The sequence below is a fragment of the Janibacter cremeus genome (assembly GCF_029395675.1).
Lineage (GTDB): Bacteria > Actinomycetota > Actinomycetes > Actinomycetales > Dermatophilaceae > Janibacter > Janibacter cremeus_A.
In genome coordinates, this window is sequence record NZ_CP115184.1 from 573,221 (window position 1) to 801,916 (window position 228,696).

Annotated in this window: 211 protein-coding genes and 2 pseudogenes (2 of these 213 only partly in view); 107 read left to right on the top strand and 106 right to left on the bottom strand. The window is 70.2% G+C overall.

Annotation, left to right across the window (positions count from 1 at the left end):
- A pseudogene (locus O9K63_RS02585) lies at nt 1-291 on the bottom strand (four-helix bundle copper-binding protein); it reaches 116 nt to the left of the window's first position.
- Between the two features lie 175 nt (nt 292-466).
- Between O9K63_RS02585 and O9K63_RS02590 the strand changes: the two are divergent.
- Nucleotides 467-1,083: pseudogene (locus O9K63_RS02590) on the top strand (recombinase family protein).
- 208 nt (nt 1,084-1,291) lie between these two features.
- On the top strand, nt 1,292-1,729 hold the full coding sequence (locus O9K63_RS02595; RefSeq protein ID WP_277240268.1) for a heavy metal-responsive transcriptional regulator: 438 nt from the start codon (nt 1,292-1,294) through the stop codon (nt 1,727-1,729).
- A gap of 28 nt (nt 1,730-1,757) precedes the next feature.
- Here the strand turns inward: O9K63_RS02595 and O9K63_RS02600 are convergent, their stop codons facing one another.
- Nucleotides 1,758-2,087, bottom strand: coding sequence for a four-helix bundle copper-binding protein (locus O9K63_RS02600; protein WP_277240270.1), 330 nt, complete (start codon nt 2,085-2,087; stop codon nt 1,758-1,760).
- 260 nt (nt 2,088-2,347) lie between these two features.
- Here O9K63_RS02600 and O9K63_RS02605 point away from each other — a divergent pair, with 260 nt between their 5' ends.
- The gene (locus tag O9K63_RS02605) at nt 2,348-2,569 is read left to right on the top strand and encodes a heavy-metal-associated domain-containing protein (protein WP_277240272.1); all 222 of its coding nucleotides are present in this window, start codon (nt 2,348-2,350) and stop codon (nt 2,567-2,569) included.
- Entirely contained in the window at nt 2,566-5,001 is a 2,436-nt protein-coding gene (locus O9K63_RS02610) for a heavy metal translocating P-type ATPase (RefSeq protein WP_277240274.1), read from the top strand. Before O9K63_RS02605 ends, O9K63_RS02610 begins: the two co-directional genes overlap by 4 nt.
- Before the next feature lie 150 nt (nt 5,002-5,151).
- Here the strand turns inward: O9K63_RS02610 and O9K63_RS02615 are convergent, their stop codons facing one another.
- The 4 genes from O9K63_RS02615 to O9K63_RS02630 form a co-directional block, all read right to left on the bottom strand.
- Nucleotides 5,152-5,448 carry a DF family (seleno)protein gene (locus O9K63_RS02615; protein WP_277240276.1) on the bottom strand — a complete coding sequence of 99 codons (297 nt, stop codon included), beginning with the start codon at nt 5,446-5,448 and terminating at the stop codon, nt 5,152-5,154.
- Between the two features lie 138 nt (nt 5,449-5,586).
- Nucleotides 5,587-6,183: a cadmium resistance transporter gene (locus O9K63_RS02620; RefSeq protein ID WP_277240278.1), complete on the bottom strand. Its 597-nt coding sequence runs from the start codon at nt 6,181-6,183 to the stop codon at nt 5,587-5,589.
- Nucleotides 6,180-6,539: a Cd(II)/Pb(II)-sensing metalloregulatory transcriptional regulator CmtR gene (gene cmtR / locus O9K63_RS02625; RefSeq protein ID WP_277240280.1), complete on the bottom strand. Its 360-nt coding sequence runs from the start codon at nt 6,537-6,539 to the stop codon at nt 6,180-6,182. Before cmtR ends, O9K63_RS02620 begins: the two co-directional genes overlap by 4 nt.
- A gap of 274 nt (nt 6,540-6,813) precedes the next feature.
- Nucleotides 6,814-7,203: a hypothetical protein gene (locus O9K63_RS02630; RefSeq protein ID WP_277240282.1), complete on the bottom strand. Its 390-nt coding sequence runs from the start codon at nt 7,201-7,203 to the stop codon at nt 6,814-6,816.
- 147 nt (nt 7,204-7,350) lie between these two features.
- Here O9K63_RS02630 and O9K63_RS02635 point away from each other — a divergent pair, with 147 nt between their 5' ends.
- Nucleotides 7,351-8,577 carry an FAD-dependent monooxygenase gene (locus tag O9K63_RS02635; protein ID WP_277240284.1) on the top strand — a complete coding sequence of 409 codons (1,227 nt, stop codon included), beginning with the start codon at nt 7,351-7,353 and terminating at the stop codon, nt 8,575-8,577.
- Here O9K63_RS02635 and O9K63_RS02640 read toward each other — a convergent pair.
- Both O9K63_RS02640 and O9K63_RS02645 read right to left on the bottom strand, forming a co-directional pair.
- Nucleotides 8,567-9,754, bottom strand: coding sequence for a PucR family transcriptional regulator (locus O9K63_RS02640; RefSeq protein WP_277240286.1), 1,188 nt, complete (start codon nt 9,752-9,754; stop codon nt 8,567-8,569). The two genes, O9K63_RS02635 and O9K63_RS02640, sit on opposite strands and share 11 nt — an antisense overlap.
- 11 nt (nt 9,755-9,765) lie before the next feature.
- On the bottom strand, nt 9,766-10,119 hold the full coding sequence (locus tag O9K63_RS02645; protein WP_277240288.1) for a VOC family protein: 354 nt from the start codon (nt 10,117-10,119) through the stop codon (nt 9,766-9,768).
- Between the two features lie 168 nt (nt 10,120-10,287).
- On the opposite strand from O9K63_RS02645, the gene O9K63_RS02650 reads away from it, so the two are divergent.
- The 3 genes from O9K63_RS02650 to O9K63_RS02660 are packed head-to-tail and all read left to right on the top strand — an operon-like array spanning nt 10,288 to nt 12,788.
- Nucleotides 10,288-11,208 (top strand): 1-phosphofructokinase family hexose kinase, encoded by a 921-nt coding sequence (locus O9K63_RS02650; RefSeq protein WP_277240290.1) that lies wholly within the window; start codon nt 10,288-10,290, stop codon nt 11,206-11,208.
- Nucleotides 11,209-11,220: 12 nt separating this feature from the next.
- Nucleotides 11,221-11,982, top strand: coding sequence for a 5'/3'-nucleotidase SurE (surE, locus tag O9K63_RS02655; RefSeq protein WP_277240292.1), 762 nt, complete (start codon nt 11,221-11,223; stop codon nt 11,980-11,982).
- Between the two features lie 50 nt (nt 11,983-12,032).
- Nucleotides 12,033-12,788, top strand: coding sequence for an alpha/beta hydrolase family protein (locus O9K63_RS02660; protein ID WP_277240294.1), 756 nt, complete (start codon nt 12,033-12,035; stop codon nt 12,786-12,788).
- A 207-nt stretch (nt 12,789-12,995) separates the two neighbouring features.
- Here the strand turns inward: O9K63_RS02660 and O9K63_RS02665 are convergent, their stop codons facing one another.
- Genes O9K63_RS02665 through O9K63_RS02680 form a run of 4 tightly spaced genes read right to left on the bottom strand, consistent with a single transcriptional unit; the run spans nt 12,996 to nt 17,594 of the window.
- Complete coding sequence (locus O9K63_RS02665; protein ID WP_277240296.1) at nt 12,996-14,222, bottom strand: kynureninase; 1,227 nt, start codon at nt 14,220-14,222, stop codon at nt 12,996-12,998.
- On the bottom strand, nt 14,219-15,067 hold the full coding sequence (gene kynA / locus O9K63_RS02670) for a tryptophan 2,3-dioxygenase (RefSeq protein WP_431190348.1): 849 nt from the start codon (nt 15,065-15,067) through the stop codon (nt 14,219-14,221). Before kynA ends, O9K63_RS02665 begins: the two co-directional genes overlap by 4 nt.
- A gap of 9 nt (nt 15,068-15,076) precedes the next feature.
- The gene (locus tag O9K63_RS02675; RefSeq protein WP_277240298.1) at nt 15,077-16,408 is read right to left on the bottom strand and encodes an MFS transporter; all 1,332 of its coding nucleotides are present in this window, start codon (nt 16,406-16,408) and stop codon (nt 15,077-15,079) included.
- 43 nt (nt 16,409-16,451) lie between these two features.
- Nucleotides 16,452-17,594: a DUF1989 domain-containing protein gene (locus O9K63_RS02680; protein ID WP_277240299.1), complete on the bottom strand. Its 1,143-nt coding sequence runs from the start codon at nt 17,592-17,594 to the stop codon at nt 16,452-16,454.
- 40 nt (nt 17,595-17,634) lie between these two features.
- Here O9K63_RS02680 and O9K63_RS02685 point away from each other — a divergent pair, with 40 nt between their 5' ends.
- Together O9K63_RS02685 and O9K63_RS02690 are read left to right on the top strand one after the other, a co-directional pair.
- Complete coding sequence (locus O9K63_RS02685) at nt 17,635-20,373, top strand: helix-turn-helix transcriptional regulator (protein WP_277240301.1); 2,739 nt, start codon at nt 17,635-17,637, stop codon at nt 20,371-20,373.
- A gap of 60 nt (nt 20,374-20,433) precedes the next feature.
- A complete protein-coding gene (locus O9K63_RS02690) occupies nt 20,434-20,649 on the top strand; it encodes a hypothetical protein (protein WP_277240303.1) in 216 nt (71 codons plus the stop codon).
- A gap of 121 nt (nt 20,650-20,770) precedes the next feature.
- Here the strand turns inward: O9K63_RS02690 and O9K63_RS02695 are convergent, their stop codons facing one another.
- Together O9K63_RS02695 and O9K63_RS02700 are read right to left on the bottom strand one after the other, a co-directional pair.
- Nucleotides 20,771-21,415, bottom strand: coding sequence for an NAD(P)-dependent oxidoreductase (locus O9K63_RS02695; protein WP_277240305.1), 645 nt, complete (start codon nt 21,413-21,415; stop codon nt 20,771-20,773).
- Between the two features lie 84 nt (nt 21,416-21,499).
- Entirely contained in the window at nt 21,500-22,549 is a 1,050-nt protein-coding gene (locus O9K63_RS02700) for an LLM class flavin-dependent oxidoreductase (RefSeq protein WP_277242247.1), read from the bottom strand.
- Nucleotides 22,550-22,607: 58 nt separating this feature from the next.
- On the opposite strand from O9K63_RS02700, the gene O9K63_RS02705 reads away from it, so the two are divergent.
- Together O9K63_RS02705 and O9K63_RS02710 are read left to right on the top strand one after the other, a co-directional pair.
- Nucleotides 22,608-23,681 carry an NADH:flavin oxidoreductase gene (locus O9K63_RS02705; protein WP_277240307.1) on the top strand — a complete coding sequence of 358 codons (1,074 nt, stop codon included), beginning with the start codon at nt 22,608-22,610 and terminating at the stop codon, nt 23,679-23,681.
- Nucleotides 23,678-25,033, top strand: coding sequence for an MFS transporter (locus O9K63_RS02710; protein ID WP_277240309.1), 1,356 nt, complete (start codon nt 23,678-23,680; stop codon nt 25,031-25,033). Before O9K63_RS02705 ends, O9K63_RS02710 begins: the two co-directional genes overlap by 4 nt.
- A gap of 97 nt (nt 25,034-25,130) precedes the next feature.
- Here the strand turns inward: O9K63_RS02710 and fahA are convergent, their stop codons facing one another.
- The 5 genes from fahA to O9K63_RS02735 all read right to left on the bottom strand — a co-directional run bounded on the left by fahA (nt 25,131) and on the right by O9K63_RS02735 (nt 29,566).
- Nucleotides 25,131-26,357: a fumarylacetoacetase gene (gene fahA / locus O9K63_RS02715; RefSeq protein WP_277240310.1), complete on the bottom strand. Its 1,227-nt coding sequence runs from the start codon at nt 26,355-26,357 to the stop codon at nt 25,131-25,133.
- Entirely contained in the window at nt 26,354-27,226 is an 873-nt protein-coding gene (locus O9K63_RS02720; RefSeq protein WP_277240312.1) for a hypothetical protein, read from the bottom strand. Before O9K63_RS02720 ends, fahA begins: the two co-directional genes overlap by 4 nt.
- The gene (locus O9K63_RS02725) at nt 27,223-28,443 is read right to left on the bottom strand and encodes a homogentisate 1,2-dioxygenase (RefSeq protein WP_277240314.1); all 1,221 of its coding nucleotides are present in this window, start codon (nt 28,441-28,443) and stop codon (nt 27,223-27,225) included. The genes O9K63_RS02720 and O9K63_RS02725 overlap by 4 nt, the downstream gene beginning before the upstream one ends.
- Nucleotides 28,444-28,667: 224 nt before the next feature.
- Entirely contained in the window at nt 28,668-29,345 is a 678-nt protein-coding gene (locus O9K63_RS02730; protein ID WP_277240316.1) for an IclR family transcriptional regulator, read from the bottom strand.
- A gap of 95 nt (nt 29,346-29,440) precedes the next feature.
- Nucleotides 29,441-29,566 (bottom strand): hypothetical protein, encoded by a 126-nt coding sequence (locus O9K63_RS02735; RefSeq protein ID WP_277240317.1) that lies wholly within the window; start codon nt 29,564-29,566, stop codon nt 29,441-29,443.
- A gap of 281 nt (nt 29,567-29,847) precedes the next feature.
- Between O9K63_RS02735 and O9K63_RS02740 the strand changes: the two genes are divergently transcribed.
- On the top strand, nt 29,848-31,404 hold the full coding sequence (locus tag O9K63_RS02740) for a M20/M25/M40 family metallo-hydrolase (protein ID WP_277240319.1): 1,557 nt from the start codon (nt 29,848-29,850) through the stop codon (nt 31,402-31,404).
- A 46-nt stretch (nt 31,405-31,450) separates the two neighbouring features.
- Here O9K63_RS02740 and O9K63_RS02745 read toward each other — a convergent pair whose 3' ends face one another.
- Nucleotides 31,451-32,053 carry a TetR/AcrR family transcriptional regulator gene (locus O9K63_RS02745; RefSeq protein ID WP_277240321.1) on the bottom strand — a complete coding sequence of 201 codons (603 nt, stop codon included), beginning with the start codon at nt 32,051-32,053 and terminating at the stop codon, nt 31,451-31,453.
- Between the two features lie 139 nt (nt 32,054-32,192).
- Between O9K63_RS02745 and O9K63_RS02750 the strand changes: the two genes are divergently transcribed.
- The 8 genes from O9K63_RS02750 to O9K63_RS02785 all read left to right on the top strand — a co-directional run bounded on the left by O9K63_RS02750 (nt 32,193) and on the right by O9K63_RS02785 (nt 42,285).
- Nucleotides 32,193-33,836 (top strand): class I adenylate-forming enzyme family protein, encoded by a 1,644-nt coding sequence (locus tag O9K63_RS02750; protein WP_277240323.1) that lies wholly within the window; start codon nt 32,193-32,195, stop codon nt 33,834-33,836.
- A gap of 295 nt (nt 33,837-34,131) precedes the next feature.
- Nucleotides 34,132-35,166 (top strand): phosphotransferase family protein, encoded by a 1,035-nt coding sequence (locus O9K63_RS02755; RefSeq protein ID WP_431190380.1) that lies wholly within the window; start codon nt 34,132-34,134, stop codon nt 35,164-35,166.
- Complete coding sequence (locus tag O9K63_RS02760; RefSeq protein WP_277240326.1) at nt 35,159-35,974, top strand: SDR family NAD(P)-dependent oxidoreductase; 816 nt, start codon at nt 35,159-35,161, stop codon at nt 35,972-35,974. The genes O9K63_RS02755 and O9K63_RS02760 overlap by 8 nt, the downstream gene beginning before the upstream one ends.
- Before the next feature lie 42 nt (nt 35,975-36,016).
- Nucleotides 36,017-38,002: an acetoacetate--CoA ligase gene (locus tag O9K63_RS02765; RefSeq protein ID WP_277240327.1), complete on the top strand. Its 1,986-nt coding sequence runs from the start codon at nt 36,017-36,019 to the stop codon at nt 38,000-38,002.
- Nucleotides 38,003-38,112: 110 nt separating this feature from the next.
- Nucleotides 38,113-39,207 carry a TRAP transporter substrate-binding protein DctP gene (dctP, locus tag O9K63_RS02770; protein WP_277240329.1) on the top strand — a complete coding sequence of 365 codons (1,095 nt, stop codon included), beginning with the start codon at nt 38,113-38,115 and terminating at the stop codon, nt 39,205-39,207.
- 36 nt (nt 39,208-39,243) lie between these two features.
- Nucleotides 39,244-40,557 (top strand): TRAP transporter large permease, encoded by a 1,314-nt coding sequence (locus tag O9K63_RS02775; RefSeq protein ID WP_277240331.1) that lies wholly within the window; start codon nt 39,244-39,246, stop codon nt 40,555-40,557.
- Nucleotides 40,558-40,655: 98 nt separating this feature from the next.
- On the top strand, nt 40,656-41,138 hold the full coding sequence (locus O9K63_RS02780) for a TRAP transporter small permease (protein WP_277240333.1): 483 nt from the start codon (nt 40,656-40,658) through the stop codon (nt 41,136-41,138).
- A 139-nt stretch (nt 41,139-41,277) separates the two neighbouring features.
- Nucleotides 41,278-42,285, top strand: coding sequence for an ERCC4 domain-containing protein (locus tag O9K63_RS02785; protein ID WP_277240335.1), 1,008 nt, complete (start codon nt 41,278-41,280; stop codon nt 42,283-42,285).
- A gap of 345 nt (nt 42,286-42,630) precedes the next feature.
- Here O9K63_RS02785 and O9K63_RS02790 read toward each other — a convergent pair whose 3' ends face one another.
- From O9K63_RS02790 to O9K63_RS02805, 4 genes are all read right to left on the bottom strand, one after another.
- Complete coding sequence (locus O9K63_RS02790; RefSeq protein ID WP_277240337.1) at nt 42,631-44,022, bottom strand: ATP-binding protein; 1,392 nt, start codon at nt 44,020-44,022, stop codon at nt 42,631-42,633.
- Nucleotides 43,977-45,716, bottom strand: a complete 1,740-nt coding sequence (locus O9K63_RS02795; RefSeq protein WP_277240339.1) for an FAD-dependent oxidoreductase — start codon at nt 45,714-45,716, stop codon at nt 43,977-43,979. Before O9K63_RS02795 ends, O9K63_RS02790 begins: the two co-directional genes overlap by 46 nt.
- Nucleotides 45,717-45,858: 142 nt before the next feature.
- A complete protein-coding gene (locus O9K63_RS02800) occupies nt 45,859-47,319 on the bottom strand; it encodes an APC family permease (RefSeq protein ID WP_277240342.1) in 1,461 nt (486 codons plus the stop codon).
- Nucleotides 47,320-47,451: 132 nt separating this feature from the next.
- Complete coding sequence (locus tag O9K63_RS02805; RefSeq protein WP_277240345.1) at nt 47,452-48,534, bottom strand: sigma-70 family RNA polymerase sigma factor; 1,083 nt, start codon at nt 48,532-48,534, stop codon at nt 47,452-47,454.
- A 5-nt stretch (nt 48,535-48,539) separates the two neighbouring features.
- Here O9K63_RS02805 and O9K63_RS02810 point away from each other — a divergent pair, with 5 nt between their 5' ends.
- Nucleotides 48,540-48,992: a hypothetical protein gene (locus O9K63_RS02810; protein WP_277240347.1), complete on the top strand. Its 453-nt coding sequence runs from the start codon at nt 48,540-48,542 to the stop codon at nt 48,990-48,992.
- A gap of 38 nt (nt 48,993-49,030) precedes the next feature.
- Here the strand turns inward: O9K63_RS02810 and O9K63_RS02815 are convergent, their stop codons facing one another.
- Nucleotides 49,031-49,918: a sigma-70 family RNA polymerase sigma factor gene (locus tag O9K63_RS02815; protein ID WP_277240348.1), complete on the bottom strand. Its 888-nt coding sequence runs from the start codon at nt 49,916-49,918 to the stop codon at nt 49,031-49,033.
- A gap of 81 nt (nt 49,919-49,999) precedes the next feature.
- On the opposite strand from O9K63_RS02815, the gene O9K63_RS02820 reads away from it, so the two are divergent.
- The 3 genes from O9K63_RS02820 (at nt 50,000) to O9K63_RS02830 (ending at nt 51,666) form a co-directional block, all read left to right on the top strand.
- Nucleotides 50,000-50,386, top strand: coding sequence for a DoxX family protein (locus O9K63_RS02820; protein ID WP_277240350.1), 387 nt, complete (start codon nt 50,000-50,002; stop codon nt 50,384-50,386).
- A gap of 258 nt (nt 50,387-50,644) precedes the next feature.
- Entirely contained in the window at nt 50,645-51,022 is a 378-nt protein-coding gene (locus tag O9K63_RS02825; protein WP_277240352.1) for a hypothetical protein, read from the top strand.
- 269 nt (nt 51,023-51,291) lie between these two features.
- Nucleotides 51,292-51,666 (top strand): hypothetical protein, encoded by a 375-nt coding sequence (locus O9K63_RS02830; RefSeq protein ID WP_277240354.1) that lies wholly within the window; start codon nt 51,292-51,294, stop codon nt 51,664-51,666.
- A gap of 25 nt (nt 51,667-51,691) precedes the next feature.
- On the opposite strand, the gene O9K63_RS02835 is transcribed toward O9K63_RS02830, so the two are convergent.
- Nucleotides 51,692-52,690 carry an MBL fold metallo-hydrolase gene (locus O9K63_RS02835; protein WP_277240356.1) on the bottom strand — a complete coding sequence of 333 codons (999 nt, stop codon included), beginning with the start codon at nt 52,688-52,690 and terminating at the stop codon, nt 51,692-51,694.
- A 91-nt stretch (nt 52,691-52,781) separates the two neighbouring features.
- Between O9K63_RS02835 and O9K63_RS02840 the strand changes: the two genes are divergently transcribed.
- The gene (locus O9K63_RS02840; protein WP_277240357.1) at nt 52,782-53,426 is read left to right on the top strand and encodes an alpha/beta hydrolase; all 645 of its coding nucleotides are present in this window, start codon (nt 52,782-52,784) and stop codon (nt 53,424-53,426) included.
- A 21-nt stretch (nt 53,427-53,447) separates the two neighbouring features.
- Here O9K63_RS02840 and O9K63_RS02845 read toward each other — a convergent pair whose 3' ends face one another.
- Both O9K63_RS02845 and O9K63_RS02850 read right to left on the bottom strand, forming a co-directional pair.
- The gene (locus O9K63_RS02845) at nt 53,448-54,266 is read right to left on the bottom strand and encodes a DUF1295 domain-containing protein (protein ID WP_277240359.1); all 819 of its coding nucleotides are present in this window, start codon (nt 54,264-54,266) and stop codon (nt 53,448-53,450) included.
- The gene (locus O9K63_RS02850; RefSeq protein WP_277240361.1) at nt 54,263-55,276 is read right to left on the bottom strand and encodes an asparaginase; all 1,014 of its coding nucleotides are present in this window, start codon (nt 55,274-55,276) and stop codon (nt 54,263-54,265) included. The genes O9K63_RS02845 and O9K63_RS02850 overlap by 4 nt, the downstream gene beginning before the upstream one ends.
- A 375-nt stretch (nt 55,277-55,651) precedes the next feature.
- Here O9K63_RS02850 and O9K63_RS02855 point away from each other — a divergent pair, with 375 nt between their 5' ends.
- Nucleotides 55,652-55,918: a type II toxin-antitoxin system Phd/YefM family antitoxin gene (locus O9K63_RS02855; protein WP_277240363.1), complete on the top strand. Its 267-nt coding sequence runs from the start codon at nt 55,652-55,654 to the stop codon at nt 55,916-55,918.
- The gene (locus O9K63_RS02860; RefSeq protein ID WP_277240365.1) at nt 55,906-56,310 is read left to right on the top strand and encodes a PIN domain-containing protein; all 405 of its coding nucleotides are present in this window, start codon (nt 55,906-55,908) and stop codon (nt 56,308-56,310) included. The genes O9K63_RS02855 and O9K63_RS02860 overlap by 13 nt, the downstream gene beginning before the upstream one ends.
- Nucleotides 56,311-56,365: 55 nt before the next feature.
- On the opposite strand, the gene O9K63_RS02865 is transcribed toward O9K63_RS02860, so the two are convergent.
- The 6 genes from O9K63_RS02865 to O9K63_RS02890 form a co-directional block, all read right to left on the bottom strand.
- Nucleotides 56,366-57,604, bottom strand: coding sequence for a TIGR02679 family protein (locus O9K63_RS02865; RefSeq protein ID WP_277240367.1), 1,239 nt, complete (start codon nt 57,602-57,604; stop codon nt 56,366-56,368).
- Between the two features lie 41 nt (nt 57,605-57,645).
- On the bottom strand, nt 57,646-61,713 hold the full coding sequence (locus O9K63_RS02870; protein WP_277240369.1) for a TIGR02680 family protein: 4,068 nt from the start codon (nt 61,711-61,713) through the stop codon (nt 57,646-57,648).
- Nucleotides 61,710-62,918, bottom strand: a complete 1,209-nt coding sequence (locus O9K63_RS02875; RefSeq protein WP_277240371.1) for a TIGR02678 family protein — start codon at nt 62,916-62,918, stop codon at nt 61,710-61,712. The genes O9K63_RS02870 and O9K63_RS02875 overlap by 4 nt, the downstream gene beginning before the upstream one ends.
- Before the next feature lie 23 nt (nt 62,919-62,941).
- Nucleotides 62,942-64,534 (bottom strand): TIGR02677 family protein, encoded by a 1,593-nt coding sequence (locus O9K63_RS02880; protein ID WP_277240373.1) that lies wholly within the window; start codon nt 64,532-64,534, stop codon nt 62,942-62,944.
- A gap of 103 nt (nt 64,535-64,637) precedes the next feature.
- Nucleotides 64,638-65,399 carry an alpha/beta fold hydrolase gene (locus O9K63_RS02885; protein ID WP_277240375.1) on the bottom strand — a complete coding sequence of 254 codons (762 nt, stop codon included), beginning with the start codon at nt 65,397-65,399 and terminating at the stop codon, nt 64,638-64,640.
- 146 nt (nt 65,400-65,545) lie between these two features.
- Entirely contained in the window at nt 65,546-66,757 is a 1,212-nt protein-coding gene (locus O9K63_RS02890; RefSeq protein WP_277240377.1) for an MBL fold metallo-hydrolase, read from the bottom strand.
- Nucleotides 66,758-67,007: 250 nt separating this feature from the next.
- Between O9K63_RS02890 and O9K63_RS02895 the strand changes: the two genes are divergently transcribed.
- Complete coding sequence (locus O9K63_RS02895; protein WP_277240378.1) at nt 67,008-68,327, top strand: HNH endonuclease signature motif containing protein; 1,320 nt, start codon at nt 67,008-67,010, stop codon at nt 68,325-68,327.
- A 182-nt stretch (nt 68,328-68,509) separates the two neighbouring features.
- On the opposite strand, the gene O9K63_RS02900 is transcribed toward O9K63_RS02895, so the two are convergent.
- From O9K63_RS02900 to O9K63_RS02945, 10 genes are all read right to left on the bottom strand, one after another.
- Nucleotides 68,510-69,577: a glycerate kinase gene (locus tag O9K63_RS02900; RefSeq protein ID WP_277240380.1), complete on the bottom strand. Its 1,068-nt coding sequence runs from the start codon at nt 69,575-69,577 to the stop codon at nt 68,510-68,512.
- A complete protein-coding gene (locus tag O9K63_RS02905; protein WP_277240382.1) occupies nt 69,577-70,374 on the bottom strand; it encodes a DeoR/GlpR family DNA-binding transcription regulator in 798 nt (265 codons plus the stop codon). Before O9K63_RS02905 ends, O9K63_RS02900 begins: the two co-directional genes overlap by 1 nt.
- Before the next feature lie 28 nt (nt 70,375-70,402).
- Nucleotides 70,403-71,449, bottom strand: coding sequence for a 4-hydroxythreonine-4-phosphate dehydrogenase PdxA (pdxA, locus tag O9K63_RS02910; RefSeq protein ID WP_277240384.1), 1,047 nt, complete (start codon nt 71,447-71,449; stop codon nt 70,403-70,405).
- Complete coding sequence (locus tag O9K63_RS02915; RefSeq protein ID WP_277240386.1) at nt 71,446-72,816, bottom strand: four-carbon acid sugar kinase family protein; 1,371 nt, start codon at nt 72,814-72,816, stop codon at nt 71,446-71,448. The genes pdxA and O9K63_RS02915 overlap by 4 nt, the downstream gene beginning before the upstream one ends.
- 4 nt (nt 72,817-72,820) lie before the next feature.
- Nucleotides 72,821-74,317, bottom strand: coding sequence for a GntP family permease (locus tag O9K63_RS02920; protein ID WP_277240389.1), 1,497 nt, complete (start codon nt 74,315-74,317; stop codon nt 72,821-72,823).
- A 196-nt stretch (nt 74,318-74,513) separates the two neighbouring features.
- Nucleotides 74,514-75,365, bottom strand: a complete 852-nt coding sequence (locus tag O9K63_RS02925) for an alpha/beta fold hydrolase (RefSeq protein ID WP_277240391.1) — start codon at nt 75,363-75,365, stop codon at nt 74,514-74,516.
- On the bottom strand, nt 75,362-76,312 hold the full coding sequence (locus O9K63_RS02930; protein ID WP_277240393.1) for a 3-carboxyethylcatechol 2,3-dioxygenase: 951 nt from the start codon (nt 76,310-76,312) through the stop codon (nt 75,362-75,364). The genes O9K63_RS02925 and O9K63_RS02930 overlap by 4 nt, the downstream gene beginning before the upstream one ends.
- A complete protein-coding gene (locus O9K63_RS02935) occupies nt 76,309-78,084 on the bottom strand; it encodes a bifunctional 3-(3-hydroxy-phenyl)propionate/3-hydroxycinnamic acid hydroxylase (RefSeq protein ID WP_431190381.1) in 1,776 nt (591 codons plus the stop codon). The genes O9K63_RS02930 and O9K63_RS02935 overlap by 4 nt, the downstream gene beginning before the upstream one ends.
- Before the next feature lie 111 nt (nt 78,085-78,195).
- Nucleotides 78,196-79,041, bottom strand: coding sequence for an IS5 family transposase (locus O9K63_RS02940; RefSeq protein ID WP_277242248.1), 846 nt, complete (start codon nt 79,039-79,041; stop codon nt 78,196-78,198).
- 184 nt (nt 79,042-79,225) lie between these two features.
- Nucleotides 79,226-79,972 (bottom strand): IclR family transcriptional regulator, encoded by a 747-nt coding sequence (locus tag O9K63_RS02945; protein ID WP_277240396.1) that lies wholly within the window; start codon nt 79,970-79,972, stop codon nt 79,226-79,228.
- Between the two features lie 197 nt (nt 79,973-80,169).
- On the opposite strand from O9K63_RS02945, the gene O9K63_RS02950 reads away from it, so the two are divergent.
- On the top strand, nt 80,170-81,540 hold the full coding sequence (locus tag O9K63_RS02950; RefSeq protein WP_277240397.1) for an MFS transporter: 1,371 nt from the start codon (nt 80,170-80,172) through the stop codon (nt 81,538-81,540).
- Between the two features lie 6 nt (nt 81,541-81,546).
- On the opposite strand, the gene O9K63_RS02955 is transcribed toward O9K63_RS02950, so the two are convergent.
- The 5 genes from O9K63_RS02955 to O9K63_RS02975 all read right to left on the bottom strand — a co-directional run bounded on the left by O9K63_RS02955 (nt 81,547) and on the right by O9K63_RS02975 (nt 85,686).
- Nucleotides 81,547-82,017 (bottom strand): DUF421 domain-containing protein, encoded by a 471-nt coding sequence (locus tag O9K63_RS02955; RefSeq protein WP_277240399.1) that lies wholly within the window; start codon nt 82,015-82,017, stop codon nt 81,547-81,549.
- Nucleotides 82,018-82,159: 142 nt separating this feature from the next.
- Complete coding sequence (locus tag O9K63_RS02960) at nt 82,160-83,179, bottom strand: ArsA family ATPase (RefSeq protein ID WP_277242249.1); 1,020 nt, start codon at nt 83,177-83,179, stop codon at nt 82,160-82,162.
- Nucleotides 83,170-83,427 (bottom strand): cory-CC-star protein, encoded by a 258-nt coding sequence (locus O9K63_RS02965; RefSeq protein ID WP_277240402.1) that lies wholly within the window; start codon nt 83,425-83,427, stop codon nt 83,170-83,172. The genes O9K63_RS02960 and O9K63_RS02965 overlap by 10 nt, the downstream gene beginning before the upstream one ends.
- The gene (locus O9K63_RS02970; RefSeq protein WP_277240404.1) at nt 83,424-85,127 is read right to left on the bottom strand and encodes a carbon starvation CstA family protein; all 1,704 of its coding nucleotides are present in this window, start codon (nt 85,125-85,127) and stop codon (nt 83,424-83,426) included. The genes O9K63_RS02965 and O9K63_RS02970 overlap by 4 nt, the downstream gene beginning before the upstream one ends.
- Nucleotides 85,128-85,290: 163 nt before the next feature.
- A complete protein-coding gene (locus O9K63_RS02975; protein WP_277240406.1) occupies nt 85,291-85,686 on the bottom strand; it encodes a hypothetical protein in 396 nt (131 codons plus the stop codon).
- A gap of 130 nt (nt 85,687-85,816) precedes the next feature.
- Between O9K63_RS02975 and O9K63_RS02980 the strand changes: the two genes are divergently transcribed.
- Both O9K63_RS02980 and O9K63_RS02985 read left to right on the top strand, forming a co-directional pair.
- Nucleotides 85,817-86,095: a DUF4212 domain-containing protein gene (locus tag O9K63_RS02980; protein WP_277240408.1), complete on the top strand. Its 279-nt coding sequence runs from the start codon at nt 85,817-85,819 to the stop codon at nt 86,093-86,095.
- On the top strand, nt 86,092-87,858 hold the full coding sequence (locus O9K63_RS02985) for a sodium:solute symporter family protein (protein ID WP_277240410.1): 1,767 nt from the start codon (nt 86,092-86,094) through the stop codon (nt 87,856-87,858). Before O9K63_RS02980 ends, O9K63_RS02985 begins: the two co-directional genes overlap by 4 nt.
- A 112-nt stretch (nt 87,859-87,970) precedes the next feature.
- Here the strand turns inward: O9K63_RS02985 and O9K63_RS02990 are convergent, their stop codons facing one another.
- The 3 genes from O9K63_RS02990 to O9K63_RS03000 all read right to left on the bottom strand — a co-directional run bounded on the left by O9K63_RS02990 (nt 87,971) and on the right by O9K63_RS03000 (nt 91,606).
- The gene (locus tag O9K63_RS02990; RefSeq protein ID WP_277240411.1) at nt 87,971-89,383 is read right to left on the bottom strand and encodes an SPFH domain-containing protein; all 1,413 of its coding nucleotides are present in this window, start codon (nt 89,381-89,383) and stop codon (nt 87,971-87,973) included.
- On the bottom strand, nt 89,380-91,083 hold the full coding sequence (locus tag O9K63_RS02995; protein WP_277240413.1) for an SPFH domain-containing protein: 1,704 nt from the start codon (nt 91,081-91,083) through the stop codon (nt 89,380-89,382). Before O9K63_RS02995 ends, O9K63_RS02990 begins: the two co-directional genes overlap by 4 nt.
- 235 nt (nt 91,084-91,318) lie before the next feature.
- Complete coding sequence (locus O9K63_RS03000; RefSeq protein ID WP_277240415.1) at nt 91,319-91,606, bottom strand: sulfurtransferase TusA family protein; 288 nt, start codon at nt 91,604-91,606, stop codon at nt 91,319-91,321.
- A gap of 155 nt (nt 91,607-91,761) precedes the next feature.
- Between O9K63_RS03000 and O9K63_RS03005 the strand changes: the two genes are divergently transcribed.
- On the top strand, nt 91,762-92,340 hold the full coding sequence (locus tag O9K63_RS03005) for a DUF6318 family protein (protein ID WP_431190382.1): 579 nt from the start codon (nt 91,762-91,764) through the stop codon (nt 92,338-92,340).
- Between the two features lie 188 nt (nt 92,341-92,528).
- On the top strand, nt 92,529-93,260 hold the full coding sequence (locus O9K63_RS03010) for a hypothetical protein (RefSeq protein ID WP_277240419.1): 732 nt from the start codon (nt 92,529-92,531) through the stop codon (nt 93,258-93,260).
- Between the two features lie 6 nt (nt 93,261-93,266).
- Here O9K63_RS03010 and O9K63_RS03015 read toward each other — a convergent pair whose 3' ends face one another.
- The 6 genes from O9K63_RS03015 to O9K63_RS03040 all read right to left on the bottom strand — a co-directional run bounded on the left by O9K63_RS03015 (nt 93,267) and on the right by O9K63_RS03040 (nt 101,398).
- Nucleotides 93,267-94,328 (bottom strand): Fic family protein, encoded by a 1,062-nt coding sequence (locus O9K63_RS03015; RefSeq protein ID WP_277240421.1) that lies wholly within the window; start codon nt 94,326-94,328, stop codon nt 93,267-93,269.
- 218 nt (nt 94,329-94,546) lie between these two features.
- Nucleotides 94,547-96,184 carry an AMP-binding protein gene (locus O9K63_RS03020; protein WP_277240423.1) on the bottom strand — a complete coding sequence of 546 codons (1,638 nt, stop codon included), beginning with the start codon at nt 96,182-96,184 and terminating at the stop codon, nt 94,547-94,549.
- A 19-nt stretch (nt 96,185-96,203) separates the two neighbouring features.
- A complete protein-coding gene (locus O9K63_RS03025; protein ID WP_277240425.1) occupies nt 96,204-97,709 on the bottom strand; it encodes a sodium:solute symporter family transporter in 1,506 nt (501 codons plus the stop codon).
- Entirely contained in the window at nt 97,706-98,101 is a 396-nt protein-coding gene (locus tag O9K63_RS03030; RefSeq protein ID WP_277240427.1) for a hypothetical protein, read from the bottom strand. The genes O9K63_RS03025 and O9K63_RS03030 overlap by 4 nt, the downstream gene beginning before the upstream one ends.
- Before the next feature lie 29 nt (nt 98,102-98,130).
- Nucleotides 98,131-99,318 (bottom strand): hydroxymethylglutaryl-CoA reductase, degradative, encoded by a 1,188-nt coding sequence (locus tag O9K63_RS03035; protein WP_277240428.1) that lies wholly within the window; start codon nt 99,316-99,318, stop codon nt 98,131-98,133.
- Between the two features lie 151 nt (nt 99,319-99,469).
- On the bottom strand, nt 99,470-101,398 hold the full coding sequence (locus O9K63_RS03040) for a helix-turn-helix domain-containing protein (protein ID WP_277240430.1): 1,929 nt from the start codon (nt 101,396-101,398) through the stop codon (nt 99,470-99,472).
- A 73-nt stretch (nt 101,399-101,471) separates the two neighbouring features.
- On the opposite strand from O9K63_RS03040, the gene O9K63_RS03045 reads away from it, so the two are divergent.
- The 23 genes from O9K63_RS03045 to O9K63_RS03155 all read left to right on the top strand — a co-directional run bounded on the left by O9K63_RS03045 (nt 101,472) and on the right by O9K63_RS03155 (nt 121,332).
- Nucleotides 101,472-102,392: a haloalkane dehalogenase gene (locus O9K63_RS03045; RefSeq protein WP_277240432.1), complete on the top strand. Its 921-nt coding sequence runs from the start codon at nt 101,472-101,474 to the stop codon at nt 102,390-102,392.
- Between the two features lie 152 nt (nt 102,393-102,544).
- Entirely contained in the window at nt 102,545-104,557 is a 2,013-nt protein-coding gene (locus O9K63_RS03050; RefSeq protein WP_277240433.1) for a heme lyase CcmF/NrfE family subunit, read from the top strand.
- Entirely contained in the window at nt 104,550-105,152 is a 603-nt protein-coding gene (locus O9K63_RS03055; RefSeq protein WP_277240435.1) for a TlpA family protein disulfide reductase, read from the top strand. The genes O9K63_RS03050 and O9K63_RS03055 overlap by 8 nt, the downstream gene beginning before the upstream one ends.
- A complete protein-coding gene (locus tag O9K63_RS03060) occupies nt 105,113-106,045 on the top strand; it encodes a cytochrome c-type biogenesis protein (RefSeq protein ID WP_277240437.1) in 933 nt (310 codons plus the stop codon). Before O9K63_RS03055 ends, O9K63_RS03060 begins: the two co-directional genes overlap by 40 nt.
- 111 nt (nt 106,046-106,156) lie before the next feature.
- Nucleotides 106,157-106,609 (top strand): plastocyanin/azurin family copper-binding protein, encoded by a 453-nt coding sequence (locus O9K63_RS03065; protein ID WP_277240438.1) that lies wholly within the window; start codon nt 106,157-106,159, stop codon nt 106,607-106,609.
- Nucleotides 106,606-106,785 carry a hypothetical protein gene (locus O9K63_RS03070; protein ID WP_277240440.1) on the top strand — a complete coding sequence of 60 codons (180 nt, stop codon included), beginning with the start codon at nt 106,606-106,608 and terminating at the stop codon, nt 106,783-106,785. The genes O9K63_RS03065 and O9K63_RS03070 overlap by 4 nt, the downstream gene beginning before the upstream one ends.
- A complete protein-coding gene (locus O9K63_RS03075; RefSeq protein ID WP_277240441.1) occupies nt 106,782-108,290 on the top strand; it encodes a cbb3-type cytochrome c oxidase subunit I in 1,509 nt (502 codons plus the stop codon). Before O9K63_RS03070 ends, O9K63_RS03075 begins: the two co-directional genes overlap by 4 nt.
- On the top strand, nt 108,283-108,882 hold the full coding sequence (locus tag O9K63_RS03080; RefSeq protein ID WP_277240443.1) for a cbb3-type cytochrome c oxidase subunit II: 600 nt from the start codon (nt 108,283-108,285) through the stop codon (nt 108,880-108,882). Before O9K63_RS03075 ends, O9K63_RS03080 begins: the two co-directional genes overlap by 8 nt.
- Before the next feature lies 1 nt (nt 108,883).
- Nucleotides 108,884-109,081 carry a hypothetical protein gene (locus tag O9K63_RS03085; protein WP_277240445.1) on the top strand — a complete coding sequence of 66 codons (198 nt, stop codon included), beginning with the start codon at nt 108,884-108,886 and terminating at the stop codon, nt 109,079-109,081.
- Entirely contained in the window at nt 109,078-110,256 is a 1,179-nt protein-coding gene (locus O9K63_RS03090) for a cytochrome c (protein ID WP_277240446.1), read from the top strand. Before O9K63_RS03085 ends, O9K63_RS03090 begins: the two co-directional genes overlap by 4 nt.
- Before the next feature lie 14 nt (nt 110,257-110,270).
- On the top strand, nt 110,271-111,476 hold the full coding sequence (locus tag O9K63_RS03095; protein WP_277240447.1) for a molybdopterin-dependent oxidoreductase: 1,206 nt from the start codon (nt 110,271-110,273) through the stop codon (nt 111,474-111,476).
- Nucleotides 111,473-111,985 (top strand): c-type cytochrome, encoded by a 513-nt coding sequence (locus tag O9K63_RS03100; protein ID WP_277240448.1) that lies wholly within the window; start codon nt 111,473-111,475, stop codon nt 111,983-111,985. Before O9K63_RS03095 ends, O9K63_RS03100 begins: the two co-directional genes overlap by 4 nt.
- A complete protein-coding gene (locus O9K63_RS03105) occupies nt 111,982-112,647 on the top strand; it encodes an ABC transporter ATP-binding protein (protein WP_277240449.1) in 666 nt (221 codons plus the stop codon). The genes O9K63_RS03100 and O9K63_RS03105 overlap by 4 nt, the downstream gene beginning before the upstream one ends.
- Entirely contained in the window at nt 112,644-113,291 is a 648-nt protein-coding gene (locus O9K63_RS03110) for a heme exporter protein CcmB (protein WP_277240450.1), read from the top strand. Before O9K63_RS03105 ends, O9K63_RS03110 begins: the two co-directional genes overlap by 4 nt.
- Before the next feature lie 7 nt (nt 113,292-113,298).
- A complete protein-coding gene (gene ccsA, locus O9K63_RS03115; protein ID WP_277240451.1) occupies nt 113,299-114,039 on the top strand; it encodes a cytochrome c biogenesis protein CcsA in 741 nt (246 codons plus the stop codon).
- 79 nt (nt 114,040-114,118) lie between these two features.
- A complete protein-coding gene (locus tag O9K63_RS03120; RefSeq protein WP_277240452.1) occupies nt 114,119-114,571 on the top strand; it encodes a cytochrome c maturation protein CcmE in 453 nt (150 codons plus the stop codon).
- A gap of 2 nt (nt 114,572-114,573) precedes the next feature.
- Entirely contained in the window at nt 114,574-115,329 is a 756-nt protein-coding gene (locus O9K63_RS03125) for a cytochrome c biogenesis CcdA family protein (RefSeq protein ID WP_277242250.1), read from the top strand.
- Between the two features lie 93 nt (nt 115,330-115,422).
- Nucleotides 115,423-116,070: a metalloregulator ArsR/SmtB family transcription factor gene (locus O9K63_RS03130; protein ID WP_277240453.1), complete on the top strand. Its 648-nt coding sequence runs from the start codon at nt 115,423-115,425 to the stop codon at nt 116,068-116,070.
- Between the two features lie 163 nt (nt 116,071-116,233).
- Nucleotides 116,234-116,551, top strand: a complete 318-nt coding sequence (locus O9K63_RS03135) for a hypothetical protein (RefSeq protein WP_277240454.1) — start codon at nt 116,234-116,236, stop codon at nt 116,549-116,551.
- A 74-nt stretch (nt 116,552-116,625) separates the two neighbouring features.
- The gene (locus O9K63_RS03140) at nt 116,626-118,023 is read left to right on the top strand and encodes a hypothetical protein (protein ID WP_277240455.1); all 1,398 of its coding nucleotides are present in this window, start codon (nt 116,626-116,628) and stop codon (nt 118,021-118,023) included.
- Between the two features lie 410 nt (nt 118,024-118,433).
- Complete coding sequence (locus O9K63_RS03145) at nt 118,434-118,925, top strand: hypothetical protein (RefSeq protein WP_277240456.1); 492 nt, start codon at nt 118,434-118,436, stop codon at nt 118,923-118,925.
- Between the two features lie 46 nt (nt 118,926-118,971).
- Nucleotides 118,972-120,164 (top strand): IS3 family transposase gene (locus tag O9K63_RS03150; RefSeq protein WP_277240457.1). Its coding sequence is split into 2 segments (ribosomal slippage): nt 118,972-119,256 and nt 119,259-120,164, totalling 1,191 coding nucleotides; the frame shifts between segments, so codons are not numbered across the junction.
- Nucleotides 120,165-120,183: 19 nt separating this feature from the next.
- A complete protein-coding gene (locus O9K63_RS03155; RefSeq protein WP_277240458.1) occupies nt 120,184-121,332 on the top strand; it encodes a hypothetical protein in 1,149 nt (382 codons plus the stop codon).
- Nucleotides 121,333-121,432: 100 nt separating this feature from the next.
- On the opposite strand, the gene O9K63_RS03160 is transcribed toward O9K63_RS03155, so the two are convergent.
- Together O9K63_RS03160 and O9K63_RS03165 are read right to left on the bottom strand one after the other, a co-directional pair.
- Nucleotides 121,433-122,101 (bottom strand): DUF6308 family protein, encoded by a 669-nt coding sequence (locus O9K63_RS03160; RefSeq protein ID WP_277240460.1) that lies wholly within the window; start codon nt 122,099-122,101, stop codon nt 121,433-121,435.
- Between the two features lie 47 nt (nt 122,102-122,148).
- On the bottom strand, nt 122,149-122,853 hold the full coding sequence (locus O9K63_RS03165) for an NrtR DNA-binding winged helix domain-containing protein (protein WP_277240462.1): 705 nt from the start codon (nt 122,851-122,853) through the stop codon (nt 122,149-122,151).
- A 75-nt stretch (nt 122,854-122,928) separates the two neighbouring features.
- On the opposite strand from O9K63_RS03165, the gene O9K63_RS03170 reads away from it, so the two are divergent.
- The 6 genes from O9K63_RS03170 (at nt 122,929) to O9K63_RS03195 (ending at nt 132,777) form a co-directional block, all read left to right on the top strand.
- Nucleotides 122,929-123,723: a T3SS (YopN, CesT) and YbjN peptide-binding chaperone 1 gene (locus tag O9K63_RS03170; RefSeq protein WP_277240464.1), complete on the top strand. Its 795-nt coding sequence runs from the start codon at nt 122,929-122,931 to the stop codon at nt 123,721-123,723.
- Nucleotides 123,723-125,294, top strand: a complete 1,572-nt coding sequence (locus O9K63_RS03175; RefSeq protein ID WP_277240466.1) for an ADP-ribosylglycohydrolase family protein — start codon at nt 123,723-123,725, stop codon at nt 125,292-125,294. The genes O9K63_RS03170 and O9K63_RS03175 overlap by 1 nt, the downstream gene beginning before the upstream one ends.
- Nucleotides 125,287-126,687: a hypothetical protein gene (locus tag O9K63_RS03180; RefSeq protein WP_277240468.1), complete on the top strand. Its 1,401-nt coding sequence runs from the start codon at nt 125,287-125,289 to the stop codon at nt 126,685-126,687. Before O9K63_RS03175 ends, O9K63_RS03180 begins: the two co-directional genes overlap by 8 nt.
- Nucleotides 126,688-126,783: 96 nt before the next feature.
- Nucleotides 126,784-127,860: an endonuclease NucS domain-containing protein gene (locus O9K63_RS03185; RefSeq protein WP_277240470.1), complete on the top strand. Its 1,077-nt coding sequence runs from the start codon at nt 126,784-126,786 to the stop codon at nt 127,858-127,860.
- Between the two features lie 13 nt (nt 127,861-127,873).
- Entirely contained in the window at nt 127,874-131,338 is a 3,465-nt protein-coding gene (locus O9K63_RS03190; protein WP_277240472.1) for a TM0106 family RecB-like putative nuclease, read from the top strand.
- 113 nt (nt 131,339-131,451) lie between these two features.
- Nucleotides 131,452-132,777 carry a DNA adenine methylase gene (locus O9K63_RS03195; RefSeq protein ID WP_277240474.1) on the top strand — a complete coding sequence of 442 codons (1,326 nt, stop codon included), beginning with the start codon at nt 131,452-131,454 and terminating at the stop codon, nt 132,775-132,777.
- On the opposite strand, the gene O9K63_RS03200 is transcribed toward O9K63_RS03195, so the two are convergent.
- Together O9K63_RS03200 and O9K63_RS16855 are read right to left on the bottom strand one after the other, a co-directional pair.
- The gene (locus tag O9K63_RS03200; protein ID WP_277240476.1) at nt 132,774-133,823 is read right to left on the bottom strand and encodes a phospholipase D family protein; all 1,050 of its coding nucleotides are present in this window, start codon (nt 133,821-133,823) and stop codon (nt 132,774-132,776) included. The two genes, O9K63_RS03195 and O9K63_RS03200, sit on opposite strands and share 4 nt — an antisense overlap.
- A 437-nt stretch (nt 133,824-134,260) precedes the next feature.
- Complete coding sequence (locus tag O9K63_RS16855) at nt 134,261-135,811, bottom strand: site-specific DNA-methyltransferase (protein ID WP_431190349.1); 1,551 nt, start codon at nt 135,809-135,811, stop codon at nt 134,261-134,263.
- A gap of 689 nt (nt 135,812-136,500) precedes the next feature.
- On the opposite strand from O9K63_RS16855, the gene O9K63_RS03205 reads away from it, so the two are divergent.
- A complete protein-coding gene (locus O9K63_RS03205; RefSeq protein ID WP_277240478.1) occupies nt 136,501-137,124 on the top strand; it encodes an LON peptidase substrate-binding domain-containing protein in 624 nt (207 codons plus the stop codon).
- A gap of 67 nt (nt 137,125-137,191) precedes the next feature.
- Here O9K63_RS03205 and O9K63_RS03210 read toward each other — a convergent pair whose 3' ends face one another.
- Nucleotides 137,192-138,418, bottom strand: a complete 1,227-nt coding sequence (locus O9K63_RS03210) for an MFS transporter (RefSeq protein ID WP_277240480.1) — start codon at nt 138,416-138,418, stop codon at nt 137,192-137,194.
- A gap of 131 nt (nt 138,419-138,549) precedes the next feature.
- Between O9K63_RS03210 and O9K63_RS03215 the strand changes: the two genes are divergently transcribed.
- The 3 genes from O9K63_RS03215 to O9K63_RS03225 all read left to right on the top strand — a co-directional run bounded on the left by O9K63_RS03215 (nt 138,550) and on the right by O9K63_RS03225 (nt 139,741).
- Nucleotides 138,550-138,858 (top strand): putative quinol monooxygenase, encoded by a 309-nt coding sequence (locus tag O9K63_RS03215; protein WP_277240482.1) that lies wholly within the window; start codon nt 138,550-138,552, stop codon nt 138,856-138,858.
- Nucleotides 138,859-139,076: 218 nt separating this feature from the next.
- Nucleotides 139,077-139,349: a type II toxin-antitoxin system VapB family antitoxin gene (locus O9K63_RS03220; protein WP_277240484.1), complete on the top strand. Its 273-nt coding sequence runs from the start codon at nt 139,077-139,079 to the stop codon at nt 139,347-139,349.
- On the top strand, nt 139,346-139,741 hold the full coding sequence (locus O9K63_RS03225) for a type II toxin-antitoxin system VapC family toxin (RefSeq protein ID WP_277240486.1): 396 nt from the start codon (nt 139,346-139,348) through the stop codon (nt 139,739-139,741). Before O9K63_RS03220 ends, O9K63_RS03225 begins: the two co-directional genes overlap by 4 nt.
- Nucleotides 139,742-139,748: 7 nt before the next feature.
- On the opposite strand, the gene O9K63_RS03230 is transcribed toward O9K63_RS03225, so the two are convergent.
- Nucleotides 139,749-140,564 (bottom strand): class I SAM-dependent methyltransferase, encoded by an 816-nt coding sequence (locus tag O9K63_RS03230; protein WP_277240488.1) that lies wholly within the window; start codon nt 140,562-140,564, stop codon nt 139,749-139,751.
- A gap of 143 nt (nt 140,565-140,707) precedes the next feature.
- Between O9K63_RS03230 and O9K63_RS03235 the strand changes: the two genes are divergently transcribed.
- A complete protein-coding gene (locus tag O9K63_RS03235; RefSeq protein WP_277240489.1) occupies nt 140,708-142,201 on the top strand; it encodes a methyltransferase domain-containing protein in 1,494 nt (497 codons plus the stop codon).
- Here O9K63_RS03235 and O9K63_RS03240 read toward each other — a convergent pair.
- From O9K63_RS03240 to O9K63_RS03270, 7 genes are all read right to left on the bottom strand, one after another.
- Entirely contained in the window at nt 142,168-142,854 is a 687-nt protein-coding gene (locus tag O9K63_RS03240; protein WP_277240490.1) for a RibD family protein, read from the bottom strand. The genes O9K63_RS03235 and O9K63_RS03240 overlap by 34 nt on opposite strands.
- Nucleotides 142,851-143,759 carry a lysylphosphatidylglycerol synthase transmembrane domain-containing protein gene (locus tag O9K63_RS03245; protein WP_431190383.1) on the bottom strand — a complete coding sequence of 303 codons (909 nt, stop codon included), beginning with the start codon at nt 143,757-143,759 and terminating at the stop codon, nt 142,851-142,853. The genes O9K63_RS03240 and O9K63_RS03245 overlap by 4 nt, the downstream gene beginning before the upstream one ends.
- 145 nt (nt 143,760-143,904) lie before the next feature.
- Nucleotides 143,905-144,957: a glycosyltransferase family 4 protein gene (locus O9K63_RS03250; protein WP_277240494.1), complete on the bottom strand. Its 1,053-nt coding sequence runs from the start codon at nt 144,955-144,957 to the stop codon at nt 143,905-143,907.
- Entirely contained in the window at nt 144,954-145,361 is a 408-nt protein-coding gene (locus tag O9K63_RS03255; protein WP_346771036.1) for a 6-pyruvoyl trahydropterin synthase family protein, read from the bottom strand. The genes O9K63_RS03250 and O9K63_RS03255 overlap by 4 nt, the downstream gene beginning before the upstream one ends.
- On the bottom strand, nt 145,358-146,356 hold the full coding sequence (locus O9K63_RS03260) for a zinc-dependent alcohol dehydrogenase (RefSeq protein WP_277240496.1): 999 nt from the start codon (nt 146,354-146,356) through the stop codon (nt 145,358-145,360). The genes O9K63_RS03255 and O9K63_RS03260 overlap by 4 nt, the downstream gene beginning before the upstream one ends.
- A gap of 1,636 nt (nt 146,357-147,992) precedes the next feature.
- Nucleotides 147,993-148,955, bottom strand: a complete 963-nt coding sequence (locus O9K63_RS03265; RefSeq protein WP_277240497.1) for an NAD(P)H-binding protein — start codon at nt 148,953-148,955, stop codon at nt 147,993-147,995.
- A 118-nt stretch (nt 148,956-149,073) separates the two neighbouring features.
- Nucleotides 149,074-150,411 (bottom strand): cation:proton antiporter, encoded by a 1,338-nt coding sequence (locus O9K63_RS03270; RefSeq protein WP_277240499.1) that lies wholly within the window; start codon nt 150,409-150,411, stop codon nt 149,074-149,076.
- Between the two features lie 183 nt (nt 150,412-150,594).
- Here O9K63_RS03270 and O9K63_RS03275 point away from each other — a divergent pair, with 183 nt between their 5' ends.
- The 10 genes from O9K63_RS03275 to O9K63_RS03320 are packed head-to-tail and all read left to right on the top strand — an operon-like array spanning nt 150,595 to nt 156,342.
- Nucleotides 150,595-151,521 (top strand): hypothetical protein, encoded by a 927-nt coding sequence (locus tag O9K63_RS03275; protein ID WP_277240501.1) that lies wholly within the window; start codon nt 150,595-150,597, stop codon nt 151,519-151,521.
- A gap of 11 nt (nt 151,522-151,532) precedes the next feature.
- Nucleotides 151,533-152,735, top strand: coding sequence for an SRPBCC family protein (locus O9K63_RS03280; RefSeq protein ID WP_277240503.1), 1,203 nt, complete (start codon nt 151,533-151,535; stop codon nt 152,733-152,735).
- Nucleotides 152,736-152,775: 40 nt separating this feature from the next.
- Nucleotides 152,776-153,204, top strand: a complete 429-nt coding sequence (gene gvpJ / locus O9K63_RS03285) for a gas vesicle protein GvpJ (RefSeq protein WP_277240505.1) — start codon at nt 152,776-152,778, stop codon at nt 153,202-153,204.
- Nucleotides 153,201-153,944 carry a GvpL/GvpF family gas vesicle protein gene (locus O9K63_RS03290; protein ID WP_277240507.1) on the top strand — a complete coding sequence of 248 codons (744 nt, stop codon included), beginning with the start codon at nt 153,201-153,203 and terminating at the stop codon, nt 153,942-153,944. The genes gvpJ (O9K63_RS03285) and O9K63_RS03290 overlap by 4 nt, the downstream gene beginning before the upstream one ends.
- A gap of 14 nt (nt 153,945-153,958) precedes the next feature.
- Nucleotides 153,959-154,216 carry a gas vesicle protein GvpG gene (locus O9K63_RS03295; RefSeq protein ID WP_277240508.1) on the top strand — a complete coding sequence of 86 codons (258 nt, stop codon included), beginning with the start codon at nt 153,959-153,961 and terminating at the stop codon, nt 154,214-154,216.
- On the top strand, nt 154,216-154,680 hold the full coding sequence (gvpO, locus tag O9K63_RS03300; RefSeq protein WP_277240510.1) for a gas vesicle protein: 465 nt from the start codon (nt 154,216-154,218) through the stop codon (nt 154,678-154,680). Before O9K63_RS03295 ends, gvpO begins: the two co-directional genes overlap by 1 nt.
- Nucleotides 154,673-155,068: a gas vesicle protein GvpJ gene (gene gvpJ, locus O9K63_RS16780; RefSeq protein ID WP_346771037.1), complete on the top strand. Its 396-nt coding sequence runs from the start codon at nt 154,673-154,675 to the stop codon at nt 155,066-155,068. Before gvpO ends, gvpJ (O9K63_RS16780) begins: the two co-directional genes overlap by 8 nt.
- Nucleotides 155,061-155,810 carry a GvpL/GvpF family gas vesicle protein gene (locus O9K63_RS03310; protein WP_277240512.1) on the top strand — a complete coding sequence of 250 codons (750 nt, stop codon included), beginning with the start codon at nt 155,061-155,063 and terminating at the stop codon, nt 155,808-155,810. Before gvpJ (O9K63_RS16780) ends, O9K63_RS03310 begins: the two co-directional genes overlap by 8 nt.
- Nucleotides 155,807-156,031, top strand: coding sequence for a gas vesicle protein (locus O9K63_RS03315; protein WP_277240513.1), 225 nt, complete (start codon nt 155,807-155,809; stop codon nt 156,029-156,031). Before O9K63_RS03310 ends, O9K63_RS03315 begins: the two co-directional genes overlap by 4 nt.
- Nucleotides 156,028-156,342 carry a gas vesicle protein K gene (locus O9K63_RS03320; RefSeq protein WP_277240515.1) on the top strand — a complete coding sequence of 105 codons (315 nt, stop codon included), beginning with the start codon at nt 156,028-156,030 and terminating at the stop codon, nt 156,340-156,342. The genes O9K63_RS03315 and O9K63_RS03320 overlap by 4 nt, the downstream gene beginning before the upstream one ends.
- Before the next feature lie 18 nt (nt 156,343-156,360).
- On the opposite strand, the gene O9K63_RS03325 is transcribed toward O9K63_RS03320, so the two are convergent.
- The 6 genes from O9K63_RS03325 to O9K63_RS03350 form a co-directional block, all read right to left on the bottom strand.
- Complete coding sequence (locus O9K63_RS03325; RefSeq protein WP_277240517.1) at nt 156,361-157,530, bottom strand: MFS transporter; 1,170 nt, start codon at nt 157,528-157,530, stop codon at nt 156,361-156,363.
- A 27-nt stretch (nt 157,531-157,557) separates the two neighbouring features.
- On the bottom strand, nt 157,558-158,334 hold the full coding sequence (locus O9K63_RS03330; RefSeq protein ID WP_277240518.1) for an NAD-dependent epimerase/dehydratase family protein: 777 nt from the start codon (nt 158,332-158,334) through the stop codon (nt 157,558-157,560).
- Nucleotides 158,335-158,444: 110 nt separating this feature from the next.
- A complete protein-coding gene (locus O9K63_RS03335; protein ID WP_277240520.1) occupies nt 158,445-159,248 on the bottom strand; it encodes a nucleotidyl transferase AbiEii/AbiGii toxin family protein in 804 nt (267 codons plus the stop codon).
- Nucleotides 159,245-159,781, bottom strand: a complete 537-nt coding sequence (locus O9K63_RS03340; RefSeq protein WP_277240522.1) for a hypothetical protein — start codon at nt 159,779-159,781, stop codon at nt 159,245-159,247. Before O9K63_RS03340 ends, O9K63_RS03335 begins: the two co-directional genes overlap by 4 nt.
- A gap of 164 nt (nt 159,782-159,945) precedes the next feature.
- A complete protein-coding gene (locus O9K63_RS03345) occupies nt 159,946-161,037 on the bottom strand; it encodes a DUF4236 domain-containing protein (RefSeq protein ID WP_277240524.1) in 1,092 nt (363 codons plus the stop codon).
- Nucleotides 161,038-161,048: 11 nt separating this feature from the next.
- Nucleotides 161,049-161,981 (bottom strand): LysR family transcriptional regulator, encoded by a 933-nt coding sequence (locus tag O9K63_RS03350; RefSeq protein ID WP_277240526.1) that lies wholly within the window; start codon nt 161,979-161,981, stop codon nt 161,049-161,051.
- A gap of 138 nt (nt 161,982-162,119) precedes the next feature.
- Between O9K63_RS03350 and O9K63_RS03355 the strand changes: the two genes are divergently transcribed.
- From O9K63_RS03355 to O9K63_RS03365, 3 genes are read left to right on the top strand one after another with little or no spacing between them, the layout of a single operon-like run.
- Complete coding sequence (locus tag O9K63_RS03355; RefSeq protein ID WP_431190384.1) at nt 162,120-163,415, top strand: aromatic ring-hydroxylating oxygenase subunit alpha; 1,296 nt, start codon at nt 162,120-162,122, stop codon at nt 163,413-163,415.
- Nucleotides 163,412-164,575: a hybrid-cluster NAD(P)-dependent oxidoreductase gene (locus O9K63_RS03360; protein ID WP_277240530.1), complete on the top strand. Its 1,164-nt coding sequence runs from the start codon at nt 163,412-163,414 to the stop codon at nt 164,573-164,575. The genes O9K63_RS03355 and O9K63_RS03360 overlap by 4 nt, the downstream gene beginning before the upstream one ends.
- Nucleotides 164,572-166,605: an FAD-dependent oxidoreductase gene (locus tag O9K63_RS03365; protein WP_277240532.1), complete on the top strand. Its 2,034-nt coding sequence runs from the start codon at nt 164,572-164,574 to the stop codon at nt 166,603-166,605. Before O9K63_RS03360 ends, O9K63_RS03365 begins: the two co-directional genes overlap by 4 nt.
- A 67-nt stretch (nt 166,606-166,672) precedes the next feature.
- Here the strand turns inward: O9K63_RS03365 and O9K63_RS03370 are convergent, their stop codons facing one another.
- The 13 genes from O9K63_RS03370 to O9K63_RS03430 form a co-directional block, all read right to left on the bottom strand.
- Nucleotides 166,673-167,824, bottom strand: a complete 1,152-nt coding sequence (locus O9K63_RS03370) for a CaiB/BaiF CoA transferase family protein (protein WP_277240534.1) — start codon at nt 167,822-167,824, stop codon at nt 166,673-166,675.
- Nucleotides 167,821-168,711, bottom strand: a complete 891-nt coding sequence (locus tag O9K63_RS03375; protein ID WP_277240536.1) for a fumarylacetoacetate hydrolase family protein — start codon at nt 168,709-168,711, stop codon at nt 167,821-167,823. The genes O9K63_RS03370 and O9K63_RS03375 overlap by 4 nt, the downstream gene beginning before the upstream one ends.
- A 12-nt stretch (nt 168,712-168,723) precedes the next feature.
- Nucleotides 168,724-169,497, bottom strand: a complete 774-nt coding sequence (locus O9K63_RS03380; protein ID WP_277240538.1) for an SDR family oxidoreductase — start codon at nt 169,495-169,497, stop codon at nt 168,724-168,726.
- Between the two features lie 5 nt (nt 169,498-169,502).
- Nucleotides 169,503-170,393: a dihydrodipicolinate synthase family protein gene (locus tag O9K63_RS03385; RefSeq protein ID WP_277240540.1), complete on the bottom strand. Its 891-nt coding sequence runs from the start codon at nt 170,391-170,393 to the stop codon at nt 169,503-169,505.
- Nucleotides 170,390-171,604, bottom strand: coding sequence for an L-2-hydroxyglutarate oxidase (gene lhgO, locus O9K63_RS03390; RefSeq protein WP_277240542.1), 1,215 nt, complete (start codon nt 171,602-171,604; stop codon nt 170,390-170,392). Before lhgO ends, O9K63_RS03385 begins: the two co-directional genes overlap by 4 nt.
- The gene (locus tag O9K63_RS03395; RefSeq protein WP_277240544.1) at nt 171,601-172,863 is read right to left on the bottom strand and encodes an MFS transporter; all 1,263 of its coding nucleotides are present in this window, start codon (nt 172,861-172,863) and stop codon (nt 171,601-171,603) included. Before O9K63_RS03395 ends, lhgO begins: the two co-directional genes overlap by 4 nt.
- The gene (locus O9K63_RS03400) at nt 172,860-174,866 is read right to left on the bottom strand and encodes a TRAP transporter permease (RefSeq protein ID WP_277240546.1); all 2,007 of its coding nucleotides are present in this window, start codon (nt 174,864-174,866) and stop codon (nt 172,860-172,862) included. Before O9K63_RS03400 ends, O9K63_RS03395 begins: the two co-directional genes overlap by 4 nt.
- Complete coding sequence (locus O9K63_RS03405; RefSeq protein WP_277240547.1) at nt 174,863-175,375, bottom strand: hypothetical protein; 513 nt, start codon at nt 175,373-175,375, stop codon at nt 174,863-174,865. Before O9K63_RS03405 ends, O9K63_RS03400 begins: the two co-directional genes overlap by 4 nt.
- A gap of 7 nt (nt 175,376-175,382) precedes the next feature.
- Nucleotides 175,383-176,354: a TAXI family TRAP transporter solute-binding subunit gene (locus tag O9K63_RS03410; RefSeq protein ID WP_277240548.1), complete on the bottom strand. Its 972-nt coding sequence runs from the start codon at nt 176,352-176,354 to the stop codon at nt 175,383-175,385.
- Between the two features lie 37 nt (nt 176,355-176,391).
- Nucleotides 176,392-177,063 carry a carboxymuconolactone decarboxylase family protein gene (locus tag O9K63_RS03415; RefSeq protein ID WP_277240550.1) on the bottom strand — a complete coding sequence of 224 codons (672 nt, stop codon included), beginning with the start codon at nt 177,061-177,063 and terminating at the stop codon, nt 176,392-176,394.
- Complete coding sequence (locus O9K63_RS03420; RefSeq protein WP_277240552.1) at nt 177,056-177,829, bottom strand: SDR family NAD(P)-dependent oxidoreductase; 774 nt, start codon at nt 177,827-177,829, stop codon at nt 177,056-177,058. The genes O9K63_RS03415 and O9K63_RS03420 overlap by 8 nt, the downstream gene beginning before the upstream one ends.
- Before the next feature lie 125 nt (nt 177,830-177,954).
- Nucleotides 177,955-178,623 carry a GntR family transcriptional regulator gene (locus tag O9K63_RS03425; RefSeq protein WP_277240554.1) on the bottom strand — a complete coding sequence of 223 codons (669 nt, stop codon included), beginning with the start codon at nt 178,621-178,623 and terminating at the stop codon, nt 177,955-177,957.
- Between the two features lie 28 nt (nt 178,624-178,651).
- Entirely contained in the window at nt 178,652-179,332 is a 681-nt protein-coding gene (locus O9K63_RS03430) for a TetR/AcrR family transcriptional regulator (RefSeq protein WP_277240555.1), read from the bottom strand.
- 88 nt (nt 179,333-179,420) lie between these two features.
- On the opposite strand from O9K63_RS03430, the gene O9K63_RS03435 reads away from it, so the two are divergent.
- The 5 genes from O9K63_RS03435 to O9K63_RS03455 all read left to right on the top strand — a co-directional run bounded on the left by O9K63_RS03435 (nt 179,421) and on the right by O9K63_RS03455 (nt 184,426).
- Nucleotides 179,421-180,608, top strand: coding sequence for an acyl-CoA dehydrogenase family protein (locus tag O9K63_RS03435; RefSeq protein WP_277240557.1), 1,188 nt, complete (start codon nt 179,421-179,423; stop codon nt 180,606-180,608).
- Nucleotides 180,609-180,784: 176 nt separating this feature from the next.
- Complete coding sequence (locus O9K63_RS03440; protein WP_277240559.1) at nt 180,785-181,213, top strand: TraR/DksA family transcriptional regulator; 429 nt, start codon at nt 180,785-180,787, stop codon at nt 181,211-181,213.
- 155 nt (nt 181,214-181,368) lie between these two features.
- A complete protein-coding gene (locus O9K63_RS03445; protein ID WP_277240561.1) occupies nt 181,369-182,058 on the top strand; it encodes a TetR/AcrR family transcriptional regulator C-terminal domain-containing protein in 690 nt (229 codons plus the stop codon).
- 174 nt (nt 182,059-182,232) lie between these two features.
- Complete coding sequence (locus O9K63_RS03450; protein WP_277240562.1) at nt 182,233-182,415, top strand: hypothetical protein; 183 nt, start codon at nt 182,233-182,235, stop codon at nt 182,413-182,415.
- A gap of 400 nt (nt 182,416-182,815) precedes the next feature.
- Nucleotides 182,816-184,426 (top strand): SpoIID/LytB domain-containing protein, encoded by a 1,611-nt coding sequence (locus O9K63_RS03455; protein ID WP_277240564.1) that lies wholly within the window; start codon nt 182,816-182,818, stop codon nt 184,424-184,426.
- Between the two features lie 24 nt (nt 184,427-184,450).
- On the opposite strand, the gene O9K63_RS03460 is transcribed toward O9K63_RS03455, so the two are convergent.
- Nucleotides 184,451-186,037 carry a PucR family transcriptional regulator gene (locus O9K63_RS03460; RefSeq protein WP_277240566.1) on the bottom strand — a complete coding sequence of 529 codons (1,587 nt, stop codon included), beginning with the start codon at nt 186,035-186,037 and terminating at the stop codon, nt 184,451-184,453.
- 112 nt (nt 186,038-186,149) lie between these two features.
- On the opposite strand from O9K63_RS03460, the gene O9K63_RS03465 reads away from it, so the two are divergent.
- From O9K63_RS03465 to O9K63_RS03505, 9 genes are all read left to right on the top strand, one after another.
- Complete coding sequence (locus O9K63_RS03465) at nt 186,150-187,487, top strand: aspartate aminotransferase family protein (RefSeq protein WP_277240568.1); 1,338 nt, start codon at nt 186,150-186,152, stop codon at nt 187,485-187,487.
- Between the two features lie 182 nt (nt 187,488-187,669).
- A complete protein-coding gene (locus tag O9K63_RS03470) occupies nt 187,670-189,202 on the top strand; it encodes a gamma-aminobutyraldehyde dehydrogenase (RefSeq protein ID WP_277240570.1) in 1,533 nt (510 codons plus the stop codon).
- 26 nt (nt 189,203-189,228) lie between these two features.
- Nucleotides 189,229-190,437, top strand: coding sequence for an ABC transporter substrate-binding protein (locus tag O9K63_RS03475; RefSeq protein WP_277240572.1), 1,209 nt, complete (start codon nt 189,229-189,231; stop codon nt 190,435-190,437).
- 41 nt (nt 190,438-190,478) lie between these two features.
- Nucleotides 190,479-191,639 carry an ABC transporter ATP-binding protein gene (locus tag O9K63_RS03480; RefSeq protein WP_277240574.1) on the top strand — a complete coding sequence of 387 codons (1,161 nt, stop codon included), beginning with the start codon at nt 190,479-190,481 and terminating at the stop codon, nt 191,637-191,639.
- Complete coding sequence (locus tag O9K63_RS03485) at nt 191,636-192,496, top strand: ABC transporter permease (protein WP_277240577.1); 861 nt, start codon at nt 191,636-191,638, stop codon at nt 192,494-192,496. Before O9K63_RS03480 ends, O9K63_RS03485 begins: the two co-directional genes overlap by 4 nt.
- Nucleotides 192,493-193,371, top strand: a complete 879-nt coding sequence (locus O9K63_RS03490; protein WP_346771038.1) for an ABC transporter permease — start codon at nt 192,493-192,495, stop codon at nt 193,369-193,371. Before O9K63_RS03485 ends, O9K63_RS03490 begins: the two co-directional genes overlap by 4 nt.
- Nucleotides 193,368-194,765 carry an NAD(P)/FAD-dependent oxidoreductase gene (locus O9K63_RS03495; RefSeq protein WP_277240578.1) on the top strand — a complete coding sequence of 466 codons (1,398 nt, stop codon included), beginning with the start codon at nt 193,368-193,370 and terminating at the stop codon, nt 194,763-194,765. Before O9K63_RS03490 ends, O9K63_RS03495 begins: the two co-directional genes overlap by 4 nt.
- A 36-nt stretch (nt 194,766-194,801) precedes the next feature.
- Nucleotides 194,802-196,172, top strand: coding sequence for an NAD(P)/FAD-dependent oxidoreductase (locus O9K63_RS03500; protein WP_277240580.1), 1,371 nt, complete (start codon nt 194,802-194,804; stop codon nt 196,170-196,172).
- A 121-nt stretch (nt 196,173-196,293) separates the two neighbouring features.
- Nucleotides 196,294-197,088 (top strand): MBL fold metallo-hydrolase, encoded by a 795-nt coding sequence (locus O9K63_RS03505; protein ID WP_277240583.1) that lies wholly within the window; start codon nt 196,294-196,296, stop codon nt 197,086-197,088.
- Between the two features lie 139 nt (nt 197,089-197,227).
- Here O9K63_RS03505 and glnA read toward each other — a convergent pair whose 3' ends face one another.
- A complete protein-coding gene (gene glnA / locus O9K63_RS03510; protein WP_277240584.1) occupies nt 197,228-198,652 on the bottom strand; it encodes a type I glutamate--ammonia ligase in 1,425 nt (474 codons plus the stop codon).
- A gap of 210 nt (nt 198,653-198,862) precedes the next feature.
- Here glnA and O9K63_RS03515 point away from each other — a divergent pair, with 210 nt between their 5' ends.
- The 8 genes from O9K63_RS03515 (at nt 198,863) to O9K63_RS03550 (ending at nt 208,112) form a co-directional block, all read left to right on the top strand.
- Nucleotides 198,863-199,273: an RDD family protein gene (locus tag O9K63_RS03515; protein ID WP_277240586.1), complete on the top strand. Its 411-nt coding sequence runs from the start codon at nt 198,863-198,865 to the stop codon at nt 199,271-199,273.
- 8 nt (nt 199,274-199,281) lie between these two features.
- Entirely contained in the window at nt 199,282-200,049 is a 768-nt protein-coding gene (locus tag O9K63_RS03520; protein WP_277240588.1) for an SGNH/GDSL hydrolase family protein, read from the top strand.
- Between the two features lie 77 nt (nt 200,050-200,126).
- Entirely contained in the window at nt 200,127-201,362 is a 1,236-nt protein-coding gene (locus O9K63_RS03525; protein ID WP_277240590.1) for a glycosyltransferase family protein, read from the top strand.
- Nucleotides 201,362-202,639, top strand: coding sequence for a glycosyltransferase (locus tag O9K63_RS03530; RefSeq protein WP_277240592.1), 1,278 nt, complete (start codon nt 201,362-201,364; stop codon nt 202,637-202,639). The genes O9K63_RS03525 and O9K63_RS03530 overlap by 1 nt, the downstream gene beginning before the upstream one ends.
- A complete protein-coding gene (locus tag O9K63_RS03535) occupies nt 202,636-203,919 on the top strand; it encodes a glycosyltransferase family 4 protein (protein WP_277240594.1) in 1,284 nt (427 codons plus the stop codon). The genes O9K63_RS03530 and O9K63_RS03535 overlap by 4 nt, the downstream gene beginning before the upstream one ends.
- Nucleotides 203,916-205,754, top strand: a complete 1,839-nt coding sequence (locus O9K63_RS03540; protein WP_277240595.1) for an ABC transporter ATP-binding protein — start codon at nt 203,916-203,918, stop codon at nt 205,752-205,754. Before O9K63_RS03535 ends, O9K63_RS03540 begins: the two co-directional genes overlap by 4 nt.
- Complete coding sequence (locus tag O9K63_RS03545; protein ID WP_277240597.1) at nt 205,741-206,970, top strand: phosphotransferase; 1,230 nt, start codon at nt 205,741-205,743, stop codon at nt 206,968-206,970. The genes O9K63_RS03540 and O9K63_RS03545 overlap by 14 nt, the downstream gene beginning before the upstream one ends.
- A complete protein-coding gene (locus O9K63_RS03550; RefSeq protein ID WP_277240599.1) occupies nt 206,967-208,112 on the top strand; it encodes a phosphotransferase family protein in 1,146 nt (381 codons plus the stop codon). Before O9K63_RS03545 ends, O9K63_RS03550 begins: the two co-directional genes overlap by 4 nt.
- 139 nt (nt 208,113-208,251) lie before the next feature.
- Here the strand turns inward: O9K63_RS03550 and O9K63_RS03555 are convergent, their stop codons facing one another.
- The 7 genes from O9K63_RS03555 to O9K63_RS03585 form a co-directional block, all read right to left on the bottom strand.
- Complete coding sequence (locus tag O9K63_RS03555) at nt 208,252-209,529, bottom strand: M18 family aminopeptidase (RefSeq protein ID WP_277240601.1); 1,278 nt, start codon at nt 209,527-209,529, stop codon at nt 208,252-208,254.
- A 47-nt stretch (nt 209,530-209,576) separates the two neighbouring features.
- A complete protein-coding gene (locus O9K63_RS03560; RefSeq protein WP_277240603.1) occupies nt 209,577-210,299 on the bottom strand; it encodes a DUF4191 domain-containing protein in 723 nt (240 codons plus the stop codon).
- A 36-nt stretch (nt 210,300-210,335) separates the two neighbouring features.
- A complete protein-coding gene (lipA, locus tag O9K63_RS03565) occupies nt 210,336-211,391 on the bottom strand; it encodes a lipoyl synthase (protein ID WP_277240604.1) in 1,056 nt (351 codons plus the stop codon).
- Between the two features lie 106 nt (nt 211,392-211,497).
- A complete protein-coding gene (locus O9K63_RS03570; protein ID WP_277240605.1) occupies nt 211,498-213,636 on the bottom strand; it encodes an acyltransferase family protein in 2,139 nt (712 codons plus the stop codon).
- A 108-nt stretch (nt 213,637-213,744) separates the two neighbouring features.
- On the bottom strand, nt 213,745-214,401 hold the full coding sequence (gene lipB / locus O9K63_RS03575; RefSeq protein WP_277240607.1) for a lipoyl(octanoyl) transferase LipB: 657 nt from the start codon (nt 214,399-214,401) through the stop codon (nt 213,745-213,747).
- Between the two features lie 4 nt (nt 214,402-214,405).
- A complete protein-coding gene (locus O9K63_RS03580; RefSeq protein WP_277240609.1) occupies nt 214,406-215,131 on the bottom strand; it encodes a peptidase E in 726 nt (241 codons plus the stop codon).
- 75 nt (nt 215,132-215,206) lie between these two features.
- Entirely contained in the window at nt 215,207-216,052 is an 846-nt protein-coding gene (locus tag O9K63_RS03585; RefSeq protein ID WP_277240611.1) for an aldo/keto reductase, read from the bottom strand.
- A gap of 98 nt (nt 216,053-216,150) precedes the next feature.
- On the opposite strand from O9K63_RS03585, the gene O9K63_RS03590 reads away from it, so the two are divergent.
- Complete coding sequence (locus O9K63_RS03590) at nt 216,151-217,794, top strand: serine/threonine-protein kinase (RefSeq protein WP_277240613.1); 1,644 nt, start codon at nt 216,151-216,153, stop codon at nt 217,792-217,794.
- 3 nt (nt 217,795-217,797) lie between these two features.
- On the opposite strand, the gene O9K63_RS03595 is transcribed toward O9K63_RS03590, so the two are convergent.
- The 4 genes from O9K63_RS03595 to O9K63_RS03610 all read right to left on the bottom strand — a co-directional run bounded on the left by O9K63_RS03595 (nt 217,798) and on the right by O9K63_RS03610 (nt 224,167).
- The gene (locus O9K63_RS03595; protein ID WP_277240615.1) at nt 217,798-218,706 is read right to left on the bottom strand and encodes a TIGR01777 family oxidoreductase; all 909 of its coding nucleotides are present in this window, start codon (nt 218,704-218,706) and stop codon (nt 217,798-217,800) included.
- 1 nt (nt 218,707) lies between these two features.
- Complete coding sequence (gene sucB / locus O9K63_RS03600; RefSeq protein ID WP_277240617.1) at nt 218,708-220,660, bottom strand: 2-oxoglutarate dehydrogenase, E2 component, dihydrolipoamide succinyltransferase; 1,953 nt, start codon at nt 220,658-220,660, stop codon at nt 218,708-218,710.
- Nucleotides 220,661-220,879: 219 nt separating this feature from the next.
- Complete coding sequence (gene lpdA, locus O9K63_RS03605; RefSeq protein ID WP_277240619.1) at nt 220,880-222,289, bottom strand: dihydrolipoyl dehydrogenase; 1,410 nt, start codon at nt 222,287-222,289, stop codon at nt 220,880-220,882.
- Nucleotides 222,290-222,658: 369 nt separating this feature from the next.
- Nucleotides 222,659-224,167 carry a leucyl aminopeptidase gene (locus O9K63_RS03610; protein WP_277240621.1) on the bottom strand — a complete coding sequence of 503 codons (1,509 nt, stop codon included), beginning with the start codon at nt 224,165-224,167 and terminating at the stop codon, nt 222,659-222,661.
- Between the two features lie 83 nt (nt 224,168-224,250).
- On the opposite strand from O9K63_RS03610, the gene gcvT reads away from it, so the two are divergent.
- On the top strand, nt 224,251-225,360 hold the full coding sequence (gene gcvT, locus O9K63_RS03615; RefSeq protein WP_277240623.1) for a glycine cleavage system aminomethyltransferase GcvT: 1,110 nt from the start codon (nt 224,251-224,253) through the stop codon (nt 225,358-225,360).
- Nucleotides 225,357-225,569 (top strand): hypothetical protein, encoded by a 213-nt coding sequence (locus tag O9K63_RS03620; protein ID WP_277240625.1) that lies wholly within the window; start codon nt 225,357-225,359, stop codon nt 225,567-225,569. The genes gcvT and O9K63_RS03620 overlap by 4 nt, the downstream gene beginning before the upstream one ends.
- A gap of 70 nt (nt 225,570-225,639) precedes the next feature.
- On the opposite strand, the gene O9K63_RS03625 is transcribed toward O9K63_RS03620, so the two are convergent.
- Together O9K63_RS03625 and O9K63_RS03630 are read right to left on the bottom strand one after the other, a co-directional pair.
- Complete coding sequence (locus O9K63_RS03625) at nt 225,640-226,209, bottom strand: DUF3043 domain-containing protein (protein ID WP_277240627.1); 570 nt, start codon at nt 226,207-226,209, stop codon at nt 225,640-225,642.
- Nucleotides 226,210-226,286: 77 nt separating this feature from the next.
- Nucleotides 226,287-226,565, bottom strand: coding sequence for a hypothetical protein (locus O9K63_RS03630; RefSeq protein WP_277240628.1), 279 nt, complete (start codon nt 226,563-226,565; stop codon nt 226,287-226,289).
- A 52-nt stretch (nt 226,566-226,617) separates the two neighbouring features.
- Here O9K63_RS03630 and O9K63_RS03635 point away from each other — a divergent pair, with 52 nt between their 5' ends.
- Nucleotides 226,618-228,015 (top strand): dipeptidase, encoded by a 1,398-nt coding sequence (locus O9K63_RS03635; RefSeq protein ID WP_277240630.1) that lies wholly within the window; start codon nt 226,618-226,620, stop codon nt 228,013-228,015.
- A 54-nt stretch (nt 228,016-228,069) separates the two neighbouring features.
- Here O9K63_RS03635 and O9K63_RS03640 read toward each other — a convergent pair whose 3' ends face one another.
- On the bottom strand, nt 228,070-228,696 hold the 3' portion of the coding sequence (locus tag O9K63_RS03640; RefSeq protein WP_277240631.1) for a Rieske 2Fe-2S domain-containing protein. 249 nt of this gene lie beyond the right edge of the window; only the last 627 of its 876 coding nucleotides appear in the window; its start codon lies off the right edge, out of view; its stop codon occupies nt 228,070-228,072.

Genomic DNA, 228,696 nt, shown 5'->3' on the forward strand with positions numbered 1-228,696 from the left:
ACGTGCAGGCTGTTGCGCAGGCTTCAAGGAGGGCCCGCGTGACATTGGCTCATAACCGGTGTGGCGCGAGAGCGCCGACCCGGTCGTCGTACAGATGTCCGCGCAATCGAGGTTGGCGCGGATGCACTTGGTGAGATCAGCGACCGAGTCTTCGCTCAGACAGGCGTCAGCACAGGCAATGCAGGTCTGTGCACACTCGAAGCAGGCTTGGATACATTCGCTCAACTTGGCCCGGTCGATGTTCCCCAAGTCCTGCGGGTAGGTCTCAAGCATTTGCTCCACGGTGTGCATGCTTTCTCCTTCATCCTGTCGCGCGATGCGAAGGCTGTTCTTGCGCGGCGCATCGACGAATGTCTGGGCCCAGTACCCGGGCGAGGTATCCCGAAACAGGCGCCCGGTTGACTACCCACTCGCCAGCACGGTTCCTGATACCTAACGGGCGTATACGTGACGGAGGTCGATCGGAATGCTGGTGGGGTACGTTCGTGTGTCGAATGCCGCCGGGTCGCAGACCACGGACCTGCAACGCGACGCGATGGTCGCGGCTGGCCTGGCCCCGAGCGGGTGTATGAGGACCGCGCCTCCGGCGCCAAGGATGACCGGCCTCAGCTGTCCGCCTGCCTGAAGGGGCTGCGCGAGGGGGACACGTTGGTGGTGTGGAAGTTGGACCGCCTCGGGCGGAACCTGCGCCATCTGGTCACCATCGTCGATGACCTCACCACTCGGGGCGTCGGGTTGCAGGTCCTGACCGGGCAGGGCGCGGCTATCGATACCACCACGGCGGCGGGCAAGCTCGTGTTCGGGATCTTCGCCGCACTGTCCGAGTACGAACGGGCCCTGATCTCCGAACGCACCGTCGCCGGGTTGGCCTCCGCCCGGGCGCGGGGACGCACGGGCGGACGCCCGTTCAAGATAACGCCCGCCAAAGTCCGTCTGGCCGCAGCAGCGTCCGTGGGGCAACCCGATACCAACGTCGGTGACCTCCGCAAGGAACTCGGCGTCACTCGGCAGACTCTCTACCGGCATGTCTCAACCGCCGGCGAGCTTCGAGACGACGGAAAGAAGGTGCTCGGCCGACAGTAGAACGAGCCAACTGGTTGGTGCCGCATGTCGGCCCGGTCCCGGTGAACGCTCCGGACGGGTCAACCGGGACGCCGACAAGTGGCGGCCCGCGAGGCCGCCGCTGAATGTGCACCGTTACCGGTCCCCGTTCGGCTTGCGGGACGGTCGTAACCTCGCACCAACGAGGACCACCCTTCCCGCTGGCTGTAGGGTCGAGTCGGAGGTTGCGATGAGGATTGGTGAGCTGGCCGGCCGACTGGACGTGAACCCGAAGACGATCCGGTACTACGAGTCGATTGGGCTGCTGCCCGAGCCGGAACGCACGCGTTCGGGCTACCGGGACTATGACGAAGGCGCCGTCGAGCAGCTGACGTTCATCCGCACCGCGCAGCGGCTCGGGGTCACCCTCGATGAGGTGAAGGAGATCCTCGGGCTTAGGGAGCGGGGGGAAGCGCCGTGTGCGTATGTCCGAGGGGTGCTCGATGCGCAGGTGCACACCATCGACCGGCGCATCACCGAGCTACAGGAGTTGCGAGGTCAACTCGTAAACCTTGCCGCCGAAGCCGACGACCTACCGCCGGCGGACGCGGGGGTGACCTGCCAGCTCATCGAGCATGTCCGACAGAAGGGCGGCGGTGCGGGTACAGCCCCAACCGTGCGCAGTTGAGACCGCCCCGGCCGCCCGGGCGGGCGGGTCAGGCGGCGCTGGCAATCTGACGACAGGCTTCGGCGGCGTTGCGGCAGGTCTTGGCGCACTCGGTCATGCCGGTCCGCTCGCACTCCTGCGCGCACTGCTCGCAGACGTCGGCGCACAGGCGGCACAGCTCCGCGGAGAACTCGCTGCCGCGGGCAAGCAGCGAGATGCACGCCTGACACAACGTGGCGCAGTCCAGGCACAGGCTGATGCAGCCGGCCAGGTCGGCCTTGCCTTGGCTGGCGCAGTCCTTCGCGCACGCCTCGCACTTGGCGACGCAGTCTGCGAGGACATTGATCAGCTGCTGGGTGTGGTCGTCGACGAGAGACATGTCGGTTCCTTCCGGTCGGCCCTGAGGGCATGGGAGTGCGGTACATGCCCACTCTGGACCTTCCTGCGGCTGGAAGGTCAACAGTGGCTGCGCGTGGGGGCAGTGAGGCTTGACATTCCAGTCGAGTGGAAGGATTACCTTGGTGGCTACGGCTCAGCAATCTGCGCGGGAGCTCGTCCGGACTGAGTCTGCGCAGGGTGAGCACGACACGTGTGGGCCCTATGACTACTGCATATTGGAGGTACACCATGGCGGAGAACGTGACCCTGCAAGTCGAGGGCATGACCTGCACCGGCTGCGAGCAGCGCGTGAGCAAGGTGCTGCGCCGACTGGACGGGGTCCGGGAGGCGACCGCGGACCACCGCACTGGCCAGGTACGGGTGCGCTTCGACCCGATCGTGACCGACCGCGCAGTGCTGGAGACCCAGATCGAGACTGCCGGCTACCAGGTCACCGACGACCAGCAAGGTGGGTCTCGATGACCGCTCCGGCCGACACCGATAAGGAACAGCTGTGGGCGGAGGAGCCGAGCCACGTGGCAGGGCACGCCCGGATTCGGGCTCGGATCGCGGGCCTGCACTGCTCGTTGTGCACCGGCACGATCGAGAAGGCTCTGGGTCGTCAGCCGGGGGTGGACCAGGTCGCGGTCAGCCTCACCCACGAGCAGGCCCTGGTCGACTACGACCCGGCGCTGATCGGGCCGCAGGACATCCTGTCTACGCTGCGCGACCTCGGTTACGACCTGTACGACCCGCGCAAGCTGCGCCCGTTCGAGGAGGAGGAGGCCGACCTCGTCCGCGAGGGCAAGCGGCTGCTCGCCGCGGTGGCGGCGAGCATGGCCGCGATCGCGCTGATCCTCGAGGTCGATGGCGTCTGGTCGGTGCTGGTGCCGGCCTCGGTGGCAGCCCTGATGGTGCCGGTCGCCTACGCCATCCTGCGCCCCGCCGGGAAGGTCCGGGCGGCTCTCGGTGCGCTGGCGATCATCGCCCCGGCGGCGCTGGCCTACGCCGCCCGGGAGACCGGGGTGATCGGTGACACCGCAGCCGGGTGGCTCACCGGGGCGCTGGCCGTGGTTGTGGTGTTCGGGGTCGCCCCGCACATCCTGCGGATGGCCTACCAGGCCGGCCGGCGGCGCATCCTCAATCAGCACGTGCTGTTGGAGGTCGGCGCGTTCGCCGGCATCGCCGGCGGCGGCATCGGCCTGACGAGCCTGCTGCCGGACTACCCGACGGCGCCATTCTTCGCGGTGACCGTGCTGGTGACGAACTACCACATCTTCTCCGAGTGGCTTTCGCTGCTGGTCAAGACCCGCTCCAGCCAGGCGGTGAAGAAGCTGCTCGACCTGCAGCCCGACACCGCCCGGGTGGTCCGCGACGGCGTCGAGCGCGACGTCCCGATCGCCGAGGTCGCCGCCGGCGACCTGGTCCGGATACGCCCCGGGGAGCGCATCCCGGTCGACGGGCGGGTCACCGACGGGTACTCCACCGTCGACCTGTCGCTGGTCACTGGTGAGTCCGTGCCGGTCGAACGCGGCGCCGGGGATGAGGTCATCGGTGGGTCGATCAACGCCTCCGGGACCCTGCTGGTGGAGGCGACCTGGGTCGGTGCTGACAGCTTCCTGGCTCAGGTGGTGCGCCACGTCGAGGACGCCCGAGCGCTCAAGCCCGGCATCCTGCACCTGGTCGACCGGGTGCTGCGGGTCTACACCCCCACCGTGCTGATCGTGGCCGTGCTCGCGCTGCCCGGCTGGCTGGCCGGGTCGTGGCTGCTGGCCGGGGAGCCCGACGTGCGCCGCGCGGTGTTCGCCGGGCTCGGGGTACTCGTGATGGGATACCCGTGCGCGGTCGGGATCGCGGCCCCGCTGGCGATCGTGCGCGCCGCGGGGGAGGCCGCCGACCTGGGCATCATCATGCGCACCGGGGAGGCGTTCCAGACCTTCGGGCAGGTCCAGCGCATCGTGCTGGACAAGACCGGCACCCTGACCGAGGGACGGCCCGCCGTCCGGGAGATCGAGGCGCTGGTCGACGAGGACGACCTGCTGGTCACCGCGGCGGCGGCGGAGTCCTCCTCCGAGCACCCCCTGGCCCGCGCCATCGTCGATGCCGCCACCGATCGGGATCTCACCATGGCGGCCGCGGAGAACTTCGAGTCGGTCACCGGCTTCGGCGTGATCGCCCGGGTCGCCGGCCGACACGTCTTGGTGGGGCGCCCAAGGTTTCTCACCGAGCGGGGCGTGGACCTGGACCGGCTCGCCCCGGCCATCGACCGGCTGGAGGCCGCCGGGCGCACCGTGGTGGCCGTGGCCGCCGACGGCGAACTCCTCGGCGTGATCGCCCTGGGCGATGAGATCCGCGCCGACGCCATCGAGGCCCTGGCCCAAATACGGGACGCCGGTCTGTCCCCGGTGCTGGTCACCGGCGACAACGAACGCGCCGCCCGCCACGTCGCCTCCCAGCTGGGGATCACTGATGTCCGCGCCGGCGTGCTGCCCGAGGGCAAAGCCGACATCGTCCGTGACCTCCAGGCCGACGGGACCCGCGTAGTCATGGTCGGGGACGGCATCAACGATGCCCCCGCGCTCATGCAGGCCGACGTCGGCATCGCGATGGGCGGTGGCACCGATATCGCGGTCGAGTCCGCCGACGTCATCGTCGTCCGCGACGATCTGCGCTCGGTCCTCACCGCTCGGGAGATCAGCCGCTCCAGCTACCGCCGCACCCGCCAGAACGTCGCTCTGGCGTTCCTGTTCAACGGCGTCGGCATCCCGTTGGCCACCACCGGGCTGGTGTATCCGGTGTGGGCGATGGTCGCCATGGCCCTGTCCGTGACCACCATCTTCATCAACTCCATCGGCGGTCGACCCTCCCTGCTGTTCCAAGCCATCGGCAGCGTCGGGCGCACCGACACCACCTGAGACGGTGTCCATTGCACCGGCTAATCACAAAGGGGCCTGCGCCCCGGCAAACGATGGCCTACCGGGACGCCTCGTTCATCGTCCTTGGTTGAGTCTGCTCATCTGACTGGGGCTACCGGGCAAGGGGACGCGACTCGCGATGAGACTGTTCTATGACAGCACCTCCGTCAATTGGTCCACGGTCGGGGCTCCGTCGGGCCCGTTGGCTGTGAAGAACACGCGACAGGCTAGGGCCGGCTGCTCGTCACCTCGGGCAAACGGGTCGCGGCCGTCTACGAGGACCGTGGGCGAGCCGATGAAGCCCAGTCGCAGGGCATCCTCAGGTGTCTGGACCAGCACCTTGGTGATGGCCTCCTCCTGGCCAAGTCCCGTTAGAGCGGCACGGACTGGATGCTCGGCAAGCTCCCAGTGCGGGCACCCCTCGAAGTACAGCAGACGTATATCCATGCATCCATCGTGAGCGGCCATCGTTCATTTCTCTATCGCAATCTGCCCCGTCGTCGAGCCATCTCCCAACCGGGACCCACTTGCACAATGACATCCGAATCGGAGTTGCCCCCCGTCCTCTTGGTCGCTGTGGCTTCGTTAGAGACCGAAAGCTCCACCGCTGACGAGGATGACGATGCCGAGGCCGATCAGGACGATGGGGAACAGGATGTGTTCCCAGCGTTCCAGGACTTCGGCGATCAGTGGGCGGGTGGCGACGAACTTGGCGAGTATGACCAGGACAGCGACGAGCGCGAGGAAGACGATGCAGTAGGCAACCACCGCCATGGGTTCCACACTCAGGAAGACGGGGGTGTAGACGCCGATGTTGTCACCGCCGTTGGCGAAGGTAACCCCTGCGACGGTCCATGCGCTGACCTTCTTGCCCGCGACCTTGGCGTCATCGTCGTCATCGCCGCCGCGCCAGACTTGCCACGCAGCCCAGAGACCAAGAGCGAGAGGGATGAGCCCGAAGTACGGGATAGCCGCTGAGGGCAGGAAGGCTCCGGCTCCGATGGTCACCAGCACTGCGGCACCGAGGATTCCGGCGAACCCAAGGTACTGCCCGGCCAGGATGCGGGCGGTCGTGCCGCGCTGGCCCGCACCTCGAGCGAAGAAGAGGGAAAGCACGATGATGTCGTCGATATTGGTCGCCATGAACAGGCCGATCGCCTGTAGTGCCGTTGTCAGCATCACGCGTCCACCTCCCCTGCGCAGCAACCAGGCACCGAGCAGGCGGGATCAATGCACGGGGCGTTCTCGTCGACCGCGAGGGTGGCGTCGACCAGCGCCGTCAGGGCCTGCGCGAGATGCGAATCGGCGATCTCGTAGCGCGTCTTGCGGCCCTCGGGCTCGGCAATGACGATCCCGCAGTCGCGCAGGCAGGCCAGATGGTTGGACACGTTGGAGCGCGTCAGGCCCAGATCGTGGGCCAGCTCTGCTGGGTAGGCCGGTCGGTCGAGCAGGGTCAAGATGATCCGGGACCTCGTCGGGTCGGCCAGCGCGCGGCCCAGCCGGTGCATCACGTCCAAGCGAGAAGTAATAGTCAGCATCTGCTGAACTGTACAGCATGGACTGAACTATGATCGTCGAGTCCGCAGCAATCAGGCGCCCCCGCTCTCCGTCTCCAAAGAGTGACCCTCAACCGCGGACCTCCACGGCAGGGCCCGCTTTCGCGCCGTCGCGACGATGGTCTCCCCGCTATCCCGTCCGGCTTGCAGTTCCGGGACAGGGGGCGCTCTACGGCCCAGGCCGGGCTACGTCGCTTTCGTCGCTCACCTTGAGCGCACTTCGGCACAGCGCTCTCTCTGCGGCATGTGGAGGCAGTCAGGCTCGGGGCGTGCAGATAATGCGACTGTCGCAGCCGTTGTGGCCACCGTCCACCTCGACGGCGTCGCTCCAGGCCTGGCCGAAGTGCGCGCGGTCGTACCCCGTCTGCGGGGCGCGCCCCTTGACCGGGAGGGTGCCCAGCGCGGCGAGCGCGGGGGAGGGCGCGCCGGCGGTGGAGGAGGCACCCGACTCCGCGGCCGGTCGTGCCGTCTCGGTCGCCGTCACCGGGGACGGCGTGACGGTCTCGGGCGGGGCGGTGTCCGTCGCCGTCGTCGTCACCGTGGTGGTGGTCGTCGAGGCGGCCGTCGGCTCGCCCGGTGCGGTGCACGCCGCCCCCAGGGTGCTGACGACCAGGAGCGCGATCGTGCCGCGCAACCGCGTGGTCATGACCGAACGGTAGCCCGCGGCACCGACAGCCCCGACACCGCCTCTGCGGGTCCCGGGCGTTCTCCGACACAGTGTCCGATTCCCGACGGTGCAGTTGCGTCACCCGGCGCGATGACGGCGGCCCGCAGCCCTCGTAGCGTCGTCGTCATGGAGCAGACACCCCACGACGACGTGGTGATCATCGGCGCCGGCATCGGTGGGCTCACCCTGGCCCTCGCCCTGCGCGAGCGTGGCATCGACGCCACCGTCCTCGAGCGCACCGCGGAGCTGCGGGAGGTCGGGGCCGCGGTCGCGCTCTCGGCCAACGCGACGACCCTCTTCCGCCGCCTGGGCATCTACGACGCCCTCGAGGAGGTGTCCTGGGCGCAGACGGACCTGGTCTTCCGGGACGGCCGGACCGGGGCGACCCTGGGTCGCACACCCGTCGGGAGCGCCTACCGGGAGCGCTTCGGCGCGGACTACTGGGGCGTGCACCGCGCCGACCTGCAGCGGGTGCTCTCCGACGCCGTCGGCGCCGAGCGGATCAGGCTGTCCCACCACGTGCTCGACCTGCACGAGGAGGACGACCGTGTCCTGCTCGACCTCGCCGACGGGTCGCGACGCAGCGCGGGGATCGTCGTCGGTGCCGACGGGGCGCGCTCGCTCCTGCGCCGGTGGGTCGTCGGGTACGACGACGCGATCTACTCCGGACGCTCCGGGTTCCGCGGGATCGTCCCCACCGAGCAGCTGACCGAGCTGCCCGACCCGAGGGCGATCCAGTTCTGGATCGGACCGACCGGCCACCTCCTGCACTACGCGATGGGTGGGCAGGGCCAGGACGTGAATTTCCTCGCCGTCAGCCGCACCCCGCAGGAGTGGACCGCCGAGGGCTGGGTCGAGCCGGCGAGGGACGAGGAGAAGTTCCTCCCCTTCGCAGGGTGGCACCCGGCCGTCACGCAGATGCTGGGGGCCGGCGAGGTCGACCAGCGGTGGGCCCTGATGCGCCGGCCCCCGCTGTCGACGTGGCACCGCGGCCGGGTCGTGCTCCTCGGCGACGCCGCGCACGCCCTCGTCCCGCACCACGGCCAGGGCGCCAACCAGTCGATCGAGGACACGTGGGCCCTGGCAGAGGAGCTCGCCGCCGCGGACCCTGCCGATCCGACGCCGGCCTTCGAGGCCTACGAGGGGAGACGTCGCCTGCGCACGCGTGCCGTCCAGTTCGCCTCGTGGCAGGTCGCGGAGGTGCTCCACCTCCCGGACGGGCCGGCGGCGGAGGCGCGCAACGCCGAGATGGCGACGACGGACTACTTCGAGGACAAGCTCGCCTGGATCCACGGCTACGACCCGACCGTCGACTCGGGGATCCGGCCGGGGGCCCGCGTCCTCAACCGGTGAGCATCCCGGCCAGGCGCGCCACCCGCAGGCCGGTGTGCAGCTCGCGGCGCGCCACCCCGGCGCGCAGGTCCGCGCCGGTCGTGGTGCGGATGCGGGTGAGCCGGTAGTACAGGGTCGAGCGGTGGATGCCCAGGTCGATGGCCGTGGCCCGCGCGTCCCCACCGGCGGCGAGGTAGGCCTCGAGCGTGGGGACGTCGACCTCGCGGTGGTCGCTCGCCAGGAGTCGGGCCACGCCCTCGGGCAGGTCGTCGGCGGTCAGCCGTGCCAGCGGCAGCCGCAGCAGCAGCTTGTCCAGACCGAGGTCGGACCAAGTCGTCACCCGGGGGTGCGTCGCCGGGTCGAGGCACGCCGCGCGCCACGCCCGGCCGGCCTGCTCGTGGCTCGTGGCCACCTCCGTGAGGTCGGTGACGACTCCGCCGATCCCGGCGCGGACCTCGCCGAGCCCGGGCGCCGCGAGCACCCGCTCGAGCCGGTCCCGCACGACCGGCCGGGGGAAGACCAGCACCCCGTGGCCCTCGACGAGGCCGCCGACGACCGTGGCCGTGGAGGTGCGCGCCACGAAGTCGAGGGTGGTCTCGACGGCGGTGCGCGCGGTCCAGGTGCCGTCCGGGTGGTCGGTGCCGTCCGGGTAGTCGGTGCCGTCCGGGTCGACCGCGGGTACACCGAGGACGACCGCGCAGTACTGACCGGTGGCACCGACCAACCCCTCGGCGACGAGTGCCGCCGCGGCGCGCCCACGCTCGACCGCCGGTGCCTGCGTCGCGAGGAGCGACGACAGCAGCTCGCCCGCACGCGCGGCCTCGCGCTCGGCGGACCTCGCCCGCAGCGACAGCAGCACCCCCAGGTGGGCGGCGCCGTCGGCGAGGGCCGCCGCGTCGGGTGCGGGGACCCCCTTCGCCCGCACGTGCAGGAGGTGACCGACCCGGTGACGATCGTCGCGAAGGGGATGCAGCACCCACCGCGTTCCGTCACCGGCCTCGCGGACGACGGGACCGTCGGCGCCCGCGGGCAGCGGGGGCCAGGTGTCGCTGTGCGCGAGGAGGTGGGAGAGGCGGGCGCGGTCCTCCTCGGACTCGTGGATCGAGTAGGCGATGACCCGCATCCGCTCGTCGAGCACGACGAGGCGGTGCTGCACGGCCTCGGAGAGGTCCTGCAGGGCGTCGTCGAGGTTCGTCACCGGTGGGGTGGCTACCGGGCGAGCGGGCTGTAGAGGACCAGGCCGTTGCCCTGCGCGTCGTAGACCACGGCACGGCGCTCGTGCGCGTCGTCGTAGGGGCCCTTGGCGATGGCGCCGCCCCCCGCCTCGATCGCGGTCGCGGCACCGTCGACGTCGTCGGTCCTGATGCCGGGGACGACCTTGCCGGGCATCGGGTGGTCCACGGAGGTCGCGAGCGCGATGGTGACCGACCCGCCGTCGAGGGCGGCGAAGTGGGCCCCGTCGCGGAACTTCAGCGGCATCCCCAGGGTCTCGGTGTAGAAGGCGATCGACGCATCGAGGTCGTCGGTCGAGAGCATGATCATCCGGACGTCGTGGTTGCCCACGGGCGCCTCCTCGGGAGTCGGGTGGGAGGTCCTGACCGGCCGGTCGGCCGCTCGTGCCCACGAGGCCAGATTAGTCCCGGGTCCGCGCACTCCCGCCCGGGGTGTCAGCACCGCGATTGTGGGTATCAGGCCACCGGACCCACCCCCGACAGACAGGAGTCGACGGACATGGTCGATGCTGCGGTCTTCGCCCCCTCGCCGTTGCTGACGGTCACCGTCGAGCAGGACGCGAACGACGAGGCGGAGGTGCACCTGCACGCGGGCGGCCAGGGATTCTGGATCGCCCGGATGGTCGTGGCTCTGGGGGGAGGTGCCCTCCTCTGCGCGCCCCTGGGCGGGGAGGGCGGACCGGTGCTGCGCGCCCTGGTCGAGGCCGAGGGGGTCACGCCGATCTCCGGCGCCGCCACCCGCGCCAACGGCGCCTACGTGCACGACCGCCGTGGCGGTGACCGGACGGTCGTGGCGGAGATGCGACCGGCGGTCCTGTCCCGCCACGAGGTCGATGCCCTCTTCAGCGCGACGCTGGCCGCCGGGCTGGCGGCCGACGTCGCCGTGCTGGGTGGCCCGCACGCCCCCGACGTCGTGCCGGCGGACGTCTACCGCCGGCTCGCCGCCGACCTGCGCTCCGCCGGAGTCGACGTGGTCGCAGACCTGTCGGGGGAGCCCCTGTCGGCGGCACTCGAGGGTGGGGTCACCGTCATCAAGGTCAGCCACGAGGACCTCATGGAGGACGGCCGCCTCGCCGACGACGACCCGGCGACCCTGCTTGAGGCCATGCACGATCTCGCCCGTGAGGGCGCGAACCACGTGGTGATCTCCCGGGGAGGCGATCCCACGATGGCGCTGGTGGACGGTGAGCCGCTGACGATCTCGGGGCCGCAGATGCAGCTCGTCGACCACCGAGGGGCCGGCGACTCGATGACCGCCGGGATGGCGGTGGCGCTCGGTGGCGGTGAGGACATGCGCGAGGCCCTGCGGCTCGGCGCCGCGGCCGGCACCGCCAATGTCACCCGGAAGGGACTGGCCACCGGCCAGCGACGGCTGGTCGAGCAGCTGGCCCGACGCATCGACGTGCAGCCACTGCGGTGAGGAGGTGATCACGTGCACGCGCTGGTGACCAATGACGACGGGATCGACAGCCGGGGCCTGGGCACGCTCGCCCGGGTCGCGGTCGAAGCGGGCCTCGACGTGGTGGTGGCCGCTCCGGACGAGGAGTTCAGCGGTGCGAGCGCGTCGCTGACCGCGCTGGAGGCCGACGGCCGCCTGCGGACGCACGCGCGTCGGCTCGAGGGGCTTGCGGGGGTGCGCACGCTCGGGGTCGAGGCCAGCCCGGCCTTCATCACCTTCGCGTCGGTCCACGAGGCCTTCGGACCGGCCCCCGGGGTCGTGCTCTCGGGGATCAACCACGGTCCGAACGTCGGGCAGGCCGTGCTGCACTCCGGCACGATCGGGGCGGCGCTCACCGCGCGGACCCACGGGATCCCGTCGCTCGCGATCTCGTGCACCTCTCCCGAGCCGGTCCACCTGGACACCTGCGCCCGGGTGGCCGCACGCGTCCTCGCCTGGTTGCTCGAGCGGCCGGGTGACGGGGCGATCGTCCTCAGCGTCAACGTCCCCGACGTGCCCCCGGACGAGCTGCGCGGTCTGCGCCCGGCCCGGTTGGCGTCCTTCGGTGCCGTCCAGGCCGAGGTGGGGGAGATCGGTGAGGACCACGTGACGATGACCATCCGGGAGACCGATGACGAGCTCGAGCCGGGCACGGATGCCGCTCTGACAGCGGACGGTTGGGCCACCGTGACCACCCTCGCGGCGCCCTGTGAGGTGCACGATGTGGATGTCGCCGGCCTCGACGACAGCGGATAGCGCTCGATTGCGGCACCATGGGAGGTCGTGCAGTCGACCAAGGAGTGACCGTGTCCCCAGGACCGCTCTCGGCCGAGGTGGCCGAGGACGAGGCGCTGGCCCGCCTGCTCGAGGAGGGCCAGCGCGGCGACACCGGGACCGTGGAGCATTACGGCGCCGCGACGGACGCCGTCGTCGAGCGCTACGGGCCGGTGGACGCCCCGGCGATCGTGCTGGTGCACGGGGGGTACTTCCGCCCGGGCGTGGACCGGACCCACTCGCGGCCCCAGGCGCGGGCACTCGCTGCTCAGGGGTGGCAGGTGCTGCTCCCCGAGTACCGACGGGTGCCCGGTGCGGCGTGCACCACGACCGAGGACCTCGCTGCCCTGGACGCCCACCTGCGTGATCAGCACGTCGACGTGCGCGCGTGGGTCGGGCACTCCGCCGGTGGGGCACTAGTGCTCTGGCGGGCGCTGGCCCCCGAGCTGCCACCCGTGCGCGTGGTCGCCCTCGCGCCCGTGGCCGACCTCGATGCCGCGGTCGCGCAGCGCCTCGGGGGCGACGCGGTCCGGGACTGGGTCGGTGCCGGTCCGCGCGACGCGCCCATGACCTATGCCCGGCTGGACCCGATCCGCCTGGCGGCGCGTGCCCCGGAGGCACTCGAGCGCGTCCACCTCGTGCACGGCACCAGCGACGCGACGGTCCCCGTGGGCCAGACCGAGGACTTCCCGGCCGCCCGGACCCTCGTGCGCGACGCGCACCACTTCGACCTCATCGACCCTGCGTCCCGGCACTGGCCGGCCGTCCTCGGGGCCATCCGCGGCTGAGGCGGGCGTGCGCAGGGGGGTGGCGTCCGTCTCCGTCCCGTAGGGGAGAGGTGTGTCCTGTGCAGGCTTGTGCCCTACCTCATCCCGTGGGACGCATCCCACGGGATGAGGTAGGGCACAAGCCTGCCGAAGAGAGGTCGGAGTGGCCCGCCCGAGGCGGTCCCCAGTCAGCCCGCGTGCCAGGTCCGGTGTCCGGCGTGCCCGGGGTCAGTGTCCCGGTCGCTCGAGAAGGGCCTCGATCCGCGACAGCGCGTCGGCCACCTCGGTGAAGCTGGTGCTCAGTGGGGAGAGGCCCAGCCGGATCCCGTCGGGCTCACGGAAGTCGGGGATGACGTCCTGCGCCCACAGGTCCCGGGTGAGCTCGCGGGAGCGCGGGTGCCCGATCGTCACGTGCCCCCCGCGGCGGGAGTCCTCGCGCGGCGAGACCACGCGCACCCCGTGGTCGGCCAGCAACTCGTCGACGCCGTCGATGACGAAGCGTCCCAGGGCGCTCGCCTTGGCCCGGACCCGGTCCAGCCCCACCCGCTCGATGAGGTCGACGGTGTCCTCGATGCCGGCCATCCCCAGCACGGACGGCGTCCCGGAGACGAAGGCGCGCATCCCCGCTCCGGGCCGGTACCCCGGACCCATGGCGAACGGCTCGGCGTGGCCCATCCACCCCTGGATCGGCTGGCGCAGCCTCTCCTGGTGGCGGGCGGCGACGTATCCGAAGGCGGGTGCACCCGGGCCGCCGCCGAGGAACTTGTAGCTGCAGCCGACGGCGAGGTCGACCTGGTGTGCGTCGAGGTCGCTCGGGAGGACGCCGACGGAGTGGCACAGGTCCCACAGGACGAGCGCGCCCGCGTCGTGGGCGAGGGCGGTGATCGCCGGCAGGTCGGCGACCCACGCCGACTTGTACGCCACGTGGGAGAGGAGGACGACACCGGTGCGGTCGGTGAGGGCACCGGCGACGAGCCCGGGGGTGACCCCCTTCGCCGGGTCCGGCTCCAGCCAGACCAGCTCGGCGCCGGTCTCCGCCGCGATCCCTTCTGCGACATAGCGGTCGGTGGGGAAGTTCTCCGTGTCGAGCACGATCTCCGGGCGCTGCGGGCCGGCGGCGGCGACCGCGGCGCGCAGCAGCTTGTAGAGCATCACCGTCGTGGAGTCACCGAGGACCGTCTGCCCGTACGCCGCGCCGAGGCAGACCTGCCCGATCCGGTCGCCCAGGCGCAGCGGCAGCTCCATCCACTGCTCGTCCCACGAGCGGATGAGCCGGGTGCCCCAGTCGTGCCGCACGAGGTGCTCCATCCGCTCCGCGGTGGCGCGGAGGGGGCGACCGAGCGAGTTGCCGTCGAGGTAGGCGACGAGCCCCTCTGCCGGGAGGAACTCCTCCCGGCAGGCGGCCAGCGGGTCGCCGGCGTCGAGCTCGGCGGCACGGGTGTGCAAGAGGCTCACGCGCCGATCTCCGTGCGCACGGCGAAGAGCTCGGGGAAGAAGGTCAGGTCGAGCGCCTGCTGCAGGAAGCCGACGCCGGAGCTGCCGCCGGTGCCCCGCTTCATGCCGATGATGCGTTGGACGGTCTTGAGGTGGCGGAAGCGCCACAGCTGGAAGTTGTCCTCGAGGTCGACCAGCTCCTCGCACGCCTCGTAGACGTCCCAGTGCTCCTCGGCGTCCTCGTAGATCCCGCGGAAGAGCGCCGTGAGCTCCTGGTCGAGCTCGTGGGCGCGGGTGACGTCCCGGGTGAGGACCCGCTCGGGGATCGCATAGCCACGGCGGGCGAGGTGGCGCAGGAACTCGTCGTAGAGGCTCGGGGCCTCGAGCAACTCGGCCAGCCGGGCCCGGGCGTCCGGGTCGTCGGCGAAGACCCGCAGCATGCCGGCGTGCTTGTTGCCGAGGGCGAACTCGACGGCGCGGTACTGCCAGGACTGGAAGCCCGAGGCGTGGCCCAGGTGCGGGCGCAGCTCCTGGTACTCGGTGGGCGTCAGGGTGGCCAGGACGGACCACTGCTCGGTGAGGGTGCGCTGGATGTGCTTGACGCGGGCGACGCGCTTGAGGGCGATGCGCATCTCGTCCTGCGCGAGCAGCGCCATCGCCGAGCGCGTCTCGTGCAGCACGAGCTTCAGCCACAGCTCCGAGGTCTGGTGCTGGATGATGAAGAGCATCTCGTCGTGGTGCTCCGGGACGCTGATGGGGCGCTGCGCGTCGAGGAGCGTGTCGAGGGCGAGGTAGGAGCCGTAGGACATCTCCTCGCGGAAGTCGTGGTGGACGCCGTCCTCGATGTCACGTGTGTTGCCGGTCACCCCGACACCCTACGACCCCTGCGAGACCTCCGGCAGGCGCGCCGAGGCGAGCACACCGAGGAGTCCCAGGCCCGCGAGGAAGAGCAGCGCCCAGGTGACGCCGAACGTGGCCAGCGCCGAGCTGAGGGCGCCGACGACGAGCAGGACCAGCCCCATCGCGGAGTTCGACACCGCGACGTAGGTGGTGCGTCGGTCACCCTCGGCCAGGTCCACGATGTAGGTCTTGCGGCCCACGCGGACGCCGGTGTGGGTCAGGGTGAGCAGGAAGTAGCAGCCGACGAAGAGCACGTAGGCGAGCACGGATCCGTCGGGGACGTCGAGGACGGTGACGGCGAGCACGAGCAGCACGATGACCCCCGAGGCGAAGGCGGCGCCACCGGCCATCAACCGCTTGCTGGAGCGGTCGGCCAGCCGGCCGAAGACCCGTCCCCCGAGCAGGGCCGCGACTCCCGAGGCGAGGATGAAGCCACCGAGCCCGCCGAGTCCCTCCGTGCCCGAGCGCACGGCGAGCACGACGACGAAGGGCGGGGACAGCGCCGAGACGAGCAGGAAGCTGCGGACGGTGACGAAGGTGCGGAAGGCCTGGTCGCGCCGCAGCATCGAGAAGGTCTGGACGAACCAGTTCGGCTCCTCGTCCGTGCCGCGGATCGACGGTGCCGCGGTGTCGTCGGCGGGCTCGCGGACGGTGATGTACACCGCCGCGACGAGAACCCAGAGGGCCGCGCCGGCCGCGAGCAGCCAGACCAGCTGCGCCGCTGCGATGTCGCCGCCCCCGACCGTGCGCACCCCGAGCCCGAGAGTGATCGCGACGAGGCCCGAGGCGGTCGTGGCGAGGCCGTTGATCTGGCCGCGTTCCCCCTTCGGCACGGTGCGGCCCTGCACGTCCTTGGAGGAGATCGAGCACAGGCACCGACCGAGGGCGAAGACCGCGAGGGCGGCGATGATGACCACGCCGGCCGCCAGCCCGCGGCCGAGCGCAGCCGTGCCCGCCATGACGGCCACGGATGCGGCCTGCACCAGTGCGCCGGCGACGAAGACGTGCTTGCGGTGGCGCACCCGCAGCACGAGCGGGGTCAGCAGGGCCTGGGGGAGCATCGACCCGGACTCGCGGATCGGCACGAGGACACCCGTGAGTGCCGCGGGCACGCCGAGGGCGTGGAAGAGCCACGGCAGGACGGTCGAGGCGTTGACCGTCTGGTCGCCCGAGGACTGCAGCGCGTTGGCCAGGACCAGCCGGAGGCCGTTGCGGGGGACGTCCCGGCGCACACCCTCGGGCAGTGCCTGCTCGGCCTCGACGTCGCGCCGGATCAACCGGTCGTGGATCCGCTCGCTGGTGCTCACCGAGGGAGTATCCCGCATGCGGGAGGCTTGTCGGACACGTGCGTCAGGCCCAGGGGCGTGCCCTCAGTCCGTGGTCCTGCGCGTAGGCCGCCCGCTGCGGCGGCTGCCAGCCGGCCAGGGCCTCGTCCGGCACCGAGTAGACCTCGATGCCCAGCGGCCGGCAGACCGCCTCCGTGTCCCCGGCCTCGGGTCCGAACATCGGCACCGACAGGTCACCGCCGGGACACGCCGACAGGGCGGCGAGGAGGTCGATCTCGGCGAAGAACTCGAAGTAGTCGCCCTTCGTGGCGGGACAGGTCTTCATGAAGTACTCGTCGCGCTCGTTCAACCCCGTGCACTGGAAGACGTTGAGCACGTCGTGCACGTCGAACTCGGTCAGGTGCCACGGTCGCACGGCCCGGGTGAGGTTGGAGTGGCAGTGGTAGTCGAAGGGGGCGTCATTCAGCATCTGGTTGACGTACGGGTCGCACCGGGTGCCGAGCAGGTCGTGGACGCGCCCCCCTTCCTCGTCCACGCCGTAGTCCTCGAGGGAGTCGCCGGTGATCGTCACGAGCGGGCGGAGGAAGGGCAGCGTCGACCACAGCCGGTCGAATGTGCTCACGTGTGCCGACTGCAGCTGTCGGGTGCGGGCGGCCCAGAGGCGCTCGCGGGGGTCGTGGCGGTTCCACAGGTTGAGGTCGGCCACCTGTGGGCCCTCGATCGTGACGATCCGGCAGACGTGCCCGGCCGGCACCTCCCACGCCCGACCGCTGCGGATCGGGACGACGAAGGAGTCCACGAGCTCGCGCCCCTCGGTCATCGACCCGATCCGGCCGTAGAGGTCACGGTCGAGGTCGAGGGGACCGCCGGGGTCGGACTGGTACGCAGCATCGGTGAGGCTCATGGACCCATCGTGACCCACGAGCGCCGACCCTGACGATGGCTGAGGCGCGCAGGCTCCCACCTCAACCACCGGTGGCTGGGGTGGGAGGAGCTCTGCGACGACCCTCGAAGCCACCTGCTCGTGGCTCGGCGCCTCCGCCTCGCCGGCGCTGGCCCGGACGAGGTCGACGACGGCCTCGTCGATGTCACCGCAGCCCTCGACGAGCGGGTCGTCCTTGCCGACCCGGCCGCCGAAGAGCCGTCCGGTCGTGCCGTCGTCCCGGGCGATGGGCAGGTCCTGACCGTACGGCCAGATGCCGCGCAACAGTAAGGTGGTGGTGCCAAGTGGTCGGGGAAGTGGTGCGATGACGCAGCAGGAGGCAGGGTCCGAACTCGCGCACACCCTGCGTGGCGAGTGGCCCTTCACGAGCCGCGACGCCGAGCTGCACCTCGTCACCGCGCTGCTGGGCCCGACCAACGGCCATCCGACCGGTCCCCGGGGCGCGGTCGTGGTGGCGCCCGCCGGTGTCGGGAAGACCCGGTTGCTGCGCGAGGTGCGTTGGTGGGCGGAGTCCAGGGGACTGGTGACCTCCTCGGTCATCGCCACGCGAGCGGCCTCCCGCACGCCCTACGGCGCTGTCCTGCACCTGCTGCCCGAGGGCGCGGCCGACCAACCGGACCCGGCCGCGTGGCACGGTTCGTTCTCCGCGCAGCTGCGGTCCGAGGGGCGACGGACGGTGGTGCTGGTCGACGACGCGCACCACCTCGACCAGGCCAGCGCGGCCCTGCTGCTGCAGCTGAGCCTCGACGGCGTGGCGATACCGGTGGTCACCGTGCGGCGCGGCGAGAGCGTCCCGGACCCGGTCACCGCACTGTGGAAGGAGGACTTGGCGCTGCGGGTGGACCTGCAGCCCCTCTCGACGACGGAGATGGGCGGCCTCATCCGCCGGGCGCTGGGCGGACCGGTCAGCGACCGGACCGTCGCTCGGCTGACCGCGGTCAGCGGCGGCAACGTGCTCTACGCCCGCGAGCTGGTCATGGCCGCCGCCGAGCGCGGGTCACTGAAGGTCCGGGACGGGGTGTGGATGTGGGACGAGGAGGTCGTGCTCGCTCCCCGCCTGGTGGATGCGGTGTGGGCTCGCCTCGAGGCCCTGGACCCGGCCCAGCGCCACGCCCTGGCCGCGGTCGCCATCGGGGAGCCCCTGCCGCTGAGCGTGGCCGAGGCCCTCGCCTCCACGGAGGTGCTCTCCGGGCTGGAGGAGCTCGGCCTCGTGCACGTGGACGACTCCGACGCGCGCGGGGTCCTGCGTCTGGGGCACCCGCTCTACGGCGAGGTGCTCGTGGCCCGGATCGGCTCGATCGGGCGACGGCGGATGGTGGGCGCCCTGGCGGAGGCCTTCGACGCGGCCGACCCCCGCGAGGCGGAGGCCTCCCGGGTGCGCATCGTGACCTGGCGCCTGGACGCCGGTCGCACGCAGAGCCGGGAGACGTTGCTGGACGCGGCGGTCCGGGCGAACCAGGTCTTCGCGCACCCGCTGGCGGCACGGTTGGCGCAGGCGGCGCTGGAGGCCGGCGACGCGGATCCCGCCGGACGCGCACCGGTCGTAATCGAGCTCGGTCGGGCACTGGTGGGCTGCAACCGCGCCGAGGAGGCACTTCCCCTGCTGACCGAGGTCGAGGACGCCGTGCTCGCGAGCGCCGACCCGCAGCTGGTGGACGACTACGTCGAGGTGCGCTTCCGGGCGAAGTACTACGGCCTGGGTCACGGCGAGGAGGTCGAGGCCCTCCTGGACCGCGTCGGCGGCGGGGCCCGCGCCCCGGAGGGCGGCGACAGCACCCCGAGCCGCGCGGAGCGGCTGGCGCCCTACCGAGCGAGCATCGTCCTGGGCCGGGGCCGACCACGGGAGGCGCTGGACATCGTCGAGCCACTGCTCGACCGCTCGGACATCTCCCCGCTGCACCGGATGATGGCCCTGGAGATCGCCGGTGAGGCGCTGGGTGAGCTGGGGCTGCACCGGCAGGCGGAGGGGGTGTGGGACCGCCTGCGGCAGTTCCCCGTCGGTGCGACCGCCCGGGCCTCCGGGGCGGCCGCCGAGGCGGACCTCCAGGCCGTCTTCAGCGGCATGCTGGACGGTCGCATGACCGACGTGCTCCCGGCGCTCACCCGGGTGCACGCGGCGATGTCCGACAGCCCGGACGTGATCAACCGAGGGCTGGCGTGCCTGGGGCTGGGCCGGGCCCTCCTGCACGTCGGGCGGCTCGCGCAGGCGCGCGCCGTGCTCCTGGACGCTGTCGAGGACTTCCGCAAGGTCGACCTGGGGGAGTCGCTCGCCTGGTCGCTGACCCTGCTCAGCCAGACGGCCGCGGTCAGCCACCGGGTCGACAGGGCGCGGCGGCGGTGGGAGGAGGCGGCGGCGGCACGACGGGGCACCGCACCCGCGTGGCAGGCCGCCGACGTCGTCATGGCGGAGGTGTGGCTGAAGGTCGCCGAGGGTGATCGCACGGCCGCGGCGGCGATCGCCCTCGCGGGGGCGGAGCAGTACCCGCAGTTGGAGCTGGCCCGTGCCGGTCTGCTCCACCTGGCCTGCCGGTTGGGCGAGCGGGGCGCGGAGGTGACCACCTCCCTTCGCCGGATCGCCGATCGCGCCGAGTGCGCGTACCCGACCCTGCTCGCGGACCACGCGGACGCGATGCGTGCAGATGACCGGCGCGCCCTGGAGGAGGTCGCCGAGCGCTTCGCCGAGCGCGGGCTGATCCCGTTGGCGGTCGAGGCCGCAGGGCAGTCCGCGCACGCCCACCGGGCCGTCGGGTCGGCCGACGGTGCGCGGCGCATGACCGGCCGGGCGCAGATCCTCGCCCGGCAGATCGACGGCGGGGCCGCCCAGACCCTGGCCCCGCAGGAACCGGTCATCGGACTGAGCCGTCGCGAGCACGAGGTGGCGGCGCTGGCCGCGGCCGGGATGAGCAATGCCGACATCGCACAGCGGCTCGTGGTCTCCGTGCGCACGGTCGAGTCGCACCTGTACCAGGTCTTCGCCAAGCTGGGCATCACCACACGCTCCGACCTGGAGAAGTACCTGCCCCCGTCCGCGGGCCCACCGTGACCCGGCCTCCAGTAGTGGACCACTGAGGTGGCCACGGCCCCGTCGTGCTGGGGTGGGCCCATGACCAGCAGCGAGTGGGAGAGACGGGTCGACGCGATGTCGCCGGCCCACGGTGTCGCCCTCCGTCTGCGCCGCGCCGGGTACGAGGACGTCGTCATCGCCACGGCGCTGGGGGTGCCCGTGGAGTCGGTCGCCGCGTTGCTGCTGGTGGCGCAGGGCAAGTTCGACGGCAACGGTGACGCCGTGGAGGAGGCGGAACCAGTAGTCGACCACTGAGGTGGCGGGGGGCCGCGCGAGCCTACTGTCAGGTCAGTTCAGATCTCCGGGGGGAGAGAAGTGAGGGGCCCGTCCGGGACGAACCGGGACGGGCCCCTCCCCTCGTCCGGGTGGGGTTTGCTCAGTGCCCGACGGTGAACCGCTGCCGGGGGTGGTCCCCGCGCTCGATCTCGTCGAGATAGGCCGTCGCGTAGTCGGTGCCGGAGATCTCGGACGAGCCGTCGTCCTTGACGACCAGCTCGTCGAGGCCGAGACGGTAGCCACCGGTGGTCTCGCCGGGGGCGAAGGAACCGAAGAGCGCGGCGGGGGAGACGTAGAACCAGTCCAGCTCCGCCGGGGCCTGACGGATCGCGTCGAGGACCTTCGCGTGCGCGAGTGCCTCCGGCTTCCAGTCCTCGTGGAAGTCCGGGGTGTCGACGAGGCGGGGACCCCCCTTCGCCACGTGGAGGGTGCCGGCGCCACCGACGAAGGACAGCCGCGCGCCGTGCTCGATCGACGCCTGCACCAGGCGGTCGACGTGGTCGACGAGCGGGGACCCGCCGACGTCCCGGCCGTGGGTGGCGACGACGAGGTCATCGGCGTCCGCCGCGGCCTGCGCGACGACGGTGTCGTCGGTCAGCGACCCGGTGCGGTACTCCACGCCCTCGGCGCGCTCGCTCGGCTCGGAGCGGCTGTAGGAGATGACCCGGTGGCCGCGGGAGACGGCCTCGCGGGCGATGTGGCCTCCGGCGTAGCCGGTGCCGCCGAGGATGACGATCGTGGACATGGGTGGAGCCTTCCTGTGGGGGGTGGGCGATGGTTGAGGTGCGAGCGACGGGCCGCGAAACCTGAGGTGCGGGCCCCGACGCCGTCAGGCCGGCAGACCGCGGACCGGGCCGTCGGTGTTGGGACGCCAGCCGAGGGACGGGGCGACGTGCTCGGCGAAGGCCCGCAGCACGTGCAGGTTGTAGTCGACGCCGAGCTGGCTGGGGATGGCGAGCATGACGGTGTCCGCGGCGGCGATCGCCGGGTCGGCCCGCAGCTGCTCGACCAGGACGTCCGGCTCTTCGGCGTAGGTGCGGCCGAAGGTCGAGCGCAGGTTGTCGATGATCCCGACCTGGTCGCTCGAGGCCTGGCCGCGCAGCCCGAAGAGCTGCCGGTCGATGTCGCTGACGAGCGGGAAGATGCTGCGGGAGACCGACACCCTCGGGGCCCAGTCGTGCCCGGCCTCGCGCCACGCCGCGCGGTAGCGGTCGATCTGCTCGCGCTGCAGGTCGCCGAAGGAGGCGCCCGTGGCCTCGGTGAGCAGGGTCGAGCTCATGAGGTTCACGCCCTGGCGGGCGGTCCACTCGGCGGTCTCGCGGCTGCCGGCGCCCCACCAGATGCGCCGGTCGAGGCCGGGGGAGTGCGGCTCGACGCGCAGCCGCCCGGCCGGGCCCATCTGCGGGTCGGCGTCGACGACCTGCTCGCCACGGACAGCGGACAGGAAGCCGTCGAAGTGCCCGTAGGCGATGTCGGCGCCGCGCGGATCGCTCGAGCCGGTGTATCCGAAGGCCTCCCAGCCGCGCTTCGCGGGCTCGGGTGACCCCCGGGAGACGCCGAGCGCGACGCGGCCGTCGGCGATGAGGTCGAGTGCGGCGGCCTCCTCGGCGAGGTGCAGCGGGTTCTCGTAGCGCATGTCGATCACGCCGGTGCCGACCTCGATGCCCCGGGTGCGGGCGGCGATCGCCGACAGCAGCGGCATCGGGGAGGCGGCCTGCCGGGCGAAGTGGTGGACCCGGAAGTACGCGCCGTTCACCCCGAGCTGGTCGGCGCCGACACCGATCTCGACGGCGTCGTGGAGGGCCTGGCGGGCGTCCGGGTCACCGAGCCCGGTCCCGTGGCCGTAGTGACCGAAGCTGAGGAATCCGAAGGCATGCACAATCGCGACAACATGGTTGATGGTGAAACTATTTCCTCCGCTTGCGAGGATGGGGCCCATGACCTCCATCCCTGACCTGCACGACGACCTCGACCTGGTCCACGGGCCGTCCTGGGCCAACCGCTTCGCGCTAGCGCCGCTGACCAACACCCAGAGCCACGCCGACGGCACCCTCTCCGAGGACGAGTACCAGTGGCTGGTGGCCCGTGCCGAGGGCGGCTTCGGCCTGACGATGACCTGCGCGACCTATGTGTCGCCCGCGGGACAGGCCTGGGCCGGGCAGCTGGGCATCAGCGATGATCGGCACCTGCCGGGACTGACCCGTCTGGCCGATGGCATCCGCGCGACCGGGAGCGTGTCCTCGGTGCAGCTGCACCACGCCGGCCGGCGGGCCGACCCGGACGTGCACGGCGGAGCGAATGTCGCCCCGTGGGACGACGCGGAGAAGAACACCCGGGCGCTGACCACGGCGGAGGTGGAGCAGGTGGTCGAGGACTTCGTCGTCGCCGCCCGGCGTGCCGAGCGGGCGGGCTTCGACGGGGTCGAGGTGCACGGCGCGCACGGCTACCTCCTCACGCAGTTCCTCGACGGTCGCCACAACGACCGCACCGATGGCTACGGCGGCTCGCTCGAGGACCGCTCGCGGGTGCTCCTCGACGTGCTGCGCGGCGTGCGCGGAGGCACCCACGACGACTTCCAGGTCGGGGTGCGGCTCACCCCGCGGGGCAACGGTGTCGTCCTCGACGAGGGCGTCACCGTCGCCCGGTGGGTCCTCGACTCTGGCCTCGTCGACTACGTCGACATGTCGCTGTGGGACGCCTTCGCGACGGTCGACGAAGGGGGCTCCCTCCTCATCGACCGGTTCACCCGGTTGCCGCGCGGCGCCACGAGGCTCGGGGTGGCGGGCAAGATCCGTACGAGCGAGCAGGCGCGCTGGTGCATGGAGCACGGCGCCGACTTCGTCGACCTGGGGCGCGCGGCGATCGTGCACCACGACTTCCCGCGCCGGGCGGTCGACGCCGACTTCGCGATGGCGCAGCTGCCGGTGACCCGGGAGCACCTGCGCGCCCAGCGCGTGGGGGAGGACTTCATCGACTACCTCGACGCCGGATGGCCCGACTTCGTGGCGTGAGCAGCCCGGGGCTGCTCTTCACCACCCTGGTCCTGCTCACGACCATCACCGCCGTCGCCGGCAGCCTCGGTGCCCCGCTCGTGCCCGGCATCGCCCGCGACTTCGGCGTCCCACTCGGCGCGGCCCAGTGGTCGTTGACCCTGACGATGCTCGCCGGTGCCGTCGCGACCCCGGTCATCGGGCGGTTGTCCGGCGGGCGGGCCCGCATGCGTGCCGTGGTCCTCGGTCTCGGTGGGGCGACGCTGGGTGGCCTGCTGTGCGCACTCCCGCTCGGATTCGGTGCCTTCCTCGCCGGCCGCACGCTGCAGGGTCTGGGCTACGGCCTCACCCCCGTGGCCATCGCGATCGCGCGCGAGGCCATCCCGAGGCAACGGCGCGCGGGCGCCATCGCGATCCTGTCGGTCACCACCGTCGCGGCCGCGGGCCTGGGCTACCCGGTCGCGGCCGTCATGGCCGACCTGTGGGGGATCCGCGTCGCCTTCGGCGTCGCCACCGCACTCTGCGCGGCCACCTTGGTGCTGGCGCTGCTGACGCTCCCGCCGAGCCCGGACACCGAGGGCACCCGGGTCGACTGGTGGGGCACCGTGCTCCTCGCCGGGGGGACGACGACGATCCTCATCGCGCTGGCCGAGGTGTCCGTGCTCCCGATCGGCCGCGTCGCGCTCCTGGCCACCGTCGGCATCGTCGCCTGCGCCGCCTGGGTGTGGTGGAGCCGACGCGTGGCCCACCCCCTGGTCGACGTCACCCTGGCCGCGCGGCCGGTCCCGCTGCTGACGCACGCCACCTCGATGCTGATGGGCGTGGGCGTCTACCTGCTCTTCCCGCTCGTCGTCATCGTCGTGCAGGACCCGACGTGGGGGATGGGGTACGGAGCGACCGTCGCCGGCCTGCTGCTCGTGCCCTACGCCCTCGCCAGTGTCGTCGGCAGTCGCCTGAGCCAGCGCCTCATGACGCGGGTCGAGGCCACGACGCTGCTCCCGCTGGGATCGGCGACCTACCTCTCGGCCTTCGTCCTGCTGGTCGTCGCTCACGACACCGTCTGGCAGCTGCTGCTCGCCATGGCCATCGCGGGCCTGGGCAGCGGCCTGGGCTTCGCCGGTATCCCGGGACTGCTGGTCGGGTCGGTGCCGCGGTCGGAGACCGGCAGTGCGATCGCCTTCACGATGGTCGTGCGCTACCTCGGCTTCTCGGTCGGCTCCGCCCTGGCCGTGACCGCCCTGACCTTCGGTGGCGAAGGGGGTGAGGCCGGCTTCGTGCGCGCCCTCCTCGTCGCGTGCGCCGTGGGGGTCCTCACGGTCGTCCTCACCACGTGGCTGTCGTTGCGGGTGCGAGGGGGCGTCGGGCGCTGGTGAGCAGGGTGCAAGAGCCCAGGCAGTTGCAGAAGAGAACTCGCAAGAGCCTGAGCAGTTGCGGGAGAGGACCCGCAAGAGCCTAGGCAGTTGCGAATCCTCAGGTCGCGGGCAGGATCGTCCCCACGCACTCACCGAAGTCGATGACCGACCCGTCGGGACCGGGCGCCGTGCCCCGCAGGGTGATCGTCTGCCCGTCGGTGAGGAAGGCCTGCTCGCGGCCGTCGGCGAGCCGCAGCGGCTCCTTGCCGCCCCAGGACAGCTCCATCAGCGACCCGCGCTCGTCGACCTCGGCGCCGGAGACGGTGCCGGATCCGAAGAAATCACCCGGGCGCAGGCTCGCGCCGTTGACCGTCATGTGCGCGACCATCTGCGGCGCGGTCCAGTAGAGCGTCTTCACCGGCGGGTGCGAGACGACCTCTCCGTCGACGTCGACCTCCATCGTGATGTCCAGACCCCACGGCTCGCTGCCCGAGTCGTCCAGGTACTCGGCGAGCTGGTGCTCCCGTGCCGGCGGCGCGACGCGGGCATCGGCCAGCGCGTCGAAGGGCACGACCCACAGCGAGATCGACGAGGCGAAGGACTTGCCCAGGTACGGGCCGAGCGGCACGTACTCGTACCCCTGGATGTCCCGGGCGGACCAGTCGTTGAAGAGCACCACACCGAAGACGTGCTCCGCCCCGGCGCGATCGACCGACACCTCGCCCTCGGGCACGGACCCACCGAGGACGAAGCCGAGCTCGGCCTCGATGTCCAGCCGGCGCGACGGACCGAAGCTGGGGGTCCCCCCTTCCTCCGGCCGCAGGCCCTTGGGGCGCGGGAACGCGGTGCCGGAGGGGACGACGGTGCCGGCGCGGCCGTGGTAGCCGACGGGCAGGTGCTTCCAGTTCGGCAGGAGCGGGTCCTGGTCGGGGCGGAACATCCGCCCGATGTTGGAGGCGTGGTGCTCCGAGGCGTAGTAGTCGACGTAGTCGGCCACGGTGAAGGGCATGTGCAGGGACACCTCGGCGACCGGGGTCGAGGCGTCCTCCACCGCGCCGTCGAGGCCGTCGGTCGTGACGACCTCCTGCAGCCAGGCGCGCAGCGGCCGCCAGACCGTGTGCCCGGCAGCGAGGAGCGCGTCGAGGTTGGCTGTGCCGACCGCGCCACGGGCGGTGGGTTCCAGCGCCGGGGTGGTCGTGGCGTCGGCCAGGGCGGCGATGCCGATGACCCGGTCCCCGAGGCGCACACCCAGTCGCCGTTCACCCCCGGCGACGGAGAAGGAGGCGTAGGGCAGGTTGTGCGGGCCGAAGCCCGTGGTCGCGAATCGCTCGGCGGCGCTGGTCATGGATGCTCCTGGGTCGTGGTCAGGGTCGGGAAGAGGTCGAGTCGGCGCAGGCTGTCGGCGGGCTCGCTGACGCTGCACGTGCCGAAGGACCGGAAGGACTCGCGCCACGCGCCGTCCGAGGCAGCCGCGACCGTGCCGAGCAGGTCGGGGTCGGTCTGGGCGAGCCACGCGGCGATGCTCTCGGCCGGCTCCCCGTCCCGCGCCGCCTGGGTGGCGAGCGCGATGTTGAGGAAGCCGTGGTGGTGGAAGCCGGTCGCGTCGTTGGTGTAGCGCACCGCCTCGTGCAGACCGGCGGTCAGCTTGAAGGGCAGCCCGGCGGCGACCGCCCTCGCGAGCACGTCACCGAGCTCCTGCGGGGTGGGGAAGAGATGCGCCTCGATCCCACCGGTGCGGTACTTCAGCGCCAGCCCGGTGTCGACGAGGAGCTCGAGCGCGTCGTCGGCCACCTGGGCCGCGGTCAGCTCGACGAAGACCGGGATCCCCTGCACCGCAGCGGCGTCGGCGATCTGCTCGGCCATGACCGCGCGGTCCCGCGGGTCGGTCTTCAGCTCGATCGCGACCACCTCCAGCTGCGGCCGCACGTCCTCGACCGCCTCGAGCGCCTCCGCGAGCGCGCCGGCCGGGGTGACGACGGAGACCTCGACCGGCCGGCCGCTCAGGTCGAGGGCGTCGGCGACCTCCCGGGCCCGCCGCAGGTCGGCCAGGGCGAGCACGGCCGGCCCCACCGCCGGGACGAAGGGGGAGGAGCGTCGCGCCACGTGGTCGGTCACCGCCTGCTCGACCGGGGCGAGCCCGGGCGGGAAGGTCGCCGCGTCGTCGAAGAAGCCGAGGAACTGCTCGGGGACTGTCTGTTGCGACGTGGCGCTCATACGTCTTTCCGCTCGCCGAGCCAGCGCCCGCCGGTCCACGACGAGGCGTACTTGCCGTCGTCGGTGGCGCGGGCCGCGGGGCCGAGGTCGAGCGGGCGGAAGGTGTCGACCATGACGGCGGTCTCGTCGAAGTACTCCACCCCCATCGACGCCTCGACCGCGCCCGGCTGCGGGCCGTGGTTGTGCCCACCCGGGTGGATCGAGATCGAGCCCTTGCCGATGCCCGAGCCCTTGCGCGCCTCGTAGTCGCCGTCGACGTAGAACATGATCTCGTCCGAGTCGACGTTGGAGTGGTAGTACGGCACGGGCACGGCCAGCTCGTGGTAGTCGACTTTGCGCGGCACGAAGTTGCAGATGACGAAGTTGTTGCCCTCGAAGACCTGGTGGACCGGCGGCGGCTGGTGAACCTTGCCCGTGATCGGCATGAAGTCGCGGATGTTGAAGGTGTACGGGTAGAGGTACCCGTCCCAGCCGACGACGTCGAAGGGGTGGGTCGGGACGGTGTGCACGGTGCCGGCCAGACCCCCTTCGCCCCGCCCGCGGTGCTTGATGTAGACGTCGACGTCGCTCTCCTCGCGCAGCAGCGGCTCGGTCGGGCCGTGCAGGTCGCGCTCGCAGTAGGGCGCGTGCTCGAGGAACTGACCGTAGCGGGAGAGGTAGCGCCTCGGCGGAGCGATGTGGCTGTTGGCCTCGACGGCGTAGAGGCGGGCGGTCTCACCCTCGCGCAGGACCCAGCGGTGGATGGTGGCGCGGGGGATGACCACGTAGTCGCCCTCGGCGACCTCGAGCGCGCCGAACTGCGTCTCCACGAGGGCCGAGCCGCGCTCGACGTACACGCACTCGTCGCCAATTGCGTTCTTGTACAGCGGGGAGGTGGTCCCGACCCACGCGTAGGAGATGCGCACGTCGCCATTGCCGAGGACGAGCTGGCGGCCGGTGACGGCGTCCGTCCCGGCGGCCTGCTCCTCGGTGAAGAGGTCGTGCAGCGTCAGGTGGCGGGGCAGGAGCGGGTGGTTGGCCACCAGGGACTGGTCGGGCAGCGTCCACTCACGGGCGCCGACGATGCCCGAGGGGATGTGGCGGTGGTAGAGCAGCGAGCTGTCGGAGGAGAAGCCCTCCTCGCCCATGAGCTCCTCGGACAGGATGTTGCCGTCCCCGTCCTTGAAGAGGGTGTGCCGCTGCTGGGGCACCGGTCCGACCTGGCGGTAGTGGGCCATGGGGTTCCTTCACGTCGTTGTGCGGTGAGCGTGTAAATGCGTGCGCTCATCGCACAGCCTATCGATGCCGGAACGGCGTGGTCAACGTGTCCGGTGGCCCGCGACCGTGTGGTCAGACCCGCGAGCCGCCCCGGCGCCGCTGCCGCATGACGAGACGGGCGATTCGACGCGCGATCCTGATGATGATCCCGACGGGTGCAGCCATGGTGATTCCTATCGGTGAGTCAGTACTGGCGGGTGAGCGAGTCGCGGGCGGCCTGCACGAGCGGCAGGAGGGCGTCGACGTCGAGGTCGCCCGGTCGGCCCAGGCGGATGATGCCGATGGATGCCTCGGCGTCGCTCGTGAAGGCACCCCCGGTGGCGACGGCCAAGCCGACGGTGCCGGACTGGATCTCACCCTCGGTCAAGGCGTAGCCGAGGGTGCGGGCGCGGGTGACGGCGGCGATGTCGGAGTCGCGCTCGGGGCGCTGGGCGAGGATCGCCAACCCATCGGCGCCGTGCTCGAGGGGATGCCGTGCGCCCATCGTGTAGCGCACGCCGATGTCACCACGGGCGGCCGGCTCGGCGACGGCGATGGCGACCGACTCGTCACGGTCCGCGATGGACACGAACGCGGTGCATCCGGTCGCGTCGGCGAGCTCTTGGACGACCGGCTGCGCGGCAGTGCGGTACTGGCTCATGAAGCGCCCGGCGACGACGAGCGCGCCGCTGCCGAGGCGGTAGAGGCCGTCGTGGCCCTTGGCCACGAGGTGACGCTGCTCGAGGGTGGCGAGGATCCGGTAGGCGCCCGCGCGGTGCACACCGAGCTCGTCGGCGAGGGCGGCGGGGGAGATGCCGCCCGTGCGCCGGGAGACGATGTCGATCGCCTCGAGCCCGCGGTCGAGCGTCTGCAGGGTGCTCATGGTCTGGGGAGTCTACGCAGCGCGGTGGCGCCCGGGGTGGGGCTGTGCCGCGCGGATGCCCCGCCGACGGTGCCGGCGGGGCGGGTGCCGCGGCGTCAGCGCGCGCGACGGTGGTCATGGGCCGGGTCGGTCATCAGGGTCTTCTCCACCCACGCCATGGCGAAGGGGAGCAGGGCCCCGGCGACCATCCCGGCCGCCGCAAGGGCGACAGTCAGTGCCATACACGTCACCGTTTCACTCCCTGCGCGGGTCATGCGGCATTTCGCGGCCGTGAACCGCCGGGTGTCATCGGATGGTTACCTGCGGCCCCGCTGCCGTCGCTGGTTTCAGGGCTTCGTCACCTACTCACCCGTACCGCTTCACGGACTGGCAAGTGCATCGGAAAGGCCCCGTCCGTCGGTCTCAGCAAGCGACCGCTCACCGAATCTCCGGGGTGGGGACCGTTGTGCGACAGGGGTCGTGGGGCCAGCGTGCTGAGGACCCACACGACAAAGGAGTCGACATGGATCACCAGCTCGAGCACCCTTCCCACGAGGCCGCACTGCCACGACGGACCGTTCTCGGCGGCATCGGGGCCGCCGCACTCGGCCTGACGGCAGCCGGGGGCGCCACCGCCTACGCGCGACCGTCACAGTCCGCGACGAGCCTGACCGGGGCGGCGATCCCGGCGGCCGACAAGGACCCCGTCGACCTGCTCAAGCGCATGCTGTCCTACGACACCCAGAACTACGGCCAGGGTGGCACCACCCGTCCGCACGGCGAGTGGCTCAAGGGCGTCTGGGAGAACGCCGGTGTACCCGTCGAGATCATCGAGACGCCGCAGGCCGACAACGTCCACGTGATCGCCCGCATCCCCGGCACGGGAGACGCGGAGCCGCTGCTCCTGCTGGGTCACTCGGACGTCGTCCCGGTGGAGGAGGAGAACTGGGACGTCGACCCCTTCGCCGGGAAGGTCGTCGACGGCGAGATCTACGGCCGCGGTGCCCTCGACATGAAGGGCGCCAACTCCGCCTTCATCAGCGCCATGCTGCGCCACATCGACGAGGGCTCGCAGTTCGACCGGGACATCATCGTGCTCACCGATTGCGACGAGGAGGCCGGCTCCTACGGCTCGCGCTGGCTGGCCGAGAACCACTGGGACAAGATCGCCGCCGGGTCGGTCCTGACAGAGGGCGGGTGGTTCCTCGCGCAGAGCGACCGGACGACGCCGATGCTCATCACGGCCACCCGCCAGGACAACGTCTACTTCAACCTCGACATCACGGCGAAGGGGGTCGCCACCCACTCCTCGAAGCCGATCCCCGACGAGACGGCGATCGTCACGCTCTCCCGGGCGGTGAGCGAGCTGGGGGAGTGGGAGGCGCCGGTGCACCTGACCGAGGTCACCCGCGAGTACTTCACCGCGGTGATGGAGGCGACCGACGACGAGCGCTTCGCCAAGGCGATCCGGCTGATGCTCAATGCCAGGAGCCAGCCGGCGCGGGAGCGGGCGGCGAAGCTCGTCGTCTCCCGGTCGGACTACCCCTACCTGCACCGTGCGCTGCTGCGCACCACGCACGCCTTCGTCATCGAGGAGGCGGGGTACAAGGAGAACGTCATCCCGTCGTCGGCGGAGGTGCGCGTGAACTGCCGTGGGATCCCCGGTGGCGAGAAGCCGCGGGAGTTCCTCGCGAAGGTGCGTGAGCTGCTGGCCGACCGAGAGGTCGAGGTCGCCCTGGTGACGTACGACGGCGAGAGCGAGGAGGAGGCGCTCGCCGGGCTCGACGAGACGTGGGCGACCCCGCCCGCCGACCTCGACACCGATCTCTACCGCTCCCTGACCGGGGCCGCGGAGAAGGTCTACGAGGGGACCCCCTTCGCCCCGGCGCTCTTCGAGGCCGGCACGAGCCTTGGGCCCTGGCGTGCGGAGGGAGTGCCCGGCTACGGCGTGTACCCGTACGTGCTCAGCAACGAGCAGCTGATCGGGATGCACGGCAACAACGAGCGCATCTTCGTCGAGGCGCTCAAGCAGGGCACGGACTTCATGTACGAGGTCTTCGCCGGCTTCCTCGCGAAGTAGGGTTCCGCTGTGCCGGGGCGGTGGTGGGCCGTCCCGGCACAACCGGTCACTCTCCCTTCGCCCCGACGATCCGGCGCGCGAAGTCCAGGTGCCGCTCCACGACCTCGTCCTCGGTCAGGGGCCCGTCGGGCTGGTACCACGTGGCGATCGAGACCGACAGCGAGGAGATCGCGCGCGCCGCGTCGGCCGGGTAGGCGCTGACGAAGCTGCCGTCCGCGACACCGTCGGCGATCGCGTCCGCGAGCAGGCGCTGCTGCTGGTCCCGCTGGGCGATGTGACGGGCGCGCACCTCGGGCTCCATGCTGCGCATCTCGGTCGAGGCCAGGAAGGCGTGGTCGCGGCGCTCCATGTGGAAGCGGGCCAGTGCCTCGACGAGGTTGTCGAAGCGCCCGCGCGGGGTGCCGTCGGAGTCCTCCTCGGCGGCGTGGCTGTGGGCGAGCATCTCGGTCATCGTCGCCGTGACGATCGCGTCGAGGATCGCCTGCTTCGAGCGGTGGTGGTGGTAGAGGCCCGGGACGGAGAGGCCGGCCGCTTCGGCGATCGAGCGGATCGAGGTGCCGTGGTACCCCTCCCGGACGAAGACGCGGAGCGCGGCCTGCAGCGGGGGCGTGAGCATGTCCGGGCCGAACGTGCGCCAGTCCGTGGTCATGCGTGGCTCCTGTCGTCTCACCTGTCGGGCTCCTCGACCCTAGTGCGGTTCGCACCCTTGACATCCGAAGGTCTCCTCACCCACAGTACAAGGGCCGACCGAGCGATCGCTCGGTCCACAAGGAAGTGGGTGACCAGGCATGGATGACGTGACAGTGCACGAGCTCGACGCGGACGGACCGCACGAGCGGCCGGCGCGACCGGGGACGGTGACCGAGGCCTGGCACCGACGGGTCGCTGCCGGACCGGACGCGCCCGCGATCGCGTGGTTCGACGCCACCTACACCGTGGCCGAGGTCGACGACCTCGCGGGCTCGCTCGCGGTCGCCCTCGCCGAGCGCGGCGTCGGCGCGAAGGATCGCGTCGGGATCCACCTGCAGAACGTCCCCCAGTACGCGATCAGCCTGCTCGCCCTGTGGAAGCTCGGCGCCACCGCCGTCGTGCTCAACCCGATGTACCTCGGCGGCGAGCTCGAGCAGCCGGTCGCCGACTCGGGTGCGATCGGCATCATCACGACCGACCGGGACGTGGCGGCCGTGCGCGAGAGCGTGCAGCGCACCGCGGTCCGGTGGGTGCTCAGCACCGACGAGCGCGACCTGCAGGGACGCGATGACCCGCGTATGTTCCCGGAGCAGGCAAGGGTCGAGGCTTCCGCCGACGGCGACCTCGTGGACCTCATGCGGCGCCACGCCGGCCGGCAGCCCGAGCCGGTCGGGACCGGACCCGAGGACCTCGCCCTGCTGACCTACACCTCGGGGACGACCGGCCCGCCGAAGGGGGCGATGAACTCCCACGCGAACGTCGTCACCGTTGCGACGACCTTCGCCGAGTTCGTCGGGGTGGAGGACGGCGACGTCGTCCTGGCCATCGCCCCCCTCTTCCACATCACCGGCGCGGTCATCAACGCGGTGCTCGGCCTGGTCCACGGGACGACCCTCGTCTTCACCGGACGGTTCCATGCCGAGGTCGTGCTCGACGCCTTCCACGAGCACGGCGTCACCTTCACCATCGGGTCGATCACGGCGTTCAACGCGCTGATGCGCCTCGAGCACGCGAGCGCCGAGCACTTCGCCTCGGTGAAGACGCTCTACAGCGGTGGCGCACCGATCCCGCCATCGACGGTCGAGCGCTTCGAGGAGCGCTTCGGCCACTACATCCACAACGGCTACGGCATGACCGAGACCACCTCCGGTGTCATCGCGGTCCCACCCGGCAGTCGGGCACCCGTCGACGGGGCCAGCGGCACGCTGTCGATCGGCAAGCCCCTTCCCGGTGTGGGCGCCGCGGTGGTCGGTCCGGACGACCGTTCGGTCGCACCGGGGGAGCAGGGCGAGCTCGTCCTCACCGGTCCCCAGGTGGTGCGCGGCTACTGGCGGAACCCGGCGGCGACCGAGGCGACGATGCCCGGCGGGCGCCTGCACACCGGCGACGGCGCGGTCATCGACGAGGAGGGCTGGGTCTACCTCGTCGACCGGCTCAAGGACCAGATCAACACCTCCGGCTACAAGGTGTGGCCACGCGAGGTCGAGGACGTGCTCTACCAGCACCCGGCCGTCTTCGAGGCGGCTGTGGTCGGCCTGCCCGACGAGTACCGCGGCGAGGAGGTCACCGCCTTCGTCTCGCTCAAGGAGGGAGCGAAGGGGGACGAGGACGAGCTGCGACAGTTCGTCGCCGACCGCCTCGCCGCCTACAAGCGACCGCGCCACGTCCACGTCGTCGGCGACCTGCCGAAGACCCAGACGGGCAAGATCCGCCGCCGCGCGCTGCGTGACGAGGCGGTCTGACCCGTTCGCCCCTGCTCCTGCTCCCCAATCCCCTGGAAGGCAACGACATGACCACCTCACACACCAGACACGTGTCCGCCGGTGACATCCGCACCGGCCCCGAGCCCACCACCCGCACCAACCCCTCCGCCCGACGATCCCTCGTCGCGAGCACGGTAGGCCGGCCTTCCTGATGAATGAGAGCGGGGCATCGACCTGCACACGGTCGGTCAGCGCTGACCGCCCGACGAGACCTGGAGGCCCTTTCGTACACAGCACCGACACCCCGACCCTCGACCCGACACTCGAGCAGATTCTGAGACCCGACGTCGTCGGACCCCGGCTCGTCGCGGCCACCGGCCGCGAGGCGTGGCGGGACTTCTCCGCCGAGCTCATCGCCGGCGGGAAGTCCAACCTCACCTTCGTGCTGACCAGCGCGGACGGTGACCGACTGATCCTGCGGCGCCCACCGACCGGGGACCTGTTGCCCAGCGCCCACGACATGGGCCGCGAGGCACGGATCCAGACCGGGCTGGCCGGGTCCGGCGTCCCCGTCGCGCACGTCGTCGTCAACGAGACGAGCGGGGAGGACCTGGGCGTGCCGTACTACGTGATGGAGGAGGTCGTCGGCCACGTCGTCCGCGACGAGCTGCCGGCGGACTACGCGCAGGACGAGCGGAGCAAGGAGGCGATGACCGATGCCCTCGTCGATGCGCTCGTCGCGCTGCACGCGGTCGACCCGGACGAGGTCGGCCTGGGTGACCTCGGCCGCCGCGACGGTTACCTCGAGCGGCAGCTGCGCCGGTGGCTGGGCCAGTCGGAGAAGGCCACCAAGTCGGTGCAGGCGCCGCGCCTACCCGACCTGGCCGCCCGACTGGGGGAGTCGATGCCGACCTCGCCCCCGTCGCGGATCGTCCACGGCGACTACCGGATGGACAACTGCGTCTACGACGCGGACGACCCGGGGCGCATCCGGGCGGTTCTCGACTGGGAGCTGTCCACCCTCGGTGACCCGATCGCCGACCTGGCGCAGACCGCGATGTACTGGGGCGACGCCGACGGTCCTGCCATGCCGCTCATCCCGAGCCTGAGCCGGGAGGCGGGGTGGCCCCCTTCGTCCCACCTCGTGGAGCGCTACTGCGCGGCGTCGGGGACCGACCCGGCCGTCCTGCCGTGGTACCGGGCCTTCGCGTGCTTCAAGTTCGCCGCCATCGCCCAGGGCGTGGCCACGCGTGCCGCGGCCGGGGACATGGCCGGCCAGGAGTTCGGCGACATCGGGGACAGCATCCGCCACCTCGTCGACCACGCCCACTCGATCCTCGACGACCACCCGGGAGGGACCCGTGCCTGATCCGCACCGCACCCCGATCGACCCCCGCACGGGCGAAGGGGGCGAGGGCTCGCTCCTCGACCGCTTCCGTCTCGACGGCCGCGTCGCGATCGTCACCGGTGCCTCCTCCGGGCTCGGCGCGGGCTTCGCCCGGGCGCTGGCCTCGGCGGGCGCGACCGTCGTCCTCGCCGCCCGACGACGCGAGCGCCTGGAGTCACTCGCCGAGGAGATCCGCGCTGGCGGTGGCACCGTGTCGACGGTCTCCTGCGACGTGGTCGACCCGCAGCAGTGCGCAGATCTGGTGCAGGCCGCGATGGCCGAGCACGGGCGGGTTGACGTCCTCGTCAACAACGCGGGCCTGGGCACGGCGGTACCGGCGCTGAAGGAGTCGCCCGAGGACTTCCGCAGGGTCGTCGACGTCAACCTCAATGGCGCGTACTGGATGGCCAAGGAGTGCGCGGCGGTCATGGGGCCGGGCTCGAGCATCGTCAACATCGCGAGCATCCTCGGCCTGACCGCCGGCTTCGCGCCACAGGCGGCGTACTCCTCGTCTAAAGCCGCTGTCCTCGGCCTGACGCGCGACCTCGCGGCGCAGTGGGGCAGTCGGCGGGGGATCCGGGTCAACGCGGTGGCGCCGGGCTACTTCGCCTCCGAGATGACCGACGAGATCCCCGGGGCGCTGCTCGAGACGATCACCTCCCGCACGCTCTTCGGCCGGCTCGGTCGGCAGCAGGAGCTGGACTCCGCGGTGCTCTTCCTGGCATCGGACGCCTCCTCCTTCATCACCGGCACGACGCTCGCCGTCGATGGTGGGACGACACTGCACTGACCCTTCACCTCCTGCCGCACACCGACAGACAAGGAACGAAGCATGGAACGCACGCTTCTCTGGCGACCGTCCCCCGAACGGATCGCCGACTCGCAGATCCGCCGCTACCAGGCCTGGCTCGCACAGACGGCCGGCGTCGAGACCGGCGACTACGCCGACCTACACGCGTGGAGCGTGGCTCACGTCGACGAGTTCTGGCAGTCGATCTGGGACTTCTTCGGAGTGGTCGGTGACCGCGGGGACGGACCGGTGCGTTGCGGCGAGGACATTCAAAGCACACGGTGGTTCCCCGGCGCGCAGGTCAACTTCGCGCAGAACCTGCTGCGCTGGTCACAGGAGCGGCCGGATGAGGAAGCAATCGTCGGGCTGCACGAGACCGGGCCGCGTGAGTCGGTGACCTGGGCCGAGCTGACCGGTCGGGTTGGCGCCCTCGCTGCTCACCTGCGGGCGGTCGGAGTGCAGCCCGGCGATCGGGTGTGCGCGGTCCTGCCCAGCTCGCCGGAGACGGTGGTCGCCATGCTCGCCACTGCGACCGTGGGTGCCACCTGGTCGGTGGTCAACACCGACTTCGGGGTGCAGGGGATCAGCGACCGCTTCAAGCAGATCGAGCCGCGGGTGCTGTTGACGACCGACTCCATCGAGTTCGGCGGGCAGCACAGAGATCAACTGGCGCTGCTTCCCGCGATCCTGCAGGCGCTGCCGAGCGTGGAGCACCACGTGCTGATCGACACACGTGATGGGGTGGCGCCGGATAGCCTCCGGGTGCCGAGCACACGCATATCGGAGATTCTCGCGGAGCCAATCGAGCCGGAGTTCGAGCCGGTCGAGTTCTCCCACCCCCTGTGGGTGCTCTACTCGTCGGGCACGACCGGCCGGCCGAAGGGGATCGTCCACTCCCACGGCGGGATCGTTCTCACAAGCCTCAAGGACAACGCGCTCCAGTACGACCTCACTCCCGGATCGCGCTGCTACTACGCAGTGTCGACTACGTGGGTGGTGTGGAACCTGCTCGTACAGTCGATGTTCGTCGGCGTCACGATCATCACCTACGACGGCGCACCGACCCACGGGTCGCCGGCACGACAGTTGCAGATCTGCGCTGAGGAGGACGTCGAGTTCTTCGGGACAGGCGCGGCGATCCTGTCGGCGATCGAGCGGGCAGGTATCTCGCCGAAGGAGTTGTGGAATTTCGACAGCCTCCGCTCGATCCTTTCGACCGGGTCGCCCCTGCCGGACTCGACCTGGCGATGGTTCTACGAGCACGTTGCCGGGGACGTGCGGCTGGGTTCGGACTCCGGGGGCACGGAAATCGCCTCCGGCATCCTCGGATCAAACCCGCTGGATTCCGTGTACCTCGGTGAGCTGATGGCACCGTATTTGGGCGTCGATGCGCGGACCGTCGATACGAAGGGGGAGAGCGTCACCGGCGAGGTCGGTGAGTTGGTGATGACCTTGGCGCTGCCATCGATGCCGATCGCGTTCTGGAACGACCCGGGCGGGAGGCGATACAAGGAAGCGTACTTCGACGCGTTCGACGGGCTGTGGCGGCAGGGCGACTGGGCGACACGCAACGCGGAGGGCGGCTGGATGATCCACGGACGCTCAGACGCGACGATCAACCGCGGCGGCATCCGGATGGGGTCAGCCGACATCACCAGCATCGTGAACACCGTTGTGGGAGTGGCTGACTCGATGGTCCTCGGCGCAGAGCTCGACGGCGGCGAGTACTACATGCCGCTTTTCGTCGTCCCGGAGGCGGGCGTCGACGTGGACGCGGCCCTCCGAGATCGCATTGTTGCGACGATCCGTGAACAAGTCTCCCCACGCTACGTCCCCGACGAGATCCTTGCCGCGCCGTCAATTCCGCGCACGCGTACCGGAAAGATCCTCGAGGTTCCGATCAAGCGGGTCTTCCAAGGTAGCGACCCAGACGCGGTCAACCGCACAGCGGCCGCGGACGTCGCTTCGCTCGAGTGGTACATCGAGCAGGCGACGCGCTTTGCGCAGAACAGACGGAGTCTCGTCTGATCGGCCATCTTCGTACTGACGACAACCGAGCACGAAATCACACACAACCCCGTTCGGCATCCACGCCGGGCAACGACGAATTGGAATAGATCACTATGAAGAAGCCCCTGATGCTTACCGCCCTCACCCTCGCACTAGGGATGACCACCGCCGCATGCGGCAGCGGTGGTGGTGCCGGTGGCGACGACACACAGACGCTGCGCTTTGCCACCGGATTCACTTCACAGAATGGCTGGTGGGTCGGGACCTACAAGCCGTGGATGGATCGTGTGGAAGAGCTGAGCGAGGGTGCTGTCGAATTCGAAGCGTTTAATGGCGGCGAGTTGGTCGCGGCTGGTGACGAGCTCGAGGCACTCAATCAAGGCATCGCTGACATCGGTAGTGTCGCGCCGCCGTACCTGCCCGACCAGTTCACCGCTGGCGAGGTCACAATGCTGCCCCTTGCCGAATCGGATGTGCGGATCGCCTCTAAGGCATACAAGGCTCTTCTGGAGAGCGATGAGAAAATCATCGACGGGAAGACGTACTACGAGTCGCAGTTCGAGGAAAACGGGCTCAAGGCGTTCCCCGTGCCCACGACTGCTGAGTACACGATTTCAACTACGGGGAAGGAATTCAATTCCGTATCGGCGGTGAAGGGTCTCAATATCCGCGCATCATCGCGAACACATGAGATCTTGGCTGAATCGATGGGGATCAACCCCGTGGCCATCCCAAATGCAGAGGCGTACGACGCCCTCAACAGAGGCACGCTTGATGGGAACTTCTCGAGCGTCGCTGATTGGTCGGGTTACGGCTTCCAGGACCTCTTCAAGTACACCCTGAAGGGGATCAATTTTGGGCACTTCAACGGCACCATGGCAATGACGGAGGAGACCTGGAACGGTCTTGACCCCGAAGTTCAGGAAGCCATGGAGCAGGCTAATGAGGAGCTGTACCTGGATCCCGGGGCGCAAGAGTGGGTGGATCGCGCGGACAAGATGGTCAAGGTCAATCGGGAGTCCGGCGGAGAGTTTGTTGAATTCGACACGCTGAATCCGCAGGTGCAGGAGCTCTTCCTCGATGGCGTGGATAAGACTTGGAACAACTACATCGCGCAGCTCGACGGCAAGGGACTGGATGGCGAGGCCGTGGTGAGCCATTGGCGCGACCTGCTCGTTGAAGCCGGTGGCGAGGTGCCGGAGAGCGCCAAGGATCTCAACTGATGGTGTATCGAAACCCTACCGTTAAGGGAGGCGCCGGTGTCTAGCACTCTAGTTATCGCGGTCATCGTCGTTCTGTTCGCCGTGCTCCTCTTGGCCGGCGGCTATATCCATACTGTTCTGTTGGTGGCAGGTATCGGTGGCGTATTGCTTCTGTCAGGCACCGACATCTTGGGCGGTCTGTTGGGGCCACTACCCTTCTCGCGGACGGCCTCGTACACGCTCACCACCATTCCACTCTTCGTCTTGATGGCGCAGTTTGTCCTACAGGCAGACATAGTCAAGGACCTCTTCTATGTGGTCAACCGGGTCTCGAAAAATCGCAACGGAGTGCTCGGGTCTTTGACCCTAGTGGCAGGGGCGATGCTCGGCGCCGTCTCAGGCTCAGGTGTGGCGGCTGCCGCATCTCTCGGTCAGGTGGCAGTGCCGGAGTTGGAGAAGAGTGGCTTCAAGCGAGCTCACGCTGGTGCGGTGGCGGCGGCCGCCGGCTCATTATCGGGAATCGTTCCGCCAAGCATCATTTTGATACTTTTTGGTGTTGCGACCGAGACGCCCATCGGCGATCTCTTCATCGGGGCGGTCATCCCCGCAGCCGCGGTGACCCTGGTGTTCATCTTGGTCATGATGTTCTACCTTCGACGGGACCATGCGAAGGCTGAGCTGGCGAACTGGCCAGCGGCGCCGGTCGAGTCAATCGGCGTGCCCCGCCTGATCGTGTCGATGAGCGTCATGGGAGTCATCGTTTTCGTTGTCCTGGGAGGCATCTATGCCGGGATGGTGACCGCGACAGAGGCTGGCGCCATCGGAGCCTTTTCGGCACTTTTGGCAGCCATAGTGCTCGGTCAGTTCAGCCTCAGGTTCCTCAGGGACAGTTTTCTTGAGACCGTGAAGATTACCAGTATGGTGATGCTGATCCTTATCGGGGCACAAATTTTCGGTAAGTTCGTCACCCTGTCGCTGCTGCCTCGTCGTCTGATCGATCTGCTAGGGCCGCTCGTCGACAACCCCGTAGCGATGATCGCGATCCTCTCAGCGGTCTTCTTCATCCTCTTCATGTTCATCGAGGGCGCCGCTGTGATCTTGATGACCATCCCAGTCATATTGCCCATCATCAACGCGATGAATATGGACCTTCTGTGGTTCGGTGTCTTCGTTGCCATGATTTGTACCGTTGGACTGATCACTCCTCCGGTCGGCCTGAGTGTGTATGCCGTGTCAGGGGCCAGCGGCGTGTCTTCAGGCGGAATATTCAAGTACGCAACAGGTTTTGCGGTCCTCGCGGTGTTGATCGTGGCAGCGATGATGACGATCTTCCCGCAAATGGCCACATGGCTGCCCTCGGTCGCCGCTTGAATGAGGATGAGTAATTTCCATTGGGCTTTTGAAGGACGTGTGAATCAATGCTTGTGAATGCTTACCGTTGGTGGAACTCAATCAAGATGGCCGGGGGTGTGTTCAGCGGCTTCGTCATTCTGTTGCTGATGTTGTTCATTGTCGCCGATGTCATCATGAGAAACGTCTTCCATAACTCAATTCCGGGTGGCTTCGAGATCGCCCAGAACTACTTCCTTCCCCTGTCTGTTTTCCTAGCCTTGCCATATGTGTATGGCACGGGCACGTTGCCCAAGATGGATTTGCTGATGCACCGGTTTCCGGTAGGCGTGCAGAGCGCAGTGATCTATCTTCTTCTTGGTCTCGAGGTGCTTGTTTTCTTGGCGCTTACCTTCTTTAGCTTTGGGTATGCTGTTGATTCGTTGGACCGCGGCCGCGCCTTTCCGGCTGGTGGTTTGTTGCTTCCCATTTGGCCGGTGTTGTTCTTGGTGCCCGTGAGTTTCCTGATGATGTTCATCGAGGCAGTTTTCACTATATCCAAGAATGTGGCTCGAGGTTCTGTTACTTATTCACTTGGGACTGACGCGCCAGAAGGGATCTGACGGGCGCGGTGGTCGAACGTGTCGACCGGCGCACATCAGGCTACGAGCCGCGCCTGCTGCATGACCCTGCGCCGCATCTGTCATGGAGATTGCTTATCGGTGACGACCGACAACGTGGACCCTCCGGCACACTGGAGACGTGGTGGACGACTTCCTCATCGCCCGCAACCCCGGGCCGGACAGCCGCTTGCCGTACCTGGTGCGCATCCCGCTCGGGGAGGGGGTCGTGCTCAAGACGAAGGACGTGTGGCCGCGCACAGCCAAGTTCTACTGCCACCGCACCCACGAGTGGCCCGAGGACGCGGAGATCATCGAGCGCGTCCCCGCCCGTTCTTGCACTTCACGCGGAGCAGCGATCGACCTCCTCCTCGACCGGCGGCGGGAGAGCCGCTCCCAGTTCGTCATCACCCGCATCCGCGGGGGTCGGCAGGCGATCTTCTGGCAGACCGCGCGCACGACCAAGCAGGCCCGGCCCAACGTCGGTCTGCCGACCGCGCGGGCGCAGGGGGTGGAGGACCTGCAGATCCTCGTGGACAGCCACGAGCGGTACCCGTGGCGGTTCACCCACCAGCAGGCCGTGACGAAGCGTTGGGGGTTGCCCTGCGGCGACTACGCCGTCACCGACGGAGAGCAGGTCGCCGCCGCCGTCGAGCGCAAGAGCCTGGCCGACCTCAGCTCGAGCCTCACCAGCGGCAAGCTCACGTACGTCCTGGTCGAGCTGAATGACCTGCCGCACGCGGCGGTCGTCGTCGAGGAGCGGTACTCGCAGGTCTTCGCCCTCGAGCACGTGCGTCCGGCCGTCGTCGCCGAGGCGATCGCGGAGAGCCAGGGGCGGTTCTCGACCGTGCCGATCATCTTCGCCGAGAACCGACAGCTCGCACAGGAGTGGACCTACCGCTTCCTCGCGGCTGCACGGGAGGAGCTGCGCATGGGTGCCCCCACCGCGGAGGCCATCTCGACCATGGCCGCGGCCAACCCGGCACCTCCGGCCGGACCGACGCCGCGCGAGATCCGGGCCTGGACGAGGGAGCACGGGTGGACGGTCTTCGACCGTGGACGCATCCCCGCCGAGGTGCGGCGAGCGTACGAGCAGGGTAGACCCGTCGAGCGATCTCGCCCTGCTGCGCCGTCGTCGGCTCGATCGTGATCTCGAGTGAGCGATGAGGTCGTGGAGTCGGGCGCCGTGCGAGGTGGACCGGGGGTCGGCAACGATCGACACCTCGAGCCGGGGGGCCAGGCGCGGACGATGCTGTGCGCCTTGTCGACCTTCGCCGTCACCCTGTGTTGCTGCTCGCGTACTTCAGGCCTGTCGTGGGTGTCCTTCGTGCCTACGCTCCTGCTCCACCTCGCGGTCAGTGCCCGTGAGGTGGAGCAGGAGCGTAGGCAGTTCTACGCGCTGCGCATCGTCGACGGCCCCGACAACGTGCTCCGGCGGACCGTCGCCCGGGGAGCTGAAGCGGACACCGCCCTTCGTCGGTTGGGGCCTCACCCCTCACGTGGGCGGCGGTGCGGCGGGCAGGCAGACGCGGAAGACCGTGTCGCCCGGCTCGGACTCGATCTCGATGGTGCCGCCATGCCGCTCGACGACGATCCGCTGGGCGATGTCCAGCCCGAGACCGGTGCCCTGCCCGACCGGCTTGGTGCTGAAGAAGGCCTCGAAGGCCCGCGCGGCGACCTCCGGCGGCATGCCGGGTCCCGAGTCGCGGATCTCGACGACGACACCATCATCGGCGCCGGGGCGGGTGGTGATGCGCAACGTCCCGGTCCCGCCCATGGCGTCGAGCGCATTGCCGATGAGGTTGGTCCACACCTGGTTGAGTTCGCCGGCGTAACCCTCGATGGTCGGCACGTCGGCGTAGTCCTTGACGACCTCGACCGTGCCCTCGCGCAGCTGGTGCCCCAGCACCAGCAGTGTGCTCTCGATGCCCTCGGTGACGCTGAGCTGTTGCAGCGGGGCGCGGTCCAGCTGCGAGTAGGAGCGCACCGCCGCGACCAGCTCCGAGATCCGTCGCGTCGACTCGGCGATCTCCGCCCGGAGCACCGTGGACTGCAGGCTCGCCACGATCCAGTCCAGACCGGCCTGCAGCGACCGCGGGTCGACCACCCCCGCGAGGCGCTCGCACCACTGCTCGTCGGCGTTGGCCGAGGCCAGCACCGGCGCGGCCACCCAGCTGCGGTCGACCCCGCTCGCGTCGAGACGCTCGGCGAGTGCGTCCTCGATGTCGACGCGGTCCACGTATGCCGGGGCGGGCCGTGAGGCCAGGTCGCGGCGCAGGTCGTCCAGCGCGGTGAACTGCTCGGCGGTGATGCCCTGCGCGGCCAGCTCACTGAGAGCGGTGAAGAGGGTGTCGTCAGCCGTTCCCAGCGCGGCCGTGGCCCGCGTGGCCGCGGCCGACGGGTTGTTGATCTCGTGAGCGAGCCCGGCCGCGAGCTTGCCGAGGGCCGCCAACGAGTCGCGTTGGCGGGCCGTCGACTCGACGTACAGGGCCATGCCGTAGACGCCCTTGATGAGGTGGCTGCCGAAGGGGAACCACCGCGCGGTCAGGTCGCGCAAGTCGCTCGCCGGCACCTTGAGCATGCGTCCGGCGACGAGACCTCGGGCGCCGGCGAGGTAGCGGCCGGTCTGCACCCAGGCCCGGAACCCGCCGGCCCACCGGCCGGGGGCGTCCATGCGTCCGACCACCATGTCCTCTCGTTCGCTGCGCCTGACCAGCTCGACGACCCCGTCGATGAGCACCCACCAGTGGTCGGCGTGACCCCCTTCGTCCCAGATCCGCTCGTCGGGCGCGAAGGCGACCTCCTCGCCGGCGGCCAGGAGCTCCTCGAGCTGTCCGGTGGTCAGCCCGGCGAAGAGCTCGATCGGTTGCAGGTCGGCGATGTCCACGAGGCTCCGCAGGTGGTGGCGAGGTAGCGGTGGACGAAGTGCACCGCCATGGCGCCCTCGCCGACGGCGGAGGCGACTCGTTTCATCGAGTCCAGCCGCACGTCGCCGGCGGCGAAGACGCCCGGCAGGCTCGTCTCGAGGGCGAACGGTCCGCGCGGCAGCCCCCACGCTCCGTCGGCGGCGCGGAGCATCTCCGGGCCCGTGAGCACGAAGCCCTTGTCATCACGCACGATCGCCTCGCCCAGCCAGTCGGTGCGGGGGACCGCGCCGATGAAGACGAAGAGCCAGCTCGTCGCGACCTCCTCGGTGGCGCCGGAGTCGCGGTCGCGCAGGGTGAGGGACTGCAGGTGGCCGTCGCCGCTGCCGGCGATCGCCTCGCTGTGGTGACGGACGGCGATGTTGTCGGCAGCGAGGATGCGGTCGACGAGGTAGCTCGACATCCCGTCGGCGACGTCGGCACCGCGAACGAGGAGCGTGACGTGCGAGGCATGCCGGGCGAGGTTCAACGCGGCCTGCCCCGCCGAGTTGGCCGCACCGACGACGTAGATCTCGTCCCCGGCCACCTGACTGGCCTCGCTCGCCGTTGTCCCGTAGTAGACTCCCCGCCCGGTGAACTCGTCCAGGGTGCTCGCGCCGAGCCGGCGGTAGGAGACGCCGGTGGTGACGATCACCGACCGGGCCTCGACCTCTGCCTGCCCGGCGCCGTCCGGGCCGTCCGTCGCCGGACCGTCTAGGAGGACGGCGCGCACCGGTCCGCGCTGCTCGAGCCCGATGACGTCCCGGGCGACCACCATCTCGGCCCCGAAGCGGATGACTTGGGCGACCGCACGCTGGGTGAGGTCGGACCCGCTGAGGCCGCGGGGGAAGCCGAGGTAGTTCTCGATCGAGGCGCTCTGGCCGGCCTGCCCGCCGGGCGCTTCGCGCTCGACGATCACCGTGCGCAATCCTTCCGAGGCGGCGTACACCGCCGACGCCAGCCCAGCGGGTCCGCCGCCGACGATGCACACGTCGTAGAGCGTCTGGTCTGCTCGGGTGCGCAGCCCGAGGGCGCCAGCGAGCTCCATGCTCGAGGGGGAGCACAGGGACGCGCCGTCGGGCACGAGCACCAGCGGCAGCCGGTCGCTCGCCACCCCCGCCGCCTCCAGAAGGCGCGGGCCCTCCGGCCCCTCCTCGATGTCGATCCACCGGTAGGGCACGTGGTTGCGGGTGAGGAAGGTCTTGGTCGCGTGGCTGCGCTCGGACCACCGGTGGCCCACCACCCGGAGCTCGGCGGTGTGGGTGGGGTTGGCGCTGCGCCAGTCGCCGAGCAGGTCGTCGACGATGGGGTAGAGACGCTCGTCCGGCGGGTCCCAGGGTTTGAGCAGGTAGTAGTCGAGTCCGACCTTGTTGATCGCGCGGATCGCAGCGTCGGTGTCGGCGTAGGCGGTGAGGAGCAGCTGCTTGGCCGTCGGTGCCTGGAGGTGGGCCCGCTCGAGCATTTCGATGCCGGTCATCTCCGGCATCCGCTGGTCGGCGACGATGAGCGCGACCGCTTGGTCGCGCAGGGCCAGCTTGCCGAGGACCTCGAGCGCCTCCGCGCCCGAGGTCGTACCCAGCACCCGGTACTCCCTGCCGTACTGCTCGCGCAGGTCGCGGGTGATCGCGGCGGACACCATCGGGTCGTCGTCGACCGTGAGGATGACTGGTTTGCTCATGCTGTACCCGCCTTCTCCCCAGACCGGGTGAGCAGGTTCAGTCTCGGGACCGCGGTCTTGCGGCGATAGAGCGCGCGGGCCTCGACCCGGAACCGGGATACGACGGCTCGAGCAGCGAGTCAGTCGACGGTGGACCCGCTCCTCAAGAGTGCGCCCGCGGACCACGGCCACGCTCGGCCAGCTTGCCGAGAAGGTCGTCCTCGGCCTCTGGCCCGGGCCTGACGCCACCGGGGAGGCGGATGAGGAACACCAGGCCCAGCAGCCACCAGAGCCCGAAGATGACGTAGGGCTGGATGTCGAGCGCGGCAGGCATGCCGGGTATGTAGAGGGCCAGCAGGCACGCGGTGGCGATCACGGCTGCCACGCCGATCGCTGCCCCGCCGCCCGGCGCACGGCCACCGATCCTCAGGGGTCGGTCCATCGTGGGCTCGTGTCGCCGCAGCACGAGGAAGACGACGGACACGAGCAAGTACGTGATCACGATCGACGGTGAGCTGGAGGCGACGAGCCAGCCCATCATCACCTCTCCGAAGAAGGGCGCGATCGCGCAGACAGTGCCGATGAAGATCAGGGCATTGCTCGGGGTGCGGTGAGTCGGGTGCAGCTTCGCGAACCACGTCGGCAACATGCCCGACCTGGCCATGGCCCACATCAGCCGGGAAGCACCGATGAGGAAGGCGTTCCACGATGTCGTCAACCCCGCGAGCCCGCCGGCGATGACGAGGTTGCTACCGAACCCACCGGCGAGTGCGTCCATCGCATCGGCGGTCGCGAGGTCGAAGTCCTGCATCTCCGCTGCCGGAAGGGCCGTCGATGTGGTCAGGATGATGACGATGTAGAAGAGCGTGGCCATCGTCACCGAGATGAGCACCAGCCGGCCGATCTTGCGCGGAGGGACGTTGATCTCCTCCGCCGACTGCGGGATGACGTCGAAGCCGACGAAGAAGAAGGGCACGACGACCAGCACGGCCAGCAGCCCGGCGCTGTCGACGAAGAGCGGTTGTGCGTTGCTGACGTCGCCCTCGAAGAAGGTCAGGCCGATCATGGCCAGGGCCATGACGATGAGAAAGAGGACGACCGAGGTCTGCAGGAGGCTGGCGGACTTGATGCCGCGGATGTTCAGGGCCGTGAGGAGCGCCGCCGTGGCGGTCCCGATGAGCGCCCACACCAGGTAGACGTCCGAGTCCGCGACGGTCCACAGCGGTACCGAGTACACCTCGGGCACGATGTAGGCGATGGTCCTCGGGATCGCCACGGCCTCGAATGCGGCGACACTGATGTAGCCACCGACGATCCCCCAGGACCCGATGAAGGCCAGTCGCGGACCGAAGCCGCGCAAGAGGTAGTTGTGCTCCCCTCCCGCGCGCGGCATCGCCGACACCAGCTCCGCGTAGACGAGCCCGACGAGGGCCATGATGGCGCCGCCGATGACGAATCCGAGCGCTGCGCCGAGCGTCCCGGCGTCGTTGAGCCAGGTGCTCGTCGTCGTGATCCAACCGAAGCCGATCATCGCGCCGAAGCCGATGAAGAAGGTCTCCACGCGCCCCAGGGAGCGCTTCAGCTGCCCCTCGGCGGGAGCCGGTGGCGTGTTCGTCCGTCCCATTCCCTCGTACTCCTTCGGACAAGGTGTCTTCGGCCCTGTGTGGGTGCCCGGAGCATAGGGCTTGGGAGTCGGACGTGCAGGACATCAGAACGCTGCTTCCTCAGCGGCTGTCCTGGTCGGGCAGGTCGTCGATCACGGTGCCAGCGCGACGTTACGCAGCGCCTCGAGCGACTTCTTCTCGATCTGCCGGATCCGCTCACGCGTCACGCCGAAGTGCTGACCGATCTGGTCGAGCGTCATCGGCTCCTGGCCGGTGAGGCCGAAGCGCATCTCCAGGATCGTGACCGCACGACTGCCCAGGCCCGCCAGCATCGCCAGGTGCTCGGACAGGTCGGCCCACGTCTTCGCATCGGCCGCGCGCTCCACCACGAGGTCGAGGGCAGGGTCCTCGTCGTCAACGATGTCGAGCTCGTCGCTGACCTCCTCGAGGCTGAGGCAGGGACGGAGCAGGTCGCGTGCTCGCTCGACACTCGTCACGTCAGCGTCGGCACCCAGCCGCGTCGGGTCGGCAACTGCCTCGCCCCAGGTGAGCTCCGCCCTTCGCCGAGCAGTGTCGAGCATGCGGCACTTGTCAGCCATGTGGACGGGGATGCGGACGGTCCGAGACTCGTCGTCGACGGCACGGCCGATGCTCTGCTTGATCCACCACGTGGCGTAGGTGGAGAACTTCAGGCCGAGCGTGTGGTCGAACTTGTCGACTGCGCGCATCAACCCCAGGAGACCGGCTTGCCGCATGTCCTCGAAGTCCATCGAGGTGGTCGCTCGCGGGAGGAACTGTCGGGCGATCTTGTTGACCAGGCGGATGTTAGCCACGGTCATCGCTTCGCGGGCCTCCTCGCCCTCACGGATGACGTGCCACATCCCGCGGCGTTCGGTGCGCTTGAGCTCGATGCCGGAGTTGAGGCGTTCCCGCGCGAAGACACCGGCTTCGATCCGTCGGGCGAGAGTCACCTCGTCCTCCGCGGTGAGGAGCCGTATGCGGTTGACCCGGCGGGAGAACGCGTTAGTACCCACGGCGGGGGAGTCGTCCCAGTCGTCGACTGCGTGGTCGAGGGTCCACGGCTCGGTGTCCTCGGTCGCCGGCGTATCGCGGAGGACGTGGAGCCGCGCGAGGTGGGCCTCCAGCGTTGAGACCTCCTCATCGATGTCGATGGACGAAGGGAGCGGGGTCACCGTCGTCGGCTGCGTTGCCGGCCTCGTCGCCATGTCGGTCATGGTGAGTGTCTATCGGTGGGTACCGACAACGCACACGGTCTCGTCGGCTCGTCCGGTGCTGCTGGTCGAACGGTCACGTCCGACCGACCGGAGGGCGGACGGAGGAGACCTTCCGCAACGAGGAGGAGGCAGCCTTCTTCAACTGCATCGACTGCGCGCCCGGTGACCGCGTCGGACTGGGGGTCAGCGACCCGGTCGACGGGAAGTTCCGCATCATCCGCACCACCGACGGGGGAGCCAGCTGGGAGGTGCTGCCGGATGCGGGCATGCCGGACTCGAGCGACGAGGTGAACTTCTCCGCCAGCGGCGACTGCCTGTCGATGACCGGGCACGACGCGTGGTTCGGCGTCGGCGGCGAGGACGCCCGGGTCCACCACTCCGACGACCGCGGCCTGACGACGAGGCCTCCACACGCTCGACTGCGTGCCGTCGGGGGAGTGCTGGGCTGCTGGTGGTGACGGCCGAGTGGGGCGTCGCTGAGCGACCGTGCCGGGGGTCAGCGCACGGGCGTGCCGTCCGGCGGCTCGGGCAGATCCATCGCCGCCAGCCGCACGGGGTCGACCAGGGCCACCACGTCGACCATCCGACCGTCGACGATCGTGCACGCCATCACGCTGAATGGCTTGCCCGTCCTCGACCGCGCCAGGATGCCCGGTTGGCCGTTGACGAGCACGCGTTGCGCGATGGGGGACTGCTTGCGACCGCTCTCGATCCCGGCGACGATCTCCGTGCGGCCCAGCCGCACGACCTCGCCCTTGGGGGTGTGCGTGGTCCACGTGATGTCGGGGTCGAGCACCTCGAGCAGTCGCTCGAAGTCCCCGTCGCGCGCTGCGGCGATGAAGGCGTCCACCACCTCGCGCTGCCTCTGCCGATCGTCGGTGGAGGTGGGGGCACCCTGCACCTTCCGCCGGGCCCGACTGGCGAGCATCTTGGACGCGTCCGGTGTCTTCCTGATGATCTGCCCGATCTCGGCGAAGGGGACGGCGAACATGTCGTGCAGCACGAACGCGAGCCGCTCATCGGGACGCAGGGTCTCGAGGACCACCAGCAGTGCCAGCCCGACCGAGTCGGCGACCACCGCCGACTCCTCCGGGCCACCCCCTTCGTCCGCAGTGATCACGAAGTCCGGGACCTGCTCGTCAAAGGCCGCCTCTGCCTTAACCTTGCGCGAGCGCAGCATGTCCAGGCAGACCCGACCGGTCACGGTCGTCAGCCATCCCGGCAGATTGTCCACCGCGCGCGAGTCCTGTCGCGCCAGGCGGAACCAGACCTCCTGCACCGCGTCCTCGGCATCGGCGATGGACCCCAGCATCCGGTAGGACAACGAGACAAGGCGCCTGCGCTCCTGCTCGAACTCCTCGGCCAGCCCTGCGTCGGCACTCATGGTCGTTACCTTCCTCGATCGGTGTCCGTCATGACCATGACGAGCCCGTACGGGCTGAGGTAACCGACTGGAGGCACAAGCATGAACACCGCCCTGTGGATCCTGACCATCGTGTTGTCGATCGGCTTCGCGATCGGTGGCTCGACCCAGATCCTCCTCTCGAAGGAACGATTCCGCGCGCTGGGAAGGTCGGCGCACTGGGTCGACGACTTCGACCCACGACACATCACCGCCATCGGCACGATCAAGGTCGTCGGAGCCCTGGGGCTCGTCCTGCCCGCCATCGTCGGCATCGCTCCCGTGCTGGTGCCGCTGGCAGCGTGCGGCCTGGCGTTGGTGATGACCGGAGCCGGCACGACCCGGTTCCGCCGCAACGAGTGGGGGTACCTGGTCGGGGACCTGGTCCTGCTCGCCCTGTGCGCATTCCTGGCATGGGGTCGCTTCGCGCTCGCGCCGTTCGAAGGATGAACGAAGGGGGGCCGCCCGGAGCCCCCGGCATGAGTAGTTGAATTGTTTACACGAGATTGATAGTGTTTTTTCAGTCCACAGAGGACGACGAAGGGGAGCGACCGGGACGTCGGTGGCCAGCAGCCAAGCTGGTCTGCCGGCCAGCGTGGAAGCCACTGTGCTGCTTCGGTTGCTCGGGGGGGATCGCGATGCGGTCTCGTCACCACTCGCTGAGCCGAGATGACGTCCTTCGCGCGACGTACCAACTCATCCGGGGGGATGTCCATGTTCTTCAAGGCCTTCATCACGTCTGCCCTCGTGGCATTCCTGGGGGCTCTCGTGGTCGGGGTGGCGGTCCTGCCGGGGGTGATGACCCAGCAGGCACGCACGGTGGAGTTCACCACTGTCGAGCCGAGCGCCGTGGTGCCGGCCGCTCCGATGGGTGCGCTCGAGGCGGCTCTCGCCCACGCCGAGGCGCACGGCCTCACCGACTGCGTGGATCCGGAGCACGCCCGTCTGGATGACGTGGTCCTCACCGTCCCCAGTGATCCCGGCGCCGAGGTGGTCATCACGCAGGTCGGCTTCGACGAGGCACTGACCTCTGGCGAGCTGGGCCGGTGGAATGTGTTGTCCTGCAAGGCAGTCGACGCGATCTGACCGGCGGCCGACGAGACGGTTCGGGCGCGCCGCGGTGACGCCGGCGTTGTCGGTGGTCGCTGCCAGTGTGTGAAGTGTCCACAAAGGGCACCGAAGGGGAGTGACCGCCGAGCTGGCGTTCTGCAGACGGGGAAGGTCTGCGACTAGCGGCAGCCACGGGTCGTACGGTCACGCCGGATCACTGCACAATCGGTCCGGATTCGCCACCGCGTACCGTGTGCGGTGGCGGCCCCTTCGGCCGACCGGCAACCACATCCGGGGGGATGCACATGTTCTTCAAGGCCTTCATCACATCTGCTCTCGTGGCATTCCTGGGGGCTCTCGTGGTCGGGGTGGCGGTCCTGCCGGGTGTGATGACCCAGCAGGCGCGCACGGTGGAGTTCACCACCTCCGAGCCGAGCGCGTCGGCGCCGACCGCTCCGATGGGTGCGCTCGAGGCGGCTCTCGCCCACGCCGACGTGCATGGCCTCACCGACTGCGTGGATCCGGAGCACGCCCGTCTGGACGACGTGGTCCTCACCGTCCCCAGTGATCCCGGCGCCGAGGTGGTCATCACGGAGGTCGGCTTCGACGAGGCCCTGGTCTCTGGCGAGCTGGGCCGGTGGAACGTGCTGGCCTGCGCGGTGGTCGACCGCGCGCCATGAGCCCGGCACGCGGCCGTCCCGAGCCTCAGCTGTAGCGCCAGATCCCGTCGACCTCGGTCTCACGGACCCGCTCCTGGGCGACGAGCACCTGCAGGTGGGCGAGTGTCTCGGTGGTGGCGAGCATCTGGTTCATCGGGTCCAGCTCGGACAGGTGCCGCTCGTGCCGCGTCCAGCGCAGCGCCTCGGCGACCGCGAAGCCGGACGAGGCGCCGGCCCGCACGGCGGCCTCGGTCTGGGCCAGCCGCCTCTCGTGGTGGGCCAGCAGCTCCTCGACCCGGGCGTGCAGCCCGCCCCCGGCCGGGCCGTGCGCCGGCAGCAGCAGGCGGTCGCGCTCGGTGAGCATCTCGGCCAGTGACCCGAGGTAGTCCGCGAGGGGTGTCCTCACCGGCTTGGCCTGGAAGCCGATCGAGGGTGTGATGTGCGGCAGCACGTGGTCCCCGGCGAAGACCAGGTCCGACTCGTCGTCGAAGAAGACCACGTGCCCCTGCGTGTGACCCGGAGTCGCCCGGACCCGGAGCGAACGGCCCGCTGCCGCAACGGACTCCTCGTCCCGCAGCCAGCGATCCGGGTCGGTGTAGCCGGCGAGGTCGACCCGGTCCACCGGCAGGGCCGCCAGGCCCTCGATCACACTCGTGGCGTCCGCGGCGAGGAGGAGGGCATCGGCCCCGGCGAATGCTCCGTCACTCGCGCGGATCGCCTCGAGCTGCTCGGCCTCCCCCTCGCCCAGACCGACGACCAGGCCCGCACGTCGTCGCAGGCCGAGCGCCATCGTGTAGTGGTCGCGGTGGTGGTGCGTCACGAGGCACTGGTCGAAGTCCTGCGTCGCCAGCCCCAACTCCCCGAGAGCGTCCTCCAACGCACACCGGGCGACGTCGACCTCCCACCCACCGTCGATGAGGGTGTGCGAGTCCTCGCCAATGACGGCGTAGACGTTGACTGCCTTCAACCCGTCCATCGGGAGCGGAAGGGGGATCCGATGGACTCCCGGCGCGACCTCCTCGGGTCCCGGCCTCGTCCAGTCCATCGTTCTCCCTTCGTCGCGAACTGCTGGCCACCGTAGCCGCACGTACGGGCGGCCACGCCCGCGGCCTCGCGGGCGTGACAGACTCACGTGGGTGACCACGTCGCACGATCCTGACAACCTCATGGCCGCGATCCGACAGGGCCGCGTGCGCGTGGGACCACACGCCCGGGCGGTGGCGCTCATCCTGCACGGGGGCCGTGCCGTCGAGCCGCGACCGCGTCGCTCGCGGGACGTCTCCTACCTGCGGATGCTTCCCTTCGCGCCCGCCGTCTGGCGGGCCTCGCGGGGACGGGTCGCACCAGTGCTCGTGCACAACCAGGAGGGAGGCTGGATCGCCCCCACCGGGAGCGGTCTGACCCAGACCCGCGAGCTCGTGCGCCGACTGGCCCACGAGCACGGATTGCCGGTCGTGCTGCTCGGACACTCCAGCGGCGGTTGGGCGGCACTGCGGTGCGGTGACGAGGACGCGGTGGCCGGCAGCGTGGCACTCGCGCCGTGGATCGCCGAGGAGGACCCGGACGAGCACCTGCGGGAGAAGGTCGTGCGGGTCGTCCACGGTGAGGCGGACACGGTGTGCAGCCCGCAGCGGTCACGCGACTTCGTCGAGCGACTGCGCGCCGCCGGTGCTGACGCGACGTACCAGGGGTTGCCGGGTGGCCACGCGCTCCTGGAGCGTCCGCGGAGGTGGCACCTCCTCGCGGCGCGGGCCGTCGTGGAGGTCGCTGCGCGCGGCTGAGCGTCGGCCGGTCCCGGCGGGTCAGGGTCGCTTCGGCGGTCGCGGGAAGAACATCGAGGTGCGCTCCGTGTAATCCGGGTATCCGGGCCGATCGGCCATCCGCCGTTCGAGCAGGCGGGCGCCGGTGGCGAAGGCGAAGGCGAAGGCGAAGGCGAGAACGTAGGTCATGACCACCGGCGAGAGCACGGTGAGCACACCCGGCCAGGCCTCGGCGGCGATGAGCCACAGGCCCCACCAGACGCAGGCGTCACCGAAGTAGTTCGGGTGCCGCGTCCACGCCCACAGACCGCGGTCCGTGACGGTGCCCCTGGTGGTCGGGTCGGCCTCGAAGGCCTTGAGCTGGGCATCGCCGATCGCCTCGGAGAGGAGGCCGACGAGCCACACGAGCGTCCCGAGCGCGGCAACCGGGCCGAGGGGCTCGTCCGTCGTCCCGGCGACCATGAGCGGCAGGGCGACGAACCACGCCACCACGCCCTGCGTCAGGAAGACCTTGCGCAGCGCCACGGTGAACCGGCGCTCGCGCGGGACGTCCTCCAGCAGCTCCGGGTAGCGCGGATCCTCACCGGCCCCGCGCAGACGGCCGACGAGGTGCCACGCGAGCCGCCCGCCCCACACCGTGGTGAGTCCGGCGAGCAACCAGGAGCGTGCGCTCCCTTCGCCCGCGACCACGCTCGCCCAGGCGACGAGGACGAAGAGGAGCGGCCACGTCGCGTCGACCACCGCGAAGCGGCCCTGCCGCCGCGCGACGGCCGCGGTGACCACGAGCGCGGCGACGACGACGCCGATCCCCGCCAGCCCGACGACCCCGAGCCGGATCAGTCCGGCGACGAGGTAGCTCACGACGACGTCTCGGGTCGGACGGCTCCCCGCTGCGCGAACTCCTCCCTGACCTCACCGGGCCCGGCACCGAGCCGGAGCAGCTCGACCAGCAGCACCCGTGCCTTGCGCGGGTGCAACCACCCGGCCGGGACGACCCCACGGGCGAGCAGGTCGACCTCGGAGCCGGCGTACCCGTAGCTGGCCTCGTGCGTGGGGCCGTCGCCCGCGCGGGTCGCCAGGACGACGACGACCTCGGCGTCGACGGCGCGCTGGACCGAGTCGACCATGCGCTCCGGGACGTGGCCGACACCGAAGCCGGCGATGACGACGCCCCCGTACCCCGCCCGCACCACGAGGTCGAGCACGTCACCGGTGTCGTCGAGGTGGGTCTCCAGCACTGCGACCGAAGGGGGAGTGCCCCCCTTCGTCATGGGCAGTGCAGGGCGGCGGGCCCTGGCGGCACGCAGGTGGAGCCGCTCCTCCTCGAGGAACCCGAGCGGCCCGAAGGGTCGGGAGACGAACGCGTCCGGGTGGCTGCTGCGCCCCTTGAGGACCTCCACGGCGGTGTGGACCGTGTCGCCCATGACGACGAGCACGCCGCGGTCACGGGCCTCCTGCGCCGATGCGGTGAGCACCGCGGCGAGCAGGTTGGCCGGCCCGTCGGCCCCGGGAGTGGTGGGAGGACGCATCGCACCGGTGACGACCAGCGGCTCGGGGTGGTCCCAGTGCAGGTCCAGCCAGTAGGCGGTCTCCTCGATCGAGTCCGTCCCCTGCGTGACGACGATGCCGGAGGCCCCCGTCGCCACCTGCGTCTCTGCCCACTCGACCACCGAGGCCAGGTCAGCGGAGGTGACCGAGGCGCTCGGCCGGGTGGCCAGCGTCGTCGCCGTGACCTCGGCGACCTCACCGAGTCGGGGGACGGCCGCGATGAGGTCGTCCGCCGCGAGGGTCGGTGTGACCTCCCGACCGCTCTCCGACGTCATGGCGATCGTGCCGCCGAGTGCGGCCACGCCGATGCGCGGTCGGCTCATGCGTTGTTCCCCCTCATCACGTCCCGGTTGTCGGCACCATCATGCCCACATGACGACTCGCCCGAGCCGACCAGCATGATCTTCGGGCGGCGGCACTGGGGAGCCGTCGGGCCGGCAACCGACTGCGTTAAGGGGCCACGCCGCACCCGTTGCCCTGACCGTCGTCGGGGATGGCCTTGGGCTGGAACACCGGAGTGCCGTCCACAGCCCACTCCAAGCCCTGGCGGTGGCTTCCGCTCGAATCGCAGAACGTTGTCGTAGCGCGGTGATGTAGTTGTGGCGCCGGCGTACCCTCGCTGGCCGAACCGAGAGAGGCTGGAGACGTTGACGTCGTGCCTGAACACACGGATGGTCAATTCTGATAATCTGAACTCCATGCGGGAGATGACAGCGTCCGAGGCGTCGCGAGGATTCTCGGCCGTGCTCGATCTGGTGGAGCACGGTGAGACGGTGGTGGTCACCCGCGGTGGGCGGCGGTTGGCCACGATCGCGCCGGCGACCCTTGCCAACGGGGCGGAGCTGCGATCCGTGTTCGAGCGCTGGCACGGGCATCCTGCTGTGGACGACCGTTTCGTCGAACACGTGGAGTCCGCCCGGGACGGCGTTGCTCTGGAATTGGACTCCGACCCGTGGCTCGACTGATCCTCGACACCGGGACCCTGATCGCCGGAGTTCGGGGCCGACTGGACGTGGCGGCTCTGGCGGATGGTGATGATGTGGCTCTGCCGGCTGTAGCGGTGGCGGAGTACCTCGTCGGCACGCTGCTTGATGGCGACGCCGGGCGGTCGGCGGCGCAACGTGCCTTCCTCGATGATGTCCTGCGAGTGCTCCCGGTCCGCGACTACGACCACGATGTCGCCGTTCACCACGCTGCGCTCCTGGCCCACGTGCGCACGACCGGGCGCAAGCGCGGTGCTCACGACCTGATCATCGCCGCCACGGCGCTGGCGACTGATCGCATCGTGGTCACGACCGACGAACGCGCCGGCTTCGCAGACCTGCCTGACGTCGCCGCCCGAGTCATCTCAGGCTGAATCCGCGGGAACCGTCAGGGGTGATCGGAGAGCGGGCCGATACACGCTCTGGACATCACTCCCGCAACTGCTCCAGCAACTCCGCGAGCACCGCCTCCTCGTGCAGTACTCGGCCATGACTGCGCATTGCGGCACCGAGCTCGGCCGACCAGGACGGCTCGACCGGTGCGCCGCCCAGTAACGGAGCCTCTCCGCGCACTCCGTCCACGTAGTCGGCCACCTCCATGCGCCATGGCTGCGCCCCGAAGCGCGCCACCACCCGATTGGCGATCGCGATCCCGGGCCAGTCGAAGTCCCCGTGGTACCGCAGGTGGGCGCCGGAGTCCGCGAGTGCAGTGAGCAAGCTGTCGACGACGAGGTTCGACTGGCCCGAGGTGCACACCGCGGCCCACCCGTCCACCTCGGCCTCGGCCAGCGCCTCGACGACGCGTGGGTTCTCGCACACCAGCACGCGTTGCCCAGTCATCGGTGACAACTCGCCGGCCCGGCGCAGGTCCCAGTCGGTCAGGTGCATCGGATCACCCGCCTCGGCGGCGATGTCCAATCGGCGGGCCACCGCACCGCCGCCGGACAGTCGCAGCCGCCACACCAGCGCGCTGCGGGAGAGCAGGTCGGGCGCCACACCAACCCGGGCCCACACGGCCTCGCGCTCGCTCGCCCCCTCCGGAGGGGGCGAACCCGTCGCCAGGGCCAGCCCCTGCAGCACCATGCGGTGCAGTACTCGGTCCACGTCCAGCGCATGCGCGTCACCGACCACTCGGGCCGCGATCTCCACCCTGGAACGGGTCCCGCGGGGGCGAGGCCCCGACTCGACCTCCCGGCCGGCGTCATCGAGCAACTCGAGAAGCACGGCGACAGCCTCGCGCACCAGCTGCTCGGCGTCGGGCCGCCCGGTCAGCAGACCGACCCGCCGCAACCAGGCGATCCACCCCGCAACCCACGGTGTCCCCGCCGGCACGTCGAGCAGCGCGGTGGCCAGCTCCAACGGCCGCTCCCGGGCATCAGCTCGCGCAGCCCGGTCACCCGGTCGGTTGCGCGGGGCTTCGCCGCGGACCATGGTGAGCACCGCTTCCAGTCCCCCGACCCCGGAGCGCTCGCGCAACCGCTGGTCCAGCACCGCCAGATCGACCATCACCGCATCACGGGTGACCACACGACCGAGCAGGGCACCCAGAGCATGGCGTGTCTCCCGGGTCGTCGCGACGACCCGGACCCGGCCAGCCGGCACGAGCCCGGCCTGCTCGAAGCGCCGCCCGATGCGCTCCCACGCCGCGACCAGGTCAGGGTGGTCCACCCATGACGGCACACCCCCTTCGCCCGCTCGGCCCGCGGGTCTCATCCCAGCCCCTGGAGCACCCGGCCGTCCCACCGGTAGGCGTACTGGGCGATGCCCCGCTGGCCCGGGTCGCGCAGCGCCTCGTAGATCGCCAGCGACGGCAGGCTCGAGTGGTCACCCCACAACCGCTCGCTCGTGATGACGAAGTCCAGGTCGAGCTGGACGAGCAGCCCGAAAAGCAACGGGTGGGTGCGTTCGTCGATCTTCGGGAAGGCGTCGTCGAGCAGGACGAGCCGGGGAGCGAAGGGGGCAGCCCCGGCCAGCGAGGTGAAGTGCGCCGCAGCGGCGGCGAAGAGCGGCAGGTAGCACAGCACCTTCTGCTCACCCTGTGACAGGGCCGAGCGCCGGTGCAGTCGCTCCCACTGGCCCGGACGCTCCGGACGGGTGTAGCGGATGGTGAACTGAGACCACGTGCGGTAGTCCAACGCCGATGCGAGGTGTTCGCCGTAGGACAGCTCTGGCCGTTCCACCCGTGAGGCCTCGATGAGTCGGTGGAGAGCATCGCGCAGCTCAGCACGTTCTTCGGGCAGCAGGGCACCGACCGGTTGGGTCAGCAGCCCTACCGCGGACCGTGCCTCGGCAGGCACGTCCTCGCGCAGGTCCCAGCGCAGCGTGACCGCGATGCCCTGGGACGTCGTCACGTGGCCCAGCTGTTCGTTCATCGCCGTGACGAGCTCCTCGGCGTCCCGTCGACGACTCCGGATGGCGTCACCCAGCTCACCGAGCACGTGCTGCTCGAACTGCGTGCGCTCACGCTCGGTCAACAGTTCCCGGTCGGCCGCCACCGAGGCCGCCACCCGCGCTGCCAGGGCGACGACGGCCGCCTCGCCGCCGCCGTCCCGCGCGGTGATGGCCAACAAGGGACCGAACTGCGCGACCGACGGTTGATGGTCAGCTGCCGGTCCGCTCGTCGCATCGTTGTGGGAGCGCCACACCCGAGTCTGCGCGTGCTCCGGCTGCTCCCGGCTGAGCTGGGCCAAGCCGGTCACGACGCTCATCGCCGTGCGTGGCACGGGGTGGTCCACCGACATGCCGACCAACCGGTGCAGGGCGGACGCGTCCTCCTCGGGGACCTCGGCCGCGTTGAGCATGCCGGGGACGTCAAGCACGCTCGTCAGCTCGGCCAGCACGCCGGAGCGGGCCTGCACGTGCTCCGCGAGTCGCTCCCGGGCGTTGATGGCACGGGACCGGGCCTCGCCCAAATCGGTGCGGATCGTGTTGGCCCGACTCATCGCGGCGCGTGCGGCCCGGTCGTGCTCGTCGCGGGAGGCCTGCACCGCCACGAGTCGACGCTGTAGCTCGGCGACGCCGGCACCTACGGTGGCGGTCAGCTCATCCACCCGTGCCCGCAGGGTGTCCGCGTCCTCGGTGGCGGCGCGGGCGGCTTCCTCCTCGGTGGCCAGCGCCGCCCGGGCATCAGCGTGCACCGCGACGGCGTCGCTCCACTCGATGAGCCGGTCGCGGATCGCCGGGAGGCCACGCCCGAGGTCGGCCATTGTCAGGGTGCTCTGCCGCAACCGCTGCTCGAGGGCGTCGAGCTCGCCGCGCACCGCCGGGACCTGTTGCTCGATCGAGAGCCGCTCGACGGCGCGCCGCGCCTCGGCCGCCGCGCCCCGGGCCGCGTACGCCACGTCCTGCGCCGTCCGGTTGTCGTGCTCGGCCCGCTCCTCGGCGCCGATGCGCTCGGTCAGCACCGCCCGGGCCCGCAGCAGTGGCCCGCCGACGGGCACGGACTGTACCCAGCGGTGGAGGTTCCGGAGGCTCTCGTCGGCGGTGCTCACGTCATGCTCGGCCGCGGTCAGCTCCGCACGGCGCGCGGTGAGCTGCTCGTCGACGAGCGCGAGACGGCGCGCGCGCTCCGTGGCACGCGCGGTGGCGCCGATGTACTGGGCGCGGACCTTCTCGGAGCGACCACGGGCCGGCCCGAGGCGCCACGTGCCGTCACGGGCGATCCACGCCGATGAGTTGTGCTCACCCAAGGAGATGGAGCGCAGGACCGCGGTGACGTCGGCGGTCTCGACATCGCCGTCGTCGGGAAGATCCGGCCGCAGCACGTCCGCGAGCGTGGTGGCGTCGTCGAGGGCCTCACCGTGCAGGACGATGTCCACGTGCTCGGCGTCGAGGAGCATCCCGCCCGGTCGCAGCCAGGCGTCGAGCAGGCCGGCGTCCTGCAGGGCGGCCTCGATGCAGGCCCGCTCACCCTCGTCCACGTCGTCGGCGAAGTCGACCAGCTGCCACAGACCATGTCCGTCGGGTCGGTCGGTGTGCGGCAGGACCCGGGGAGGGGGAGCCGGGTCGCGCTCGGCCTCGATCGCGGCACGCTCCCGCTCGAGCCGCTCGATGTCGGACTCGGCGACGTCGCGCCGGTGCATGGCTGCGGCCCGCTGCCCGTGGGCGGCAGCGAGGTGGGGCGCGGCGGCCGCCTCGGCGAAGGGGACCAGGCCGGCCACGAGGTCGTCGTCCAGCTCGTCGGGCACCTTGGGGGCGATTGCGGGCTGGAGCGCCACCCAGGTCGCGAGCGCGCCGGCCAGTTCCTCCTCAGCCTGCGTGGTGCTCGTCTCCGCCTTGCTGCGGTGCTCGCGGGCGCCCTCCCAGCGGGACTCCGCCTCGTCGGCGGACCGCTGGGCCTGCGTGCGGGCATCAGCGAGGCGGTCCGCCTCGTCCAGCGCCTGGCGCACCACGTCGACGGCCGCCACCCGGACCGAGCAGGCCTCGCTGGCGCGGCCGAGAGTGACGGACACCTCGTCGATCGCTTCGCCCAACTGCTCGAGCTGGTCCAGCCGCTCCAGCACGACCCGGTCCAGCGCGCCGGGGAGGGGGAGAGAGCCGCCCGGCACGTCCGCGCGGTGCTGCGGCTCGAGCTCGAGGAGTCCCGTGGCCAGGTTCGAGAGACCACGCTCCGCGGCCTGGGCACGCTTGGTCTCGACGTCGGCATGGCCGATTACCGTCCGTGCCTGGCGGTCCCGGCGCGCCCGTGCCGCCTCCGCCTGCTTGTCGGCGCTGCGGGCGGTCCCGGTCAGCTCGTCCAGGCGACGCTGGTCGCGGAACTCGGGGCTCTCCCGCAACGCCGTCAGCCGAGCGTCGTCGTTGCTGCGGCCGGACTCGGCAACCGACTGCTCCCCTTCACTCGTGGACAGTCGTTCCTCGACCTCGCGGACCTGCGCGTCGGCCTTGGTGACCGCGGCACCCAGTCGACGCTCCCGGGACAGCGCTTCCGCGACCGTGCCCGCACGCTCGGCCACCACGGCCCGGGCGTACTCGGCATAGGCATCGGCGAGGGACTGCAGCCCCTCCGCGGCCCGGGCGCGACGGTCGATCTGCTCACCGACCGCGGTGAGCTCGTCGAAGGTCTCACCCGCAGAGGAGATGGCCTGCTCGTCGAGCTGGGGGAGGGCCTGGGAGAGCTGGGTGGCCAGCTTCGTCGGCTCGATGTCCTCGCCGACCTGGGGCTGACGCAGCCAGTAGAGCAGCCGGAGCACCTCGTCGTACTGGTGCTTCTCCAACCCGAAGAGCTCGCGACCGACGTGGGCCTTGTAGTCGGCGGCCCGCTCGAAGACGTGTCCCTCGGCCCCGAGGGCCTCGGTCAGGCGGGGCCGTGACAGGGGTCCCCCTTCGTCCTCCAGAGACAGGTCCGTGCCCACGCGGCGGGAGGTGGTGAAGTGCCAAGCCGTGGCCGAACGGGCACTCACCGAGGCGCGGATGCCTACCCCGCACGTGAAGGCCTCTTCCCTCCCTTCGTCGCTCTCGCGGACGAACTCGACCCAGACGTAGCCCACCCGGTTGCCCGAGTCCAGGCCATCGGTCATCAACCACAGCAGGCTCGTGTGGTGCTTGGCCGAGGCGGTGATCCGGGCCTTGTCGCCGTCCAGGGCGAACGGGAGCAGCATCTCCAGGGTCTTGGACTTGCCTGCCCCGTTGGCGCCGCGCAGGAGCAACCGGCCGTCGGCGAAGGTGAAGACCTGCTCGTCGTACTGCCAGACGTTGAGCACACCCGCGCGGTGCAGGCGGAAGCGCTGCGCCGATCGCTGAGTCCGCTGTGCGTCCGCCCTCGTCGCGGTGCTGGTCATGTGTCCTCCTCGAACAGCGACCCCTCGCCGGAGGGTCCGCGACTGCTGATGAACTCCGGTCGGGGTGCGTAGCGGGCCGCCGCGGCGTGCAGCAGGAGTGCGCCCTCGGCGCGACGCACCAGACCGACGGCAACGAGCACGTCGAGGGCCTGGGCGTAGGCGTCGTCGGGGTTGTCGCGGTGGTCCTTGCGCAGGCCCGGACGCCAGGCGCGAAGGACGCGGTCGGCCAGCTGGCGGGCGGTGGACTCGGCCAGTCGTACCCAGGCCGTCGCCTGCCTCGTGTCGGCGCGGTCGGTCCCGTCGAGCGTGTCCCGCTCGGAGCGCACGTGGTCGACGAGCTCGGCAAGCAGCAGCAGGGCGATGTGCTTGGCAGAGCCGCTCCCGGGGAAGGTGACGTCGGTCAGGGCACCTGCCGGGTCCACCGCTACGGCGCCCTCGGCGCGCAGCTCCAGCTCCAGGTCGGTGGTGCGCCGGAACCACTCCCGCTCCCGCTCGCGGTTGCGGCTCCACCAGCCCAGCTGCTCCTCGGTGAGGTCGTCGATCGACATCACCGGCTGCTCGGTCAGGCGCCGGCGGACGGCCACCCGAGCCCCTCCGGCGGCCGAGGGCGCGGAGGTCACCGACAGCACGTCCTCGGGTGATTCGCACGCGCCCAGAGGCGCGGCGACGAGGACCGCGAGCCGGTCGCGGTGCACGTCCAGCAGGGACTCGGTGTGCCGCTCGGCCCAGTGCTCCAGATCGCCGTCGCGCTCGCTGAGCACACCGAGGTGCACGAGGGCCATGAGCGCGGCGTGCAGCGCGCGCCGCTCGTGGATGTTGTCGAGGTCGACGTCGATGTCGGCGTCCACGGCGCTGGAGCGCACGGACGCAACGAGCTCGTCGACCATCACCTGACGTCGGCTTTGGGTCAGGGCCGCGAGCACGAGGCTGAGCATCAGGTAGCGGCGTGGGGTGAAGGGACGACCGTCGCGGCGGGTCAAACCACGCGTGCCGTCGTGCTCGAGGCCGGTCTTGTACAACCGCGCCAGACCCGGCTCTACGAGGAGGCGGTAGCCCAAGCCGTCGGCGAAGAGGGACGCGAGCTCGCCCTGGTAGCGGCGCACGAGCGCGAGCTCGTCGGGGTGCCGGTCGGCGTGCAGCATGGGAGTGTGCAGGAGGGCGCGCACGGCTCGGCGCACGTCTGCCTCGCGAAGGGGGTCAGCCACCCGCTCCGGTCCACGTGCCGTGGTCATGAGGTCGCGGCCCGAGTGGTGGTCTGGGGCTCGGTCGTCACCGCCGTCTCCTCAGGGCCGGCCGACTCGGTCGTCGCCTCGAGGTGGATGTACAGGTCCTGCAGGGTCAGGGTGCCGCCGGGGCTGCGCAGTCGCACGCTGGATCCGGGCGCGTGGCGGACCTCGATCGCCAGGGTCAGGTCGTCGATGCGCAGGGTGTTGTGGGCCGTGGTGTCCCCGCCCAGCGGGCGGCCGTGTCGGGCGAGTGCGCTGGTGTAGAGGTCGAGGAAGGCGCGCCGGGCGTCGTCGCCGAGTCGCGCATCGCGGACGGGACCGGAGATCGTCGCGAGCTCGCGGGCGGCGGCCAGTCGTCGATGGCGCTCCTGCTCCCGCTCGGCCAGACGAGCTCGCTTGGCCGCGGTGTAGTCGACACGGGCACTGGCGCGTCCGCTCGCACGCCGCTCGCCGTGGGTGCGCAACGTGACCGGCACCTCGGCGGCGCTGGCGCGCCACCAGCTCCGGGTGGCCGGCATCGGGTCCCCCTCGGGGTCGGCCGTGAAGGACAGGTGGCGGGCGGGGTAGAGCCCGAAGGTCGCGGCCCACAGGTCGTGGGCCAGGGCATCGTCGGCGCTCTCGAACCACCGGGCCAGGCGCAGCAGGTCCCCGTAGCGGCTCTGCTGGCGGTCAGCCCCGGCAGCCAGCCGTCGCAGGTTCGTCAGAAGCGAGCGCATCGCGTCGGTGGCCAGCGCCCGGACGTTGTCGGCGTCCGAGCGTCGACCGGGGGAGCCGATGAACCACGTGTGCAGGCTGCGCCAGTCCTCGGGGTCGAGGCCGGTGGCACGCCGGGCAGCGGTCCCGTCGATGCCCATCAAGCGGGTGTCTGCGTTGGCGCGCCCGCACAGGGTCGGTATGTCCGGCTCAAGCGCGAGCAACCGGTCGGAGACCTGCGGCATGTGCCGCGCGACCTCGTCCACGAAGCGCTGCAGGTAGTCGATGAGCGCGGTCTTGAACATGACGAACTCGTCGCGCACGAGGTCGAAGCGGGTGAGCACTTGGGTCAGGTAGGCGTAGAACTCGCGCGTGGAAGTGACCAGTACCTCGAACTGGGCGAAGAGTGTGGCGATCCGGCTGGCGACGTCCCGCGGGTCCGCGTGCTCGGTCCCGGCGTCGACTAGTCCCACGAGCTCCTCGAGGCCGGTGAGGATGCCCGGGAGCATCTCGCTGGAGACCTCGCGTGCCCCGTCGGTGTGGGCAAGCAGCTCCTCGACCTGACGGTGTACGAGCTCCCCGCGAGAGGTGAGCTGATATCGGGACCGGTTGGTCAGGTACTCGCGGACACTGCGCGCCTCGGTCTCGCGGGGGCTGCGAGCGAGATTGCCGTGCTCGACGAGGTAGGAGAGGCGCTGCTCGACGGTCTCGCGGTCCGCGTCGTGCCCGAGATCTGCGAGGCGAGCGGTGATCTCTTCCGCCGACTGGTCCGACAAGAAGCCGCTCATCCCCGTCGTGAAGAGCCGCATGATTGCCAGGTACGTCACCGCCTCGTCGTTGACGGCGTACCGGAGCGCCCCGAGCGTCTGCCGCTCGCCCGGTGACAACACGTCCTCACTCATGCCGACGCACGATAGTCGGCATGTCGGTGCACGCCCTGCGCGACCACGTCGGCTGGGGCTGTGCGATCAGGGCGCGTTCCATTTCCCACCAGGTGACCGCCGCTCAGCCGACCGAGGACAGGGTCGACTCGATCGCCGCGACCAGCGAGACGGGTGTCTCGAACATCGCGTAGTGGCCGGCGTTGGGGATGACCGTCAGTTCGCAGCCGGGCAGCTGCTCCAGCCAGGTCGCCCGCATCGTCTCCTCGCCGAGGGCGGGGTCGTGCTCGCCGACGACGGCGTGGACCGGCACGCTGACCGCGGGCAGGTCGGCGACGAAGTCGGCGCCCGTCCACGCCTTCAGGTACCCGGCCACTGCCTCCGGCCGGGAGTGCTTCGCGGAGTAGGCGACCATGCTCTGGATCCAGCTCCTGGGCTGACGGTTGCCGGTCGTGAAGTCGATGATCGCGTAGCGGTTGGCGTGGTCCTGCGCCGCGCCGTCGAAGAGGGCCTGCGAGTCGGCATCGAGCGGGACGCCGGAGGCCGGGACGGGACTGATGCCCACGACGGCCGTGACGCGCTCCGGGTCACGGCTGAAGGCCCGCAGCGCCATGGCCCCGCCCATCGAGTGACCGACCAGCGCGAACCGCTGCCAGCCGAGCTCGTCGGCGAGGGCGAAGACGTCGTCGGCGACCTCGTCCAGGGTGTAGCTACTCTCGACGGCGGCACGCGACCCGTAGCCACGCAGGTCGAAGAAGGCGACGCTGTACGCCTCGGTGTCCACGAGGTCCGGCAGCAGTCCCCAGCCGTCCTCCCCGCCGAACCAGCCGTGCACCGTGATCACCTTGGTCGGGCCGTCACCCACGAGCGTGTGCTTGATCGTCATCGAACTCTTCCCCTTCGTGTCCCTCGACCGCAGCGGGCGCGGCGCTCGCTGCTCCGTCCTTGGTGGTGGGGAGTCTATGGCTGGGGTGGGACAGGGCGAAGGGAGCGGGAGACTCTCCCCGCCCCCTTCGCCATCCGTGGGTCCGGTCAGCGACGACCGCGGCCGCGCGGCGGCACCGAGAACCGGTCGTGGTCCTCGCCGATCGTGGCGCGACCGCCGTAGCCGCGCTGGGCCAGGCGCCGCCACTTGCGCACATCGACCTTCTCCGCGCCGAGGTCGGAGTAGTGCGAGACGACGAGATGCTTGGCCTCTGCGGCCTCGGCGATCTCACCGACCTTCTCGATGAGCACGTGTGACTGCAGCATGTGGTCGAGGGAGGCCTCGCCGATGCCGGCGCCCTCGACTCCGATCGCCTCGTGGACGAAGAGGTCCGTGCCCTGGGCCATCTCGATGAGGTTGTCCGACCGGCGCGTGTCCCCGGAGAAGGTCACCGACCCGTACTCGGTGTCGAAGCGGTAGGCGAACGCCGGGAAGACCGGTCCGTGCGGCACGAGCGTGGCGGTGACCTCGACCTTGTCGTCCTTGAAGATGCGGAAGGGGCGCATCCGCGGCGACGTGTTCTCGAAGGTGGCACCGGTCCCGGCCGGGAGGTCGATCTCGTGCACGTCCATGAGGGTGCGGATGTCGGCGACGTTCATGTCCCGCAGGAAGACGTTCATGCTGTACGCGTAGGCGTTGTGCAGCGCCTCGGTCATCTGGGCCGTGCCGGGCGTCGGGTTGTCCGGGTTGACCGTCGGGACCGAGCCACCGCCGAACTTCGGCGGCAGACCACCGGCCGGGCCGGGACCGTGGATCGGGACGGGACCGGTGATGTGGTCACCGTTCTGGTTCTTGATGTGGCCGCCCAGCATGAAGAAGTTGTAGTAGTCGGCGAAGTGGTCCGCGTGCAGGTGGGTCAGGAAGATGCCGGCGAGCGAGTCGAATCGCAGTCCGGCAGTGGCGAACTGGGTCACCGACGAGCGGCCGCAGTCCACGACGTACGTGCGGCCGTCCACGACGAGCGCGCTGGACGTGCCGACGTGGTGGATGTCGACGGGTGGACCGGCGAGGGTGCCCAGCAGGACCAGCTCCATGCCCTGCGGCGGGCCGGCGCTCGGGGGTTTGCCGCGTCCGTGGGCGGCGGCGAGCTGCGGGGTCAGCGCGAGCCCGGAGGCTGCGCCGATCCCAGCCATGATCGAGCGGCGGGAGAGCCCGCTGCCGGTGCGCGCCTCGTCGATGGCTTCGTCGCGCTCACTCCGTACCGGCTTGTGGGGGAGGTGGTCGCACAGGCACTCGGGTCCGTGGTCGTCGTGGGACATCAGGTGGAACTCCTTTGTTCGGCTGACAGCGACGTCACGCTATGGCCGTGCGGAGAGTCTGCCGGGGGCGTTCCGGAGCCGAGAACGTGTGACCGGAGTTCCCGCAGCGAGCGAGCCTCGATTCCCCGGTGGTTGAGGTGTGAGTTCGCGTAGCGAGCGAGCCTCGACGCCGGGTGGTAGTTCGCGTAGCGAGCGAGCCTCGAAACCACGCCCGGGCTGCGTTGTCGGTGGTCGCTGGCAGGGTGTCTTCATGGAGATGGCGGCGCAGTGGCACGAGGCCTACGGGACCGCGCCCGGCCTGCGTGACGCGCTGCGCTCGTTGCTGCAGGGTGCTGGTGGTGGCGGGGAACTGTGGCGCCTGGGGGAGGCGGAGATCACCGAGGCGTTGGCGGTGGTCGGGCAGGCACGCGTCCTGCTGGACATCGCTGAGGTCGACCTGGTGCGTGAGGGCCTGGCGCGGGGGCTGCCGGGTGAGTCGGCGTGGTCGCCGACGGACTGGGTCACCCGCGCCGAGGGGGAGCGCGCGCCGGACCCGAGTGTGCGGCACACCGCGTCGGTGGTGCGGGTGGCCAAGGCCGGCACCCGGATGGCCGGCCCCTCGGCGCTGAAGGCCGCGGATGCCATCAACGACGTACGGGCAGCGTTCCGGGAGGGTGACCTGCCGTTGGGCAAGGCCGACCAGCTGGTGCGCTTCCATGCCCAGGTGGCGCCGGTCGCGGAGGAGGGCCTGCTCGAGGAGGACCTGGGCGCCCTGGTCGCGGCCGCGAAGGACGACGTCGTCGCCACCGGCCCGCAGGGGCGGCGGCGGGAGCGGGTGCGGGGCCTGAGCGAGAAGGAGCTGGGCGCGGCGATCACCCGCACCGGGCGGTTGCTGAAGCCGGAGAAGGACATCGAGGGCGAGGACCGGCGCGCCAAGCGTGGCCGGTCGTTGACCAAGAGTCAGGGCCCGGCCGGGATGAGCCTGTACCGGGTGGTGCTCGATCCCGAGGGCGCGGCGGTCGTCGACGCCGCCCTGGCCGCCCTGTCCGGGCCGGTCAAGGGGCCCGAGGGTGAACCCGACGAGCGGCCCGCGACCCAACGGCGCGCGGACGCGCTGGTGGAGATCATCCGCCGCGGGGTCGCCGCGCCGGGGGCGGAGCCGACGTGCGAGAAGGCGCAGGTGGTCGTCACCATCGGCCTGGACGACCTACGCTCAGGCGCCCACGGCGCGGGAGTGACCGCCACCGGGCAGGTCCTCGCTCCGAGCGTGGTGCGCAAGATGGCCTGCGACGCGGGGATCGTCCCCGCAGTCCTCGGCGGTGACAGCGAGATCCTGGACCTGGGCCGCTCGGTGCGCTGGTTCACCCCCGGGCAAAAACGCGCCCTGTGGCTACGCGACGGCGGCTGCACCTACCCCGGGTGCACCATGCCCCCGCAGTGGTGCGATGCCCACCACGTGGCCTGGTGGTCCCGCGGCGGGGCGACCGACATCGACAACGCCGCCCTGCTGTGTCAGCGCCACCACACCACCGTCCACACCCGCGACCTCCACGCGAGCATCACCCCCACCGGCGTGACCTGGCACCTGTAGCGACCCCGCCCCACAGCCCTTCCCCAGGGAAGGGCACACCGGCATGCCCTTGGAACGGAGCAGTCGTGAGGTGGGTCCCTGGAAGGGCGCGTCCCACGAGGGAAGCAGCCGTGACGCGAGCCAGGCCGTCAAGGGCGACGCACGGACGCTTCTGCGTGGTGAAGGCCCGTGACGACAACACGCTAGAGCCGACCGATCTCCTGCTCGACCACGCGTTGGATGCACTCTGCCGTTCGCCCCCACGACGCGTCCGCACCGAAGCGCTCACTGAGGTCGACGGCCGTCACCCGGGCGGGCAGGTCGGGCACGTCTGCCCGGATGGTCCCGGCGACGACGAGTACCGGCAGGTCGTGGGGGAGCGCGGCCTCCACGACACCCCCGACGACCTTGCCGTTGAAGGACTCCGCGTCCAGGGCGCCCTCGCCCGTCACGACGGCGTCGACGTGCCCGAGCGCCTCGTCCAGGCCGACCTGCTCGGCCACCAGCCGGAGCCCCGGGACGAGTTGCCCGCCGAGCACGAGCAGGCCACCACCCAGCCCTCCGGCCGCACCACCGCCGGGTGCGGTCGCGAGGTCGACACCGTGCTCGGCCAACCACCTGTCGTAGACGTCCTCGTAGTGGGCGCGCACCTGGTGCAACCGGTCGGTGAGCTCGTCGACCTGGTCGGGGTCGGCGCCCTTCTGCGGACCGAAGACCCTGGCCGCGTCGGTGAAGACCGTCTCGACGTCGCAGGCGACCAGCAGCTCGACGCCGCGATCGACCGGTCGGTCGCCGCCCAGACGGTCGACGACGGCCTCGACGGCCGCCAGCCCGCCGTCGGTCATGGCGGAGCCGCCCAGGCCGACGATGACGCGGCGCGCCCCGTCGAGGACGGCATCGGCGATGAGCTCACCGGTGCCGTGGCTGGTGGCCGCCTTCGGGTCGTTGACCGAGCCGCCACCGGCCAGGTCCAGGCCCGAGGCGAGTGCGCTCTCGATGACGGCGACACCGTCCTCGTGGCGCCACCGCGCCTCCACCTCGCGCCCGTGCGGACCCGTGACCCGGCTCGTGCGATTGGGGCCGCCGAAGGCATCGAGCATTCCCTCCCCGCCGTCGGCCATCGGCCGGGCCACGACGTCCCAGCCCGACGCCCCGGCCGCCGCGGTGACCGCCGCGACCACCTCCGGCGCGGTCAGTGACCCCCGGAACTTGTCCGGCGCGGCGAGCAGTGTGCGACGGCCGGGGCCACCCCCTTCGTCCACGGGTGTCATCACTCCTCCGTGCGACCTGCGGCGACCGGGACCACGTCGACTCCGGCCTCACGGAAGGGCTGCAGACGGGCCTCGCTCGACTCGTCGGTGATGAGCGTCCAGCCCGGAGGCAACGGCGCCCAGGCGGGCACCGCGCCGGGGGTCAGCTTGGCTGCGTGGGCGAGGACCACTGTGCGGCGGGCGTTGCGCGCCGCGACCTCCTTGGTCGCGGCCTCCTCGATGGTCGGTTCGCCGACACCCCGGTCGGGGTGGACGGCGTCGCAGCCGAGGAAGGCGATGTCCACCGCGAACCGCTCGAGGACGAGCTGCGTGACCGAGCCCGTCAGACCGTGGCTGGACGGCGAGACGGCTCCGCCGACGACGATGACCTCGATCGGGCTGTTGGCGAGGGCCAGCGCGATCTCGATGCCTCGGGTGAGGACGGTCAGGTCCGTTCGGGTGCGCAGGTTCTCGACGAGGTGCGAGGTCGTCGACCCGGCATCGACGAAGATCGTCGCCCCGTCCTCGACGAGCTCGGCGGCGGCGGCGCCGATGCGCGTCTTGGCGGCCACCTCGAGGGTCATCCGCTCCTGCAGCCGCGTCTCCCGGAAGGGAGCGAAGGGCTGCGCGCCGCCGTAGGTGCGGGCGATCACGCCCTCGGCCTCGAGCGAGGCGAGGTCGCGGCGCACCGTCGACTCGGAGACCGCCACCGCGACCGAGAGGTCCTCCACGCGGGTGACCCCGGAGTGCAGCAACCGGACGATCTCGCTCAGCCGCTGGCCACGTCCCCGGTGCATCCCGGCTCGGTGCTCGTTCATGTGGCTGCCTGACTGTCGTGGGGGCCGGTCACCTGGGCAGGTACTCCTCCCGGATGCCATCGACGAAGGGAGCGTAGTCGACCGCGGCGAGGTAGGCCGAGCGCATGGTGCCGTGGTCGGCCTTGCCGCTGCCGGCGATGTCGAAGGCCGTGCCGTGGTCGACGGAGGTGCGCAGGATGGGCAGGCCCACGGTCACCGAGATGGTGCCGTCGAAGTCGTAGGTCTTGGCGGCGATGTGGCCCTGGTCGTGGTACTGCGAGAGCACCCCGTCGTAGCGCCCGATGAGGCCGTGGTGGAAGACGGAGTCGGCCGGGATGGGGCCGGTGACCTGCAGGCCCTTGTCGTTGACGGCCGCGACGGCCGGGCGCAGGATCTCGATCTCCTCATCGCCGAAGGCGCCGTTCTCCCCGGCGTGCGGGTTGATCGCAGCCGTCGCCAGGCGCGGGTTCTCGACGCCGTAGATCTGCAGTGCGCGGTGGGCGCGTTCGATCGAGTCGATCTGCGTCTCGACGGTGATCTTGTCGAGCGCCTTGCGAAGGGAGGTGTGCCGGGTGGCGAAGAAGATCCGCAGGTGGTGGCCGCCGTGGGCGTCGTTGCGCACGACGAACATCGTGTCCTGCTTGGTCACGCCGGTGAGCTCCCCGAGCATCTCGGTGTGGCCGAGGTGCTCGCTGCCGGCGGCCCAGATGGCCTCCTTGTTGATCGGGCCGGTGACGATGCCGGCGACCTGCTGGTCCATCGCGGCCTTCGTCGCGACCTCGATCGCTTTGATCGCCGCGCGGCCGGCGGTTCCGTCCACGGTGCCCCACTCGAGCATCGTGTCGCCGAGCACGCCGATGTCGTGGACGTCGATGACGCCCTCACCGGCGGGCGGGGTGTCCCAGCCGTCGACGCTGCGCACCTCGACGTCGAGGCCGAGGACCTCGACGGCCTTCTCGAGGGCGATGCGGTCACCGACGGCGATGCCGTGGTGGTCGGGGTCGCCGGCGAATTCGGCGAGGGTCTGGGCGGTGATCTCGGGGCCGATGCCGACGGGGTCGCCGATGGTCAGGGCGAGGACGGGAGCGGTGCTCATGGTGTGGTGTCTCCTTCGTGGCCCGGTCGGGCCGATGTCGTGGATGGAAGGGGGTGGGTCAGGGACGGTGCGGCGCGGACGGCGCGGGTCCTCGCCTGGGCCATCTCGGCGAGGCGGTCGAGGCACAGGAGCGTGGTCTCCGTGTCGCCGACGAGGCCGCCCTTGGTGACCATGGGCAGGCCGGCGTGCGGTCCGGAGACGATCTCCCCGGCGACGGCGAGGGGCACGACCTCGTCCTCGACCTCGAGGCCCTGGCCGTCGAGGTGGTGCAGCACGGCGGCGGTGATGTCACCGCCGGTGGTGAAGAGGCCGTCCACGGGGGACTCCGCGAGGGATCGTCTGGTGATCTCGCCGAGGGCGACCGGCAGCTCGTCGCCCTCCTCGGGGGAGAGCCGGCGCAGGTCGCTGCCGTCGAGCACGGTGGCCACGAGGACGATCTCACCGGGACCGGCCTGCTCGAGGGCCTGCACCACCTCCGGGACGGTGGCCTCGACGTCGGGGACGACCGAGTCGGGCAGTGTCGTTGGACGCACGACCCGGCAGCCGCGCTCGGTGATCAGTCGGTGCAGCTGGGCCCGGGTCAGGTCGGTGGCCGACCCCGAGACGGCCAGCAGCGGCCCGGCGCCGGACCGGTCGGGGAGCCCGAGCGCGGTTGCCATGGCGAGGGCGCCCGGGCCGGGGTCGACGGTCACCCACTGGACCTCGTCATCAGCGGCGACCGCCGCGGTGGCCACCTGGTCGAGGTGCTCGACGGTGAGGGCGTCGGCGACGATGACGTCGATGTCCTCGCGCAGCAGCGCGCGGATCGTCGCGACGAGCTCCTCGTGCGGGCTGGTGACCGCGCTCAGGCCCAGGTAGCCGACGCGCAGGTCGGTGAAGCGGGTCAGCAGCTCGCCCACGTCCGAGGTGTCCACGGGGGTGCGTGGGTCCCTGGCCAGCTCGGTCTGCTCGAGACGACGGCCCTGCAGCAGCTGGTGTCCGTCGACCGTGACCCGGCCGGCCAGGGGGTGGGCCGTCAGGCACAGCGCCATGACCCGGCGGTCCGAGAGCTCCCGGACCGCCGTGAGCATGGCCTCGGTGGCGACGCCGATGTTGCCCCGCAGGGTGGTGTCGACCCGGGTGCTCAGCAGCTCGACGGGCCAGCCGGCCCGCACGGCGGCGTGGATCGGTCCACGCACGTCGTGCGGGTCGGCGTGCCGTGAGTCGGTCGTGACCACGATCGCGTCGAACTGCGGGTGGAACTGCGCGATCGCGCTCCACTCGTCGGCCCGTCCCAGGGTGACGGCCCGCATACCCGTCCTCGCGAAGCCGGCCGCGCTGGCGTTGGCGCCGGTGAGGTCGTCCGCGACGACGAGGACCGTGGCCACCTCGTCAGCCCATGACCAGGTCGAGGATGAACAGCAGCGGCAGGGACCCGGCCCACACGGCGGTGGTGATGCCGGACCAGCCCTTCAGTGCTGCCGTGCCCTCGAGGCCGGTGAATCGGGTGACGACCCAGAAGTAGGAGTCGTTGAAGTAGCTGAAGACCATCGAGCCCGAGGTGCACGCCAGGACCGCGACCACCGGGTCGATGCCCAGGTTGCTCACGAGGGGAGCGGTGACCGAGGCGGCGGTGATCATCGCGACCGTGCCCGAGCCCTGGGCGACACGCACGACGCTGGCGATGACGAAGGGGACGAGGAAGGCCGGCAGGGCGGTCGCGGCGATGGCCTCGGCGAGGGCGTCGCCGACACCCGAGTCGCGCAGGACCTGACCGAAGGCGCCACCGGCACCGGTGATCAGCAGGATGAGGCCGGCCGAGGCGGCGGCGTCGGCGAACCAGCCCTGGACCTTGCTGCGCGGGGTCCAGCGGGGGAGCAGGACGTAGACCGCGAGGACCGCGCCGATGACGAGGGCGACGACCGGGTTGCCGAGGAAGGCGAAGGGAACCGTCCAGCCGCTGGGCTCGTACTCACCGGAGAGGACGCCCTGCTGGTTGCGGTCGATCGCCGCGGTGACGGTGTTGCTGACGATGAGCAGCAGCGGGACGAGGAGGGGGAGGGAGCCGAGGAGGGCGCCCACGGGGCGGTGCTTCTTGCCGGCCGGAGGCTCACCGAGGTAGGCCGCCGGGTCGTAGGTCTGCACGTCCGCGATGTCGTCGCCGCGACCGGTGGCGGAGTCGCGCTCGTCGGACTCGAGGGTCAGGGTCGCGGTGGAGCCCCCGGTGGCGACGGCGTGGCCGTAGACGGCCTCCCGCACCTCGGGGATGATGCGGTCCTCGAGGAGCGGGCCGACCCAGCGGGCGTAGACCACGACGACGGGCAGGAGGATGACGCTGAAGACCAGGCCGACGATGATGACCATGCCCAGGTCGGCGCCGAGGATGCCGGTGGCGGCGAGCGGGCCCGGGGTCGGGGGGACCAGGTGGTGGGTCAGGGTCATGCCGCAGCCGAGGGCGAGTGCGAGGGCGACGTAGCCGCCGCGCTTGACGCGCGCGATGGAGCGGGCCAGCGGGTTCATGATCACGTAGCCGGAGTCGCAGAAGACCGGGATCGAGACGAGCGAGCCGACGGTGCCCATGGCCCACTCCTCACGGTCCTTGCCAAAGCCCCTGAGGAAGGCGCGAGCGAGCGCGTCCGCGGCCCCCGAGACCTCGAGGAGCTTGCCGATGGCCACACCGAGACCGATGACGATGCCGATGCTGCCCAGGGTCGATCCGAAGCCGTCGGTGATCGAGCCGACGATGTCGGTGAGCGGCTGACCGGCGACGATGCCGGTGACGAGCCCGGCGATGAGCAGGGCGATGAAGGCGTCCAGCCGGGTGCGGAGCACCAGCACGATGATGGCCGCGATGCCCAGCACGAGGGCGAGTAGCAGTTGTATGTCCACGATGACACTCCTGAGCGCGAGGGGCGGGCGTCACTGCCCGACATGAGCGAGTATGGCACCCGTAGTTGCGCAGAACAAGCATCTGTGTGCATGAAATGCGCAGAGCCCGCCTGCGCAGTGCGACTCGTGGGGTCGGGACACGACTTCGCTCCTGAACCATCGTGTGTTCAGGAGCGAAGTCGTATCGGCGTGGAGGTCAGTCGCGCAGGAAGTGCAGCACCTGCTCGGCGAACTCCTCGGCGTGCTCGATCTGGAGCCAGTGGCCGCAGCCGTTGATGAGGTACATGCGGGAGTTGGGCAGCATGGAGGTCAGCCGCAGGGAGTGCTCGAAGTGCACGACGCGGTCGTCGCGGCCGTGGAAGAGCAGCACGGGCGCGGTGATGTCGCGCAGGCGGGCGTGGTCGAGCTCGACGACGGGCTTCTTGCCGGTGCCGTCGATGAAGTTGCGCGCGTGCTCGGGGTGGGCGAGGACCATGTCGGTGCGCTGCTGGATCAGCTCGTCGGTGGCGAACTTCGAGTCGAAGGTCATCACGTCGACCAGTTCCTTCAGGGTCTCGAAGGAGGGCTGGCGGTAGCCCTTCTGCAGCACCTTCAACCCCTCGGTCAGGCCGGCCGCGCCCATGAGGGTGGGGGCGCCGGAGGAGGAGCCCATGGTGATCAGGCGGTGCACGCGCTCGGGGTGCTCGTAGCCGAAGCGCAGCGTGGTCCCGCCACCCATGGAGTTGCCGATGATGGTGGCCTGCTCGATGTCCAGCGCGTCGAGCAGGTCCAGCAGAGCGGTGGAGTGGTCGCGCTCCTGCCAGGTGACCGGGTCGGACTCGCCCCAGCCGGGCATGTCGACGGCGATGACCCGGTAGTGCTGCGCCAGGCGGGGGATGACGGCCGAGAAGTTGCTCCACCCGGTCGCGCCGGGCCCCGAGCCGTGCAGCAGGATCAGCGGCTGGCCGCCGCCGGCCTCGTTGATGTGGATGTTCCACCGGCGGGTGGCGACCATCCGGCTGGTCGACTCGTAGGTCAGCTCGCTGGTGGGGGTGGTGGTAGCGGTCATCGGTTGGTCTCCTTCGTGCGTGCGGTCATGACCCCGAAGCCGGCGATGTACTCGCGGATCGGGCGGTAGTACTCGTGCTCGACGGTGTAGTCACCGACGGCGGACATCGCGGAGAAGGCGGCCACCCAGGAGCGCACCTCGTGCGAGGAGTTGCCGGCGACCCGGGTCATCTCCTCGACGTCGTAGCGGTCGAAGGCCGCCACCTCGCCCGCGCGACAGAGCCGCAGGAACTCGCGGTCCCAGTCCGGGTTGAGGTCGGTGATCGTGGCCGTGCCGGCGGCGAAGTCCTTGGCTGTGTCGATGACGCGTTGCTGCCGGGCGGCCTGCGCCTCGGGTGTGGGGTTGCGTCCGTCGATGAGCTTCTCGCGCACCTGTGGGGTGGCGGTGGCCCACTGCGGCACCGGCGGGTCGTGGCTGAGCCCGCCGGAGGCGATGACCAGGATCCGCTCGGGGCGCTCGGCGGCCCAGGCCCCGATCGCCTCGCCGAGCAGCCGGATGCGTCGCATCGGGACGAAGGGGGCGGCCACCCCGTTGACGAAGAGGGGGATGGTCGGCACGGTGTCGACCCCGCCGAAGATCACCTCCAGCGGCTGGACCGCGCCGTGGTCGACGCCCATCGCGCGGGAGATCGTCAGGTCGACGTCGCGCGCCTGCACCGCCCGGGCGAGGTCCTCGGCCACATCGGCCGGGACGCGAAGGGGGCCGGTCGCGGTGTCGTAGTCACCGAGGCCGTAGGCGCCCAGGCCCAGGCAGAAGGGCGGCATCGTGTCGTAGAAGAAGCCGTTGTAGTGGTCCGGCCCGATGGTGATGACCAGATCCGGGTCGACCTCGCGCACGAAGTTCCGCACGGCGGAGAAGGCGCTGTCGACCTCCCTTCGCACCTCGTCGGTGACCTCGATCCGGCCGAGCAGGGGAGTGTGCGACATCGCCACCAGCGACAGGCTCATGCCGACACCCCCACCGGTCCCTGAGGTGCGAAGCCGTGCGCGGCTGAGCCTCGAAGGGACCCCACCGACGTCGCCCCCATCGCGACCCGCAGCGCGGACAGCGCCCGTCCCGACTCCTGCGCCAGGCAGGCCGCGGCGACGAACCGGTCCGGCCGCAGGAAGACCACGCCCATTGCGGAGCGGTCGAACCAACCCTTGAGCGAGCCGTCGGTGTCACCGACGACGAGGGTGCCGGAGCCGGCGTACTCCCGCTCGGCCCACGGACGCTGGCTCTCGGACATGAAGGAGACGAAGCGTGCCCCCATGTGCTCGAGCTGGTGACGCTCCTCCTGCGTGAAGAGACGCGCGGGGTCGTTCCCCCAGGCCGCGACGGTCCACCACGGACCGATGACGTCGTCGAGACGCACGCCGGTGTGCTCGTGGGTGTTGACCCGCGGCTGGATGAACTGCTTGCCGACGGGCGTCTGCTTGTCGACGGCGTTGCGCACGGACATGAAGCGCGAGGTGCGGCGGCGCTCCTGCTCGCCGGGGAGCAGCGAGTCCGGGGAGACGATGACGCCCTTGGCGTAGAACGGCATCGGCTTGAACCGCATGTCGGCGAAGTAGCTCTTCACGCGGGGGCTGAGGTTCATCGCCCGGCTGACCGTGTCGCGCACGGCGCAGACGGCGCGGTTGGTGGGCTTGATGACCGAGCCGAAGGTCATCGACAGGTCGATCATCGCCTTGGCGTGGTCGCGGCGCTCGACATCGTAGGTGTCCAGGAGCGACTCGTCGGCCTGGCCGGCGAGGACGCTCGCGAGCTTCCAGGCGAGGTTCGTCGCGTCGCGCATGCCGGAGTTCCACCCCTGGCCCATCCACACCGGCATCAGGTGCGCGGCATCGCCGGCGATGAGGATGCGTCCCTGGCGGAAGGAGCTGGCGATGCGGCCGTGGTGGGTGAAGACGCGGCGACGGATCACGTCGAGGGCCGAGGAGTCCGGCACGTGGTCGGCGAGCAGACCGGCGACGAACGCGTCGTCCTCCACCCGCTCGCTGGGCTCGTCGTCGAAGAGCATGAACTCCCAGCGGCGGATGCCGTGCGGCAGGCCGATCGAGACGTAGGGGCGCGCCGGGTCGGCGCCGAGGTAGACGTTGGGCGCGCCGAGCGGGTCGTTGTTGACGTCGATGACGACCCACCGGGTCGACGGGGACTCGCCCACGAAGTCGACGTCCATCCGCTTGCGCGTGGGGGAGGACCCCCCTTCGCAGCCGACGAGGTAGTCCGCGGTGAAGACCTGCTCGCGGGTCGACCCGTCCGCCTCGGTGACGGTCGCGGTGACCTCGACGTGCTCGCCGCGGTCGACGCTGCGGGTGACCGTGTGGTCGAAGAGGACCCGGACGTTCCCGAAGCGCTCGAGCCCCTCGTGCAGCTGCTGGTCGACGAGCGGCTGGATGAAGCCGAACTTGCGCGGCCAGCCGAAGGGCTCGCCCTGCGGGGCGTTGGTCACCATCGTCTCGCCCCTGCCGTTGACCAGGCGCATCACGTGGTGGGGGATCGTGTACGGCTCGACCTGCTCGACCAGGCCCATGGTCTGGATCGAGCGCATCGACTCGTCGTCCAGGCCCACGCCCCGGGGGTAGTCGATGAGCCGGCTGCGCGACTCGAGCAACGTCACGTCCCGGCCGTAGCGGCCCAGGAGGTTGGCCAGTGCCAGGCCGACGGGGCCGGCTCCCACGATCATCACTTCACTGTGCATGGCTCGACCATGACGGCGCGGCAGCCGCGGCCCCATCACGTGTGCCACCCGGTGGCACGGCACCGGCGCGCGATTCGCAGGAGCCTAAGCAGTTGCGAGGGAGGTGGCCCCGGTTCTCGCAGGAGCCTAAGAGGTCCCGCCAGTAGGTCATGGTCGCTTGTTCGGTCGTTTGTCCCAGCGGTGGCTGGTCCATGCCTTGCGCAGGAGCCGGCGGACGATGATCGCGGCGTTGGCCAGGGCGATGAATGCGGTGATGACGTGGGTGCGGCGTTCGGTGCAGATGGCCAGCTTTTTGAAGCCGCGGTTGTGCCAGGAGTTGGTGCGCTCAACGACCCAGCGGGCGCCGGCCTGCAGGGGGAAGCCCTTGGCGCTGATCACGGGCGTGCAGCCCAGTTCCTCCAGCAGCTCTCGGGTGATGGCGCTGTCGTAGCCGGCGTCCAGGTGCACCGTGATCTGCTCGGGCAGCCCGACCCCGAAGCGGATCTCGAACCTGCCCAGTTGTTCCAGCGTGGGCCGCAGGAAGGGTGAGTCGTTGCGGTTGGCCGGGGCGACCATGCAGCCGATCGGGATCCCGGCCCCATCGGTCATTACCGACCGCTTGGTGCCTTGTTTGCCGCGGTCTACCGGGGATCTTCCCGCGGCGTGGCCACCGCAGGGAGCCTTGACGATGCACCCGTCGACGGTGATGTCTGCCAGGTCCAGGCCCACGATCCGGTCGTAGGCTTCCAAACAGATCTGCTCCAGCCGCTGAAAGAGCCCGGCGCGGATCCACGCATCGCGACGTCGGCGGATCGTCGTGGCCGAACAGGCCGAGTCCGCGATCCGTTCATAGGCAGCACCCAGCACGAGGCTCTGCACGAGCTTGTCGAAGACGACCCGGTCATCGATACGAGGGTTGTGACATCCCAGCGGGTGGGTGTCGACGTGGTCGGGGATCAGCGCGGCGAACTGGTCCCACAGGGGTTCGATGACAGAAGATGGCAGGGCAGGCACAAGCACCTCGGAACGGAAGACGGCGTTAGACACCTCTTCCTGTACCGGTGCTTGTGCCTGCCCTATGTCACCGACACGCGCCCGCCGGCCAGCCACCTACTGGCGCAACCTCTAAGCAGTTGCGAGGGAGGTGGCCCCGGTTCTCGCAGGAGCCTAAGCAGTTGCGAAGGGCTGGCGGGTCGCCTCAGGCGGACCGGGCCATCGCCCGGGTGGCACGGGCGCAGACGTCGAGCAGGAGCTGCTCGTGACCGGCCCGGGCGACATCGGGTGGACCGGTCAGGGCGAGCGATGCGCAGGGGCGACCATCGGCGTCCATGACGACCGAGGCGACGCTGCTGACCCCTTCGACGTACTCGTTGTCGTCAACGCCGATCCGCGATCGGGCCACCCGCGACAGCTCGACCCGCAGCGCATCACCGTCGGTGATCGTCTGCTCGGTGAAGGCGATCAGCTCCGAGTCGCACACCCGCTCGGCCGCCTCCCGGTCGAAGGCCAGCAGCACCTTGCCCAGCGAGGTGCAGTGCGCCGGGGCACGACCGCCGATGCGGGAGGGGGAGTGGGCCCGGTGCCGGCCGTGGAGCTTGTTGAGGAAGACGATCTCGTCCTCGCGCAGCACCGCCAGCTGGCAGGTCTGCCGGGTCGCCTCGTACAGCACGGAGAGGAAGGGGGTCAGTACCGTCTGCACGCGCGCGGCCACCGGGTCGGCGGGCAGGGCCAGGTGGGAGCCGAAGAGGGGGCCGGTGCGGAAGCTGTCCCCACGCCGCTCGACCGCCCCGCTCTCCTCGAGGGTGTGCAGCAGGCGGAAGGTGGTCGACTTCGGGATGTCCGTGCGGCGCGCCAGCTCGCTGACCCCCAGGCCCTCGGACCCGAACTGGTCGACCATCGCGAGCAGCCGGACCGCGCGGTCCACGGCGTTGACCTTCTTCGGCACGGTGCTCCCTTCGTGGTCTCGAGGCTCGGCCGCGGGGCGGCGGTTTCGAGGCTCGTTCCTCGCACCTCAACCCAGCGCTCGCGCCTCGACCGACGTTCGAAGCCAGCGTACGCGCCGTGCCACTTGGTGGCACGGACGATGTTGGGCAGGGCGCGCGATACCCACCAATGGTCCCAGACCAATTACCTGGAGGACCCATGATCAACGATGATCTCGCCACGCCCGGCGGCGCCGCGACGCCGCCGGCCACCGCCATGACGACCCCCGCCGAGCGACGCCGCGCGCAGTCGTCCAGCTTCCTCGGCTCGGCCGTGGAGTACTACGACTTCCTGCTGTACGCGGCCGCTGCCGGTCTCGTCTTCCCCGACCTGTTCTTCTCCGAGGTCGACCACGGCACCGGGGTCATCCTGAGCTACCTGACGCTCTTCACCGGGTACGTCTCCCGGCCGATCGGTGGCCTGCTCTTCGGCCACTTCGGCGACAAGCTCGGCCGCAAGAACATGCTCGTGGTCACCCTGCTCGTCATGGGCATCGTCTCGATGGTCATCGGCATGATGCCGACGGCCGCGAGCATCGGCATCGCCGCCCCGATCCTGCTGGCGGTCCTGCGGCTCGTCCAGGGGCTCGCGGTCGGCGGCGAGTGGGCCGGCGCGATGCTCATGGCCGGCGAGCACTCCACCAACCGCTCCAAGGGCATCGGTGCGAGCCTGGCGATGGCCGGTGCCCCCTTCGGTGCCGTCATGGCCACCCTCGTCCTGGGCATGACCACCGGGCTCACCGGGGACGCCTTCTTCGAGTGGGGCTGGCGCGTGCCCTTCCTGCTCTCCGCGGTCGTCGTCGCCGTCGGGCTCTACCTGCGGCTGCGCGTCTCGGAGTCGCCGGAGTTCGAGGCGGCCCGCAAGCGCGGCGAGATCCACACCGGTCTGCCGGTCGCGGTGCTCTTCACCAGCTACCGCCGCACGGTCGTGCTCGGCAGCCTCGCGGTCATGGCACCGCTGTTCATGCAGGGCCTGCTCGCGGTCTTCATGGTCCCCTACGTCGTCGCGAGCGGCGCTGTCTCCCAGGAGAACGCGCTGTACATGCTCACCCTGAGCAACTTCGTGCACGTCTTCACGATCCCCCTCTTCGCCTGGCTCAGCGACCGCCTCGGCCGCAAGCCGGTGATGCTCGCCGGTGCCGCCTTCTCCGCCGTCGCGATCTGGCCGATGTTCATGCTCTTCGGCAGCGGGGACCCCACGCTGATCACGATCGCCTTCCTCGTCGGCAACCCGCTGATCCAGGCCACGATGTACGGCCCCGTCGGCGCGTACCTGTCCGAGCTCTTCGAGCCCGCGGCCCGCTACTCGGGTGTCTCGCTCACCTACCAGCTGGGCTCCCTTCTGGGCGCCGGCCTCTCGCCGCTCGTCGCGCAGCGACTCGTCGGCGCCGACGCCAGCACGACGAACCTCGCCTGGTACATCGTCGGCGCCTACGTCGTCAGTGCCGTCGCGCTCATCTTCTCCCGCCGCGTGGCCGCGCCGGAGGAGGGGCGAAGGGAGTCGGCCGAGCAGGCGGTGACGGTCGCCTGACCGTCGTCACTCCTGGGCGACGAAGGGGGTCACGCTCGACCCGTCCCCGATGTCCTCGCGACCGATGACGCCCAGGCTGCCCTCGCGCAGGAGCAGCACGGTGTGCACCTCCTCGAGCGACCCCTTGCCCGCGCCGCGCGCCGCCTCGTGGACGTCGTCCTCGATGAGGCGGTGGCGGCGGAGCGCGCGGTCACGCATCACGCCGTCCTCGTAGAGCACGACCGGCGGGTGGTCGAGCAGCCGCCGCACGCCCGTCGAGTGCGAGCGCAGCCAGGCGAGGACCCACTGGAGCACGACGAGCAGGACGAGGACCGCGACCAGCTGGCTGACCGTCCCCTTCTCCGCGGTGATCAGGCGGCCGAAGGCCGAGCCGAGGGTCACCGCGATGACGAAGTCCAGCGGGGCCATCTTCGACATCGTGCGCGGGCCGGTCCCGCGCAGCAGCAGCACGAGGACGAGGTAGCCGACGGTCGCCATCACCGCCGCCTGCAGCAGCGGGGTCCCAGAGGAGTGAGGTGGTCATCGCGTCACCGTGCCACAGGCGCGCCTCGGACCCCGCATCCGCGCGGCCCGCCCACGACCACGCGCCGCGTCAGTCCGTCGACGACACCGCCCTGGGTCAGCCCGCCGGGGTCCCGAGGACCTCCGCGAAGTCGGCCACCGCATCCGCGCCGACGATGTCCGCCCCGAGCAGCGGCAGCTGGACCACTGGCACGCCGGGCAGCCGCTGGTAGAGCACCTCGAGGTGCTCCTCCTCCTGGGCCCGCCGGGACTCCAGGAACCCGCCGACGTCGGCGGGGGAGCGCTTGTTGACCACGAGCCCGGCGACGTCGACCCCGGTGCGCTCCAGCTGCGCGTACAGCTCGATCGTCTCCAGCACGGGCAGCCGCTCGGCGGTGAGCACGATGAGGAAGGCGGTGCGCTGCTCGTCCTGCAGCAGCTCGCGCAGCCGCGTGAAGCGCGTCTGCCGGCGCGTGAGGATCCGACGGATCTCCTGGTCGCGCCGCCCGCGCCGGTCCGGCCCGCGCGTCGAGCCCTCCCGGTCGCCGAGGACCGAGACGCCCGGGTCGTCGGGGTCGTGGCCCCCGAGTCCGCGCAACGCGGCGCCGAACTTCTCCGAGCGGTCCTGCCGCCGCAGCAGCCCCTCGGTCCACGCGGACATCGTCTCCGGCAGGGACATCAGCCGACTGGTGTGCCCCGAGGGTGCGGTGTCGAAGACGACGAGGTCGTAGCGGCCCTCGGCCTCCTCGATCGTCTCGGCGACGCGCTCGAGGACGGCCGCCTCGTGCGTGCCGGGGGAGTCACGGGCGAGGTCGAGGTGCTTGGTGACCTCCCCGTGCAGGTGCTCGGGCATCAGCCGGCGCATCGTCGCCCCGACCGCCGCCAGGTGCTCGTCGGTGGTGCGGGCCGGGTCGATCTCCACCCCGTCCAACCCCTCGGCGAGGTGGACGATCTCGTCACCGACCGGGCGGTCCCACAGATGACCGAGGTTGTGCGCCGGGTCCGTGGAGACGACGAGGGTGCGCCGCCCCCTTCGCGCGGCAGCGAGGGCGAGGGCGGAGGCGACGCTGGTCTTGCCGACCCCGCCCTTGCCGCCGACGAAGAGGACCCGGCGGCCCTCGACGACGTCTAGCAGCAGCACGAGAACTGATCCAGCGGCGAGCGGTCCAGACCCATCCGGGTGTGCCACTCGTGCACCCGGTCGTACATCACCGGCAGCAGCTCGGCGGTGTAGTAGCTCGCCGGGTTGGGCACGCCGAGCGCCTCGGAGAGCACGAGCATCATGAAGAGGTCGTCCTCCTCCTGCTTCGCCCGGGCGAATGCCTGCCGGTAGGGCGCGTAGTAGAACTCCTTCAGGCCGGCCGAGAAGCGCTCGAGCCAGGTCATGACCGGTCCCGCGCGACGCCCGCGCGCTCGAACTCCTCGTCGTCGGCGCCTTCGCCCTTGCGGGCACGGTTCATCGCGCCGACCGACTCGACGATGACCCAGACGGCAGCGACGAGGATGATCAGGTCCAGCCCGAGCAGCAGCCAGTTGCTGTCGCGGTAGAAGGTACCCAGCTGGACGAAGAGGGCGTAGATCGTCATCGTCAGCAGGAAGACCATCGGCACCACGACGGGCAGGACGCCGCGCTTCTTGCGCAGCAGCATCACGCTGATGATGCCCAGCGTCAGGCCGGCGAGCAGCTGGTTGGTCGTGCCGAAGAGCGGCCAGATGAGCAGACCGCCCGAGCCGTCGAGACCCGCGCCGAAGGTCAGCGCGAGGGCGACGCCGACGGCGATGATCGTGGCGGCGCCCTTGCCGATGCTCATCCGCATGGCGTCACCGGCCTCCTGGACGACGAAGCGCTGCAGGCGCACGCCGGTGTCCATGGTGGTCGCGGCGAAGAGCACGGCCATCGTCGCCAGCACGGTCGCGCTGAGCGTGGTCGGCAGGCCGATGCCGGCGTTCATGATCGATGCGCCGCCGTCGACGAAGGCCGTGACGCCGCCCTCGTTGAAGGCCGAGTAGACGGCCTCCCAGTCCGCGAGGGTGCGGAAGCCGGCGGTCGTGGCGATGATCGCACCCAGGGCCAGCAGGCCCTCGCCGACGGCGCCGAAGTACCCGACGAACCGGGCGTCGGTCTCCTTGTCCAGCTGCTTGGAGCTGGTGCCGGAGGAGACCATGCCGTGGAACCCGGAGATGGCACCGCAGGCGATGGTCACGAAGAGCAGCGGCACGAGGCTCGGGGTGCCATCGGGGACGTTGTCGTTGAAGGCCGGGGCCACCATGTCGCGGCCGGCGAAGAGCACGGCGCCGTAGAGCAGGCCGAGACCGATGAAGAGCTGCAGGCCGTTGATGTAGTCACGCGGCTGGAGCAGCAGCCACACCGGCAGGATCGAGGCGATGCCCGCGTAGACGAAGAGGATGATGATCCACACCCCGTTGTCCGGCACGCCCATGACCGTCTCGGGGAGGGAGATGGGGAACTGGTCGCCGATGAGGATCAGCGTGTAGAGCGCGACGACGCCGACGACGGAGACGGCCGCGAGGTTCCAGCTGAAGCGGTAGATGGCCTGACCGATGAGCAGGGCGACGAGGATCGCGCCCCACACCGGGATGACGGCCGTCGGGGTGCTGATGAGCAGGCTGGCGATGACCACCGCGAAGGCGGCGTTGACCATGAGCAGCAGCAGGAAGATCACGACGAGGAAGAGGTTCGCCCCGCGTGCGCCGATGTACCGCTCGGACAGCGCACCCATGGACTTGCCCTTGTTGCGCACCGACGCCCACAGCGCACCCATGTCGTGCATGCCGGCCATGAAGATGGTGCCGACCGTCACCCAGAGGAAGGCCGGCAGCCAGCCCCAGATCACCGCGACCGCCGGGCCCACGATGGGAGCGGCGCCGGCGACGGAGGTGAAGTGGTGGCCCCACAGCACGTACTTGTTCGTCGGGACGAAGTCGACCCCGTCGGTCAGCTCGTGCGAGGGAGTCGTGAAGTTCGGCTCCAGCCGGTAGACGCGGGTGGCGAGGTACTTCGAGTAGAGGAAGTATCCGGCGAGGATCATCGCCACGCCGATGACTGCGAGCAGGACCGAGTTCATCGTTGACTCCGATACGGCGAGTAGGGCATTCCTCTACGGGGAGTAGGGGATCCTCTCCACGATACCGGCTACCGTTTGGTAGTTGAGGGATCACGAAGGGGGTCACGGCCGGCGTGTCCCAACCGTCACCTCGGCCGTGGTTCGGGACCGTTCGACCCGTCGGTCAGTCGGCCTGCCCGAGCCACAGGAGACGGGCGGCGTTGAGGGCGAGCACGCCGCCACCGAGGCTGAAGACCAGACCCGGCCCCGGGTACCAGCCCTGCGTGCCCACGAGCGTCAGCACGTGCACCACCTGCCACACGGGCAGGGCGACGGCGACGACGCCGGCGATCGCTCCCTGCGCGGCCGCCAGCCGCGGTCGCCGGACGATGCCACCGGCGAGGGCGAGAAGGCCGACGTAGAAGGTCCACTGCCCCGGGCCGCGGAATCCGCTGACCTCACCCAGAGGGGTGTAGAGCCACGGCAGGAAGGCACCGACCATGAGCAGGGCGGCCACACCGAGGAGCATTCCGTGGCCGGGGGGCCGGCGTCGTCGCTGCCGTGCGGGCCGTGAGCTCATACCGGGCACCCTAGACCGCCACCACCCGCCTCCCGCGTCACAATGCTTGACTGCTGTACCACCTGCTGCTTCTCTGGAAGTGCTCCCGGCGGCAACGGGGCCGCACGGGCACTCCAAGGAGGGGTCTGTCGTGGACCAGCAACAACGCACCGAGTACTGGCGCCGCAACCTGAGGCTGATGGCGGTGCTCCTGGTCGTGTGGGCACTCGTTTCCTTCGGCGCAGGCATCTTCTTCACCGAATGGTTGAACCAGGTGTCGATCTTCGGCGTCCCGCTGGGCTTCTGGTTCGCCCAGCAAGGATCGATCATCACCTTCCTCGCCCTCATCGCGATCTACGTCTGGCGGATGGACAGGCTCGACCGTGAGTACGGCGCGGACGACTACGAGGAAGGGGTGCGCCACTCATGAGCGAGATCCAGCTCTGGACCCTGATCTTCGTCGCGCTCTCCTTCGGTCTCTACATCTACATCGCCTACCGCAGCCGGGTGTCCGACACCGCCGGCTTCTACGTCGCCGGCGGCGGGATCCCCGCTCCGGCCAACGGCGCCGCGATCGCCGCCGACTGGATGAGCGCCGCCTCGTTCATCTCGATGGCCGGCCTGATCGCGTTGGCCTACAACGGGTACTCCGGCTCGGCCTACCTCATGGGCTGGACCGGCGGGTACGTGCTGCTGGCGATGCTGCTCGCGCCGTACCTGCGCAAGTTCGGCAAGTACACGATCCCGGACTTCGTCGGCGACCGCTACAACGAGACCGCCCGGCTGATCGCCGTCATCTGCGCGATCGTCGTCTCCTTCACCTACGTCATCGGACAGATGGCGGGCGTCGGCGTCGTCTTCAGCCGCTTCCTCGAGGTCGATCCCACGATCGGCGTCATCATCGGGATGGCGATCGTCTTCTTCTACGCCGTGCTCGGTGGGATGAAGGGGATCACCTGGACGCAGGTGGCGCAGTACAGCGTGCTGATCGTCGCCTACCTCATCCCCGCGGTCGCCATCTCCACCCGCCTGACCGGTATCCCGGTCCCGCAGATCGGCTTCGGGCAGATCATGGACGAGTTGGAGGGACTGCAGACCGACCTCGGCTTCGGCTCCTACACCTCGGCCCTGACCGGCACCGACCAGCTCAACATGTTCCTGCTGACCGCGTCGCTGATGTTCGGCACCGCCGGCCTGCCGCACGTGATCATCCGCTTCTACACGGCGGCATCGGTGCGGGCGGCGCGCTACTCGGCGCTGTGGGCGTTGTTCTTCATCGCGCTGCTCTACACGACCGCCCCCACGGTGGCCGCCTTCGCGAAGTACAACATCCTCACCGACCTGCGGGGCACACCGACGGAGGAGCTGCCGTCCTGGTTCTCCACCTGGGCGAACGTCGGGCTGATCACCGGGCCGGACGGCGCCCCGCTGCGCGACCTCAACGGTGACGGCACGTACAACTTCACCGGGGCAGCCTCCGACGTCACCAACGAGGTGATGATCAACAACGACATCGTGGTGCTGGCCTCGCCGGAGATCGGTGGCCTGCCGGCACCCATCGTCGGCCTGGTGGCCGCCGGTGGCCTCGCGGCGGCGCTGTCGACCGCCTCGGGTCTGCTGCTGGTGATCTCGTCAGCGATCTCCAACGACGTCTACCACAAGCGGATCAACCCGAAGGCGGAGGAGAAGCAGCAGCTGCTCGTGGCCCGGATCACCATGGCCGTGGCCATCGTCATCGCCGGCTACTTCGGGATCAACCCGCCCGGGTTCGCCGGGGAAGTGGTCGCGCTCGCCTTCGGCCTGGGCTGTGCCAGCTTCTTCCCGACCCTGGTGCTGGGCATCTTCTGGAAGAAGTGCACGGCCGCAGGAGCCGCGGCCGGCATGGCCGTCGGCATCGGCGTGACGTTGTTCTACATGATCTGGACCATCGAGATCTGGGGCAACAACGAGGGGATCTTCGATATCGCCGCGACCGGCTTCGGCGCGGTCGGCATGGTGATCAACCTGCTGGTGACCATCATCGTCTCGCAGTTCACCGCCAAGCCCAGCGAGCTCGTCCAGGAGCTCGTCGAGGAGATCCGCTACCCGGGACAGACCGCCCTGGTCGCGGCGCACGCCGCCGGCGAGCTCAAGCTCGACCACGACGACCCGGAGGAGGGCGACAAGGGCCCCGGTCGACACCGCCCCGGCTGACCGGAGGACACGACGAAGGGGGGTCGGAGACCGTGGTCTCCGACCCCCCTTCGCCACGCTCCCTGAGGTGCGAGCGCCCCCCCGGGCGCGAGCCTCGAAGGGACTCGGGCCCCTACTCGCCCCGCTGATCCCGGTACGCCCGGGCTGCGTTCGAGGCGGCCTGCCGGGCGTCCTCCTGCATCGCGGCGGACGACTGCTGCTGTCCACCCGAGCCGGACCCGGACTGCCGGATCGTGCGGTGCGTGCTGCCCTCGCCGGAGACCTGCGGCAGCAGCTGCGCCATGAGCAGCGTCGACAGCGCCGAGGTGTCACCGCTGCCGGCGTCGGTGTGCACGATGACCGGCCGCGGTGCGTGCTCGGCCAGGGTGGCGCCGACGTCGAGGCGACGCTGGGCCAGCTCGTACTCCAGCACCGCACGGTTGTCGCGGTAGGCGGTGGCCAGCTGCTCCTGGGCCTTGGCCTCACCCTGGGCGGCGACGAGGTTCGTGCGCGCCCGGGTCTCGATCTCGTAGCGGACCTTCTGCGCCTCGGTCTCGCGCTCCTCGAGCATCTGGGCGACGTCCTTGCGGGCCTTGTTCAGCGAGGCCTGGACCTCGACGACCTTGGCGTCGCGGACCTTCTTGGAGCGCTCGATCTCCATCAGGAGGGTGTCGATCCGGCGCTTGCGCGTCAGGTCCCACTCCTTCTCGTAGGCAACGAGCTCCTTGGCGACCCGCTCGCGCGTGGCCAGGTGCTCCCGGTAGGTGTCGGGCAGCTGCACGTCGGGGATGTTGCAGCCCATGATCTGCACGCCGTAGCGGGTCAGCTGCCGGTTGAGCAGGTCCTGCATGTCCTTCACGTCGCTGCCGCGCAGGTCATAGGCCTGCTCGGTGAGGACCTGGCGGCTGCGCTGGCGGATCGCGTCCTGCACCGAGTTGGACAGCACGAGGTCGAAGTTGCCGGCGCCGATCGTCTGCACGAATCGGATCGCGTCGACGATGCGGAAGCGCAGGAAGAACTCGATCGACTTCAGCGGGACGTTCTCGTGGGTGGGGGAGGAGAGCACCGGGGCGGTGTAGGGGATCTCCGTGGTCACGTCGACGACGTAGGCCACGCGCGCCCACGGGTGCCACAGGTAGTGGCGACCGGGGGAGAGGCCCGGGCCGGAGATCGCGCCGAACTTCGTCAGCACACCGACCGTGCCCTCCTCGATCTCGACGATCGAGGAGCGCCACCACCACAGGGCGGCCAGCAGCACGGAGATGATCGCGACGACGATCGCCACCCCGCCCATGCCACCTGCGACGTCTCCGCCGGTCGCCATGAGGATGATCCCGCTGACCAGCGCCCACACGGCGAACCAGATCAGGCCCGTCCAGCGCAGGCCGCGCTTGTCCTTGGGGATGACGACGGGCACGAGCGAGCCGGAGTCACCGCCGCGCAGGAAGCGGGCGACGTCGCTCCACGAGGAGACGACCTCCTTGATCGAGCTCATCCCTTGCCCGCGTGAGGCGCGGACGGCCTGCTCCATCATCTGGTCGCTCATGCCTGCTCACCCTCGTCCGTCACGTCGTACTGCTGCGGGGCCGGCATCGCCGGTGGTTCCTCGGGTGCCGGCGGTGGTGGTGAGGTCGCCTCGCTTGGTGCGACGCCCCCTTCGTCTCCGAACTGGGCGGTGACGCTCTCGTCGGTGACCGACTGGCGGATCGCGTCGAGGCGCTGCTCGCCCTCGGTGTCGAGCTGGGTCTCCGAGGTTGGCAGGATCTCCACGTCCGTCTCCTCGGGGGCCTGCAGCAGCTGCTCGATGTCCGCCTCGCGGGCGGAGACCCGCTCGGAGATGTCGCCCTGCCGCGAGCGGATGGACTCCATGGCCTCGGTGGAGAAGAGCTGGCGGTCCTGGCCGCCGACGAGCTGGCGGGCGATCTGCAGGTAGTCCACGCTCTCGGACTCCGCGCCGATCCGCACGATCTGGGGAAGGGAGTGGGAGACCGACTCCATCTTCTCCAGCTGGTCCTGCTGGTAGCGGTAGTCGAGGATCTCCGGCGCGAGCGCCGCGCTCAGTGCGCGGATGTCGAGGGCCTGTGCCTCGAGCAGGGCCGCGTTGGCCTTCGCGTCCGACTCGGACTCGACGAAGCGCTGGCGGGCGACCGCCTCGGCCCGGTTGGTCTCGCGCTCCAGCGCGGTGTCCATCTGCGCCTGGTAGCGGGCGATGTCGGCCTGGATGGCGGAGAGGTTCTCGTTGAGCGAGGCGAGGTCCTTGTTCAGGTCACCCTCGTTCTGCTCCTTCTTCAGGCTCAGCTCGTAGTCGTAGGTGTAGGCCTCCTTGGCCACCCGGATCATCTCCGGTGCGGCGAGGTCCATCCGGTACTCCTGCGCCGACGGCTCGGCGTGCGTGATGTTGGCCGTCGTCAGCTCCACCGCGGGGGCGAACTGGGCGTTGAGCTGCTCGAGCAGCCGGGAGGTGCTCTCGCCGACGAGGTCGTAGATGCCCGAGGCCTCCTGCTCGTAGATCAGCGAGCGGGTGGTCTCGGAGATCGCGTTGTTCAGCTTGTCCTGGAACCCCTGCACGGCGCCGAGGACGAAGACGAACTCGCGGGCGCTGACGATGCGGAACTGGAGGAAGAGGTCGACCGAGGCCTGGACGCCAGACTTCGTGGGCGCCGAGCGGATCGGCGCGTTGAAGGGGTACTCGCGGGTGGTGTTGACGATGTAGGAGACCCGCTTCCACGGGTTCCACAGCGTCACCCGGCCGGGACCGACCTCGTCCTCGACCTTGCCGAAGCGGCTGATCAGTGCGGTGCAGCCCTCGGGGACCATGACCATGCCGTGGCGCCACCACATGAAGGCCGCAGCGACCACGACGAGCAGCCAGTAGTGCGGGCCGAAGACCGCGGAGGTCAGGCCGAAGGGCAGCAGGAAGATCGAGCCCACGATGCCGAAGAGGACCAGCAGCACGGCGGGGAGCATCGCCCGCAGGCGCCCGCCCTTGGGCATGACCATCGGGGTGATGACGTGCACCGGGCCGTCGGTGCCCATCTCGTACTGGCTGCGGCTGAGGTGCTCGGCGGCCTCGTCGAGGGAGACCTGCTCGGCGTTGATCCGGGTGCCGGCCGATCCGCCCTCACCCCGGGCGGCGGGGAAGTCCCGTGCGTTGAGGTCGAACCCGGCGCTCTGGGCGCCCTCTCGGGCTTGGTCGACCATCTCGCCCATGCCGCTCGAGTCGGCGACCTGCCGGGCCGTGTCCATGAATTGTTGGGCTCGGTTGCTCAAGCCATTTCCCCCTGCGAATCGGTGTGGCGGTGACCACACCTGATCCTGTCACACCGGCCCCCACCGCTGGCTGAAGTCCCGCGGTGGTTGAGGTGTGAGCGCCCCCGGGCGCGAGCCTCGAAACCACCCCACGGTCCCTGAGGTGCGAACCCCGAAACCACCCCACGGTCCCTGAGGTGCGAGGCCGCCCGCGGCCGAGCCTCGAAGGGACTTACTCCACCACCCGCCACGGAAACGCGGGATCCGTCGACCTCGCCTGCGGCGAGATGCACACCCCGTACCGCGGCACGCCCTCCTCTTCGACCGGGCCGAGGTACTCGTGCCCGGTGATGCGGCACCACGCCGGCAGGTCGATCGGGGCGATGGGGTCGCTGGTCTCGAGGTGGACCACGGCCCCGGGGTCGAGGTCGAGGGCCTCCTGGCGCAGCAGGACGAGCAACCGTGCGCACCCGAGGTCACCGCCGCGCAGCAGGTGCGCGCCGTCGGGGAGTCGTTCCATGGCGGTCATTGTGGCGCAGGCCTGTGGATACTCGAGATGCGGTCGGGCGAGATCTCAATACCCTTGGTCACCGATGCGGCCTCGCTCGGAGGCCCGAGGGAGGAACACGCGTGCGAGTTGTCCGACACCGCCCGGCGGCCGTCCTGGCCGCGACCGTGCTGGCGCTGTCCGCCTGTGGTGGTGATGGCGAAGGGGGGTCCTCCAGCTCGTCGACGACCGCGAGCCCGCAGCCGGTTGAGCCGTCGTCGAGCAGCTCGAGCTCGTCGTCCAGCTCGGCTTCGTCGTCGTCATCGGGTGGTGCCAGCGATGCCCCCGATCTCCCGGAAGCCGCCACCAAGCACACGCAGGACGGGGCCGTGGCATTTGCGAAGTATTACTGGAGGGAGGGAGGCCGTGCACTTGATACCGGCAAGACAAGCAGGTTGAGGGCCATGTCCGGTGAAGAGTGCACCGTCTGTTTCAAGATCATCGACTCCGTTGAGGCTGACATGGAGAAGGGGCGGACATCGGACATAAACCCCACCGAGGTCGCGAATGACGTGAAGGTGACCTCGGAAACCGATGGGAAGTCAGAGAGCGCTGTGACTTTGAGCGTCACCGACGCCAGCTACCGCATGGTCGACTCCTCGGGCAAATCTCACGGCCGAGCCGATGCAGTGTCATACGACGTGATCGTGTACTTGGACTGGGAGGGGTCGTCGTGGCAGGTCGTGGACAGCTTCATCATCACCTGACCCGGTGGGGTGGCCTCGTTGCTGTCGTGCTTCTACTTCAGGTCGCCAGCCCTGCGGCTCATGCCGAGGACCCCAAGTTGGACAACTGGCGGATTTCGCACCACGTGGACGAGCGATCGGTTATGAAGGGCGAGAAGAAGAAGCAGCAACGACCGCAAGGCCAAGATCAGCAACGGTCTACCCGCGGGGTGAGCACTTCGGCCCCTGACATCAACTGGGAGACCAAGGAGCGCACCTGCACGAGCGGTGGTCTCGACCCGGCCTGCAGCGCCACGATCATCGACTGCAATACCAATCCAGACGCCTCCGGCCCGCCTCGCCTGATCTGGTGGCGCCAAGAGGGCACCCAGCAGTGGTACGGCCCGACCCAGACCTGCCTGCCGGGTTACCCGCCTCCACCGGACGTCAACGACCCCACGATCCCGCGGACGTCGGCTCCGCCCCCGCCGGTGCCCACGATCGGCCAGATCCGCGAAGCCTTCATGGCGTTGCCCTTCGCCAAGCCCGAGGTATCCATGCAGCCAGTGGGCAACAAGACACTGGTCAACCTGCCGACGTACTACCAGGCCGCGTGGCCCGAGGGCGCAGGCCTGAAGCCGGGCGACGTCAGCAAGCCGGTGCAGCTGCTGTCTTGGACGATCGAGTTCAAGATCGCGTCGAAGGACTACCGCTACACCTTCGGCGATGACGCTTCCTCGGGCTGGACCGAGAGCTCGGGTGGGGTCTACCCGGATGGCGACATCACCCACACCTACGACAGCACGGGCACGCACTCGGTGAAGGTCGACGCCCGACTCGTCGGCCAGTTCCGCGTCAACGGCGGCGCGTGGCAGGACCTCGGCGCTATCGCGGACCTGCAGGACGAGCCGGTGGCCGAGCTGCAGGTTATGGGCACCAGGACGCGCCTCGTCGACAACTGAGGGGGTTCAGCGGCGGCGGGCGCGCAGCGCGAAGTCGTCCAGGGCCGCGGTGACATCTTGGGCCACCCACGCCACATAGCGCTGCCCGCCCTTGGCCTTGGTCAGGATGCCGGCGTCACGCAGTCGTGCAATGACTTGGTCGGCTGCCGGTTGGGACAACCCGATCTCGCGTTGGATCAGGGCCGACGTGACCACCGGCTGACTGAGCAGCCGCGGCAGCACGCGCCAGATCGACGCAGTGCGCCTCGCCGAGATCGAGGACGACCAGCGCGAGTGGATCTCGACAAGGTCCTGCGCGAGTTGGCGGCCATTACCGATGGCCGCCAAGGTGGCATCGGCGAATCGCGTGATGATGGGGTTGACGTTACCCGTGCGGTAGGCGGTCAGGGCCGCGAAGTAGCCGTCGGTGTCGGTCAGGAGACCGGCTGACACGGGCACTGTTGCGCGAGTGGTGGCTCCGCCGTGCTGGAGCATGGCGTGCACGAGGGCACGACCGACTCGACCATTGCCGTCGTTGAAGGGGTGGATCGTCTCGAACTGTGCGTGCGCAACGGCGCACTGGGCAAGCAGTGGAATGTCGGTACGGGCCATGAAGGTGCACAGGTCATCCATGGCCGCTTCCACTCGCGAGTGCCGGGGCGGGACGAAGGCAGCATCATGCGGGGATGCGCTCGTGCCGCCGATCCAGACCTGCTCCGTGCGGTAATGACCGGGTGCGACATGGGTCTCGGTGTGCATGAGCGCAGCGTGGACAGCAAGGACCGCAGGTGGAGTGAGCGAGTCGGCGAGCTCGATCGCCCGTGTCACCGCATCAACGTTGGCGGCCACGAGACTGGCGTTGCTGCCTGGTTTGGCGAGGTGCAGCTCGGCGAGCGCAAGTGCTCGCGCGCCGGCGGTCACGTGCTCGATCTGGGAGGACGACGCCGACTCGGTCCGCAGCAGGACGGCTGCCAGGGGAGCGAGCTCGGCCCCGGGAAGGATCGACGACAACTCGGCATCGAAACGTGAGATCTCGGCTCGCGCGTCATCGGCGGCAGCGAGAGCCGACGGATCGGCGTCGACGTCCAATGGCGCGATGGTGCTTGGGACAGCGGCGTCGTAGGTGGGCCGGATCCGCGAGCGTTGCCGTCGGGAGAGCGGCTGGGCGGGATCGCGATGCCAGGGGACTGATTCCCAGGACACGGCCCACGGATGCCGTTCACGAGCCATCGACGCTCCTAACATAAGCAGAAATTATTACACCTATGTTAGCCCGCGTTGGTATCCGAGTGTCCGATCCCGCGACATCACGATGACGTGCGGTTCTTCAGCTCACCCCGCCGCACCTTGCCGGTCGTCGTCATCGGCAACTCGTCGATGAATTCGACTTCGCGGGGGTACTCGTAGGCGGCGAGCCGCGAACGCACGTGCGCCCGGATCTCATCGGCCAGCTCGTCGGAGGCCGAGTACGACCCGGCGAGCTTCACGAAGACCTTGACGACCTGCCCGCGTACCTCGTCCGGGATCCCCACGGCCGCGACCATCGCCACGGCGGGGTGGCCGAGGACGCACTCCTCGATCTCGGCCGGACCGATGCGATATCCGGCCGAGGTGATCACGTCGTCTTCGCGACTGCTGAACCAGAAGTAGCCATCCTCGTCAACGCTCCCCAGGTCGCCGGTGCACAACCAGCGTTGGGACTGGCCCTCCTCATCCACGACGGTGACGAACTTGCCCTCCGTCGCCTCGGGGTTGTTCCAGTACTCCAGCATCACCACAGGGTCATCGGAGCGCAGCACGATCTCGCCCACGACGCCGGGAGCGGCCAGCTCCCCACTGGGGTCGAGCACCGCGACCCGATGCCCCGGGTAAGGGCGTCCCATCGAGCCAGGGCGGACGTCCCAGATGGCGGAGCTGTTGCCCACGAGGAGGTTCGCCTCGGTCTGCCCGTAGATCTCGTTGATGTCGACCCCGAAACGCTCCCGGCTCCACGCCAGCATCTCCCCACCGAGGGGCTCCCCGCCGCTCATGATGACGCGAAGGGAGTGGGGCAGGTCCGGCAGTGTCGCCTGCCGCATCATCTTCAGCGCCGTCGGTGGCAGGAAGGTCGCGGTGACCTCGTGCTCGGCCATCAGGCGGAGTGCGGCCTCCGGCTCGAACCGTGCCTTCGGCGTGGCGATGACCGGCCGTCCGTGGAACCATGCCGGCATCAACACGTCGTAGAGTCCGCCGATCCACGCCCAGTCCGCCGGTGTCCAGATCCGATCCCCCTCCTGCGGGAAGTAGTCGAACATCAGCTCGAACCCGGGCAGGTGGCCCAGCAGCACCCGGTGGGCGTGCAGGGCACCCTTCGGAGCCCCAGTGGTCCCGGAGGTGTAGATGATCAGCGCGGGATCGTCGGGGCCGGTCATCTCCGCCTCGAAGTCGGCGGGGGCCTCGGAGATCAACGTCTCCATCGACACGTGCTCGCCAGCGGGCTCGCCGCCGGCGACGACGATGTCGACCCCGTCGAGGTCGCGGGTGACCTCCGTGACCAGGTCGAGTGAGGAGGGCCCGGTGATGACCACCGTCGTGCCGCTGTCACCCAGTCGGTATCCGAGCGCCTGCGGACCGAAGAGCTGGGTCAGCGGGATCGCGATCGCGCCGAGCTTGTAGATGGCCAGGTGCGCGATCCCGCATGCCAGTCCCTGCGGCAGCATCACCGCGATCCGGTCGCCCCGGGACACGCCCAGGCGGTGCAGCCCACCGGCCAGGCGATCGGACTGCTCGGTGAGGTCGCCGAAGGAGTACGTGCGCGTCTGCTCGCTGTCGACCTCGATCAGGGCGAGAGCGTCCTGGTCCTGGGCAGTCGAGCACGCCGTGCCGATGTTGAACCGCTCCGGGATGGGCCAGCGGAAGTCCTTCGTCAGGCTGGCGTACGTCGCTCCGGTGACCTTCTCGATCATGGTGCTGTCCTCCCTTCGCTCAGACGGTCTGCGAAGCAGGGACGGGCGCCTGGCCGGAGCCACCCTCGATGACGCTCGCGAGGTGGGGATCCACCTCGGCGCCGCGACCCCGAGTCGCCATCGAGACACCGATGTAGACGATGAGGGTGATGGCGAAGACGAAGGCGCCGACCACCACGCCCTCCGGGAGCGGGGTCCAGCCGTACTTGCCACCGACCTCGAGCACGAAGTTGAGAACGATGCCGATCAGGGCGCTGGAGATGGCGGCCTCCTTGGTCCCGCCCTGCCACAGCATCCCGAGTACGAGGGCCGGGAAGAGGCTGGCGGCGAAGGTGCCCCAGCCGAAGGTGCCCAGCAGGGCGACGACGTTACCGATGTACAGGGCGAAGGCGGTCGAGAGCACGAGCAGCACGGCGACCGCGACACGGCTCCACAGCAGCTCGCGCCGGACCGTGATGTTGAATGCGCGGGGGATGTCGCGCACGGCGCTGGCGGCACCCAAGGTGAGGAAGCTCGACCCGGTGGACATGATCGCCGCAAGCAGGCCCGCGATGACCAGACCGGCCACTACCGGGGGAGTGAAGTCGGTGAGGTACTGGGTGAACGACTCGTCGGGGGAGTCCATCGCGGGGAACTCACCGCGCAGGGTGAGCACCGAAACCGCAGAACCGATCCCGACGACCATCAGCGTGGTGATCGCGTAACCGGTACCGCTGATCAGCGGTCCCCAGCGCAGGCTGCCGCGCTCCTTGAGCATGAGGAACTTGGTCAGGCCGTGCGGCTGGGCGGAGCCGCCGAGGCTGAAGAGGAAGATCCAGCACGGGATGGTCACCCACGGGGACAGACCGAAGGGGGTCGCCAGGTCGGGTGCCTCGGCCTGCAGGGTTCGAGTCATCGAGGCGATGCCCCCGCCGCTCTCGAGCGCGTAGTAGAAGGCGACGAAGGAGACCACCAGCATCAGCACGCCCTGGAAGAGGTCGGTGTACACGCCGGCGAGGATGCCCCCGCCGACGACGTACAGCCCGAGGACCGCCATGCCGATGATGGCACCCGTGGTGGTGCTGACCTCGAAGATGGCGGCCACGACGATGCCCATCGCCAGCACCTGGGTGCCGAGGTAGCCGAGCACGCCCAGGGCCACGGTCAGCCCCATGACGCCGCGGGCGACCGGGCTCTTGTAGCGAAGCTCCGCCACGTCACCGACGGTGTACATCTCGCCCACGTCCCCGACGTTCATCATCCGCTTGCCGAGCATGAGCCAGGTCAGGGCGAAACCGAGAGGTGTGGCGATCATGACTCCGGAGACGAACCCGTAACCACCGGCGGTCACCGTCGAGGTGCCGCCGACGACGCCGAAGCCGCTCTGGATGGAAGAGAAGACGGCAACCGCCATGACGACGACGCCGAGGCTTCGTCCGGCGATGTAGAAGTCGCCGCTCGTCTTGGTGCGGCCGGTGGCCCACAGACCGATGAGGAGGACGACGACCAGGTAGGCCGCGACGATCGAGACGATGGTGAGGTTCATGAGTCAGCTCCGGTGGTGGCGTCGGTCATGATGCGTCGGTGGAAGAAGGCGTAGCAGGCGGCCACGAGCAGACCGAAAGGCCAGATGGCCAAGAAATACACGGCGGTGGCGGGCACGAGCCCGAGGACCAGGTCACTGCTTGAGCCGGGGTCGTCGGCCATGGCGGTCTCGAGCCAGATGTAGAGGGCGATGTAGACGACCGGTACGGCGATGCCGTACCCCAGCAACACCGCATCCTTCCTGCGCCGGGCGCCGACGCCGAGCAGGATGATGACGCCGATGACGATGAGGTATGGGTAGAGGACGACTCGCCACGAGGCGGTGAGCATCCCGACGAGCATGATGGTGACGAGCACCAGCAGCAGCGTCACGAGTCGATCGGTTGATCGCATGTCGGTTCTCCTTGGTGGGCGGTGGCGGGTCAGGTCGCGTCGGCGTGGTCCGACGGAGCGGAGGCGACGCTGCGCCGGTGAAGGGTCATGTGGCCCCGCTGGATGCCTTCGGTGGCCAAGGCGCGCAGGGCGGCGACGTTCTGGGCGAGTCCGACCGAGACGATGACGTGGGCCAGCTGGTCGGCGCTGGTGATCCCCATCAGGGCCAGCGCCGCTCCCGCGCTCGGGTGGGTCTTGGTGGCCCCGCCGATGATGCCAACGGCCATGGGCAGCTCGAGGCTGACCGAGAGGTTGCCGTCGGCGTCCTCCTCGAAGTGGGAGAGGGCCGTGTACCGCCCGTCGGCGGTGACCGCGTGGGAATGGGCACCGGCCTCGATGGCACGGGTGTCGTTGCCGGTGGCCAGGGCCACGGCGGTGATGCCGTTCATGATCCCCTTGTTGTGGGTGGCTGCCCGGTAGGGATCGGCCTCGGCGAGCGCAGCCGCTGCAACCATGTCCCGCACCACCTGCCGGCCACCGAGCTCGTCGGAATCGAGCACCGCATGGGCGCGCGCGAGGCGGCGGTCGGCCTTGTTGGTCAGGATGCGCAGGAGCGTGCGGCCCCTCGTCAGCTCGGCGATGCGTGGGGCCAGGGCCTCGGCCATGGTGTTCACGGCATTCGCACCCATGGCGTCACGCACGTCCACGACGAGGTGGACGACCACGTGGGTGCCGACGCGGGTGTGCACGGTGCGGGCGACGATGTCTCGCACTCCGCCGCCGAAGGAGACGAGCGCCGTGTCCTGCTCGTCTGCGGCGACCATGAGTTCCTCGCGCGCAGCGAGCACCCGCAGGCACGCGGCTTCCGGGTCGGGCACGTCCACCACCTGGATCTGCGCCTGCATCTCCGGGGCGCTGCAGGAGGCGTGGAAGCCGCCGGTGGCGCGGGCGATGCGTGCGGCATTGCTCGCGGCCGCGACGACCGAGGGCTCCTCAGTCGCCATCGGGACGAGGACCTCGGAGCCGTTGATGATGAAGTTGGTGGCCAGCCCCACGGGTACTCCGAAGACACCGACGACGTTCTCGATCATGTGATCGGCCCGGTCGGCGCCGAGCCCCCCTTCGTCCGTGAAGGCCTCGAGCGATCCCGGTGGCAGTCCGGCGGCCTCGCTGGCGATGTCGCGTCGTCCCGAGGGGGACTCCTGGCGGAATCCCGTCGGCCTGCTGGTCCTGGCCACGTGCTGCTCCGTTCTCGCCGTGCGCATCGTTGCGTCACGAGGGGTCGCCGTGCGGCGGTTCGCCGCCGTCGGATCTCAGGCTAGGGACCGGGTGACGTGGAACACAGGTATGGATCATCCAGCACTCCATGCCGGGACATGTGTGGATGATCTATGTGGCGCGCGCGAGGGTGTGCAGGCGGACGGCCACCGTGATCCGGAACAGCGGCTCCGGCTCGCGCCAGTCGGCTCCCAGGAGGGTGGCGATGCGGTCCAGTCGCTGCAGGACGGTGTTGACGTGCACGTGCAGTCGGCGGGCCGTCCGGGTGGGGCTGGACTGGGCCTCGATGAAGGCGTGCAGAGTGATCAGCAGCTCACTCCCGCGCTCGGCGTCCCACGTGAGGACGGGACCGATCGCCACGTCGATGAAGTCCGTCAGTGTGGTGGCGTCGTCGCCGAACATTGCCAGGTAGGGCGCGTACGCGCGCACATCGACGACCCCGTCGATGCGGCCGAGGCCGTCGAGGAGCGCGGCGCACCGACGGGCGGTCTCGAAGGAGTCACCCACGTCGTCGACGGTCTCGGCCGGAGGGCCACCGACGGCCAGCACCGGTGCGATCGAGTGGCCGCACAGGTGCTGGCGTGTCAGGTCGGCCGCCGCGACGGGGTCCTCTTCCGTGGTCAGGGCGACCAGGAGATCGCCCTCCTCGCCGGCGAGGACGGTCGAGGTCATCTGACGCAGGACGTTCAGCGAGCGGTGGTGCAGGTCGTCCGGCAGCCTCAGCGCCACCGCGGAGCGGACCTGGTCGAGGTGAATGCCACGGTTGCGGGCGCGCGCGATGATCGCCTCGTTGTTCGGGGTGCGGGGGTTGAGCACATCGGACAACAGCTCGTCGCTGACCCGGTTCTCGGCGGCGATGATCGCATCCTGCTTCAGCGTCACCAGGGCCATGATCTGCGCGGCCCGTTCGACGGTCCGCCGCTCCACGGCACCGAACTCCAGGTCACCGCTGCCCAGGAGCAGGGCACCGAGGATCGCATCGGCCGTGACCACTGCCACGACGAACTCGCATCCCTCGCCGGGGCCGTCGACCGGCACGCACAGGCCCGAGTGCCTGCTCTGGTCGATCGCCGTGTGCACGGCGGCGGATCGGGCGCCCCGAGCGACCCCGGAGGCGCCGTCCGCTGATGGCGCGTCGGCGATGGGGGAGAGGTGCCGATCAAGCACCACCACCCGTCGGCCGAGGGAGCTGCTGAGGGTCGCGGCGATCTCCTGGGCCGAACCCCCGCTCACCACGACGGAGGTGAGGTCTTCGTGTACCCGGCTGGACCGTTCGGTCGCGGCCAGGTTCTGGGAGAGGACGGTGGTTGCCTCCCGAGCGGCCTCAGCAGCCGACTGGGTAGCATCCAGCAGCCGGGCCGTCTGCAGCACGACGGCCGCATGGTCGGCGAAGGCGCCGAGCAGGGCGATCTCGTCCGGGCTGAACTCGTAGGTGCTCCGGTTTGCGGCGAAGAGCGCTCCCAGGACCTCGGTGCCCGCGAGTAGGGGGACACCGAGCAGGGACTTCAGTCCTTCGGCGGCGACGGCACGGTCGATGTCCGGATCGTGGGGGATCTCCTCGTTCTCCTGGTACGAGGTCGTCCACTGTGGTGAGCGGTGGGTGACGACCCTGCTGGCAAGTCCCATGCCCACGGGGACGACCAGCTCGCGCAGCTCGGGCGCGACCACGCCCGAGGTCGTGCGGACGCGCAGCGCGTTGTTGTGGTGCCCCGTCAGGTAGGCCACGTCGGCGCCCAGCAGTCCGCGGGCGCGGTCGACGAGTCGCGCCAGGAGCTCGTCGACGTCCCGCAGCTCCACGAGCTCCCGGACCCCCGAGAGAATCGCGGACAGCTCCTGCTCGCGTCGTCGCCACCGACGGAAGGTCGTTCGGACGTGGTCGGCCTGCTCCTCGATCCGGGCAGCCGCATCGGTGGTGAGGTCCTCGCCGGCGAGGGCGGCGTGGATGCTCGAGCCGGACACGTCGTCCGAGACGATCAGGTCCAGCACTGCCAGCACGGTGTCGACCGACACCATGCTGCCGAGGTCGGGGTCTGCTGCCATAGCGAACGTGAGCCTACCGCCGTGGTCGCTGTCTGGACCGTCGCTAGCCGGCTCCGGCTCGTAGGCTCCCGGCATGGAGACACTGCGCACCCCGGACGACCGATTCGCCGACCTGCCCGACTTCGACCTCGAGCCCCGCTACGCCGACGTCCCCGACCAGGACGGCGGCACCCTGCGCATGGCGTGGGTCGAGGCCGGCCCGTCGGCCGACGACGCACCCACGGTGCTGCTCCTCCACGGGGAGCCGAGCTGGTCCTACCTCTACCGACACGTGATGACGACGCTCGCCGACGCCGGCGTCCACTCGGTCGCGGTTGACCTCGTCGGCTTCGGCCGCTCGGACAAGCCGACCGATCCAGCAGCGCACTCCTACGCGCGGCACGTGGAGTGGGTGCGCAGCCTCGTCCTCGACGTGCTCGACCTGCGGGACGTCACCCTCGTCGGCCAGGACTGGGGCGGGCTCATCGGTCTGCGCCTGGTCGCTGAGAACCCGGACCGGTTCGCCTCGGTCGTGGCCGCCAACACCGGTTTGCCGACGGGTGACCACGACATGCCGCCCGTCTGGTGGGACTTCCGGCGTGCGGTGGAGGGCGCCGAGGTCCTCGACGTCGGCCGGCTGGTCGCCTCGGGATGTGCGCAGCAGATGAGCGCCGAAGCCCGGGCCGCCTACGGCGCGCCCTTCCCGGACGAGGCGTACAAGGCCGGCCCCCGGGCGATGCCCGGACTGGTGCCGACCTCGCCCGACGACCCGGCAACGACGGCGAACCGTCGCGCGTGGGAGGAGCTGGGCCGGTGGGACAAGCCCTTCCTCGTCGCATTCAGCGACAGCGACCCCATCACCGCGGCGATGGGTCCGATCCTCAAGCGACACGTCCCCGGTGCACAGGGTCTGGACCACCCGGTCATCCCCGCTGCCGGTCACTTCCTGCAGGAGGACGCCGGCTGTGAGCTGGGAGAGGTGGTCGCCGACTTCGTGAAGGGGACGCGCGGCTAGAGGATCGGGTCCGGCCCGGTCGAGCTCCTCCACGACCGGGCCGAGGGTGCCCGCGACCGTTCACCGGTCGGGGGCCGTGACCTGCTGGAGCGCGCGAGCCATGCGTTACGCTCCCTCCAAAGGTCCAAAGAATTCTGGAGGATCTCCTCGTCATGCTCAGCATCCTCGGTCCCATCGCCGTCGCGGCCGGTGTCGGGACGTCGGTCGTGGCGCTCGGGCTGTGGGTGATGGTCGCGCGCGGTCGCGCCAGCGCCCAGCCGCTGGCGGGCCTGATGATGGCGTTGTCCTTCATCGCAGCGCTCGCCGCCGCGGTCGTCATGGAGATCGCCTTGGTGACCAACGACTTCTCCGTGCGCTACGTCGCCGAGAACAGCGGCACGGCCGTGCCGCTCTACTACCGGATCACCGGCCTGTGGGCGGCGCTCGAGGGCTCCTTGCTCCTGTGGCTCGTGGTCCTCGCCGGCTACGGACTCGCCCTGGCGCGCCGTGCGCCCAGGGTGGCCGACCTGCACGCGTGGATGATGGCCACCTTCGCCAGCGTCATGGTCTTCTTCTTCGGTCTGGCGCTGTTCACCAGCTCGGCCTTCGGCAGGATGAGCCCCGTCCCCGCGGACGGCCCCGGCCCGAACCCGCTGCTGCAGGACCACCCGCTCATGGCCATCCACCCGCCCCTGCTGTACCTGGGCTACGTCGGGCTGACCATCCCCTTCGCCTATGCGGTCGCCGCGCTGATCACCGGACGCACGGGACGGCAGTGGCTCGTCCCCCTTCGCCGGTGGACCCTCTTTGCCTGGACCTGCCTGACCATGGGCATCCTCATGGGGATGTGGTGGTCCTACGCCGTCCTCGGCTGGGGCGGCTACTGGGCCTGGGACCCGGTGGAGAACGCGTCCATCCTCCCGTGGTTCACCGCCACGGCTCTGATCCACTCCGTCATGGTGCAGGAGCGACGCCAGATCCTGGGGGTCTGGAACATCACCCTCGCCGCGGCGACGTTCGTCATGGTGCTCATCGGGACCTTCCTGACCCGCAGCGGCGTCGTCGCGAGCGTGCACGCCTTCACGGAGAGCACCATCGGGCCGGCGTTCCTGACGTACATCGCACTCGTCGTCCTCGCGGTCGTCAGCCTGCTCATCTGGCGCTCCGACCGCCTCGGGTCGCCCGGCGGCATCGAGGCCGTGCGCAGCCGTGAGGCGGTCCTGCTGGTCAACAACGTCCTCTTCGTCACCCTGGGCGTGACGGTCCTCATCGGCACGGTCTTCCCGCTGATCCGCGAAGCGGCCGGGGGAGGTCCCTCGAGCGTCGGCGCCCCCTTCTTCAACGACATCGTCGTCCCGATCGCCCTGCTGGTCATCGTGCTCATGGGGATCGGGCCCCTCGTGCCCTGGGGCGGTGTGGAGCGCCAGCAGGTCGTCGACCTCCTGCGCACTCCCGCCGTCGTGGGCCTGGTGGTCGTCGCCGCGACCGCCTTCCTCGTCGGTGGCGGGATCGGTGCCAGCCTGGGCTACGGCGCCGTCGCCTTCGCCGTGACGGCCCTCGGCGTCCTGCTGGCCCGCGACGTCCGCACGGCCCGTCGCTCCGGCGAGTCGCGCTGGCGGGCGGGCCGCCGCGTGCTGGTCACCCGCCGTCGCCGCTACGGCGGCATGCTCGTGCACGCCGGGATCTTCCTGGCCGTCGCCGCCGTCACGGCGTCCGGCACGCTCGAGCAGAGCCGCGAGGCGACCCTGGAGGTCGGGGAGTCGGTGAGCGTGGGCGGCTACACCGCCACCCTCACCGACATCACCCGGGAGCGCACCGACCGCTTCATGGTCATCGGTGCGCAGACCACCTTGACGAAGGGAGGGGGCACCCTGGGTGAGTACGCCCCCCAGATGCGCTTCTACCCGTCGATGAACGAAGCCATCGGCCGCCCGGCCATCCACAGCGACCTGCTGGCCGACGCCTACCTCACCGTCTCCTCGGCGGACTCGGACGCGCAGCAGGCCCACGTGAAGATCGCCGTCACCCCCCTGGTGACCTGGCTGTGGCTCTCCGGTGGCGTGATCACCGCCGGCGCCCTCCTCGCCGCCTGGCCCTCCCGGGCCGAGCGTCGCACCCGTCGGCGCGAGGAGCGCGCGTCCACCCCGACCCCGGTCCCCGCCGGAGCGAAGGGCACCGATGACTGAGCCCAGGACGACCGAGCCGAGGAACGAGCCCGCGCGCACCGACGCCGAGCCGGCCACCACCACGACCCGTCGCAAGGCGATCAAGGTCGCCGCGGCCGCGGCGATCATCGGAGGCGGCGCGTTCGCCGGGTACCGCACGCTGGAGGGTGACGCGCAGACCACACCGAACCTCGTCGTCGGTGAACCCGCCCCGGCGTTGTCCGGGCCCGAGCTGGACGGCGGGGAGGTCGCGCTGGCCGACTTCCGCGGGGACGTCGTCCTGGTCAACGTCTGGGCCTCGTGGTGCTACCCGTGCCGCGCGGAGTACCCCGTCCTCAAGGAGGCTGCCACCGCCCTCGGGCCACGCGGGCTCACCGTCCTGGGGATCAACACCCAGGACGGGATCGACGAGGCCCGTGAGTTCCTCGAGGAGCTCGGCGGGAAGGCCTACCCGAGCATCCGTGACCCCAACGGCCACATCGCCGTCGCCTGGGCGACCTCCGGGGTCCCGGAGACCTTCGTCATCGACCCGGAAGGTCGCGTGCGCGAACGACTCGTGGGGGAGGTGACCGGCCAGTGGGTGAGCGACAACGTCGTCCCGATGCTCGGCGACTGATCCGCGACGTGCTCGTCGTCGCGCTGCTGGCCATCGCTGCAGCGGGTCTCGTCCACACCAGCAGCGGCGGGCCCAGCTCCCCCTCGGCGCGCTCGGACGCCATCGCCGAGTCGCTGCGGTGCCCCACGTGCAACGGGCTCTCCGTCGCCGACTCCACGTCCCCGATGGCCGGCAGCATGCGCGAGATCATCGACGACCAGATCGCCGCCGGACGCAGTGACGAGCAGATCCGGACCCACTTCGTCGACCTGTACAGCGACTGGGTCCTGCTCCAGCCGCCCGCGAGCGGCGGGGGATGGCTCATCTGGGCCGTGCCCGCCCTCGTCGCCGTCGTCGGCATCGTCCTCGTCCTCGTCCTCGCCGGGCGGCTGCGCCTGCCGAGGTTCGCCGGGTGGGGCCTCGTCGTCGTCGGGCTCGGCATGGTCATCGTGCTGTCCCTGCAGGTCAACACCGGCGACCGTGCCACCGGAGGCCTCATCACCGGCTCGGCGCCGGCTCCTGCCGGCCCCGAGGGTCCTGATGGCCCTGGCGGCTCGTCCGATCCTTCTCCGGCAGCGCCCGACGACGAGGCCGCGCAGCGCCGGCTCGACGAGCTGCGCAGCAGGGTGCGGGCCGCCCCGGAGGACACCGGGCTGCGCCTGTCCCTGGCCGCGGAGGCACTCTCCGCCGGTCGGCCGGAGCTGGTGCGGACGAACTCCCAGGCGGTCCTGGAGGACGAGCCGCGCAACGTCGACGCCCTGCTGCTGCGCTCCCTCGCAGTGACCGATGAGGACGACAGCGAGGGGCTGCGGGCGGTCCGGGAGTACCTCGACGTGGCACCGCAGGAGCACCCCGGACGCCAGGCGGTCGAGGGCATCGCCGAGCAGCTCGAGGTGGAGGCCGGCGATGGGTGATTCGACTCGGTGGGAGCGGCTGGTCGACCCGCGAGGGCCGCATTCTCCAAAATTTCATGGAATTCTGCGTGAAATCCTCCATTTCCGGCTGCGAACCGGTATGAAGGGTCCATGCGCCACCGTCGTCTGCCTGCCGTCGCCGCCCTGTCGGTGGTGGCGCTCCTGCTCGGCGGGTGTGTTTCAGGCGGCGGGGACGAGTCCGCGAGTGCCGAGGGTGCGCCGTCCGCGGACGTGCGCGTCGGGCTCGTCGACTACTCGTTCACGCGCTCTGCCGGCGCGCTGCTCGCCACCACGGTGACCCTCACCGTGACCAACGCGGGGAGCACCGATCACGACCTGCAGCTGCTCGACGGCGAGGAGGTCCTGGGGGCGACCCGGGTGCTGGCGCCGGGGGAGGAGCAGACGATCACCGTCGACCTGAGCGGGCTGGAGAAGGTCACCTTCCTGTGCACGCTTCCCGGTCACGAGGAGATGGGCATGGTCGAGGACGTGGATGTCGTGCCCGAGCCGGCCGCCATGACCTCATTCGCCACACACACGCCACAGGAGGAGTTCGCACGATGAGTCCGACCCACGACGGGCCCGACGTGGACGAGACGGAGTCCCGCCACCGAGATGCCAATCCGGAGCGGTACACCGAGTCGGCCGGCAACTGGCCACCGCCGCCCCGCACCGTGCTGCTCTTCTGCATCGCCGTCATGGCCCTGGCCGTGCCGTGGACCTGGTGGGCCCTCCAGTGAGCCTGACCGCACGCCGCAACGTCACGGACGAGGACGCCTCGGACGAGCTCGTCCCACGTGGGCAGCCGGTGCCCGGCACGGACATGCCGCACGTCTTCAAGGAGCCGGCGCCCATCCCCGCCAAGCTGATCCGGGCCCACGCGCTGGCCGGCCTCTGGCTGCTGCTGGTGGCGGCCCTGTTCGGTCTGATCACCGCGTGGAAGTTCCACGACCCGGAGTTCATGGGCCAGCAGGAGTGGTCGACGTGGGGCCGCACCCGCGCCAACCACGTCCAGGGCATCCTGCTCGCCTGGCTGGTCAACGGGTTCATGGCCTTCGCCTACTTCGCCGTCCCGACGCTGACCAACCGCCCGATCCTCAGCGAGCGCCTGGGCTGGGCGATCTTCTGGTTCTGGAACGTCGGCGTCGTCATCGGTGGCTGGGTCCTGGTGTCCATCGGACTGATGCAGTCGGTCGAGTGGGGCGAGTTCCCGGCCGTCATCGACGTCTTCATCATCATCGGGCTCCTCGCCTTCGCCGTGCAGCTGTGCACGCCGTACATCCGCCAGCGCCGCGAGGCCAAGAGCTCGCTCTACGTCGCGAGCTGGTACCTGCTGCTGGCCCTGACCTTCACGCCGGTGGCCTTCATCATCGGCCAGTTCCTGCCCCCCTTCGTCACGCCCGGCGCGACCGGGGCGGTCCTGTCCGGGCTGTGGATCCACGACGCGGTCGGCATGTTCACCACGCCCCTGGCGCTGCTGATCGCCTACTACGTCATCCCGGCGGCGACCGGCCGGCCGATCTTCAGCCACTTCATGTCGCTCATCGGCTTCTGGGGGTTGGTGTACTTCTACCCGCTCAACGGGATCCACCACTACACCTTCTCGCCGATCCCGATGCACGCCCAGACGAGTGCGATCGCCGCCTCGGTGGCCATGGGCCTGACCGTGGTCATCGTCGTGGTCAACCTCTACGCCAGCCTGCGGGGCTCGGCGCGGATGGTCGTGACGTACCTGCCGCTGCGGTTCGTGTGGATGGCGCTGTTCTTCTACATCCTCGTGTCCCTGCAGGGCGCCTACCAGGCCGGCATGCCGGTCCAGGAGGTCATCCACTTCACCGACTGGGTCATCGCGCACTCGCACATGGCCATGGCCGGCTTCGCCACCTTCATGGTCTTCGGCGGCATCCTGCACTTCTGGCCGATGGTCTCCGGGCGGATGCCCGACCCGGCGCTGGCGCGTTCCTCCTTCTGGGTGTCCACGCTCGCGCTGTCCGCGATGATCATCGACCTGACCATCGTGGGGCTGCAGCAGGCGTCCATGTGGCTCAGCGGCAACCCGTGGATCGACTCGGTGACCGCCTCGATGCCCGGATGGATCACGCGATCGGTCAGCGGTACGGCCCTGTTCATCGGATTCATCCTCTTCATCGCTGCCCTGCACAAGGCGAAGCCGGTCGAGGAGATCGAGGTGGCCGACAAGGCGGTCGACGTCGCCGCGGCCAAGAAGGCGGTGCAGCATGGCTGAGGAGGAGACGGACGTGGCCCACACCGGCTGGTACACGCGCTTCGAGCGCTTCGAGTCGATCCTGCTCTTCGCCGGAGTGGGCTCGCTGCTGGTCTCGTTCATCGGGCTGGGCCTGCTGCCGGCACTCGAGATCGGCGACCAGGTCGAGAAGAACACGCCGGAGACGTACCAGGCGATGACCGCCGAGGAGCAGCACGGTTTCGAGATCTACCAGCGCGAGGGGTGCGCCTACTGCCACTCGCAGTTCGTGCGCACGACCGACGCCGACGAGGTCCGCTGGGGCCAGGCCGCGGAGGCGTGGGAGTACCAGGACCAGTACCCGCAGCAGTGGGGGACCCGGCGCATCGGCCCGGACCTGTCCCGCCTCGCCGGTGTCTACTCCGACGACTGGCACCTGGCCCATCTCTACAACCCCCGCAGCACCGTGCCGGACTCGATCATGCCGAGCTACCCGTGGCTCTTCGACGAGGGCCCCGACGGCGAGGTCACCCCGACGCGTGAGGGCGAGGCACTCGTGGCCTACCTGCAGTCGCTGGGCGAGAACATGCGGGTCGCGGGGCCGCAGACCGACGGCGAGCAGGGAAAACTGTGACATGAGCAGCGCAACCGTGACATTCGGCATCGTCGTCCTGGGCGTCGTGCTGATCCTGGCCTTCACCGTCGTCGGGCTCGTGAGCCGACGCTTCCGCAAGCGACTGCAGGTCCCGGCCGACGAGATGCTGGAGCGGGACCGTGAGCGGTGGGGCGGCCACGAGCCGACCAAATCACCCGGTGAGGAGGAGAACCGATGAAGATGCGTCTGACCAATCTCTTCTTCGTGGTGATGATCGCGCTGGCGATCGGCGGCGGTGCCTACCTGCTGACCACCTCGACCCACACGGAGGAGCTCACCCCCAGCAGCGATGCCTCCGCGGCAGGGACGGGCGCCGGTCCCGCGGAGCACGAAGAGGGCGAGGGCGCCGCACCGTTGACCGCACCCGAGCCGGCGGCCTACGACACCGAGCTGGTGGCGAAGGGAGCCGAGGTGTACGCCGCCAACTGCCAGGTGTGCCACGGCGGCTCCGGGAACGGCGACGGAGCGTGGGCCGAGGTCGGGATGGATGTCCCGCCGCGTGACTTCACCGACAGCGAGTGGATGTCCTCCCAGTCCGACGGGGTCTTCTACACCTCGATCCAGCGAGGGGTGCCCGGCACGGCCATGCCCTCCTTCGCCGACCGGCTCAGCGAGAAGGAGATCTGGGCCGCCGTCGCCTACATCCGGGGTCTGTCCCCGCGGGTGGCGCTGGACGCACCGATGGGTTCCGAGGACGTCGAGAAGGGCAAGGAGCTGTACGCCGCCACCTGCGCGGGCTGCCACGGTGCGAATGGAGATGGTGAGGGGGACGCGGCGGCGGCCTTCGGCACCCAGCCGCGCGCGCTGAACAACCCCGGGTGGTTGAACTCCAAGAGCGACGACGAGCTGATCAACACCGTCACCCAGGGCCTGCCCAACACCGCCATGCCCGCCTTCGGGGACCAGTTGACCTACGACGACACCCGCTCGATCGTGCGGTACCTGCGGCAGATGGCCGGCGTGCCCCAGCGGGAGCACCCGCAGCAGGGCGGGTGGGCCGAGCGGACCTACCAGGCCTACTGCGCCTCCTGCCACGGTGTGGACGGCGACGGCGAGGGGCCGGCCGCGGGTCGTCTGGACCCCGAGCCGCGCAACTTCCGCAACCCCCAGTGGATGGCGGGGCAGTCCGCGGAGGGCCTGGCCGAGGTGATCGGCGAGGGGCGCCACGGGACGGCCATGCCCCCCTTCGCCGCACTGCTCACCGAGGACGAGCGCACCCGCGTGGCGAAGTACATCATGGGATTCTCGAGCCCGGAGGCCATGCCGGGCGCCGATTCAGCCAACAGATACTCACCCGCCCCCAGTGGTGAGAGCACATCGCAGTCCAGCAGCTCCCCGGCTGCGGACCGGTGACGAGGGAGGAAGCAATGGACCGTCGACAGCTGCTCTTCGGTGGCGCGAGCGTCATCGGCTTGTCAGCCCTGGCAGGCTGCTCGTCCGGCCTGGGTGAGCAGAGCGCCCAGGCCGCGAGCAAGAAACTCATCACGGCGGCCGACCTGAAGATGGAGGTCGGTACCCCCTACCCCTTGGTCTCCCTGCCGGGGAAGAAGCCGATGGGGCAGGTCTACGACCGCCCGCCGAACTACGAGACGCCCGCCGAGAAGCTCATCGGTGAGAAGAACTATCCGTACACGGACAACGACTACTACTACGTGCGCTACCGCGAGGCGGACGTGCTCGAGGTGGACCCGAAGGACTACACCCTCAAGATCGGTGGCGACGCCGCGCACAACGAGGTGACCTTCACCTACGAGGAGCTGCTGGCGCGCTCCTCGACGACCGTCGGAGCCGTGGGCATGTGCTCCGGTCAGGGCCGCGGCCTGCACCACCCGATGATCCCCGGCATGCCGTGGACGAAGGGGGACCTCTCGGCCGCCGAGTGGACCGGCATCCCGCTGAAGGACCTGCTCAAGGAAGTGGGTGTCGACGACTCGGCGGAGTTCGTCGCCTTCCGGGGTGGACGGCTCATCTCCATGACCAAGCCGCAGTACTGGCGTTCCTACATCCTCGACACCATCCCCGACGAGGCGCTCGTCGCGCTGAAGATGAACGGCGAGGACATCCCGTTCTGGAACGGCTACCCGGTTCGGCTGGTCGTGCCCGGGACCTACGCACCGCCGTGGGTCAAGCAGCTCGTCGAGATCCAGATCCGCAAGACCAACCACCCGATGGAGTGGTCGGGGCGGGAAGCCACCCCCAACAAGCTCAATCTGCACTCCTTCGTGACCACCCCCACGGACGGGACCACGGTCCCGCCGCGTCGACCGATCGAGTTCACCGGTGTCGCCTACGACAAGGGTGACGGCATCGCGCAGGTCGACTACTCGATCGACGACGGCAAGAGCTGGCACAAGGCCAAGCTGGAGAAGTCGTACGGCAAGTACACCTGGCGCGTGTGGCGCGCGAACATCGAGTTCGACGAGCCCGGGAAGCACACGGTGATGTGTCGTGCGACGAGCACGACGGGTGAGAAGCAGGCGGTCGAGGTCTCCGAGGACGTGCGGGAGAACGGCGGACGCAAGGAGACCGCAGCCCGGTTGTACGCCGCGCACATCATGGTGGAGGACGGATGAGCACTGACAACAGCAGTGAGGACAAGGCGACCCAGGCAGGGACCGGGACGTCCCCGTTCCGGACCCGGCGGCGCCGGGTGACGTGGTTCGCCTCCCTGTCGTTGGTCGCCGTAGCGATCATCGCGATCGGCGTCTACGCCGTGGTGGGGCTGCGGACGCAGTCGGTGGGGCAGAGCGACGTCTCGGTCGCCGAGGGGCACGACCTGCCCCGGGCCGACCTGGTGCTCGCGCAAGGGGAGGACCAGGGGTTGGTCCAGTCCTACTGCACGGCCTGCCACTCGCTCGCCCCGATCGTCACGCACTCGGGGTTCACGGAGGAGGACTGGGAGTCGGAGGTGACCAAGATGCGGGAGCAGTACGGAGCGCCGATCGACGACGCGACGGCGAAGCGCATCATCGCCTACCTGCAGACCCACTACGCGACCGACACCGAGAAGCCCGCCGGCACGTCCGAGTACCTGTTCAACGACCCCGCCGGCAACTTCGACGACTCCGCCGAGGATCGATGACCCAGGCCACGCGCGAGGGGTCCCCGGCCACCACCACGGTGGTGCCGGGGATCTTCGCGTGCCTCCTGCGGGGGGTCAGCCACTCCTACGGCAGCCAGGTCGTGGTGCATCCGATCGATCTCGACCTGGCGAAGGGGAGCCTGCTCGTGGTCCGCGGGGCGAACGGCTCCGGCAAGTCCACGCTGCTGCGCATCATCTGCGGTCTGCTGCGCCCGACCACGGGTGAGCGGCGCTCCGACGCCACGGCACTGCTCCTCGCCTCCGGGGACGGGGCGCGGCGTCGTGACCGCGTCGAGGACGCGCTGCGCACGGTCGCGGCAATCTCCGCGGGGGAGATCCGTGGCGGTGTGGAGAGCGTGCTGGTCGGGGTCGGCCTGCCCCCGTCGATCGCCCGACGCCGGGTGGCCGAGCTGTCCAGCGGGCAGCGCGACCGACTCACCCTCGCCGTGGCCGAGGTCTCCGGGGCCGACCTGGTGTGCCTCGACGAGCCCAGCGCCCACATGGACGCCGGCGGCGCGCAGATCGTGGCGCAGTCGGTCCGCCGGTTGCGTGAGCGTGGCTGCACGGTCGTCGTGGCCACCCACGACCCCGGTCTCGACTCCTTGCCGGCCGACACGGCCCTCACGCTCGACGAGGGCCGGGTCGTGCGAGTGGTCCCGTGAGCACGCCGGTCGCCGCCGTGGTCCGGCGCGAGATGCGGGTGCTCGTGCTCTCACCCGAGACCACCGTCGTCACCGTCTCCTTCGTCCTGGCCGCCGTCCTGCTGGCCGGGCTCGCCTTCGGCCCGGTGCCGGCCACGATGGCCGCCGTCGGGCCGGGCACGATCTGGCTCGTGGTCCTGCTCAGCGCGGCGCCGCAGGCCCGGGACGTGGCCGCGAGCGAGCGTGAGGAGGGGACCTGGGACCTGCTGCGGGGGCTCGTGCGGCCCACCGACCTGCTGGTGGGCAAGTGCCTGGCCCTGTGGCTGCGTCTGGCGCTGACCTGGACGGGTACCGCACTGCTCGTCACGGCCCTGTTCGACCTGCACCTCCCGGCCTCCGCCTGGCCGGCGGCGCTGCTGGGGACCCTGGGCCTCGCCGTCGTCACGGTGGCGCTCGGCGTCATGGTCGCGGGCGCCCGGGCCGGGGGCGGCGGCGCCCTGCTGACCACGTTGATCCTGCCGCTGGCCCTGCCGATCCTGCTCGCCGGGACCATGCTGACGACCCCCGACTCGTCGCTCGCGCCGTGGTTCCTGACGCTCGCGGGGACGGACGCGATGCTGCTCGTCGCCGTGTGGGCGACCTTCCCGATGTTGCTGGAGGAATGAGTACCCGATGAACCTCTCCCGAGCGCGTACCGCCCTGCTGGGGGTGTCTCTCTCCCTGCTCGCCGTCGTCGCCCTGCTCGCCCTGCTCGTCGTTCCGGCCGACCGGTACCAGGGCGACGCGCAACGACTGCTCTACGTGCACGTCGGCACGGCCTGGACGGCCTATGTCTGCTTCGCGCTCGTGGCGGTCGGCAGCATCGCCTACCTGGTCCGTCGCAGGATGCTGTGGGACCGGATCGCGGGAGCCGCCGCGAGCGTCGGGGTCGGGATGGCCGGCCTGACCCTGGTGCTGGGCAGCCTGTGGGCCAAGCCGACCTGGGGCACCTTCTGGACCTGGGACCCGCGCCTGGTCTCGACGGCGGCCCTGCTGCTGATCTACCTGGGGTATCTGGGTGTTCGCGACCTCAGTGAGGACGCCACGGTCAACGCCCGACGCTCGGCCGTCTTCGGCGTGCTGGCACTGGTGATCGTGCCGGTGGTGCACTTCTCGACGGTGTGGTGGCGCACGCTGCACCAGCCGCCGGGCGTGCTGCGCCCCGGCGGGCCCCAGGAGACGATGCCCACGGAGATGGTCCTGCTGCTCCTGCTGGCCACGTTCTCCCTCACCCTGCTGGCGGTGGCGCTCGTCTGGGAGCGGGTCGCCCGTCAGACGGCGGTGCTGGACGTGGAGCGTGGACCGGTCGAGAGCGTGACGAGGGTGAGCGTCGGGACCCCCGGGGCGCGAGATGACGAAGGAGGCACGCAATGACATTCGCACTGATCGGCTACCTGCTCACGGCGGTGGTCCTGGCCGGGTACGTCGTGTGGTCGAGGCAGGACCCGTCGTGATGACGGACGGTGCACGCACCCCCACGCCGCGACGTCGCCGGGGGGTCTCCGCCGGCGCACGGCTGGGCATCGTCGGAGTGGTCGGCGCGCTCGTGCTGGGCGCCTTCGTCGTCAACGGGCTGCAGGACAACATGGTCTACTACCACACGCCGTCGGAGGTCCTCGATGTCACGGAGGACCGGGTGCGCCTCGGCGGCATGGTGGCCGACGGGAGCATCGACCGCGACGGTGGGGTCGTCACCTTCACCATCACCGACGGGGTGACGGACGTGCCGGTCACCTACGACGGCTCGACGACCGGGGTCTTCCGTGAGGGCCAGGGCGCGATCGTCGAGGGCGTCGTCTCCGAGGGGACGTTCCGGGCGGACAACCTGCTGGTCAAGCACGACAACGAGTACGTCAGCGAGGACGGCACGACGTACGAGGTCGATGAGGTGAGCGAGAGCCAGTGACGATGGTGATCACCGGGGTGGGGGAGCTGATCAACGAGGGCCCCCTCCTCCTCGCAGTCCTCGTGGCCGCGGTGGCGGGCCTCGTCTCCTTCCTCTCCCCGTGCGTGCTGCCGCTGCTGCCGGGCTACCTCGGGTACGTCAGCGGCCTCGTGGACGTCGATGCCGACCGCGGGGCATCTCGGCGAGTGGTCGTCTCGGGGACCGCCCTGTTCGTCCTGGGCTTCAGCGTGGTCTTCGTCCTCCTGGGGGTGGCCGCCGGGGCGGCCGGGTCGCTGTTGAGGGAGCACAGCCAGACCATCCAGGTGGTGTTGGGGCTGCTCACGATCGTCTTCGGGCTGGCCTTCGCCGGGCTCGTGCCCGGTCTGTCGACCCGCGAGGTGCGCAGCCGGGTCCGACCGGCCCCGGGACTGGCCGGTGCGCCCGTCCTGGGAGCGCTCTTCGGGCTGGGGTGGACCCCGTGCATCGGCCCCACGCTGGCCGCGGTCCTGACGATGGGTGCGGTCAGCGGCAGCACCGGGAGGGCGGCCCTGCTGGCCTTCGTCTACTGCCTGGGGCTGGGCATCCCCTTCCTCATGGCCTCGTGGGGTTACTCGAGGGCGGTGGACCGCTTCGGCTGGGCGCGGTCGCACACGCGCCTCATCTCGCGACTGGGCGGCGGGGTCCTCGTGGTGATCGGACTGCTCCTGGTCTCCGGGTGGTGGCAGCGGTGGCTCGCGGAGGTCCAGACCTGGGTCGAGGGGTTCGCGCTGCCGCTGTGACCGGGGGCCGTGCCCGCAGGGCCGCACGGATGAGATCGTAGGGTCGAGGCAACAGATGAGGGGGCGGCGATGCCACGGGAGAAGCAAGACAAGGTGTTCGACAGCCTGGCGGTGGTGGGCAAGGCCTTCGCCAATGCCAAGCGGCTGGAGCTGATCGGGCTCCTGACGCAGGGGGAGCGCACCGTGGACTCGCTGGCCACGGAGGTCGGGGCCGGCATGAGCACGGTCTCCGCCCATCTGCAGGTGCTCAAGCTCTCCAGCCTCGTGCGCACCCGCAAGCAGGGCACGAAGGTGTACTACCGACTGGCCGGGGACGAGGTCGCCGACCTCTACCTGAACCTGCAGTCGGTGGCCACCCAGTACTCGGCAGAGGTCGACCTCGCCCTGGCGGCATACCTCCACGTCGGTGGGGAGGGAGACGTCGACGAGGTCACCCGCGAGGAGCTGATGGAGCGGATGGCCGCCGACGAGGTCACGCTGCTCGACGTGCGACTGCCCGAGGAGTTCAAGGCCGGCCACATCCCCGGGGCCCGGTCGGTGCCCTTCGCCGAGATCGAGGAACGGTGGCCGGAGCTGCCTGCGGACCGGGACGTGGTGGCCTACTGCCGGGGCGCGTACTGCGTCATGGCCAGCGACGCGGTCGCCCTGCTCGACAGCGCGGGCGTCGGTGCCCGCCGACTCCAGGACGGCATGCTCGAGTGGCGCCTGGCCGGGCTGCCGGTGGAGACCGCGGCTGGGTGACCGAGCCCGGCGTCGCCTCTCGCCGTGCTCGGTGATGTCAGCGAAGGGAGGGTCGGAGCAACCCGAGACGACTGGGCTGTCGGTGGTCCCGCCTAGATTGATCGTGCACGAGGGGAGGTGGCACGGGCCGTGCCACCGGGGGTACGAGGGATCGGGGATCACCGTGGACACGACGTCGCACACCATGGGCGAAGGGGGACTGGCGCGCCTCGCGCAGAGGGTGCTTGCCGAGTGGCAGGAGTCGCACGGGACTGCGGCCGAGGAGGTCGAGTTCTGCGAGGAGTGCGGTGGCTTCTGCGACGACCTCGATCCAGAAGAGCGCGAGATGGCCGAGCAGTGGGCCGCGTGGCAGCCGCGCCCCGTGGGCCCCGGTGGCCGGGGCACCGGCTGGGTCTGGGACTCGGGAGGGGTCCGTGACCTACCGCTCCCGGGGTGGGCGGCCCTCGGGTGGCCCGGCGGCGTCCGCTTCGAGGACCTGTGATGGCCCGGGGAGATCAGCCGAGCGGTCCTCGACTCGTGTGCCGTCGCTGCGGATCGGTGGCGACGCATTCGATCGTGATGGGTTTCCCGTCGCACGAGATGGCGGAGGACGTGATCGCCAGTACGTGGCAGCGGCTCGGTGGTTGTGTCATCGCGCCCGGGATGTGGACCGCGGAGTGCCTCACCTGTGGTCAGCGGGAGACCGTGGAGGACCCGGGTCCGCACTTCGACGGGTGGGCAGCGCCGGATGTCTCCGCTGCTTCCGCGGTCACGCGGTTCGCCGCACGGTGCCGGGGTGACCTCGACCAGGCCGAGACGTCAGTCGTCTCGCACGCCGGGCTGTGGCTGCTGTTGGCCTCGGTCGCGGAGCACGTGACAGCCGAGGACGGGGAGCGCCTCGCGGAGATCCTCGGTCTGCCGACCGACGAGGCGAGCGCTCTGGCGCGTCGGTTGCTGGCGGAGCCGCACCCCACCCTGGCCGCCACGTTCGGCGCGTGGGTGGCGGAGGGTGTCACCACGCCGCTGTCCAACGCCAACCGCTCCATCCCGGACCAGGCCGCTCTGGACCAGTGGGCCGCCGAGCACACTCGTGGACTCATCGACCGGTTCCCGATCCAGGTCGATGAGAGCGCCTTGCTGCTCCTGGCCACCGCCCTCGTCCTCGAGCCACGGTGGACCGAACCCCTGCGCGTCGACGAGGACGGTCGCCTCGTCCTCGATGGTGGGCTGCAGACGATCGTCCGGACCGAGGCCGCCGGACTCGTCGCGGTGGCCAAGCCGTTCTCCCAGGACGCCGTCGACGTCCTGAGCGTCATCGCCGCCCCGGAGGTGCCCCCTTCGCAGGTGTGGCAGGCGGTCGACGAGGTGGCCGAGATGCTGGGCAATGGCGCGCTGTGGCGCGCGGAGAAGCCGAGCGACACCCCCGCCAACGGGCACGCGTGGTGGTGCCGCACCCGGGTCGAGAGCATCGTGCGGAGCGAGGACGACCTCACTCGAGCGGACGGGGCAGTGCGCCGGTGGCGCAGCCGCCTTCGGCGGTGGTCCGCCGTCGAGACGAGCATCGACTTCGACGACGCCCCCGGGCTGGCGGAAGTCGCTCGCGCCCTTGTGCCGGATGTCGAGGATCCTCAGTTCGCCTGTGTGCAGAGCGTGCGGGGCGAGTTCGACGAGGACGGCTTCCGGGCAGCTGCGATCACCGCCGGCGTCGTGCTGACGGGGATGCCAGACTTCGTGGACGCCCCGGTGGAGCGCGTCGAGCTCGACTTTTCCGGTGCGCACGCGGTGGTCGCCATCGCCCGTGGGGGAGCGTGGGAGGGGATCCCTCTGGTCAGTGCGTGGGTGGCACCGGAGCAGAGGGCCATGCCGGACACGGATTGGGAGTCCCTGGAGCTCTTGGCTGATATCGACCCCGAAGAGGCGGCTGAGCTGATGGCCTACAAGCGACAACGCATGCGGGAGCGCGGGGAGGGCTGAGTCCATGGTTGGTCGCGTCTCCGACGACCTATTACGGTCAAGGTGCGAGCAGTCAGGCGGCGAGTGTGGTCAGGCTGCCGGATAGCGGGCCGACGCCTCGCGCTCAATGATCGGAGTTGAGTGTTGCAGCGTGGTGCAGCGAAGAGGTAGGCGGGCGCCGTAACCGGAAGGATCTGGAGTCTGCCAAGCCCGATGCCTATCTCTCGTGGTTGATGTGTATAGGCGCGCTTGGTCCGCGCGAAGTCGGCCACCGCGAACCTCGAGAGGTCTTGGCGCAGTCCGAGCCATTGACCGCGCTAATGCCGCCTAACGACGGGGCGTAGCTGGCTGGATCTTTCTCGGCGGTCACGAAGTTAAGGCCGGGAAGGTCGGCTCCCCGTCGTGGATGTCCGTACGTGCACAATGCCGTCATGACTACGGAGGACATGTCAGAGGCGGGGGATCGCCCGCGACCGGATGGGGCACGAACGGCCTTGGTCGAGATCGAACCGGGGCTGGCCGTCTTGTACGGCTCTGACGTCCCGGAGGGGATGAATGTCGTGCCATTCGCCTTGTTGGGGGAGGACAAGGTCGAGACCTTGGGATCCTCTATCGCGCGGGCTACTGGTCTCGCGAACGTGGCCGCCCAAAGTCTCAATGGGGCCACGAATGTCCAAGGCCTTGTCCGGCTGGCACCCGAGACCCTAAAGGTGCTCCAGACCGCCAAGCCGCTGACGAGTGGCGGTTACAACCTCGGCACCCTCGCCTCCAACGGCAAGATTGTTGGTCAAGTTCGATGGATGCCGGCCGGGTCGGCTGTCACAGCCGGGGTCCTGGCAAGTGTTGGACCTGCGGTCGCTTTGATGGCGATCCAGTCGCAGCTCAACACGGTGATCGAGTGGGACTGCTGCACGGATAGGTGACATCTGATCTGTGGCGCTGAGGAGCGTCGCTGGAAGGATGTACATCGTGCCCAAGCCCTATCCGAGAGAGTTCCGCGAGGACGTGGTGAACGTCGCCCGAAACCGCGAGCCAGGACAGACGATCAAGCAGATCGCCGCGGACTTCGGGATCGCGGAGTCCTGTCTGCGCAACTGGATGCACCAGGCCGACGTCGACGACGGTGGCAAGCTGGACACCACACAGAAGGAATCGCGGGAGAACCGGGAGCTGAAGAAGCGCGTGCGGTTGCTGGAGCAGGAGAACGAGGTCCTGCGTCGCGCCGCGGCCTATCTGTCGCAGGCGAACCTGCCGGGAAAATGATCTACCCGCTCGTTCGTGAGCTAGCCGCTGACGGGATCCCCGTGACGGTGACGTGCCGGGTGCTCAAGATCGCTCGACAGCCCTACTACCGGTGGCTGGCACGTCCGGTCACCACCGCCGAGCTCGCAGCCGCCTACCGCGCCAACGCGCTGTTCGACGCGCACAAGGACGACCCCGAGTTCGGATACCGGTTCCTTTTGGACGAGGCCCGAGAAGCCGGCGAGCCGATGGCGCAGCGCACCGCGTGGCGGATCTGCTCGAACCTGGGCTGGTGGAGCGAGTTCGGCAAGCCCAAGCGCGGCAAGACCAAGAAGCCCGGCCCACCAGTCCCCGACGACCTGTGCGCGGTGGTCGACAACAAGGGCAGGACTCGCCACGAGTTCACCGCAGATGCTCCTAACGAGCTGTGGCTCACCGACATCACCGAGCACCGCACCGGCGAGGGCAAGCTCTACCTGTGCGCGGTCAAGGACGTCTACTCAAACCGGATCGTCGGGTACTCCATCGACTCCCGGATGAAGTCCCGGCTCGCGGTCGCGGCGTTGAACAACGCCGTCGCCAGACGCGGTGACGTCGCCGGCTGCATAGTCCACAGCGACCGCGGCAGTCAGTTCCGATCGCGGAAGTTCGTCCATGCCCTCAACCGACACGCCATGGTCGGATCGATGGGCCGCGTCGGTGCTGCCGGCGACAACGCCGCCATGGAGTCCTTCTTCGCGCTGCTGCAGAAAAACGTCCTAGACCGCCGCTCGTGGACCACCCGCGAGCAACTGCGCATCGCGATCGTGACCTGGATCGAACGGACCTACCACCGCCGACGACGCCAGGACGCACTCGGCCGATTGACCCCCATCGAGTACGAGACCATCATGACCACACCCACCAGTCAGGCAGCCTGACCCAACCTGTCACCCCTTCGTGCAGCAGTCCCAGTTGTCCCGCGAGAATCTTGAACTCACGACAGCAGTCATGGACGAGTTGCGTCAGCAGAAGTGGGCTGAGGTCCGTGGTCAGGACCGCGCTCTGCGCCAAGCTGTGGAGGAGGCCACGCACGTCGGTGCGGTGACAGACAGCATCTGGCGAGAGGTCGAAGGCCGCAAGCCGATCCTGAACGAGCACTGGGACCATTACGAGGAGCGGGTCCGTAAGCACATCGCAGACCTGTCCGGACACATTGAAGCTAAGTCCCGACAGAAGCACCTCGCTCAACACGGCATCGCCGTCCTGAGCGACGTTCAGGCGCTGCTTACGGCCCAGTCATCATGGTTCCGCTACGAGGGTTTGCGCGCAGCAAGTCTGGTCAAGCGGGCGGAAGCGGGCTCAGATGAGGACACAAAACTCTTGGATCGTGTCGTGGAGAGCGCTCGCGAGGCGCATTCGCAGACGCTAGCCGCTACCGATCGGCTATTGGACCAAGTCGATCGAGAGTTCGGGGTCATGGCTGAGCTGCCCGGGCAGTTCACGGTTGCACTCGGTAAGAAGCGTCGTGCTGCGGACGACGTGCACGCGATGGCGCGGTCGGCTCGTGAGTCCCTAGCGCGGCTGCGAGGGCTCCCCGACGACTTGAGCATCCAACCCATCCGACCGCCAGAAATCACCCCTGTACAGGATGTCGAGGACTTAGACAGCGTGCTACGGCTGTGGGCTTTTCGATTGGAGCCGACGGAGGAAGTGCTCGGCATTGCGGAATGCCGGGACGGTTCATGGGGGTGGGACCCAGTGGACGCAGGATGGATCCTAGTCACCGATACACGCATCTTGCTTGCCAAGCAGGATGAATTCAGGAAGTACGCCCAGGTGCGGCGGAGCCTTGCCAACGCCGAGGTACGGTATGTCAGGTTGCGAGAAGCTAGCGGCCGTCAGGGACCGCAGATCGACATCACACTCCGCGACGAGGACCTGACGCTGAAGTTCCCGCGGTGGGCGGCAGAAGAAGGTAGCCAGCACCAGGTCGGGGCCTTCGCCGACCTGCTCAAGGCGATGATGCACATCCCTGAGGCCGAGCGCCGTTCGACGCCGGCGCATGTGCAGGTCGAGTCCCCGTACATCACTTCACACGGGACGTGACTTGCAGAAGCGGAAGGTGTTCGCTGAGCGGGTAAAGACCGCGGGGCGCCAGGCGGTATCCGAGACCCCAGCTGACTGGTGGGGCAACTACAGAGATTGCCTAAGCCTGGCTCTTACCCCGGCTTGTCCACGCGAGGATGTCCAGTAAGCGAAGGTCACTGATCTCTGAATGACTGGAGGCCCGCCGCAGTTGCTCGAATTGGACCGGCTGTCGGCGAATATCAGCGGCCATTTCTTGGGAGAGGAGGGTCATGAGCGCCGCCCAAGACCGCCCCCTCTCCTTCACAATTGGGCGTCCTGAGCCGACATAGCAGCGGTGGACCCATTTGTCGTGAAGGGGGAGCGAATGCGGGCGCTTGCGGTGGAGCACCTTTGAGAGAGTCGTGCCCTGCACCCCGTGACCCCGGAAATGTCGATGGTCTTCGTCCAGCACTGCGTACAGCGGGGCGACTCGGGCCTCGATGTCCGAGTTGCTCAGGTCGACGATCGGACGATCCGGAAACGCTTCCAGCGCAATTTCGAGATCTGGCGCCATGGCCCTTAACCGGTAAAACGCGGCCACAGTTGGCGCGGCGTTCAACAGCAAGGGCACCAGCAGGTCCCCGTCGTTGAACTTGTCTTGGCCGGCACCGGTGTCGAGAGCATCGTAGGCCCAGTACGCGTACGGCTTCTTTGAGTCGACATGCACTCGGTTCGTGTACGCCTGGATCCAGTCGAGGGCAGGCTTCATCGGTATCGTCGCTCGCCCAACGGAGACGCTGTTCGTCATGGGCCGAGGCTACCTCCCGCTGGACCGCGGGGCTGGGCGCGCTGCAGTCAGTGATGTGAGGCTCTTCGGTACAACACCGCGGGTCGTCCCCGCGCCGCAGTCGATCGCACCACCTCGCCACCCCGCGTGACAGGGGCCAGGTGCGGCTTCATCCGGCGAGCGAAGTTGTCCTTGTGCATCTCCTCGCCGACGACCGCCTCGTGCACCCTGCGCAGCTGGTGCAGCGTGAAGGGCTCCATGAGAAAGCCATCAGGGTCCGGTGGGACGTCGGAATAGCGGTACCGGAACTCATAGCGCTCCCGCAACGACGCCACTGCAGCCGAGACGATCTCCTCGTGGTCCCAGAGCATCGGTTGACCATCGACGAGCGCGCCATGCTTGTCCACGGCGACGAGGTCCCCCTTCGCCCCCTCGAGCTCGTGCTCCGGCATCGACACCGAGTGGGCCACCGAGATCGCCCAGGTCCGGTCGTCCCGATCGGGCGCGTCGAAGAGCCGCAGCAGCCGTGGGGGAGTGACCTCGCTCGGACTCACCCCGACCTTCTGCTCGAAGACCTCCCGCACGGTGTCCACGACCGTGTGCCGCTCCCGCAGGAACCGCCCCGGTAGCACCCGCCCGTCGGGCTCCTGACGTTCCTGCACGAGCACGCGCAGGGCGGCGTCGTCGGTGCCCGCTGCGGTGACCGTGAGGATCGCCAGATCCACGGTCACTCCGGGGCGGGGATAGGCGTCGAGCGGGCGTCGTCGGGGCATGCGCCTACATTAGCGCGGATAGCGTGCTAACCTTTAGCTAGGATGACGAACTAAACAAGAGGGGAAGTGGTCACGATGACTGACATCAACCACGAAGAGCTGGCGGCGGGGGCCAAGGAGACCAACCGGGAGTGGCGGGCCTTCGAGCACCGGCTGCGGACCTTCGTCCACACGATGAAGGTCGAGGGGGACAGCCTCGTCCTTGAGGTGGGGCGAACCGGCGGACTGCATGACCTGCCGACCATGGAGTTCGTCATGGGGGACATCCTCATGCTCGCCATCGCCGGCGACCACCTCGACGAGCGCCACGGGGGCCGTGCGGCGCTCGTGACCCGAGCGATGATGTGGCTCCGCAACAAGTGCGCGATCCCGCACCCGCACCTGCTGACGCACCGGGCGTCCGGCCCCTGTGCCCAGTGGTCCGGTGTCCTGGGTCTGGAGTGGACGAAGGGGGCCGGCCCCGGCTACGCGCACCCCGCCGACCGCGACACGCTGCTCGACCTCGTCGAGCAGACCATCGGCGCCGAGCTGCCCGTGGGCCGCGACGAGGACGACGACTTCTTCGTCGACCACGACCGTCAGCGGATCTGGATCCGTGTCCTCCCCAATGTGCCTGCCATCGAGATCTCGGCCCGAGCCGCACACGGGACCACGTCACGCCGGCAGGCCGCGGTCGAGGTCGGCATTCTGAACCGATCCAACCCGTGGATCTGGTGGCAGGTCATCGGCCGCGACGTCTTCCAGACGGCGATCATCGAAACCTCGCCCTTCGCGCCAGAGCACCTGAAGACGACGCTGGAGCTCTTCCTCAACGCGCTGAGCGCAACCCGCGACGACCTGGCGCTGCGCGTCGGGGGAGAGGTGGCCTGATGTATCTCACCACCGCACAGAACGACCGCGCCTGCGGCGTCATCCTCGGCTCGGCCGTGGGTGACGCCCTGGGCGCCGGCTACGAGTTCGGCTGCGCGCCGATCGGCACCGATGGACCCGAGATGATCGGCGGCGGCCTCGGTGGCTTCGCGCCGGGGGAGTGGACCGATGACACCTCCATGACCTGGGCGATCGCGGAGGTCGCAGCGAAGGGGGCGGACCTCACCTCCCCGGAGGCGCTCGACGACATCGCTCGCGGCTTTCTCCGCTGGTACGACTCCCATCCGCCGGACATCGGCATGCAGACCAGCAGCGTCCTCGGCGCTGTCTCACGCATGCTCCCTGAGGAGCTTGCGCAGCAAGCGTCTCGAAGGGAGGGAACCGAAGCCTCGAAACCAGGCACCCCACTGCTCCCTGAGGAGGTCGCCCCGCGACCGTCTCGAAGGGAGAACACAGGCGCCCTCGCGGCAAGAATGACCCAAGCCGCCACCAGGCTCCACGAGCAGACCGGCCACACCGCCGGTAACGGGTCCCTCATGCGCACGAGTCCGGTCGCCCTCGCCCACCTCGGCGACCCTGCGGCGATCGTCGAGGCAGCGACGGCGATCTCCGCCCTGACCCACACCGACCCCCGCGCCGGCGAAGCCTGCGCCCTCTGGTCGCTCGCCATCAACCACGCCGTCCTCGAGGGCGAATTCGATCTCCGGGCCGGCCTCCAGCACCTCCCCGCAGAGGCCCAGGCGTTCTGGGCCGCTCGCATCGACCAAGCCGAGTCCCAGGACCCGTCGACCTTCACCCCCAACGGCTACGTCGTCAGCGCGTTGCAGGCGGCGTGGTCGGCGATCCACCACACGCCGGTCCCGAACGAGATGGCGTGCCTGCACCTGCAGCACACCCTCGACACCGCGATCCGGATCGGTAACGACACGGACACCGTCGCGGCGATCGCCGGCGGTCTGCTCGGTGCTCGGTGGGGCGCCTCGGCGGTTCCCGCGGCCTGGCGTCGGATCGTCCACGGCTACCCGGGCCGCACGGCGGAGAATCTCGTCGAGCTCGCCTTCCTCGCGACGCGCGGCGGTGAGCCCAACGGGTACGGCTGGCCCGGCTGCGAGTACATCCCGTACTGGCAGGCCCACCGGCCCGTCCTCGTGCAGCATCCCTTTGACGAAGGGGTCTGGCTCGGCAACGTCAAGGCGCTCGACGACCTGCCGCAGGAGATCACCGCCGTGGTCAGCCTCTGCCTTACTGGCTCGAAGCAGGTCCCGGCGGGCGTGCTGCAAGTGCCCTTCCGTCTCATCGACGAGCCAGCGCCGGAGTCGAATCTCAACCTCGAGCTCGTCATCACTGACGCGGCCCGGACCGTGGCCGATCTGCGAGCCGAAGGCCACCACGTCCTCATCCACTGCGTGGCCGCCGAGTCGCGAACCCCCACGGTGGGCATCGTTTACGCCATGCTCTGCGGTATGGACGTGGAGACAGCGACGGAGGGGGTCTGCTCGGCTCTGCCAGCGGCCTCGCCCAACCGGGGTTTGCGGCGGCACCTGGAGAACTGGGAGTTTGAGAATGACTGACCCCGTCAATTTGGAGGTGTGGGCTGGCAGCGAGGAGCCGCTGAAGCCGTCTCCGCTGCCCTCCGTAGCGGGTTCCTCAGCCATCTTCCAGAGCTTGGCGTGGGTGTTTCGACGCGGCGATGACCAACAACGCTGGACGGCCCGTCACCTCTTGCTCCGTGCAGGCGTCTGGCTGCCGGTCGAGACCTACCAGAAGTGGCCTGTGCTCCTGCCGTGGATGGTGCGAGACAACTCTGTCGCTCAATCCAAGACGAAGGCAGCGCACACGGGGAAGGACCTGATCAAGACGGCTTCCTCCGGAACCGGCCTGCTGCGTTCAGACAACGCGCCTATCGGAGGCCTGAAGAAGGACCTGCCGGTCATGTGGGCGGGTGGTCTGCACGAGACGTTCAAATCGAAGCCGCTCAAGGACGGTACCCATGAGTGGATGCAGTCGCACTGTTGGTCATACCTGTCTGACACGGGTCAGAGCACGGCGACGCACCCGCTGACCAACAGTTTCGTACCGAACCTCGTGTGGCTACCTCACGCGATGGGCAGGCTCACGGACGACGAACGACTGGTGTTCGCCGCTGAGCTGCGTGCGATCGCGTGGGCGCGGTACCGGCACGTCGAAGTTGACCCTGCCTTCCGCGACGTGGTCGAGCAGGCATGGAGTCTCCTCGACCCACCGCTAGCGGATGACGTCCACGACGGACAGTTGGGCCGAGCCAACGAGTTTGTCGTCCCGGCGAAGTTCTACCAGTCCAAGGTCGAGAGAGTCCGCACAATCTCCTCCTACTTGGAGAAGTTGCAGTCCGGGCACGACGTGAGTGGCGTGAACCTTGCGCCGGCGGTGTACAAACAGAGCCTGGCTTCTGTGACTCCGGAGACGCGCTCCTCCCTGCAGCAGTACCTGCGCCCGTTCTCGGTGGGGGCCGAGCGGTTCGCCCTCCCTGACGAGGTGGCGTTCCACGCGAGTGGAACGTCGCAGAAGAGCCAGGGCGTCGGAGGGACTGGTGTGAGCCCCACCAAGTACACAGTCCACTCCCCGAACGGCACGGTCACTGGTTTGGCTCGCAGCCAAGCCGCCCTACGGCTTGTGCACGAGGTGATCGCCGTGGGCGTCACCCCGGCCCAATTGCATCAGGTTCTCAAGGCGAACATCCGACACGTTCCTGGGGTCGCACACGGAGAAGCACTCTGGAAGAGCATGGCGGATGCTGGGGCACCAGCCACCATCGACAAGTGGTACGTGAATGAGCCGATCCACGACAACGGGGGCACCTGGGTCCTAAAGAAGAACTCTTGGACTCAGGAGTTGGCCGAAAAGGCATTTCCGGTCTTGGAGGAACTCTCCGACGGGCTGGTGAAGGTCACTAGCGATCCTGGTCCTGCCCAACACATCACTTGACGAGGCAGGTCTGTGTAATCGAGACACCACCAAGAAGGCCCAAGGCCTTGGCCCACAAGGCTGAACATGTCGCCTACTTTGAAGGAGCTTTCACCGATGCCCGTTGAGATGAGGATGTGGCGGATCGATGGTCAGGATCCAAAGCCGCTCACGGCGGCTGCGCTTCCCACCGAGAGCGAGCTCCAAGAGTTCCTCAAGAAGGACCCGTCCTTGCTGGGCACAGCGCTGTTGGTCATCGGGAGCGAGGTCATCACCCCCTTCGGCAAGCGTCTGGACTTGTTGGCGATCGATGTCGACGGCAACCTGCATGTTCTCGAGTTGAAGCGCGACCGCACGCCGCGCGAGGTCGTCGCACAGGTTCTCGACTACGGCTCGTGGGTTTCAACACTGTCCCGCGAAGACGTCATCGACATCGCTGAGAAATACCTGGAGCATCCGTTCGAAGCAGCATTCGCCGATGTGTTCGGCGGCACGCCCCCAGACGAACTCAATGGCGAACTCCAGCTCACTGTCGTGGCATCGGTTCTGGATGTGAGTTCGGAGCGGATCGTCAACTACCTACGCGGCTTCGGCGTCCCAATCAACGCGGTGTTCTTCAAGTACATGGAGGATGAAGGCCGCCGCTACCTAGCACGTTCATGGCTAGCAACGTCTAACGACAGGTCAGCAAGTGGCATCGCGAAGTCCACATCCAAACGCGCGACGTGGAATGGACTTGACTGGTATGTGTCGTTCGGTGGCGACAGGTCGTGGGACGACGCACGCAGGTTCGGCTTCGTCTCTGCCGGGGGTGGCAAGTTCTACACGCAGACGATCCGCGCGCTGGAACCGGGCGCGCGCGTGTGGGTCAACATCCCGCAGACGGGCTACGTAGGCGTTGGCACGGTGACCGAACCGCCCGTGCGATTCCGTGACGCGCTGGTGCCATCGACAGATGGGCCCTCGCCACTCCCGGCACAGTCCCTGTCCGGGGCCTACACGAATCGAGACGCCGAGACGGACGACGACGCGGAGTGGATCGTTCCGGTCCAGTGGATCAGCACAGTGCCGGAGGTGGATGCCTACTGGGAGAAGGGGCTATTCGCCAATCAGAACAGCGCCTGCAGACTCCGGCAGGAGTTCACGCTCGATCGGCTGGCTAGGCGCTTCGGCGTCAACGGTCACGACGAGTGAGGCTGAGCCACGCATGTTCCTCATCGATGACAAACTCCACTGGAGCGCGTCCGACCTCATCACCGCGGCGGAGTGCGAGTATGCGCTGCTGCGGAGTGTCGACGACGTTCTAGGGCGGTCGCCGAAGGTTGCCGCCGCCGAGGATCCCCTCCAGGCACACATCGCCCGGCTTGGCATCGCGCACGAGGAGCGCATCCTCACTTCTTGGCAGCAAGATCGCGATGTCGCGGTCCTCGACCACGTGCCGGCCCCTTTCTCGCGGGGTGGCATTGATTCCGCCAGATCGGTGACGCTCGCGGCCTTCCGGTCCGATACAGACGTGCTCTACCAAGCGACCTTCTGCGACGGTGAGTTCTTCGGTTACGCCGACTTCGTCGAGCGTGTCGACGACGGGTGGCGGGTGTGTGACGCCAAGATCGCGCGTTCCGCCAAGCCCAAGGCCCTCATCCAGCTCGGTGCCTACGCCGACCAGATCCAGCGCGCCGGTTTGCCGCTGTCCTCCACGGTCTCCCTGCTGCTTGGTGACGGCGTGCGGGCGGATTTCCCGGTGGCCGACGTGCTGCCGGTCTTCGAGGAGCGAAGGGAGCGACTGCGCGCCCTCATCGCGGAACACCGGGCCCGTGGAGTTGCCGTCACCTGGGGCGACGACCGCTATGTCGCGTGCAACCGCTGCCCCGAGTGCGAGCGAGCGGCCACGGACGCCAATGACCTGATCCTCGTCGCGGGGCTGCGCACGGAGCAGCGGCGCAAGTTCCGGTCGTGTGGCGTCCATGCGGTCGGCGAGCTCGCATCCGCGACAGCATCCCCCGCGGGCATGAGGCAGGCGACCTTCGACCAGCTCCGCTCCCAGGCGGCCATGCAGTGGCGGCAGATGCAGGCGGGGGGCGACGTGAGCTACGAACTCATCGACGGTGCGGCCAAGACACTCAGCCGGCTCCCGGCGCCGTCACCCGGAGACCTGTTCTTCGACTTCGAGGGCGACCCCCTCTATGACGAGGGCGACCCCACCCGGGCCGGTCTGGAGTACCTATGGGGCGTACTCGACACCGATGAGGTCTACACGGCGACCTGGGCCCACTCCGTGGCCGAGGAGCGAGAGGCCTTCGTGACCTTCATGGACGACCTCGCCGCACGCAGGTCCGCCGATCCCGATATGCACGTCTACCACTACGCCCCCTACGAGACGACGGCTCTCAAGCGTCTCGCGATGAGGTACCAGACCAAGGAGAAGGAACTCGACGACCTGCTTCGCTCCGAGGTCTTCGTGGACCTGTACGCGACGGTGCGCGGATCCGTCAGGGTCTCTCAGCCCTCCTACAGCATCAAGAAACTCGAGCCTCTCTACATGGGCGACCAGCTTCGCGAGAGCGACGTCGCCGACGGCGCCGGGTCCATCGTGGCCTATGTCGAGTACCGCGACCTGCGCGAGACCGACACCCTAGAGGCAGACCGGCGACTGGTCTCCCTCGCCGACTACAACGAGTACGACTGCCTCTCCACCCTGCGCCTACGCGACTGGCTCCTCGAGCGGGCTGCCGAGGCCGGCGTGCGCGATCAGATCGGTCCACGCGCCATCGATGAGCAGGGGGAGGAGCTCTCGGAGCACGACCCCCTCTTCGTCACCCTCATGGCTCGGTCCGGCCCGGAGCAGCGCCTGGATCGCACTGCCGAGGAACAGGCCTACGCGATGCTGGCGACATCTCTCGACTACTACCGTCGAGAGCGCAAGCAGTTCTGGTGGGAGCACTTCGAGCGTCTCAACCATCCCATCAGCGAGTGGTCAGAGAGTCGTGACGTCTTCGTCGTGGAGGCCGCCGAGGTGCTCGTGGATTGGGCAGTGCCTGAGGGGAAGGCCAAGAACCTGCGTCGCACCCTGCGTCTGGTGGGGGACTGGGCTCCTGGAAGTGCCCCGAGCGCCCAGGTGCAGGTCGTCTATCCGACACCCGCTCCGCCGAGGAGCAAGGGGCCGGAGGGCGCTCCCTTCGCCTCGGCAGCCGTGGCAGCGCTCGAGGCCGACGCCGATGACCCACGCATCGTGTTGCTCACCGAGAGCCGCCCGGCAGCGGATACCTTCGCGGATCTGCCGTGCGCACTGGTACCCGGGTTCCCTCCACAGACCAAGAGCATCGAGGAGGCCATCGCAGAGGTGGCCGAGCGTGCGGCCTCGGCCCACTCACTTCCATGCACGAGTGCCCTTGACCTGCTGGCTCGCCGTACTCCGAGGCTAGATCGCGCGGGGGCGGCGCTGCCGCACCACGAGTCGCAGATCGACAACATCGTCGACGCGCTGCGCTCGATGAGCAACTCATATGTCGCCGTGCAGGGCCCGCCCGGTACCGGCAAGACGTATTCCGGCTCGCGGGTGATCAAGCGGCTCGTCGAGGAGGACGGTTGGCGCATCGGGATCGTCGCGCAGTCGCACGCGGTCGTCGAAAACATGCTGGCCGGCGTCGTCAAGGCTGGCCTGGACCCCGCTCTCGTTGGCAAGGACAAGAAGAAGACGCAGAGCCCAAACCCGACGTGGTCCTTGGTGGACAAAGCGTCGAACTACATCGACGAGCACGCAAACACGGGATGCGTCGTCGGGGGGACAGTGTGGGACCTCACCAACGAAAAGACGGTGCCACGTGGCAGTCTCGACCTGCTCGTCGTCGACGAAGCCGGCCAGTTCTCCCTCGCACCGACCCTTGCCGCATCGGTGGCGGCCGATCGGCTCCTCCTGCTGGGCGACCCACAGCAATTGCCGCAGGTCAGTCAGGGCACTCACGCGGAGCCCGTCGACGAGTCCGCACTTGGTTGGATCATGGGGGAGCACGACACCCTGCCCCGAGACCATGGCTACTTCCTCGCGGAGACCTATCGGATGCACCCCGCGCTATGCGAGCCAGTCTCGGCCCTGTCCTACGACGGCGAGCTCCAGCCCGCGCCGGCGGCAGGGGAGCGCCGACTCGACGGGGTGGAAGCCGGCATCGGCGTCGTCTCGCTCCCGCACTCGGGTAACCGGACCCACTCGAGCGAGGAGGCCGACGCGATCGTCGCCGAGGTGCAGCGGCTGCTCGGCCGGGGGTGGACCGACCCCGATGACGCGAGTACCCCGCGGGGTCTGGTCGAAGGCGATTTCCTCGTCGTTGCGCCCTACAACGCGCAGGTCATGTGTATCCGTGAGGCGCTGGCGGGCGCGGGTCTCAGCGGAGTGCGGGTGGGGACGGTCGACAAGTTCCAAGGGCAGGAGGCCCCGGTGGTGCTCGTGTCGATGGCCGCCTCGTCCCACGGGGACGTGCCGCGGGGCATGGGCTTCCTGCTGAGTCGCAACCGGGTCAACGTCGCGGTGTCACGAGCCAAGTGGCGTGCGGTCATCGTCCGGTCGGATGCCTTCACAGCATTCATGCCGAGCAGCGTTCAGGGTTTGCTCGAGCTAGGGGCGTTCATCGGTCTGTGTCGTCCTGATGCCCGGACGACCTCGGCCTCGACCCAATAGGACGCTCCGATCACGGATATGGGTTCGACGCGAGAGACCGAGCCATCAACTGCAGCCGCAGCCGTCAGGCCCTACCGCCAGCGTTGTCCGTTGCCCCTGAGACAATTCACGGCATGAGCGAGATCGCAACCGAGCAGCGGGTGCCTACTACCGCCGAGTTTCGTCCGATTCAGTACATGGGCAACAAGTTTCGGTTCCTTGACGCGATCGACGCGGCCGTTGCTGAGGTTGCGGCGCCCGGTACAACAGCCTGCGATCTCTTCGCCGGGACGGCCGTGGTCACACGGCGATTGGCGATGAGCCGACCAGTTCTCTCAGCAGACGTGCAGGGGTACTCTGCGGTGCTCGCACAAGCACTCACGCGACCTCGTGTCTTCGCTGGACGCGAATCAAGTTCAATACTTGAGACCGCGCGGCAATGGCAAATGGAGACCGAGAGAATGACTCAAGATCTTCTCCATTTGGAAGACCTGGCCTTGGGGGACGCCCACACAAATCCGGCTACCTTGGCGGACATCCTCGAGCATGGTTCTCTAGCCGTCTCAGGTCGAGGTTCGCACCAGTTGGAGGATGCCAAGGCGTCTGCACGTACTGCGCTTGTCGAGCGCGGGGCCACCCTCACCCGCTACTACGGAGGCGTCTACTTTTCATATCGCCAAGCTGTCGCACTGGACAGCCTGCGCCACGCCATTCGTATTGCAGACGGCGATGAACGAGATGCGACAGCTATCGCTGCCCTACTCGGCGTCGCAAGTGATCTCGTATCCACTGCGGGCAGCCACTTTGCCCAGCCGATTCGGCCTCGCACGGCTGCCGGCGAGTTCAAGCGGAACTGGATCACTCCGGTGATGCGATTCAGGAAGGGGCAAGCCCTGCCTGCTTTCGAGGCATGGCTTGCCAAGTACGCCTCGCTGTCGCCAACACCGTTTGATTGCACTGCAGTCCAAGCAGACTATCAGTCGACGTTGGCAACCTTGGGGTCTGAGGTCGGAGTAATCTACGCTGACCCTCCATACACGAGGGACCACTATAGCCGCTTTTACCACGTTCTCGAGACGATTGCACTTGACGACGATCCTGGCATCACACAGGCGCAAGGTTCGTCCCAGCCGAGCAGGGGTCTGTACCGAGAGAAGCGACATCAGTCGCCGTTCAGCATCCGCACACAGGTAACGATGGCCTTCCGTGAGCTATTTGCCAACGCGAGGCGTCTTGACGTGCCGCTGGTCTTGTCCTATTCGCCAATGAGCGCTGGGACGAAGGCGCGGCCCGAGACCCGATTGATGTCGATCGATGATCTCACGTCTATCGCATCTGAGTACTTCGCTGACGTCCGCACCACGGTTGTGGAGTCGTCCTCGCATAGCCGATTCAATCGAGCGGACCTGAACGCTGAGATCCTTGGAGAGGCCGAAGTCCTCATTGTCGCTTCGAACTAGAGAGCGGGCACGAGTCCATCCCAAAGTGGGGAAGCGGGCCAGGCGCTGTGAATCTGGTCCACTGTGACCCGGACGCGCCGCTTACGACCCGCAGGCCCGTGCCATTCGTCCGTTAGTAGTTTATCAACCTCGTTGTATCCCGCATCCCCGGGGAGTATCAGCGAGTAGAGGAACTCGCCCGTCGCCAAGCGAAGGAAGACCCCTATCGGAGCGCCGCCGTGCGGATACGCAAGCCCGCGTGCCGCTGCCAGTTCGAAGCGATAGTTCTGGCTGGCAACCTCGACGCTCGGCCGACTCTCCACGTCGCCGACAGCGCCGGTCGCGTCAACGTGATGGAGCGAAATCCGACGGTGCGAACCTACCCTCGCACCGAAGAAGCGTTCATAATTTTCGAGATCGAAGTTCGCTTGGGCCCACCTATTTCCGGCCTTCGGAATCTCCGCAACGAGCACGGCTTCGACAGATTCTGCGACGGTCGGTTGTGTGCCCGCGGTACGCAGGTTCCGCTCGTTCCCCGTGTTGTGTTGGGCCTTGCCCATCACACGAGGGTCCGTTATCGGCAAAAGATGTTCAGTGACTGAAGTGAGGAACGTCTCGATTTGTGTCAACGCCCGAATTCTATCCTCTCCGCTCAACTTCAGGGAAACGAAGGCTTCCCAGTTTGAGCGCAGCCCTCCCATTGTAAGATTTCCTGACCCCACGATGAGGCTCAAGTAATTTTCGTGCTCGAACCACGCCATCTTTGGGTGGAAAAGTGAGGTCGTGGGGCTCATAAATGCATGCACGTCCAGGCGCGGACGTTGCGTGGAGACGTCGATCAACTTGTCGACCGTGGGCGGGTCGGTTATGGCATCTGTGCCGACGAATAGCCGGAAATCTCCATTGACCAAGAAATCGTCGAAGACGTCATCATCAAAAAGGCTCTTCACCCCGTTAGTATTCGCCCAAGCGAAGATACCGCCCCCGCGCTCTGCGCCGATCGACTCGACGAGCAAGTGCTCCAATAGGTTTCCACCAGCTGCACCAGCGATTTGAAAATTGAGCACCAGTGATCCATCCCATCTGTCGCGTGAACCACGAGCATAACCGCTCAGCGGTGAGGATGTCTGCCTTTTTGTAGCCCATGGGCCGCACGCCCGCCGCGGGGGGGCGACACCTCGCCGAGAAGTCACGTTGACCCACACGCAGGAGCATCGGCCAGGTCGACACCTAAGCGGTTACTCGTCGTCTTCGGGGACAAGTGCGCGCTCATGGCCTCGCGGTCGAGAGGTACGTCGATCTGCGGGTTCCATCGCGGGCTACGAGATCGCTGCAAGAACTCAATATCGCGCGTGGGAGTAACTACCGGTCACAGGACGATAGAACACGGGCACTGTGGCTCGACCAACTCTGGAACCTGGCTGGAGTTTTCGACTAAAGGCGTGGTCAGGGCGGCGACGCCCTAGTCTCGCCGCGGGGCCGTGGGCTAGGTGCCGTGGTCAGTTTAGATTCGTGCGAAGGCAAAACCATCATTTGGGAACGCCTCCCAAGCGGCGCACAACCGAGGAAGCGCGAACTCCTCAATCGTTCGCGCGCTCGTCTCAATGCCCACCCACCGTCTACCCAGACGCTGCGAAGCAACCGCTGTCGTACCGGATCCTAAGTAGAAGTCGAGGACCAAATCGCCAGGATCAGTCGCGATCCCAACTATTCGCTCCAAGAGACCCACAGGCTTCGGCGTGTCAAAGACCTGCCTGTTCGGGAAATCAGCAAGTAGAGCGCGCTTTGCGCTACCTGTATCCCCAACCTCGTCCGCAGTCCATACCGTGAAGGGCGCCAAGCCTGTCACTTCGTTCTGGAACCGCTTGAGTCGCGGCTTGCCATTTCCGCCCCTGGGCCAGTAGACCCGGCCCTGGGTGTTCAGCTCCGCCAGTCGCTCTGCTGTGTACGTCCAACACCTGCCAGGTGGGGGGTCGTGCTGAGCGCCGGTAGGTGTAACTAGGGTGTAAATTTGACCGGCTGTGGCGTGTCCCGCCTGCACGTTCATGGGTACCGATCGCCATGGCCCCCGGGGGTCGTTATCGGGATTGCTGAAGGCGCCCTCGTCCGGAAGACCGTTCCGTACCTTCTTCCAAGCCTTCGGACCGGCTGGTGCGTATACGTGGATGTAATCGTGCATTGAACTGAATGCTTTGCGATTCTCGCGAGTCGTCCGTTTTTGCCAAACGATGGTCGCGACGAAACAGTCCTCCCCGAACACTTCGTCGAGCACACACCTCGCGCGGTGCTGCTCGGAGTCGTCCAAGTGGAGCCAGAGGCTGCCATCGGGCGCCAAGAATTCGCGCGCGAGGACGAGGTGATCATGGAGGGTGGTTAACCACTGCGCTCGGTCAGCCTTGTCTGCGTAGTGCGCGAATCGCTCGCCAGTGTTGTACGGCGGGTCAAGGTAGCACAACTTGACTCTGCCCGCTAGTGACTGTTCGGCGGTCGCCGAAAGCAGTTCACTCAGGGCCCTGCTGGCGTCTCCTTGAATGAGAAGATTTTCTGCCTGCTCACCTCGGACCAACTTACCCCGGAGGTCCCAAGCCGCGCGGGCCGATGATGCTACTGAAGCCAACGATCCTGTGCGGACTGATGTCTTTCCTGGCCACACCAGTTCGGCGGACGGTGCTGGGCCGTGGTCGTGCTGGCGGGACGGAAGCAGTTGACGGGGCAAAACGGGGCTCCGATCTTCATTGCCTGTAATGTACGTGCTGCTCTGTGTACCTGACTCCACCGACATGCGTTTCCGGAGGGTCAGCGTCGATCGGCTCAGCAGTCGCGCCGCTGGCAGCCGGTGCGGTGCTCGCTGACCGTTTGGGTGGGCCCTGAAGAACAGGGGTTGGGCGCGGGCAGGCAGGGCGGCATCCGCGGTGCGGCAACAGGAAGCTCGTGCCGTAAACCAACTGCGGACTCCAGCAGCGAGGCCGCTGTGACTGCACTGGCGATGAGCGGCTGCGGCGTCGATCACAGAGGGGAAGTTCGTAGATGTCTGCCAGGTGCGTAAGCACCTCATGGACGAGGCATTGGGCGGAGACTTCCCTCCGTCGATGCTGATCAGCAGGCCTCGCCAAGGGGTTCCTTCGCGGGTCTCTCACCGGGGGAGTTCTGCATCAACCAGGGCAAGAGGACGATCGGTCGCTCTGGCGGCTAGTGCCATCAGGCTTGTGTAGGGACCATCTTTTTCGCGCCACGGCGAGCGTCCTCGCGCTGGCGGGGCTCTCGCGGAGGCGCTGATCCCGGCGCCTCGAACTCCAAGACGCGCGTGCCATCTGCGACGACTTGAGGGGCGCCGGATGTGCCCGCGGTCTTGCATCTGCGAACAGCGGCGGTCTTGATGTCCTCAAAGCGCACGGTCATTCGGGCAGCGATGCGTGCTGACTGCGACGCCGAGCGCTTCCGCGGGCCGCGCTCACCGCGATGGATATGGTGGGGTCGAGGCCGCAGTTCAGCGGAGTCGAGGTGGAGCGGGTCGGCTCGGACTTCCGCGCCCCGCACGCGGTCGTGCTTTCACGCGCAGGCGCTTGGGGGTTTTGCCGCTCGTCAGTGCTTCAGTAGCAGTGCGAAGCATGGCGACTCCACCCGGGAGGCGCTCAAGATGCTTGCGGTCACCGACCAGAGGAGGCGTGCGCAACGGATCCAAGGAGCAGCAGATGCGCCATCGCGGCGAGCGCGTCTGACCCGAGACTGTGCGAGGTTGGTCGTATGGGCACCCTGCCGATGTTCCCGTTGGGGTCAGCTCTGCTCCCGGGGAACCCGCTGCCCCTGCAGATCTTCGAGCCGCGCTATCTGACGATGCTGCGGGACGTCGTCGGCGGTGAGGGCCGGTTCGGTGTGGTGCTGATCGAGCGGGGCTTCGAGGTCGGCGGGGGAGACCAGCGGTTCTCGATCGGCACGGTCGCCACCATCGAGCAGCTGCAGCCGACGGCGGACGGCCGCGTCCGGCTGCTGGCGCGCGGTGGGGATCGATTCGAGGTCGTCAGGTGGCTGCCCGACGCCCCCTACCCACGCGCCGAGGTGCGCACCCTGCCGGCTCTGGAGTGGAGCAGCGAGCAGGGTTCGCATCTGGCGGAGACCGAGCGCACCGTGCGACGGGCCCTGGTGGTGATGAGTGAGTACCGCGCCGACCTCTGGCCGTCCGACGTCGAGCTCTCCGACGACCCGGTCACCAGGATCTGGCAGCTGGCCGGGATCTCGCCTCTGGGCGCCCTCGACCAGCTGACCCTCCTGCGGTCCTCCTCCGTCGGTGAGCTCCTGGAGCACACCGCGCGGTTGACCACCGAGGCGCTCGACCTGCTGCCCATGCAGTTCCCTGATGATCCGGTGTGAGCGCACGGCGAGGTGCCGGCACCACCCCTTCGCCCGTGTGAGCCGAGCGAGGGCGAGGCGCCACTCGTCAGACATGACGGTTGTCGCCTCGCCGCACCTGCACCAGCCGAGCGAATGCGCTGGCCGCGGCGAGCGCCGCGAGAACGAACATAGGAGCCGATGAGCCGATGGTGTCCTCGTAGGTGTTGAGGACGAAGGGCAGAGCGAAGCCCGTGTAGGTGACGACGTAGAAGATGCCGATGACCAGCCCCCGGGTGGAGCGGGGTGCGAGCCGGTCGACGTCGCGCAGGCCCTGCCCGAGACACAGGCCGTACGCGGCCCCGAAGGTGACCGAGCACAGGACGAAGGTCGCGATGCTCAGCTGCCCACCGGCCACACCCGAGATGACGAAGCCGGTGGCCGCCAGCGCCGCCCCGACGATCCCGAGCGGCCGCCAGCCGGCGAGCCGGCGTGTCCCGAGCTGGACGAGGATCCCAGTGCCCAGACCCAGGACGGCCGCCACCGCCGGCAGGAGCGGCCCGCCGTACTGACCCCCGATCCGCTCGGTCAGCACGAGCATGGCGACGGTGACGCAGGAGAAGACCCACAGCGCCATGGGCAGAGCGGCGGCGAGAGCGGTGCCGATGCGCCGTTCCTCGACGAAGGGGGCGGGGCTGCCGTCGCGAGTCGGATGGGGTCGCGTGGCAGTCGCCACGTGACTGGCGCGGTCCGGGACCAGGCAGAGCAGCGCCGAGAGTCCGGTGAGGAGCACGGGGACGGTGAAGGCCACGACCAGTCCGATCCGGCCGGGGGTGAACTGGGCGATCAGGCCGGAGGCCAGTGGGCCGGCCGCGAACCCGGTGGTGAGCACGACCCCTGCCCGCATGGCTCCCTTCGCCGAGTCCTGGTCCGCCGCCCACGCGGTCCCCGCACTCGCCACCAGGCCGACACCCACGCCGACGACGAGCCTGCCGATCAGCACCCCGGTCAGCGTCGGCCAGAGCAGCATCACCACGTTGCCCGCGCCGCACAGGACCAGCCCCGTCAGCACGACCGGCCGTCGACCCCGACGGTCCGACAGGCCGCCGCCGAGCAGCAGACCCGGAAGCAGACCGATGGCGTAGAGGCCGAACGCCGCATCCAGACCCGGCTTGGAGATGTGCGCGACCTCCGCGAGCACGGGCAGGAGGGCGGCGAAGTGGTTCGTCGACCACCCCGCGGCCAGCAGCGCAGCGAGCGTGATCCAGATCGATCGACGGCGGCCGGATGATGGTGTGGCGACAGGGCGCGTTTGCGCGGAGCTGCCCTGTCTCATGAACCCTCCCGGACGGCCACGGTCGTCCGTGGCCCGAGGCGAGCCTAAGCACGCCCGATCGGGCGCGCAATGCATTGGGACACGGGGAGGGTAAGGGCTGACTTGAGGTGGGATTCACCTATGGTGTGGACATGATCAACGTCATCGCCCGTATCTCCGTCAAGCCCGAGTCCACCGACGACTTCGAGGCAGCCGTCGCGGCAGCTCGTGCCCCCTTCCTCGCGGATGCCGGCTGCCTGCGTTACGACCTCCAGCGCGTCGTGAAGAGCGACGGGGACTACGTCCTCCTGGAGAGCTACGACTCGCAGGAGGCTCTGCGCAGGCACAGCTCGATGGACGAATTCGCTGCGTTTGGCGAGGCGATCAAGACCCTCGTGCAGGGTCCGCCCGAGATCACCCTGCTCTCACCCGTGGGCGATCAGGTGGACTTGGCGGTCTGAACTTCCCCTGAGCCGGTGGTCCGGGCAGGGGTGGGGTCAATCCCATCGATCCCAGCCCTGTGCCACGGCTCGTGTGCAGCGGGCGTCGCCCTGCTGCGCAGGTGATGATCGACGTCATGTCACTGTCGCGACAGGCAGCCAGTTTCGTGATACGTCATCTGCGGGCTGACGGGCACGACGGTACCGAGGTGTAGCGTTGACGGTGTGGAGGTGTAGTCATGGCGATGAACATCAAGAACGAGCGGGTTCATGAATTGGCCCGTGAGGCTGCTCGACGTGCCGGTACCACCCAGACGAGTGTGTTGGAGGCGGCCTTGGAGCAGTATCTCGAGGTGCTGCGCGCCGAGGACGGCACGTCGGGTACGGCGGCGAAGTTGGTGCGAGCTCGCGACATCGTCCACCGGATGCGTTCGGACATGACCGATGAGCAGCGTTCGGGGATCCGCCATGATCTGGAGGCGTTGTACGACGAAGACGGCCTCCCCGCATGATCATCGACACCTCGGCCCTTGTCGCCATCATCACCGGCGAGCCCGAGGCCGACCGCCTGCTGACAGCCATCGCAGAGGCGGAGTCCGCGCGTATGTCCGCTGCTACCTACGTCGAGTGCGCCATCGTCATCGACCGGCGGTCGAGCCCGGCCACGCGACGCCGCTTCGACCAACTCCTGACCACGCTGGAGATTGGGATCGCCGATCTGACGGCGGATCAGGCTCAAATCGCCCGTGAGGCGCACCGTGACTTCGGCAGGGGGAGCGAAGGCCGAGCCCGCCTCAACCTGGGTGACTGCTACTCATATGCATTGGCCGTCGCGAGTGACGATGAGCTGCTCTTCCAGGGAGACGACTTCTCTGCAACGGACATCGTGGCGGCGAGGTACTGACTGAGGGTTATGGCAGGGCAAGGAGGTCGCGGTGGTGGACCGCTGCTGTGAGTTGACCTGCCTCGATCTGTCGGATGTGCCGAGTTCGGTACTCGGAGGTCTCGGCGCGGAGTGAGTGTTCCTGCTCGCAAGCAGCGTCGACCCAGCCCTCGATCCACGACGTGAGCAGTTCTGTGTCTCGCGCGTCGAGTTGCCATGGGCTTGAGGCGAGCCGGACCGTGTGGTCAGTGCGCTGAAACTCTGAGGCGGCTGCCCCCACGGCGTCGGGTCCGAGGAGTTGGCCGTGCCCAGTGGCGCGCCTCTGGTGCGCGTTGAACGCCTCAGTCAGACGCCCATCGAGAGGGTGCGCCGGCGTCAGCTCCACGTGACCGACAACGCTGAGCGTGATCAACGCCGGACACTCGGCGGCGGCGATGCTCGCGACCATGCGCTCGATCTCCTCGCCGGTCATCATGTCGAGGAGCGCTGATGCAGTGACAAGGGAGGCGCTGTCGAGGTCATCGGCCCGCAGATGGGTGATGTCGCGCAGGCGTCTCTCGGTGGTGACTGGGTGGCCGTCGAGCGACGTCGGTGGGGGAGCGACGGCGGCGCGGGAGAGGAGCTCTTCGTCGCGTTCGTAGCCGACCCAGTGCTGCAGGCCGGGTAGTTGGGGAGCGAGCCAGCGGGCCATGGAGCTTGTGCCGCAGCCGAGGTCGTGGATGATCATTCCGTCGCGCGGCAGGTGTGGGCGGAGGGTTTCGACGAGGTCCTTCGAGCGTGCTGCTGCGTCGGCTGGTTCGCGGAGGGCGAGCCAGTCGGCGTCGGCGCGGGCTACGTCGGGCATGTCTTCAGTCTTCCCGTTCCGGACTCTGGTTTCGAGGCTCGTCGCAGAGCTCCTCGCACCTCAACCGGCTGGGAGTGGTTTCGAGGCTTCGTCGCAGAGCTCCTTGCACCTCAACCACCGGATGGTCTCCATAGACTCGACAGATGACTGTCCGAGTGGTGCCGCTGCTGCAGGCGGTGCTGCTGCTCGGGATCGGCTTTGCCACTGGATGGGGTGTGACCGGGTGGGTCGTGGCCCTCGCTGGGGCCATCATCCTGGACGGATTCGCCGTCATCTGGATGCGGCGCTACCAAGCGAAAGCACTCGCGCCTGCCGACATGGTGACCATCGGCAGGGCCACGCTGACCTGTGCAATCGCAGGGCTCGTGCTCGAGTCACTCACTCTTGGCGAGCTGCTCGACACCTCGCCGTGGACGGCCACCCTCACCGTCCTCGCTGCGGTCTCGCTCTCTCTCGACCTCGTCGATGGATGGGTGGCGCGGTGGACCGGGCGGGTGACTCCCTTCGGCGCGCGGTTCGACGGTGAGGCCGACGCCGCGCTCATGCTCGTCCTCAGCGTCTGGGTCGCGCCAGTGCTCGGGTGGTGGGTGCTCGCGATCGGGCTGGCGCGCTACGCCTTCGCGGTCGCCGGTTGGGTGCTGCCGTGGATGCGCGCGCAGCTGCCGCCGCGGCACTGGCGCAAGGTCGTCACCGCCGTCACGAGCACGATCCTCGTCGTCGCCACCGCTGGAGTAGTTCCGTCGCTCGCCATGGTCATCGCACTGCTGGCCGGACTCGCCCTGATCGCTGAGTCCTTCGGTCGGGACGTCTGGTGGCTGTGGCGTCACCGGCATGACCCCGAGGACCCGCTCCAGGAGGCCCGGCGCGCTGCCTACGGGGCGGGGGAGTTCGTCGACCAGCAGGGATTCATGCGAGCCAGCGCAGTCCTTGAGCTCGCCTCCGCGGCGGACATCCGCACGGACACGCGAGTGCTCGACCTTTGTTGCGGCAGAGGCGGACCCGGCCGCCTGGTGGCTCAGGAGTTCGGGTGCGACCTGCTCGGTATCGACGCGGATGCTGTCGCCGTCGCCGCCGCTCGGGACCACGTCGGCGACTGGGCTTGCCGCTACGAGATCGGCCGGGTCCCACCAGTCCCGCGTGGGCCCTTCGACGTGATCCTGCTTCTCGAGACGATGCTCGCCTTCCGCGACAAGGAAATCCTGCTGCGCGAAGTCCACGCCGCGCTGGCATCCGGTGGCCGCTTCGCCTTCACCGTCGAGGAGGGGCAGCCCCTCGACGAGCACGAACGCGACGCCATGCCCGCCGCCGACACCGTCTGGCCGCTCCCATTGGACCGGCTCCACGAGCTGCTCGAGCGGACCGGCTTCGAGGTGACCTGGCAGCAGGACCGCACAGACGCCCACCTCGACGTCGTCGACTCCCTCCTGACCGAGTTCGAGTCGAACGAGTCGGCGATCGCCGCACAGGTCGGTCCGGATGAGCTCGAGGGCCTGCTGACTTCGCATCGCCTCTGGAGCGAGTGGCTGCACACGGGGAGGGTCCGCAAGTTCGCGCTCGTTGCGGTCGCTCAGCCGGCCCCTCGAGGTGCGGGCGCTCGCACACCTCAGGACAGCGGACAGCGGTCCGACAACGCGTAGCGCAGCAGCACCACGTCACCGATGGCACGCGTTTCGACCAGGTGCGCGGGCGAGTCCCGGCGCCACGGGAAGTGCCCGTCGTCGACGAACCGCCGCGCCCGCGAGTCGCCGATGAGGAAGGGCGCGATCACCAGGTGCATCTCGTCGGCCAGCCCCTCTGCGAGGAACTGCGTCAGCACGGTGCCGCCACCCTCGACGAGCATGCGCTCGACGCCCCGCTCGGCGAGGTCGTGGCACACCCACGGCATGAGCACCGGATGGCCGCCATCCACCACCGTCGCCGCCGAGCCGAGCCGGTCGCAGGCGTCGTCGAACCCGTAGTGCCCGCAGTAGACGAGCTTGTCGACATCGCCCTGGGTGAAGAAGTTGGCACTGGGGTCGAAGTCGGCGTCATCGCTCACCGTCACCTTGGTCGGTGATGCCGTGCGCCCGCCCGCGATCCGCTCCTGCACTCGCTGCTCGCTGCGCACGAGCAGCCGCGGGTTGTCCTTGCGCAGGGTGCAGGCCCCGACGAGGATCGCGTCGCTCTCCGCGCGGACCTGGTCGACCCGGTCGAGGTCCGCGTCGTTGGAGAGCATCAGCCGCTTCGGTGAGGCGTCGTCGAGGTAGCCGTCGAGGGAGACGGCGCAGCTGAGGGTGGTGTAGGGCCTCATCGTGGGGTGACCTCGCTTCGAGGCTCGCGCCCTAGCGGGAGCTCGCACCTCAGCGACCGTAAGCGGGGTTGGCGTAGCCGGGGCGTCACGAGCAGCAAGGCGCCCGGGAGGGCGGCCACCAGCGCGAGGACTCCGTAGAGCACCGCGACGCTCACGCCGGCGGCCGCGCCGAGACCGGCCGCCTCGAAGGCCCACGCGGCCACCCCTTCCCGCGGACCCCAGCCGGCGAGGCTCGCCGGGATCGCGGCGCCGAGCAGCACGATCAGCGCCAGAGCCAGAGCCACGCCTCGACCCGCGGACACCTCCATCCCCGCCGCAAACATCGCCACGAGGAAGACGGTCACATGCCCGAGCACGGCCACCCCCGAGGTGAGCACGATGCCCACCGGCGCTCCCGGCACGCGCAGGATCCGACGCAGGTCGTCAAGCAGCACCCCGCTGACCCGCACGAGCGCGAAGCCGAGCCCCACGACCACCACCCCGACGACAGCGATCACCACCAGCGCGTGCACCGGCGAGGGCAGCACGAGCAGCAGCACTACGGTCAGCACCACCTGGACCACCTGCCCGAGGATGCGCTCCCAGACCACGGAGCGGACCCCCCTTCCCATCCGGTGCACGTCGTGGCCGTGGCGCACGGCGCGGTGGACGTCACCGAGGACGCCGCCGGGCAGGACGGAGTTGAGGAACTGGGAGCGGTAGTACGCGGCGACGGCGGCGGGCAGGCCGATCCGCACACCCAGACCGGTCGCGACCGTACTCCACCGCCAAGCCGCGCACACCGTCGTCAGCACGGTGATCGCGAGCGCGGCCAGCAGGGCCCACCACGTGACTTCGGTCAGTGCGGTGACGAAGGGGGCTGCGCCCACCTGCCACAGCAGCACCGCGAGGATCGCCGCGCCGATGGTGGGGCGGAGCCAGGTTGCGTAGTGGGTCCGGGTGCCGTGACGGGCCCAAGTCCCTTCGAGGCGCCCACGCGGAGCGTGGGACCCGGCGCCCGGGGGGCGCTCACACCTCAGGGACCGTGCGGGCCTCGGGGAGCGTGGGGGATCAGGGGGTGCGCGGCCCATCCGCCACCTCACTCAGCACCTGCGCCACGCGGGTGACCGTCTCCCGCCACGGCGTCAGCTCCCTCCGGCGCACCCGGGCCACGTCCCGCAGCCGCTGCCGGGTCCCGGCGTCGCCGAGCCAGCGGCGCAGCGCTCCGGCGAGGGCGTGGGCGTCACCGGGAGGGACGACGACCCCGGGGCGGTGGCCGTCCCCGTCGCGTCCGAGCGCCTGCGGCACCCCGCCGACGCCGCAGGCGAGGACGGGCACTCCGTGGGCGAGGGCCTCGGTGACGACCATCCCGTAGGTGTCCACGCGGGTGGGGTGGACGAGCAGGTCCGCGTGCACGTACTGCTCCTCGAGGTCGGGGAGGGGCCCGGTGAAGGTGATCCGGTCGGTCAGGCCCAGCTCCTCGACGCGATCACGCAGCGCGCTCGCCAGATCCGGGTCCCGGTCGAGCGGACCGACGCAGGTGCACTGCCACGGCAGGTCGGCGATGTCGGCCAGGGCGTCGAGGAGGACGTCGTGGCCCTTGGCCCGGGAGACCGGCCCGACGCACAGCAACCGTCCGCCGCTGTGGCTGCCCACGGTGCGCTCGGCGGGGCGGGCGCCCGGCTCGGCCACGTGCACCCGCTCGGCCGGCAGGGCGTGCCGCTCGACCAGCTCGTCCCGGGTCCACGCGCTCGTGGTCACGACCCCGCGCGCGGACAGCAGCGCCACCCGCTCGGCCGGGGCGTCGTCCTCCGCGGCGACCATGTGTGCGAGCACGACGAGGCGCACCCGCTCGCTCGCCGTGGCCGTCTGCGTCGGGGCGCCGACCGCGACCAGCCCGTCGACGAGCACCAGCGAGTCGTCGGTGATGCCCGCGAGCATCGTCGCCAGCCGCGCCCGCGACTCCGGGTCGGGGTGGGGCCACGAGCCGGGCACCGGGTGCTCGCGCACGGTCCAGCCGAGGTCGGTCAGGCCGGTGCACACCTCGCGGTCGTAGGCGTTGCCCCCGCTGGGGTGGAGCGGGTCGTCGATGTCGCCCGGCAGGACGACGTGCACGGTCCTCACAGCACGACCTCGCAGCTCGCGGAGGCGATGTGCGACTCGTGCAGGGTGACCGTGATCCGGCTCAGGTGGTCGCCCGGCCCGAGCTGACCGGAGGCCACCCGCCGGGCGAGCTGCTCGGCGACGACGAAGGCCAGCGCCTCGGTCGTCGTGTTGCGCCCGGCGAAGTCCGGCTCCTCGTCGAGGTTGCGGTAGTTCAGCCCGGCGAGCACGTCCTTCAGCTCCTCCGCCGCCCGGCCGAGGTCGACGACGATCCCGTCCGCCGTCAGCGTCCCGCTGTGGAAGGTCGCGTCCACGACGTACGTCGCCCCGTGCAGCCGCTGCGCGGGTCCGAAGACCTCACCGCCCAGGCTGTGCGCGATCATCATGTGGTCGCGCACCGTCGCGGAGAACTTCGCGTGCTTCACGTTCCCTCCTCGTGCTCGTAGGTGACGACGTGGCAGATGGCCGGGAGCCGCCCTTCGCACACGTCGGCCATGACCTGCGGCAGGTCGGCGAAGGGGGTCGCCCCCGTCAGCAGCACGTCGAACGCCGGGTCCCGCAACAGATCCAAGGCCAAGACCTTGCGGTCGCCCATGGAGCGGCTCCCGCGCCGGACGTTGGCGACCGTACCGACCTGGCTGGAGCGGATCCGCAGCCGCCCCGAGTGGTACGCGCCGCCGAGATCCAGCGCGACACCGTGCGTGCCGTACCAGCTGAGGTCGAGCACGGTCCCCTCCGCGCGCAGCAGGTCCAGCGAGGTCTGCAGGCCGGCCGAGGACGCACTGGTGTGGACGACGAGGTCCTGGCCGCCCTTCGCCTCCTCGGGTCGGGCGAAGCCGACCCCCAGTGCCTCCGCCACCGGCGCCCGGGCGGCGTCCACGTCGACGAGGGTCACCTCGACGCCGGCGAAGCGTGCGAGCAGCCGCGCGGCACAGCAGCCGACCATCCCGCCGCCCACGACGCTGACCCGGTCGCCGATGAGCGGCGGGACGTCCCACAGGCCGTTGACCGCGGTCTCGACGGCACCGGTGAGCACCGCCCGCTGCGGGGGCACGTCGTCGGGGACGGGCACGACCGCGTCGGCCGGGACGACGTAACGGTCCTGGTGCGGGTGCAGGCTGAAGACGACCGTGTCGACCAGGTGCTCCGGCCCCTCCTCGACGACGCCGACCGCGAGGTAGCCGTACTTGACCGGGCCGGGAAAGTCGCCCTGCTGCAACGGTGCCCGCATCACCTCGTACTGGTCCGGCGGGACCTCCCCGCGGAAGACGAGGGCCTCGGTGCCGCGGCTGATCCCCGAGCAGAGCGCCCGCACGAGCACCTCGTCGGGACCGGGGTCGGGGAGCGGCTCGGAGCGGATCTCGCCGCGGCCGGGCTCGAGGACCCAGTAGGCGCGCGCGTCGTGGGCCCGGGCACTCACGGTCGGCCACCTCCTCCAGCGACGGCGCTGCCGCTGACCTCCCTATCGTAGGACGACGGAGGCACCATGTTTCGGGACAGATCGGTTCAGGTCAGAGCGACGGTGTGGAGCGTGCTGGCCAGTGCCCTGGTCTGGGGTGCGCTGGTCCTGCCGTCGTCGCTGGCGTCGCTGTCCTGGGCCTCGCTCGTGCGCCTTCCGCTCGGTGCGCTCGTGGTGCTGGCGGTACTGCTCGTGGTGCCGGACGCGGCCCGGCGTGCGGTGGCGCTCGTCCTCGGAGGACTGCTCGCGCTGGTCGTCGTCGTCAAGTCCCTGGACATCGGCTTCTCCGCGGTGATGGACCGGCGCTTCCACGTGCTCCACGACCTCGCGAACCTCGAGCGCGGCTACGCGGTGCTCGCCGACTGGGTGGGGCGCGGCTGGGCGGTCGTCGCCGTGGCGGTGCTCGTGCTGGTGACCGCGCTCGTCGTCGTGCTCCTCGTACCGGCCGTGCTGCGGCTGTCGCGGGTGGTCACTGCCCACCGCACACCGTCGCTCGCGGCGCTGCTCGTCAGCGCCCTCGTGTGGAGCGCCGGCGCGCTCACGGGGGTTCAGGTGGCCGGCGCACCGGTCGCGTCGACGGCCACCGCCGGGCTGGTGCGCGAGCACGTCGCCGGGGGCTACGCGGATTATCGCGACCCGTCGGTCTTCGGCGCGGCGATCGCCACCGACCCGTGGGCGGGCCGGTCCGGGCTGCTCGACGGGCTGGCGGGCAGGGACGTGCTGATCGTCTTCGTCGAGAGCTACGGCGCGGCGGCGTTGACCGACCCCGAGCTGGCGAAGGGGGTCACCCCCGTCCTCGCGACCGGCGAGCAGTCCTTGGCCGAGGTGGGTGTCGAGGCGCGGAGCGGGTGGCTGACGTCGCCGACCTTCGGCGCCGGGTCGTGGCTGTCGCACGCCACGCTGCAGTCGGGGCTGTGGGTGGACGACGACCGGCGGCACGAGCAGCTGCTGCAGGCGCAGCGGCTCACGCTGACCCGGGCGTTCTCCCAGGCGGGGTGGCGCACCGGCGTCGTCCAACCGGCGGTGGAGGAGGCGTGGCCGGAGGGGAAGGAGTTCTACGGGTTCGACCAGCTGCACGCCGCCGAGGACCTGGGCTACCGGGGGCCGGCGCTGGGGTGGGGGGACGTGCCGGACCAGTACACGCTCTCGTGGCTCCACCGGGAGGTGCTGTCGGCCGGGGGAGCGCCGGTGATGGCGCAGGTCGAGCTCGTCACCAGCCACAACCCGTGGCCGGGCCCACCCCCCTTCGTGCCGTGGGACGAGGTGGGCGACGGGTCGGTCCACTCGTGCATGCCGGGGTGCGCGGACGACGGCGCCGATGACGTGCGCTCGCGGTACGCGGCGTCGATCGGGTACTCGCTGGAGTCGGTGGTCTCCTTCGCCGCGGAGCACCCCGACCTCGTCGTGCTGCTCGTGGGTGACCACCAGCCGTGGCGCCACGTCACGGGGGAGGACCCGAGCCACGACGTGCCGGTCTCGCTCATCGCTGCCGATCCGGCTGTGCTGGACCGGATCTCGCAGTGGCGGTGGACACCCGGGCTGGTGCCGGGGGAGCAGTCACCGGTGTGGCGGATGGACGCCTTCCGGGACCACTTCCTCACGGCGTTCTCGACTCGTCCTCCTGGCCCAGCGCCCGGCGCAGCCCATCGCCGATCGGCAGGTAGTCGTAGTCGGGCTCCAGCAGCACGTCACGGATGTCGTAGTCCACGCACACCATGTCGTGGCGCAGGCTCTCGATGAGGTTGTTGACCTCGGTGCGCGGCATCCCGGCGATGATCGCGCTGGACTCACCCACGACGTCCGGGGGCAGGCCGGGCACGCTGACCTGGACGCGCAGCAGGCCGGCGACCCGCGCGAAGAGCTGCAGCAGCTCGAAGTAGGTCAGGACGTCCTCGCCGCCGACGTCGAAGGCCCGGTTGATCGTCTCGGGGGAGGCCACCGCGCGCTGCACGATGCGCGTGACGTCCTCGATCGCGATCGGCTGGATCAGGCTGCGCATCCACGACGGGACCGGGGTGAAGACCGGCAACCGCTCGCTGAGCCTGCGCAGCAGCTCGTAGGAGGTGGAGCCGGCACCGATGATCATCGAGGCCCGCAGCACGACCGTCGGGACCGCGGACTCCAAGAAGATCTGCTCCACCTCGTGCCGGGAGCGCAGGTGCGGGGACAGCTCGCCGTCGGGGACGAGGCCCGACAGGTAGACGATCCGGTCCACCCCGGCCCGCTCGCACGCCGCGGCGACCCGGGTCGCGGCCTCGCGGTCCCGGCGCTCGAAGTCCGTGGAGGCCATGGAGTGGATCAGGTAGATGACGACGTCGACGCCCTCGACGGCGCGCTCGATCAGGTCCTCGTCCGCGACGTCGAACTCGCGGGTCTCGACGTCACCGTGCCAGGCGAAGGCGCCGGTGCCCGAGCGGCTGGCCGCGAGGACGGTGTGTCCCGCGTCGAGGAGCGGCGGTACGAGGTGGGACCCGACGTAGCCGGTCGCACCCGTGACCAGCACGCGCCGCGCGGGGCCCGGGTCGACGTCGTCGGCTCCCCGCCCTGGAGATGAGGACATGACTGCACACTAGGGCGCGCCGGGGCACGATGCGGCGGAACTGCTCCCGGATGCGGCGAACGGGCACCATCCGGGGACGCGCATCCCGGTGTGACGGTGTCGTGGGGCAGTGGCCTTCTTACCGAGCCGGCCGACCATGCGCAGCGGGCTGCGACGTGCGACGGTGCAGCCAGCCGCTGAAGGGAGCCGCCGTGAGCCCGTGGACGAGCACGGAGGCGGTGATGGCCAGGCTGGCGTAGACGAAGATCTCCCGGTTCCCGGTGTGGCGCTCGGCCAGCGTGGCGTAGAACAGCGCCGAGACGCCGACGGGCGCGAACCAGCTCAGGAAGGCCGTCTCGCTGCGGTCGTGGACGTCCCTCAGCAGTGGCCGCAGGGACCACACGGTCGCCAACCGGCGCACGATGATCACGCCCGCGATCACGACGGGGGCGACCCACCCCAGTGCGCCCCACTCGTCCACGGGCAGGGCGGTGCCGAGCAGGAGGAAGACAGGCAGGAGGAACAGCCGGGCGATGGCGTCATGGATCTTGTCCTCCTCGGCCTCCTCGCGCTGCGGGATGACCTGCCCGAAGACCGCCACGCCGATGAAGACCACCAGGAGGCCGTCGGTGCCGATCAGCTTCCCGGCACCCAGGAGCAGCAGCGACAGAGGCACGATGAAGGCCAGGTAGGAGCTCTCCTCCATCCACCCCCGCTGCTGCACCAGGACGAAGACCCTGCCCAGCAGGTACCCCGCCACGACCCCCAGCGCCACGGCGCCGAGCACCTCGACCAGCAGGACCCGGGTGAGCAGGTCGTGCCACGCCCGTCCGGGGGTGGTCATCAGCAGCACCGGCAGCATGACGAAGAGGTACGCCAGCCCGTCGTTGATGCCGCTCTCGGCGGAGAGGTTGTGGCGCACCCGCTCGGGCACCTTCTCGACGGCGAGGGAGCCGGTGACGATGGGCGTGGTGACGACGGGATCCGTCGGAGTGACCACCGCCCCGAGCAGCAGGGCCAGGAGGAACGAGACACCCAGACCCCACCACAGCGCCGCGGTGGCGACGAGCAACATCATCGCCATGCCGGCACCGATGATGAGCACGAGCCAGCGCACGTTGGCACGCCAGTAGCCGTGCGGCAGGCGCAGGGCGACACCGGCCAGTCCCACGGCCAGGGTGATCCGGGCGACCTGCTCCAGCAGCCCGGAGGTCGAGACCCCGAGCGCATGGGGGTCCAGCAGGCCCAGGGCGTGCGGTCCGACCAGCAGGCCGAAGACCAGACACAGCAGCGGACCCGGCAGGCTGGCCCGCTGCAGCACGGTCGAGAACGCCGCGAAGACCAGCAGCGCCCCGGCAAATAGCGTCAGCACCAGGTTGACGTCCACAGCGATCCACGTCTCCTTCTCGTCGCATCTCTCGCCCACGGGTCCGTGGCCGACGATCACGTCGTGGTCACCGTAGGCGATGGAGTCCATCGAACCGCACCGCCGGGTGCGAGGCGAGCGAGGGTGCCACACCCTCCCCGCCGCGGAGGGCGCTGACCCGGAAGTTTGCGCGGCCGCTGGACCACCCGGATTGCCCCACGCGGTTTGCCCATGAGACGCGTTGGGTATGGCAGGTTGGGTCACAACATTGCAACGGAATTCGGGAGGCATCGAATGGGTGCTGAAGCGCGAATCATCGCCGGAGTAGCCGCCGGCTATCTGCTCGGTCGCGGGAAGAAGATGAAGCTGGCCTTCAGCCTGGCCAGCATGCTGATCGGCAAGCAGGTGAGCACGGACCCCAAGGAGGTGGCCAAGCAGCTGGCTGAGCTGGCCGACACCAACCCGAGGCTCGCCGAGCTGAAGGGCGAGATCACCGGTGAGCTGCTCCAGGCCGCCCAGGCCGCAGCCACCGCGATCCTCACCCAGCGGATGAACACCCTCTCGGACACGCTCAAGGAGCGCTCGGACTCCCTGCGCGGCCTGGCCGAGGAGGCCGAGGACATCAAGGGCGAGCTCGTGGAGGAGGACGAAGGGGGCGAGTCCGAGGACTCTGCCGACGCGGAGTCGGCGGGGGAGGAGTCTGCCGAGGACGAGTCCGCCGAGCCCCGGGACGAGGAGCCGTCCGAGGAGGAGGGCCAGCAGGAGTCTGAGGAGCAGGAGCCCCAGGACGAGTCCGAGGAGGAGGCCCCGGCCGAGGAGGAGTCCTCCGACGAGGAGTCCTCCTCCTCGCAACAGTCGTCCGAGGAGGAGGCGCCTCCCCGCAAGCGGCGGACGCAGCGCAGCTCCGAGCGCGGTGGCGGGGGGTCCTCGGCCACGAAGTCGGCCGCCAAGAAGCAGGCGCCGGCCAAGAAGGCCAGCAGCAAGCAGGCGTCCTCGAAGAAGACCGCCAGCAAGCAGGCGCCGGCCAAGAAGAGCAGCAGCAAGCAGGCGTCCTCGAAGAAGACCGCCAGCAAGCAGGCGCCGGCCAAGAAGAGCGCGTCGAAGTCTGCTCCGGCGAAGAAGACCGCCAGCAAGCAGACATCGGCGAAGAAGAGCGCTCCCAGCAAGAAGACCGCCTCGTCCGGCAACGGGCGCCGCCGGTCGTCGACGAAGAAGTCCTGAAGGGAGCAACGATGAGCGCACGCGACAACGCAGGCAAGGTCCTCAAGGGCATCGGCAGCGAGCTGCCGCTGGACCGGTTGAAGGACGAGGCGAGGAACGCCCTCGGTGCTGCCGGGGACAAGGCGATCTCGTCGGCGGGGGACAAGGTCAAGCAGGCGACCGGCTCCCTCAACGACATCACCGAGGGTGGCGGTGTCGTCGGCCGGGCGACCAAAGAGGGCGCCGAGGCGGCTGCCAAGGGTGACTCGCCCGTCAAGGGCGCTCTCGCCGGTGGTGCGAAGGAGGTCAAGGACAAGGTCGTCTCCATCTTCACCGGTGGTGACAAGGACCCCTCGCACTCGGTCAACATCATCGAGTCGGTCGAGGTGGGCGTGCCGCTGAGCGTCGCCTACAACCAGTGGACGCTCTTCCACGAGCAGGCCGACTACATGCGCAAGGTCAAGAACGTCGACACGCCCGAGGACAACCAGGTCAAGTACACGGCCAAGATCTTCCTGTCGAAGCGCACCTGGACCGGCACGATCATCGAGCAGGTCCCGGACCAGCACATCGTCTGGCGCTCCGAGGGGGAGAAGGGCCACGTCGACGGGACGATCAGCTTCCACGAGCTGGCTCCGCGCCTGACGAAGGTGATCGTCGTCCTCGAGTACTACCCCGGAGGCTTCTTCGAGAAGACCGCCAACCTCTGGCGCGCCCAGGGCCGCCGGGCCCGCTCGGACCTGCGCCACTACGCCCGCCACGTCCAGACCCGCAGCATCCTGCAGGACGCCGACGAGATCGAGGGCTGGCGCGGCGAGATCCGCGACGAGGAGGTCGTCGCGGACCACGACGAGGTCGTGGAGGAGGAGCAGCAGCAGCGCGACGAAGGGAGCGAGGCACCTCCCGAGGACGAGTACTCCGACGACGAGGTGGCCGAGGACGAGGCACCTGAGGAAGACTACGAGGACGAGGGGGAGTACCCCGAGGACGAGTACGCCGAGGAGGAGCCCGCCGAGGAGGAGGGCGAGTACGCCGAGGAGGAGCCCGCCGAGGAGGAGGGCGAGTACGCCGAGGAGGAGCCCGCCGAGGAGGAGGGCGAGTACGCCGAGGAGGAGGGCGAGTACGCCGAGGAGGAGCCCGCCGACGAGGAGGGCGAGTACGCCGAGGAGGAGTACGACGTCGAGCCCGTCGAGGACGAGCCCGAGGAAGAGCTGGACGAGGAGCGCGAGCGCTGAGCTCGCGCGGCCATAGATTCGCCCGACGAAAGGACACACCATGACCGTGACATCCGGCCGCTCCGGCGGCGGTTACCTGTCCCGACCCGAACCGAGCGGCCTGGCGGACGTCATCGAGATCATCCTGGACAAGGGACTGGTCATCGATGCGTACGTGCGCGTCTCCCTGATCGGCATCGAGGTGCTGACCATCGATGCGCGCATCGTCATCGCCTCGGTCGACACCTACCTGCGCTTCGCGGAGGCGACCAACCGACTCGACCTGGAGGCGAAGTCCAAGGACCTGCAGGACCTGGTCGGTGGCTCCATGGAGAGCGGCGCCAAGGGCAAGACGAAGGGTGCCCTGGAGGGTGCCAAGGACGCCGTCTTCGGCGACGACGACGATGACGACGACGAGCAGTCGCGTCCCCGTCGTTCCAGCAGCTCCTCCAGCCGTCCCCGCAAGCAGGCGGCGCGATCCAGTCGGTGACCGTGGAGACCACGCGGGGCTTCTACGCGTACGGCATCGTCCCCTCGAGTCGGACCGACCTGCCGGAGACGGGCATGGGCTTCGACGAGCCGCATCTTGCGGCCGTCGGGCCCGTGGCCGTCGTCGGGGAGTGGGTCGACCTGCAGGCGAACCTCGCGAAGAAGCGACACCTCACCGCGCACACCGACCTGCTCAACCGCTTGGCGCAGAATGGCCCGGTCCTGCCCCTGCAGTTCGGCTCGATCCTGGCGGACGACGGCCAGGCCGTCGTCGACCTGTTCGGTGCGGACCCTGGCTGGTACGCCGACCGGCTGGCCGAGCTGGAGGGCCTGAGTCAGTACGTCCTGCGGGCTCAGTACGACCTCGACGAGACGCTCGCGCAGCTGGTAGACTCCGACCCGGAGATCGCCCACCTGCGTGAGCGCACGCGGGGACGGCCCGAGGAGGAGCGCCACGACGAGCGCGTGCGCCTCGGCGAGCTGGTCTCGCAGGCGATGGAGGCCCGGCGCGGGCGGGACGCGGAGTGGGTGCGGTCCCGCATCGAGCCCTACGTCGCGGCGGTGGCCCCCCGCGACGTCGGTGGTCTCGACGGGCTGGCGGAGCTGGCGCTCGCGCTGAGCACCGACCAGCTGGCGGACTTCGAGGCGGCAGCCGAGGAGCTCGCCGAGCAGGCCCACCCGTGGGCCCGCGTGAGCCTCGTCGGACCGATGGCGATGTACGACTTCGTCCCGACCGACTGAGCGGCTGAGCGTCCGTGGGCCTGATCAAGGAGGTGCTCCTGCTGCCGGCCGCCCCCCTTCGCGGGACGGTGTGGGTGGCCGAGCGCGTGCTGGAGAAGGCCGAGGAGGACTACTACAACCCCGGGTTGATCCGCCGCGAGATCGAGCAGGTGGACCAGCTGCGGCGTACGGGGGAGATCAGCGATGAGGCCGCCGAGGAGTGGGAGGATGCGCTCATCGAGCGACTCATCGAGAGCAGGCGCCGACCCGGCGCCCGAGGAGGAGGACACTGATGGCCGACCAGAGCGAGGCAGCCGCCCAGGAGGACACCGACAGCACGACGTCGGAGGACTCGACCACCCCGGCCAAGAAGTCGACCGCCAAGAAGACGACGGCGAAGAAGTCGGCACCGAAGAAGCGCGCCGTCTCCACGAAGAAGTCGACCTCGGACGACAGCGACTCGCGCTCGTCCTCGGGTCGTGGCTCGCGGCTGAACGCCGTGAAGATCGCCCGCTCCGCCAAGGAGCAGCTCGCCGAGCTGCTGAACAAGGAGAGCGAGACCGTCATCGGCGTGCAGCGCACCGACGACGGCTGGGAGGTCGACCTCGAGGTCGTCGAGACCCGTCGCATCCCGGACACCACCGACGTGCTGGCGATCTACCGCGTAGAGCTCGACGACGACGGTGAGATCGAGGGCTACGAGCGCCTGGAGCGCTACATCCGTGGCAAGACCGAGGGCGGCGGTACGCGTGGCTGAGGACCAGTCCCCGGACCGGGAGCAGCCCGCGGGGCCTCCCGCACCACCGCCGGCCTTCCAGGGCGCGATGCAGCGTCAGATGGAGCCGCGCAACGCCAACCTCGCCGACATCCTCGAGCGGGTGCTGGACAAGGGCATCGTCATCGCCGGCGACATCTCGGTCTCGCTCGTCGACGTCGAGCTGCTGACGATCCGCATCCGGCTGCTCGTCGCCTCGGTGGACAAGGCCAAGGAGATGGGCATCGACTGGTGGGAGAACGACCCGATGCTCAGCTCCCGGGCCCGTCGCCAGGAGATCGACGCGGGCCGGGAGCGCTCGGACTCGCTGGAGCAGGAGAACGCTGAGCTGCGCCGTCGTCTCGAGCAGCTGGAGGCCGACCGTGGCTGATGGTCTCTACGCGTACGCCCTCACCCGGGCGGACGTCGCGGACCGGGTCGCCACCACCGGGATCCACGGCGCCCCGGTCACGACCGTCACCCACGAGGGCCTCGCCGCACTCGTCTCCACGGTCGACCTCGATGAGTTCGGTGAGGACGGCCTGCGCCAGCACCTCGAGGACCTGGACTGGGTGCGCGACGTCGCCTTCGCCCACGACGACGTCGTGCGCGAGGTGGCCCAGCTCGGTCCCGTCGCACCGATGCGGCTGGCCACCGTCTTCTTCGGAGCCGACTCGGTGGTCGAGCGACTGGCCGGCATGGCGGCAGAGCTGACGGAGGTCCTCGACCGCGTCGACGGCCGCAGCGAGTGGAGCGTCAAGGCCTTCAGCCAGCGGGAGGACCCCGCACAGGGGAGCGAGGAGAAGCCGCTCTCCGGACGGGACTACCTCGCCCGCCGCAAGCAGCAGGCCCAGGCCAGGGAGACCGCGTCCGAGCGGCACGTCGACGCGGTGGAGGCACTGCACGGCGAGCTGGCCCAGCTCGCCCTCGCCGGACGGCACCTCAGCGCCCAGGACCGGCAGCTCGGGGGGTACACCGGCGAGATGATCATGAATGCCGCCTACCTCGTGGGCGACGAGGACGCCGAGCGCTTCCGCGGGCTCGTCGAGGAGCGTCCGGCCCCTGCCGGGCTGCGCTTCACCGTCGAGGGCCCGTGGCCCCCGTACTCCTTCGCCGTGCTGGAGCAGGGATGAGCCTGCCCGCCGACGATCGTCGCCCCGGGGAGGTGCACCAGCGGTCCCAGGCCGCCCTGGCGCCCGTGGCGCTGGTCGACCTGCTCGACCGGCTGCTCGGCCAGGGAGTCGTCCTGTCCGGTGACCTCGTGATCTCCCTCGCGGGGGTCGACCTCGTGGAGGTGCACCTGCACGCCCTCATCACCTCCGTGCGCAGCGAGATGAGCAGGGACGGCGCATGAGCGACCCAGAGGGCGACCCACCCGGGCAGGGGCAGGCGTACTCCCTTCCCCGGCGGATGGAGACCGACGCCGACTCCGTCGAGCGCGACCTGATCAAGCTCGTGCTGACCATCGTCGAGCTCGTGCGCCAGCTGATGGAGAAGCAGGCCCTGCGACGCGTCGACGAGGGTGACCTCAGCGACGACCAGGTCGAGGAGCTGGGCACCGCCCTGATGCGCCTCGAGGAGGCGATGACCGACCTGCAGGAGCGCTTCGACCTCACCGCCGAGGACCTCAACCTCGACCTCGGACCGCTGGGCACCATCCTCTGACGGGCCGGCGCCCGGCACTCAGGTGACGGGTCGACGAGCTGGTCGGTGCAGCAGGGTGAGCGGAAGCGTCAGAAGCGCGAAGGCCGCGGTGACGAGCAGCGCGACGGAGAAGTCGTACCGCACGGCAATCGCGCCCACGGTGACCGAACCGACGGCGGTGCCCAGATCGAAGCCGACGTTCCAGATCGAGCTGGCCAGCCCGATGTGCCGGCGGGTGACCGCGGCGAAGGAGATGACGAGGGTGAGGTTCTGCAGGGCGCCGTAGGCGCTGCCGAGCAGGACGGCCCCGAGCAGGAGGGTCGGGACGGACTGCACGTGCACGGCCCAGGCGATCGCGCTGACCCCGACCACGGTCAGGACGACGAAGGGGGCGACGAACCGCTCCGCGCCGTACCGGTCCGCGACGCCGCCGATCCACCAGCGCAGGATCGCGGCCATCAGCTCCAGGAGGGCCAGCGCCGGGATGACGACGGCCGGGTCGCGCACCATCTGGGGACCGAAGGTGAGCACCGCCCCGCCGGCGATGGTCACGCCGACGAGCAGCACCATCGGACGCAGGAGCGTCAGGGCCACGCGCGGCGTGCTGGGCACGCCGGAGGCGCCAGCCACCTCCGCATGGCCGGGGGAGGCGTCGAGTGCCCGGCCGAGGGCCAGGGCCGCCGGCACCCCGAGCAGCGGTAGTGCGCCGACGGCGAAGACGAGCGTGAAGCCGACCGTCTCGGCGACCCATGAGCCCAGAGGCAGCAGGACGACCTGGGGCCCGGCGATGGACAGGCCGTAGGCGCCGACGGCCTTGCCGCGCGTGCTCGGGTCGGAGAGCTCGGCGACGGCCGCGCTCCCGGTGACGGTGAGGATGCCGAAGCCGACGCCGCGCACGGCCGAGAGCCCGAGGATGGCTGCCAACGAGTCAGTGGCGATGAGGCCGAGTGACGGCGCGCCGAGCAGGACGAGACCGGCGGCGAGCGTCGACCCCCAGCCGAAGCGTCCCAGCATCGCCGGGACGGTGAACTGCGTGAGGACCGTGACGAGGAGCAGGACCCCGTTGACGAGGCCGGCACCCCCTTCGTCCGCACCGCCGTGCACGGCCCAGAGGGGGGCGACCGGCATGAGGACCGCGAAGCCGCTGAACCCGAGGAAGGTCGCCCACAGCAGCGAGGGCATCCCCCTCGCGGTCCACACACTGCTCACCGGGTGGAGTCTCTCACCTGCTCGTCATCAGGAGCCCTCGGGCCAGCTGTCGTCGACCGGCGCGCCGCCCTCGACGACGGGCTCGTCCTCGGGCGCGAAGTCGGACCAGGAGTCGCGCGGCCGGTAGCCGAGATCGAGGTTGGTGTTGGTCATCGACCAGCGGCGGTTGGGGTTGTCGGAGATCGCGTAGTAGATGCCGAAGTCGACCTCGGCCTCGATGGCGCACCGCACCACCTCGGCGGAGTCGTGCTCACTGAGCCACATCGCGTGCAGGACATCGGCGTCGACGAGCGTCGGGTCGCCCGAGACCCACCCGATGCGCAGCGCGATGAAGGACACCCCGTACTCGTCGTGGTAGTAGCGACCGAGGACCTCGCCGAAGACCTTCGAGACCCCGTAGAGCGAGTCCGCACGCGGTGGGGTGTCGGGGTAGACCGGCCACTCCTCGTGGCGGTCGTACATCCCCATCGCGTGGTTCGAGGACGCGAAGACCACCCGCCGGACGCCGGCATCACGCGCCGCCTCGAGGACGTTGCGGGTGCCGATGATGTTCGCGCCGAGCACCGCGTCCCAGGACGACTCGGGGGAGGCGGCGCCGGCGAGGTGGACCACCGTGTCGATGCCGTCCATCAGGCCGCGCACCGCGTCGTAGTCGGCGAGGTCGGCCCCGAGGACCACCGGGTCCGCATCCGGCGCGGCGGTCAGGTCGTGACCGGTGATGTCGTACTCGCCCTTGAGGCGCTGCGTGAGGACCGAGCCCACGCCGCCTGCCGAACCGGTGATGAGGATGCGTCGCTTGGTCATGTCTCCTACTGTGCTCCGCTCGGGGGTTCCGGTGGAAGGGGGTCGGTCCGGGACGGGGCGCCGTCGCCGTCACCTCCGGCAAGCTTCGGTGATGACGATCTGGGCCCGAGTCATGCAGGAGTGGAACTGGCAAGAATATCGAGGGTCAATTGCGCCTGAGCCCGATGGTCCTCGGGCAGTGCCTGCCACGCGGCATGCGACGTGCTGAGTTGAGATGCCAAGTTGGCGATACGGCGACGGTCTGACCCAGTGAACTCGGCCAGCTCGGTGAAGGGATCGTCGATGCATGCGAGTAGTGCCGCCGCGTCGAACAGGTGACGTTCGCGGTCGCGGGAGTCACTCGTGAAGGCGGCGGACTTCAGGATGAGTGCCGCAAACGCACGCGGCACCGAGATGGTCGCTTTCTCGCCGGCCGTGATCTCCAAACGAGTGTTGAGCGTACGACGCAGGGCTTGGGTGCCGCCCTCGATGCGGACCGTCTCGTATCCACGAAGTTTCTCGATCACTCGCGGTGCTGGGTGGTCAGCGATCAGGACGTCCACCTGCTGCTCCGGTGCTCCGGCGACGAGGTCGACGGCGGTGCTGCCCCGTACAAAGCGATGGGCGGTGTGATTGCGCTCATCGATGCTGGTCTGAAAGTGGTAGCCCAGCGACTCCAGGGCGGCGGCCACCATGTTCGGGACACCACGGAGCGTCTCAATGTGCAGGACGATGTCGACATCGTTGGTCGGACGCACCATTCCCAGACCGTGATGGATCGTGTGGAGTTGGGCCATCAGGCCGCCGACCAGCGTCCAACTTCCAACCGGGAGCGAGGCGGCCAGTTCGGCGACGCTGGGCCACGGGGTTGGCCAGCCACCGGGCGGCGCGGCAACGTCTATCAGGGGGCGCTCCGGATCCCCGTTTCCCGTCATCGGTATGCCTTCAGGAGCTTGTGTAGGGCGCGGTTGCCGATGCCCCGCATTCGCGGATCGGTGCTCGTCGCCGCATCCAGTGCTGCGGTGACCGGAGTGGTGACCAACTCCCGGGCGCGTGCGAAATCGAAGCTCGTGACCCGCAGGGTGACTGCGCCACCCGGATCGGCCCGGAGGCCGAGCATGACCACGACTCTGTCCAGATCGCCAGCAGCGAGATAGCCATCGACGCTGCCATCGATCGCCTCAGTGATGCCGAGCGAGCTGGTGTTGCTGACCACGATCAGATCACGCAGCCGCGGGAGCGCTGCGCGGTGCGCCTCGAACGTGCAGACCCGGGCGCGATCACGCATCCGGGGGACTAGATCGTCGACGTCGCTGATCGCCCGTAGGCTCTGACGAAGACGGGACCTCTGGGTCGCTCCCAACCAGTCGGCGTCGCGGCCAGCCAGCAGGGCGACTGCTCCCCAAGCGGTGTGCTCGGCCCATGCGCGGGTACGGCCCCGGTGCTGGGAATGGAGATAGCGGTCCACGGAGTCACGGTCGATCAGCCCTCGGGCGATCCGGGAGACGGCGCCCGACTCTGCCAGGCGGCGGGCATGGCGAGTTGATACGCCGACGGCGCGCGCCGTCTCATCGAGGGTGAGGAAATCTCCACCGGCCACAACAGATAATGTCCTATAGCGGCTGTAATCTGTCAATACTCGTCTTCGTCGACGAGGTCGATGACCCTGACGGCGGCGGCGATGTCGGGGTGGTCGTCGGTGTCCAGGGCCTGGATCTCACGCGCGACGCCCTTCTGCTCCAGGACGTACTCGGTGGAGGCATCCGTGACAACCTGCATCGCGTCGGCCTCCTCCCAGCGGACGCTCTCGAGCGTCTCCCGGGTGAACCTAGCCGCCATGAGCGCCTCGGGCTCCCGCTCCCCGTACGCGTCGGCAGCGGTGCGGCGGACGGCGACGACGCTCGCCTCCCGGATCGACGGGGCCGTGGCGAGGACCTCCTTGGCCGTGACGACGACGTACCCGGCGACCATGAGGGAGTAGAGGGCGTTCCACTGGGTCCTCGACGCCGTGCGCAGCGAGAGGTTGCCCGCGGCCGTGGTGCCGGGGATCCGCTCGGGCAGCGCCTCGGCATCGGGCACCCGGACGACCACCGAGGCGACGTCCGCCTCGACGCCCACCGGCGCGGACTCGGCGTCGTTGTCCTCGAGCGCACGCGCGAGGGCCGCGAGGACGGCGTCGTGGTCGTTGTCCAGCAGCCGGCGCCACCAGGCGTCCAGGACCTGCTGGTCCTGCTCCTGCTGGACGTCCGCCGACCGCACCAGTGCCGCGTGCTCGGCGATCGCGGTCGCCCGGGCGCGCTTGCGGGCCGTCCGGCGCTTGCGGACGGCGAAGAGCCAGTGCTCGGAGGCGGCCGCCTTCTCCCGGCGCCTGATCAGCTCGGTCAGGGACAGCACGTCCCACCGCTCGGCCTCGGGTCGCTCGGCCGGAGGGAAGTGCGGTCGGTGCAGCTCGAGCACGGCATCGATGGCCCGGGTGATCAGCTCGGCCTGCTCGGCCTTGGTCGCCGCCGCGAGGGACCGGCTGCGCTGCCCGGTCGAGCCGCGCCGACGCGACCGTGACCCGCCGAGGCCGTGGTAGTAGCTGACCGGCCCCGCACCGGTCGAGACCCCGGGTCCACCCGCGCCGACGTGCACGCGCGCAGCCCGCGGCCCGAGGCTGGTGCGAACCCCACGGCCGGTCAGGCGGACTCGGACCCCGGGCGCGACCCTGAAGTAGAAACCCATGCGCCCGAAGCCTAGTCAGCCCCGCCCACCCCGGGTCGCTCGACACGACGACTGGCGACGGCGTCGAGGGCCCCGAGGGCGGTGGCGACAGCCGGTTGCCTGCGGCCGCCCCGTCGCACGGCGGTCAGGAGGTGGCGTGCCGGAGCCGGCTCGCCCCGCAGGGGCACGCGCACGGTCCGCTCCGCAGCGGGGATGCGGGCGAGTCGTGGGATCAGGGCGACACCCAGTCCGGCGCTCACGAGGGCGGCGCCGGTGTCCCACTCGGAGGTCTCGTGGGCCGCTGACGGAGTGAATCCGGCTGCGGCGCAGGCCGCCAGGACCAGCCGGTGGTGGGGCCGGCCGGGGCGATCGAGGATCCACGGCTCCTGTGCGGCGTCGCGCAGCAGGACGGAGGGCCTGGCGGCGAAGGGGTGGTCTGCCGGGACGAGCAGGTCCAGCGGATCGTCTAGGAGGGCCTGCTGGTCGAAGCGGGTATCGGTGCTCGCCGGGATCGTCGCGGTCGCGACGACCACGGCCAGGTCCGCCTGCTGTGCCAGCAGCAGGTCGAAGCACTCCTCGGGATCGGCCTCGATGATCCGCACGCTGCACCTCGGGTGGATTGCGCGCACCTGCGCCGCGACGGAGGGCAGCAGCGCGGACGCCGCGGTGGCGAAACCGCACAGCCGCAGCGACCTGACCTGGTCGGGGTCGGTCCGCGCCAGGTCGGCGCGGACCTCCTCCCAGAGCGCGAAGAGGTCGTCGGCGTGCTCCAGCAGGATCCGGGCCGGCTCGGTCAGTCGGACACCGCGCCCGTCCTGCTCCAGCAAGGGCACACCGAGCTCGGCGGACAGCGAGCGCAGCTGGTGCGAGACCGCGGACGGCGAGAAGCCGAGTGCCTGGGCGGCGGCGGTCACGGTGCCGTGCGAGGCGACGACGCGCAGCACGTTGAGACGGCGATCGATCATGCAACGATCTTGCACGACGCCGTGCAAGAACGTGCGCTTCTCCTCATATGAGATCCGGGTCACACTCGAGGTGGGACGCCAGATCGGATCGAGGAGTGCACCGTGACCGCTTACGCAGCGACCACCCGGCCCCAACCAGTGACCACCCCGGACACGGCCACTCCGTCCACGCCCGGATCGCCGCCGGGGGACCTCGGAGCCTCCGGACTGGCGCAGCTCGTCGCACGGCGCACGCCCGGCCGCTCCCTCGAGGCGCCGTTCTACACCAGCCCGGACGTCTTCGACCTCGACGTGGCAGCGGTCTTCGCCCGCCACTGGGTCTTCGTCGCCACCGAGCCGGAGATCCCCGAGCCCGGTGACTACGTGACCGTCGACATCGGTCCGTACTCCGTCATCGTGCTGCGCGACGACGAGGAGCAGGTGCGCGCCTTCCACAACGTCTGCCGGCACCGCGGCACACGGTTGCTCCCCGAGGCCCGCGGGTCCGTGGGCAACCTCGTGTGCGGTTACCACCAGTGGACCTACGCCACCGACGGGCGCCTGCTGCACGCCGGGCAGCAGTCACCCGACTTCGACGCCGGCTGCTGGAGCCTGAAGCAGGTCCACGTGCGCTCCGTGGACGGGCTGGTCCTCGTCTGCCTCGCGACCGACCCGCCCTCCGACATCGACGACGTCGCCGCCCGGCTGCGGCCCTACCTCGCACCCCACCGGCTGGCGCGCACGAAGGTCGCCGCCCGGGAGGACCTGGTCGAGCACGCGAACTGGAAGCTGGTGATGGAGAACAACCGCGAGTGCTACCACTGCGAGGCCGGCCACCCGGAGCTGACCTGCACGTTCTTCCCGACCTGGGGCTATGCCGAGGACGCGATCCCGCGCCGGCTGCTGCCGGCGCACGAGCGCTACCTGGGTGCGACGGCCGAGCTGGCGGAGACCTGTCGCACGCGGGACATCCCCACCGCGCTGATCCGTGAGGTGTCCGGCCGGTCGACGGCCTTCCGGGTGGACCGGGGGCCGCTGGACGGGGCGGGGGAGTCCTACACCCGCGACGGGCGGGCCGCCTGCGAGCGCCTGCTGGGGGACCTGGACGTGCGCCGCCTGGGCCGACTGTCGATCCACCTGCAGCCCAACTCGTGGTTCCACGTCGTCGGCGACCACGCCGTCACCTTCACCGCGCTGCCGTTGGCGGCCGACCGCACCCTGGTGCGCACCACCTGGCTGGTCCACGAGGACGCCGTCGAGGGCGTCGACTACGACCTGGCGACCCTCACCGACGTGTGGCACCGGACCAATGCCCAGGACGCGGGCTTCGTCTCCCGCGCGCAGGCCGGGGTCAGCGACCCCGCGTACGAGCCCGGCCCGTACTCGCCGTCCGAGAGCGACGTCGACGCCTTCGTCACCTGGTACATCGAGCGACTGGCGGAGGAGCTCGGATGACCGACATGCTGGTCCGCCCCGCCACGAGGGCAGGAGCAGACCCCCGGGAGGGCGCGTGGACCGACACGATCGACGGCCCGCTCACCTGCACCGCCGTCGTGGACGTCACCCACGACGTGCGCACCTTCACCTTCGCGCCTCCCGCTGGCAGGTTGCTGCGGTTCCTGCCGGGCCAGTACCTGACGTTCAGTTTCGTCGTCGACGGCCGGCCGGTCTCGCGCTGCTACACCATCTCCTCCGCACCGACGCGGCCCGAGCTGCTGGAGATCACCGTCAAGCGGGTGCCCGGCGGGGTCGTCTCCCCGTGGCTGCACGAGCACCTGCGGCCCGGGGACGTCGTCGAGGCGAGCGGGCCGTGCGGTCAGTTCAGCCACGAGCTCCACCCCGCCGACAGCCACCTCTTCCTCACGGCGGGCAGCGGCATCACCCCGGCCATGTCGATGCTGCGGACCCTGTGCGACACCGGTGCCGCCGCCGACGTCGTCCTCGTCCACTGCGCCCGCACCCCCGACGACATCGTCTACCGCAGTGAGCTCGCGCAGCTGTCCGCCCGCCACGGCGTCGCGGTCGCGGTCCTGTGCGAGGAGGACTCCCCGGGTGAGCACTGGGACGGCCTGCGCGGCCGGCTCGACGCGGCCGCGCTGCGGCAGGTCGCGCCGGACCTGCGCCGCCGCGAGGTCTTCACCTGTGGTCCGCCACCCTTCATGGCGGCGGTCCGTGAGCTGCTCGAGGGCGAAGGGGGCGACCCCCGCCGCGCGCACGAGGAGTCCTTCGTCCTCGAGGGCGCGATGTCGACCGGGCGGTCGACCGCCGATGACCCGTCGACCACCGACGGCCGGGCGGCCGCCGACAGCCGGGCGGCCGCCGACGACCACGTGGGAGCCGACCGCGTCGCGGCGACGTACCGACTCGAGCTGCGGCGCAGCGGTCGGGTCGTGGAGTGCGACGGCGAATCGACGATCCTCGAGGCGGCGCTCCGGGCGGGGGTCACGCTCCCTTCGTCGTGCGAGGAGGGCATGTGCGGCACCTGCAAGCTGACCCTGCTCGACGGCCGCGTCGACATGCAGCACGCGGGCGGCATCCGCCCGCGGGAGGTGGCCCAGGGGAAGATCCTGCCCTGCTGCTCCACCCCGCTCGAGGACGTGGTGGTGGACGCATGAGCGCCGAGGACCCACTGCTGACCCCCTTCGCCCTCAAGGGGCTCCGGCTGCGCAACCGCATCGTCAGCACCTCCCACGAGCCGTCCTACAGCGAGGACGGGCTGCCGGGGAAGCGGTACCGCGCCTACCACGTCGAGAAGGCGCGCGGCGGCGTCGGCCTGACGATGATCGGCGGCAGCGCGCTCGTCAGCCGGGAGGTGGCGCCGGCCTTCGGCAACCTGCAGCTGTGGCGGGAGGAGTCCGAGCCGCTCCTGCGGCAGCTGGCCGACGAGGTCCACGAGCAGGGTGCGGCGGTGATGACCCAGCTGACCCACCTGGGGCACCGCACGAGCAACTATGCCCACGAGTGGCTGCCGGCCATCTCGGCCAGTGCCGTGCGCGAGCCGGCGCACCGGGCCTTCACCCGGGCGGCCGAGGAATGGGACATGGACCGGGTCGTCCACGACTTCGTCACCGTCGCCCAGCGGTGCCGGGCCGCGGGTCTCGACGGCATCGAGCTGATGGCGTACGGCCACCTGCTGGACGCCTTCTGGAGCCCGACGTGGAACCACCGCGAGGACGAGTACGGCGGCAGCCACGACAACCGGATGCGGTTCCCGCTGCGCGTGGTGCGGGCAGTGCGCGAGGCGGTCGGCCCGGACTTCGTCGTCGGAGTCCGGATGAGCTTCGACGAGGAACGCGAGGGCGGGCTCGGCCCGGGGGAGTCCCTGGGCGTGGCCGAGGACCTCGTGGCGGCAGGGGTCGACTTCTTCAGCGTCATCCGGGGGACGATCGCCACCGACGCCGAGCTCGCCAGGGTCATCCCGCCGATGGGCACCCCGGCCGCCCCGCACCTGGAGTTCGCCGGGCAGATCCGGCGGAAGCTCTCGGTCCCGGTGATGCACGCGGCCCGGATCGCCGACGTGGAGACTGCGCGCCACGCGATCCGCGAGGGGCTGCTCGACCTCGTCGGCATGACCCGGGCACTGATGGCCGACCCCGAGCTGCCCGCCAAGGTGCGCGAGGGGCACTCGGACCGGATCCGTCCGTGTGTCGGCGCGAACATGTGCATCGACGGCATCTACGCCTCGGGCGCCGCCTACTGCATCCACAACCCCTCGACGGGTCGCGAGCTCGAGGTGCCGCAGCGCGTCGAGCGGGCGAGCACGACCAGGCACGTGGCGGTCGTCGGCGCCGGTCCGGCCGGTCTGGAGGCGGCGCGGGTGCTGGCCGAGCGCGGGCACCGGGTGGAGCTGCACGAGGCCGCCGACCGGGTCGGCGGACAGCTGCTCCTCGCCTCGGCCTCGCCCCGCCGTCGCGACATGCGCGGGATCATCGACTGGCGGCGTGACGAGCTGGCCCGGCTCGGTGTCGCGGTGCACCTGGGCAGCCTCGTCGACGCGCAGACCCTGCTGGGGGAGCGGTGGGACGTCGTCGTCGTCGCGACCGGTGGGGTGCCGGCGGTGCCGCAGGTCCCCGGTGCGCAGCTGCTGCTGGACACCTGGGACGTGCTCTCCGGGGCCCGTCACCCGCACGGGCGGGTCCTCGTCTACGACGACCACGGCGGCCACCAGGCGCTCGACGCCGTCGAGGCACTGCTGCGCAGTGGTGCGGACGTCGAGCTCGTCACGCCGGAGCGGACGCTCTCGCCGGACGTCGGAGCCATCAGCGCGGCCGGCTACATCGACGCGCTCGCCCGTGCCGGGGTACCGGTGACGCTGCTGCGGCGGCTGACCGGCGCGCGCCGGTCGGGGTCACGGCTGGAGGTGGACCTTGGTGTGGACGGCTCGGACTTCGTGGAGAGCCGCACCGTCGACGCCGTGGTGGCCGAGATGGGCACCGACCCCGTCCACGACGTCTACGACGAGCTGGTCGGCCACTCCACCAACCACGGTGCGGTGGACCTCGACGCACTGCTCGGGTTGCGTGCCCAGACGATCGTGCGCAATGAGGACGGCGCGTTCCAGCTCTTCCGCATCGGGGACGCGGTGTCCAGCCGCAACGTGCACGCGGCGGTGCTCGACGCCGCGCGGCTGTGCCGAGCGATGTGAGGCTTCGAGACGGTCGCGGGGCGACCTCCTCAGCCGTCGGTGGCGAGACGGTCGCGGGGCGACCTCCTCAGCCGTCGGTGGGCGGATGCCCGAAGGTGGCGCCGGAGTGCTCACCGAGCAGCGGGGGGACACGGCGGTAGCGAGCCGGCGTGCCCGACAGCCGGATGGGGTTGGAGACCTGCTGGCTGGTGCGCGAGTCGTCGGGATCGGCGATCTCGACGACGGGTTCCAGGCCCAGGGCCTCGGCCAGCCCGAGCGCCTCGACGACCGAGTTCACCTTCCCGGCCGGGACCCCCTCGGTGGTGAGCCGGTCCGCCCACTCAGCGGCGGACCGGGTGCACAGTCGGCCCTCGAGCAGCGCCTTCAGCTCGTCGCGGTGGGCCACCCGACTGGAGTTGTCGGCAAAGCGCGGATCCGTCCCCAGCTCGGGGACGGACAGCACCCGGGTCAGCGCCCGGAACTGCTTGTCGTTGCCGACCGCGACGGCCAGTGGTCCGTCGGCGGTCGCGAGCGTCTCGTAGGGCGCGATGCTCGGGTGCGCGTTGCCCATCCGTTGCGGCGCGAGCCCGGTCACCAGCGTGCTCGACGCCTGGTTGACCAACCCGCTCAGCAGCGAGGAGAGCAGGTTGACCTCGACGCGCTGACCGACGCCGGTCTCGTCGAGGGCCCGCAGGGCGGTGAGGATCCCGATGACGGCGTTCTGCCCGGTGACGACGTCGACGAGGGCCACCCCCACCTTGCTCGGCTCTGAGTCGGGGGAGCCGGTCACGCTCATCAGCCCGCCGACGGCCTGGACGAGCAGGTCGTACCCGGGCAGGGTCGCCCCGCCCGCGCTGCCGAAACCGGTGATCGAGCAGTAGACGAGCTCGGGCCGGCTCGCGTGCAGGGTGTCGAAGTCCAGTCCGTAGCGCTCCATGACCCCGGGCCGGAAGTTCTCGACGACGATGTCGGCCTCCATCGCGATGGCGGTCGCGGTCGCCAGACCCTCGTCGGTGCCCAGGTCGCACGTGATGGAGCGCTTGTTGCGGTTGACGCTGGAGAAGTAGGTGCCGACGCCGAACTCGTCCACCGGCGGCACCCAGCTGCGGGTGTCGTCGCCGGAGGGTCGCTCGATCTTGATGACGTCGGCACCGAAGTCCGCCAGCACCATCGTGGCGAAGGGGCCTGCGAGGACCCGGGAAAAGTCGGCGACCTTCAGGCCGGCCAGGGCGTCGCTCATCGTGCGTCCTCCTTCGGGGGTGTCTCGTCGCGCACGGCTGCCGGGCCGGTGACCGGGTTGGTCAGCACACCCACGCCCGGGATCCGGCACTCCGCCACGTCGCCCGGCGCGATCGGCACCGCCCCTGGTGTCCCGCTGGAGATGATGTCGCCGGGATACAGCGGCATGACCTTGCTGTGGAAGCTGACGAGGTACGCCGGGTCGTAGCGCATGTGCGAGACGGTGTTGCGGCGGTGGACCTCACCGTTGACGACGGTCGCGACCTCGACGTCCGCCAGCGAGGCATCCTGCACCGCCTCCTCGAGCGGCACGATGGCCGGCCCGAAGGAGAAGAAGCCGGGGAAGTTCTTCGCCCGGGTCAGGAACCGCGGGTTGCGCTGGAGGATGTCCTCTGCGGTCTGGTCGAGCACCGGGACGACACCGACGAGGTGGGAGAGGGCATGCTCCGGCTCCACGTCGCGGCAGTACCGGCCGATGACGAGCCCAAGCTCCGCCTCGGTGGTCGTGCGTTCGCTCTGGGAGGGAAGGGGGATCGACTCACCCGGTCCGATGACGGTGTGGTCAGCCTTGATGAAGGAGGCCGGCTCCTCGGGCACGGCCTCCGTGAGGTCGCTGGCGTGCTCGACGTAGTTCAGCCCGATGCCCCAGATCATCCGGGGACGGCGGTAGGGAGCGGTGTAGGTGACGTCGGTGCGGAAGAGGTCGTCATCGGCGTGCACCGCCGCGGCACGCAGCTCCTCCCACCGCCCCGACGTCAGCACAGCGAGGGCGTCGCCGGTGAAGTCGGTGAGCAGGTCGGTGGCGCGGGCGGCGCCGCGAGTGGGGTCGACGACCACCGCGTCGACGACGTGGGGTCGGGTGATGGATCGGATGCTCGCGAGCTGCATCAGGGTCTCCTCTCAGTAGGAGCGGCTCATGCCGCCGTCGCAGCGCAGCTGCTCACCGGTGATGAACGATGCGGGCTCACTGGCCAGGAAGGTCACCGCTGCCGCGAACTCCTCGGGACGGCCGTACCGGCCAGCCGGGATCCCGGCCATCGACGCGGCGCGAACCTCCTCGACACTGCGTCCGGTGCGCTTCGCCGTCGCGGCATCGAGGGCATCGACCCGGTCGGTGCCGATGCGGCCCGGGAGCACCATGTTGACCGTCACACCGTCGGCAGCGACCTCCCCGGCGAGAGTCTTGAGGTACCCCGCCAGTCCGGCCCGCCCGATGTTGGACAGTGCCAGGTTGGCGATCGGCGACTGGACCCCGCTGGACCCCATGCCGATGACCCGGCCCCAGGCCCGCTCGCGCATGCCGGGCAGCACGAGGGAGACCAGCCGCTGGTGCTGTACGAGCAGCTGGTGCACGGCCGCCATCACCTGCGCGTCGTCGAGGTCGGCGGCGGGACCCGGGGGAGGGCCGCCGCCGTTGAGCACCAGCACGTCGACCGGGCCGAAGGCCTCCTCGGCGGCGGCGACCAGCTCGGCCGGGGCGCCGTCGTCGGTCATGTCGATCTCCACACCGATGGCGGAGGGGAGCCGGGCCGCCTCCTCCCGGACGACGTCACCACGACGCGCGGCGAGCACGACGTCAGCACCCTCGCGCGCCACTGCCTGCGCCACGGCCAACCCGATCCCGGCGCTCGCGCCCGGGACGAGTACGTGCTTTCCCTGCAGTCCTGTGTCCATCGTGCTCAAACCTCCATGGGTGTCGTCGTCAGGTGGGCGTCGATGAACGACGCCAGATGCTGGGGGAGCTCCTTCGCCGGAGGCCGCACGAGCGACTCGGCGATGATCCCGCGCCGGCGCAGCACCTCCTTGCGCAGGGCCAGCCCGATGCCCGGCTGCGCCTCGAAGTTGGCCATCGGCAACCACGGGGCGAACGCCTCCCGCGCGGCCGGGAAACCCCCTTCGTCCCAGGCCCGCAGCGCGGCCAGCAGGCCCTCGGGGTGGGAGAAGCCGGTCATTGCCCCGGCCGCCCCGGCGGCCAGCTCGTCGAGGAGACCGACGCCACCGAGCCCGCCGAAGACCGGCACGTCGGTGGCGCTCGTTAGCTCCGCGATCGCCTGCGCCGTCGGGGGCGCTTCGGACTTGATCGCGGCCGTGAACGGGCACCGCTCGACCACGGCCAGCAGGGCGGCGGACCCGATGTGCACGCCGGAGGCCACCGGGTAGTCCTGGATGACCACGGCGACCCCGGTGGCCTCGTGGAGCGCGGTCAGATGGGCGACCACCACGTCGGGGTCGGGGCTGTTGACCTGCACCATCAGCCCCGCGAGACAGGGCCTGGCAGCCTCGAGCGCGGTGTGCGCCTGCTCGATGGCCACCGGCGTGGTCAGGGCCGACAGGCCGACGACCACGGGCACGTCACCGGCGTGCGCGGCGACGGTACGCACGGCGTCGGACTGCTCCCGGGTGTCGAGTGAGCGCCCTTCGCCGAAGACCCCGAGGGCCACCACGCCCGTGGCCGGCACCCGGGAGAAGAACTCGACCTCGCTGCGCAAGGACTCGGTGTCCAGGGCGCGGTCGGGGCCGGCGAAGGGGGTCGCGAGGATGCCCCAGAGGCCGGGAGTGAGCGTGCTCATGCGGCTGCTTCCTTCCGATCGAGGAGGATATCGACGACGTGCTCGGCGATCGCCAGCGACGACGTGGCCGCGGGGGAGGGCGCATTGCGCAGGGCCAGGACCGGTCCGCGACGGGTGATACGGAAGTCGTCCACGAGGGCGCCGTCGACACCCAGGGCCTGGGCGCGGACCCCGCGCGGCCCCGGGACCACGTCGTCGGCCGTCAGCTCGGGTACGTAGCGGCGGGCCGCCCCGACGAAGCGCTGCTTGCTCGCCGATCCGAGCATCTCCGTGATGCCGGTGCGCCAGTGCCGGGCAGCGAATCGACGGAAGCCGGACCAGGCGACGGCGTCGCGCAGGTCGGCCGCGGAGACGCGGGACCAGCCGTAGCCCTCGCGGGCCAGGGCGAGGACGGCGTTCGGGCCGACCATCACCTCACCGTCGACGCGGGGTGTCAGGTGCACACCGAGGAAGGGGTAACGGGGGTCGGGCACGGGGTAGACCAGACCACGCACGAGGTCCCGGCGCTCGGGTCGCAGCAGGTAGTACTCGCCCCGGAAGGGGACGATGCGCGGGTCCGCCTCGTCCCCGGCCAGGGCGGCGACCCGGTCGGCCTGCAGCCCGGCGCAGAGCACGATCTGCTCGGCGCGGACCTCCCGACCGTCTGCGCCGGTCACGATGGTCCGGTCGCCGTCCGGCCGGATGCCGGTCACCTCGAAGGAGGTGCGCACGCTCCCGCCGGCCGCGGTGATGTCCTCGGCCATTGCACGCGTGACCGCCGCGTAGTCGACGATCGCGGTGTGGGGCGAGTGCAGACCGGCCACACCCGTGACGTGCGGCTCGATCTCGCGCAGCTCGTCCGAGCCGATCTCGCGCACGCCGGGCACCCCGTTGGCGCGGGCCCTCTCGGTGATGTCGGACAGGCGGGAGCTCTCGGCCTCGTCGAGGGCCACGAGGACCTTGCCGCACTCGTCGTAGGCCAGCTCGTGCTCGGAGCAGAAGTCCTGCAGGAGGTGGACCCCGCGGCGGCACAGCCGGGCCTTGAGCGAGCCCGGCACGTAGTAGAGGCCGGCGTGGACCACGCCGCTGTTGTGGCCGGTCTGGTGGGCGGCCAGGACCGCCTCTTTCTCGAGCACGGTGACCTCGGCGCCCGGTTGCAGCTGCAGGATCCGTCGGGCGGTGGCCACTCCGAGGATCCCTCCGCCGACGACGGCGTAGCTGGTGGGACTCATGTCCTCTCCTTGTCTCTGATGATGCTCCCGCGGCCGGTCGGTAGACCGCGGGAGCTGCGGATCATGTGCCGCCCGACCCGGAAGAGGGTCGCGGCGGCCAGGGCAGTGCCGGCGGCGACGAACCAGCCGGTCCGGTAGGACGTCACCTCGACGACCAGCCCGAACAGCAGTGGGCCGGCGGCCGAGCCGAGGGACACCCCGGTCTGCAGTGTGCCGGTCGCCAGGGCGGCCCGGGCACGGTTGTCACGCACGACGGCGAAGTGCAGCAGCCCGGTCCACGTCCACCCGGAGGCGAAGGCCAGCCACGCACCGAGGGCCACGGTGACCTCCGTGCCGACCGTGAGCAGGAGGAAGCCGACGGCACCGCCGGTGAGGAGGTTGGCCATGAACACGTAGGGGCTGCGGCCCGGGTGGCGGTCGATGACCGCACCCCAGACGATGCGCAGGACCAGCCCACTTCCCGCTGCGACGGCGAAGACCAGCCCGGCGGTGCTCGGAGTCATGCCGATCCGGACGGCGGAGTCGATGAGGAAGACCCCCAGCGACGTGGCCGCGGCGGCGGCGAGCGCCCCGGCGATCGTGACGACGAGCAGGGCCCGCGGCGGGGTCCCGTGGTCGGGCCGGGCCGTGGCTTCCTCGGGTGCGTCGTCTGCCGGTCGCAGCCCCGCGCCGACGAGCGACCACGTCGCGATGGCGGCAGCCAGGCAGGCGCCCATCGCGAACGCCCAGCGCCAGCCGATGCTCACGGCGATCACCGGGACGGCGAGCCCGCTGAGCATGGTCGCGGCGGGGATCGAGGACTGCTTGATGCCGAAGGCGAGGCCGAGCCGCGCGGAGGTGACCGCACGCGAGATCCGCAGGTTCGCCGCCGGCTGGGCCAGGGCGTTGGCCAGCCCTCCGACCGCCAGGCCGGCCAGCAGCACGAGGTAGGAGCCGGCGACGGCGAGCACCCCGAGCGCCACGGTGGCCAGCGCCGCCGAGATGGCGATGCCCGTGCCGGCGCCGACGGTCTGGACGAATCGGCCCAGCCGCCGGGCCAGCAGCCCGCTGACGGTGAAGAGGGTCGCGGCGGCGATCCCCATCTGGGCCGGACCCAGGGAGAGGTCGTCGCGGATCTGGACCGTGAGGGCGCCGACGAGGAAGGCCGGGAGCACCCCGGTCGTGGTGACCAGGACCGCCTGGAGCAGCGCGGGCACGGCTCCCGGACGCCAGAACGGCGGACGCTCTGCGGGGTCACGCCCGGCGGGCGGGCGCCTCACGAAGCATCAGCGGCGAGGGGCGGTGGCGCCTCCTCCTCGTCAACGTCGTGACCGACTCGTCGCCGGATGACGTGGATGACCGCCCCGAGGACGATGGCGGCGGCGCCGACGGCCATGGAGATCGGTTCCATCGCCAGCAGCACGATCGCACCGGCGCCCATCAGGACACGCTCCGGCCACTTCGCAGGACCGAGCAACCAGCCACCGGTGGCCACTGCCAGGGCGGACACGGCGATGATCGAGGTCACCAGCGCCACGAGCACCGACGTCACGCCGCCGGACATCAGCAGTCCGATCCCGTCGTCGGACAGGACGAAGATGAAGGGCACGAGGAAGGCGGAGAGCGTGTAGCGCCAGGTCAGCCACATCGTGGGGATGGGCCGGCCGCCGGTGATGGCGGAGGCGGCGAAGGGGGAGAGTGCGGTGGGTGGGGAGACCTCGCTGAGCACCGAGTAGTAGAAGATGAACATCGCAGCGGCGAAGGGCTCGACGCCCACGTCCTGCAGCGCCGGGCCGATGATCACCCACGAGATGATGAAGCTGGCGGTGACCGGGACGGCCAGGCCGAGCAGGATCACCGAGATGGCCGACAGCACCGCGGTGAGGATCAGGTTGCCGCCGGCGACCATGACGATGATGTTGGCCAGCTTCAGGCCCAGGCCGGTCAGCGTCATCACACCGACGATCAGACCAGCGGCCGCCATGATCGGGATGATCGACAGGGCACCGTGGGCACCTTCGGCCAATGTGTGCCAGATCCGCTTCGGGGTCATCCACGAGTCGCGCTCGAGGAAGCTGAGCAGGAACGCGAGCAGGGTGGAGAAGACGACCGCACGGAAGGGGGACATGCCCAGGGTCATGAAGACGACGATGGCCACGAGCGAGCTGAAGTGGTAGCCGAAGCGGAGCAGCAGCTTGCCGGCGGGCTTGGTCTCGAAGGCGACCGTGCGGGTGCGGAACTTCCGGGCGTCCATCTCGATGGCCAGGATGATGCCCAGGTAGTACAGGATCGTCGGGATCGTGGCCCAGATGAGCACCTGGAGGTAGGACTCGCCCAGCAGGGCGGCGATGATGAAGGCGGCCGCCCCCAGCGTTGGTGGGGACATGATCGCGCCGATGCCGGCTGCGGCCAGGACGGCCCCGCCGTGCTCCTTGGGGTAGCCCGCCTTGCGCAGCAGCGGCCAGGAGATGCCACCGAGGGTGACGGTGGTGGCCACACCGGAACCGGAGACCGTGCCCAGCAGGAAGCCGGCGAGGGTGACCGTGCGGCCGGGCCCGGACGCGGACTGACCGAACGCGGCGAAGGAGAGGTCGACGAAGAATCGGGTCGCCCCCGAGGCGCTGAGCACGGCACCGTAGATGGTGAAGAGGATGATGTAGGTCGCCGCCACGTCGGTGGGCACTCCGAAGAGGCCCTGGGTGCCCATCACGTTGTGGCCGACCAGGCGGGGCCAGTCGTAGGAGTCGGTCCGGAAGGGCCCGGGGAAGTAGGGACCCCAGTACGCGTAGGCTAGGAAGAAGACCACGACGAGCGGGACGAGCAGTCCGACGGTGCGACGAGCGGCCTCCAAGGTCACCAGGATCGCGACGGTGCCCATGATGATGTCCAGGTCGCTCGGGATGATCGCCCGGCGGAAGAAGGCGTCCCAGTCGGAGATGATGTACGCGAAGGGCACGACCGCGACGACGGCGATCACCCAGTCGAGGATGGGCGGGTTGTCCGGGCGGCCACTGTCCTTGCGGGTCCACCCCCGGTAGACGAGGAAGGTCATCGGCAGCCCGATCATCAGGAACGCCGGCAGGTACAGCTGCGTGGCCATTGGGCGGAAGACCCAGTACAGGCCGAAGAGGGAGAGGGTCACTCCGATGGCCTGGATGAGGAGCAGTGGTATCCCGCTGAGGTGGCGTGCCGGCTTCTCCGACTCGTACTCGGCGATCAACGCGTCCTCGTCGATCGTCTCCTCGTCGGACGGCGTGAGGACGTCCCCAGGTCGCTCGGTCATGGGTTCTCCTTGATGTCGATGCTCAGGTAGGGGTCGCTGTCCTCGACCAGGCGCCACAACGCCACCGGCTCGCTCCCGGGCACGTGGAGCACGCGCTCGCCCCGGTCGGTGGCGGCGATGGACAGGTCGGTGAAGACCGCGGGATGGGCAGGATCGGGCGGGACCACCCACCTGCGTCGGTCGTTCTCCGGGGCCTTGCTGGGGGCGCCGGGCACCCCGTAGTACTCCTCGAGGACCGCCAGCTGCTCGGCGGCGATCTGCACGAGGTGGTAGCTGCCGTCGGCCCGCACCTCGTAGCGTTCCTCGGCGAGGGTGCGGTAGATCGAGTTGCGGTAGCTGACGGCGAACGTGTCACCCTCGAGCGGAACCGTGGCCAGCGCCTCGCCACCGTCGTCGGTCACCACGACGCTGCGGCCCTCGGCGTCCTCCCACGGGGAGGCGAGGGTGACGCCGAGGGCGGCGAGGGCCGCGCAGCAGACGACGACGATGGCGATGGCGCGTGTGGGCACGAGCGGGTCAGCCCACCTCGTCGTAGTACTTCTGCGACCCCGGGCAGGCGTCGATGAAGGGCACGTCCCCGGCCGTGGAGGCGTCGAGCTCCTTGGCCGCCGAGTGCACCTGCACCAGCGCGTCCTTGTTCTCGAAGATCGCCCGGGTGACGTCCTCCTGCAGCTGCTCGTCCATCGAGGTGTTCGCCACGAGGATGTTCGGCGAGGCGATCACCGAGACCGGCTCCGACTGGCCCTCGTAGGTCTTGGCGGGGATGTCCTCCTTGACGTAGTAGTCGCCGTACTCCTTGGCCAGCTCGTCGGCGTACTCACCGATCTCGATCAGCTGCATGTCACCGGTGCTGGCCAGGTCGACGAGGGCACCGGTGGGCAGACCACCGGACCAGAATCCGGCGTCGATCGTCCCGTCGCGCAGCGCGTCGACCGTCTCGGCGGCGCCGAGCTGACGCCGGTCGATGTCCTTCTCCGGGTCGATGCCGGCAGCCTCGAGGACGCGCATGGCTCCGACCTCGGTGGCCGACCCCGGAGCGCCGACCGAGATGGTCTTGCCCTTCATGTCCTCGGCGCTCTGGACGCCGGTGCCCTTGGTCGTCACCGGTTGCATGTAGTTGTGGTACATCGAGCCGATCGAGCACACGTCCAGCGGCTCCTCGAAGGAACCGGTGCCCTCCGCGGCGCCGGCGACCACGTCACCGACGCCGAGCGCCAGGTCGGCCGAGCCCTCTTGGATGAGCATCATGTTGTCCACGGAGGCATTGGTCTCCTGGGCGGTGGCCGACGTGCCGTCGACGTTCTTGGAGATGACGTTGGCGATGCCGCCGCCGAGCGGGTAGTAGACACCGCCTGTGCCACCCGTCGCGATGGTCAGCGCGCCGTCGCCACCTCCGCCACTCCCTTCGCCGCCATCACCTCCGCAGGCGGCGAGGAAGAGGGCCGGGACGGCCAGCAGCGCGGCAGTGCGCGCGGTTCGCTTGGTCATGGTGATCTCCTTTGATCGGTGTGACTTCGTGCGTGGGTCAGGGGGTTGTCGATGGGCCCGGATCGGCGAGGGTCCCTGCGGTTTCAGGGTCCTGCTGGGGCGCGGGAACGGCTCCCACGGCGAGCAGGCCCGCCAGGGTCTGGTAGTAGCCGACGAGGACCGTCAGCTCGGTGACGCCGGCGTGCCCCAGGTGTGGCAGGGCACGTTCGTGCACCTCGTCGTCGATGCGCGCACCGCGCAGCAGTGCGGTGGCCAGGTCGAGGGTCGCGGTCTCCGCCGACGAGAGCGAAGGGGGGAGCTCACCGCGGCGCAGGCCGTCCAGCTCGTCGTCCGTCACGCTGACCTGGCGGGCGACGCGGCTGTGTGCGTACCACTCGTAGTCACTGTCCAGGGCCGCCGCGACGAGGCAGATCACCAGCTCCCGGGTACGCGCCGGCAAGCGACCGCCGAAGCGAAGCGACGAGCCGAGTGACTGCAGTGCCTCGCCGATGGCGGGGGAATGGAGCATCGCGTTGAAGGGACCGGCCAGCCGACCGTCGTCGTCGACGAGGAGGAAGGGGCCGTCCTTGCGGGGTGATTCGGTGATGGTCTCGTACAGGGCCCGCTGCGCCTCGTCGAGACCGGCGGGCTCGAGCAGCGGGAAGCGACCGCCGACGGCACGCTCACGCACGTGGCTCCGGTCGCTCGGGCGGTGGCTCCGCTCAGACAAGAGTGCGACCTCCGTCGACGTAGAGGACCTGCCCGGTGACGAACGCGGCCTGTCGGGAGGCGAGGAAGAGCACGGCGCCGGTCAGGTCCTCGACGGTGCCGAGTCGTCCTGCCGGCACGAGCGAGGTGTAGTGCTCGCGCACCCCCGGTCGGTCGAGGTGGCCGCGGGTCAGCTCGGTGTCGGTGTAGCCGGGGGCGATGGCGTTGACCGTCACGCCGTCGGCGGCCCACTCCCGGGCCATCACGCGCAGCAGCTGGTCGAGCCCGCCCTTGCTGGCGGCATAGGGCCCGTGGTCCGGGTGGGCCAGGGTGCTCGAGACGGAGGAGCAGTACACCTGCCGGCCGTAGCCGGCGGCGACCATGTGGCGGCCGGCGGCGCGGCCCAGGCGGAAGGCGCTGGTGAGGTTGACCTCGATCATCCGGTGCCACTCGTCGTCCGCGACGTCCAGGACCGGGACGCGGTGGTTGGCCCCGATGGCGTGCACCAGCACGTCGATCCCGCCCCAGTGCTCGACGACGCCGTCAACGGCTGCGGTGCAGCCGCTCGGGGTCGTCAGGTCAGCGGTGATGCGCTCGATCCGCCCGTCCAGTCGCGCGAGGGCGTCCGTGGCGACGTCGACGGCGCACACCCGGGCTCCGGCGTCCTCGAAGGCCCGGGCGCACGCGCTGCCGATGCCGCCCGCGCCTGCCACGAGGACGCGCTGACCGGCCAGTCCCAGCCAGTCCTGGGCGGTGACGTCATCGGCCCGCACCTGCGTAGTGGTCATTTGGAGAATGTATCCAATTATCGAGCGGCTGTGTGGCGCAGGACACGAAAAAAGCGGGTTGGATCAGGTCACGATCCGGTTACGACAGGCCCTCCGTGTGCCCGCCGCGGGCGGCTGTCGCGGGCTCAGCCGGCTTCGAGGAAGCCGCGCAGCGAGGCGATGGCGTGCTGCCGGTGCAGGTCGAGCATGTCGATGAGTGACTCGGCGTCCCGGCGGACGAAGGCGTCGATGATCAGCTCGTGCTCGTCGCGCACCACCGCTCGGTTGGCGGGCGTGCCGTAGTACACGAAGCGGTAGGTGTCGGTTGCGTCCCACAGGACCTGGATGAGGCGCTCGAGCCGCGGCATCTGCGCGGCCTTGACCATCACGAAGTGGAAGCGCCGGTTCGCCTCGGTCATCGTCAGCAGGTCGCCGGCCTCCCCGGCCGCGTTGACCTGCGCCGCAGCCTGCCGCATCTCCTCGACGACCTTGTCGTCGGCCCGCTCGACCGCCAGCCGGGCGGCCTCGGCCTCGAGCAGCTCCCGGATGCGGTAGACCTCCAGCAGGTCGTCCATCGACAGGCGGGCGACCTTGTACCCGCGGTGGGGCTCGTAGACAACCTGGCCCTCACTCTCGAGCGTGCTCAGCGCCTCACGCAGCGGCACCCGGCTGACCCCGAAGCGCTTCGCCAGGGCGTCCTGCCGCAGAGCCTGACCGGGCATCAGGTCACCGGCCACGATCGCCTGGCGCATCTGCTCGAGGACGAACGCCTGCGCCGTGGGTGGCCGCCTGACCGAGGCGCTGGAGCTGGTCATCCCGCCGCTCTCCGTGGTTGTGGTCCCGTCACGGCCCAACCCTAGTGGACCGCTCCTGCGCCGCCGCCGGGGAAGTCGGGCCCGCGACCACCTCCGCGTACCGCGCGGTCAGCCCGTCCAGCAGGCAGGCCAGGCCGAGCTCGAAGCTCTCCCGGTCGATCTCCTCGGCGAGCTCCGGCAGCCGGTGCGCCTGTGCGAGAGCGGGGTAGCGGTCGAGGTAGACCCGGGCGTCGTCGGCAAAACCGCTGGCGAAGGGGGTCGATGCGGCCCCGACGACGAGGTACTTCACCGAGCCGGCGATCTCGGTCGCGTAGCGGGCGGGCCACCCCGCGGCGAGCAGGCCCGCATGCACCCGCTCCGACATGGCGAGGAAGTCCTCGCGCCGGCCGGCGCCCGAGGCGACGAGCGGCACGGCGTTCGGGTGGGCCGCCAGCGAGGCCCGGTACGAGCGTGCCCAGGTCTCCACCCCCCTTCGCCATGTGCCGTCGGCGAAGCCGCTCGTGTCGACCTGGCGGGTGAGCAGGTTGGCGACCGCGTCGAGGACCTCGTCGCGGTTGGCGTAGTGGCTGTAGAGGGAGGGGGCCTGCACGTCGAGGGCGCGGGCCAGTCCGCGCATGGAGAACTGGGCGAGGCCGTCCTCGTCGATCAGCCGCAGGGCGGTGTCGCGGATGCGTTCACGACTCAGGAGCGGTGTGCTGGGACGAGCCACGGAGCGGGCCTTTCGCGATCGGAACCTAACGGTATAAGGTTACCGCACCGCACAAACCTAACACCGTATGGACCTCTTGGAGATGACGATGAGCGCACCGCAGACCCCCACCTCCCTGTTCGGCATCGACACGCTGCTCACGGAGGAGGAGCGCGCCATGCAGCAGACCGTGGCCCGCTACTGCACCGACCGGCTCCGGCCCCACCTCGCCGCCTGGTACGAGGAGGGGAGCCTGCCGGCGCGGGAGCTCGCCCGGGAGCTCGGCGACCTCGGGGTGCTCGGCATGCACCTGGAGGGGTACGGCTGCGCCGGCACCAGCGCCACGGCCTACGGCCTCGCGTGCCTGGAGCTGGAGGCGGCCGACTCCGGTCTGCGCAGCCTGGTGTCGGTGCAGGGGTCGCTCGCGATGTTCGCCATCCACCGCTGGGGGAGCGAGGAGCAGAAGCAAGAGTGGCTGCCGCGGATGGCCGCGGGCGAGGCCATCGGGTGCTTCGGGCTGACCGAGCCGGACTTCGGCTCCGACCCCGGCGGCATGCGCACGCGCGCGGTGCGCGACGGTGACGACTGGCTCCTCAACGGCACCAAGATGTGGATCACCAACTCCCCGATCGCCGATGTGGCCGTGGTCTGGGCCAACACCGACGAGGGGGAGGGCTCGCGCGGCATCCGCGGATTCGTCGTCCCGACCGACACCCCCGGATTCTCGGCGCCCGAGATCACCAAGAAGCTCTCCCTGCGCGCCTCGATCACCGGTGAGATCGTCCTGCAGGACGTGCGGCTGCCCGCCTCGGCGATGCTGCCCGAGGCGGCCGGGCTCTCCGGCCCCCTGTCCTGCCTCAACGAGGCCCGCTTCGGGATCATCTTCGGCGCGGTCGGGGCGGCTCGCGACTGCATCGACACGGCCCTGTCCTACGTGGGGGACCGCGAGATCTTCGGCAAGCCCCTCGCGGCCTACCAGCTGACCCAGGCCAAGCTCGCCGACATGACCCTCGAGCTCGGCAAGGCCATGCTCCTGGCGATCCAGCTCGGCCGGATGAAGGACGCCGGGACCATCCGCCCCGAGCAGGTGAGCCTGGGCAAACTGAACAACGTCCGCGAGGCCATCGCCATCGCGCGCGAGAGCCGGACCCTGCTGGGCGCCAACGGGATCACCCTCGAGTACCCCGTCCTGCGGCACGCCAACAACCTCGAGTCCGTGCTCACCTACGAGGGCACCTCCGAGGTGCACCAGCTGACGATCGGCAAGGCGCTGACGGGGGAGGCGGCGTTCCGCTGAGCAGCCGGTCGGGGTCGGTTCACGTCAGCGATGGACTCCACCACCGCGGCCGGTAGCGGACCACGACTGCGACATCCGGTGTGGCGCCCCTCCCGCACATCGCTGTGATTACGCTGTAAAGTCCCGCTTACGATGTAATCGCCGGCGCAGGGTGCGTCCGGCTCGAAGGGGTAGTGATGACGCAGACGTGGACCGAGAAGACGCCGGCAGAGGCCCCGGTGAAGGTGACGGCGGAGGACTCGTCGTGGACCGAGGCAGAGCTGAGGCAGGTGCGGGCGGACCTGACGGCCGAGGTGGATCGGTTGAGCGAGGAGATCGCGGTGATCGAGGCCGAGATCAGTGGGGTCGTGGAGGACCCGATCGGCGCCGACGGTCGCGACGAGGCGGATGTGGGGGGCAAGCTCGCCGAGCGGGAGCATGAGGTCAACCTGCTCGAGGGGGCCCGTGCGGGTCTGGCGCAGAACATGGCTGCCCTCGAGCGTCTGGACGCGGGAACCTACGGCACGTGCGAGTCCTGCGGTGAGCCGATCGGGAAGCTGCGTCTGCAGGCCTTCCAGCGCGCAACCCTGTGCGTGTCGTGCAAGAGGGCGCAGGAGAAGCGCTGACGCTCCTCCGGCCGGGCGCAGACGTGGCGACCAGCCCCGGGCGGGTTCACGCGTCGGGGTGACTCGCCGCGGGACCGCGCCGACCCGTCCCGGGCGCGTCCTCCGTTGCAGGGCCTAGGATGCGCTGCGACGACGTTGACGGAGAGGACCTGCGGATGACTACTTCCCCAGAGTCGACCGGGTCACGCACCCGCCTGGATCGGGAGCGAGTGGTCCACGGCGCGATCGAGGTGATCGCTGCCCACGGAGTCGATGGCCTGACCATGCGTCGAGTCGGTCAGGAGCTCGGCGTCGAGGCCATGGCCCTCTACCGATACGTCTCGGGGCGGGACGAGTTGCTCGAGGCAGTCGTCGACGCCCTCCTGGGCGGGATCACCACCAAGGTCGAGGCGCAGGGTTTCGACTCGTGGCAGGGGTACCTGCAGGCCTTGGCCCATGAGGTGCGGGGCGTGGCCCTGACCCATCCGGCGGCCTTCCCGCTCGCCGCGACCCGGCACCCCGAGGCGCCGTGGCTTCGCCCTCCGCTGCGGAGCATCGCCGTGGTCGAGCACTTCCTCGCGACGCTGACCGGGGCGGGCTTCGATGACACGGCCGCCGTGGACGCCTACAAGTTGTTCACCACATTCCTCATCGGGTCCTTGCTGCTGGAGGTTGCCGCCCACGGCAGCGACATCGCCGGCGTGGGCCAGGCGGGGAAGGGGGGCGCGCCCGCCACTCTCAGCGGGGAGCTGGAGGACGCGCCCCACGTGCGACGAACTCAGCAACGGCTGAGCAAGGACACGAGCAAGCAGGAGTTCGAGGTCGGTCTGGAGGCCCTGATCGACCGCATCGAACGTTCTTTCTGAGCGCCCTCTGGCGCGTCCACCGCACCACGCCATCGGTCGCGTGCGGAGCGCGTCGGACAGTGGTTGCCGGGGCCCGTTTTCGCTTGTAAGTTTACAAGATAATCCGCGACTCGTCGGTGAGGGGTACGACCGCCCTGCGAGCCCGTGCGGAGGCGGAGCGAAGCGGAGGCCAGCATGACCGAGGACCAGCCCAGCGACATGGCAATGCCAGCGGATCCGGCCGTCGAGCGCTGCAAGGAGAACGCTCGCCGGCTCCAGCTCCTGCGGGAGCGGCTCGCCGCCGAGCGGTCCGAGGACGGGCCCGATAAGCGCGTCGATGACCGCGTCGTCGCGGCTGAGGGCGTCGCGCCTGCCTAGTTCCTCGGTGTCGGGTGGTGGCGGGGCGCCACCGTGAGATGGGTGCCGAGTGAGCAAAGATGCGCACGGGGTGGCAATTTGGCTCCGCCTGGGGGATCATTTCCCCGTGCGGGGGAGGCCGGGTGCGCTCGCCCCTCGGATCCGCGCTGTTGTGGGGTTCCTGCTGTGGCCGCCGGCTGGCGGCATCTCCTTGTCGTCTGCTGCGCATCTGGCGCGCGAAGGTTGGTCTGTTGTGGGTGTTCGATCCGTGCGGGTGGCCGGTGTCGCTGCCGTGTTGGCGGGGTTGGTGCTCGGAGGCGGGGCGGTGCCCGTCCAGGCCGCCCAGGCCGCCCCTGCCACCCAAACCGCCTCGGGCCCTACGTGGACTTTCTCCGGTAAGGGGTTCGGCCACGGCGTGGGGATGTCGCAGTACGGCGCGAAGGCGCTGGCTGATGACGGCTCGAGCGCCGCGCAGATCCTGAAGTACTACTACCAGGGCATCACCGTCGACCGGGTGCGCGACGACCAGACGGTGCACGTCAACGTCGCCGCTTCTCGGTCGTCGGTGACGCTGCGGACCACTGCGACAGGTTCCGGCGGCGGCTCCTTCACGATCACGGTCGGTGACAGGACCCTGAAGGCGTCGACGAGCTCGGTCGTGACGGTGGAGCGGTCTGATTCGCGGGTGAAGGTGTCGCGCACGAACGGCACGAAGACCGTGAAGGCCACCGGCCCGTCGGCGGAGATCGTCTTCGACGACGACAGGACGCTGTTGTCGATCGAGGACAAGAGCTACCTGTCGGGGTCGGCGCAGGTGGTGCCCGCTTCGAGCGGCGGTGTGCACGCGGTGATGAAGGTGCGCCTGCACGACGAGTACCTGGACAACGTCAAGGAGATGCCCTGGTCGTGGCCGGCGGCGGCGCTGCAGGCGCAGGCGGCAGCAGCGCGTGGTTACGCGCTGCGCAAGGTCAACCGCGGCATCCGCTCGGTTTGTGAGTGCCACGTCTATGACGGCACCAGCGACCAGGTGTTCGGCAGCCACCCGAGCGGCGCGGGCGCGGCCGGGTGGGACCGGTGGAAGGCAGCCGTGCGGGCCAATGGGACGAGCACCGCGGGGATGGTCCCGCGGTACGGGGGCGCCCTGATCGATGCGGTGTACTCCTCCAGCAGCGGTGGCCGCACGCAGGACAGCGAAGACGTGTGGGGTGGCTACGTACCGTACCTGCGCTCGGTCGACGACCCGTACTCGCTGCGGGCGGAGAACCCACGCAGGTCGTGGAGCATCGATGTCCCGGGGGCGAGGGTCGACGAGGCGTTCGGGCTGGGGGACGTCGTGCAACTGGAGATCACGCGCCGGACCACTGGTGACGGCGTCGCCGAGGTGGTCGCGACGTCGATCACAGGCAAGCGGGCGTCGCTGACGGGTGAGCAGATGCGGCGTCAGCTCGGCCTGTGGAGCACCTACGTGGCCTCCCCGATCACGGCGACCAACCTGTGGCCCTTCCCGGACGTGACCCCGAAGACCACCGCCTTCACGACGGAGATCGCCTGGCTGAAGGACGAGGGGATCACGACCGGCTACCCCGACGGGACCTTCGGCCCGAAGGACAACATCTCGCGCGAGGCCATGGCCGCCTTCCTGTACCGGGCGGCGGGCAGGCCACCGGTGCAGAGTGCACCCGACTTCACGGACGTCAACTCCTCGAGCGCGTTCGCCAAGGAGATCGCCTGGCTGCAGGACGAGCGCATCACCACGGGGTATGCCGATGGCACGTTCGGTCCGAAGAGGAGGATCACCCGTGAGGCGATGGCGGCCTTCATGACGCGGTTCCTGCTGGACAGGCGCCCGCCCGACGCCACCGCTCCCTACGCGTTCACCGACATCGCCGGGACCCAGTTCGAGGACCACATCGCCTGGATCGCGGATCGGGGCCTGACCACGGGCCACTCCGACGGGACGTTCCGCCCGAAGAGCAAGATCACCCGCGAGGCCATGGCGGCGTTCCTGTACCGCTCGCGGGGCATGCTGTAGTCGACCGGCTCGTGTCGCCGGGCCTCAGCCCCCGGTGGTGATGTCGTCGACGAGCAGTGCGACGTGGAGCGAGGAGCGCACGTCCGGGTCGTCCAGGTCGAGGCCGAGCACCTGCTCGGCCCTGGCCAGGCGGTCGTAGAAGACCGGACGGGACAGGTGGATGCTGCCGGCGGCTGCCGACTTGCTGGTGGGGTGCAGCAGCAGCGCGCGTACTGCCTCCAGCAGCTGGGCATCGTGCTCGGTGTCGTGCCGGCGCAGCGGCTCGAGCTCACGCTCGCTGAAGAGGCGGACGCGGTCGTCGGAGGCCAGGAGGGCGAGCAGCCCGCGCAGGTGGACGTCCTCGAGCCGGTGCACCCGCTGGCCGTCGCTGGCGCGCACCGACTCCACCACGTGCTGTGCCTCGCGCAGGGTCCTGTCGATGTCCGCGACGCGCAGGGCCGGCCGTCCGGCGCCCACGAGGGCGCGGTGGCGGCGGCACACGTGGGCGGCGAGGTCGTCGACGACCCGATCGACGTCCGCGGTGGGCGTGAGGGACAGCAGCGCGCGCACGTCGCCCTCGACGTCGCAGACCAGCGCGGGCACCCGCGCCTCCTGCGCCGCGTGCACGGTGGCGGCGATCACCTCGTCCACCCGGCCGGTGCGCCCGGTGCTCCCGGTCGGTCGCTCCACGAGCGGGCGAAGGGAGAGCCCCACCAGGGTCCTCCCGGCACCGGGCAGCCCGGCCAGCTCGCTCCGGCGCAGCAGGTCGGGGTCGTTCGGGTCGGCGAGCAGGCCGACGATCAGCTCGTGGTGGGTGCGACGCACGGCACCGTCCCGCTGTCGGTCGTGCAGGCGGTGCAGGGCCAGAGCGGCGGCCGCCCGCTCGGCCATGGCGATCATCCCCTCCGAGGGGGGTGTGGCGAGGTGGACGATGAGACGCCCCCAGCCCCGCTCCCTTCGCCCGATGCGGGTGACCAGCCACCCGTTGTCCTCGTCCCAGGTGGTGCGGCCCTCCAGCCGCACCACGGCCGAGCGCGCCGACCAGTCCGCCAGCTCGCCACCGATGTCCTCCGGTCCGGAGCGGTAGTCCAGCACCTGGTGCTGCTCGCCCTCGATGACCACCGCTGCACCGGAGAGCCGTTGGACGGCCTCGAGGATCGCCTCCGGTCCGGCCTCGGCGATGCTCAGGCTGGTGAAGGTCTCGTGCACCCGCTGGGCCCGTCGCAGCTCGGCGAGCTGCTCGGCCAGGATGCGCTCACCGATGGCCTGGGTGACGGCGGCGAACCCCACCTCCCGGGAGACCGCGACCAGCGGCAGGCCGAGCTCGTCACAGCCGGCCACCAGCGCCGGCGGCAGCTCCTGCCAGCGCCGACCGAGCTCGATGACCACACCGGCCGCCCGGATGTCCTGCAGGCTGGTGGCGAAGGCCCGCAGCTCGCCGGCCGTGTCGGGCATCGCGATCCCGGTGCTCAGGAGCAGATCGCCCTCCCGCAGGAGCGAGGCGATGTCGACCAGCTCCGCGGCGTGCGCCCACCGCACGTCGCGGCCCAGGCCGGCGTGACCGGCCACCACGCGCGCGCCGGAGCGACGCAGCACCGGCATGCCGACGACGTCCGCGACGGTGACGGCCATGGGCTACCCCGACATTCTGTCGACATCAGTGCAGTGATCCTACGAAATGGTGGGAGCAGTTGGGTGTGCGACGAGGACGATTGGGTGCAGATCGCAACGAAGGGATCCATCCATGTCGCAGACGACCGATGTCGACCGTGCCTATGACCTGGACCGGGCGCACGTCTTCCACTCGTGGTCCGCCCAGGGCTCCCTCGACCCGATGGTCGTGAGCAGGGCGGAGGGCTCCCACGTCTGGGACGACGGCGGCAACCGGTACCTCGACTTCACCTCGCAGCTGGTCTTCACCAACCTCGGCCACCAGCACCCCGCGATCGTCGCCGCGATCCGGGAGCAGGCCGACACGCTGTGCACGGTCGCGCCGCAACACGCCAACGCGGCGCGCTCCGAGGCGGCCAGGCTCATCGCCACGCACACCCCGGGCGACTTGAACCGGGTGTTCTTCACCAACGGGGGCGCGGACGCCAACGAGCACGCGATCCGGATGGCGCGGCTGCACACCGGTCGACAGAAGGTCCTCTCGACCTACCGCTCCTACCACGGAGGGACCCAGCTCGCAGTCAACGCGACCGGCGATCCCCGCCGGTGGCCCAACGACACGGCCTCCACCGGCACGGTGCACTTCTTCGGTCCCTACCTCTACCGCAGTCCCTTCCACGCGGACACCGAGGAGCAGGAGTCGCAGCGGGCGCTGGCCCACCTCGAGCAGGTGATCACCCTCGAGGGGGCATCGACGATCGCGGCGGTCCTGCTGGAGTCCATCCCCGGCACCGCCGGGGTCATGCTGCCCCCGCCGGGGTACCTGCAGGGCGTGCGCGAGCTGTGCGACCGGCACGGCATCGTGCTGATCGCCGACGAGGTGATGGCCGGCTTCGGCCGGGCCGGTCGCTGGTTCGCCATCGAGCTCGGGGGAGTCGTACCGGACCTGCTGACCTTCGCGAAGGGGGTCAACTCCGGGTACGTCCCGATGGGCGGGGTTGCCATCAGCGACGAGATCCACGCGACCTTCACCGACCGGGTGTACCCGGGTGGGCTGACCTACTCCGGACACCCGCTGGCCTGCGCCGCGGCCGTGGCGACCATCCGGGCCATGGAGGAGGGCCGCGTCGTGGAGCACGCGGCCGCCCTGGGTCGGGAGGTCTTCGGGCCCGAGCTGCAGGGTCTGGCGGAGAAGCACGAGTGGATCGGCGAGGTGCGCGGCACCGGTGTCTTCTGGGCCCTGGAGCTGGTCCGCGATCGCGGCACGCGCGAGCCGCTGGCCCCGTACGCCGGGGACAGCCCGGAGATAGGCGCGATCCTCGCCGCCTGCAGGCGAAGGGGGTTGCTGCCGCTGGTCAGCAACAACCGGATCCACCTCGTCCCGCCGCTGACCTCCACGAGCGAGGAGGTCCGGGAAGGGATCCGCATCCTCGACACGGCGCTGGGGGAGGCCCACGGTGAGTTCATGTGAGCCGACGGGCCACCTCCCGCCCACTCCCGCGACCCGCGCCGCGGGCGACCGCGCGGGTGTCGATTACGAATTCGCTTGCTCGGTGAGATGGATGCCACGGAATCCCTTGTGCAGTGGGTCACGCTCTGTAAAAATCATGCGTCAAGCAGGCCGACGGCCACGGATCGGGGAAGGAGTCCAGGATGAGCGGTGACGGTCCCGGGGACGCCATCCCGGGAGTCGACAGCAGGAGTGCCGCAGCCTTCAACTACCTGGCCGGCAGACGCGTCGCAGGTCGGGGTGAGCAGGCGACGCTGAGCGACCCCGCGACGGGGGAGACGCTGGCCCGGTTCCACCTGGCCGCTGCCGCGGACGTGGACGACGCCGTCACCTCTGCCCGGAAGGCGTTCCCCGAGTGGGCCGCGGCCGCTCCCGTGGAGCGGGCCGAGGTGATGACCCGGTGGGCCCGACTGCTGACCGAGCGTGCCGAGGACCTGGCCGTGGCAGAGACCCGTCAGTGCGGCAAGCCGATCCGCCTCGCTCGGGAGTTCGACGTGCCCGGCAGCATCGACAACGTGTCCTTCTTCGCCGGTGTCTCCCGGGACCTGGGGGGCAAGGCCGCCGGTGAGTACTCGCCCGACCACACCTCGATGGTGCGACGTGAGCCGGTCGGAGTCGTCGGCTCGATCGCCCCGTGGAACTACCCGCTGCAGATGGCGGCCTGGAAGGTGCTGCCGGTTGTGGCCGCCGGCAACGCCGTCGTGCTCAAGCCCAGCGAGCTCACCCCTCTGACATCGCTGCTGTTCGCCGAGGCGGCGACCGAGGCCGGCCTGCCTCCCGGCGTGTTCAGCGTGGTGACCGGCGCGGGGAGCGAGGTGGGGGAGCAGCTGGTGGCGCACCCCGACGTCGACATGGCCTCCTTCACCGGGTCCAGCGCGGTGGGGCGTCGGGTGATGGCGGTGGCCGCGCAGACGCCCAAGCGTGTCCAGCTCGAGCTCGGCGGCAAGGCCCCCTTCCTCGTCTTCGACGACGCCGACCCGGAGGCCGCGGCACGAGGGGCCGTGGCCGGCTCACTCATCAACAGCGGGCAGGACTGCACCGCGGCCACCCGGGCCTACGTGCAGCGTCCGTTGTACGACGACTTCGTCGACCGAGTGGCCGAGCTGATGTCGCAGGTGCGACTGGGGGACCCGAGCGACCCCGCCACCGACATGGGCAGCCTGATCTCGCGTCAGCAGCAGGAGAGGGTCTCCGCGCACGTCGAGGGTGCCCGTGACCGAGGGGCGAAGGTCCTCGTCGGTGGCGGGGTGCCGCAGGGGCCGCTGGCCGCGGGTGCCTACTACGAGCCCACGCTCATCACCGGGGTCGAGCAGACCGACCCCATCGTCCGCGAGGAGGTCTTCGGCCCCGTCCTCGTGGTGCTGCCCTTCGACGGCGACGACGAGGGCCTGGCGCTGGCCGACGACTCGCACTACGGTCTGGCCGCCTCGGTGTGGAGCCGCGACGTCCACCGCTGCCTCCGGGCGACGCGCACGCTGTCGGCCGGCACCGTCTGGGTCAACGACCACATCCCGATCATCAGCGAGATGCCGCACGGAGGCGTCAAGGCGTCCGGCTTCGGCAAGGACATGTCCACCTACTCCCTGGAGGAGTACACCGTCGTCAAGCACGTGATGTTCGACGGTACGGGCGAGGCACACAAGGACTGGCACGACATCGTTTTCCGAGGGTCCTGAGCCCCCGCCACCTGGAAGGAACCACCATGACCAAACCACTGTCCACGAATCCTCGCCCGACCGGGATCAACCACCCGGGGCTCGCCCGGCGTGACTTCCTCCGCGCCGTCGGCGTGGGCGGGATGGCCGTCTCGGGGGCCGGCCTGCTCTCCGCCTGCGGGACCGAAGGGACCCAAAGCCAGGAGACGAAGCAGGCCGAGGACGTCTCCTCGAAGGAGAAGGTGGTCAACTTCTCCAACTGGCCGCTGTACATCGACACGGACGACTCGGGGAAGCACCCGACGCTGGTCCAGTTCGAGAAGAAGACGGGGATCAAGGTCGACTACGTCGAGGAGATCAACGGCAACGCCGACTTCTACGCCAAGATCCGCCCGCAGCTCTCGTCCGGTCAGCCCACCGGCTCCGACATCGTCGTCTTCTCCAACGACTGGGCCGCACGCATGATCGAGGAGGACTTCGTCCAGGAGATCGACACCTCCAACATCCCGAACGCCAAGAACCTGCTGGCCAGCCTGCAGTCGCCCTCCTTCGACCCCGACCGCAAGTACACGCTGCCGTGGCAGTCGGGACTGACCGGCATCGGCACCAACACCAAGGTCACCGGACGGGAGATCACCTCGGTCGAGGAGCTGCTCACCGCACCCGACCTCAAGGGCAAGATCGCCCTGCTGACCGACATGACCGACACCGTGGGCCTGATCATGCTCGAGATGGGCATCGATCCCGAGGACTTCAGCCAGGGCGAGTTCGACAGGGCGATGCAGAAGATCACCGACGCGGTGGACGCCGGCCAGATCCGGCAGTTCACCGGCAACGACTACGCACCCCAGCTGGCCAAGGGCAACATCGCCGCCTGCATCGCGTGGTCCGGCGACATCATCCAGCTGCAGTTCGACGACCCGAAGGTCACCTTCGCGATCCCGGACGCCGGCGGGATGCTCTGGTCCGACAACATGCAGGTGCCGGCCCTCGCCTCGCACAAGGCCAACGCCGAGAAGCTGATGAACTACTACTACGACCCCAAGGTCGCGGCCGAGGTCGCCGCGTGGGTGAACTACATCTGCCCGGTCGAGGGCGCCAAGGAGGCCATGCGCGACATCGACCCGGAGCTCGCGGACAACGAGCTCATCTTCCCCTCCGAGCAGACCCTGTCGAAGGTGCACGGCTTCATGCTCCCGTCGTGGGAGGAGCGCGAGAAGCTGGTGGAGCAGTTCACCCAGACGATCGGGCTCTGACGATGGCTGTGATCACGAACCCGCTGAGACAGGAGTCGAGGATGCCTGAGCACACCGGGCCCACCGGAGGGGGCGCACTGGAGCTGATCGGGCTGACCAAGAGGTTCGGCGGCTTCACGGCCGTCGACGGCATCGACCTCACCGTCCCCGCGGGATCCTTCTTCGCGCTGCTCGGGGCGTCCGGCTGCGGCAAGACGACCACCCTGCGGATGGTCGCGGGCCTGGAGACGCCGACGGCGGGCCGCATCCTGCTGGATGGTGAGGACGTGTCCGCACGCAAGCCCCACAAGCGACCGGTGAACACCGTGTTCCAGAACTATGCGCTCTTCCCCCACCTGACGATCGGGGAGAACGTGGCCTTCGGCCTGCGGCGTCGAGGGGTCAAGCAGGTCGATGCGCAGGTCGACGAGATGCTGGAGCTGGTTGAGCTGGAGGGGTACGCCGGGCGCCGGCCCACCCAGCTCTCCGGGGGGCAGCAGCAGCGCGTCGCGCTGGCGCGCGCCCTGATCAACAAGCCCAAGGTGCTGCTCCTCGACGAGCCGCTGGGTGCGCTGGACCTGAAGCTCAGGCGCCAGATGCAGCTGGAGCTGAAGCGGATCCAGACCGAGATCGGGATCACCTTCATCCACGTCACCCACGACCAGGAGGAGGCCATGACGATGGCCGACACCGTCGCGGTGATGAACGGCGGACGGGTCGAGCAGCTCGGTCATCCGGAGGAACTCTACGAGAACCCCCACAGCACCTTCGTCGCGAACTTCCTCGGCCAGTCCAACCTGATCCGGGCTCAGGTGAGGTCGCGCACGGGCGACGACGTGGTGGCGGTCGCGGGCGACCGCGTGCTGCGGCTGTGTGCGTCCCGGTGCGCCGCCGGGGGAGACGACCTCTTTTTCGGGGTCCGGCCGGAGAAGATCCACATCGGGCCCCGCATCGCGACATCCGACGAGAACCAGCTGGATGGGGTGGTCACCGACTCCAGCTTCACCGGCATGAGCACCCAGTACCTCGTCCGCCTCGCCTGGGGCCAGGAGATCGTGGTCTTCGCGCAGAACCTGTCCGGCACCCGCCTCCACCCCGGCGACGAGGTCACGCTCCGGTGGGAGGCCGAGCACGCCTTCGGGCTGGACGCTGCTCAGGATGCCCGCGCCGGCGAGCTCGAGGAGGAGCAGCTGGCACGGCTCGAGGCCGAGGCCGCCTCGTGAGCGTCGCCGCACGTCGTGGGGCGGCGACCCCGTACCTGCTGCTCCTGCCGGGCCTGATGTGGCTCGGGCTCTTCTTCGCGGTCCCGTTGGTCACCCTGGTCTCCACCTCGCTGTACGACCCGAACGGCTCGCTGCGCGAGGGATACCGGATGACATGGCACTTCGCCACCTACGGGGATGCCTTGCAGGCCTACTGGCCGCAGTTCCGGCGGTCCTTCGGCTATGCCGGCACCGCGACCGTGCTCGCCCTGGTCATCGGGTACCCGCTGGCCTACACCATCGCGTTCAAGGCCGGCCGCTGGAAGAACGTGCTGCTCGTGCTGGTCGTCGCGCCGTTCTTCACCAGCTTCCTCGTCAGGACCCTGGCCTGGACCACCATCCTCGCCGATGACGGCTTCGTGGTGCAGACGCTGCAGGCGATCGGACTGATGGACCCCACCGGTCGGCTCCTGGCCACTCCGGTGGCGGTCATCGCCGGAATCACCTACAACTTCCTTCCCTTCACCACCCTGCCGCTGTACGCCAGCCTGGAGAAGATCGACCACCGGATGATCGAGGCCGCCCAGGACCTCTACTGCTCGGGGGCCCAGGCCTTCCGGCGCGTGACCTTCCCGCTGTCGCTCCCGGGCGTGGTGGCGGGCACGCTCCTGACCTTCATCCCGGCCGCTGGTGACTTCATCAACGCTGCCCTGCTCGGGACCCCCTCGACCTACATGATCGGCAACGTCATCGAGAGCCAGTTCCTGCAGGTCACGGACTACCCGACGGCGTCCGCACTGTCGGTGATGCTGATGGCGACGATCGTGGCGCTCGTGGTGGTCTACGTCCGCAAGGCAGGAACGGAGGACCTCCTGTGAGCACGACCGATACCGCTGCCAGGGGCACGAGGGGTGACGGCACCTCGTCGCGCCCGAGCGGACCGCGCTCCCCGCTGAGCGCCGCCATGGGGTTCGCCGGACGACACGCGGTGGTGGTCGCCGCCATCGGGTCGCTGACGTACCTGCTCCTGCCCATCGCCGTGGTGATCCTGCAGTCGTTCAACAAGCCGGCGGGCCGCTACAACACGTCGTTCAACGAGTTCACCCTCTCGAACTGGACGAACATGTGCGCCGCGGGTGGGATGTGCGACTCGGTGGTCCTCAGCCTGCAGATCGCGGTCCTGGCGACCATCGGCGCCACCGTCCTCGGGTCCGCCATCGCGTTCGCCCTGGTCCGGCACCGCTTCCGCGGGCGCTCGAGCATCAACATGCTCATCTTCCTGCCGATGGCCACCCCGGAGGTGGTGATGGGGTCCTCGCTGCTCACGCTGTTCGTGTCGATGCAGATGAGGCTGGGCTTCTGGACCCTGCTGATCGCCCACATCATGTTCACGCTGAGCTTCGTGGTGGTGACGGTGAAGGCGCGGCTGTCCGGCCTCGACCCGAACCTGGAGGAGGCCGCCCGCGACCTGTACGCCAACGCGTGGTCGACGTTCTGGCGGGTCACCTTCCCACTGGCCCTGCCCGGCATCATGGCTGCCGCCATGCTGGCCTTCGCACTGAGCTTCGACGACTTCATCGTGTCGAACTTCAACGCCGGCAACGAGGTGAACTTCCCGATGTTCGTCTGGGGAGCCTCGCGTCGCGGCGTGCCACCGCAGGTGAACGTCATCGGCACCCTGATGTTCGTGGTCGCGCTGCTCGCCGTCGTCGGAGGCCAGTGGGCCGCCGCCCAACGACACCGGAACAGGTGACCGTGGACGCCGGCCGTGCACTGCGCCATGCTGCCCCGGTGCCGTACTGGCTGGACCAGCCACACCTCAGGCCCGACCCACTGGCCCGACTGTCCGGGGACGACAGCTGTGACCTGGCGATCGTCGGGGGCGGCTACACCGGGCTGTGGGCCGCACTGCTCGCCAAGGAGGAGGACCCCTCGCGGGATGTGGCGCTGCTGGAGGCAGGGGAGTGCGGCGGGGCGGCCAGCGGCCGCAACGGCGGGTTCTGCGCCGCCAGCCTGACCCACGGCTTCGGCAACGGTATGGCGCGGTGGCCGCACGAGATGCCGACGCTGCTGCGGATGGGCCGGGAGAACCTCGACGCCATCGAGGAGACCCTGCGGCGCCACCACATCGACTGCGACTTCCAACGGACGGGGGAGCTCGACGTCGCCACGGCGGAGTGGCAGGTCCCGGAGCTGAAGGAGTGGGTCGAGCAGGCCCAGCAGCTGGGTGAGGAGGTGCGGTGGCTGGACGCCGAGGAGGTGCGCGCCCAGGTGCACTCCCCGATCTACCGGGGTGCGGTCTTCGACCCCGACGTGGCACTGGTGGACCCGGCCCGGCTGGCCTGGGGGCTGCGTGCCGCGTGCGAACGGCTCGGGGTGCGCATCCACGAACACACCGAGGTCACCGCACTGCACCGCGACGGCACCGCGGAGGTGCTCACCACCGGTTACGGCAGCATGCGGGCGCGGAGGGTCGCGCTGGCCACCAACGCCTTCCGGCCGCTCCTTCGCCGACTGCGGCTGCACGTCGTGCCGGTCTACGACTACGCGTTGGTCACCGAGCCGCTCGGTGACCGACTCGCCGAGGTGGGGTGGGCCCACCGGCAGGGCATCGGTGACGCCGGCAACCAGTTCCACTACTACCGGCTCACCGAGGACAACCGGATCGTGTGGGGCGGCTACGACGCGATCTACCACTACGGCAACGGGATGCGGCTCGAGCACGAGCAGCGGCCCGAGACCTTCGCCCTGCTTGCCCGCCACTTTGCCCAGACCTTCCCCCAGCTCTCCGACGTCGGCTTCAGCCACGCCTGGGGCGGGGTGATCGACACGTCCACCCGGTTCTCCGCCTTCTGGGGGACCGCGCACGAGGGCCGGGTGGGCTATGCGCTCGGGTACACGGGCCTCGGAGTCGGGGCCAGCCGGTTCGGCGCCCGGGTGATGCTCGACCTGATCGACGGCCGGGACACCGAGCGCACCAGGCTGAGCATGGTCCGCTCGCGACCGACCCCCTTCCCCCCGGAGCCGATCCGCTACGGAGCGGTGCAGCTGACCCGGTGGTCGATGGACCACGCAGACCGGAGCCAGGGGCGCCGGAACCTGTGGCTGCGCACCCTGGACCGTCTCGGGCTGGGCTTCGACTCCTGATCCCTGCAGCAACCGACGAGGAGCGCGCTGATTCCCATGGCCTACGACCAATCGCTGTGGTACGAGACCGCCGGCGAGGACTGGACTCCGCGTCCACCGCTGCCCGGTGACCGCGAGGCCGACGTCGTCATCGTCGGGGCCGGCCTCACCGGCCTGTGGACCGCCTACTACCTCACCGAGGTGGACCCGACGCTGCGGGTGGTCGTGGTCGAGGCCGAGATCGCCGGCTTCGGCGCCTCCGGACGCAACGGCGGGTGGTGCTCCGCGCTCTTCCCGCGATCGACGTCCGGGCTCTCCGGGATGGCCGGGCCCGAGGCCGCGATCGCGATGACGGCCGCCATGCGCGCGACGGTGGACGAGGTCGCCGACGTGCTGCGCAGAGAGCGCCTGGACGCCGACTTCGCCAAGGGCGGCACCGTGGTGGCCGCTCGAGGACCGGCACAACGCAGTCGCGCCCACGAGGAGGTCGCCGACGCGCGGCGCTGGGGCGACACCCCGGACGACCTGGCGCTCCTGTCGGGTGAGGAGCTCCGGCAGCACGTGCGCATCGCCGGCGCCGAGGGCGGGACCTACACCCCGCACTGCGCCGCACTGCACCCGGCGAAGCTGGTGCGCGGTCTGGCCCGCGTGCTCGAGTCGCGGGGAGTGGTGATCCACGAGCAGACGCCGGCCCTCGCCCTCGCCCCCGGCCGGGTCACGACAACCCGCGGCACGGTGCGCGCCGAGGTCGTGGTCCGGGCCACCGAGGGGTACACCCCGAGCATCCGTGGTCAGCGCCGGGCAGTGGCACCGGTCTACTCACTGATGGTCGCCACGGAGCCGCTGCCCGCGGAGGTGTGGGAGCGCATCGGTCTGGAGCGGCGCCAGACCTTCAGCGACTTCCGGAACGTCATCATCTACGGGCAGCGGACCGCGGACGACCGGCTCGCCTTCGGCGGCCGTGGCGCGCCGTACCACTTCGGCTCCCGGGTCCGCGCAGGTTTCGAGGACGAGCCACGGGTGTTCGCGGCGCTGCGGTCCACGCTGGTCGACCTGTTCCCAGTGCTCGCCGACGCGAAGATCACCCATCGCTGGGGAGGCGCGCTGGGGGTGCCCCGGGACTGGTGCGCGTCGGTCGCCTTCGACCCGCAAACCGGTGCCGCCCGCGCCGGTGGGTACGTCGGCGACGGCCTGAGCACCACCAACCTGGCCGGTCGCACCCTGAGCGACCTCATCCTGCGGCGCGACACCGACCTGGTGCGACTGCCTTGGGTCGGTCACCGCTCACCGGTGTGGGAGCCGGAGCCGCTGCGGTGGCTGGGGATCAACGCCGGGCTGAAGGCCATGGAGCTGGCCGACGTCGAGGAGCGCTGGACCGGGCGGCCCAGCGGGGTGGCGCGACTGATGCGGCCGTTGATCGGGGGCTGAGCCCCACTCCTCGCTGGCGTCCGGATGGCTGAGCCGGCGCCCCAGGTCTGTTTCGGGGCATGGCCACGGGCCGCCGGGGTAGCACCTTATGACCACACCATCACGGCGAGAGGAGCCGAAGGTGCCGACGGCAACACTGGAATTCATCGGGACGGCGACGACCTTGATTCGACTGGGCGGTTTCACCCTGCTCACGGATCCGAACTTCCTGCACCGGGGCCAGCGCGCCTACCTCGGCAGGGGCCTGTTCTCCAAGCGGTTGTCGGACCCGGCTCTGGGCCCGGGTGAGCTCCCCGCCCTGGATGCGGTGGTGCTCTCCCACCTCCACGGGGACCACTTCGACCGAGTCGCGCGCCGTGAGCTGGACCGGGACCTGCCCATCATCACCACGCCGCACGCCGTGAGGCGTCTGGCGTTGTGGGGCTTTCGCGGTGCCGAGGCGCTCTCCACCTGGCAGTCGACGTACCTCGAGCAGGACGGTGAGCGACTCACGATCCACTCCGCGCCCGGCGAGCACACCCCCGGTTGGGCCTCCCGGCTCCTCCCACCCGTCATGGGCAGCGTCCTCGAGCACCACATCACGGGAGCCGCCCGTCCCTTCCGGGTCTACATCACCGGCGACACGCTCTATCGTCCGTGGCTGCGCGAGGTGACCGAGCGGTTCGGCCCCCTGGACGCGATGGTCGTCCATCTCGGGGGAACCCGCGCGCTGGGACTGCTCGTGACGATGGACGCCGACCAGGGTGCGTCGTTGGTCGAGCTGCTCGCACCCGCGGTCACGGTGCCGGTGCACTTCGACGACTACACCGTCTTCCGCTCCCCGTTGGCCGACTTCGTGGACCGGTGGCGAGCCCATTCCCTGCCCGGCGAGCTGCGTCTCGTCGAGCGAGGGCAGACGATCTCGCTGGTTCCCTGAGCGGCTCACGTGTCGTCGTCACCCATCGGTGGCGACCACCCTCAGCACGGACGGGCACCTCGTACCGGACACCGAGACGACGCAGGCCCCGGGCAGCCGGAGAACCGGGCGCCAAGGGCCTGCGTCATGCCGCTTCGACCTAGATGTCGAAATACATCTCGAACTCGTGCGGGTGCGGACGCACCTGCAGCGGGAGCACCTCGTTCTCGCGCTTCCACGCGATCCAGGTCTCGATGAGATCGGCGGTGAAGACGTCGCCCTCGAGCAGGAACTCGTGGTCCTCCTCCAGGGCCTTGAGCACCTCGGGCAGGGTCGTGGGGACCTGCTCGATGGCCTCGTGCTCCTCCGGCGGCAGCTCGTAGAGGTCCTTGTCGATCGGCTCCGGGGGCTCGATGCGGTTCTTGATGCCGTCGATGCCGGCCATCAGCTGGGCGGCGAAGCACAGGTACGGGTTGCTCGAGGGGTCCGGGATGCGGAACTCCACGCGCTTGGCCTTGGGGGAGTTGCCCGCGATCGGGATGCGGATGCAGGCCGAGCGGTTGCGCGCCGAGTACACGAGGTTGATCGGGGCCTCGAAGCCGGGCACCAGGCGGTGGTAGCTGTTGGCCGTCGGGTTGGTGAAGGCGAGCAGCGCCGGGGCGTGCCTGAGCAGACCACCGATGTACCAGCGGGCGATGTCCGACAGGCCTCCGTAGCCGGTCTCGTCGTAGAAGAGCGGCTCGCCGTCCTTCCACAGGCTCTGGTGGGTGTGCATCCCCGAGCCGTTGTCACCGAAGATCGGCTTCGGCATGAAGGTCGCGGTCCGACCGTCGGCCCATGCGGTGCTCTTGACGACGTACTTGAACTTCATGATGTCGTCGCCGGACTTCAGCAGGGTGTTGAAGCGGTAGTTGATCTCCTGCTGTCCGGCGGTGCCGACCTCGTGGTGGCTGCGCTCGACGTTGAGCCCGACGGACTTCATGTTCAGGCAGATCCGGTCGCGCAGGTCGGCGAAGTGGTCCACCGGCGGGACGGGGAAGTACCCGCCCTTGAAGGCGGTCTTGTACCCCTGGTTGCCGCCCTCCTCCTTGCGCCCGGAGTTCCACGCGGCCTCGATCGAGTCGAGGAAGTAGTAGCTGCCCTGCGGCTGGGTGTCGAAGCGCACGTCGTCGAAGACGTAGAACTCCGCCTCGGCGCCGAAGAAGGCGGTGTCGGCGATGCCCGTGGACTCCAGGTACGCCTCGGCCTTCGCCGCGACGTTGCGCGGGTCGCGGCTGTACTGCTCACCGGTGAACGGGTCGACGATCGAGAAGTTGACGATCAGCGTCTTCTCGTCGCGGAAGGGGTCCAGGTACGCCGTGGCGATGTCCGGCACGAGCTTCATGTCCGACTCGTGGATGGCCTGGAAGCCGCGGATCGAGGACCCGTCGAACATCTGGCCGTCGACGAAGAAGTCCTCGTCGACGCTCTCGGCGGGCACGTTGAAGTGCTGCATGATGCCCGGCAGGTCACAGAACCGGATGTCGATGAACTTGACGTCCTCGGCCTTGATGAAGTCAAGAACCTCGTCAGGGGAGCTGAACAAACCATCCTCCTGGGGTGGGGCGGCAGCCCACGGTGACCTGCCGCAACTGGTGTCGGCGCCAACACTAGGGACCGGCCGTTTCCCGACCATGACCCTGATGTTTCACCGGTGTTACACGCGTCCGCGGACACGTCTGCTGCGGGACAACATTACCGAGTGGGCGTGGCAGGCGGTGGGAGTGACCACGACCGGGACACATAGGCTGCCCGGGTGAGCAGCAGCACGGGCCATCGCGGAGCCGATCACGGCGAAGGGGGCAGCCACGCCCCCTTCGGGCGTCGCCTGATCGCCTTGGCCATCGACTGGGCCGCCTGCCTGCTGATCACCAACGGCCTCGTCGGCCGGCTCGTCGAGCTCAGCCCGGCCGCCTTCTCCTTCCTCCCCCTCGGGCTGCTCTTCCTCGTCCACCTCATCGGGGTCACCCTCGGCGGCGCCTCCTTCGGCCACCGCCTCCTCGGGCTGCGGGTGGTGCCGGTGCACGGGGAGTGGGTCACCCCCCTTCGCTCGGCCGTGCGGGCCGCCCTGCTGTGCCTGGTGATCCCGCCGATCGTCGTCCTCTCCGACGACGGCCGGGGCCTGCACGACCGCGCGGCCGGTACCCGGATCGTCCGAGCGAGCTGAGGAGCCCCGTGTCCCGGACCCTGCGCTACGTCGCGATCGGCGACAGCCTCTCCGAGGGGGTGGGCGACCACCCGTGGCCCGACGGCACGCCGCGCGGCTGGGCCGACCGGCTGGCCGAGCTGCTGGCCGCCCACCACGGCGAGGTGGACTACGCCAACCTCGCGGTGCGCGGGTACCGGTCCGCGGACGTCCTCGCGACACAGGTGCAGCCCGCGCTCGCCCTCGAGCCCGACGTCGTCACCCTCACCGCGGGCATGAACGACATCCTGCGCCCGCGCCTGGACGTGGCGGCGCTGCGGCAACGACTGGTGGACATCGTCGCGCCCTTCACGGCGAAGGGGGTCCAGGTGGTCGTCGTCCCGATCCCCGACATCCGCGGCGTCACCCCTGCCGGCCGGCTGCTGCAGAGTCGGCGAGAGCTGCTCAACGGGCTCTACCGCTACCTTGCCGACGAGCACGGGATGGTCCCGCCGACGGTGACGACCGGCACCGTCTTCGAGGACCGGCGCGCGTGGGCCGAGGACCGGCTGCACCTCTCCGAGCTGGGGCACACCCGCCTCTCGGTCGCGGCGGCCGAGCTGCTCGGGGTGCCCGCCACGACCGACTGGGCGAGCCTGCCCGAGGGGCCGCCGCCGCGCCGGAGCCTGCGCACCGAGGTGACCTGGACGAGGGAGTACGTCTGGCCCTGGACGTGGCGTCGGTTGCGGGGACGCTCCTCCGGCGACGGGCGCAGCGCCAAGCACCCCGAGCTCGTGCGGCTGGTGGCCGAGCGCTGAGCGGCCGGCGGGACAGATGAGGGCTTCCTCATCTTCGCTTCACGTTCATCTCACGACCGGGTCGCACAGTGGTGGCCATGAGCACCCCCCGCCGGCGCCGGATCGCCTTCTACTCCCACGACACCCAGGGACTGGGGCACATCCGCCGCAACATCGCCCTCGCCGGGGCGATCGTCGCCGCCGAGCCGGACACGGACGTCCTCGTCCTCACCGGTGCCCCGCAGGCCACCTCCCTGCCGCTCCCGCCGAACACCGAGGTCGTCACGGTCCCGACCGTGGCCAAGGACGCCGACGGCCGCTACGCCGCGCGGACCTTCGCGATGGACCTCGCCTCGGTGCTCACCCTGCGCTCGAACCTCATCACCACCGCCCTGATGGCCTTCGCCCCCGACGTCGTGGTCGTCGACAAGGTCGCCCGCGGCCTCGACGGTGAGCTCGAGCAGGGCCTTGCCGCCCTGCGCGCCGTCCGCGGGCACACCACCGGCGCCCGGCCCCGCGTCGTCCTGGGTCTGCGCGACATCCTCGACGACCCGCTCACCGCCACCCGGGAGTGGCGGGCCGCGGGCACCACGCAGGCGATCGTGGAGCACTACGACGAGGTGTGGGTCTACGGTGACCGGTCGGTCGTCGACGTGGCCCGCGCCTACGACCTCCCGGCCGCCGTCGCCACCAAGATCCGCTACACCGGATACCTCGCCGAGGGCCGCTCGGAGGGCCTGGTCGCCCCCCGCGACGAGCCGCGCCGCCGCCCGGTCCCGCGCCCCTACGTGCTCTGCATGGTCGGCGGCGGCCAGGACGGCTACGACACGGCGCTCGCCTTCGCCCGCACGACCTACCCGCCCGGGCACACCGGCGTCATCGTCACCGGCCCGTACATGCAGCCCTCGCTGCGGCGCCGCCTCACCGCGATCGCCGAGGAGCGCGGGGACCTCCTCGTCCGGGACTTCGTCACCAACAGCATCGAGCTCATCGCCGGCGCCCGGGCCGTTGTGTCCATGGGCGGTTACAACACCGTGTGCGAGGTGCTCACCGAGGACGTCCCCGGTCTCGTCGTCCCACGGGTGCGTCCCCGCCTCGAGCAGCTCGTGCGCGCCGAGCGCCTGAGCGGCCTGGGCCTCGTCGACTCGATGCACCCCGACCATGTCGTCCCCGAGCGGCTGTCCGAGTGGCTCGCCGACGCGGTGACGTCCCCCGCCGCACGGGACCGCGGCGCCATCGCCCTCGACGGCCTGCGCCGCGTCCCCACCCTCGTCGCCGAGCTGCACTCCGCCTCGGCGCCCACGCCCCACGTCCTGCAGGAGATGGCCAGCTGATGACCGCCACGACCACCGGCTCCGCCCCGCGCGTCGGGTACGTGCTGAAGATGTACCCGCGCTTCTCCGAGACCTTCATCGTCCACGAGATCCTCCAGCAGGAGGCCGTCGGGACGCACGTGGAGATCTTCTCGCTGCGCCTGCCGATCGACGGACGCTTCCACGAGTCCCTCGCCCGGGTGCAGGCCCCCGTCACCTACCTCTCGCGGGAGCACCGCGCGAGCACCTTCTGGGCGGCGCTGCGCACGGCCGCGGTGGAGGTGCCCTCGCTCCACGAGCACCTCGAGGAGCTGCTCGCGGCACCCGAGGACGAGGCCCTGGCGGCGGTCGAGCTCGCCGGTGCGATCCGCCGCTCGGGACTGCAGCACCTGCACGCGCACTTCGGCTCGATCGCCGCCGAGGTCGCGCGCCTCGCGGCCCGGCTGGCCGGCATCACCTGGTCCTTCACCGCGCACGCCAAGGACATCTTCCACGAGAGAGTGGACCCGGCGTCATTGGCGACCCTGCTGCGCGAGGCGCACACGACCGTGACCGTCAGCGACTTCAACCTCCGCCACCTCCAGCAGACCTTCCCCGGCGCGGCCGACCGCGTGGTCCGGCTGTACAACAGCGTCGACCTCGAGGCCTTCCCCTTCACGGCGAAGGGGGCCACCCCCGGCCCCGTCCGCGTCGCCGCGGTCGGTCGGCTGGTGGAGAAGAAGGGCTTCGGTGACCTCCTCACCGCCGTCGCGGCACTCGTGGCGGACGGTCGCCGGGTCCACCTCGACCTCGTGGGCACCGGCCCGCTCGAGGCGGCCCTGCGCGAGCAGGTGCGCGCGCTCGGTCTGGACGACGTGGTGACGATGCACGGCGCCCTGCCGCAGACCCGGGTGCGCGAGATCGTCGCGGACGCCGACGTCTTCGCGGCCCCGTGCGTCATCGGCGCCGACGGCAACCGCGACGGCCTGCCGACCGTCCTGCTCGAGGCGCTCGCCCTGGGCACGCCCGCCGTGTCGACCCCGGTGACCGGTATCCCCGAGATCGTGCGCCACGAGGCGACCGGCCTGCTCGTCCCGGAGTCGGACCCGAGCGCCCTGGCCGCCGCGATCGCACGCACCGTCGACGAGCCGGCCGATGCGGTCCGCCGGGCGCTGGCCGCCCGGGAGCTGCTCGAGGCGGACTTCGACTTCCGCGACCACGCGGTGACCCTGCAGGGGATCTTCCGTCGCGCCATCGCCTCCCGCGCCGGCGGGGCCGCCGGTGCGGGCGTGGTCGCCATGTCAGGAGCGCGGGCATGAAGCGCGTCGCCTACGTCTCCACCGACCCCGGCGTCCCCGTCTTCGGGAGCAAGGGTGCCTCCGTCCACGTCCAGGCCGTCGTGCGCGAGCTGCTGCGACGCGGCGCCGAGGTGCACCTGGTCGCCGCCCGCGTCGGCGGGGACCGCCCCCGCGGGCTCGAGGACGTCGTCGTCCACGAGCTGCCGAGGATCACGGGGGAGCCGGGCGCCGAGCGGGAGGCCTCTGCCCGTCGCTCGGCCGCGGCCGCTGTCGATGTGCTGGCCCTGCTGCACGGCGAGCGGCCGCTCGATCTGGTCTACGAGCGCTACTCACTGTGGTCGGACGCCGCCATGGCCTGGGCCGGCGACCACGATGTCGACGGCGTGCTGGAGGTCAACGCACCCCTGATCGACGAGCAGGCGCAGCACCGTGTCCTCGCCGACCGGGCCGGCGCCGAGGCCATCGCCACGCGGGCCTTCGACGCGGCCACCTCGGTCGTCACCGTCTCCGAGCCGGTGGCGCGGTGGGTCGCCGAGCGCACCGGCAACCGCGCCGTGCACGTCGTGCCCAACGGCGTCGACACGCGGCACATCCGGCCGGGTGGTTTCGAGGCGCCCACGCAGAGCGTGGGACCCGGGCCGCAGGCGGCCTCGCACCTCAACCACCGCGGGTCGAGGTGCGAGGAGTTCGGCGACGAGCCTCGAGACCCCAGGCCCTTCACCGTCGGTTTCGTCGGCACCCTCAAGCCCTGGCACGGGGTCGAGGTGCTCCTGGAGGCCTTCGCCCGCCTCGCCCGCACCGACGCGGACGCGCGGTTGCGGCTCGTCGGTGACGGGCCCCAGCGCGAGGCCCTCGCGGCGCAGGCCGACCGGCTCGGCGTGGCCGAGCGCGTCGACCTCGTCGGTGCGGTCGTGCCCGAGGAGATGCCCGCCCAGCTCGCGGCGATGGGCGTCGCCGTCGCCCCGTACCCGCAGCTGCCGGACTTCTACTTCTCGCCGCTGAAGATCTACGAGTACCTCGCCGCGGGCCTGCCCGTCGTCGCCAGCGACATCGGCCCCTGCGCCGAGATCCTCGACGACGGCGACCTCGGCGTGCTCGTCGCCCCCGGGGACGTGGCCGGGCTCGCAGCGGTGCTCGCCGGGCTGCGCGCGGACCCGCTGATCCGTGCCGACCTCGCCCGGGCCGGCCGGGACGCGGCCGTGGCCCGCCACGACTGGAGCCTCGTCGTCTCCCGGATCCTCGCCACCCTGCCCGTGCGCCAGTCATCCTTGGCCGACGACCTCCTCGGGCGGATCGCATGAGCGGGGCCCCGCTGCCGAGGACGAAGAAGCCCAAGGACCTGCGCGAGGCGATCCCCGGGCTGCGCCGCCTCCTGCCGCACGTGCGCCCGCACCTGCGCCGCCAGCGCCTGCTCATCGCCGGCGGTGGCGGCGCGATGGCGCTCGAGGTCGTCATGCGCCTCCTCGAGCCGTGGCCGATGAAGTTCGTCATCGACGGCGTCATCGGGCAACTCGGCGCGGACCTGGCGGGTGACCAGCCGCAGAACCTCCAGCAGGTGCTCGTCCTGGCCTGCCTCGGCCTGCTCGGCATCGTGCTGCTGCGTGCCGCTGCGAGCTACGCGATGACGGTGTGCTTCGCGCTGGCCGGCAACCGGCTGCTCACCGCGGTGCGCGCGGACGCCTTCGCCCACATGCAGAAGCTCTCGCTCTCCTTCCACGACAAGGCCCGCACCGGTGACCTCGTGCAGCGGATCACCAGCGACGTCGGACGGCTGAAGGAGGTCGCGGTCACGGCCGCACTCCCGCTGCTGGGCAACGTGATCACGCTCGTCGCCATGCTCGGCGTGGTGATCGTCATGGACTGGCAGCTCGCGCTGTGCATGCTCGTGGTCTTCCCGGTCTTCTTCCTCACCGGGCGCAGCGTGACCGGCCGCATCCACGAGGTCTCCCGCAAGCAGCGCAGGGCCGAGGGGAAGCTGGCGACCCTGGCCACCGAGACGCTCGGATCGATGAAGGTGGTGCAGGCCTACACGCTCGAGGGCGTCATGCAGTCGCGCTTCGCCTCGGACAACCTCAAGACCCTCAAGGACGGGGTGAAGGCGAAGAAGCTCTCCGCCGGCCTCGAGCGCTCGACGGACGTCCTCGTCGGTCTCGCGACCGCGCTGGTGCTCTTCGTCGGTGCCCAGCGGGTCCTCGCCGGTGCGCTGACGCCGGGCGAGCTGGTCGTCTTCGTCACCTACCTCAAGGCGGCCTTCAAGCCGATGCGTGACCTCGCGAAGTACACCGGACGCATCGCCCAGGCGGCGGCCTCCGCGGAGCGGGTCGTCGACGTGCTCGACACCGAGCCCACCGTCCGCGACACCTCGTGGGCCCGCTCCGACCGTCGCCTCCTCGGGGACGTCGAGCTGTCCGACGTGTGGTTCTCCTACGTCCCCGGCCATCCCGTCCTGCGTGGCATCAACCTGCGGATCAGGAAGGGGGAGAAGGTCGCCTTCGTCGGCCCGTCGGGGGCGGGGAAGTCCTCCCTCGCCGGTCTGCTGCTGCGCACGCACGACCCGGACTCCGGGGCGGTGCGCCTCGACGGCTGGGACGTGGAGGACCTGGCCGTCCGCGACGTCCGCAGCCAGATCGCGATGGTGCTGCAGGAGAGCCTGCTCTTCGCCACGACCGTCCGCGACAACATCGCCATGGGCGTGCCCGAGGGCGGCGACGAGGTCACCGACGACCAGGTGGTCGCGGCTGCCCGGGTCGCCGGGGCGCACGACTTCATCACCGCCCTGCCCCAGGGCTACGACACGGTCGTGTCGGAGCGAGGGGGGACGCTCTCCGGCGGGCAGCGCCAGCGGATCGCGATCGCCCGCGCGGTGGTGCGCGACGCGCCCGTGGTCATCCTGGACGAGGCGACGACCGGGCTCGACGGGACGACCGAGGACGAGGTCGTCGCGGCCCTCGACCGGCTGACGCGGGGGAGGACGACGATCGTCATCACCCACGACATGGACGCGGCCCGCAGCGCCGACCGGGTGGTGTGGATCGAGGCGGGGCGGATCGTCGACTCCGGCCCCCCGGAGGAGGTCCTGGCCCGCCACGCCGACGAGGTCGGGGTCGAAGGCGGTGCCCTCCATGCGCTCCGCTGAGGCACATGCCCTGCTCGCCGCACACGACGGTGCCCTGCCCGGTCTGTCGGCTCTCCTCGACGACGCGGTCCTGTCCGAGCGGCTCGGCGCCCCGAGCACTCGTAGCTATTTGCGGTACAAGACCGGCACCAACGCTACCGCCCTCGTCGACGTCGACGGCCGGGCCGCCATCGCGAACGCCTGGCCTGCCGGCGGCGGCGCCAAGCGCGTCAAGGCCCTCACCGACGTCGACCCTGACGACGTCCTCCTCGACGCGCCCAAGGAGGGGCTGCTCGTCGTCGACGCGATGGCCGATCGCCGGCTGCCCGCGCTGCGGCACCTCGTGCGCACCGGTCGGGTGGGCCCGTGGCTGGCCCGGCGGGGCCACCCGGTCGACCCGCAGGCGAGCCCGCGCACACTGGCCCACAAGCCGGCCCGGCGATGGGTCGGCAGCCTCCCGCTGACGGGGGAGCGAACCGGTGGGCACGTGGTCCTGCGGGCCTACACCCCGGACGAGTTCGGCGGCGCCCTCGCCGCGCACGACCTCCTCGCCCCGGACCGCCGTACCTCCCTCCGCCTGCCGCGCGTGCTGCGCGCCCACCGGCGCGGTCTCCTCGCCCTCGAGCACCTGCCCGGTTCCACCCTCGAGGAGGCGGTGGACGCCTCCTCGCTCCGGCGTCTCGGAGCCGGTCTGGGGGAGCTGCACGCCAGTGGGCGCAGCGACCGGGTCGCCACCGACCGCAGCGAGGAGACCTCCGGTCTGGACGTCGTCGCGCCCGTCCTCGGGGCCACCGTCGACGCCGCCGCCGACGTCCGCGCGGCGGCGAGCGCCGCCCTTCGTCCCTCGAGGGGGAGCATCATCCACGGCGACCTCTCCCTCGACCAGGTTGTGACCGACGGCGACGGACTCGGCCTCATCGATCTCGACCGGGCCCGGGTCGGGAACCCGCTCGACGACCTCGCGAGCCTGCTCGCCGCGGCCGGGCTCGAGACCCTGCCCTCCGGCGGGGCCACGGCGGCTGCCGTGCTCGTCGAGCGGCTGCGGGGCCCGCTCGTCGCCGGCCACACGAGCACGTGGACCGGCCCGCTCGGGGAGGACCTCGGGCCACGGACCGCACTGGCCCTGCTCGAGCGAGCCGGGGAACCCTTCCGCTCCGGCCACCCCGACTGGCCCGACGTCACGCGCGAGCTGATCGTCCTCGCCGGGACACTCGCCGACGGGAAGGTCCGCGCATGACACCGGCCACCGCCTTCCCGTCCGTGGGCACGACGGCCGCCGAGCACGGCCTGACCCTCGTGCGCGCCCACCCGCGTCCCGACCGGCTGCACCTCGACCTGACCGACGAGGAGGGCCGCCGGGTCATCGGGCAGTGGATCGTCGAGGGGGCGCAGCAGGTCGCCGCCGCCACCGAGGCCGTCGCCCCCGGGCGGGTGCGCCTGCTCGGTCGGCACCTGGTCCTCCAGGCGAAGGGGGCGGACCGTCGCCTGCCCGCACTGGCCGCGCTCGTCGCCGACGGCGCGGAGCTGGTCGTGCACCGACCCGAGCGACGGGCGGTCGTGCGCACCGGAGCCCCCCACTCCCCGCTGGGTGGAGGTGAACGCGCGGGTGGATCGTCGGCGAGCCCACATCCACCCGAGGTCGTCTACACCAAGGTCGTGCGGCCGCGGCGCACCGCCGACCTCGTGCGCCGGATGGAGCAGGCGGCCGCGGTGCCGGGACTGGATGTCCCGCGCGTCGTCGCGGCGGACGAAGGTGCCGGGACGGTCCGCATGTCCACGCTCCCGGGACGCACGCTGCACGACCTGCTCGCCGAAGGGGGCACTGACGCCGCCGAGCGCATCGGGGCCGCCGCGCGCACGCTGCACTCGGCCGGGGAGATCGACGGCGTCCCCGGTCACGACCTCACGGCCGAGTTGGGGGCGACGCGGGGCCTGATCGACCTGGCGCGCACGCACCACGCCCTGGGGCATCGTGTCCTGGAGACGCTGGGGCGGGACGTGGAGCGGGCCGCGACGGCCATCGCGGCGGCCGGTCCGGTCGCGCGGCGCAGCCTGCTCCACCGCGACCTGCACGACAAGCAGCTGCTCGTGGACAGGGACGGTGTCGGGATGCTCGACGTCGACACCCTCGGGCTCGGTGACCCCGCGCTCGACCTGGGCAACCTGCTCGCCCACCTCGACCTGCGCGTGGAGCAGGGGTGGGCGTCACGGCAGACCGCGGACGTGGTCGAGGACGGGGTCCTCTCCGGGTACCGACCCGGCGCCCGCACGCGGGCGGCGGCGGCGGGGTACCGGGCGCTCACCCGTGCACGGCTGCGGGCGCTCTACGCCTTCCGTCCGGGAGACCTCCCGGCGCACCCGGACATCGCAACTGCCTAGGCTCCTGCGACAACCCGCCCCTCTCCCTTCGCAACTGCCTAGGCTCCTGCGAAGGGGGGCGCGCAACTGCTTAGGCTCCTGCGAAAACCCGGGCCCCTCCCTTCGCAACTGCTTAGGCTCTTGCGAGCGGAAGGGGGATTCAGCCGCGGAAGAAGGCCTGCGCCACCCGCGTCAGGTCCAGCAGGTCGCTCGTACCGGCGAGCTCGCGGGCAGAGTGCATCGACAGGATCGGGATGCCCACGTCGACGGTGCGGATCCCCAGCCGGGTGGCGGTGATCGGGCCGATCGTCGACCCGCAGGGCACCGTGTTGTTGGAGACGAAGTCCTGGCTGGTCACCCCGGCCGCCTCGCACCACCGGTGCCAGGCGGCGCCGCCGGCGCCGTCGCTGGCGTAGCGCTGGTTGGCGTTGAGCTTGAGGATCGGCCCGGAGCCGAGCAGCGGGCGCACGTGGGGGTCGTGCTTGTCGGCGAAGTTCGGGTGCACCGAGTGGCCGACGTCGCTGGAGACGCACCACGACGAGGCGAGGGCGCGCATCCGCTCGGACCGGTCCGCGCCGAGCGCCAGCCCCAGGCGCTCGAGGACGTCCTGCAGGAAGGGCCCGCCCGCGCCCGAGCGGGTCGCGGAGCCGACCTCCTCGTGGTCGAAGACGGCCAGCACCGGGATGTGGTCGCTCGCGATGTCGTCGCCGACGGCCGCCAGGGCGACCGTGCCGGCGTGCACGCTCGCGAGGTCGTCCAGGCGCCCCGCCGCGAGGAAGACCTCGTCGCGCCCGAAGACGACACCACGGGCGCTGTCGGCCGTGACGACGTCGTACCCGCGGATGCGCGAGGCGTCGACGCCGGCGGAGGCCGCCAGCTCGGCGAGGAGGTCGGCGGAGTCCGCGGCGCCCACGCCCCACACCGGCTGCGTCTGCGACTGCTTGTCGAGCGCGAAGCGCTCGTTGGCCTCGCGGTCGAGGTGGATGGCCAGCTGCGGCAGCCGCAGCAGCGGACCGGAGTCGGCCAGGACCTCGCTCCCGTCGTCGAGGACCAGTCGTCCGGCCAGGCGCAGCTCACGGTCGAGCCAGGAGTTCAGCAGCGGGCCGCCGTAGATCTCCACGCCCGCCTGCAGCCACCCGTGCCTGCCGGTGCTCGGCTGGGGCTTGAGCTTGAAGCCGGGGGAGTCGCTGTGCGCGCCGAAGATGCGTACCGGCGTCGTCGGTGTCGCCGACGCGGGGACCACCCAGGCGATGACGGCCCCGTCGCGCACGACGAGGTACCGGCCCGGGGTGTGCGGCCAGGCACTCGTCTCGTCCACGGCCGTGAAGCCGCTCTCCTGCAGCCGGCGGGCCACCTCGGCGGCCGCGTGGTAGCTGGAGGGGGAGGCGTCGACGAAGGCGGCGAGGTCCTCGGCGTGGGCGATCGGTGCTGCGGGCACGGGTGCTCTCCTGGAGGGGTCGGACGGGTGCGGTCGTGCTCGCAGGGTCAGCGTCCGCGCAGGGCCTTGCGGTCCATCCGGGCCTTGTTCGGGTCGACACCGGCGGGCATGCCCTGACGCAGGCCGGGGAGGGACTTCAGCCGCTTGTTGACCACCGACAGCTCCTCCTTGGACAGGTGCGGCCGCAGCTTGATCAGGGTGGTGCGGATCTTGCGGGCGGGGAGCTCACCCTCGCCGGTGCCGACGATGTAGGTGTGGATCGGCACGCCCGGCGCCACCCGACTGACCTTCTTGCTCTCCTTGGCGAAGAGCTTGTCCACGCGGTGCTTCGGCCCCTCGCCGAGCAGCACGACGCCCGGACGGCCGAGGGCGCGGAAGACCATCGCGGCGTTCTGGACGTCGTTCGGCTTGGTCGCGTCCGCGGCGACCGGCTCCTGGTCGTAGTACCAGCCGCGCTTGACCGCCGACAGGCCACCGAGGGCGGCGCCGCGTTGCCCGTCCATCTGGCTGAAGGCGGCACGCTCGCCACGACGGGAGAGCACGATCATGGCGGCGAGGATGCCGACCGGCAGGGCGATGAGCAGCGAGGACCAGATGTGGCCCATGATCAGCCCGATGGCCGCGCCGACGGCGAGCACGCCGACGAAGGCAAGCAGCATCCACAGGTTCACCTGCGGGTCGATCTGCTTGATCGTCTTGTAGACGGACCAGAACCTCTTGAACGGGTTCTCGCGCTTCGGCTTCTTGGGCTTGTCGGACTTACGGGCCATGAGGGGTGAGTCTAGTTCCTTCCCGGGGTGCCCCGGTCAGCCGTCGGTGCCGGTGGCCGGCTGGTCGAGGATCTCCTGTGCGCGGCTCTTCGCCACGAGCGTCGAGGCCTCCTGGCGGGCCGGCTCGTCGATGGCGTCGGCGAGGTGGGAGAGGTGCTCGGGGATCGGGCGACCCCACTTGCGCATCGCCGTGGCGTAGAGACGCCCGGCGCGGTAGCTCGAGCGCACGAGCGGACCGGCCATGACGCCCTTGAGACCGAGCTCCTCGCCGACGGTGCTCCAGTGCACGAACTCGTCCGGCTTGACCCACCGGTCGATCGGGTGGTGCAGCTTCGAGGGGCGCAGGTACTGCGTGATGGTGAGGATGTCGCAGCCGGCGTCGACGAGGTCGTTGATCGCCTGCTCGACCTCGTGCTCCTCCTCGCCCATCCCGAGGATGAGGTTGGACTTGGTCACCAGGCCGGCCTCGCGGGCCATCGAGAGGACCTTGAGGGACTTGTCGTAGGTGAAGGCCGGGCGGATCTGCTTGAAGATCCGCGGGACCGTCTCGAGGTTGTGCGCGAAGACCTCCGGCTGGGCGTCGAAGACCTGCTGGACCAGCTCGGGCTTCGCACCGAAGTCGGGCGGGAGGATCTCCACCCCGGTGTTGGGGTTGAGTGCGTGGATCTGCCGGATCGTCTCCGCGTAGAGGCCTGCGGCGCCGTCGGGCTGGTCGTCCCGGGCGACGCCGGTGACGGTGGAGTAGCGCAGGCCCATCTCCTGGACGGACTCCGCGACGCGACGCGGCTCGTCCATGTCCAGACTCGTCGGACGGCCCGTGGCGATGTCGCAGAAGTCGCAGCGGCGGGTGCACACGTCACCACCGATGAGGAAGGTCGCCTCGCGGTCCTCCCAGCACTCGAAGATGTTGGGACAGCCGGCCTCCTGGCACACGGTGTGCAGGCCCGCTCCGCTGACGCGGCCCTTCATCGCGTTGTACTCGGGGCCCATCTTGGCGGTCGTCCGGATCCACTCCGGCTTGCGCTCGATGGGGGTCTCGGCATTGCGTGCCTCGACACGCAGCAGACGACGTCCTTCGGGTGCGACGGTCACGCAACTCTCCTGGCACTGATCGACGGCCCGGGAGGTGGCCGGGCTCACTCCCAGCGTACGCCGCGCCCGAGCGGGGAGACCAACGGGTGCTCGGCCCCGGCCGGGCTCAGTCCCCCTTCGCCAGCGCCTCCTCGATGGGCTCGGCCATGTACGGGGCCATCGTCCTCACGTAGGTCGCCGAGAGGTGCGATGAGTCGTAGTAGGTGATCACCCCGCCGGTGACCCCACGGCACCGGTCCGAGGAGCAGACGAGGTCGTCGAAGCTGACGTGGCCGACGTTCTCGTGGTCGAGGTTCTTCGCGGCCTCGACGAGCGGGTCGGGATCGACCTTCCACTCCTCGGGCGAGCCGGAGCACTCCTCGAGGTCGTCGGGGTTCTCCGCGACGCACTCGGGGACGTCGAAGGTCGGCTTGGTCGGGTCCTTGATGGCCAGCACGTTGGTGCCCGCCTCGGCCCACGTGGACAGGTAGCTCTCGTAGCCCTCGGTGGCGGGAGGGCCGCTGTCGGACGCGCTGTAGCCGTCGATGGGCGCCGACTGGCGCTCGGAGGTGATGACGAGGTCGTACACGTCCCCCTTCGTCTCCTCCTGGGCCCACTGGCCCCAGTCGTGGCAGTCCTCGCTCTTCTTGTCGGTGTCGAACTCCTGCTTCGCGTCGGTCGCGGCGCACCGGGAGATGATGTAGGTGTCGATCGTCCACCCCTTCTCCTTGCCCAGCTCGCGCAGTGCCGGCAGCCAGTGCCGCGCGTGGGAGTTGCCGACCAGGGCGATCTTCGTCCCGCCGGAGCCGAAGCTGCACGACAGCCGCTGGTCGTACCTGCCCTCCGGGAAGCACTCGTCCTCGTCGATGTCGGCCTTGTCCTTCTTGGCCAGCTCCGGGGTGGGGACGACCTCCCCGTCGGGTGCGACGTTGCACGCCCCCTTCGCCAGCGCTGCGGCCCCGAGGCAGGGGGTCTCCTCCTGCTCGACGGCGGCCAGCTCCTTCTTGGCCACCTCGTTGCGGACCTCCGTCTCGGTCCAGCCCACGGAGCCCAGGACCGCGACCGCGATCATCCCGGCGGCGGAGAGCTGGTAGCTGTAGCGCACCGGCGCCTGCGGGCGGAGGAAGCGGAAGCGGTCCTCGACGTGGACCTTGGTCACCGCGGCGAGCGCGAGCGTCGCCGCGAGGACGACCATGGTGTCGAGGATCCCGAGGTCGCCCCCGCTGGCGTAGGGCAGGAGCGCGATCAGCGGCCAGTGCCAGAGGTAGACCGAGTAGGAGACGTCACCGAGCCACTGGACCGGCCGGTGTCGCAGCAGGGCGGTCGGGGAGAGAGGATGGTCGGAGTCGGCCACGATCACCGCGGCCGTGCCCAGCACCGGCACCAGGGCCGCCGCACCGGGGAACGGGGTGGCCGACGTGTACCACCAGGCGGAGGCGAGCACCGCGGCGATCCCTGCCCATGCGAGGAGCGCACCCGCCATCCCGCGCGGCGCGCGAGCGCCCGTGGCGGCGACGGTGGCGATGAGACCGCCCAGGCCCAGCTCCCACATGCGCGTTGGGGTGATGAAGTAGGCGGCCGCCGGTTGCACGGAGGTGACCCAGACGGAGATGCCGAGGGAGAGGAGGACCACGGCGCCGATCAGGGTGCGCGCCAGGCGCACGAGGGCGAGGTCGCCTGCGATCGCGTCGACCGGGCCGGCAGCGCCGGTCCGCTTCCTGCGTCGGAGGACCACCCAGGTGACGAAGAAGATCAGCAGCGGCCACAGGAGGTAGAACTGCTCCTCCACGGACAGCGACCAGAAGTGCTGGACGGGGCTGCTCATGGCGCCGGCGTCCATGTAGTCGACCGAGCTGGAGGCCAGGGCCCAGTTCTGCACGTAGAGGGTCGAGGCGATGATCTGCCGGGAGATCTCCTCCCACGCGGTGCTCGGTGCCACGAGCCGGGTGGCGACGGCGGTGGTCGCCAGCACCACTAGGGACGCCGGCAGGAGCCGTCGCAGTCGACGCGCCCAGAACGCCCAGAGGTCGTGGCTGGTGCGCGGGGGCTTCTTCAGCAGGTGGGTCGTGATCAGGTAACCGGAGATCACGAGGAAGACGTCCACCCCCACGTAGCCGCCACTGAGCGAGTCCGGCCAGAGGTGGAAGAGCACGACGAGCGTGACGGCGAGGGCCCGCAGGCCCTGGATGTCCTTCCGCAGGCCGGACGGGGCGCCGGGTCGGGAGTCCGTGGCTCGTCGGGGCGGGGCTTCCGCGCTGGCGGTCATCGGGGGAGGTCCTCCGGATAGCGGTCGTACCGGGCGAACCGCAGACGTTACCTCACCGTGACCTTCCTGTCGGGACGAGCGGCTGTCCCCGCCACGGACGAAGGGGGGTCAGGCCCCCTTCGTCAGGGGGAGGTCCTGCGTCATCACCTCGGTGAGGTGCGCCTTGGCCGAAGGGAGGATGTCGGCGACGGTGATGTCGCGCCCCGTCTCGATCGCGAGCGTGGACACGGCCGCGTCCGGGATGCCGCACGGCACGATCGTCTGCGTCCACGACAGGTCGCAGTCCACGTTGAGGCTGAAGCCGTGCATCGCGACGTCCCGGGAGACCCGGATGCCGATCTGGCCGAGCTTGCGGTCCTGGCGGCCGTCGGTCCCGGGCACCCAGATGCCCGAGCGGCCCGGCACGCGCGTCGCGGTCACCCCGACGTCGGCGGCGACGCGGATCATCATCTCCTCGAGACGGCGCACGTGGGCGATGACGTCGCGGCGTCCCGGCAGGTGCGCGATCGGGTAGCCGACGAGCTGGCCGGGGCCGTGCCAGGTGATCTTGCCGCCGCGGTCGACGTCGATGACCGGCGTGCCGTCCATCGGCCGCTCGTGCGGCTCGGTGCGCTTGCCCGCGGTGTAGACCGTCGTGTGCTCGAGCAGCAGCGTCGTGTCCTCGAGGTCACCGGCGACGACCGCCGCGTGAACCCTCTTCTGGTGCTCCCAGGCGGTCAGGTAGTCCACGGTGTCGGGGGCGAAGCCGAGCTCCTCGAAGCGCATGGCATCAGCCTACGCGGCGGGGCTCGAGGCGTTCCTCGACGGCCCGGCCGTCGCCCCCCTTCGTCACGATGTAGGCGCCCTTGCCGTCCACCTCGGCGACGGCCTCGACCAGCTCGGTGCCGCGGTAGACGAGCCCGACGCCGTCGTCGGTGCAGTGCGTCTCGCCGAAGGTCCCCTCCTCCACGAGGGCGTGCACCGTCGGCCGGCGCCGGGCCTCGCTGTCGAAGTGGACGCCGTTGTCGTAGGGGAGCAGCGCCAGACCGTTGGTCACCGGCCTCAGCTCGGGTCCGAAGGAGTCCGTGGCCCCGCCCCGGTACCAGCAGACCGACCCGGCGCTCACGCCGGCGAGGACCACTCCCGCCTCCCAGACCCTGCGGAGGATCACGTCGAGCTCGTGCACCCGCCACACCGCGAGGAGGTTGGCCACCGATCCGCCGTTGACCCAGACGACGTCCTGCTCCATCAGGTGTCCCTCGACGTCCTCGACACTCGGCATCGGGAAGAGGTCCAGGCAGGTCAGGTCGAAGCCGGCGGCGGTCCCGGCCTGGGCGAGGAAGGCGTTGAACCACCGCTGGTCCCCGCCCGCCGTGCCGAGGGTGCACACCTTCGGCCGGGAGGTCGTCCCGGACAGCTCGACCGCGTGGTGGACGAGCCCGGCGAAGGCGAGGTCCCCCCGCTCCGGTCGGGTGTAACCACCGGAGGTGGCGAGGATCGTGGGGTGTCGCGTCATGACCGCAGGCTAGACGCAGACGTCCGGCCCGGGTGGTCACCACCCGGGCCGGTGTTCACCGTTCGGTACCGAGGGTCAGTCAGGCACCACGTCGAAGGTGTCCGGGTCGGGACCGATCCGTCCGCTCGCACCCTGGTCGAGCGCGCTGACCTCGGCCATCTCCTCCCCGGACAGGACGAAGTCGAGGATCTCGAGGTTCTCCTGCATCCGCGCCCGGCGCATCGACTTCGGGAAGATGATGTGGTCGCGCTGGAGGTGCCACCGCAGGGCCACCTGGGAGGCGGTCTTGCCGTGGCGCTCGCCGATGCGGGTCAGGACCTCGTCGTCGATGACCTTCCCCTGGGCGATGGGCGACCACGCCTCGATGCGGATGTCGTGCTCGAGGGAGGCGCTGCGCGCCTGCTCGTTGCCGAAGTAGGGGTGCAGCTCGATCTGGTTCACCGCGGGCACCTCGCCGGTCTCGTCGATGATCCGGGAGAGGTGCGCGGGCTGGAAGTTGCTGACCCCCACCGAGCGGGCGCGACCGTCCTCGCGGAAGCCGGTCAGGGTCCGCCAGGTGGAGACGAAGTCGCCGTCGTAGCGCGTGGGCAGCGGCCAGTGGATCAGGAAGAGGTCGACCCGGTCGGTCCCCAGGCGGCGCAGGGTCTCCTCGAAGGAGCGCTCGGCGTCAGCCGGCCGGTGGTTGCCGTTGTTCAGCTTGCTGGTGATGAAGAGTTCCTCGCGGGGGATGCCGCTCTCCGCGATCGCCTGTCCGACGCCCTCCTCGTTGCCGTACATCTGGGCGGTGTCGATGTGCCGGTAGCCGACCTCGAGCGCGGCGCGGACCGTCTCTGCCGTGTCCTCGGGCGGGACCTGGAAGACGCCGAAACCGAGCTGGGGGATCGAGTGGCCGTCGTTGAGCTGGCTGGTGGGAATGTCCATGGGTGGTACATCCCCGGGTGGCGGCGATTCATTCCACGACCGCGGAAGGATGTGGAAAACCTCACGGTCGGTCCCGGGCTCTCGGCCATCGTGGAGGTATGGACGAGATACCGCCCGAGGTCCCCGGCTACCGCCTGACCACACTCCTGGGCACCGGTGCGACCTCCCGGGTGTGGCGCGCGCGACGTGAGGCCGACGACGAGCTCGTCGCCGTCAAGGTCCTGCCAGGGGAGGCCGGTGAGGAGGCGGTGCGGGAGTTCGCCCTCCTGCAGCAGGCAGCGGGCGACCACGTGGTCACCCTCCACGAGACCCTCGCCCTCGACGGTCCGCAGGGTCCGGCGACGGCGCTGGTCCTCGAGCTGCTCTCCGGCGGCAGCCTCGGGGAGGTCGTCGCTGCCCGCGGCCACCTCACGCCGGGGGAGACGGTCACGATCATCGCCCCCATCGCCCGGGCCCTCGGCGGACTGCACGAGCTGGGCATCGTCCACGGGGACATCAGCCCCGGCAATGTCCTGCTCGCCCCCACCGGGCGGCCCGCGCTGAGCGATCTGGGCTTCTCGCGCCTCACCGGCGAACCGCCCGGCGAGGTCCACGGCACCGACGGTTACGTCGCGCCCGAGGTCCTCGAGGGCGGCGAACCCACCCGCGGCAGTGACGTCCACGCCCTCGGCGCGCTGGCGTGGTTGTGCCTGACCGGCTCCCCGCCCGGGCACGTCACCGAGCGCGGCGACCTGCAGGTCCTCGTCCCCGACGCCCCGGAGCTGGTCCGCGTGATCCAGACCTGTCTCGTCAGCAGCCCGACCGCCCGGCCCGAGGCCGGCGAGGTCGCCCGCGCCGTCTTCGACTCCGCCCCTGCCGAGCCGATCCGCATCACCTCGCCCGGTGATGTCGCCAGCGGCCTGACCCGCCGCATCCGCGAGTCGGCCGCCGCGGACTCACTCGAGGTGCCGCAGTGGCAGCGGGAGCTCATGGCTGCACCCGAGCCCGAGCCCGCCCGCCGCTGGTGGCGGCGTCGGCCCGGGACGAAGGGGGCGACCGTCGCCAGGCGGTCGGCCCGCCATGCCTCGCCGGGGCCCCTCACGTCTCCGGCAGCCCGTGGAGCGCAGACGCCCCGTGGGGCGCGGGTACCGCGGGACGACGCCCCGCTGAGCCCACCCCGGGCGATCGCCCGGGACGCGGCGGAGCGACCGGGATCGGGCCGGGTGGCCCTCGCCGTCGCCGTCGCGATCGGTCTCGTCCTCGTGGGCCTCCTCATCCCCTGGCAGCTCTCCGGTGCGGGCGAGGCAGCCCGCGGTGGCCCGCTCCACGACCCGACGGTGGCGACCGACGGAGCGGAGGAGGCGACCGGCGTCCGCACCGACAGGTCGGCGCCGGAGACGGCGCCGACGCGGCTGGCCCGCGAGCTGACCAGACTGCGGGAGCAGATGGTCCTCGACCTGGACACCGCGGTGCTGGAGCGGCTCGACGCGCCCGGCTCCCCGGCCGCCGAGCGGGACCGCGAGCTGATCGGGACGCTCACCGCCAGCGGGTCGCGCTACCGCGGTGTCGACCTGGCCGTGCGGTCGGCGCAGCTGGAGCGAGCCGGGGGACGGGTCGCGGTGCTGCGGATGACCAGCGATGCCGCGGCCTACACGGTCGTCGGCCCGGAGGGGGAGGAGCAGCGTCCGGCAGCGCACGGGCAGCAGGTCGACCTCGTGCTCGTCTGGGAGACCGGAGCGTGGCGGGTGCGGGACGTGCGGTGAGGGTCAGTCGCGGGGGAAGAGCCAGTCCATCGCGTCGTCGAGCCGAGGGTGGGCGTGCTCGAAGCCGGCGCGCTGGAGCCGCTCGGGGACGACCCTGGCGGAGGCGAGCACCTCGTCGGCGAACTCGCCGAGGGCGGCGCGGATCGCCGTGCGCGGCGTCGGCACGAGGGCCGGGCGGTGCAGCCGTCTGCCGAGTGCGCGGGCCAGATCGCGCTGGCGCACGGGGTGCGGCGCGGTGACGTTCACCGGTCCGGTGATCGAGTCGTCCTCGATCAGTCGGATGTAGGCGGCGACGGTGTCGGCGAGGGTGATCCACGGCATGTACTGCCGTCCCGAGCCGAGTGGTCCGCCGATGCCGAGCCTGCCGACGCGCAGCATCGGCGTCAGGGCGCCGCCGGTCATGGTCAGGACGATGCCGGTGCGGGCGTGCGCGACGGGGATGCCCGCGTCCTTCGCCGGGGTGGTCGCACCCTCCCAGTCGCGGACGACGCCGGCCAGGAAGGTCGTCGCCGGCGTCGAGTGCTCGGTGAGGATCTCGTCGCCGCGATCGCCGTAGATGGCGATCCCGGATGCGGTCACGAGCCGGGTCGGTCCGGCACCCTCGGCCAGCACCCGTGAGACCAGATCGGTGCCGTCGACGCGTGAGGCGTGGATCGTGGCCTTGTACTCGGGCGTCCAGCGGTGGTCGCCGACGCCCGCTCCGGCCAGGTGCACGACCGTGTCGACGTTGGCGAGGTGCCCCGGCGTGAGGTGGCCCGCGTCCGGGTTCCATCGGCGCTCGTGGGGCTCGCTCGGCTCCCGGCGCACGAGGTGGAGGACGTCGTGGCCGCGTTCGCGCAGGGAACGCGACAGCGCGCCGCCGATCAGCCCGGAGGAACCGGTGATGGCGACGCGCTGTCGGGGTGCGGACATGTCAGGCCTCGAAGTTGCCCTCCTCGAGACGGGCCTTGACGGTCCCGAGGAAACGAGCGGCGTCGGCACCATCGACGACCCGGTGGTCGTAGGACATCGCCAGGTACATCATCGACCGGATGGCGATGGTCTCGCCTCCGTCCTCCGAGTTGACGACGACCGGACGGCGCACGATCGACCCGGTGCCGAGCATGCCGACCTGCGGCTGGTTGAGGATCGGCGTGTCGAAGAGCGCCCCGCGGCTGCCGGTGTTGGTGATGGTGAAGGTGCCACCAGCCAGGTCGTCCGGCGTGATCTTCTTGTTGCGGGTGCGGTCGGCGACGTCCGCGATCGCGCGGGCGAGCCCGGCGAGGTTGAGGTCGCCGGCGTTCTTGACCACCGGGGTGATCAGACCGCCCTCGGTGTCCACGGCGATCGAGAGGTTCTCGTCCTTGTGGTAGACGATCTCCTCGCCCTCGACGCTGGCATTGACACCGGGGTGGGCCTTGAGCGCCTCGGCCGTCGCCAGGGCGATGAACGGCAGGAAGGACAGCTTCGTGCCCTCGCGACGCTGGAACTCCGCCTTGGCGGCGTCCCGGACGCGCGAGACCTTGGTCATGTCGACCTCGACGACCGTGGTCAGCTGGGCGCTGACCTGCAGCGACTCCACCATCCGCTTGGCGATGACCTTGCGCAGGCGCGACATCGGCTCACGGGTCCCGCGCTTGGACTGCGGGACGTTGGACTCCAGGCCCGCGGGGACGGCGCCACCATCAGCGGCTGCTGCCGGTGCGGATGCGGCCGGAGCCTCCTGCTGGGCCGGAGCAGCCTCCTGCGGCTGGTTCTTCGCCTTGGCGGCGTCGAGGACGTCCTGCTTGCGGATGCGACCACCGATGCCGGTGCCCTCGACCTGCGCGAGGTCGATGTCGTTGTCCGCGGCGAGCTTGCGCACGAGCGGCGTGACGTAGGCGGCGGCGTCGGAGGGCCCGCTCGACGACGCGGACTCCTTCTTCGGCTCCTCGGCCTTGGGCTCGGGCTTGGACTCCTTCTTGGGCTCCTCGGCCTTGGGCTCGGGCTTGGACTCCTTCTTGGGCTCCTCGGCCTTGGGCTCGGGCTTGGACTCCTTCTTGGGCTCCTCGGCCTTGGGCTCGGGCTTGGACTCCTTCTTGGGCTCCTCGGCCTTGGGCTCGGGCTTGGACTCCTTCTTGGGCTCCTCGGCCTTGGGCTCGGGCTTCGGCTCCTCCTTGGGCTCCTCGGCCTTCGGCTCCTCCTTGGACCCGCCACCGGAGCCACCGACGATCGCGAGGTCGGCGCCGACCTCCACGGTCTGGTCCTCCTCGACGAGGATCTTGGTCAGCGTGCCGGCCACGGGGGAGGGGATCTCGGTGTCGACCTTGTCGGTGGAGACCTCGAGCAGGGGCTCGTCGACCTCGACCTCGTCGCCCTCGGACTTCAGCCACCGCGAGATGGTGCCCTCGGTGACCGACTCACCCAGCGCGGGCATCGAGACGGTCGTCCCGTCGCCGTCGTCACCGGACGACTTCTCCGCGGCGGGCGCGGACTCGGACTCCTCGGCGTCCTCGGAGGACGTGTCGGAGGACTCGGCCTGCGCCGGCTCCTCCTCCGTGTCGTCGGAGGACTCCGCCTCGGAGGTCTCCTCGGCGGGGGCCTCCTCGGACTCGGGCTCCTCGTCCTCGGACTCGTCGGTGGAGTCGTCGCCGGACGAGGCCGGGGCCTCACCGTCACCGATGACCGCGAGGTCGGCTCCGACCTCGACGGTGTCGTCCTCCTCGGCAAGGATCTCCTGGATCGTCCCCGCCACGGGCGAGGGGATCTCGGTGTCGACCTTGTCGGTGGAGACCTCGAGCAGAGGCTCATCCACCTCGACCGTGTCACCGACGTTCTTGAGCCATCGCGTCACGGTGCCCTCGGTCACGGACTCACCCAGCGCCGGCATGGTCACCCGCTCAGACATGCGCCTCTGCTCCTTCTATCGAGATGGGATACGTCACAGACTCTCATGAGTCCTTGTCCAGATGGTTCACGGGCTCGCCATGTATCGGCCCGATCCCGACGTCGCCGCAGGACGGGGCGGACCGCGGCCCGACGCACCCGCACCCGGGCACGGCCCGGGTGGGTGGAGCGGGTCTCGATGCTCATGTGTCTCCGCGTCGCTCGTGTGTTCCCGTACAGCCTATGCGTGTGCGTGCAGCGGTCGTCCAGCGGCGAGCATGGCGGCCTCGCCGAGCGCCTCGCTCTGGGTGGGGTGGGCGTGCACCAGCGGGGTGATGTCCTCCGGGTGGGCCTCCCACCCGACGGCCAGCTGGGCCTCGCTGATCAGCTCGCTGACGCCGAGGCCGATCATGTGCACACCGAGCACCGGACCGTCCTTCTCGCGGACCAGGGTGACCGATCCGCTCGTGCCCCGGATGAGGCTGCGGCCGTTGCCGCCCAGGGGATACGTGACCGTCTCGACCACGCGGCCCTCGCCCAGAACCCCCTTCGCACCGTCCGCGGTGAGCCCGACCGAGGCGATCTCCGGGTCGCTGTAGGTGACCTTGGGGACGGTCACGTCCTCGACCGGCGCGGGCTCGAGACCGGCGACGTCCTCGGCGACGAAGATGCCGTGGGCGAAGCCGCGGTGGGCCAGCTGCGGCCCCGGGACGAGGTCACCGACCGCGCGCACGCCGTCGACATTCGTGCGCAGCCGCTCGTCGGTCGGCACGAAGCCACGCTCGGTCGCGACCCCGGCGTCCTCCAGGCCGATGCCCTCGCCGCGCGGACCGCGCCCGACGGCGACGAGGACGAGGTCGACCTCCAGCGGGTCGCCCTCCTCGAGGTGGACGACGGCGCGCGAGTCGTCGGCGTCGACTGAGGCGACCTTCGTGGAGGTGAGGGTCGTGATCTTGCGCTTCTTGAACTCGCGCGTGAGCTGCTTGGAGATCGCCGGCTCCTCGCCGGCGACGATCCGGTCGAGCGCCTCGACGATCGTCACCTCGGCACCGAAGCTGCGCAGCATCGAGGCGAACTCCACCCCGATGACCCCGCCACCGAGGACGGCCACCCGCTGCGGGATCTCGGCGAGGCTCATCGCCTGGTCGCTCGTCATCACTCGCGGTCCGAGCTCGATGCCCGGGATGGTCTTCGCGTAGGAACCGGTGGCCAGCACCACCGTCGTCCCGGTGACCTCACGGGTCCCCTCCGAGGTCTCGACCGAGACGGTGTGGGCGTCCACGAGGCGCCCCCGGCCCGTGACGACCTCGATGTCGGCCTGCCCGATGAGGCCGGTCAGGCCCTTGTACAGCTGCCCGACGATCTTGTCCTTGCGGGCGTGCAGCGCCTCGGTGTCGATCCCCTCGAAGGTGGTGCGCACCCCGTGCGCGGCCCCGTTGCGTGCCCCGTCGGCGATCTCGGCCGCGTGCAGCAGCGCCTTGGTCGGGATGCACCCGCGGTGCAGGCAGGTCCCGCCGATCTTGTCCTCCTCCACGAGCGCGACCTTCAGGTCGAGTTGCGCGGCGCGCAGGGCGCAGGCGTAGCCGCCGCTGCCGGCACCGAGGATGACGAGGTCGAAGGGGGACGAGGTCGAGGTCGTGGGGTCGGCCACGGGGTGCTCCTTTTGCATGGACTGTGTCCGGGGTCACGGACGGACCCCAGCGTAGAGCGTGCGTCGGTCACCACAGCACAACGGTCGCCGCGCTCTGGCCATCGGCAACGTGCGCCGGGCGCGGTTATCGACTGATGGCCCGGCAATAACCGGGTCATCAGTCGATAACCACGTCATCGACTCGCTGTCACCGCGGTCGACCGGTGATGTCGAACGGACGCAGGGTGGGGGTTGGCCCGACTCATGGACGAAGCCGGCGCACCTCGCCGTCGTGAGGAGACGGGAGACGACGCCGGCTTCGTCCATAGGGCCACCCCCAGCCCTGCGGGAGCGGAAGGCGTCCGGTGACTGCGCTGACAGCGCTGAGGATCAGGCCAGGGAGGCGATGTGCTCCAGGAGGGTGCCGACGGCGACGCCGGTGCCGCCCTTGGGCACGTGGCCCCACGGGCTGCCCTCGTTGAAGGACGGGCCGGCGATGTCCAGGTGCGCCCAGGGGATGGTGTTGCCCTTCGCGTCCTTGGCGAACTCCTGCAGGAACAGGCCCGCCGTCAGGGCGCCACCCATGCGGTCGCCCTTGTGGGCGATGTCGGCCACCGCGGAGTCGAGCGTCGCGCGCAGGTCGGTCGGCAGCGGCAGGGGCCAGCTCGGCTCGTCCGCGCGCTCGGCCGCGCTGGTGATCGACTGGCGGACCGTGTCGTCGTTGCCCATGACGCCGAAGATCTTCGGGCCGAGCGCGACGACGCAGGCGCCGGTGAGGGTGGCGACGTCGAGGATCTGGTCGGGCCCGGACTCGGCGGCCAGGCACATGCCGTCGGCGAGGACCATGCGGCCCTCGGCGTCGGTGTCCAGGATCTCCACGGTCGTGCCGTTGCGCATGGTGACGACGTCACTGGGGCGCTGGGCGTTCGCGCCGGGCATGTTCTCCGCGAGGCAGAGGTAGCCGGTCACGGCGACGGGCAGACCGAGCTCGGCAGCGGCGACGACGGTCGCGGCGACGGCGGCTGCGCCGGCCATGTCGGACTTCATGGTCAGCATGCCCGCGGAGGGCTTGAGGCACACGCCACCGGTGTCGAAGGTGATGCCCTTGCCGACCAGCGCAACGTGGGGGACCTTCTTCGAGCGGGGCGCGTAGGAGAGGGTGACGATCCGCGGCGGTCGCGTGCTGCCCTGACCGACGCCGGTGATGCCGCCGAAGCCGCCGTCGGCCAGCGCCTTCTCGTCGAGGACCTTGACGGTGAGCTTGCCGGGGGAGGCCTTCGCGACCTCCTGCACCGTCTCGGCGAAGGACTGCGGGTAGAGCAGGTTGGGCGCGGTGTTGACCAGGTCGCGGGCCCAGGAGACGTTGCGCGCGACGGTGCTCGCGTGCTCGATGACCTCCTTGGGCGAGGCCTTGCGGTCGAGGTCGGAGAAGACCGTGATCTCCCGGTCGCCACCCTCGTCCGCGGCCGACTTGTGCGCGGTGAAGGTGTACGCGCCGGAGGCGGCGCCCTCGGCGATGGCGGCGAGCTCGGCCGCGTCGTCGTGGGGGAGGGCGAGTGCGACGGAGCCCTTGCCGGCGCTCCGGACGGCCGCACCCGCAGCGCGACGAAGGGAGTCCGAGCCGGCCCGGCCCCCGTCCGCCGCGGCGTCCTTCCCGAGGCCGACGAGGACGACGACGTCCGCCTTGAGGCCGGGAACGGCCGGGACGATCGTCGTCGAGGCGACCTTGGCGTCGACGTCGAGCGAGGGCAGGACGGCGTCCAGGTGCTTTGCGGCGGTCCTCGGCAGGGCGGACGAGGCACGCACGGCCACCTCGTCCCCGGAGCCGACGACGCCGATCACCAGGGATCGGCCGGACCAGGCGGAGTAGGAGCGAGTGCCGAGCATCAACGTGGTCACGTCGGGGGAACCTTTCGGTCGTGTCTTGGTGGTCGTGCCAACAGGGAGGCTATCCCGTAGGGCGAGACGGTAGCGTGCGTCACATGAGCGAAGCTTCCCCCCTGCGTACGTCACCGATCCATGACCGGCACGTCGCCCTCAAGGCGAAGATGGCCGACTTCGGCGGCTGGGAGATGCCGATCGAGTACCCCGGCGGCGGAGTCGTGGCAGAGCACGCGGCCGTGCGTGAGCGGGTCGGCCTCTTCGACGTCAGCCACCTGGGCAAGGTCCTCGTCCGCGGTGACGGCGCGGACGAGCTGGTCAACACGACGCTGACGAACGACCTCACCCGGATCGGCCCCGGCCAGGCGCAGTACACGATGTGCTGCAACGACGCCGGCGGTGTCATCGACGACCTCATCGTCTACCTGCGTGGTGTCGGCGACCTCTTCCTCATGCCCAACGCGGCCAACGCGGCCACCGTCGTCGAGAAGCTGCGTGCCGAGGCCCCCGAGGGCGTCGAGGTCGAGGACCACCACGAGGACTTCGTCGTCCTCGCCGTCCAGGGCCCCCGGAGCGACGAGGTCCTCGGCGCCCTCGACCTGCCCGTCGACCACGACTACATGTCCTACGACACGGCCCGCTGGCGCGACCACGAGCTCACCGTCTGCCGCACCGGCTACACGGGGGAGCGCGGCTACGAGCTCATCGCCCCCGCAGCCGCCGGCCTCGAGCTGTGGGACGCGCTCGTCGAGGCGATGGCGCCCTACGAGGGGCTGCCCTGCGGGCTCGGGGCGCGCGACACGCTGCGCACCGAGATGGGCTACCCGCTGCACGGCAACGACCTCACCCCGGAGATCACCCCCGTCATGGCACGCGCCGCGTGGGCGGTCGGTTGGGACAAGGAGCGCTTCTGGGGCAAGGACGCGCTCGTCGCCCAGCGCGTGGCCAAGTCCTCGCGCCTGCTGCGCGGCGCCAAGGTGACCGGTCGCGGCATCCCGCGCCCCGGCTGCGCGGTCCGCGACAGCGAGGGCCACGAGGTCGGCGTGGTCACCTCGGGCACCTTCAGCCCGACGCTCAAGCAGGGCATCGCCCTGATCCTGGTCGACCGGGTCATCACCTGGGACGACGAGATCGTCATCGACGTGCGCGGTCGCGACGTCCCTGCCACGGTGACCAAGCCCCCCTTCGTCGACGTACAGGTGAAGTCATGACCGACAGCTACCGCTGGCGGCTCGAGGACGCCTCGGGCCAGGCACTGCCCGACCGTCCCGAGCAGTCCGTGCCGTTCCCGACCCAGGCCGACGCCGAGGCGTGGTTCGCCGAGTCGTGGGAGGACCTGGCCGGTGCCGGTGTCGCCCAGGTGAGCCTGCTGCGCGAGTCCGAGGTGGTCTACGGGCCGATGCCGCTGTCCCCGGAGTAGTACCCACGACGCGAAGGGCCGCACCTGCTGCGAGCAGGTGCGGCCCTTCGCCGTGCGCGGGCGAGGCCCCCTAGACCTTGGCGCCCCGCTCCACCTTCGGCTTCGGCAGGCGGGTGCGGCGCATCTGGAAGGCGCGCATCGCCTGGTACATCCCGACACCGCGCAGCTCGGCGTCCTCACCGAAGCGCTCGCGGATCTTCGGCTTGGTGCGGCGCCACAGGAGCCAGGCGTCGAGGATCGCGATGATGATCAGCACGTAGACGGCGAGGAAGACGAAGGTCGCCCACGAGCCGGCGAAGAGGCTGAGGACGAGGACGGCGAGCATCAGCGGCAGCAGCAGCTCACCCAGGCTCCAGCGCGCGTCGACGACGTCGCGGGCGTAGCGGCGCACCGGTCCCTTGTCGCGCGGGGGCAGGTGCCGGTCGTCGCCGGTGACCATCGCCTGGCGCACCTTCTGGCCCTCGGCGCGACGGGCCGCCCGGTCGGCGGCCTTGGCGGCCTTGCGGTCGTTCTGCACCAGGGGTCGCTTGCGCGCCGCCTCCTGGTCCCTGCGCCGGGGGGTCGGTCGGTTCTTCGCCCCCTCGCGGTGGGGTCGCTCATCCGTGGCGGCGGGCTGGTCATCCTTCTTGCGTCCGAACACGAGGTGCACTCTAGGCGTACGGGCGCCGACCCGGGTCGCCGGGGACGGCCGGGCGCCCCCGCGACGGTCGCGGTGGATCAGCGCTCGACGAGCTTGACGAAGGTGGTGTCCTCTCCGTCGTCCTGGGGCGGCTGGTAGAGGAAGGCGAGCCGGTCCTCCTCGAAGGCCGCGAACCAGTCGTCCCAGGACATCTGCTCCAGCTCGTCCTCGGTGGCCCCGCCGGGGAAGTCGATGCGCAGCACGCCGACCCCCTCCTGCGACTCGGTCCCGACGACGCGGGCCGGGACACCGTCGTGCTGCTCCACCCAGGTGCGGATCTCGTCGTGGTCGACCGTCGTGCGGCTCTCGGCAGCCATCACTCCTCCTCGTGTCGGGTGCATCCCACCGGTACCCGCCCGTCCCCGGTGCATGCGCGCGGCGGCTCGCGATACGGTCGCTCGCGTGACCGACACCACTCTCACCGCAGACCAGATCGAGACCCTGCGCGCCCGCGTCCGCGCGCTGATGCCGCAGGTGCGCGCCGACCTGGAGGACCTCACCCGGATCCCGAGCGTCAGCCTCGACTCCTTCGACCAGGGCCACGTCCGGGCCGCCGCCGAGCGCACCGCGCAGCTGCTGCGCGCGGAGGGCCTCGAGGTCGAGATCGTGGAGGAAGGGGGGCGCCCGGCGGTCATCGGCCACGCCGCCGGACCGGAGGGCGCTCCGACCGTCCTGCTCTACGCGCACCACGACGTGCAGCCCCCCGGTGACCGGGCGGACTGGGACACCGACCCCTTCGAGCCGACCGAGGTCGACGGGCGCCTCTACGGTCGCGGCGCGGCCGACGACAAGGCCGGGGTCATGGCGCACGTCGCCGCGCTGCGGGCCCACTCGGGCGAGCTGCCCGTCGGCGTCACCGTCTTCGTCGAGGGCGAGGAGGAGATCGCCAGCGAGTCGCTGCCGCGGATCCTCGAGCGCCACGGCGACAAGCTGACCTCGGACGCCATCGTCCTCGCCGACTCGCTCAACTGGGCCATCGGGACGCCCGCGCTCACGACCACCCTGCGCGGCTCCCTTCGCGCCGTCGTCACCGTGCGCACCCTGGACCACGGGGTGCACTCGGGGATGTTCGGCGGGGCCTGCCCCGACGCGATCACGACGCTGTGCCGCCTGCTGGCGACGCTCCACGACGACCAGGGTGACGTCGCGATCGAGGGGCTCGTGCACACCGACGCCCCGGAGATCGACTACGACGAGGCCCGCCTGCGCGAGGAGTCCGGCCTGCTGGAGGGCACCGAGCTCATCGGCACCGGCTCGATCCCCTCCCGGCTGTGGACCAAGCCGGCCGCCGTCGTCATCGGCATCGACGCGCCCTCGGTCGACGAGGCGGGCAATGTCCTCAACGCCGGCGCGAGCGCCAAGATCAACCTGCGCCTCAACCCGACCCAGGACCCGCAGGAGGCGTGGACCGCGCTGCAGAAGCACCTGGCCGACTACGCCCCGTGGGGGGCGACGGTCGAGGTCGAGCTCGACGAGCAGGGCTGGGGCTTCGCCGCAGACGCGCAGGGACCGGTCTACGACCAGGCCCGCGCCGCCTTCGCCGACGCCTGGGGCACGGATCCGGTCGACGTCGGCATCGGAGGGTCGATCCCCTTCGTGCAGGCCTTCGCGGAGAAGTTCCCCGACGCGGCCATCCTCGTCACCGGCGTCGAGGACCCCGACACCCGCGCCCACGGCGCGAACGAGTCGCTGCACCTGGGTGAGTTCGAGAACGTGTGCGTCGCCGAGGCGCTGCTGCTCGCCCGCCTCGGCGCGATGCGCTCCTGACGCCGACCCCCGCTCGGTGGTCGTCCGCGTCGGCGGGGGTCGGAGCGGGTGCGGTCACCGGCTCGCCCGCCGCACGCGCACCTCGATCCGGCCGTCCGTCTCGCGTGCGTCCAGCACCGGCTGGGTCGCCGTCGCGGGCCCACGCACCACCGAGCCGTCTCGCACGTCGAAGCGCGAGCCGTGGCAGGGGCAGGTGATCACCTGCTCCTCGACCTCGCCGTCGCTGAGCGCGCAGCCGCGGTGGGAGCACCGGTCGTGCAGGGCGAAGACCTGACCGCGGTGCCGGCCCAGCACCACGGGCGTCTCCCCGGCCATGGCGGCGACGGTCCCCTCCTGTGGCACCTCGCCCGCGTCGACCACGTCGGTCCAGTCGGAGGGGCCGACGTCGAAGGCCGTCTGGTTCACCCCGGTACCGCGGACGAAGGTGATGTGGCCGCCCAGGAACCCGCTGACGCCCAGGACCGCCGACCCGGCGAGGGCCAGGGCCGACCCGGCCCGGCTCGGGCCGCCGCGTCGGGCCGCGAGCGAGAGCGCGTACAGGGACAGTGCGACGACGTTCGCTCCCGCATGGACCAGACCCATGCGGCGGACACCCTCGTCACCCAGCTCCGAGTCGGCCCAGTCGCTGGCCCCGCTCAGCGCCGTCGGCACGGCCGTCAGCAGGCCCAGCTGCAGCAGGCG

Excerpts from the sequence above, each read along its gene's own strand:
- O9K63_RS02595 (WP_277240268.1), top strand. The coding sequence starts at position 1,292 with ATGAGGATTGGTGAGCTGGCCGGCCGACTGGACGTGAACCCGAAGACG.
- O9K63_RS02600 (WP_277240270.1), bottom strand. The coding sequence starts at position 2,087 with ATGTCTCTCGTCGACGACCACACCCAGCAGCTGATCAATGTCCTCGCA.
- O9K63_RS02610 (WP_277240274.1), top strand. The coding sequence starts at position 2,566 with ATGACCGCTCCGGCCGACACCGATAAGGAACAGCTGTGGGCGGAGGAG.
- O9K63_RS02615 (WP_277240276.1), bottom strand. The coding sequence starts at position 5,448 with ATGGATATACGTCTGCTGTACTTCGAGGGGTGCCCGCACTGGGAGCTT.
- cmtR (WP_277240280.1), bottom strand. The coding sequence starts at position 6,539 with ATGCTGACTATTACTTCTCGCTTGGACGTGATGCACCGGCTGGGCCGC.
- O9K63_RS02630 (WP_277240282.1), bottom strand. The coding sequence starts at position 7,203 with ATGACCACGCGGTTGCGCGGCACGATCGCGCTCCTGGTCGTCAGCACC.
- O9K63_RS02635 (WP_277240284.1), top strand. The coding sequence starts at position 7,351 with ATGGAGCAGACACCCCACGACGACGTGGTGATCATCGGCGCCGGCATC.
- O9K63_RS02650 (WP_277240290.1), top strand. The coding sequence starts at position 10,288 with ATGGTCGATGCTGCGGTCTTCGCCCCCTCGCCGTTGCTGACGGTCACC.
- O9K63_RS02685 (WP_277240301.1), top strand. The coding sequence starts at position 17,635 with ATGACGCAGCAGGAGGCAGGGTCCGAACTCGCGCACACCCTGCGTGGC.
- O9K63_RS02690 (WP_277240303.1), top strand. The coding sequence starts at position 20,434 with ATGACCAGCAGCGAGTGGGAGAGACGGGTCGACGCGATGTCGCCGGCC.
- O9K63_RS02695 (WP_277240305.1), bottom strand. The coding sequence starts at position 21,415 with ATGTCCACGATCGTCATCCTCGGCGGCACCGGCTACGCCGGAGGCCAC.
- O9K63_RS02705 (WP_277240307.1), top strand. The coding sequence starts at position 22,608 with ATGACCTCCATCCCTGACCTGCACGACGACCTCGACCTGGTCCACGGG.
- fahA (WP_277240310.1), bottom strand. The coding sequence starts at position 26,357 with ATGACCAGCGCCGCCGAGCGATTCGCGACCACGGGCTTCGGCCCGCAC.
- O9K63_RS02720 (WP_277240312.1), bottom strand. The coding sequence starts at position 27,226 with ATGAGCGCCACGTCGCAACAGACAGTCCCCGAGCAGTTCCTCGGCTTC.
- O9K63_RS02725 (WP_277240314.1), bottom strand. The coding sequence starts at position 28,443 with ATGGCCCACTACCGCCAGGTCGGACCGGTGCCCCAGCAGCGGCACACC.
- O9K63_RS02730 (WP_277240316.1), bottom strand. The coding sequence starts at position 29,345 with ATGAGCACCCTGCAGACGCTCGACCGCGGGCTCGAGGCGATCGACATC.
- O9K63_RS02735 (WP_277240317.1), bottom strand. The coding sequence starts at position 29,566 with ATGGCACTGACTGTCGCCCTTGCGGCGGCCGGGATGGTCGCCGGGGCC.
- O9K63_RS02740 (WP_277240319.1), top strand. The coding sequence starts at position 29,848 with ATGGATCACCAGCTCGAGCACCCTTCCCACGAGGCCGCACTGCCACGA.
- O9K63_RS02745 (WP_277240321.1), bottom strand. The coding sequence starts at position 32,053 with ATGACCACGGACTGGCGCACGTTCGGCCCGGACATGCTCACGCCCCCG.
- O9K63_RS02750 (WP_277240323.1), top strand. The coding sequence starts at position 32,193 with ATGGATGACGTGACAGTGCACGAGCTCGACGCGGACGGACCGCACGAG.
- O9K63_RS02765 (WP_277240327.1), top strand. The coding sequence starts at position 36,017 with ATGGAACGCACGCTTCTCTGGCGACCGTCCCCCGAACGGATCGCCGAC.
- dctP (WP_277240329.1), top strand. The coding sequence starts at position 38,113 with ATGCTTACCGCCCTCACCCTCGCACTAGGGATGACCACCGCCGCATGC.
- O9K63_RS02795 (WP_277240339.1), bottom strand. The coding sequence starts at position 45,716 with ATGAGCAAACCAGTCATCCTCACGGTCGACGACGACCCGATGGTGTCC.
- O9K63_RS02800 (WP_277240342.1), bottom strand. The coding sequence starts at position 47,319 with ATGGGACGGACGAACACGCCACCGGCTCCCGCCGAGGGGCAGCTGAAG.
- O9K63_RS02805 (WP_277240345.1), bottom strand. The coding sequence starts at position 48,534 with ATGACCGACATGGCGACGAGGCCGGCAACGCAGCCGACGACGGTGACC.
- O9K63_RS02815 (WP_277240348.1), bottom strand. The coding sequence starts at position 49,918 with ATGAGTGCCGACGCAGGGCTGGCCGAGGAGTTCGAGCAGGAGCGCAGG.
- O9K63_RS02820 (WP_277240350.1), top strand. The coding sequence starts at position 50,000 with ATGAACACCGCCCTGTGGATCCTGACCATCGTGTTGTCGATCGGCTTC.
- O9K63_RS02825 (WP_277240352.1), top strand. The coding sequence starts at position 50,645 with ATGTCCATGTTCTTCAAGGCCTTCATCACGTCTGCCCTCGTGGCATTC.
- O9K63_RS02830 (WP_277240354.1), top strand. The coding sequence starts at position 51,292 with ATGTTCTTCAAGGCCTTCATCACATCTGCTCTCGTGGCATTCCTGGGG.
- O9K63_RS02835 (WP_277240356.1), bottom strand. The coding sequence starts at position 52,690 with ATGGACTGGACGAGGCCGGGACCCGAGGAGGTCGCGCCGGGAGTCCAT.
- O9K63_RS02850 (WP_277240361.1), bottom strand. The coding sequence starts at position 55,276 with ATGAGCCGACCGCGCATCGGCGTGGCCGCACTCGGCGGCACGATCGCC.
- O9K63_RS02855 (WP_277240363.1), top strand. The coding sequence starts at position 55,652 with ATGCGGGAGATGACAGCGTCCGAGGCGTCGCGAGGATTCTCGGCCGTG.
- O9K63_RS02870 (WP_277240369.1), bottom strand. The coding sequence starts at position 61,713 with ATGACCAGCACCGCGACGAGGGCGGACGCACAGCGGACTCAGCGATCG.
- O9K63_RS02880 (WP_277240373.1), bottom strand. The coding sequence starts at position 64,534 with ATGAGTGAGGACGTGTTGTCACCGGGCGAGCGGCAGACGCTCGGGGCG.
- O9K63_RS02885 (WP_277240375.1), bottom strand. The coding sequence starts at position 65,399 with ATGACGATCAAGCACACGCTCGTGGGTGACGGCCCGACCAAGGTGATC.
- O9K63_RS02890 (WP_277240377.1), bottom strand. The coding sequence starts at position 66,757 with ATGTCCCACGACGACCACGGACCCGAGTGCCTGTGCGACCACCTCCCC.
- O9K63_RS02895 (WP_277240378.1), top strand. The coding sequence starts at position 67,008 with ATGGAGATGGCGGCGCAGTGGCACGAGGCCTACGGGACCGCGCCCGGC.
- O9K63_RS02900 (WP_277240380.1), bottom strand. The coding sequence starts at position 69,577 with ATGACACCCGTGGACGAAGGGGGTGGCCCCGGCCGTCGCACACTGCTC.
- O9K63_RS02905 (WP_277240382.1), bottom strand. The coding sequence starts at position 70,374 with ATGAACGAGCACCGAGCCGGGATGCACCGGGGACGTGGCCAGCGGCTG.
- pdxA (WP_277240384.1), bottom strand. The coding sequence starts at position 71,449 with ATGAGCACCGCTCCCGTCCTCGCCCTGACCATCGGCGACCCCGTCGGC.
- O9K63_RS02925 (WP_277240391.1), bottom strand. The coding sequence starts at position 75,365 with ATGACCGCTACCACCACCCCCACCAGCGAGCTGACCTACGAGTCGACC.
- O9K63_RS02930 (WP_277240393.1), bottom strand. The coding sequence starts at position 76,312 with ATGAGCCTGTCGCTGGTGGCGATGTCGCACACTCCCCTGCTCGGCCGG.
- O9K63_RS02935 (WP_431190381.1), bottom strand. The coding sequence starts at position 78,084 with ATGGGGCCGCGGCTGCCGCGCCGTCATGGTCGAGCCATGCACAGTGAA.
- O9K63_RS02950 (WP_277240397.1), top strand. The coding sequence starts at position 80,170 with ATGATCAACGATGATCTCGCCACGCCCGGCGGCGCCGCGACGCCGCCG.
- O9K63_RS02955 (WP_277240399.1), bottom strand. The coding sequence starts at position 82,017 with ATGGCGACCGTCGGCTACCTCGTCCTCGTGCTGCTGCTGCGCGGGACC.
- O9K63_RS02965 (WP_277240402.1), bottom strand. The coding sequence starts at position 83,427 with ATGACCTGGCTCGAGCGCTTCTCGGCCGGCCTGAAGGAGTTCTACTAC.
- O9K63_RS02970 (WP_277240404.1), bottom strand. The coding sequence starts at position 85,127 with ATGAACTCGGTCCTGCTCGCAGTCATCGGCGTGGCGATGATCCTCGCC.
- O9K63_RS02975 (WP_277240406.1), bottom strand. The coding sequence starts at position 85,686 with ATGAGCTCACGGCCCGCACGGCAGCGACGACGCCGGCCCCCCGGCCAC.
- O9K63_RS02985 (WP_277240410.1), top strand. The coding sequence starts at position 86,092 with ATGAGCGAGATCCAGCTCTGGACCCTGATCTTCGTCGCGCTCTCCTTC.
- O9K63_RS02990 (WP_277240411.1), bottom strand. The coding sequence starts at position 89,383 with ATGAGCGACCAGATGATGGAGCAGGCCGTCCGCGCCTCACGCGGGCAA.
- O9K63_RS02995 (WP_277240413.1), bottom strand. The coding sequence starts at position 91,083 with ATGGACACGGCCCGGCAGGTCGCCGACTCGAGCGGCATGGGCGAGATG.
- O9K63_RS03000 (WP_277240415.1), bottom strand. The coding sequence starts at position 91,606 with ATGGAACGACTCCCCGACGGCGCGCACCTGCTGCGCGGCGGTGACCTC.
- O9K63_RS03020 (WP_277240423.1), bottom strand. The coding sequence starts at position 96,184 with ATGATCGAGAAGGTCACCGGAGCGACGTACGCCAGCCTGACGAAGGAC.
- O9K63_RS03025 (WP_277240425.1), bottom strand. The coding sequence starts at position 97,709 with ATGAACCTCACCATCGTCTCGATCGTCGCGGCCTACCTGGTCGTCGTC.
- O9K63_RS03030 (WP_277240427.1), bottom strand. The coding sequence starts at position 98,101 with ATGCGATCAACCGATCGACTCGTGACGCTGCTGCTGGTGCTCGTCACC.
- O9K63_RS03040 (WP_277240430.1), bottom strand. The coding sequence starts at position 101,398 with ATGGCAGCAGACCCCGACCTCGGCAGCATGGTGTCGGTCGACACCGTG.
- O9K63_RS03045 (WP_277240432.1), top strand. The coding sequence starts at position 101,472 with ATGGAGACACTGCGCACCCCGGACGACCGATTCGCCGACCTGCCCGAC.
- O9K63_RS03050 (WP_277240433.1), top strand. The coding sequence starts at position 102,545 with ATGCTCAGCATCCTCGGTCCCATCGCCGTCGCGGCCGGTGTCGGGACG.
- O9K63_RS03055 (WP_277240435.1), top strand. The coding sequence starts at position 104,550 with ATGACTGAGCCCAGGACGACCGAGCCGAGGAACGAGCCCGCGCGCACC.
- O9K63_RS03065 (WP_277240438.1), top strand. The coding sequence starts at position 106,157 with ATGCGCCACCGTCGTCTGCCTGCCGTCGCCGCCCTGTCGGTGGTGGCG.
- O9K63_RS03070 (WP_277240440.1), top strand. The coding sequence starts at position 106,606 with ATGAGTCCGACCCACGACGGGCCCGACGTGGACGAGACGGAGTCCCGC.
- O9K63_RS03080 (WP_277240443.1), top strand. The coding sequence starts at position 108,283 with ATGGCTGAGGAGGAGACGGACGTGGCCCACACCGGCTGGTACACGCGC.
- O9K63_RS03085 (WP_277240445.1), top strand. The coding sequence starts at position 108,884 with ATGAGCAGCGCAACCGTGACATTCGGCATCGTCGTCCTGGGCGTCGTG.
- O9K63_RS03090 (WP_277240446.1), top strand. The coding sequence starts at position 109,078 with ATGAAGATGCGTCTGACCAATCTCTTCTTCGTGGTGATGATCGCGCTG.
- O9K63_RS03095 (WP_277240447.1), top strand. The coding sequence starts at position 110,271 with ATGGACCGTCGACAGCTGCTCTTCGGTGGCGCGAGCGTCATCGGCTTG.
- O9K63_RS03100 (WP_277240448.1), top strand. The coding sequence starts at position 111,473 with ATGAGCACTGACAACAGCAGTGAGGACAAGGCGACCCAGGCAGGGACC.
- O9K63_RS03105 (WP_277240449.1), top strand. The coding sequence starts at position 111,982 with ATGACCCAGGCCACGCGCGAGGGGTCCCCGGCCACCACCACGGTGGTG.
- ccsA (WP_277240451.1), top strand. The coding sequence starts at position 113,299 with ATGAACCTCTCCCGAGCGCGTACCGCCCTGCTGGGGGTGTCTCTCTCC.
- O9K63_RS03120 (WP_277240452.1), top strand. The coding sequence starts at position 114,119 with ATGACGGACGGTGCACGCACCCCCACGCCGCGACGTCGCCGGGGGGTC.
- O9K63_RS03125 (WP_277242250.1), top strand. The coding sequence starts at position 114,574 with ATGGTGATCACCGGGGTGGGGGAGCTGATCAACGAGGGCCCCCTCCTC.
- O9K63_RS03145 (WP_277240456.1), top strand. The coding sequence starts at position 118,434 with ATGACTACGGAGGACATGTCAGAGGCGGGGGATCGCCCGCGACCGGAT.
- O9K63_RS03160 (WP_277240460.1), bottom strand. The coding sequence starts at position 122,101 with ATGACGAACAGCGTCTCCGTTGGGCGAGCGACGATACCGATGAAGCCT.
- O9K63_RS03165 (WP_277240462.1), bottom strand. The coding sequence starts at position 122,853 with ATGCCCCGACGACGCCCGCTCGACGCCTATCCCCGCCCCGGAGTGACC.
- O9K63_RS03170 (WP_277240464.1), top strand. The coding sequence starts at position 122,929 with ATGACTGACATCAACCACGAAGAGCTGGCGGCGGGGGCCAAGGAGACC.
- O9K63_RS03175 (WP_277240466.1), top strand. The coding sequence starts at position 123,723 with ATGTATCTCACCACCGCACAGAACGACCGCGCCTGCGGCGTCATCCTC.
- O9K63_RS03180 (WP_277240468.1), top strand. The coding sequence starts at position 125,287 with ATGACTGACCCCGTCAATTTGGAGGTGTGGGCTGGCAGCGAGGAGCCG.
- O9K63_RS03185 (WP_277240470.1), top strand. The coding sequence starts at position 126,784 with ATGCCCGTTGAGATGAGGATGTGGCGGATCGATGGTCAGGATCCAAAG.
- O9K63_RS03190 (WP_277240472.1), top strand. The coding sequence starts at position 127,874 with ATGTTCCTCATCGATGACAAACTCCACTGGAGCGCGTCCGACCTCATC.
- O9K63_RS03195 (WP_277240474.1), top strand. The coding sequence starts at position 131,452 with ATGAGCGAGATCGCAACCGAGCAGCGGGTGCCTACTACCGCCGAGTTT.
- O9K63_RS16855 (WP_431190349.1), bottom strand. The coding sequence starts at position 135,811 with ATGAGGTGCTTACGCACCTGGCAGACATCTACGAACTTCCCCTCTGTG.
- O9K63_RS03205 (WP_277240478.1), top strand. The coding sequence starts at position 136,501 with ATGGGCACCCTGCCGATGTTCCCGTTGGGGTCAGCTCTGCTCCCGGGG.
- O9K63_RS03210 (WP_277240480.1), bottom strand. The coding sequence starts at position 138,418 with ATGAGACAGGGCAGCTCCGCGCAAACGCGCCCTGTCGCCACACCATCA.
- O9K63_RS03215 (WP_277240482.1), top strand. The coding sequence starts at position 138,550 with ATGATCAACGTCATCGCCCGTATCTCCGTCAAGCCCGAGTCCACCGAC.
- O9K63_RS03220 (WP_277240484.1), top strand. The coding sequence starts at position 139,077 with ATGGCGATGAACATCAAGAACGAGCGGGTTCATGAATTGGCCCGTGAG.
- O9K63_RS03225 (WP_277240486.1), top strand. The coding sequence starts at position 139,346 with ATGATCATCGACACCTCGGCCCTTGTCGCCATCATCACCGGCGAGCCC.
- O9K63_RS03230 (WP_277240488.1), bottom strand. The coding sequence starts at position 140,564 with ATGCCCGACGTAGCCCGCGCCGACGCCGACTGGCTCGCCCTCCGCGAA.
- O9K63_RS03235 (WP_277240489.1), top strand. The coding sequence starts at position 140,708 with ATGACTGTCCGAGTGGTGCCGCTGCTGCAGGCGGTGCTGCTGCTCGGG.
- O9K63_RS03240 (WP_277240490.1), bottom strand. The coding sequence starts at position 142,854 with ATGAGGCCCTACACCACCCTCAGCTGCGCCGTCTCCCTCGACGGCTAC.
- O9K63_RS03265 (WP_277240497.1), bottom strand. The coding sequence starts at position 148,955 with ATGTCCTCATCTCCAGGGCGGGGAGCCGACGACGTCGACCCGGGCCCC.
- O9K63_RS03270 (WP_277240499.1), bottom strand. The coding sequence starts at position 150,411 with ATGGACTCCATCGCCTACGGTGACCACGACGTGATCGTCGGCCACGGA.
- O9K63_RS03275 (WP_277240501.1), top strand. The coding sequence starts at position 150,595 with ATGGGTGCTGAAGCGCGAATCATCGCCGGAGTAGCCGCCGGCTATCTG.
- O9K63_RS03280 (WP_277240503.1), top strand. The coding sequence starts at position 151,533 with ATGAGCGCACGCGACAACGCAGGCAAGGTCCTCAAGGGCATCGGCAGC.
- gvpJ (WP_277240505.1), top strand. The coding sequence starts at position 152,776 with ATGACCGTGACATCCGGCCGCTCCGGCGGCGGTTACCTGTCCCGACCC.
- gvpO (WP_277240510.1), top strand. The coding sequence starts at position 154,216 with ATGGCCGACCAGAGCGAGGCAGCCGCCCAGGAGGACACCGACAGCACG.
- O9K63_RS03315 (WP_277240513.1), top strand. The coding sequence starts at position 155,807 with ATGAGCCTGCCCGCCGACGATCGTCGCCCCGGGGAGGTGCACCAGCGG.
- O9K63_RS03320 (WP_277240515.1), top strand. The coding sequence starts at position 156,028 with ATGAGCGACCCAGAGGGCGACCCACCCGGGCAGGGGCAGGCGTACTCC.
- O9K63_RS03330 (WP_277240518.1), bottom strand. The coding sequence starts at position 158,334 with ATGACCAAGCGACGCATCCTCATCACCGGTTCGGCAGGCGGCGTGGGC.
- O9K63_RS03335 (WP_277240520.1), bottom strand. The coding sequence starts at position 159,248 with ATGACGGGAAACGGGGATCCGGAGCGCCCCCTGATAGACGTTGCCGCG.
- O9K63_RS03345 (WP_277240524.1), bottom strand. The coding sequence starts at position 161,037 with ATGGGTTTCTACTTCAGGGTCGCGCCCGGGGTCCGAGTCCGCCTGACC.
- O9K63_RS03350 (WP_277240526.1), bottom strand. The coding sequence starts at position 161,981 with ATGATCGATCGCCGTCTCAACGTGCTGCGCGTCGTCGCCTCGCACGGC.
- O9K63_RS03360 (WP_277240530.1), top strand. The coding sequence starts at position 163,412 with ATGACCGACATGCTGGTCCGCCCCGCCACGAGGGCAGGAGCAGACCCC.
- O9K63_RS03365 (WP_277240532.1), top strand. The coding sequence starts at position 164,572 with ATGAGCGCCGAGGACCCACTGCTGACCCCCTTCGCCCTCAAGGGGCTC.
- O9K63_RS03370 (WP_277240534.1), bottom strand. The coding sequence starts at position 167,824 with ATGAGCGACGCCCTGGCCGGCCTGAAGGTCGCCGACTTTTCCCGGGTC.
- O9K63_RS03375 (WP_277240536.1), bottom strand. The coding sequence starts at position 168,711 with ATGCAGCTCGCGAGCATCCGATCCATCACCCGACCCCACGTCGTCGAC.
- O9K63_RS03380 (WP_277240538.1), bottom strand. The coding sequence starts at position 169,497 with ATGGACACAGGACTGCAGGGAAAGCACGTACTCGTCCCGGGCGCGAGC.
- O9K63_RS03385 (WP_277240540.1), bottom strand. The coding sequence starts at position 170,393 with ATGAGCACGCTCACTCCCGGCCTCTGGGGCATCCTCGCGACCCCCTTC.
- lhgO (WP_277240542.1), bottom strand. The coding sequence starts at position 171,604 with ATGAGTCCCACCAGCTACGCCGTCGTCGGCGGAGGGATCCTCGGAGTG.
- O9K63_RS03400 (WP_277240546.1), bottom strand. The coding sequence starts at position 174,866 with ATGACCGAGCGACCTGGGGACGTCCTCACGCCGTCCGACGAGGAGACG.
- O9K63_RS03410 (WP_277240548.1), bottom strand. The coding sequence starts at position 176,354 with ATGACCAAGCGAACCGCGCGCACTGCCGCGCTGCTGGCCGTCCCGGCC.
- O9K63_RS03420 (WP_277240552.1), bottom strand. The coding sequence starts at position 177,829 with ATGACCACTACGCAGGTGCGGGCCGATGACGTCACCGCCCAGGACTGG.
- O9K63_RS03425 (WP_277240554.1), bottom strand. The coding sequence starts at position 178,623 with ATGACCAGCTCCAGCGCCTCGGTCAGGCGGCCACCCACGGCGCAGGCG.
- O9K63_RS03435 (WP_277240557.1), top strand. The coding sequence starts at position 179,421 with ATGAGCGCACCGCAGACCCCCACCTCCCTGTTCGGCATCGACACGCTG.
- O9K63_RS03440 (WP_277240559.1), top strand. The coding sequence starts at position 180,785 with ATGACGCAGACGTGGACCGAGAAGACGCCGGCAGAGGCCCCGGTGAAG.
- O9K63_RS03445 (WP_277240561.1), top strand. The coding sequence starts at position 181,369 with ATGACTACTTCCCCAGAGTCGACCGGGTCACGCACCCGCCTGGATCGG.
- O9K63_RS03450 (WP_277240562.1), top strand. The coding sequence starts at position 182,233 with ATGACCGAGGACCAGCCCAGCGACATGGCAATGCCAGCGGATCCGGCC.
- O9K63_RS03455 (WP_277240564.1), top strand. The coding sequence starts at position 182,816 with ATGTCGCAGTACGGCGCGAAGGCGCTGGCTGATGACGGCTCGAGCGCC.
- O9K63_RS03460 (WP_277240566.1), bottom strand. The coding sequence starts at position 186,037 with ATGGCCGTCACCGTCGCGGACGTCGTCGGCATGCCGGTGCTGCGTCGC.
- O9K63_RS03465 (WP_277240568.1), top strand. The coding sequence starts at position 186,150 with ATGTCGCAGACGACCGATGTCGACCGTGCCTATGACCTGGACCGGGCG.
- O9K63_RS03470 (WP_277240570.1), top strand. The coding sequence starts at position 187,670 with ATGAGCGGTGACGGTCCCGGGGACGCCATCCCGGGAGTCGACAGCAGG.
- O9K63_RS03475 (WP_277240572.1), top strand. The coding sequence starts at position 189,229 with ATGACCAAACCACTGTCCACGAATCCTCGCCCGACCGGGATCAACCAC.
- O9K63_RS03480 (WP_277240574.1), top strand. The coding sequence starts at position 190,479 with ATGCCTGAGCACACCGGGCCCACCGGAGGGGGCGCACTGGAGCTGATC.
- O9K63_RS03500 (WP_277240580.1), top strand. The coding sequence starts at position 194,802 with ATGGCCTACGACCAATCGCTGTGGTACGAGACCGCCGGCGAGGACTGG.
- O9K63_RS03525 (WP_277240590.1), top strand. The coding sequence starts at position 200,127 with ATGAGCACCCCCCGCCGGCGCCGGATCGCCTTCTACTCCCACGACACC.
- O9K63_RS03530 (WP_277240592.1), top strand. The coding sequence starts at position 201,362 with ATGACCGCCACGACCACCGGCTCCGCCCCGCGCGTCGGGTACGTGCTG.
- O9K63_RS03535 (WP_277240594.1), top strand. The coding sequence starts at position 202,636 with ATGAAGCGCGTCGCCTACGTCTCCACCGACCCCGGCGTCCCCGTCTTC.
- O9K63_RS03540 (WP_277240595.1), top strand. The coding sequence starts at position 203,916 with ATGAGCGGGGCCCCGCTGCCGAGGACGAAGAAGCCCAAGGACCTGCGC.
- O9K63_RS03545 (WP_277240597.1), top strand. The coding sequence starts at position 205,741 with ATGCGCTCCGCTGAGGCACATGCCCTGCTCGCCGCACACGACGGTGCC.
- O9K63_RS03550 (WP_277240599.1), top strand. The coding sequence starts at position 206,967 with ATGACACCGGCCACCGCCTTCCCGTCCGTGGGCACGACGGCCGCCGAG.
- O9K63_RS03560 (WP_277240603.1), bottom strand. The coding sequence starts at position 210,299 with ATGGCCCGTAAGTCCGACAAGCCCAAGAAGCCGAAGCGCGAGAACCCG.
- O9K63_RS03570 (WP_277240605.1), bottom strand. The coding sequence starts at position 213,636 with ATGACCGCCAGCGCGGAAGCCCCGCCCCGACGAGCCACGGACTCCCGA.
- lipB (WP_277240607.1), bottom strand. The coding sequence starts at position 214,401 with ATGCGCTTCGAGGAGCTCGGCTTCGCCCCCGACACCGTGGACTACCTG.
- O9K63_RS03580 (WP_277240609.1), bottom strand. The coding sequence starts at position 215,131 with ATGACGCGACACCCCACGATCCTCGCCACCTCCGGTGGTTACACCCGA.
- O9K63_RS03585 (WP_277240611.1), bottom strand. The coding sequence starts at position 216,052 with ATGGACATTCCCACCAGCCAGCTCAACGACGGCCACTCGATCCCCCAG.
- O9K63_RS03590 (WP_277240613.1), top strand. The coding sequence starts at position 216,151 with ATGGACGAGATACCGCCCGAGGTCCCCGGCTACCGCCTGACCACACTC.
- O9K63_RS03595 (WP_277240615.1), bottom strand. The coding sequence starts at position 218,706 with ATGTCCGCACCCCGACAGCGCGTCGCCATCACCGGTTCCTCCGGGCTG.
- sucB (WP_277240617.1), bottom strand. The coding sequence starts at position 220,660 with ATGTCTGAGCGGGTGACCATGCCGGCGCTGGGTGAGTCCGTGACCGAG.
- gcvT (WP_277240623.1), top strand. The coding sequence starts at position 224,251 with ATGAGCGAAGCTTCCCCCCTGCGTACGTCACCGATCCATGACCGGCAC.
- O9K63_RS03620 (WP_277240625.1), top strand. The coding sequence starts at position 225,357 with ATGACCGACAGCTACCGCTGGCGGCTCGAGGACGCCTCGGGCCAGGCA.
- O9K63_RS03630 (WP_277240628.1), bottom strand. The coding sequence starts at position 226,565 with ATGGCTGCCGAGAGCCGCACGACGGTCGACCACGACGAGATCCGCACC.
- O9K63_RS03635 (WP_277240630.1), top strand. The coding sequence starts at position 226,618 with ATGCGCGCGGCGGCTCGCGATACGGTCGCTCGCGTGACCGACACCACT.